This is a genomic window from Streptomyces sp. NBC_01176 (assembly GCF_045039825.1).
Lineage (GTDB): Bacteria > Actinomycetota > Actinomycetes > Streptomycetales > Streptomycetaceae > Streptomyces.
The window spans coordinates 8,735,001-8,965,686 of record NZ_CP108600.1 but is presented as its reverse complement, the minus strand read 5'-3'; the positions used below and the strand labels follow the sequence as shown (position 1 = coordinate 8,965,686).

General features: G+C 71.9%; 191 protein-coding genes, 3 pseudogenes and 1 riboswitch (2 of these 195 only partly in view). Of the genes and pseudogenes, 103 read left to right on the top strand and 91 right to left on the bottom strand.

From position 1 onward, the window contains the following. Nucleotides 1-1,276, top strand: partial view of a phosphotransferase gene (locus OG199_RS38970; protein ID WP_405833587.1) — the 3' portion only. 95 nt of this gene lie to the left of the window's left edge; the window shows 1,276 of its 1,371 coding nt (coding positions 96-1,371); its start codon lies off the left edge, out of view; it ends in the stop codon at nt 1,274-1,276. An 86-nt stretch (nt 1,277-1,362) separates the two neighbouring features. Here the strand turns inward: OG199_RS38970 and OG199_RS38965 are convergent, their stop codons facing one another. The 3 genes from OG199_RS38965 to OG199_RS38955 all read right to left on the bottom strand — a co-directional run bounded on the left by OG199_RS38965 (nt 1,363) and on the right by OG199_RS38955 (nt 4,181). Then, complete coding sequence (locus OG199_RS38965; protein WP_405833585.1) at nt 1,363-1,929, bottom strand: hypothetical protein; 567 nt, start codon at nt 1,927-1,929, stop codon at nt 1,363-1,365. A gap of 523 nt (nt 1,930-2,452) precedes the next feature. Beyond that, nucleotides 2,453-3,193: an alpha/beta hydrolase gene (locus OG199_RS38960; RefSeq protein ID WP_405833583.1), complete on the bottom strand. Its 741-nt coding sequence runs from the start codon at nt 3,191-3,193 to the stop codon at nt 2,453-2,455. Nucleotides 3,194-3,572: 379 nt separating this feature from the next. Next, nucleotides 3,573-4,181 (bottom strand): TetR/AcrR family transcriptional regulator, encoded by a 609-nt coding sequence (locus tag OG199_RS38955; protein ID WP_356805175.1) that lies wholly within the window; start codon nt 4,179-4,181, stop codon nt 3,573-3,575. 92 nt (nt 4,182-4,273) lie between these two features. Between OG199_RS38955 and OG199_RS38950 the strand changes: the two genes are divergently transcribed. The 5 genes from OG199_RS38950 to OG199_RS38930 all read left to right on the top strand — a co-directional run bounded on the left by OG199_RS38950 (nt 4,274) and on the right by OG199_RS38930 (nt 9,551). Next, nucleotides 4,274-5,014, top strand: a complete 741-nt coding sequence (locus OG199_RS38950) for an SDR family oxidoreductase (protein WP_405833581.1) — start codon at nt 4,274-4,276, stop codon at nt 5,012-5,014. Between the two features lie 42 nt (nt 5,015-5,056). Then, entirely contained in the window at nt 5,057-5,449 is a 393-nt protein-coding gene (locus tag OG199_RS38945; protein WP_401809429.1) for an ester cyclase, read from the top strand. A gap of 85 nt (nt 5,450-5,534) precedes the next feature. Next, nucleotides 5,535-6,221, top strand: coding sequence for an SDR family NAD(P)-dependent oxidoreductase (locus OG199_RS38940; protein ID WP_405833579.1), 687 nt, complete (start codon nt 5,535-5,537; stop codon nt 6,219-6,221). A gap of 116 nt (nt 6,222-6,337) precedes the next feature. Further along, on the top strand, nt 6,338-7,063 hold the full coding sequence (locus OG199_RS38935) for a TetR/AcrR family transcriptional regulator (protein WP_356805182.1): 726 nt from the start codon (nt 6,338-6,340) through the stop codon (nt 7,061-7,063). Between the two features lie 16 nt (nt 7,064-7,079). Beyond that, nucleotides 7,080-9,551 carry a SpoIIE family protein phosphatase gene (locus OG199_RS38930; protein ID WP_405833577.1) on the top strand — a complete coding sequence of 824 codons (2,472 nt, stop codon included), beginning with the start codon at nt 7,080-7,082 and terminating at the stop codon, nt 9,549-9,551. An 82-nt stretch (nt 9,552-9,633) separates the two neighbouring features. On the opposite strand, the gene OG199_RS38925 is transcribed toward OG199_RS38930, so the two are convergent. Further along, nucleotides 9,634-11,205, bottom strand: a complete 1,572-nt coding sequence (locus OG199_RS38925) for an ArnT family glycosyltransferase (RefSeq protein ID WP_405833575.1) — start codon at nt 11,203-11,205, stop codon at nt 9,634-9,636. 342 nt (nt 11,206-11,547) lie between these two features. Here OG199_RS38925 and OG199_RS38920 point away from each other — a divergent pair, with 342 nt between their 5' ends. Next, entirely contained in the window at nt 11,548-11,802 is a 255-nt protein-coding gene (locus tag OG199_RS38920; protein ID WP_356805187.1) for a hypothetical protein, read from the top strand. Nucleotides 11,803-11,934: 132 nt separating this feature from the next. Here the strand turns inward: OG199_RS38920 and OG199_RS38915 are convergent, their stop codons facing one another. Further along, on the bottom strand, nt 11,935-12,189 hold the full coding sequence (locus OG199_RS38915; RefSeq protein WP_405833573.1) for a hypothetical protein: 255 nt from the start codon (nt 12,187-12,189) through the stop codon (nt 11,935-11,937). A gap of 227 nt (nt 12,190-12,416) precedes the next feature. On the opposite strand from OG199_RS38915, the gene OG199_RS38910 reads away from it, so the two are divergent. Beyond that, complete coding sequence (locus OG199_RS38910) at nt 12,417-14,585, top strand: hypothetical protein (protein WP_405833572.1); 2,169 nt, start codon at nt 12,417-12,419, stop codon at nt 14,583-14,585. Nucleotides 14,586-14,765: 180 nt separating this feature from the next. Here the strand turns inward: OG199_RS38910 and OG199_RS38905 are convergent, their stop codons facing one another. After that, the gene (locus OG199_RS38905; RefSeq protein ID WP_356805191.1) at nt 14,766-16,220 is read right to left on the bottom strand and encodes an APC family permease; all 1,455 of its coding nucleotides are present in this window, start codon (nt 16,218-16,220) and stop codon (nt 14,766-14,768) included. A gap of 204 nt (nt 16,221-16,424) precedes the next feature. Here OG199_RS38905 and OG199_RS38900 point away from each other — a divergent pair, with 204 nt between their 5' ends. Both OG199_RS38900 and OG199_RS38895 read left to right on the top strand, forming a co-directional pair. Further along, nucleotides 16,425-17,606: an ROK family transcriptional regulator gene (locus OG199_RS38900; RefSeq protein ID WP_356805198.1), complete on the top strand. Its 1,182-nt coding sequence runs from the start codon at nt 16,425-16,427 to the stop codon at nt 17,604-17,606. 129 nt (nt 17,607-17,735) lie between these two features. Beyond that, complete coding sequence (locus tag OG199_RS38895; protein ID WP_405833569.1) at nt 17,736-20,465, top strand: glycosyl hydrolase 2 galactose-binding domain-containing protein; 2,730 nt, start codon at nt 17,736-17,738, stop codon at nt 20,463-20,465. 122 nt (nt 20,466-20,587) lie between these two features. Here the strand turns inward: OG199_RS38895 and OG199_RS38890 are convergent, their stop codons facing one another. Beyond that, nucleotides 20,588-21,226 carry a TetR/AcrR family transcriptional regulator gene (locus OG199_RS38890; protein ID WP_405833567.1) on the bottom strand — a complete coding sequence of 213 codons (639 nt, stop codon included), beginning with the start codon at nt 21,224-21,226 and terminating at the stop codon, nt 20,588-20,590. Nucleotides 21,227-21,299: 73 nt separating this feature from the next. On the opposite strand from OG199_RS38890, the gene OG199_RS38885 reads away from it, so the two are divergent. Beyond that, nucleotides 21,300-22,013, top strand: coding sequence for a carboxymuconolactone decarboxylase family protein (locus tag OG199_RS38885; protein ID WP_405833566.1), 714 nt, complete (start codon nt 21,300-21,302; stop codon nt 22,011-22,013). A gap of 294 nt (nt 22,014-22,307) precedes the next feature. On the opposite strand, the gene OG199_RS38880 is transcribed toward OG199_RS38885, so the two are convergent. Continuing rightward, nucleotides 22,308-23,750 carry a hydrolase gene (locus OG199_RS38880; protein ID WP_405833564.1) on the bottom strand — a complete coding sequence of 481 codons (1,443 nt, stop codon included), beginning with the start codon at nt 23,748-23,750 and terminating at the stop codon, nt 22,308-22,310. 233 nt (nt 23,751-23,983) lie between these two features. Between OG199_RS38880 and OG199_RS38875 the strand changes: the two genes are divergently transcribed. Together OG199_RS38875 and OG199_RS38870 are read left to right on the top strand one after the other, a co-directional pair. Next, a complete protein-coding gene (locus OG199_RS38875) occupies nt 23,984-24,247 on the top strand; it encodes a GlsB/YeaQ/YmgE family stress response membrane protein (protein ID WP_266696634.1) in 264 nt (87 codons plus the stop codon). Between the two features lie 130 nt (nt 24,248-24,377). Continuing rightward, a complete protein-coding gene (locus OG199_RS38870; protein WP_405833562.1) occupies nt 24,378-25,259 on the top strand; it encodes a GNAT family N-acetyltransferase in 882 nt (293 codons plus the stop codon). A gap of 85 nt (nt 25,260-25,344) precedes the next feature. On the opposite strand, the gene OG199_RS38865 is transcribed toward OG199_RS38870, so the two are convergent. Both OG199_RS38865 and OG199_RS38860 read right to left on the bottom strand, forming a co-directional pair. After that, nucleotides 25,345-26,256, bottom strand: coding sequence for an NAD-dependent epimerase/dehydratase family protein (locus OG199_RS38865; protein ID WP_405833560.1), 912 nt, complete (start codon nt 26,254-26,256; stop codon nt 25,345-25,347). Nucleotides 26,257-26,419: 163 nt separating this feature from the next. Beyond that, nucleotides 26,420-27,193, bottom strand: a complete 774-nt coding sequence (locus OG199_RS38860) for a GNAT family N-acetyltransferase (RefSeq protein ID WP_405833558.1) — start codon at nt 27,191-27,193, stop codon at nt 26,420-26,422. A gap of 512 nt (nt 27,194-27,705) precedes the next feature. On the opposite strand from OG199_RS38860, the gene OG199_RS38855 reads away from it, so the two are divergent. After that, a complete protein-coding gene (locus OG199_RS38855) occupies nt 27,706-28,455 on the top strand; it encodes an MBL fold metallo-hydrolase (RefSeq protein ID WP_356808720.1) in 750 nt (249 codons plus the stop codon). A 6-nt stretch (nt 28,456-28,461) separates the two neighbouring features. Here the strand turns inward: OG199_RS38855 and OG199_RS38850 are convergent. Next, nucleotides 28,462-28,836, bottom strand: a pseudogene (locus OG199_RS38850) (MerR family transcriptional regulator); the annotation flags it as partial. A 159-nt stretch (nt 28,837-28,995) separates the two neighbouring features. Here OG199_RS38850 and OG199_RS38845 point away from each other — a divergent pair. After that, a pseudogene (locus tag OG199_RS38845) lies at nt 28,996-30,144 on the top strand (MFS transporter); the annotation flags it as partial. A gap of 87 nt (nt 30,145-30,231) precedes the next feature. Here OG199_RS38845 and OG199_RS38840 read toward each other — a convergent pair. Together OG199_RS38840 and OG199_RS38835 are read right to left on the bottom strand one after the other, a co-directional pair. Then, nucleotides 30,232-31,086, bottom strand: a complete 855-nt coding sequence (locus OG199_RS38840; protein WP_405833556.1) for a GNAT family N-acetyltransferase — start codon at nt 31,084-31,086, stop codon at nt 30,232-30,234. 429 nt (nt 31,087-31,515) lie between these two features. Then, complete coding sequence (locus OG199_RS38835) at nt 31,516-32,253, bottom strand: chaplin (protein WP_405833554.1); 738 nt, start codon at nt 32,251-32,253, stop codon at nt 31,516-31,518. A gap of 330 nt (nt 32,254-32,583) precedes the next feature. Between OG199_RS38835 and OG199_RS38830 the strand changes: the two genes are divergently transcribed. Beyond that, nucleotides 32,584-34,167 (top strand): alpha/beta hydrolase, encoded by a 1,584-nt coding sequence (locus OG199_RS38830; RefSeq protein WP_405833552.1) that lies wholly within the window; start codon nt 32,584-32,586, stop codon nt 34,165-34,167. A 151-nt stretch (nt 34,168-34,318) separates the two neighbouring features. Further along, nucleotides 34,319-34,846, top strand: a complete 528-nt coding sequence (locus OG199_RS38825) for a DUF4232 domain-containing protein (protein ID WP_401802381.1) — start codon at nt 34,319-34,321, stop codon at nt 34,844-34,846. On the opposite strand, the gene asnB is transcribed toward OG199_RS38825, so the two are convergent. Beyond that, the gene (gene asnB / locus OG199_RS38820; RefSeq protein ID WP_356803947.1) at nt 34,839-36,680 is read right to left on the bottom strand and encodes an asparagine synthase (glutamine-hydrolyzing); all 1,842 of its coding nucleotides are present in this window, start codon (nt 36,678-36,680) and stop codon (nt 34,839-34,841) included. The two genes, OG199_RS38825 and asnB, sit on opposite strands and share 8 nt — an antisense overlap. 345 nt (nt 36,681-37,025) lie before the next feature. Between asnB and OG199_RS38815 the strand changes: the two genes are divergently transcribed. The 3 genes from OG199_RS38815 to OG199_RS38805 all read left to right on the top strand — a co-directional run bounded on the left by OG199_RS38815 (nt 37,026) and on the right by OG199_RS38805 (nt 41,227). After that, nucleotides 37,026-38,594, top strand: a complete 1,569-nt coding sequence (locus OG199_RS38815) for an FMN-binding glutamate synthase family protein (protein ID WP_405834803.1) — start codon at nt 37,026-37,028, stop codon at nt 38,592-38,594. 473 nt (nt 38,595-39,067) lie between these two features. Beyond that, nucleotides 39,068-40,162, top strand: a complete 1,095-nt coding sequence (locus tag OG199_RS38810) for a chemotaxis protein (RefSeq protein WP_405833549.1) — start codon at nt 39,068-39,070, stop codon at nt 40,160-40,162. Between the two features lie 51 nt (nt 40,163-40,213). Further along, a complete protein-coding gene (locus tag OG199_RS38805) occupies nt 40,214-41,227 on the top strand; it encodes a Gfo/Idh/MocA family protein (protein WP_405833547.1) in 1,014 nt (337 codons plus the stop codon). Here the strand turns inward: OG199_RS38805 and OG199_RS38800 are convergent, their stop codons facing one another. Together OG199_RS38800 and OG199_RS38795 are read right to left on the bottom strand one after the other, a co-directional pair. Beyond that, entirely contained in the window at nt 41,228-43,249 is a 2,022-nt protein-coding gene (locus OG199_RS38800; RefSeq protein WP_356803941.1) for a phosphocholine-specific phospholipase C, read from the bottom strand. A 189-nt stretch (nt 43,250-43,438) separates the two neighbouring features. After that, nucleotides 43,439-44,503 (bottom strand): medium chain dehydrogenase/reductase family protein, encoded by a 1,065-nt coding sequence (locus OG199_RS38795; RefSeq protein WP_405833545.1) that lies wholly within the window; start codon nt 44,501-44,503, stop codon nt 43,439-43,441. 132 nt (nt 44,504-44,635) lie between these two features. On the opposite strand from OG199_RS38795, the gene OG199_RS38790 reads away from it, so the two are divergent. Together OG199_RS38790 and OG199_RS38785 are read left to right on the top strand one after the other, a co-directional pair. Continuing rightward, complete coding sequence (locus OG199_RS38790; protein WP_405833543.1) at nt 44,636-45,316, top strand: TetR/AcrR family transcriptional regulator; 681 nt, start codon at nt 44,636-44,638, stop codon at nt 45,314-45,316. A gap of 294 nt (nt 45,317-45,610) precedes the next feature. Further along, nucleotides 45,611-47,023: a SpoIIE family protein phosphatase gene (locus tag OG199_RS38785; protein WP_356803935.1), complete on the top strand. Its 1,413-nt coding sequence runs from the start codon at nt 45,611-45,613 to the stop codon at nt 47,021-47,023. A gap of 88 nt (nt 47,024-47,111) precedes the next feature. On the opposite strand, the gene OG199_RS38780 is transcribed toward OG199_RS38785, so the two are convergent. Further along, nucleotides 47,112-48,611, bottom strand: coding sequence for a hypothetical protein (locus OG199_RS38780; RefSeq protein WP_356803933.1), 1,500 nt, complete (start codon nt 48,609-48,611; stop codon nt 47,112-47,114). 232 nt (nt 48,612-48,843) lie between these two features. Between OG199_RS38780 and OG199_RS38775 the strand changes: the two genes are divergently transcribed. From OG199_RS38775 to OG199_RS38765, 3 genes are all read left to right on the top strand, one after another. Continuing rightward, nucleotides 48,844-49,983, top strand: coding sequence for an aminoglycoside phosphotransferase family protein (locus OG199_RS38775; RefSeq protein WP_266696651.1), 1,140 nt, complete (start codon nt 48,844-48,846; stop codon nt 49,981-49,983). 420 nt (nt 49,984-50,403) lie between these two features. Beyond that, complete coding sequence (locus OG199_RS38770; RefSeq protein WP_405833540.1) at nt 50,404-52,383, top strand: N-acetylmuramoyl-L-alanine amidase; 1,980 nt, start codon at nt 50,404-50,406, stop codon at nt 52,381-52,383. A 183-nt stretch (nt 52,384-52,566) separates the two neighbouring features. Beyond that, complete coding sequence (locus OG199_RS38765) at nt 52,567-53,586, top strand: LLM class flavin-dependent oxidoreductase (protein WP_405833538.1); 1,020 nt, start codon at nt 52,567-52,569, stop codon at nt 53,584-53,586. Between the two features lie 10 nt (nt 53,587-53,596). On the opposite strand, the gene OG199_RS38760 is transcribed toward OG199_RS38765, so the two are convergent. Beyond that, nucleotides 53,597-54,094 (bottom strand): hypothetical protein, encoded by a 498-nt coding sequence (locus OG199_RS38760; protein ID WP_153292346.1) that lies wholly within the window; start codon nt 54,092-54,094, stop codon nt 53,597-53,599. Nucleotides 54,095-54,152: 58 nt separating this feature from the next. Continuing rightward, nucleotides 54,153-57,044, bottom strand: coding sequence for an AAA family ATPase (locus OG199_RS38755; RefSeq protein ID WP_405833536.1), 2,892 nt, complete (start codon nt 57,042-57,044; stop codon nt 54,153-54,155). Nucleotides 57,045-57,509: 465 nt separating this feature from the next. Between OG199_RS38755 and OG199_RS38750 the strand changes: the two genes are divergently transcribed. From OG199_RS38750 to OG199_RS38715, 8 genes are all read left to right on the top strand, one after another. Further along, nucleotides 57,510-57,707: a 4-oxalocrotonate tautomerase family protein gene (locus OG199_RS38750; RefSeq protein ID WP_356803959.1), complete on the top strand. Its 198-nt coding sequence runs from the start codon at nt 57,510-57,512 to the stop codon at nt 57,705-57,707. 407 nt (nt 57,708-58,114) lie between these two features. Next, on the top strand, nt 58,115-59,398 hold the full coding sequence (locus OG199_RS38745; protein ID WP_356803961.1) for a multidrug effflux MFS transporter: 1,284 nt from the start codon (nt 58,115-58,117) through the stop codon (nt 59,396-59,398). Between the two features lie 182 nt (nt 59,399-59,580). Next, nucleotides 59,581-60,483, top strand: coding sequence for a LysR family transcriptional regulator (locus OG199_RS38740; protein WP_405833533.1), 903 nt, complete (start codon nt 59,581-59,583; stop codon nt 60,481-60,483). Between the two features lie 298 nt (nt 60,484-60,781). Further along, nucleotides 60,782-61,714 carry a hypothetical protein gene (locus OG199_RS38735; RefSeq protein WP_401802351.1) on the top strand — a complete coding sequence of 311 codons (933 nt, stop codon included), beginning with the start codon at nt 60,782-60,784 and terminating at the stop codon, nt 61,712-61,714. Continuing rightward, nucleotides 61,711-62,562: a hypothetical protein gene (locus tag OG199_RS38730; RefSeq protein WP_405833531.1), complete on the top strand. Its 852-nt coding sequence runs from the start codon at nt 61,711-61,713 to the stop codon at nt 62,560-62,562. Before OG199_RS38735 ends, OG199_RS38730 begins: the two co-directional genes overlap by 4 nt. After that, nucleotides 62,559-64,778 (top strand): isocitrate/isopropylmalate family dehydrogenase, encoded by a 2,220-nt coding sequence (locus tag OG199_RS38725; protein ID WP_405833529.1) that lies wholly within the window; start codon nt 62,559-62,561, stop codon nt 64,776-64,778. The genes OG199_RS38730 and OG199_RS38725 overlap by 4 nt, the downstream gene beginning before the upstream one ends. After that, nucleotides 64,775-65,473, top strand: a complete 699-nt coding sequence (locus OG199_RS38720) for an RraA family protein (protein ID WP_356803969.1) — start codon at nt 64,775-64,777, stop codon at nt 65,471-65,473. The genes OG199_RS38725 and OG199_RS38720 overlap by 4 nt, the downstream gene beginning before the upstream one ends. Beyond that, on the top strand, nt 65,460-66,350 hold the full coding sequence (locus tag OG199_RS38715) for a DUF6282 family protein (protein WP_405833527.1): 891 nt from the start codon (nt 65,460-65,462) through the stop codon (nt 66,348-66,350). The genes OG199_RS38720 and OG199_RS38715 overlap by 14 nt, the downstream gene beginning before the upstream one ends. 354 nt (nt 66,351-66,704) lie before the next feature. On the opposite strand, the gene OG199_RS38710 is transcribed toward OG199_RS38715, so the two are convergent. The 5 genes from OG199_RS38710 to OG199_RS38690 all read right to left on the bottom strand — a co-directional run bounded on the left by OG199_RS38710 (nt 66,705) and on the right by OG199_RS38690 (nt 71,042). Beyond that, nucleotides 66,705-66,947, bottom strand: coding sequence for a DUF397 domain-containing protein (locus OG199_RS38710; RefSeq protein ID WP_168526326.1), 243 nt, complete (start codon nt 66,945-66,947; stop codon nt 66,705-66,707). 83 nt (nt 66,948-67,030) lie between these two features. After that, nucleotides 67,031-68,197: a thiolase domain-containing protein gene (locus OG199_RS38705; protein ID WP_356803973.1), complete on the bottom strand. Its 1,167-nt coding sequence runs from the start codon at nt 68,195-68,197 to the stop codon at nt 67,031-67,033. After that, nucleotides 68,194-69,249, bottom strand: a complete 1,056-nt coding sequence (locus OG199_RS38700) for a thiolase domain-containing protein (protein ID WP_405833525.1) — start codon at nt 69,247-69,249, stop codon at nt 68,194-68,196. The genes OG199_RS38705 and OG199_RS38700 overlap by 4 nt, the downstream gene beginning before the upstream one ends. Then, nucleotides 69,250-70,191: a Zn-ribbon domain-containing OB-fold protein gene (locus OG199_RS38695; RefSeq protein ID WP_405833524.1), complete on the bottom strand. Its 942-nt coding sequence runs from the start codon at nt 70,189-70,191 to the stop codon at nt 69,250-69,252. It lies immediately after the preceding gene. Between the two features lie 50 nt (nt 70,192-70,241). After that, nucleotides 70,242-71,042, bottom strand: coding sequence for a crotonase/enoyl-CoA hydratase family protein (locus OG199_RS38690; protein WP_405833523.1), 801 nt, complete (start codon nt 71,040-71,042; stop codon nt 70,242-70,244). A 177-nt stretch (nt 71,043-71,219) separates the two neighbouring features. Here OG199_RS38690 and OG199_RS38685 point away from each other — a divergent pair, with 177 nt between their 5' ends. Next, a complete protein-coding gene (locus OG199_RS38685; RefSeq protein WP_405833521.1) occupies nt 71,220-72,890 on the top strand; it encodes an acyl-CoA synthetase in 1,671 nt (556 codons plus the stop codon). 162 nt (nt 72,891-73,052) lie between these two features. After that, the gene (gene paaK, locus OG199_RS38680) at nt 73,053-74,357 is read left to right on the top strand and encodes a phenylacetate--CoA ligase PaaK (RefSeq protein ID WP_401802328.1); all 1,305 of its coding nucleotides are present in this window, start codon (nt 73,053-73,055) and stop codon (nt 74,355-74,357) included. Nucleotides 74,358-74,394: 37 nt separating this feature from the next. Here the strand turns inward: paaK and OG199_RS38675 are convergent, their stop codons facing one another. From OG199_RS38675 to OG199_RS38650, 6 genes are all read right to left on the bottom strand, one after another. Continuing rightward, nucleotides 74,395-75,897, bottom strand: coding sequence for an acyl-CoA synthetase (locus OG199_RS38675; protein ID WP_401802325.1), 1,503 nt, complete (start codon nt 75,895-75,897; stop codon nt 74,395-74,397). A 466-nt stretch (nt 75,898-76,363) separates the two neighbouring features. Continuing rightward, nucleotides 76,364-77,920: an acyl-CoA synthetase gene (locus OG199_RS38670; protein ID WP_405833520.1), complete on the bottom strand. Its 1,557-nt coding sequence runs from the start codon at nt 77,918-77,920 to the stop codon at nt 76,364-76,366. Continuing rightward, nucleotides 77,917-79,029: an NAD(P)H-dependent flavin oxidoreductase gene (locus OG199_RS38665; RefSeq protein WP_405833518.1), complete on the bottom strand. Its 1,113-nt coding sequence runs from the start codon at nt 79,027-79,029 to the stop codon at nt 77,917-77,919. Before OG199_RS38665 ends, OG199_RS38670 begins: the two co-directional genes overlap by 4 nt. A gap of 253 nt (nt 79,030-79,282) precedes the next feature. After that, a complete protein-coding gene (locus tag OG199_RS38660; RefSeq protein ID WP_405833517.1) occupies nt 79,283-79,687 on the bottom strand; it encodes a hypothetical protein in 405 nt (134 codons plus the stop codon). An 841-nt stretch (nt 79,688-80,528) separates the two neighbouring features. Beyond that, nucleotides 80,529-82,094 carry a phytoene desaturase family protein gene (locus OG199_RS38655; protein ID WP_401802315.1) on the bottom strand — a complete coding sequence of 522 codons (1,566 nt, stop codon included), beginning with the start codon at nt 82,092-82,094 and terminating at the stop codon, nt 80,529-80,531. Between the two features lie 91 nt (nt 82,095-82,185). Then, a complete protein-coding gene (locus OG199_RS38650) occupies nt 82,186-84,453 on the bottom strand; it encodes a tetratricopeptide repeat protein (protein ID WP_405833515.1) in 2,268 nt (755 codons plus the stop codon). A gap of 364 nt (nt 84,454-84,817) precedes the next feature. Between OG199_RS38650 and OG199_RS38645 the strand changes: the two genes are divergently transcribed. After that, nucleotides 84,818-85,264, top strand: coding sequence for a hypothetical protein (locus OG199_RS38645; RefSeq protein WP_405833513.1), 447 nt, complete (start codon nt 84,818-84,820; stop codon nt 85,262-85,264). 25 nt (nt 85,265-85,289) lie between these two features. On the opposite strand, the gene OG199_RS38640 is transcribed toward OG199_RS38645, so the two are convergent. After that, on the bottom strand, nt 85,290-86,480 hold the full coding sequence (locus tag OG199_RS38640; protein ID WP_356807392.1) for an acyl-CoA dehydrogenase family protein: 1,191 nt from the start codon (nt 86,478-86,480) through the stop codon (nt 85,290-85,292). A gap of 125 nt (nt 86,481-86,605) precedes the next feature. Next, nucleotides 86,606-86,827, bottom strand: a complete 222-nt coding sequence (locus tag OG199_RS38635) for a CbtB-domain containing protein (protein ID WP_168526353.1) — start codon at nt 86,825-86,827, stop codon at nt 86,606-86,608. Between the two features lie 36 nt (nt 86,828-86,863). Further along, a riboswitch (cobalamin riboswitch) is annotated at nt 86,864-87,007 on the bottom strand. A 142-nt stretch (nt 87,008-87,149) separates the two neighbouring features. Here OG199_RS38635 and OG199_RS38630 point away from each other — a divergent pair. Next, the gene (locus tag OG199_RS38630) at nt 87,150-87,749 is read left to right on the top strand and encodes a histidine phosphatase family protein (protein WP_405833510.1); all 600 of its coding nucleotides are present in this window, start codon (nt 87,150-87,152) and stop codon (nt 87,747-87,749) included. Here OG199_RS38630 and OG199_RS38625 read toward each other — a convergent pair. After that, nucleotides 87,738-88,220, bottom strand: a complete 483-nt coding sequence (locus OG199_RS38625) for a ferredoxin (protein WP_405833508.1) — start codon at nt 88,218-88,220, stop codon at nt 87,738-87,740. The two genes, OG199_RS38630 and OG199_RS38625, sit on opposite strands and share 12 nt — an antisense overlap. Nucleotides 88,221-88,285: 65 nt before the next feature. Continuing rightward, nucleotides 88,286-88,687 carry a nuclear transport factor 2 family protein gene (locus OG199_RS38620; protein ID WP_351722843.1) on the bottom strand — a complete coding sequence of 134 codons (402 nt, stop codon included), beginning with the start codon at nt 88,685-88,687 and terminating at the stop codon, nt 88,286-88,288. Between the two features lie 84 nt (nt 88,688-88,771). Between OG199_RS38620 and OG199_RS38615 the strand changes: the two genes are divergently transcribed. Continuing rightward, on the top strand, nt 88,772-89,335 hold the full coding sequence (locus tag OG199_RS38615) for a PadR family transcriptional regulator (protein ID WP_356807396.1): 564 nt from the start codon (nt 88,772-88,774) through the stop codon (nt 89,333-89,335). A gap of 320 nt (nt 89,336-89,655) precedes the next feature. Continuing rightward, nucleotides 89,656-90,123, top strand: coding sequence for a hypothetical protein (locus OG199_RS38610; protein WP_356807398.1), 468 nt, complete (start codon nt 89,656-89,658; stop codon nt 90,121-90,123). Here OG199_RS38610 and OG199_RS38605 read toward each other — a convergent pair. Beyond that, nucleotides 90,090-90,803, bottom strand: coding sequence for a GNAT family protein (locus OG199_RS38605; RefSeq protein WP_356807400.1), 714 nt, complete (start codon nt 90,801-90,803; stop codon nt 90,090-90,092). The genes OG199_RS38610 and OG199_RS38605 overlap by 34 nt on opposite strands. Before the next feature lie 220 nt (nt 90,804-91,023). Between OG199_RS38605 and OG199_RS38600 the strand changes: the two genes are divergently transcribed. Continuing rightward, the gene (locus tag OG199_RS38600; protein WP_266696681.1) at nt 91,024-91,596 is read left to right on the top strand and encodes a TetR/AcrR family transcriptional regulator; all 573 of its coding nucleotides are present in this window, start codon (nt 91,024-91,026) and stop codon (nt 91,594-91,596) included. Here the strand turns inward: OG199_RS38600 and OG199_RS38595 are convergent. Beyond that, nucleotides 91,588-92,736, bottom strand: coding sequence for a CaiB/BaiF CoA transferase family protein (locus OG199_RS38595; protein WP_405833506.1), 1,149 nt, complete (start codon nt 92,734-92,736; stop codon nt 91,588-91,590). The genes OG199_RS38600 and OG199_RS38595 overlap by 9 nt on opposite strands. A gap of 76 nt (nt 92,737-92,812) precedes the next feature. Between OG199_RS38595 and OG199_RS38590 the strand changes: the two genes are divergently transcribed. Further along, nucleotides 92,813-94,003 carry an acyl-CoA dehydrogenase family protein gene (locus OG199_RS38590; protein ID WP_266696683.1) on the top strand — a complete coding sequence of 397 codons (1,191 nt, stop codon included), beginning with the start codon at nt 92,813-92,815 and terminating at the stop codon, nt 94,001-94,003. A gap of 16 nt (nt 94,004-94,019) precedes the next feature. On the opposite strand, the gene OG199_RS38585 is transcribed toward OG199_RS38590, so the two are convergent. Continuing rightward, nucleotides 94,020-94,808, bottom strand: coding sequence for a polysaccharide deacetylase family protein (locus tag OG199_RS38585; RefSeq protein ID WP_405833504.1), 789 nt, complete (start codon nt 94,806-94,808; stop codon nt 94,020-94,022). A 311-nt stretch (nt 94,809-95,119) separates the two neighbouring features. On the opposite strand from OG199_RS38585, the gene dhaK reads away from it, so the two are divergent. The 3 genes from dhaK to OG199_RS38570 all read left to right on the top strand — a co-directional run bounded on the left by dhaK (nt 95,120) and on the right by OG199_RS38570 (nt 97,356). Beyond that, on the top strand, nt 95,120-96,112 hold the full coding sequence (gene dhaK / locus OG199_RS38580; RefSeq protein WP_356808849.1) for a dihydroxyacetone kinase subunit DhaK: 993 nt from the start codon (nt 95,120-95,122) through the stop codon (nt 96,110-96,112). 190 nt (nt 96,113-96,302) lie between these two features. Then, nucleotides 96,303-96,902 (top strand): dihydroxyacetone kinase subunit DhaL, encoded by a 600-nt coding sequence (gene dhaL / locus OG199_RS38575; RefSeq protein ID WP_405833501.1) that lies wholly within the window; start codon nt 96,303-96,305, stop codon nt 96,900-96,902. Nucleotides 96,903-96,969: 67 nt separating this feature from the next. Further along, nucleotides 96,970-97,356, top strand: a complete 387-nt coding sequence (locus tag OG199_RS38570; RefSeq protein WP_405834801.1) for a PTS-dependent dihydroxyacetone kinase phosphotransferase subunit DhaM — start codon at nt 96,970-96,972, stop codon at nt 97,354-97,356. Between the two features lie 280 nt (nt 97,357-97,636). Here the strand turns inward: OG199_RS38570 and OG199_RS38565 are convergent, their stop codons facing one another. Further along, nucleotides 97,637-98,269, bottom strand: coding sequence for a glycoside hydrolase family 75 protein (locus OG199_RS38565; RefSeq protein WP_356808856.1), 633 nt, complete (start codon nt 98,267-98,269; stop codon nt 97,637-97,639). A gap of 439 nt (nt 98,270-98,708) precedes the next feature. Between OG199_RS38565 and OG199_RS38560 the strand changes: the two genes are divergently transcribed. After that, nucleotides 98,709-99,677, top strand: a complete 969-nt coding sequence (locus OG199_RS38560; protein ID WP_405833499.1) for a fibronectin type III domain-containing protein — start codon at nt 98,709-98,711, stop codon at nt 99,675-99,677. Nucleotides 99,678-99,878: 201 nt separating this feature from the next. Further along, on the top strand, nt 99,879-100,505 hold the full coding sequence (locus tag OG199_RS38555; RefSeq protein WP_405833498.1) for a hypothetical protein: 627 nt from the start codon (nt 99,879-99,881) through the stop codon (nt 100,503-100,505). A gap of 57 nt (nt 100,506-100,562) precedes the next feature. Here OG199_RS38555 and OG199_RS38550 read toward each other — a convergent pair whose 3' ends face one another. The 5 genes from OG199_RS38550 to OG199_RS38530 form a co-directional block, all read right to left on the bottom strand. Continuing rightward, a complete protein-coding gene (locus OG199_RS38550; protein ID WP_401802278.1) occupies nt 100,563-101,177 on the bottom strand; it encodes a PadR family transcriptional regulator in 615 nt (204 codons plus the stop codon). Nucleotides 101,178-101,237: 60 nt separating this feature from the next. Further along, complete coding sequence (locus OG199_RS38545; RefSeq protein WP_405833495.1) at nt 101,238-103,253, bottom strand: FAD-dependent oxidoreductase; 2,016 nt, start codon at nt 103,251-103,253, stop codon at nt 101,238-101,240. 126 nt (nt 103,254-103,379) lie between these two features. Then, entirely contained in the window at nt 103,380-104,180 is an 801-nt protein-coding gene (locus tag OG199_RS38540) for an alpha/beta fold hydrolase (protein ID WP_405833493.1), read from the bottom strand. A gap of 180 nt (nt 104,181-104,360) precedes the next feature. Continuing rightward, complete coding sequence (locus OG199_RS38535) at nt 104,361-105,134, bottom strand: putative protein N(5)-glutamine methyltransferase (RefSeq protein ID WP_356797773.1); 774 nt, start codon at nt 105,132-105,134, stop codon at nt 104,361-104,363. A 177-nt stretch (nt 105,135-105,311) separates the two neighbouring features. Beyond that, nucleotides 105,312-106,400 carry a hypothetical protein gene (locus OG199_RS38530; protein WP_405834799.1) on the bottom strand — a complete coding sequence of 363 codons (1,089 nt, stop codon included), beginning with the start codon at nt 106,398-106,400 and terminating at the stop codon, nt 105,312-105,314. Nucleotides 106,401-106,488: 88 nt separating this feature from the next. Here OG199_RS38530 and OG199_RS38525 point away from each other — a divergent pair, with 88 nt between their 5' ends. After that, entirely contained in the window at nt 106,489-106,992 is a 504-nt protein-coding gene (locus tag OG199_RS38525) for a MarR family winged helix-turn-helix transcriptional regulator (protein WP_356797775.1), read from the top strand. 102 nt (nt 106,993-107,094) lie between these two features. Here the strand turns inward: OG199_RS38525 and OG199_RS38520 are convergent, their stop codons facing one another. After that, nucleotides 107,095-107,826 carry a GNAT family N-acetyltransferase gene (locus tag OG199_RS38520; RefSeq protein ID WP_401802269.1) on the bottom strand — a complete coding sequence of 244 codons (732 nt, stop codon included), beginning with the start codon at nt 107,824-107,826 and terminating at the stop codon, nt 107,095-107,097. Then, on the bottom strand, nt 107,823-108,743 hold the full coding sequence (locus OG199_RS38515) for an NADP-dependent oxidoreductase (protein WP_356797779.1): 921 nt from the start codon (nt 108,741-108,743) through the stop codon (nt 107,823-107,825). The genes OG199_RS38520 and OG199_RS38515 overlap by 4 nt, the downstream gene beginning before the upstream one ends. 256 nt (nt 108,744-108,999) lie before the next feature. Here OG199_RS38515 and OG199_RS38510 point away from each other — a divergent pair, with 256 nt between their 5' ends. Together OG199_RS38510 and OG199_RS38505 are read left to right on the top strand one after the other, a co-directional pair. Beyond that, nucleotides 109,000-109,605: a sulfite oxidase-like oxidoreductase gene (locus OG199_RS38510; protein ID WP_405833490.1), complete on the top strand. Its 606-nt coding sequence runs from the start codon at nt 109,000-109,002 to the stop codon at nt 109,603-109,605. 88 nt (nt 109,606-109,693) lie between these two features. Continuing rightward, nucleotides 109,694-110,413 (top strand): ferredoxin reductase, encoded by a 720-nt coding sequence (locus tag OG199_RS38505; protein WP_401802497.1) that lies wholly within the window; start codon nt 109,694-109,696, stop codon nt 110,411-110,413. A gap of 70 nt (nt 110,414-110,483) precedes the next feature. Here the strand turns inward: OG199_RS38505 and OG199_RS38500 are convergent, their stop codons facing one another. Continuing rightward, a complete protein-coding gene (locus OG199_RS38500; protein WP_401802265.1) occupies nt 110,484-111,392 on the bottom strand; it encodes a universal stress protein in 909 nt (302 codons plus the stop codon). Nucleotides 111,393-111,623: 231 nt separating this feature from the next. On the opposite strand from OG199_RS38500, the gene OG199_RS38495 reads away from it, so the two are divergent. Further along, the gene (locus tag OG199_RS38495; RefSeq protein WP_401802262.1) at nt 111,624-112,205 is read left to right on the top strand and encodes a hypothetical protein; all 582 of its coding nucleotides are present in this window, start codon (nt 111,624-111,626) and stop codon (nt 112,203-112,205) included. Between the two features lie 167 nt (nt 112,206-112,372). After that, nucleotides 112,373-113,338, top strand: a complete 966-nt coding sequence (locus OG199_RS38490; protein WP_401802260.1) for an acetylxylan esterase — start codon at nt 112,373-112,375, stop codon at nt 113,336-113,338. Nucleotides 113,339-113,345: 7 nt separating this feature from the next. Here the strand turns inward: OG199_RS38490 and OG199_RS38485 are convergent, their stop codons facing one another. Beyond that, entirely contained in the window at nt 113,346-114,395 is a 1,050-nt protein-coding gene (locus tag OG199_RS38485; protein ID WP_401802258.1) for a phosphatidylinositol-specific phospholipase C domain-containing protein, read from the bottom strand. A 221-nt stretch (nt 114,396-114,616) separates the two neighbouring features. Here OG199_RS38485 and OG199_RS38480 point away from each other — a divergent pair, with 221 nt between their 5' ends. Beyond that, complete coding sequence (locus tag OG199_RS38480; protein WP_405833487.1) at nt 114,617-115,783, top strand: serine hydrolase domain-containing protein; 1,167 nt, start codon at nt 114,617-114,619, stop codon at nt 115,781-115,783. 144 nt (nt 115,784-115,927) lie between these two features. Then, nucleotides 115,928-116,698 (top strand): GntR family transcriptional regulator, encoded by a 771-nt coding sequence (locus OG199_RS38475; protein WP_356797793.1) that lies wholly within the window; start codon nt 115,928-115,930, stop codon nt 116,696-116,698. A gap of 239 nt (nt 116,699-116,937) precedes the next feature. On the opposite strand, the gene OG199_RS38470 is transcribed toward OG199_RS38475, so the two are convergent. Further along, entirely contained in the window at nt 116,938-117,636 is a 699-nt protein-coding gene (locus tag OG199_RS38470; RefSeq protein ID WP_405833485.1) for a DUF2993 domain-containing protein, read from the bottom strand. Then, nucleotides 117,633-119,876 carry an MMPL family transporter gene (locus OG199_RS38465; protein WP_405833483.1) on the bottom strand — a complete coding sequence of 748 codons (2,244 nt, stop codon included), beginning with the start codon at nt 119,874-119,876 and terminating at the stop codon, nt 117,633-117,635. The genes OG199_RS38470 and OG199_RS38465 overlap by 4 nt, the downstream gene beginning before the upstream one ends. A gap of 255 nt (nt 119,877-120,131) precedes the next feature. Here OG199_RS38465 and OG199_RS38460 point away from each other — a divergent pair, with 255 nt between their 5' ends. The 3 genes from OG199_RS38460 (at nt 120,132) to OG199_RS38450 (ending at nt 123,336) form a co-directional block, all read left to right on the top strand. Then, entirely contained in the window at nt 120,132-120,818 is a 687-nt protein-coding gene (locus tag OG199_RS38460; RefSeq protein ID WP_356797798.1) for a response regulator transcription factor, read from the top strand. Beyond that, nucleotides 120,815-122,215, top strand: coding sequence for a sensor histidine kinase (locus OG199_RS38455; RefSeq protein ID WP_405833481.1), 1,401 nt, complete (start codon nt 120,815-120,817; stop codon nt 122,213-122,215). The genes OG199_RS38460 and OG199_RS38455 overlap by 4 nt, the downstream gene beginning before the upstream one ends. A 137-nt stretch (nt 122,216-122,352) precedes the next feature. Further along, nucleotides 122,353-123,336, top strand: coding sequence for an aminoglycoside phosphotransferase family protein (locus OG199_RS38450; RefSeq protein ID WP_356797802.1), 984 nt, complete (start codon nt 122,353-122,355; stop codon nt 123,334-123,336). Between the two features lie 154 nt (nt 123,337-123,490). Here OG199_RS38450 and OG199_RS38445 read toward each other — a convergent pair whose 3' ends face one another. Both OG199_RS38445 and OG199_RS38440 read right to left on the bottom strand, forming a co-directional pair. Beyond that, on the bottom strand, nt 123,491-124,411 hold the full coding sequence (locus OG199_RS38445; RefSeq protein ID WP_356797804.1) for an NADP-dependent oxidoreductase: 921 nt from the start codon (nt 124,409-124,411) through the stop codon (nt 123,491-123,493). Nucleotides 124,412-124,561: 150 nt separating this feature from the next. Then, on the bottom strand, nt 124,562-125,200 hold the full coding sequence (locus OG199_RS38440; RefSeq protein WP_356797899.1) for an HD domain-containing protein: 639 nt from the start codon (nt 125,198-125,200) through the stop codon (nt 124,562-124,564). Between the two features lie 136 nt (nt 125,201-125,336). Here OG199_RS38440 and OG199_RS38435 point away from each other — a divergent pair, with 136 nt between their 5' ends. Beyond that, nucleotides 125,337-126,302, top strand: coding sequence for a GlxA family transcriptional regulator (locus tag OG199_RS38435; RefSeq protein WP_405833478.1), 966 nt, complete (start codon nt 125,337-125,339; stop codon nt 126,300-126,302). A 193-nt stretch (nt 126,303-126,495) separates the two neighbouring features. Next, nucleotides 126,496-128,085, top strand: a complete 1,590-nt coding sequence (locus OG199_RS38430) for an alpha-amylase family glycosyl hydrolase (RefSeq protein ID WP_356797808.1) — start codon at nt 126,496-126,498, stop codon at nt 128,083-128,085. Between the two features lie 71 nt (nt 128,086-128,156). Here the strand turns inward: OG199_RS38430 and OG199_RS38425 are convergent, their stop codons facing one another. The 4 genes from OG199_RS38425 to OG199_RS38410 all read right to left on the bottom strand — a co-directional run bounded on the left by OG199_RS38425 (nt 128,157) and on the right by OG199_RS38410 (nt 131,907). Continuing rightward, entirely contained in the window at nt 128,157-129,422 is a 1,266-nt protein-coding gene (locus OG199_RS38425) for an RNA polymerase sigma factor (protein ID WP_356797810.1), read from the bottom strand. Further along, the gene (locus tag OG199_RS38420; protein WP_356797811.1) at nt 129,419-129,760 is read right to left on the bottom strand and encodes a YciI family protein; all 342 of its coding nucleotides are present in this window, start codon (nt 129,758-129,760) and stop codon (nt 129,419-129,421) included. Before OG199_RS38420 ends, OG199_RS38425 begins: the two co-directional genes overlap by 4 nt. Next, on the bottom strand, nt 129,757-130,506 hold the full coding sequence (locus tag OG199_RS38415) for a nuclear transport factor 2 family protein (RefSeq protein WP_356797813.1): 750 nt from the start codon (nt 130,504-130,506) through the stop codon (nt 129,757-129,759). The genes OG199_RS38420 and OG199_RS38415 overlap by 4 nt, the downstream gene beginning before the upstream one ends. Before the next feature lie 147 nt (nt 130,507-130,653). Beyond that, nucleotides 130,654-131,907 (bottom strand): cytochrome P450, encoded by a 1,254-nt coding sequence (locus tag OG199_RS38410; protein WP_405833475.1) that lies wholly within the window; start codon nt 131,905-131,907, stop codon nt 130,654-130,656. Nucleotides 131,908-132,163: 256 nt separating this feature from the next. Here OG199_RS38410 and OG199_RS38405 point away from each other — a divergent pair, with 256 nt between their 5' ends. The 3 genes and pseudogenes from OG199_RS38405 to OG199_RS38395 form a co-directional block, all read left to right on the top strand. Next, on the top strand, nt 132,164-133,021 hold the full coding sequence (locus OG199_RS38405; protein WP_401802230.1) for a class I SAM-dependent methyltransferase: 858 nt from the start codon (nt 132,164-132,166) through the stop codon (nt 133,019-133,021). A gap of 301 nt (nt 133,022-133,322) precedes the next feature. Continuing rightward, nucleotides 133,323-134,465 (top strand): transcription termination factor Rho, encoded by a 1,143-nt coding sequence (gene rho / locus OG199_RS38400; protein WP_356797817.1) that lies wholly within the window; start codon nt 133,323-133,325, stop codon nt 134,463-134,465. Nucleotides 134,466-134,565: 100 nt separating this feature from the next. Further along, nucleotides 134,566-135,417 (top strand): annotated as a pseudogene (locus OG199_RS38395) (D-alanyl-D-alanine carboxypeptidase family protein); the annotation flags it as partial. Between the two features lie 59 nt (nt 135,418-135,476). Here the strand turns inward: OG199_RS38395 and OG199_RS38390 are convergent. The 8 genes from OG199_RS38390 to OG199_RS38355 all read right to left on the bottom strand — a co-directional run bounded on the left by OG199_RS38390 (nt 135,477) and on the right by OG199_RS38355 (nt 142,900). Then, entirely contained in the window at nt 135,477-136,865 is a 1,389-nt protein-coding gene (locus tag OG199_RS38390) for a glycosyltransferase 87 family protein (protein ID WP_401802227.1), read from the bottom strand. Further along, nucleotides 136,862-138,271 carry a polyprenol phosphomannose-dependent alpha 1,6 mannosyltransferase MptB gene (mptB, locus tag OG199_RS38385; protein ID WP_405833472.1) on the bottom strand — a complete coding sequence of 470 codons (1,410 nt, stop codon included), beginning with the start codon at nt 138,269-138,271 and terminating at the stop codon, nt 136,862-136,864. Before mptB ends, OG199_RS38390 begins: the two co-directional genes overlap by 4 nt. Nucleotides 138,272-138,435: 164 nt before the next feature. Next, nucleotides 138,436-139,377, bottom strand: coding sequence for a glutaminase (locus OG199_RS38380; RefSeq protein ID WP_356797823.1), 942 nt, complete (start codon nt 139,375-139,377; stop codon nt 138,436-138,438). 226 nt (nt 139,378-139,603) lie between these two features. Beyond that, nucleotides 139,604-140,440, bottom strand: a complete 837-nt coding sequence (locus OG199_RS38375) for an undecaprenyl-diphosphate phosphatase (protein ID WP_266696718.1) — start codon at nt 140,438-140,440, stop codon at nt 139,604-139,606. Between the two features lie 71 nt (nt 140,441-140,511). Continuing rightward, nucleotides 140,512-140,886, bottom strand: a complete 375-nt coding sequence (crcB, locus tag OG199_RS38370; protein WP_356797825.1) for a fluoride efflux transporter CrcB — start codon at nt 140,884-140,886, stop codon at nt 140,512-140,514. 2 nt (nt 140,887-140,888) lie between these two features. Beyond that, nucleotides 140,889-141,263: a DUF190 domain-containing protein gene (locus OG199_RS38365; RefSeq protein WP_356797827.1), complete on the bottom strand. Its 375-nt coding sequence runs from the start codon at nt 141,261-141,263 to the stop codon at nt 140,889-140,891. Then, entirely contained in the window at nt 141,260-141,736 is a 477-nt protein-coding gene (gene crcB, locus OG199_RS38360) for a fluoride efflux transporter CrcB (protein WP_405833468.1), read from the bottom strand. The genes OG199_RS38365 and crcB (OG199_RS38360) overlap by 4 nt, the downstream gene beginning before the upstream one ends. 177 nt (nt 141,737-141,913) lie before the next feature. Next, on the bottom strand, nt 141,914-142,900 hold the full coding sequence (locus OG199_RS38355; protein ID WP_405833466.1) for an SMP-30/gluconolactonase/LRE family protein: 987 nt from the start codon (nt 142,898-142,900) through the stop codon (nt 141,914-141,916). A 489-nt stretch (nt 142,901-143,389) separates the two neighbouring features. On the opposite strand from OG199_RS38355, the gene OG199_RS38350 reads away from it, so the two are divergent. From OG199_RS38350 to OG199_RS38335, 4 genes are all read left to right on the top strand, one after another. Next, nucleotides 143,390-143,752, top strand: a complete 363-nt coding sequence (locus OG199_RS38350) for a hypothetical protein (RefSeq protein ID WP_405833464.1) — start codon at nt 143,390-143,392, stop codon at nt 143,750-143,752. A gap of 231 nt (nt 143,753-143,983) precedes the next feature. Continuing rightward, complete coding sequence (fxsT, locus tag OG199_RS38345; RefSeq protein WP_405833462.1) at nt 143,984-146,965, top strand: FxSxx-COOH system tetratricopeptide repeat protein; 2,982 nt, start codon at nt 143,984-143,986, stop codon at nt 146,963-146,965. Between the two features lie 255 nt (nt 146,966-147,220). After that, a complete protein-coding gene (locus OG199_RS38340) occupies nt 147,221-147,574 on the top strand; it encodes a VOC family protein (protein WP_266696723.1) in 354 nt (117 codons plus the stop codon). A 75-nt stretch (nt 147,575-147,649) separates the two neighbouring features. Then, nucleotides 147,650-148,045: a MarR family transcriptional regulator gene (locus tag OG199_RS38335; protein ID WP_356797837.1), complete on the top strand. Its 396-nt coding sequence runs from the start codon at nt 147,650-147,652 to the stop codon at nt 148,043-148,045. A 36-nt stretch (nt 148,046-148,081) separates the two neighbouring features. Here OG199_RS38335 and OG199_RS38330 read toward each other — a convergent pair whose 3' ends face one another. After that, nucleotides 148,082-149,194, bottom strand: a complete 1,113-nt coding sequence (locus tag OG199_RS38330) for a hypothetical protein (RefSeq protein ID WP_405833460.1) — start codon at nt 149,192-149,194, stop codon at nt 148,082-148,084. 156 nt (nt 149,195-149,350) lie between these two features. Then, on the bottom strand, nt 149,351-149,770 hold the full coding sequence (locus OG199_RS38325) for an SseB family protein (RefSeq protein ID WP_356797841.1): 420 nt from the start codon (nt 149,768-149,770) through the stop codon (nt 149,351-149,353). Nucleotides 149,771-149,781: 11 nt separating this feature from the next. Between OG199_RS38325 and OG199_RS38320 the strand changes: the two genes are divergently transcribed. Then, nucleotides 149,782-150,129 carry a hypothetical protein gene (locus OG199_RS38320; RefSeq protein ID WP_405833457.1) on the top strand — a complete coding sequence of 116 codons (348 nt, stop codon included), beginning with the start codon at nt 149,782-149,784 and terminating at the stop codon, nt 150,127-150,129. On the opposite strand, the gene OG199_RS38315 is transcribed toward OG199_RS38320, so the two are convergent. Then, the gene (locus tag OG199_RS38315) at nt 150,108-150,503 is read right to left on the bottom strand and encodes a GtrA family protein (protein WP_356797844.1); all 396 of its coding nucleotides are present in this window, start codon (nt 150,501-150,503) and stop codon (nt 150,108-150,110) included. The genes OG199_RS38320 and OG199_RS38315 overlap by 22 nt on opposite strands. 255 nt (nt 150,504-150,758) lie before the next feature. Between OG199_RS38315 and OG199_RS38310 the strand changes: the two genes are divergently transcribed. From OG199_RS38310 to OG199_RS38290, 5 genes are all read left to right on the top strand, one after another. Further along, nucleotides 150,759-152,663 carry an RNA ligase family protein gene (locus tag OG199_RS38310; protein WP_405833455.1) on the top strand — a complete coding sequence of 635 codons (1,905 nt, stop codon included), beginning with the start codon at nt 150,759-150,761 and terminating at the stop codon, nt 152,661-152,663. After that, complete coding sequence (locus OG199_RS38305; protein WP_405833453.1) at nt 152,663-155,830, top strand: poly(A) polymerase; 3,168 nt, start codon at nt 152,663-152,665, stop codon at nt 155,828-155,830. Before OG199_RS38310 ends, OG199_RS38305 begins: the two co-directional genes overlap by 1 nt. Nucleotides 155,831-155,945: 115 nt before the next feature. Next, nucleotides 155,946-156,119, top strand: a complete 174-nt coding sequence (locus tag OG199_RS38300; RefSeq protein ID WP_153292281.1) for a CsbD family protein — start codon at nt 155,946-155,948, stop codon at nt 156,117-156,119. 75 nt (nt 156,120-156,194) lie between these two features. Next, nucleotides 156,195-156,650 (top strand): ATP-binding protein, encoded by a 456-nt coding sequence (locus tag OG199_RS38295; protein ID WP_356797850.1) that lies wholly within the window; start codon nt 156,195-156,197, stop codon nt 156,648-156,650. 132 nt (nt 156,651-156,782) lie between these two features. Continuing rightward, entirely contained in the window at nt 156,783-157,304 is a 522-nt protein-coding gene (locus tag OG199_RS38290) for a DUF6328 family protein (RefSeq protein ID WP_356797852.1), read from the top strand. A gap of 16 nt (nt 157,305-157,320) precedes the next feature. On the opposite strand, the gene OG199_RS38285 is transcribed toward OG199_RS38290, so the two are convergent. The 4 genes from OG199_RS38285 to OG199_RS38270 form a co-directional block, all read right to left on the bottom strand. Then, the gene (locus OG199_RS38285; protein WP_356797854.1) at nt 157,321-157,659 is read right to left on the bottom strand and encodes a hypothetical protein; all 339 of its coding nucleotides are present in this window, start codon (nt 157,657-157,659) and stop codon (nt 157,321-157,323) included. Nucleotides 157,660-157,907: 248 nt separating this feature from the next. After that, nucleotides 157,908-158,258 carry a hypothetical protein gene (locus OG199_RS38280; RefSeq protein ID WP_401802196.1) on the bottom strand — a complete coding sequence of 117 codons (351 nt, stop codon included), beginning with the start codon at nt 158,256-158,258 and terminating at the stop codon, nt 157,908-157,910. A 171-nt stretch (nt 158,259-158,429) separates the two neighbouring features. Then, on the bottom strand, nt 158,430-158,864 hold the full coding sequence (locus OG199_RS38275) for an ATP-binding protein (RefSeq protein WP_401802495.1): 435 nt from the start codon (nt 158,862-158,864) through the stop codon (nt 158,430-158,432). A 100-nt stretch (nt 158,865-158,964) separates the two neighbouring features. Next, on the bottom strand, nt 158,965-159,225 hold the full coding sequence (locus OG199_RS38270) for a WhiB family transcriptional regulator (RefSeq protein WP_266696734.1): 261 nt from the start codon (nt 159,223-159,225) through the stop codon (nt 158,965-158,967). A 244-nt stretch (nt 159,226-159,469) separates the two neighbouring features. On the opposite strand from OG199_RS38270, the gene OG199_RS38265 reads away from it, so the two are divergent. After that, entirely contained in the window at nt 159,470-160,174 is a 705-nt protein-coding gene (locus tag OG199_RS38265; RefSeq protein WP_356797862.1) for a GAF and ANTAR domain-containing protein, read from the top strand. Nucleotides 160,175-160,364: 190 nt separating this feature from the next. Here OG199_RS38265 and sbnA read toward each other — a convergent pair whose 3' ends face one another. From sbnA to OG199_RS38240, 5 genes are read right to left on the bottom strand one after another with little or no spacing between them, the layout of a single operon-like run. Next, entirely contained in the window at nt 160,365-161,426 is a 1,062-nt protein-coding gene (sbnA, locus tag OG199_RS38260; protein ID WP_356797864.1) for a 2,3-diaminopropionate biosynthesis protein SbnA, read from the bottom strand. A gap of 38 nt (nt 161,427-161,464) precedes the next feature. Further along, entirely contained in the window at nt 161,465-162,550 is a 1,086-nt protein-coding gene (sbnB, locus tag OG199_RS38255) for a 2,3-diaminopropionate biosynthesis protein SbnB (protein ID WP_356797865.1), read from the bottom strand. Next, a complete protein-coding gene (locus OG199_RS38250) occupies nt 162,547-163,551 on the bottom strand; it encodes a TauD/TfdA family dioxygenase (protein WP_405833448.1) in 1,005 nt (334 codons plus the stop codon). The genes sbnB and OG199_RS38250 overlap by 4 nt, the downstream gene beginning before the upstream one ends. Before the next feature lie 58 nt (nt 163,552-163,609). Further along, entirely contained in the window at nt 163,610-166,888 is a 3,279-nt protein-coding gene (locus OG199_RS38245; protein ID WP_405833446.1) for a non-ribosomal peptide synthetase, read from the bottom strand. 13 nt (nt 166,889-166,901) lie between these two features. After that, nucleotides 166,902-169,505: a Pls/PosA family non-ribosomal peptide synthetase gene (locus OG199_RS38240; protein WP_405833444.1), complete on the bottom strand. Its 2,604-nt coding sequence runs from the start codon at nt 169,503-169,505 to the stop codon at nt 166,902-166,904. Nucleotides 169,506-169,893: 388 nt separating this feature from the next. Here OG199_RS38240 and OG199_RS38235 point away from each other — a divergent pair, with 388 nt between their 5' ends. Together OG199_RS38235 and OG199_RS38230 are read left to right on the top strand one after the other, a co-directional pair. Continuing rightward, nucleotides 169,894-170,247: a VOC family protein gene (locus OG199_RS38235; RefSeq protein WP_401802181.1), complete on the top strand. Its 354-nt coding sequence runs from the start codon at nt 169,894-169,896 to the stop codon at nt 170,245-170,247. 189 nt (nt 170,248-170,436) lie between these two features. Then, nucleotides 170,437-171,543, top strand: a complete 1,107-nt coding sequence (locus OG199_RS38230) for a DNA alkylation repair protein (RefSeq protein WP_356797875.1) — start codon at nt 170,437-170,439, stop codon at nt 171,541-171,543. A 42-nt stretch (nt 171,544-171,585) separates the two neighbouring features. On the opposite strand, the gene OG199_RS38225 is transcribed toward OG199_RS38230, so the two are convergent. Next, nucleotides 171,586-172,080 carry a winged helix-turn-helix transcriptional regulator gene (locus OG199_RS38225; protein ID WP_401802176.1) on the bottom strand — a complete coding sequence of 165 codons (495 nt, stop codon included), beginning with the start codon at nt 172,078-172,080 and terminating at the stop codon, nt 171,586-171,588. Between the two features lie 157 nt (nt 172,081-172,237). On the opposite strand from OG199_RS38225, the gene OG199_RS38220 reads away from it, so the two are divergent. Together OG199_RS38220 and OG199_RS38215 are read left to right on the top strand one after the other, a co-directional pair. Beyond that, nucleotides 172,238-172,582, top strand: coding sequence for a nuclear transport factor 2 family protein (locus tag OG199_RS38220; protein ID WP_356797879.1), 345 nt, complete (start codon nt 172,238-172,240; stop codon nt 172,580-172,582). Between the two features lie 117 nt (nt 172,583-172,699). Beyond that, entirely contained in the window at nt 172,700-173,542 is an 843-nt protein-coding gene (locus tag OG199_RS38215) for an oxidoreductase (protein ID WP_356797881.1), read from the top strand. 93 nt (nt 173,543-173,635) lie between these two features. Here the strand turns inward: OG199_RS38215 and OG199_RS38210 are convergent, their stop codons facing one another. Further along, entirely contained in the window at nt 173,636-173,893 is a 258-nt protein-coding gene (locus OG199_RS38210) for a hypothetical protein (protein ID WP_168526471.1), read from the bottom strand. A 282-nt stretch (nt 173,894-174,175) separates the two neighbouring features. Between OG199_RS38210 and OG199_RS38205 the strand changes: the two genes are divergently transcribed. Continuing rightward, nucleotides 174,176-177,142: a SpoIIE family protein phosphatase gene (locus OG199_RS38205; RefSeq protein ID WP_356797883.1), complete on the top strand. Its 2,967-nt coding sequence runs from the start codon at nt 174,176-174,178 to the stop codon at nt 177,140-177,142. A gap of 155 nt (nt 177,143-177,297) precedes the next feature. Here the strand turns inward: OG199_RS38205 and OG199_RS38200 are convergent, their stop codons facing one another. Beyond that, nucleotides 177,298-178,335 (bottom strand): helix-turn-helix transcriptional regulator, encoded by a 1,038-nt coding sequence (locus OG199_RS38200; protein WP_405833440.1) that lies wholly within the window; start codon nt 178,333-178,335, stop codon nt 177,298-177,300. Nucleotides 178,336-178,436: 101 nt separating this feature from the next. Here OG199_RS38200 and OG199_RS38195 point away from each other — a divergent pair, with 101 nt between their 5' ends. The 4 genes from OG199_RS38195 (at nt 178,437) to OG199_RS38180 (ending at nt 182,434) form a co-directional block, all read left to right on the top strand. Beyond that, entirely contained in the window at nt 178,437-179,015 is a 579-nt protein-coding gene (locus OG199_RS38195) for a DinB family protein (RefSeq protein ID WP_401802492.1), read from the top strand. A 272-nt stretch (nt 179,016-179,287) separates the two neighbouring features. Further along, entirely contained in the window at nt 179,288-180,388 is a 1,101-nt protein-coding gene (locus tag OG199_RS38190; protein ID WP_356797887.1) for a winged helix DNA-binding domain-containing protein, read from the top strand. 346 nt (nt 180,389-180,734) lie between these two features. Next, a complete protein-coding gene (hchA, locus tag OG199_RS38185; protein ID WP_405833437.1) occupies nt 180,735-181,616 on the top strand; it encodes a glyoxalase III HchA in 882 nt (293 codons plus the stop codon). Nucleotides 181,617-181,747: 131 nt separating this feature from the next. Further along, entirely contained in the window at nt 181,748-182,434 is a 687-nt protein-coding gene (locus OG199_RS38180) for an SDR family oxidoreductase (RefSeq protein WP_405833435.1), read from the top strand. 160 nt (nt 182,435-182,594) lie between these two features. Here the strand turns inward: OG199_RS38180 and OG199_RS38175 are convergent, their stop codons facing one another. The 4 genes from OG199_RS38175 to lanKC form a co-directional block, all read right to left on the bottom strand. Then, the gene (locus OG199_RS38175) at nt 182,595-184,580 is read right to left on the bottom strand and encodes an ATP-binding cassette domain-containing protein (protein WP_405833433.1); all 1,986 of its coding nucleotides are present in this window, start codon (nt 184,578-184,580) and stop codon (nt 182,595-182,597) included. Nucleotides 184,581-184,686: 106 nt separating this feature from the next. Beyond that, nucleotides 184,687-186,531: an ABC transporter transmembrane domain-containing protein gene (locus OG199_RS38170; RefSeq protein WP_405833431.1), complete on the bottom strand. Its 1,845-nt coding sequence runs from the start codon at nt 186,529-186,531 to the stop codon at nt 184,687-184,689. A gap of 103 nt (nt 186,532-186,634) precedes the next feature. Continuing rightward, the gene (locus OG199_RS38165) at nt 186,635-186,760 is read right to left on the bottom strand and encodes a SapB/AmfS family lanthipeptide (RefSeq protein WP_148014162.1); all 126 of its coding nucleotides are present in this window, start codon (nt 186,758-186,760) and stop codon (nt 186,635-186,637) included. A gap of 225 nt (nt 186,761-186,985) precedes the next feature. Continuing rightward, nucleotides 186,986-189,601, bottom strand: coding sequence for a class III lanthionine synthetase LanKC (gene lanKC / locus OG199_RS38160; protein WP_405833429.1), 2,616 nt, complete (start codon nt 189,599-189,601; stop codon nt 186,986-186,988). Nucleotides 189,602-190,626: 1,025 nt separating this feature from the next. Here lanKC and OG199_RS38155 point away from each other — a divergent pair. After that, nucleotides 190,627-193,095, top strand: coding sequence for a lamin tail domain-containing protein (locus OG199_RS38155; RefSeq protein ID WP_405834797.1), 2,469 nt, complete (start codon nt 190,627-190,629; stop codon nt 193,093-193,095). Nucleotides 193,096-193,192: 97 nt separating this feature from the next. On the opposite strand, the gene OG199_RS38150 is transcribed toward OG199_RS38155, so the two are convergent. Both OG199_RS38150 and OG199_RS38145 read right to left on the bottom strand, forming a co-directional pair. Continuing rightward, nucleotides 193,193-194,323: a metallophosphoesterase gene (locus OG199_RS38150; RefSeq protein ID WP_356800152.1), complete on the bottom strand. Its 1,131-nt coding sequence runs from the start codon at nt 194,321-194,323 to the stop codon at nt 193,193-193,195. Nucleotides 194,324-194,644: 321 nt separating this feature from the next. Further along, on the bottom strand, nt 194,645-195,199 hold the full coding sequence (locus OG199_RS38145; RefSeq protein ID WP_356800093.1) for a heme-binding protein: 555 nt from the start codon (nt 195,197-195,199) through the stop codon (nt 194,645-194,647). A 211-nt stretch (nt 195,200-195,410) separates the two neighbouring features. Here OG199_RS38145 and OG199_RS38140 point away from each other — a divergent pair, with 211 nt between their 5' ends. Both OG199_RS38140 and OG199_RS38135 read left to right on the top strand, forming a co-directional pair. After that, nucleotides 195,411-196,787 (top strand): sensor histidine kinase, encoded by a 1,377-nt coding sequence (locus OG199_RS38140; protein WP_405833427.1) that lies wholly within the window; start codon nt 195,411-195,413, stop codon nt 196,785-196,787. Then, nucleotides 196,784-197,434, top strand: a complete 651-nt coding sequence (locus OG199_RS38135) for a response regulator transcription factor (RefSeq protein ID WP_356800097.1) — start codon at nt 196,784-196,786, stop codon at nt 197,432-197,434. Before OG199_RS38140 ends, OG199_RS38135 begins: the two co-directional genes overlap by 4 nt. A gap of 44 nt (nt 197,435-197,478) precedes the next feature. Here the strand turns inward: OG199_RS38135 and OG199_RS38130 are convergent, their stop codons facing one another. The 3 genes from OG199_RS38130 to OG199_RS38120 all read right to left on the bottom strand — a co-directional run bounded on the left by OG199_RS38130 (nt 197,479) and on the right by OG199_RS38120 (nt 201,783). Beyond that, complete coding sequence (locus OG199_RS38130) at nt 197,479-198,216, bottom strand: L,D-transpeptidase family protein (RefSeq protein ID WP_405833424.1); 738 nt, start codon at nt 198,214-198,216, stop codon at nt 197,479-197,481. A gap of 377 nt (nt 198,217-198,593) precedes the next feature. Next, nucleotides 198,594-200,468 (bottom strand): FHA domain-containing protein, encoded by a 1,875-nt coding sequence (locus OG199_RS38125; protein WP_401802146.1) that lies wholly within the window; start codon nt 200,466-200,468, stop codon nt 198,594-198,596. Nucleotides 200,469-200,970: 502 nt separating this feature from the next. Beyond that, nucleotides 200,971-201,783, bottom strand: a complete 813-nt coding sequence (locus OG199_RS38120) for a TetR/AcrR family transcriptional regulator (RefSeq protein WP_401802144.1) — start codon at nt 201,781-201,783, stop codon at nt 200,971-200,973. A gap of 275 nt (nt 201,784-202,058) precedes the next feature. Here OG199_RS38120 and OG199_RS38115 point away from each other — a divergent pair, with 275 nt between their 5' ends. The 12 genes from OG199_RS38115 to OG199_RS38060 all read left to right on the top strand — a co-directional run bounded on the left by OG199_RS38115 (nt 202,059) and on the right by OG199_RS38060 (nt 216,613). Then, nucleotides 202,059-203,771 (top strand): MFS transporter, encoded by a 1,713-nt coding sequence (locus OG199_RS38115; protein WP_405833421.1) that lies wholly within the window; start codon nt 202,059-202,061, stop codon nt 203,769-203,771. A gap of 422 nt (nt 203,772-204,193) precedes the next feature. Then, the gene (locus OG199_RS38110) at nt 204,194-205,306 is read left to right on the top strand and encodes an aminotransferase class V-fold PLP-dependent enzyme (protein ID WP_356800106.1); all 1,113 of its coding nucleotides are present in this window, start codon (nt 204,194-204,196) and stop codon (nt 205,304-205,306) included. Between the two features lie 273 nt (nt 205,307-205,579). Beyond that, the gene (locus tag OG199_RS38105) at nt 205,580-205,996 is read left to right on the top strand and encodes an SAV_915 family protein (RefSeq protein ID WP_356800114.1); all 417 of its coding nucleotides are present in this window, start codon (nt 205,580-205,582) and stop codon (nt 205,994-205,996) included. A gap of 9 nt (nt 205,997-206,005) precedes the next feature. Next, on the top strand, nt 206,006-207,409 hold the full coding sequence (lysA, locus tag OG199_RS38100) for a diaminopimelate decarboxylase (RefSeq protein WP_405833419.1): 1,404 nt from the start codon (nt 206,006-206,008) through the stop codon (nt 207,407-207,409). A gap of 191 nt (nt 207,410-207,600) precedes the next feature. After that, complete coding sequence (kdpF, locus tag OG199_RS38095) at nt 207,601-207,690, top strand: K(+)-transporting ATPase subunit F (RefSeq protein ID WP_266696761.1); 90 nt, start codon at nt 207,601-207,603, stop codon at nt 207,688-207,690. Next, the gene (gene kdpB / locus OG199_RS38090; protein ID WP_405833416.1) at nt 207,690-209,858 is read left to right on the top strand and encodes a potassium-transporting ATPase subunit KdpB; all 2,169 of its coding nucleotides are present in this window, start codon (nt 207,690-207,692) and stop codon (nt 209,856-209,858) included. Before kdpF ends, kdpB (OG199_RS38090) begins: the two co-directional genes overlap by 1 nt. A 2-nt stretch (nt 209,859-209,860) precedes the next feature. Then, nucleotides 209,861-210,721, top strand: a complete 861-nt coding sequence (locus tag OG199_RS38085) for a potassium-transporting ATPase subunit C (protein ID WP_405833414.1) — start codon at nt 209,861-209,863, stop codon at nt 210,719-210,721. A gap of 2 nt (nt 210,722-210,723) precedes the next feature. Beyond that, a complete protein-coding gene (gene kdpA / locus OG199_RS38080; protein WP_356809598.1) occupies nt 210,724-212,373 on the top strand; it encodes a potassium-transporting ATPase subunit KdpA in 1,650 nt (549 codons plus the stop codon). 371 nt (nt 212,374-212,744) lie between these two features. After that, nucleotides 212,745-213,335, top strand: a complete 591-nt coding sequence (locus OG199_RS38075) for a DinB family protein (RefSeq protein ID WP_405833412.1) — start codon at nt 212,745-212,747, stop codon at nt 213,333-213,335. 570 nt (nt 213,336-213,905) lie between these two features. Then, on the top strand, nt 213,906-214,649 hold the full coding sequence (locus OG199_RS38070) for an IPT/TIG domain-containing protein (RefSeq protein WP_356809993.1): 744 nt from the start codon (nt 213,906-213,908) through the stop codon (nt 214,647-214,649). A gap of 269 nt (nt 214,650-214,918) precedes the next feature. After that, the gene (locus tag OG199_RS38065; RefSeq protein ID WP_405833409.1) at nt 214,919-215,971 is read left to right on the top strand and encodes an IPT/TIG domain-containing protein; all 1,053 of its coding nucleotides are present in this window, start codon (nt 214,919-214,921) and stop codon (nt 215,969-215,971) included. Between the two features lie 78 nt (nt 215,972-216,049). After that, entirely contained in the window at nt 216,050-216,613 is a 564-nt protein-coding gene (locus OG199_RS38060; protein WP_405833407.1) for an Ig-like domain-containing protein, read from the top strand. 20 nt (nt 216,614-216,633) lie between these two features. Here OG199_RS38060 and OG199_RS38055 read toward each other — a convergent pair whose 3' ends face one another. Next, a complete protein-coding gene (locus OG199_RS38055) occupies nt 216,634-217,062 on the bottom strand; it encodes a hypothetical protein (protein ID WP_405833405.1) in 429 nt (142 codons plus the stop codon). A gap of 954 nt (nt 217,063-218,016) precedes the next feature. On the opposite strand from OG199_RS38055, the gene kdpB (OG199_RS38050) reads away from it, so the two are divergent. Continuing rightward, entirely contained in the window at nt 218,017-220,095 is a 2,079-nt protein-coding gene (gene kdpB / locus OG199_RS38050) for a potassium-transporting ATPase subunit KdpB (protein WP_405833403.1), read from the top strand. Between the two features lie 45 nt (nt 220,096-220,140). Here kdpB (OG199_RS38050) and OG199_RS38045 read toward each other — a convergent pair whose 3' ends face one another. Continuing rightward, entirely contained in the window at nt 220,141-220,956 is an 816-nt protein-coding gene (locus OG199_RS38045) for a DUF899 family protein (RefSeq protein WP_405833401.1), read from the bottom strand. Between the two features lie 239 nt (nt 220,957-221,195). Here OG199_RS38045 and OG199_RS38040 point away from each other — a divergent pair, with 239 nt between their 5' ends. Next, complete coding sequence (locus OG199_RS38040; RefSeq protein WP_405833399.1) at nt 221,196-222,050, top strand: oxidoreductase; 855 nt, start codon at nt 221,196-221,198, stop codon at nt 222,048-222,050. A gap of 51 nt (nt 222,051-222,101) precedes the next feature. Beyond that, a complete protein-coding gene (locus OG199_RS38035; protein ID WP_356799025.1) occupies nt 222,102-223,553 on the top strand; it encodes an aldehyde dehydrogenase in 1,452 nt (483 codons plus the stop codon). Nucleotides 223,554-223,708: 155 nt separating this feature from the next. On the opposite strand, the gene OG199_RS38030 is transcribed toward OG199_RS38035, so the two are convergent. Then, nucleotides 223,709-226,165, bottom strand: a complete 2,457-nt coding sequence (locus OG199_RS38030; protein WP_405833397.1) for an ATP-binding cassette domain-containing protein — start codon at nt 226,163-226,165, stop codon at nt 223,709-223,711. 80 nt (nt 226,166-226,245) lie between these two features. Between OG199_RS38030 and OG199_RS38025 the strand changes: the two genes are divergently transcribed. Then, nucleotides 226,246-227,034: a TioE family transcriptional regulator gene (locus OG199_RS38025; RefSeq protein ID WP_356798921.1), complete on the top strand. Its 789-nt coding sequence runs from the start codon at nt 226,246-226,248 to the stop codon at nt 227,032-227,034. Nucleotides 227,035-227,098: 64 nt separating this feature from the next. Further along, nucleotides 227,099-227,392 (top strand): MFS transporter, encoded by a 294-nt coding sequence (locus OG199_RS38020; RefSeq protein ID WP_405833395.1) that lies wholly within the window; start codon nt 227,099-227,101, stop codon nt 227,390-227,392. A gap of 187 nt (nt 227,393-227,579) precedes the next feature. On the opposite strand, the gene OG199_RS38015 is transcribed toward OG199_RS38020, so the two are convergent. Then, on the bottom strand, nt 227,580-228,398 hold the full coding sequence (locus OG199_RS38015; RefSeq protein ID WP_356798925.1) for a DUF2637 domain-containing protein: 819 nt from the start codon (nt 228,396-228,398) through the stop codon (nt 227,580-227,582). A 458-nt stretch (nt 228,399-228,856) separates the two neighbouring features. Here OG199_RS38015 and OG199_RS38010 point away from each other — a divergent pair, with 458 nt between their 5' ends. Next, on the top strand, nt 228,857-229,951 hold the full coding sequence (locus OG199_RS38010; protein WP_405833393.1) for an NADH:flavin oxidoreductase/NADH oxidase: 1,095 nt from the start codon (nt 228,857-228,859) through the stop codon (nt 229,949-229,951). Between the two features lie 118 nt (nt 229,952-230,069). Further along, nucleotides 230,070-230,686, top strand: the 5' portion of a protein-coding gene (locus OG199_RS38005; RefSeq protein ID WP_356798929.1) for a class II fructose-bisphosphate aldolase. Its footprint extends 244 nt past the window's final position; 617 of the gene's 861 nt are visible here — the first part of the coding sequence; the start codon lies at nt 230,070-230,072; the stop codon falls past the right edge of the window.

The following is a 230,686-nucleotide window of genomic DNA, read 5'->3' as shown; positions in this document are numbered from 1 at the left end:
GGCACCGGTCGTCGACCGGTTGGAGAAGCTGCTCGGCGTGCCCGTGCTGGTGCTGCGCCTGCTGGACGTGGACGGGGGTGAAGGTGGTCGGGACGGTCATGTGACGTATCACGTCGAGGCGTTGGGGCGCCCGGCACCGGGCCTCCTGGAACAACGGGCCGTCGACCCCGACGTGTTGGGCGGCGACGAGGCCTTCCGGTCGCCCTGGGCGCGGGCGGACGGGCTGCGCGAGCTGCTCGGCTGGGCCGAGGACACGCTGGCGTCGGCGGGGCGGCCGGTGACCGGTCCGGTGGAGCAGCGTCGTACGTGGAACCTGGCCGGTCTCTTCCGGCTGCCCACCGCGCGGGGGCCGGTCTGGCTCAAGGCGACGCCGCGTTTCGCTGCCGACGAGGCCGCCGCCATCGCCGCGTTCGCGCGGGTCGACACCGGCCTGGTCCCGGTGCTTCTCGGTTCCGGCGAGCGGCGCATCCTGATGGAACACATCCCCGGTGTGGACTGCTGGCAGCCCACGGCGGAGACGGTCGGCGCGGCCATGGAGCGCATCGTGGCCGCGCAGGCGGCACTCGCGGAACAGGGTCCCGCGTGTTTTGGGGACGGCTCTTCGCCGCAGGACCGCGCGGACGGCTCGGCCCTGCCCGGTTCGAGGGACGGGCTGTCCTCCTCCGGTGCCGGGGACGACCGGTCGTCTCCGTCCGGCGTCCCGGACCGGCGCATACGGGGGCTGGTCAGCGCGGTCCACGCCCTGCTCGACGGGCCGGTCGCCGGGGAGCTGACCGGACAGGAGCTGATCGCGGCGAGGGAGTTGACGCGGCGCTGGGACCTGCTCGCCGAGTGCGGTCTGCCCGACACCCTTGTGCACGGCGACTTCCACCCGGGCAACTGGCGCAGCGACGGCGGTCCGCCGGTCGTCGTGGACTTCGCCGACGCGCACTGGGGTCATCCCGTCCTGGACGGTCTGCGCGTCCACCATTTCCTCCCCGAGTCCAGCCGTGCGGCGGCTGCCCGCGCCTGGGCCGGCGCCTGGAAGGCTCGGGTGCCCTCGAGTGATCCGGCGCGCGCCCTCGCCGTCGCCGAACCGCTCGCCCTGCTCACGTACGCCGTCCGGTACCAGGAGTTCCTGGACGGCATCGAGCCGTCGGAACGGGCCTACCACGAGGGGGATCCGGTCGACGCGATCCGCGCGGCGCTGCGGTCCGCACGGAACCCGAGCCCGTACCTGGCGTGTTCCCCGACGGGCTCCGTCGCCGGCTCAGGCTCGCCCAGCCGGGCAAGCTGATCCTGGGTGTCGACTGCGAGGAGGGCCATGAACGATTCCCGGGCTGCCGTCGCGCCACCCGGCCGGACGCGGCCGAGGTGACCGCCTCACCAGGTGTGGGCGACATCGACCACCAAACGGTTGGAGAGCTGCGACACCCGGAACGGCAGGCGGGCCCGCACACCGAGGCCCACTTGCGTGACCCCTTCGAAGCTGGCCCCGAACTTCGCGTCGCGGAAGGTGCGGTAGCCGGTCAGGACGACGCCCGGAAGCGCTTGGCCGCCGCGGCCCGGGTAGGTCGCCGCGTGAGTCTCCGGGTCGTAGGCGGGGGCGGACACCCTGATCTCGATGATCGCCCCGCCGGAGATCGGAATGCGCGTGCCGGACGGGTCCTGGTAGAAGGCGTCGACGTACCGCACGGTGTACCCGATCGGCTCGCTGCCCGCCGTGGGTACGTCGAAGACCATGCGGTCGTAGCACTCGTGACCGCCGGTCCTGATGTCGGTAAGCGATCCGACATCGGTGTCCGCCGCGGTCTTCGCGAGACTGCCCCAGCCGGTCGGGCACACGACAGCTGTCGTGGCCGCGCCCGCCGTCGCCGGCGCGGCCGCTCCCACGCCCACACCGGCCATCGTCAGGGCGGCCAGCATCGCCGCGTATCGTCCTGTGCGCATCGTTCCCCCTTGTGTGCTCCGGCATTTGGTTTCCTGCCATGTACGACATGCCGGTCACGGGATTGGTTGTACGGGCTGCCTCAAAAGGGGTGATCCGGCAGCCCGCCGACCGGGCCTGGCGGCACCTTCCGCGGCATGCCTACGGGTAGCAGTTGCCGCTGCACAGCGGGGAGACGGTGCCGCTCTCAGCGGAAACCGCCGCACCGGCCGGGATCCTGTGCGAGTACCACGGCGTCGGCGCGGCCATGGCCGGCGCCCCTAGGGCGTGTTGCGAACGTCCCGTCGTCCGCCCGGAGGGCGGGCCTCGCGGCGTCCGGTGCGTGCTCTCGGCGTGCCGGGCGGAAGCCCGCGTACTGGACTCCGCAGAAATCGAGCAGTCATGACCTCAGGCGGCACGGGCCCCTGCCGAGAATTCGGCAGGGGCCCGAGGTCCAGCAGGCTGCGGAAGGCCGGGAGTTGTCCTCGATGGGCGGCATGCCGGCCGATGTCCGCTACCGTCCGCCGCCGGCCCGACGGCCCCGCCTCACTTCAGGTGTCGGGTGAAGAACCGGGCCGCGGCGTCCCCCGCGTACTGCGGGACGCCGGTGTGCCCGCCGAGATGGGCGTGCAGGGACTTCTCCTTGGAGCCGAAGGCGTCGAACAGGTCCAGGGCCGCCTGCCGGTCGTTCCCTTCGTCGTCCCACTGCAGCAGGACGTGCAGGGGAATGGTGACCTGCCGGGCCTCCTCGAACATGGCGCGAGGCACGAAACTCCCGGCGAACAAGCCGGCGGCCACGATGCGTGGCTCGACCACCGCCAGCCGGACGCCGATGGAGATCACTCCCCCCGAGTACCCGACCGGGCCGCCCATCTCGGGCAGCGCGAGGAGGGTGTCAAGGGCGGCCTGCCATTCCGGGACCGCCGTGTCGACCAGCGGGAGGATGAGGGCGTCGACGATCTCGTCGCTGACCGGACCGCCGGCCTCGATCGCCCGGCGCAGGTCGGCGCGGGCCTGTTCGGCGGCTGGCCAACGGGGCCGGTCGCCGCTACCGGGGAGCTCGATGGTGGCCGTGGCGAAGCCCGCCGCCGCGGAGTGCCGGGCCCGGTCTACCAGTCGGGGGTACATCCTGCGCAGCCCGAGGGGAGGGTGGCCGAGCAGGATCAGCGGTGCCGGTGCGGATGCGGATGCGGATGCGGGTGTCCACAGGATGCCGGGGATCTCGCCGAGGGTGAATTCGCGTTCGAGGACGCCGTCGTCGAGGCGCTGCTCGGAAGTGAGATGCATGGTCGTGCCTTTCGGGAGTGCACTGAACGGCGCTCCCGGGCGACCTGACTAGCGCCCGACCGTGACCCCGGAGGGGAGCACCCATGTCGATACTGCGTTCACGGGTACCACCTCCTCGATCTCTCGCACGGCCTCCGGAAATGTAGCAGTGGTCGCCCTCGTCCGCCCAACGGTTTTTGCCGGTTCTCGTGGAAGAGGCCGGCCGTGCCGACTTCGTGACCGGGGTGCCTCGACACCTGGGCGGCCAGCCCTTCGCCGGGCCGACCCGTGTGCCGGCGTCCGACCTCCGGCGGCCCGGCCGTCCCGGCGGTCCCGGCGCGGCGGACAACCCAGCCGGTCGCCCTCCGAGGACGGCCGCATCACGCACGCCGGGCGGGGCTCAGGAGAGTGGCCAGTTGCGCAGGGCGGCGTCGGCCATCTCCTGGAGTTCGTCGCGGCCGACACCGGTCGCGGCCTGTACGGCGATGCCGTAGGCGAAGGTGGTGAGGAAGCGGGCCAGCAGCCCCGGATCGGTCTGCGGAGGCAGGTCGCCTTCGTCGACGGCGCGCTGGAACCGCTCTCGGACGCGGGAGTAGCCGTTGTTGCGCCAGGCGACCAGGAGGTCACGGACTTCCTGTCCGGAGTCGCTGGTGGTCAGGGCGCCCTGGACGCCCAGGCATCCGTGGGGGTGGGCCGGGCGAGTGGTGGTGCGAACGGTGCCGGCCAGGATCGCGGTGGCGACACCGAGGGCGGTCGGCTCCTCCATGGCTCGCGCCAGGTATGCGCTCGGGCCCTCGGTGTAGCGCTCCAGAGCCTTGCGGAACAGCTTCTCCTTGTTGCCGAAGGCCGCGTACATGCTGGTGGTGGAGATGCCCATCGCGTTCGTCAGGCCGGCCGTACTGGCCCCCTCGTAGCCGTGCTTCCAGAAGACCAGCATGGCGCGCTCGAGAGCCTCGTCGGCGTCGAATCCTCGCGGTCGGCCGATGGGGCCGTTCTGTTTCGTCTCCACCCCCACAGCCTACCTCTTCTGCAGCGATCGCTACGGAAGTGCTAACGTCGACTTCCGTAGCGATCGCTACACAAGTCGAAGGGGCCCTTCACGTGGGACTGCTCGAGGGAAAGACCGCTCTCGTCACCGGGGGCAGCGCCGGAATCGGCCTGGCCAGCGCCGTCCGGCTGGCGGCCGAGGGGGCACACGTGTTCATCACCGGCCGACGCGGGACCGAACTCGACGCGGCTGTCGAAGTGATCGGTTCAGCGGCTACCGCGGTGACCGGCGACATCTCCGACCTGGCCGACCTGGACCGGCTCCACGAGGCGATCCGCAGCCGGGGACGGGGCCTGGACGTACTGTTCGCGAACGCCTCCGTCGCCGCGCTCGCGCCGCTGGAGCAGGTCACCGAGGAGCACTTCGACACACTCTTCGGTATCAACGTCCGGGGCATGCTGTTCACCGTCCAGAAGGCGCTCCCCCTGCTCAACGACGGCGCCTCGGTCATCCTGAACGGCTCCACCAACGTGGACGTCGGCGATGAGGCGCTCGGCGTGTACGCGGCGACCAAGGCCGCCACCCGGTCGTTCTCCCGGACCTGGGCCAACGAGCTCAGGACACGCGGCATCCGGGTCAACACCGTCACGCCCGGCCCGACCGACACCCCCGCGCTGGCGGGGCTCACCCCCACGCCCGAGCGGTTCAAGCAACAACTGGCGACGCGTGTGCCGTTGGGCCGGCTCGGGCGCCCGGAGGAGATCGCCGCCGCCGTGGTCTTCCTCGCCTCCGAGCAGAGCAGCTTCATCACCGGTTCGAGCCTGTACGTCGACGGCGGCCTGAACCAGATCTGAGAGGCATGACCATCCATGACACCAATAGGGATCATCGGCTTCGTGTCCGACAGTGATCTGCGCGCGTTCTACCTGCGCTACCTCGAGGCGCTCAACGCCCACAAGTTCGACGGTATGGACGAGTTCATCGACGACCGGACCACCCTGAACGGTGAGCCGGCCACCCGGGACGACCTCATCGCCGTTCAGAAACATGACGTGGACGCGGTTCCGGACCTCCACTGGGAGCTCGAGGAACTGCTCTTCGACGGCGACCGTCTGGCCGCGCGTCTGGTCAACACCGGTACCCCGGTGAAGAAATGGCTCGGCGTGGCTCCCACCGGTGCCTCGTTCGAGATCGTCGAGTACGCCATCTACCAGGTCCGCGACGGACGGTTCGTGCACATGACCGCCCTGCACGACGCCGGTGAACTTCGCCGGCAGCTGACCGGTTGACCTCCCGGATCAGAGCCGGCAACCCGAAGACCGGTCCGGACATCCCCAACGGCCCGCCCGGGCCACAGAACTCGTGAGGACTCGCATGACCATCACACTGATCACCGGCGCCAACAAGGGCATCGGCTTCGAGACGGCCAGACAGCTCCTGGCGTTGGGCCACGTCGTCTACATCGGCGCTCGTGACGTCGAGCGAGGCGAGAAGGCGGCGGCGACGCTCGGCGCGCGATTCGTGCAACTCGACGTGACCGACGACGCGTCGGTGAGCAGCGCGCTGGCGACGATCGACTCGGCCGAGGGCAGGCTCGACGTCCTGGTGAACAACGCGGGCATCTTGGGGGACGGTGCCATCGACGGTCCCGCGGCACTCCGGGCCTTCGACACCAACGCGGTGGGAGTCGTGCGGGTCACGGAGGCGGCGCTCCCCCTGTTGCGCAAGTCCTCGAACCCGACCGTGGTCACCGTATCCAGCAGTGCCGGGTCCTTCTGGGCGGTGACCCATCCGGACCGGCCGGAGTTCAACCTGCCGTTGGCGCTCTACTCCGCGTCCAAGGCCGCGGCCACCATGCTCACGGTCCAGTACGCCAAGTCCCAGCCGGGCATCAAGTTCAACGCGGTCGAGCCCGGCACCACCGCGACCGATCTGACCGCGGCATTCGGAATCGGAAGGACGCCGGAGGAGAGTGCCGGGGTCGTCGTGCGGCTCGCGACCCTGGACCCGGACGGTCCGACCGGAACGTTCCAGGACGAGCACGGGGACGTGCCCTGGTAGCCGTGGGGAAACGGTCGGGGGCAGCACGGTTGTGCTGCCCCCGACCGCTCGCACAAGCCGCCGCTGCACCCTATCAATGCTATGTAAAAATATCATAACAGTGATAAATTGGACAGATGCAAGAGAGGGCCGTACGTACCCGGCAGCGGGTTCTGCGCGCCGCCGCGGAGCTCCTGAGCTCCCAGGGACGTGCGGGCATCTCGACGCGCGCCGTGAGCGCGGCGGCCGGCGTGCAGCCGCCGACTCTGTACCGGCTGTTCGGAGACAAGGACGGACTGCTCGACGCCCTCGCGGCGTACGGCTTCCAGCAGTATCTCCGCGAGAAGCAGGCCCTCGAAGAGACCGACGACCCCGTCGCCGATCTGCGCCGGTCCTGGGACCTGCACGTCGGGTTCGGTCTCTCCCAGCCGGGGTTCTACGTTCTGATGTACGGCGAAGGCCGTTATCGCGGCGGCATACCGGGGGGACTCGAGACCATCGCGATCCTCCGGCGGACTCTTACCCGGGTGGCCGCGGCCGGCCGGCTCCGCATGAGTGTGGAGCGGGCCACGCAGCTCGTCCATGCGATGGGCCTGGGTGTCGTGCTGTCACTCATCGCGACGCCCCCCTCCGAGCGGGACCAGTACCTGCCGGCGACGGCCCGTGAACACGCACTGCGCATGATCACGACCACGAGCACCGCCGAGGAGCAGAGCGCGGACCTGGCACGCCGAGCCGCGACCCTGCGTGAGGCGTTGTCCCGGGCCGACACCACCGCGCTGACACCGTCCGAGCGCGCACTCCTGGCGGATTGGCTCGACCGCCTCGCCGACGCGAGTCCCACCGCCCGATCGACACCCTGAAGGAGGGACAGCGCCCATGGCCAGAGTTGGGGACACGATGCCCGACGCCGGGCACGGAGCCGGGCACATGGTCGACACGGCCATGGCGGCGGTGGACGCACACGGAGTGGTGGTCGCGTGGGGCCGGGAGGCCGAGCGGCTCAGCGGCCTTGCGGCCGCTGACGCGATCGGCCGACACGTCGCGCGGCTGCTGGTGAACCCGGAGGTGATCCTGAGGGCACCCGCCTTCACGGATCGGAGCCGCCGGGGCGACGGTTGGTCCGGGATCGCCGGGCTCCGCCGCGGCGACGGCACCCCGCTGGATGTGTACCTTCGGGTCTGCCCCCTCACGGAGCGGGACGGAGAAGTGCGCTGGCTGGTCACCGCCACCGAGATGACGGCTGTTCCCTCGTGGCCGATGAACGGGGCCGGGGTGCATGCGCTTCTCACCGGGGCGCCGATCGGCATCGCCGTGCGCGACACCGACCTGCGGTGCACCTGGGTCAACGACGCGCTGGCACTCCAGGACGGCATCCCCCGCGAGAAAAGGCTCGGGCGCCGGCTGACGGAGGTGCTGCCGGGATCCGAGGCCGAGTCGGTCGAGGCGGTGATGCGGCTGGTCCTGCGGAGCGGCGAGCCGCAGGTCGATCACGAATACCGCGCGTGGATGCCGACGAAACCACAGCAGGAACACTCCTTCTCGACCTCGTTCTTCCGTCTCGACGACGCCGACGGGCGCACCCTGGGGGTGTGCGCCATGAGCGTCGATGTGACGGACCGGCAGCGGGCCCGCGAGCGCCTGGCCGTGCTCAGCGAGGCCAGCACCCGGGTCGGCACCACGCTGGAGGTGATGAGGACCGGGCAGGAACTCGCCGACCTGGCCGTGGCCCGTATCGCGGACTACGTCAGCGTGGACCTGGCGGAGTCCGTCGCGCTGGGCGAGGACTCCCTGGCCCGGCTGGGCTCGACGAACGGCCACGTGCCCGCCTTCCGCCGCGCGGGCGTGGCATCGATTCACGAGGGCATACCCGAGTCGCTCTGGTCGCGCGGCGAGACCGTGTCCGTACCGGCCCCTTCCCCCTTCACGGAGGTCCTCGCCTCGGGCGCATCACATCTCGAACCGGCACTGAACGCCTCCCGGGGCACCTGGCTCGACCGGGACCGGAGACGGTCGGACAAGATTCGCAGGTACGCGATGCACTCGCTGATGATCGTGCCCATCCACGCGCGCGGTGCGGTGCTGGGCGTGGCGGTCTTCTTCCGCATGGGCGACTCCGTGCCCTTCGAGGCGGACGATCTGCGGCTGGCCGAGGAACTCGTCGCTCGCGCCGCCTTGTCCCTGGACAACGCCCGCCGCTATGTGCGCGAGCGGGCCGCGGCCCTCGCCCTTCAGCGCAACCTGCTGCCGGGGCGGCTCGTCGGCGGGGTGGCCGTGGAAGTGGCGTCTCGCTACGTTCCCGCCGACACGCAGCACGGCGTGGGCGGCGACTGGTTCGACGTCATCCCGCTGTCCGGCGCCCGGGTGGCCCTGGTCGTGGGCGACGTGGTCGGCCACGGCATCAACGCCGCGGCGACCATGGGCCGGCTGCGGGCCGCGGTGCACACGCTCGCCAACATGGACCTGTGCCCGGACGAGTTGCTGGCACACCTCGACGACACCATCTCGCGCCTCGACGTGGAGGACGGCCGCAGCCCGGGACGCGACAGCGCGGAAGTCGGCGCCACCTGCCTGTATGCCGTTTACGACCCGGCCACCCGGCACTGCACGATGGCCCGGGCGGGCCACCCGCCGCCCGTGGTGATCTCGCCGCAGGGCCGGGTGTCGATCCCCGACCTTCCGGCAGGTCTGCCGCTCGGTGTCGGGCCGGCCTCCTTCGAGGCAGTGGATCTGGAACTTCCCGAGGGCAGTGTGATCGCCTTCTACACCGACGGGCTCGTGGAGACCCGGGATCAGGACATCGACGCCGGGATACGTCGGCTGGGTGCCGCCCTGGCACGACCGGACCGTCCTCTGGACGACCTCTGCACGGCCGCGTTCGACACCCTGCCCGCCAGAGCGCTGGAGGACGACGCCACTCTGCTCCTGGCGCGGACGCATTCGCTCGTGCCGTCACAGATCGCCACCTGGGACCTGCCGAACGATCCGATCGTCGTCGCGCACGCACGGGCCCTGGCCACGGCCCAGTTGACCGGATGGGGACTGGAGGGCCTGGTCGCCACCACCGAACTCATCGTCAGCGAGCTGGTCACCAACGCCGTACGACACGGTGCCGGCGCCATCACCCTTCGCCTCATCCGCCACGAGGTGCTGGTCTGCGAGGTGACCGACACCAGTGACTCCGTCCCCCGTCTGCGCCACGCCCGTCCGACGGACGAGGGCGGGCGCGGCCTCTTTCTCGTCGCGCAACTGTCCAGTCGACGAGGCAGCCGCCACTCCTCCGCGGGCAAGACCGTCTGGGCCGAGCAGGAAATCAACGTCCCCGGGCCTCTGCGGCCGCCGAAGGCATAGCCGCACGTGTCCGGGTCGAGCCGCACCCTGTCCCCCCGGCTTCGGTCCGCGTGGGCGGGAGCCGCGGCGGGGGCGGGGCGCGTCATGCGTAGGTGCGCAGTTCGGGCCACATCTCGCCCCACGGGCGGCGGGGGCCTGAACAGACGTAGACGTGCCCGCCCCATTCGATGTTGTGCACACCGTCGGGGTTGGAGAGCGTGGCGGCCACGCGGACGTGCCGGAAGTACCGGCGCAGATGGGTGGCGTACGCGGGGGCGTGCTCGGGGCCGGGGACGACGGCCACCACGGTCGTGGCGTGCGGGTTGCCGGGACCCCACCACCAGTCGGTGTTGTGGGCGCTCACGGCGGTGGGCAGTCCGGTACCGCGGCCGAGCTCGTTGATGGCGCCGGCTTCGCCGTAGTCCGCCGCGAAGACCACCGCGTTCGCGCGCTGCCCGGGCGGGAGCCCGGTCCACACCTCCCGTACCGTGCCGACCAGTTGGGGCCAGCCCAGGGATTCCCCCGAATTCGTGCTGACGTCGTACGTCCAGGCCGCGTCGGCGGGCGGCAGCACCGGCAGCACGATCACGGCGAGCAGCGCGGTCGAGGCGGCGGTTGCGATCAGCAGGCCGCGCGGCCGGTCCGGGCGGGAGTGCAGCCATCCGTCGAGTCCCACCGCCCCGGCCGCCAGCAGGCACACGTACAGTCCGCCCAGGTAGTACACCTGCGCTCCGGTCGTCACGGCGAACAGCACGAACAGCACGGCGTACACGGTCACCAGGCACCGCCACAGCGGCCGTCCGGACCGCCACAGGAACCGCAGGCCCGCCACCCACAGCACCGCCATCGCCAGACAGGACATGCCGAACTGCCCCACGACCCAGGTGAGGATGTTCCCCGGGCCTCCGTTCTCCCCGTTCAGTGCCCGCGTCATCGCGAACATGACCCAGCCGTGCCGCGCCTGCCACCACAGATCGGGCAGCACGAGCAGCACGGCTGTCGCGGCGCCGACGAGCAGCCGGCGGTCGGCCGCGGTCCGGCGGGCCGGGCCGAGCACCACGGCAGCCAGCAGGACGATCCCAAAGATCGCCGCGAGGTGGTTGAACTCCGCGCCGATGCCGACCAGTACTCCCGCGACGAGCCACCACCGGGTGTCGCCGGTGCGGCCGATCCGTACGACCACGAGCGCGATCGCCGCCCACGCCAGCAGTTCGTACGACGTGGTGTTGGCGATGTGCGCGCCGCCCAGCAGCACGGGCATGGTGCCGGTCGCGACCGCCGCGAGCAACTGGGCCCGCCGCGCGCCGCCGAACTCCCGCGCGGTCATCCCGCCCACGACCACCGTGCCCGCGGCGGCCAGCGCGGGCCACAGCCGCAGGCCCGCCTCGGAGACCCCGAACAACGACAGCGACACCCTGGCCAGCAGCGGCGCCAGCGCCGGCTGGTCCACGTAGCTCGCCTGGAGGTGCCGGGCGCAGTCGAGGAAGTACAGCTCGTCGATGTGGAAGCCGTAGCGCGGGGACAGCCCCATGAGCACGGCCAGGACCACCCCCGCGACGGCGAACACCCGCCGGTCCAGCGGTGCGATCCGCCCGCCGGCCTCCCCGGCCTCGTCCGCACGCCGCCCCACGTCCGCCGCGTCTGTCGCGTCTGTCTCATCCGTCGCGTCCGCCACCCCGCCACCCCCGCTTCCCAGCCCCTCGGTCGCGTCGCCCCCGCGGCCCCGCTCCCGGGCCGCTCGTACCTTACGCAGCCGGTCCGTTCGCGGCGAGAGGACATCTGCCTGGCCTTGCCGCGCGGTCGGTGTCGCACGACTGTTCTGGAGTCGCCGAGGCGGCTCCGCCGGGTTCGGGCACCGCTCCGGCACGAGTCGGCCGACCGGAACGGCGGGCAGACGAGGAGACAGGAAGAGGGCGACCCGAGCGGCTACCAGCGCGGGCGACGGACACAGCACAAACGGTTGCGTTACGTTAGCAGATAAGCACTCAACGTGACTTTCTGCTGAATCGGGGCCCCTGTGAACGAGCTGATCAAGTACCTCCAGGACAACATGCTCATCGACTTCCGGGGCGAGATCACCCTGGACACAGTGTGCGGATTCCTCCGCGAGGACGACGGGAGGGAAGCCCAGGACCTCCTCAGAAAGGTGGACGAACAGGAGGGAGTCCACGAAATGCTGGTCACCCTGGCCGACAACCTGAAGGAGCACCTCGAGGGAGGCGTCAACGCGAGCGTGCTCAGGGAGCAGCTGTCGCACTACTCGGAGTCGTGAGCCCGGTGTCGCTCCTGGTCTCGCCGGGCAGGACGTCCGGCGAGACCGGGGCGACGCCCGGCGGGTTCACGCCCGGCGCCCGTCCGCCGCGCACGGATGGCCGGTGACACCCGAGCGCTTCCCGGCGGGCGCTCAGACAGTTCCCCTTCCGTCCCGCTGCCCCACGCCGCCGGCCTGGAGCTGGTGACGCAGGGCCGCCCACCCGGTGGACGGGCTGCCCGCGCGGAGCGACCAGTACGGGTGATGCAGCAGTCGGGCGTGGAGCCGGACCAGGTCGCGTCGCAGCCGCGCGCCCTGCCCGGGGGACGCGTCCGCCAGGGCCCGGTAGGTGCGGGCGTAGGCCAGGTGCAGGTCGATCAGGTCGGGAGGGAAGGAGTCACGCGTCATGCATTCCATTAGATCACTTGTTCGATTTCTTGCGCACGTGACACCCCTACGCCCCAGCCCAGGGACCACGCACGACGACCTGACTCCCGCCCTCCCCTCCCCGCGGCGTCGGACCTCGGCATGGCCAGAGACGCCGGCCCGCACCGGGGGCACAGGGGAGAGTGCTCCCACGCGCGTACGAAAAAACTCCTGTGCGCCGGCTCGCACACCTCTGCGATCATCCCCGAATGGCGCACAGTCTCGAATCGCTGGTCATCCGGCACACCCGCCGCGTTCCGTCCCCCGAGGGCTCCGCCGGTGAAGGAGCCACCGCGGCACGGCAGTTCGACGCGGCGCTGACATCCGTGGGCTACAAGCTCTCGGCGGAGCTGCTGGAGCGGCTGTCGGGGCTGTCCGAAGCCGCGGTCGTGCACACCGCCGAGCGGACGCTGGCCACCGTGAGCGAGATGGTGGGCGACCACGTCCGGCACAACTCGTACTTCATCGACTTTCCGGAGAACGTGCCGGACACCGAAGAGTTCTGGATGCGCTGTGTGACGAAGGCGCTCCGCGACGACACGTCGCGCGAGAACGTGCTGACGCAGCTGACGCACGGCGTGCTCGACCTGCTCAGCCTCCCCGCGTACGGCCGCTACCAGCACACCTACGAGGAGATGCTCGCGGCGCAGGACGAGCTGATCGCCTCGGCGGGCGACCGGGTGACCGTCCTGCACCTCGGACGGGACCTGGACGACGAACTCACGGACCTCTACCTGGCCCTGGCGGGCAGCACGACGCCCCTGGGCGAGGACCACCTGCGCGACCTCGAGACCCTCGCGGGACGGTGCGCACTCGGCCCCCAGCCGGAGTCGATCCCGGTCCGGGAGAACCGGGCGGTCGTCAACGAGGCCCGTCTCGCTGTCGGCGCGGACCTCCTCGTGGACACCGTCACCGATGTGCTGCGGCTGGCCTGCGCACTGTCGGGCGGTGACGTGACGCTGCGGGAGCCGACCCGGTTTCGGGCACTCTCGCGGCCGGCCCGCCGTGCGCTGCTCGCGGGCCTCGACGCCGTGGTCGCGGCGAACCCCGCCAAGCTGGCCGATGTGCACGCGCACCGCGAGCCTTTCAAACGGCTCGGCGAGCGTCTGCACCCGCACGAGTACCCGCGCTGGCCGCACGCCGCCGATGTGTTCGCCGTGGCGCGGGGCGAGAAGGAGGCGCGGTCCTTCGACAGCCGTGTGGAGAAGCTGCTCGACGAGTTCGACGTCCTCGGCGCGGTGCGGCTGCTGAGGTCCGCTCCCGGCAAGCTGTTCCGCGCCTTGGACCTCCTGCTGCGTATCGGCGCCGACCAGGAGGAGCGGGACGCGGTGGTGGCCGCCGCGGTGGAGGCCGCCCCCGCGGTCTCCGGCCGGGTGGTGCTCTCGGTCCGCGAGCACTTCCACAACCGGGAACGGGAGACCGGCGAACCCCGTATCTTCGTCAACCGCCGGGGCCGCGCGTGGACGACCCCCGACCACCGGCCGACCGTCCCGGCCGCCGACCGCGATCGTCTGATCGCCGCGCTCGACGCCGAACTGCGCCGCAGGCTCCCGGCGCCGGGCCGGCTGTTGCTCGACCCCGACGTCCTCGACGTGGCGCTCCCGCTCAGCGGCAGGGCGAGTGCGGCCGGGCTCGGCGTACTGCCGCGGGGTTCGGTCTCGGCGGTCGACGGCGAACAGCTGCGCTTCTTCGTGTACTGGAAGGAGGCCGAGGAACGGACCGACTACGACTTCTCCGCGCTGCTTCTCCACACCGACTACAGCACCGACGCGTGGCTCTCCTACACCTCCCTCAGGGCTGTCGGGGGCGAGCACTCGGGCGATGTCACCGAGGCACCCGACGGGGCCTCGGAATTCATCAGCCTCTCCCTGGACCGGGTACGCAGCGCATTCATCGTTCCGCAGGTGAACATCTACGCCGGCGAGAGCTTCGAAGAGGTCGAGGAGTCGTTCTTCGGCTTCATGCTGCGCGACGGCGAGCAGAAGGGCCGCCCGTTCGAACCGCGCACGGTGCGGATGAAGTCGGAGCTTCGCGGGGTGGGGCGTGTGGCGCTGCCGCTGGTGTTCCGGCGCGAGGACGACGGCCGGTGGCGCGCCAAGTGGCTGCACCTGTATCTGAAGGGCATCTCGTCGGCCAACCGGGTCGAGGAGAACCGGGTGTCGGTGTCCAAGGTGGTGCGCGCCGTCGTGGAGCGCGAGCATCTGACGGTGCGCTACCTGACCGACCTGATGTCCGGCGACGCGACGGCCGTGGATCTGTGGGACGGCGGTGTCCCGGACGAACCCGTGACGTACATCGGTCTCGAACGCCCCGAGGGGCTGCACCCGGACTCCCGGGTCATCACCCTCGAAAACCTGCGCGACTTGATCCCGGGCTGAGTGCTAGCGTTGCCCGCGGCGAGGCCATGAAGGGGCTTCCTTCTCCATTTCCTTTCCTGAAAACGAGTTCCTTCGCTTTCCTCGCCGCCGACTTCGACCGGGAGGCGCCCGCGCGGGCGCCTCCCGGTTTTCGTACGGCGGTGGACGGGCCATGGAACCGCGGCGGACCGGGGCACCGGCTCAGGTGGTGGCCGGCTCCACGTCCGGTGCCGGTCCGGTCAGGTACTCCTCCGAGATCTCCTTCGGCCCGAAGGGCCACACCTTCTCCAGCCGTGCCCAGACCACGAAGGCGACGCAGCCGAGGGCGAGCCACGCCAGGGACCATTCGATGGGGTGGCGGCCCGGGGAGTTCTTGTCCGCGTAGCCGTAGATGGTGAGCCAGCCGATGAGCGCGATGAGACTCGGGAGCGGGTAGAGCCACATCCTGTACGGGCGCCGCAGCGCCGGTTGGCGTCGGCGCAGCACCGAGAGGGCGACGATCTGGGCCAGCGCCTGGACGATCACCATGACCGTGGTGAGGAGCTGGATCAGGGTCGCCAGGTCGGTGTGGCGGCCGATGAGGAAGCCGACGGCGGTGATGACGCCCATGGTCGCCAGGCCCAGCATCGGGAAGCGGTGCCTGGGATGCAGTTTCGCGTACGGGCGGAAGAAGACGCGTTCGCGGGCGGCGTCGTACGGGACGCGCGAGCCGCCCAGCAGCCCGGTGAAGACCGAGGCGAAGGCGGTGATGAGGATGAGGACGGTGACCGTGTCGGCGGCGCCCTTGCCCCAGGTCTCCTCCAGGACGGCCGAGGCCACGGAGGTGGAGGCGATGTCGCCGGGATCGGTCATCCGGTGCCAGTCGACGACGCCGAGTGTGCCGATCTGCAGCAGGAGGTAGATCGCCATGATGCCGAGGATGGAGAAGATGATGGAACGGGGCAGGGTGCGGCCCGGGTCCTTGATCTCGGCGCCCATGTACGCGGTGGTGTTGTAGCCCAGGTAGTCGTAGATGCCGATGGTCAGCCCCGCGGCGAACCCGACCCAGAAGTGACCGCTGGTCAGCTCGAAGGCATGCGCCGGGTAGGTGAAGGCCAGATGGGCGCTGAAGTCGGTGGCCGCGGCGACGATCACCAGGAGCACCGAAGCGATCATGACGGCCCACATGACGGCCGTGATGCGCGCGATGTGCTCGACGCCGCGCCACAGGAGCACGACGACCAGGACGATCACACCGAGGCCGATCAGGTCCCCGGTGGTCCTGCCCATGTCGGGGGCCAGATATCCCAGGTACTGGACGAAACCGACCACGCCGGTGGACATGATCAGCGGGATGAAGAGCATGGCCGTCCAGACGAACAGGAACGGCATCAGGCGTCCGGAGCGGTACTGGAAGGCCTGGCGGAGATACACGTAACTGCCGCCGGAACCGGGCATGGAGGCGCCGAGTTCGGCCCAGATCAGGCCGTCCGCGAGGGCCAGTACCGCGCCCGCGACGAAGCCCATGATCGCCTGGGGGCCGCCGAACGCGGCGACCATCAGCGGGATCGTCACGAACGGACCGATCCCGCACATCTGGCTCATGTTGATGGCGGTGGCCTGGAACAGGCCGACGCGGCGGACGAAACCGCCGGTGGGTGGCGGACTGCCGGACATGGGGCCTCCTGTGATCGGGACGAGGGGAGAGAGGGACGGCGTACGGGAACGGCCCGGATGGCGGCCGACGGATCAGGGGCGGCGGGTGACCGGCCGGCGCTGGGCTCCCCTCGTGGCTCGCCCGGCGGGGCTGACTGGGCGATAAAGTTAAGGAGCCTTACTAGATGCGTCAAGGGGGTGTCATGAATGCGTGAGAATGGAGCGATGCCCGCCCGCGACGCCAACGAGCAGCCCGGACAGCCCTGGAACCGCCGCCGCCTGCGCAGCACCAACGAGCGGCTGCTCCTCGACCGGTTGCGCGCGGACGGTCCCGCGTCACGAGCCCAACTCGCCCGCGAGACGGGGCTGTCGAAGCCGACGGTCTCCAGCGCGCTCGCCGCGCTGGAGGAGGCCGGACTCGTCCACGAGGTCGGCACGCACGCTCCGGAACGCGGCCGGGTGGCGGTCCTCTACGCTCCGGACCCCGCGGCCGGCCACGCGCTCGGCATCGACATCGGCCGCGGCTGGCTGCGGGTGGCGGTCGCGGATCTGGACGGCGCGGTGGTCGCACGCGCCGATGTACGCAACCGGGCACGCAGTTCGGGGGCGATGGCCGACCTGGTGGTCGACACCGCCCGCCAGGTCGTCGCCAACTCCGGCCTCGGCACCGACGAGGTGGCCCACGCGGTGGTGGGCACACCGGGCGTGTACGACGAGAAGCAGCGCCGGGTGCGGTACGCGATGCATCTTCCGGGCTGGGGCCGGGCGGGCCTGTTCGACCGGATGCGCGAAATGCTGGGCATCCCGCTGGAGGTGCACAACGACGCGAATCTCGCGGCGCTCGGCGAGTACACGTACGGCGTCGGCGCGGGCAGCCGGCTCTTCGCGTACATCATGATCGGCACCGGGCTCGGCATGGGTGTGGTCAGCGAGGGGCGGCTGTTCACCGGGGCGCACGGCGGGGCCGGGGAGATCGGGTTCCTGCCGTGGCCTGGGCAGCAGAAGCCGGAGACGCTGGAGGACGCGGTGTCCGGCGTGGCCGTCGTCGAGGCGGCGCGGCACTTCGGCATGACGGGACAACTCACCGCGAAGGCCGTCTTCGACGCGGCGCGCGAGGGCCACCCCGCGGCCGTGCGGGCCGTCCGGCTGGAGGGCGAGCGGATCGCGCACACGGTGGCGGCAGCGGCGGCGGTGCTCGATCCCGATCTCGTGGTGCTGGGCGGTGGGGTGGGCCACAGCATCGACCTGCTGCTGCGGCCCGTGCGCGAGACCCTGCGCACGCTCACACCGCTGCGGCCGAAGATCGTGCCCAGCCGACTGGGCGAGGACGCGGTGCTGCTCGGCGCGGTGGCCACCGCGCTGGGGACGGCCCGGGACGTGGTGTTCGACCGGCGGTCGGCCTCCTGAGGGTGGGCTCGCGGCCACCGGCGATTGACACCACCGACTCGGCGACCTAGCTTGTGGGCCCAGTTAGTAAAGTTTCCTAACTTGCAGTCCCGTAGCGCGGATGATCCCCAACCCCCAGAGGAGACCACCGTGTTGGACCGCTGTGCCGCACGTCGGCGCCTGGCCACCGCCGCCGTCGCCCTGAGCCTTCTGGGCACCCTCTCGACGAGCGCGTGGGCGGGGCCCCGTGACGCCGGACCGGCCGCCACCGCGCCCGCCCGTGCCACGCCGGTGCCGTCCGTGGCGGGCAGCGCCACCGCGCTCTCCGGCTACGCGATCCAGTCGACGGCAAAGGTCGCGGACTCGGCGGCCGCCGTCTCCAGCCCGGGCTATCCGGCGGCCGGATGGTATCCGGCGGGCTCGCGGTCCACGGTCCTCGCGGCGCTGCTCGCGGACGGCGTGTACGCGGATCCGTTCTACTCGACCAACCAACAGCGGATCCCCGAGGCCGACTTCGCCGTGCCCTGGTGGTACCGCTCGGACTTCACGGTCGGCGACACCGCCGAGCGCAGTTATCTGGACTTCAGCGGGGTGGTCTCGGCCGCCGACGTCTACGTGAACGGCGAGCGCGTCGCGGCCGCCACGGAGGTGGCGGGCGCCTACGCCCGCCACGAACTCGACATCACCTCGCTGGTACGGGCGGGCACGAACACGGTCGCGTTCCGCGTCCGGCCCAACCAGCCCGACCAGAACCTCACGATGGGCTGGATCGACTGGATCCAGCCACCGCCCGACGAGAACATGGGCATCGTGCGTGACGTCCTCGTCCGTCGCGGGGGCCCGGTCACGCTCCGTGACGCGCACGTCGTGAGCAGGCTCGCCGTCCCCTCGCTCGCCTCCGCGGACCTGACCGTGAAGGCGCGGGTGCGCAACGACTCGGACACCGCGGTCACCACGACGGTCTCCGGCTCCATCGGCTCGACGGCGACCTTCGGCACCGCCGTCCCGCTGCGCCCGCACGAGACGAAATCGGTGACGTTCACCCCCGCGGACTCCCCCGGGCTGCACCTGGACGCTCCGAAGGTGTGGTGGCCCGCGGGCATGGGCGGACAGCCGCTGTACGGCCTCGGTCTGACCGCCACCGTCGCCGGCACCGTCTCCGACACGGCGCACGAGGACTTCGGTATCCGCGATGCGAAGGCCCCGCTCGACGCCGACGGCGCACGGCAGTACAGCATCAACGGCCGCAAGCTGCTGATCAAGGGCGGCGGTTGGTCCCCGGACGAGTTCCTGCGCTGGGACCGGACGTACGTGGCGGACCGGCTGAAGTACGCGCTCGACCTCGGGCTCAACACCATCCGCCTCGAAGGGCACCTCGAACCCGACGAGTTCTTCGACCTCGCCGACCGGTACGGCATCCTCACGCTGCCCGGGTGGGAGTGCTGCGACAAGTGGGAGGGGAACGTCAACGGCAGTGAGTCCGGCGACCCGTGGACCCCTGCCGACCACCCGGTCGCCAAGGCCTCGATGGCCGCGGAGGCCGCCCGGCTGCGCGACCACCCGAGCGTCGTCTCGTTCCTCATCGGCAGCGACTTCGCACCGGACGCCACGATCGAGAAGGACTACCTCGACGCCTTGAGGGCCGCCGACTGGGCGACCCCCGTGGTCGCGGCCGCCTCCGACAACTCCGCTCCCGTCAGCGGCCGTTCAGGCATGAAGATGACCGGTCCCTACGACTGGGTCCCGCCGGACTACTGGTACGCCAAGCGCGAGGGCGGCGCCACCGGCTTCAACTCCGAGACCAGCGCGGGCCCCGACATCCCCACCCTCGACACCCTGCGCCGCATGATGTCCCCCGCCGAGCTCGACACCCTCTGGAAGAACCCCGGGGCCCCGCAGTACCACCGCTCACCGTCGGCGACCTTCGGCACCCTCGCGATCTACGATGCCGCCCTGGCCGGACGCTACGGCCCGCCGACGGGTCTCGCGGACTACGTGCGCAAGGCCCAGCTCGCCCAGTACGAGAACGTACGTGCCCAGTTCGAGGCCTACGGACGCAACGCCACCGACTCCTCGAAGCCCTCGACCGGCGTCGTCTACTGGATGTTCAACAGTGGATGGACGTCGCTGCACTGGCAGTTGCTGGACCGCTACCTCGACCAGGGCGGTGCCTACTTCGGCGCGAAGAAGGCGAACGAGCCGCTGCACGTCCAGTACTCCTACGACAACCGCTCGGTCGTGGTCGTGAACAACCGGCACACGGCCGCCTCCGGGCTCACCGCCCGGGTCACGCTCTTCGACACCGACGGCACCCAGAGGTACGACCGGACGGCGACCGGGGTGAAGGTCGACGGGGACGGCGCGCACAGCACCGCGCTCACCGTGCCGGCCTCGGTCGGCGGACTGTCGACGACGTACCTCGCACGGCTGGTCCTCACCGACTCCCGGGGCAGGACGGTCAGCCGCAACGTGTACTGGCTCTCGACCCGGGCCGGCACCCTCGACTGGGCCGACACGGACTGGTACCACACGCCGACGACGAGCTACGCCGACCTCAAGGGGCTCGGCTCCATGGCGCGGGTGCCGGTCCCGGCGACGGCTTCGACCACCGCCGGACCCGACGGCACCTCCACGACGACGGTCACGGTCCGCGGCCCCGCGGCCGGGAAGACGCCGTCGCTGTTCACCGACGCGCATCTGGTGGATTCGAGGGGCCGGCCGGTGCTGCCGGTCCAGTGGTCCGACAACGAGGTCAGCCTGTGGCCCGGCGAGTCGGCGACACTGACCGCGACCTACCGGACCGCGGACCTGCACGGTTCCGCCCCCAGGATCCGGATCTCGGGGTGGAACACACCGGAGGCGACCGTTCCGGCGGCGTAGTGACCGCCTCCGGAAACCCTCCCGAGGTTGACGTGAGGTCGGTCGGTGAGCAGGGGTGGATCGCGGGTTCGGTTCGGTGAGGTGGCGGCACCGGGCCGGACCGCCGCACGCCCCCAGCGCCGTCACCCCTCCGCGGGCGGGACGCCGACCAGTTTCGTCAGGAAGCGGTCCACCTGTTCCTCCAGCGGGGGCCAGGGCATCTCGGGCTGGTTGACGCGCAGCGAGACCGCGCCGTGGACGGCCGTGCGCAGATCCAGGGAGACGGTCTCCGCGTCGCCGCGTGGCGCCAGCCCGGCGTCCATGCAGCGGCGGATCGCCGCGGTCGTGCGCCCTGCCATCTCCTCCTTGAAGGACATGTCCGTGCGCCGGTTGAGCGTGCTCTCGTGCAGCACCTTGTACAGCCCCGGGTGCTCTCGGGACCACGCGCCGAGCAGCGCCGTGCGGGCGCGCAACGCGGCCACCGGGTCGGCGGCGCCCGACTCCGCGTCGTCCACCGCGCGCAGCAGGCCCGCATGGCAGTGCTCCAGCGCGGCCAGCACCAGCGCGTCGCGGTCGGCGAAGTGGATGTAGACGGAGGTCGCGGCGATGCCCACCTCGCGGGCGACCGCGCGCAGCGACAGCGCCTGGTCGTCGCCGAGTTCGTCCAGCAGTCGCAGCGCCGCGTCGACGATCTCGGCGCGCAGCCGCTCGCCCTGGCCACGCGGATTGCGGCCACGCCGCGCGGGGCGGGCGGTCTCTCGGGCCGGGGTGGTGGCATCCATGATCCGGCATTGTAGGGGACGGACTGTAGGGCTACAGTCGTAGCCCTACAGCCGTTCACTCAAGGGGAGTCACATGATGCTGCCGACCCGGACCACGGTCGAGGAACTGGACCCGGTGTTCGCCGAAATGGCCTCGGCCACCTTCCGACTCGCCGGGGCGGGGCCGGAGCTGACGCCACGTGAGCGGGCCCTGCTCGGCCTCGTCGCCGACGTCTGCGAACAGGTCCTCGGGATGCCGTACGAACTGCACGTGCGGGCCGCCCTGGACAACGGCCTCGACGCCGACGACCTGCGCGAGCTGCTCCGTTTCATCTCCTACGACAGCGGCTACCCCGCGGCACTGGCCGCTCTGGAGCGGCTGGCCGAGATCGAGCGCGAGCACGGCCTGCCCGGGCCGACCGGCCAGGGCCACCGGGTGAACGCGGACGGCACCGGTAGCCCCCTCCCCGCGACGATGCGCGCCGAGGTGCGCGCCCTCGATCCGGGCTTCGCCGACTACATGGACCTTCAGTCGCGGATGCGCGCCGACATGTCCCGGATCAGTGTCCGTGAGCGGGCGTTCGCCACGATGACGGTGGACGTCCTCTTCCAGACCCTCGAGGAGAGCTTCCGCGCCCACGTCGGCCGCGCGCTGGGCGCGGGGGCGACGCCCGACGAGATCCGCGCCACCGTCCGGGCCACCGCGCCGTTCGGGATGACCCGGACCTGGCGCGCCTTGAACGTCCTCGACGCGCTGCTGAACGAGCGGAAGGAACGGGAGGGAAAGGAGACGCCCGAGTCCGCCTGACCGCCCGCCGCCTGCACCCTGCACCCCCCCCCGGCGCGGGCCGCGTGGCCGCGCCCGGGGGGTGCAGGCCGCGGTGGAGGTTCAGGGCGGTTCAGGGGGCTTGGGGCGGGTCGGCGAGGTCACCGCGGCGCGGCAGGCTGTGCAACCGTCGGTGACGGGTCGCGCATCCGAATGGAGCCCCCGTCGGACAGGGATGTCCGATCACCTGACGGCCCGACCCGGCGGACACGCCCTGGAACCTGCGAAGGGGCGGTCCCGTACCCGGGGCCGCCCCTTCGCTCGCCCGGCTCGTGGTCAGCTCACGTTGAGCGCCGTGTCGTCGAGGACGAACGACGTCTGCAGCATGGAGCCCTCGGTGCCGGTGAACTTGACCGTGACCGTCTGCCCCGCGTAGGCGGACAGGTTGAAACTGCGCAGCGTGTACCCGGACGCGGCGTTCAGGTTCGAGTACGTGGCGAGCGTCGACAGGACCGTGCCACCGCTGTTCAGGACCTGGGCCTTGAGGGTGTCGTACACGGTGGTGGTGGTCGTCTCGGCCGTGTCCACATGGAGAAAGAAGTTCAGCGTGGCCGCGCAGCCGGACGGAACGGTGACCGTCTGGGCGAGCGTGTCGGTGCGGGCCGTGCCGTAGCCGTCCATCCAGGCCTTGTACAAGCCGGTGCGGGCGGCCTCGCTGCTGCTGTTGGTGATCACACCGCTGGTGGCGGTCCAGGAGCTGTTGCCGGACTCGAAGCCCGGGTTGGCGAGCAGTTGGGCGGCGGTGCAGGTGCCGCCGCCACCTCCTCCGCCTCCGCCGCTGCCACCTGCGCCCGCGAGCCACTCGGTGGCGTTCAGGGCGAGGGCGGCGTTCGTGGCACCGGTGTCGTTCCATCCGTCGTACAGCGTGTTGCCGGACTGGCCGGTGCCGTCGTCGATCGGCGAACTGTCGCCCCAGAAGGCGACCTTGCCGCTACCGAAGGTACTGGTCGCGAAGAACGCGCCGGTGTTGCCGGAGTAACCGCTGCGGTAGACCAGTCCCTTGACGGCGGAGTTGTCGGACGGCTTGAGGGTGGCCGTGGTGCCGTCGGCGATCAGGCTCTTCGTGACGGTGCCGAACGAACCGTGCAGGACCGGGTTGGTGCTGTCGCTGACGGCCGCCGGGTATCCGGAGCCGACGTCGAGCGTGTCGATCGAGAAGCCGAACGGGTCCGTGGAGTCGACGCTGTTGTTGGTCATCAGGTCGTTGAAGATCTCGACCGCGTCGTAGCCGTCGTTGTTGCGGTCGGCGCCGGTGTGATCGGAGACCATGAAGAGGCCGCCGCCGTTCTTCACGAACGTCATGATCGCGGTCTTCTCGGCGGTGGTGAAGAGCGTGTTGGGCTCCGGAAGCACCAGTTCGTCGAAGTTCGACAGGTCGTTGGCGGCCGAACCGCCGTAGGTGAGGCTGGAGCCCGAGGGCAGTGTCCTGAGGCTGTAGTCGCCGGTCTTCTGGAGGGCGACACCCCAGGAGGAGAGGGCCCCGGTCCAGTCCGTCTCGGACGACGGAGAGGAGTCCTGGCCCAACGGGTCGGGCTGGCTGGTGGAGATGACCCAGTCGGCGTTGCCCGCCGTCTCGGCATGGCCGTTGTCGAACAGGACGCGGTGCTGGGTCGCCGCGGCGGCCGGCGCGGACGCCTGGACGGCCGCACCCGTGACGACCAGTCCGAACACGGCCAGAGCCGAGGCGAGTCTGTGGCGGGACTTTCTGAATCCAAGCATCCGGCGAACCTCCATGGGGGTGGGGAGAGGCGGAGCAGGCGCTCAAGTCTCCGCGCGTAGAACGATGATCAGCCGTCTTCCGCGCGACAAGTTATTGAACGGTACATGGCAATGCCGCGACTGGACAGGCGCCCGTCGGGCCCGATCGAGGACGCCCGAAAAGTCGAACGGACTGTCTCCGCCCGCAGCGGGAACACCCCTAGATGCACGGGTCCAGACTTGAAGGGGCGGACATGGAGATCTCAGGCATCATCAGTGCCATCGTCATCGGCATCATCATCGGCATACTGGGTCGGCTCGTCGTGCCGGGACGCCAGCACATCGGCATCCTGTGGACGATCGTCGTCGGCATCGTCGCCGCGTTCATCGGCGCGGGGATCGCCTCCGCGTTCGGCGTGGCCGACACCAAGGGCCCGGACTGGATCGAGTGGTTCATACAGATCGCCGTCGCGGCGGTGGGCGTCGCGGCGCTCGACCGGGTGAAGGTACGCCGCTGACGCGCGGGGCGGCCACCCACCCGCGCACTGCCCCGGTTCCGTAGGCCGATCAATTCCCTTGCGGGGCCGGGAGCGTGGCACATAGGTTCTGCGGGCTCCCCTCCCGTACCGCGGACGCCACGGAGAGACCTTGTCCCTGCTCATCACGGCGCTGTCCGACCCCGAGCCCACACCGTCGAGTCGACGCCTGGCCTGGCTGGCCGCCGACTCGACGGGCGTGCCCGTGGGCTCCGCGTTTCTGCGGCTGTTCACCAAGGAGGGACAGGAGCACCTCGCCGAGCTGGAGGTGGCGGTCCATCCTGCCGAACGGCGTCGGGGGGCGGGCGACCGCCTCCTGGACGCGGCCGTCTCGGTGGCGCGTGCCGAGGGGCGGCGCTCGCTCGTCGCACAGGCCGCGTACGGCTCACCCGGCGACCTGTTCCTGGCGGCCCGCGGCTTCCGCCGGGTGCTGGCACTGACGTACGCACGGCTGCCGCTCGTCGGCCCGGACCTCGTACGGATCGACGGAATCGCTGAACGGCCGCACCCGGGTTACGCGTTGACGCGCTGGGACGGCACCGTACCGCCCCACCTGGCGCGGACCTACGCCGACTCGCGGCGGGCCATGGACGACATGCCGATGGAGGAGACGGACTACGGGAACGTCGTCTGGGACGTGGCGAGGGTCGTCGCTGCCGCCGAAGCCGTCGCGAAGCGGGGGGAGTTGCTCCACACGGTCGCCGCGGTGGACCGCGCGGACGGCTCGATCGTCGGCTTCAGCGAGCTCGTCGTGCCCGGCGACGGCCGGGGTGACGCCCAGCACTATGGCACCGGGGTGGTGCCCGAGCACCGGGGCCACGGGCTGGGACTCTGGATGAAGGCCGAGTCGATCCGCACCGCTCGCCGGAGGCACCCAGGGCTCGAAGGCCTGCTCACCGACACCGCCGACAGCAACGCGCCGATGCGCCGCATCAACGACGCGCTCGGCTATCTGCCGACGCACCGGGCGGTGGAGTACCAGCTCGATCTGTGACGGCGGGTGTGGCCGGATACACGTGCCGGTACGGCGGGGTACGGCGGGGTACGGCCGGATTCGGCTGGGTATGGGGTGCGGTCCCTCAGCCGGTCGTTCCGAGCGCCGCGAGCCCGTCGTGGGTGGACGGGTACGCCGGGGTCCAGCCGAGTTCACGCTCCGCCTTCGCCGAGGACACCCGCATCGTCGTCGCCATCACGACGTGCGCGTACGCCATGGGGCTCATGGTCCACAGCGGTACGGTCACCGGCTTCGGCAGCCCGAACCGCTCGGCCACGGCCCGGACATGGGCGCCGAAGCCCATCGGGGTGCTGTCGGCGATGTTGTACGCCTGCCCTGGGCGTCCGCGCTCGACGGCGGCGACCACGGCGGCCGCCGCGTCGACGAGGTTGGTCCAGGGCAGCACCCGGCCGTGGTCGGCGGCGACGGGGAGCTGCCGCCTGCGCAGCATGGGCAGGAGCGCGTCGGTGCCGCCGGGGCCGTAGAAGAGGCCGAAGCGCAGCGCGATGCCGTCCAGTCCCGCCGCGTCGAAGGTGAGCCGTTCCTTCGTGCGCATGGCCGCGATGTGCCGTTCTAGCCGTGGTGTGGTGCCCCGCGGTCCGAAGGGGTCGTCCTCGGTCAGGAGATGGTCGCCGTGGTCCCCGTAGCCGTATCCGAAGACCATCGACTCGGCGATGAAGCGGCGGGCGCCGGTGGCCTGGGCGGCCTCGATCAGGTGGGCGGTGCCCTCGGTGCGCAGCGCGTCGGTCGCGTACATGTCCCGGTGGCGCAGGGGTGCCCTGCGCAGGGCCGTGGCCGCGTGCACGACGGAGTCGAAGTGCCGGCCGTCCACGGCGCGCAGCAACGCGTCGCGGTCCATCAGATCCGCCCGGACACCGCCCGCCGCGCTCCGGCCGAGGCCGGTGACCTGGTGGCCCGCCGCGGTCAGGGCCCGGGTGAGGTGCCGGCCGAGGACGCCGCTCGCGCCTGCCAGGAGGATGCTCTGTCGTGTCGTCATACCCGTGCGACGAAACGAACGCGCCGGGACGTGACATCGCCTCCCGGCGCGAACCGCGACACGTGCGGGCGGACCGCGACACGTGCGGGCCACCGCGGCGCGTACGGACGGACGCAGCACGTGCGGGCCCCGTATGAAAGCTCCGCCGGCCGGACCGGCGGCGCTACTCGTAGACGTACGGCGTGGTCGTGGTCAGTGGCTGGAAGCCCAGGCGGGCGAGGACGGGGCGGCTCTGGGTGGAGGCGTCGACCTGGACGTAGCGGTAGCCGCGGTCGGCGGCCACCCGGGCACGGTGGGCGACGAGGGCGCGGTAGATGCCCCGGCCGCGCCAGGACTCGACGGTGCCGCCGCCCCACAGCCCGGCGAACCGGGCACCGGGCACCATTTCCATGCGGGCCGCGCTGACCGGCTCGTCGCCGGCGAGGGCGACGACCGCCACGACGTTGTCCTCGTCACCCGTGAGTTGGGCCAGCAGTTGGTGGCGCATACGGGTGCTGTCGGTGCCGAAGGCCTGTTCGTGGACGTCCGCGACGAGGTCCACGCCCGCGCGGTCGGTGACGGGCAGGAGCCTTACGCCCTCGGGCGGTTGGGCGTCGAGCGCCAGATCGCCCAGCTCGGCGATCATCAGCGTCTCCTCGGGCTGCGCGACGAACCCCGCGTCCCGCAGGCGCTGTCCGAGGTTCTCCGGCTTGTCGTGGCCGTACAGCTTCCACTCGAACTCCCGGCCGAGCTTGCCGAAGTACCGCACCTGGCCGGCGATGGCCGCGTCGGCGCCCGGGCCGTCCAGATCCGACCAGATCACCCCGTTCCAGCCGTGCTCCGCACCGACCTGGCGCACCACCTTGTCGACGCGCTCGACCCGGGCCCCCGGGCCGTCGGGCCGCGCGTCCTCCCGCATGTCCCGGTCGAACAGGGCCAGTACCGCAACGTGATCCATGGGCTCACTCCAGCACCCTGCGGCGCATACGGCAATGGCATTCCTCGGAGGGTGCCGGTCGTCCGCCCCCGCCCGGAGGCATCACCCCACGTCAAAGCTGGTGCGGCGACGCCCGCTTGGGAGGCCGCCGGTGGTCGGATCCACCGCGGCACGACCGGAGGTCGATCGGACAGGTCCGCGCGCCTCCCGGAGCCGGCGCCGATGATCGCCGTGCCCATGGCCCCCGGCTCGTCGCACACGGTCACGGTGTCGTTGCCGTGCGCGATCTCGGACACCACGCGGGCCAGGGCGTCGAGCCGTTCGCCGGAGAGGCGAGGCCGCAGACGGTCCGGCAGGGGCCCGCCGACCCCGTGGGCGAACCGGCGGCGCCCGCGTGTGACGTACGACGGCCGAGGACACCGAGGACACCGAGGGCGCCGGTCGCACTCCGGCGCACGCGCGATACCTTCGCCCTGACACGGTCCCGTCCGGCGCAGCCCGGCCGGGACAGGATCTCAAGCATCGGGATGGTCATGCGCGAGGACGCGATCGTCGAGGTGGCGGCCGGAGTTCACCTGGTTCACGGCAGCAACACCAACTGGGTGATCCTGAGCGAGGGGGACGCCGTCACCCTGATCGACACGGGGTACCCCGGCGACCGTCCGGACGTCCTCGCCTCCCTGGACGCGCTCGGCCACTCCCCCAAGGCGATCGGCGCCGTCCTCATCACGCACGCGCACAACGACCACCTCGGATCGGCCGAGTACCTGAGCAGTGCCTTCGGGGTCCCGGTCCATCTGCACGAGGAGGAACTTCCGCACGCGCGGCGTGAGTTCATCCAGCAGGTCAGCGTGGGGTCGGTGATGCGCCAGGCCTGGCGCCCCGGCGTACTGCCGTGGGCCGTGCACGCCATCCGGTCCGGGGGAACGGCGGACGTCCGGATGACCCGGCCCGAGTCGTTCCCCGCTGAGGGGCCGCTGGACCTGCCCGGCCGCCCGGTACCGGTGCACACGCCCGGGCACACCGCCGGGCACTGCGTCTACCACCTGCCGGACGCCGGTGTCGTGATCTCCGGCGACGCGCTGGTCAGCGGTCATCCCACCTCGCGGACACGCGGCCCGCAGCTGCTGCCGAACATGTTCCACGCCGAGCGTGCGATGGCCATCGCGTCACTCGCCCGCATCGAGACCCTCGCGGCGGACGTCCTGCTGCCCGGCCACGGTCCCGTCCACCACGGCTCCGTGGGCGACGCGGCGCGGCGCGCGCTGGAGCTCGCCAACTGACGCCGGTGGTGCCACCGCCTCCGGCTGCACGGCCGCGAGATAGGCCCGCAGCGCGTCCCGGTTGCGGGCCAGGCAGTCGATACGGCTCTGGATGCGGTCGATCTCGCCGCGCAGGAGCGCGGCGGTCTCCGGCGTGAGGCACTCGGGGTGGAGGTGGATCTCGCCGGGGTCGGACAGGAAGGGCAGAAGGGCGCGGATGATCTCGGTGGTGAGCCCGGAGTCGAGCAGCCCGCGGATCTGCCGGACGCAGGGGACGGCCGCCTCGCCGTACGCGCGATAGCCGTTGGCGGCCCGCTCGGGACGCAACAGCCCCTGCTCCTCGTAGTAGCGCAGCATCCGGGTGGGGACCCCGGTACGGCGCGACAGCTCACCGATCCGCACGATTTCCGCTCCCTGACCGGCGTACCCGCCTTCGACCGGCGCTCTCTCCCGTGGCCTTCGTCCGGCACACCTGCCCCGGCCGACGGACCCGCCCCGGGCCGACTCGTACGCCTTCCCGCCCTTGCCTTCACACTGATGTGAGGGTTTCAGCATGGTCGCATGTCCCTCGCACCGCCCGCCAAGGGCACCGTCACGCCTGCCTCGAAACTGCCCCTCCGCGCGCTGCTCGCCCTGTCCACGGCCGCCTTCACCGCCGTCGTGACCGAGCTGCTGCCCGCGGGCCTGCTGCCGCGGATGGCCCCGGACCTGGGCGTCCAGGAGAGCCGCGTCGGCTTCCTGGTGACCGGTTACGCACTCGCCTCCTTCCTCGCCGCGGTGCCCCTGACGGCGGCGCTGCGGGGTCTGCCGCGCCGCCGGGTGCTGACCGCCACCCTGGTGGGCTTCGCCTTCTGCAACGCCGTCACGGCGCTGTCGCCCTGGTACGGACTCACCTTCGCGGCCCGGCTCGGAGCCGGGGTGATGGGCGGCACGATGTGGGCGATGCTCGCCGGCTACGCCGCCCGCCTGGTGCCCGCCGGGCGGCGCGGCCGGGCCCTCGCGATCGTCCTCGGCGGGATCACGCTCGCCCTGTCCCTGGGCGTACCCGCCGGCACCGCGCTCGCGGACGCGCTCGGCTGGCGCGCCGCCTTCGGCACACTGTCCGCGCTCGCCGCGCTGCTCGTGCTCTGCGTGCGGTGGCAGGTCCCCGCGCTTCCGGGCGAGAGACCGACCGCGCGCACGCCGCTCCCCCGCGTCGCCGCCCAGCCCGGGATGGCGGCCGTCCTGGCGGTCACCCTGTTGCTGCTCCTGGGGCATCAGGTGATGTACACGTACATCGCCCCCTTCGCGGACCACATGGGGTTCGGCCACACGGGACTCATCCTGCTGGTGTTCGGGGTATCCACCATGGTCGGGATCTGGCTCGTCGGCGTCCTGGGCGACACGCAGCTGCGCCGGACCCTGCTCGCGGCGCTGGCCCTGATCGCCTGCGCCATGCTCGCGCCGGCGCTGCGCGCGGGCAGCCCCGCCGTCCTCCTCGTCTCGGTCGCCTTGTGGGGCGCCGCGTTCGGAGGGGCGCCCACCCTGATCCAGACCGCGCTGGTCGACATCTCCGGCCCGGCCCGCGCGGACCTGGCCACCTCCCTGCAGACCACCGTGTACAACGCGGGCATCGCGGCCGGTTCCCTCGTCGGAGGGCTCGTCCTGGAGGGTGCGGGCGCGGCTGCCCTGCCCTGGACCTCGCTCCCGCTGATCGTGGCCGCGCTGGGGGTCGTGGCGGCGGGGCACCGGAGTTCGTTCCCACCGCGCCGCGCCGACGCCGGACGCGGTGCCGCCCCGTCGGCCCGGCGTGTGCCGTCAGCCGAGCTCGAGCGTGGTGATGCCGTAGACGCGCTCCCGGGCGAACGGCCTGACCGGTCCGGTGTACATGCGAGCGGTCTCGAAGGAGGGGGTGAGGCCGAACTCCTCGGCCAGGGCCACGCCCGCCGTGTTCGACCGCGGGACGTCGACGGTGATCCCGCGCCCGGGGGTCTCCGCGGCCAGCGCAAGTAGCAGGGCCCGTGCGTCCTGCGCGGTGTCGGCGAACAGCGGGCCGACGCGCGGACCGTCGAGGGCGGGACGGACGACCGCGTAGCCGGTGAGCCGCCCGTCCACGACACGGACGAACGTGCGATGACCGGGTCCGGCCAGCCACCGTGCGAGGAACCGGGGGCGGTCGGCCGGACAGCAGGCGCTGTCGTAGGCCGCGATGTCCGCGAGGTCGGCCGCCCCGGCGGGCCGCACTCCCGCCGGCGCGGGCGCCGCGGGTACGGCTCCGGTGAACCGGACGGTACGGTGGGCGAGTTCGAACCCGGACCGTCGGTAGTTGTCCTGCTGCGCGACCACTCCGTCGAGCCCGACGGTCCGGCCGCCCGCGTGCGCCAGGGCCGTCTTCCACGTGGTGAGACCGTAGCCGCGGCCGCGCACGTCCGGTCGTACGAGATAGAAACCCAGGAAGGCGTAATCGGCGTCGTAGGTGACGACCGAGACGGCCGAGACCGGTTCCTTCCCGATCCTGCCGAGGAAGAAGCCCCCGGGATCCTGGGCGAAGAAGCTCGCGGCGTCGGACAGCCCCGGATTCCATCCCTCGTCCGCCGCCCACCCGGTGACCACCGACCAGTCGTCGAGCGAGGCCTGGGTGACGACGAGGTCCTCGGAACCCGGGAAGGTCATCTGCGCGCTCCATTCGCTGGGTGGTGCCGGGTGCCGGCTGCGGAGTGCCGGGGGCCGGGGTGCTCGGGGGCGCTCCGGGTCGGCCACGCCCGTACCGACATCCTTCCGGATCTCCGCGGGGATTTCAGCGGCCGCCGAACGGCGGACGCCCGGAGCGGCCCGGCTCACCGGCGACCGAACGGACCGGACGGCAAAGGACCGCACACGTCCGGACCGGACCGGGTACGGCAATCGGACCGCACACGAGCGACCGGACCGGGACGGCAATCGGACCGCACACGACCGGACCGGGACGGCGACGGGACCGGACGCGATCGGGACACGGAGACAGGACCGGACACGGAGACAGGACCGGACACGGCCGGACATGTACGAGGCCCCACCGGCCCTGAGCCCGGTGGGGCCTTCCGTCGCCGCAGGACCGCCGGGTCAGCGGAGCGCGGCGGGCCTGAACCGCCGGTAGAGCACCGCGCCGCCCAGCAGCAGGGCCGCGCTCGCGGCGATCGCGGGCACCGTCTGGTCCGCGCCGGTGTGCGCGAGGGACGCCATGGGCTGTTCAGCCGCGTGGTCCGGCGCCTTCTCCGGCACGATCGCCCTCGTCGGGGGCTTCGGCGCCGGGACGGGCGCCGCGGGCACACCGCCCGAGGTGTTCGTGGACGTGTTGCCCACCGAGGCGTTGCCGAGGCCCACCACGTTCACGGAGTTGCCGCTGACGTTCACCGGGAGGTCGACCGGCAGCTGCAGGCCGTTGCCGGAGAGCAGACCGGGAGAATCCTTTCCGCCTCCCTGTGCGAGCGCCCCGCCCCCCGCGGTGCCCGAGGCCCTGCCGGTGTGCGCGCCGACGTTGCCGGAGTGTGTGCCGCCCGCACCGGGGCCGCGTCCACCGGCACGACTGCCACCGCCCACCCCGCGGACGGCGCCGCCGTCGCTCACGTTGGCGCAAGTGTTGCCCGCCGCGGGGTTGAGGAGGCCGGCCACGTTCACGGTGTTCCCGCACGCGTTCACGGGGACGTGCACCGGGAGCTGGATGGTGTCCCCGGAGATCAGTCCGGGTGAACCCGCCGTACCGCCCTGCGCCGCGGAGTCGGCGTACGCCGGCATCGTCACGGCCAGCGCGCCCGATGCGGCGGCCGCGGCGATCAATCCATTCCGGGTAACCCGTTTCATAGGTTCCCTCACCTTCCAGACATGGTCGCGGGCACTCACCCGCACCGCGTAAAACGCGAGAGCACCATCCGAGTTATGGCTTATCGGGCTTTCACTCCATCGAGCGTCACGTTTATCGAACTGATCCGGGCGCGCTCCGGACGGGGCGTCGCCCCCTGAGCGTCGGGGTCCCCGATCACCGGGACTCCTTCGCGGTGTCCGGAGGGTGCGTCAGGCGGGACGGTGCGGACCGGTCGCCCGGAGGCGCGCTCCCGTACCCCCGCCTATCGTGATTTCTGTCGCGACCGGGAGGGCATCCCGATCCGGCTCCCGCTGTCTCTGGAGGCCCGCATGCTGTCCGTGCACCAACGCTGGACGTGCGTCGGAGCCGGCGCGGCGACACTGGCCCTGCTGACGGCGGGACTGCCCTCGTCGGCCGTGGCCGCCGACGCCCCCGATCTGTCCCGCTTCTACCACCAGAGGATCACGTGGGGCGCCTGCGCGGGCGACGGGATGCCCGCCGACCTCCAGTGCGGGAAGGTGACCGTCCCGCTGGACTACGCGCACCCGCAGAACGCGACCCTGGACATCGCGCTGGCGCGGTACCGCGCGACGGGCGCCTCGAGGGGGTCCGTGCTGCTGAACTTCGGCGGTCCCGGTGGCGCGGGAGTCCCCGAGCTCGCGGTGGACGACGGCAAGGACTTCATGGACCTCACCAACGGCTACGACGTGGTGACCTTCGACCCGCGGGGCGTCGGCCGGTCCTCGCCCGTCAGCTGCGGCGAGGGCGCCGGCCAGACATCCGGCGCGGCGGGACCAGCCGCCGACGGCAGCGATCCGCAGGCCGTCCTCAAGGAGCTGCGGAAGGTCGCCACCGCGTGCGCCGCGCACTCCGGCCCGGTGCTGGCCCACATGGGTACGGTGAACGCCGCCCGGGACCTCGACGTGATGCGGCAGGCGCTCGGCGACAAGAAGCTCAACTACCTCGGTTTCTCGTACGGAACCCGCCTGGGCGCGGTGTACGCGGCCCAGTTCCCGAAGAAGACGGGCCGGATGGTGCTCGACGGCGTGGACACGCTCACCGAGTCGATGGCCGAGCAGGGGCTGGTGGGGGCCGAGGGACAGCAGACCGCCCTGGACGACTTCCTCACCTGGTGCACCGAGGACGTGTCCTGCCCGTTCGGTGACGATCCGCGCGAGGCCCGGGAGCAGGTCGTCCGGCTCGTCGCCTCGCTGGACCGGGATCCGGTGCCGACCGGCCTCGGGCCGATGTTCACGGGTCAGGATCTCGCGGGGGCCGTCGGCCAGGCGCTGTACAGCCGGCGGATGTGGCCGACGCTGGAGCAGGCTCTCGCCTCGCTCGTCCAGGACGGCGACACGCAGGGGCTCATGCAGTTGTCGGGCGGCGGCGCCTCCCTGCCCAGCCCGCGTGCGGCGGCTGCCCCGCACGCCGGGCTCGTCGACCCCGCGGACATCCCCGTCGACAACCTCCCCGCCGCCTTCATGGCGATCAACTGCGCGGACGACCCGGACCGGCCCAGCGCCGAGCGGGCCGCCAAGGACGTCGCATCGCTGCGCGCCGCCTACGACCAGGCCTCGCCGGTCTTCGGCCGGTACCGGCTCACCCAGGTACTGCTGTGCCACGGGCGCCCCAAGGGCACCGACTACATCCGTGACGACGTACGCAACGTGCGGACCCCGAAGATGCTGCTCGTGGGCACCCGCGGGGACCCCGCGACGCCGTACCGCTGGACCGAGGAGACCGCCGCCCGGCTCGGCTCCTCCGCCGTCGTGCTCGACAACAGGGGCGAGGGCCACACCGGGTACACCTCCTCCAAGTGCGTGCACCAGAAGGTCGACGACTTCCTGCTGTACGGCTCCCTGCCGGACAACGGCAGTTCCTGCGGCCCGGAGAGCGGACGGGACAACCCCTGACGCACGTCGCGGAAGCGGCGCGACCCGGTAACACCGACAAGTCGGATACAACCCCTTGTGCTCCCCGGTCGTCACACTGGGCAGGCGTCGGTGCGGCGCGCGCCGCACCGTACGTGACCGACCGTCGTGACCGAAACAGGGGAACCCACCGATGCGCATCCGCTCCGTTCTCGCCCTCCCGGCCGCCGCCGCGGCACTGCTCCTCGCCGTGCCGCAGAGCGGTTCGGCCGCCGCCGGGTCCGCCCGGCCGGCCGCCGCGACCCAGCCCGCCAAGTGCGCCGACAGGTCCGCCGTCGTGCGCGCCCACCAGGCCACCGACCCGAGGGTGGTGCACATCAGCGTCACCAACCTGTCCGCGCGGACCTGCACCGTCGACCGCATCCCCACGATCGTCTTCGGAGATCTCGACGGCGCGGCCCTGCCAGTGCCCGCCGGCGAGAGCGGGCCGTACGCGCTCGGCGCGGGCAGGACGGCGTACGCGGCCGTGCGGACCATCGCCGACCCGGCCGACCCCGAGGCCCGCCGGGTGGACTCGATCAGCGTCTCGGCCGACCCCGCGCGGTTCGGGCGTTCCTTCACGGCCCGGGAGCTGGGCGCGGGGGACGCCGTCCTCGTGTGGGAGCCGGTCACCACGTGGTGGCAGCCCTCGCAGGCCGCCGCCGACCGGCAGCTCAGCTGAAGGACACCTCCGGGGCATAGAGGTCCATCCACACCGCGAGGTCCAGGGTCCGCTCCAGCCCCCGCCGCGACGCCTGCGTGATCTGCGGGGTGTCGCGGAGGGCGGCCCGGCGGAGCTTGTCCGGGTCGACGAGGTCGAAGACCGGGTGCGTCGGCCGGGCCAGCAGGTCCTTGGCGTGGTCCTGGAGGGCGATCGCGTACTTGGGGTCCTGGGTGGACGGATAGGGACTCTTGACCCGGTCGTACACGGACTTCGGGATCACGTCCGCGGTCGCCTCCCGCAGCAGGCTCTTCTCGCGGCCGTCGAAGGACTTCAGGGACCACGGCGTGTTGTACACGTACTCGACGAGCCGGTGGTCGCAGTACGGCACCCGCACCTCGAGGCCGACCGCCATGCTCGTACGGTCCTTGCGGTCGAGCAGCACGCGTACGAACCGGGTGAGGTGGAGGTAGCAGATCCGCCGCATCCGGTACTCGAAGTCGCTCTCGCCGTCCAGGCGCCGGATTCCGGCGACGGCCGTGCGGTAGCCGTCGGCGACGTACGCCTCCAGGTCCATCGCCTCGGTGAGGTCGGGGCGCAGGACGTCGGCGTCGTCGCCGAAGTCGCGCTGGAACCGGACGAGCCACGGGAAGGTGTCGGCGCTGCGCGCCTCCTCGTCGAAGAACTGCAGGTAGCCACCGAAGACCTCGTCGGCGGACTCCCCGGAGAGCGCGACGGTGGAGTGCTCGCGGACGGCCTGGAACAGCAGATACAGCGAGGCGTCCATGTCGCCGAAGCCCATCGGGAGGTCCCTGGCCCTGATCACCTTGGCGCGGACGTCCGGGTCGGCCAGGGCCTGTGCGTCCAGGACGATGTCGCGGTGGTCGGTGCCGGAGGCGCGTGCCACGTCGTGCACGAAGGGGGTGTCCGGGGTGGCGCGGAGTTCGTCGGCGACGAAGTGGTCGGTCTGGCCGACGAAGTCGACGGCGAAACTGCGGACCTGCTCACCGTGTTCGGCCAGCTGGCGGGCGGCGAGCGCGGTCATGGCGGAGGAGTCGAGGCCGCCGGAGAGCAGGGTGCAGCGCGGCACGTCCGCGACGAGCTGACGGCGCACGATGTCGTCGAGGAGCGTGCGCACGGTGGCGATGGAGGTGTCGCGGTCGTCGGTCTGCGGCCGGGTCTCCAGCTGCCAGTAGACGTGCCGGCGCAGGCCGGAGCGGTCGACGGTGACGACGGTGCCGGGCTCGACCTCGTGCATGCCGTCCCAGATCGCGTGCCCGGGTGTCTTGACGAAGGTGAAGAGCTCCCGCAGACCGTCGAGGCGGACCCTCGCCCTGGCGAGCGGGTTGGCCAGGATGGCCTTGGGTTCGGAGCCGAACAGGACGCCGTCGGAGGTCGGGTAGTAGTAGAAGGGCTTGATGCCCATGCGGTCGCGGATCATCACGAGCTTGTCGTGGCGGCCGTCCCAGACGGCGAACGCGTACATGCCGTTGAGCCGTCCGGCGAGCTCCGCGCCCCATTCCAGGTAGCCGCGCAGCACGACCTCCGTGTCGGAGTCGGTCGAGAAGCGGTGACCGCGGCCGGACAGCTCACAGCGCAGTTCGGTGAAGTTGTAGGCCTCGCCCGAGTAGACCAGCGCGACCGTGCCCTCCGGGGTCTCCGCGGTCATGGGCTGCCGGCCACCGGGCAGGTCGATGATCGCGAGCCTGCGGTGGCCCAGGGCCGCTGGGCCCTCGGCCCAGGTGCCGCGGTCGTCGGGGCCGCGGCAGGACATCGTCTCCGTCATTGCATCCAATGTTTCGCCCTCGGCACGCAGCTCGCGATCGAAGGAGACCCATCCGGTGATGCCGCACATGCGTTACCTCCTGCGTCCGGTTCGCAGCGAGCGCTCCGCGCTCACCTGCACTTACAGGGTCCCGCGATCGCTTCCACAAAACCAGTTGTATCCAGCAGCTATACAAGGAGGCTCTTCCCTCCGGGAAAGGACCGTCAACACGGCCGTAACCCGGCCGGCGCAGCGGGCCCGTCGATTCCGGCCGCGTTTTGCCCGCCGCGGACCCGTCGACCCGCTCGACGCCGGGCCGGCCTCGGCCGGAATCGGCCAAGGGTAAAGAATTGACCAACAAGCGGAGAGACCCCGGGGCGCTTGCTCCCTTTCGCCCCTTTCCGTCCCGTGCGCTTCACTCATGGTGTGCGCCGGATGCTCCCGCTGCTGTTCGTGGTCCTCGGCCTGGCCGGGGCCCTGACCCTGGCGTGCGCCGTCTCGGCGTGGTGGTGGGGCCCGGCGGGCTTCCTGCTGGCGCTGACGGCGGTCGGGGCGCGGGACCTGGCGCAGACCCGCCACTCGGAGCTGCGGAACCTCCCCCTCCTGGGCCATCTGCGCTTCTTCGCGGAAGCCGTGCGGCCACACGTGCAGCGCCATGTCGTCGAGCGCGGCCACGACGGACGTCCGTACGACCGTGCGGTGCGCGGCATCGTGTACGCGCGGGCCGGCGGTGCCGAGGCGGAGGAGCCGTTCGGCACCGAGCGCGACGTGTACGGCGAGGGGTACGAGTTCCTGGTGCCGTCGATGAGCCCGGTCGAGGTGCCGGAGGAACCGCCCGTGATCCGCGTCGGGGGTCCGGACTGCACCCAGCCGTACGACATGGCGCTGCTGAACGTCTCGGCGATGAGCTTCGGAGCGCTGTCCGCGAACGCGGTCCTGGCCCTCAACAGGGCGGCGGCGCTGGGTGGTTTCGCGCACGACACCGGCGAGGGCGGTCTGTCGGACCATCACCTGCGCGGCGGCGGCGATCTGGTCTGGGAGATCGGCACCGGGTACTTCGGCTGCCGGACGGCCGAAGGGGGCTTCGAGGAACGGGAGTTCGCGGACAAGGCGGCGCTGCCGGAGGTCCGGTGCGTGTCGCTCAAGCTGTCCCAGGGCGCGCACCCGGGCGTCGGCGGGGTACTGCCCGGGGCGAAGGTGAGCGCCGAGATCGCCCGGGTCCCGGGCGTCACGGCAGGACGCACCGTGCTCTCGCCGCCGTACCACCAGGTCTTCTCGACCCCCCGCGAACTGGTGGGTTTCATCGCCCGGTTGCGATGCTCGGCGGGAGGCAAGCCCGTCGGTCTCAAGCTCTGTGTCGGTTCGCGCCGCCAGTTCCTCGCCGTGTGCAAGGCGATGCTCGCGGAGGGGGTCGCACCCGACTTCATCGTGGTCGACGGTTCGGAGGGCGGCAGCGGGGCCGCGCCGCCGGAGTTCTCCGGCCGGCTCGGAACGCCGCTCACCGAGGGTCTGATCACGGTGCACAACGCCCTCGTCGGCACCGGCCTGCGCGACCGCGTGCGCGTCGGGGCGAGCGGGAAGGTCGCGACCGGCGCGGACCTCGTCACCCGGCTGCTCCAGGGCGCCGACTACACGAACGCGGCCCGCGCGATGCTGTTCGCCCTCGGCTGCCGCCAGGCACAGCGCTGTCACACCAACACCTGCCCGGCCGGCATCACGACCCAGGACCCGCGCCGCGTCCGCGTTCTGGACGTGGCCGACAAGTCCGTACGAGTGCACCGGTATCAACGGGCCACGGTCCGCAGTGCCAGCCGGATCATGGCCGCGATGGGAGCACGGGATCCCGGCGGGCTCGCACCGACCCAGCTGCTGCGGCGCACGGACCCGGCGACCGTACGGTCCTACGCGGAGCTCTACGAGTGGCTGGAACCCGGTGTCCTGCTCGCCGAGGCGCCGGCGTCCTGGGAGCGGGACTGGGCGGCGGCGGACCCCGACGCGTTCTGACATCAGAAACTCCACCGGTTCCCGCGTGAGCCGGCGGTGCGCCGGACCCGGCGCGCGGACCAGCACCCCGCGCAGTCGGGCGACCTCGAAGGGGACGCCGTACGCCGGCCGGTCCACGGTGTCCTGACGGGTCACGGGGCGCCTTTCTCCGGATCGGAAGGACGACGGTCCAGGGGACGACGGTCCAGGGGGTGAGGTACAGGGGGTGACGCGGACACGGCCGCCCGGCACGGAGACGATCAGGCCGACGCTGCCGACGACCTCGCCCCAGGGTGCCCACGGCACGCTGCGGGACCCCGGCCAGAGGCCTGCCGCAGCCGCGCGGTCCTCCGTGCCGCCCTTGCGCACGGGCGGCGCCAGCCGCGCCATGGGGAGGCCTACGGCGATGCCGGGAGCATGATGGGCGACCCGAGCGACACTAGCAATCAATTACCCCAAATGCCCGATACGGGAATCAGTCCTATGGTGCTGATATGGAGCATGCGCTGAGTCCCGCAACCCTCTCCGAACTGCGTCGGCCGCGGCCCTACCCCGCGGTGTCCGTGCTGACACCGACGCACCGCCGCGAACCGGACAACGCCCAGGATCCGGTCCGGCTGCGCAATGTCGTGGCCGAGGCCAAGAAGCAGATCGAGTCCGACCCGGCCGTCACCCGTGAGCGGCGCGCCGAACTGGTCCAGCAGCTCGACCAGGCCATGGCGGAGGTCGACCTGGCCCACGCCGAGGACGGTCTGGCGATTTTCGCGGCGCCCGGCGAGCACCAGGTGTGGTCGCTGGCCCGGCGGGTCCCCGAGCGCGTGGTGCTCTCGGACACCTTCCTGACCCGCAACCTGGTCGCCGCCCAGTCCGCCGAGCGGCCGTTCTGGGTGCTCTCGGTCTCGGCCGACCGGGTGACACTGTGGAACGGCGGCGGCGACCGGGTCGCCGAGGAGCACGCCGACGGCTTCCCGCTGACCCGCAGCCTGGAGGACCCGGACGCCGAGCGCCAGGAGCGCGTCGGTGACCTGGCCAGCACCTTCCGCGCCGAGCGGACCCGGAACTTCCTGCGCGAGGCCGACATGGCGATGAGCTCCGTCCTCCGTGAGCGGAGCCGCCCGTTGTACGTCACCGGTGACACCCCCGCGCTCTCCCTCCTGGACGAGGTCGGCACGGTCACGCGGGACGCCTGGCACCTTCAGCACGGCGGCCTCGCGCACGCCACGCCCGAGGCCGTGTGGCAGGCGGTCCGCCCGCTGGTCGGCGCGGAGGAGCGGAGGAACGCCGACGCGGTGGCCCGTGAGCTCGAGTCGGCCCGCGGCCGCAAGGAGTTCGCCGCCGGGGTCGACGAGGTGTGGCAGAACGCGTCGCAGGGCCGGGTCCGGCTGCTCGCCGTGGAGGAGAACTACCGCGAGACGGTCCGTGACGGCGGCGACCACCTCGTGCCGGCCGAGAGCGGTGACCTGGACGCCCGCGACGACATCGTCGACGAGATCGTCGAACAGTGCCTGGAGACCGGCGCCGAGGTCCGTTTCGTCCCCGACGGCAGTCTGGGTGACGCGAAAGGCATCGCCGGGGTGCTGCGCTACTGATCGCTCCGGCCGACAATCTCCTGGAGAACTGTCGGTCCGAGAGGTGAGCACGTGAGCGAGTTGTTGGGTGTGGCGGTCCTTGGGGCGGGCCACATGGGAGCCGACCACATACGACGAATCGACCGAGTGGTGAACGGTGCTCGGGTCGCGGCAGTGGCCGATCCCGACACCGGGCGGGCGAAGGACGCCGTCGCCGGGATCGACGGCGTCTCGGTGCACACCGAGGTGTCCGCCGCCCTGGACGCGCCCGGTGTGCAGGCCGTGCTGGTCGCCTCCCCCGGGCCCGCCCACGAGGAAGCACTGCTGGCGGCCTTCGAGCGCGGACTGCCGGTCCTGTGCGAGAAGCCGATGGTGCCGGAGTCGGCCGGGGCGCTGCGGGTGGTGGAGGCCGAGGCGCGGCTCGGGCGGCGGCTTGCGCAGGTCGGCTTCATGCGCCGGTACGACGCCGAGTACGTGCGGCTGAAGTCCCTGCTGGACAGCGGGCGCCTGGGCCGTCCGCTGATGCTCCACTGCACGCACCGCAATGTCTCCTCCCCGCCCGGTTTCACCTCGGCGATGCTGGTGAACAGCTCCGTCTCGCACGAGATCGACGCGGCACGCTGGCTGCTCGGCCAGGAGCTCACGGCCGTGACGGTGCTGCGTCCGCGACCGTCGTCGCACGCGCCCGCGGACCTCCTCGACCCCCAGCTCGTGCTGTTCGAGACCGCGGAGGGCGCACTCGTCGACGTGGAGGTCTTCGTGAACTCCGGCTTCGGCTACCAGGTGCGCTGCGAGGCGGTGTGCGAGTCCGGGAGCGCGCGGATCGGGGACGAGAACGCGATGCTGGTGACGACGGCGGACGGTGCCCGTCAGGAGGTGCCGCAGGACTACCTCGTACGCTTCGCCGACGCCTACGACCGCGAGGTGCAGGCCTGGGTGGACGCCACCCGGGAGGGACGGGTCACCGGGCCCAGCGTCTGGGACGGGTACGCCGCGTCGGCGGTGGCCGAGGCGGGTGTCCGGGCGCTGGAGAGCGGCGGCCGGGTGGCCGTCGACCTCGCCGTGCGCCCGGACCTCTACGCGTGATCAGCCGCTGACGCTCGCGGCGCCCGTCTCGATGTGTCCGGTGAACCGGCGTGACCAGCTCGCGTCCGAGTCGACGGTGATCGTGAAGTCGTACCAGCCGTCCTGGTACGCGACGGCGTTGAAGTAGTCCTCGGCCCAGCCACCCGCGGCGACGGTGTACGTCCACGGCCCGTCGCCGCGGTACTGGTTCGCGGTGATGGTGAACTTCACGGTCGCGGCGGAGGAGTTGGCCATCCTGAAGTAGACCGCCGTCTTCCCGGTCCCGGGCTCGGTGGCGTAACGGGTGCTCACCTCGGCCGACTTGCCCGCCTGTGTCGCGTCGCCCCTGAACCGGCGCAGGAAGCGGTTGGGCCCGGTCATGGTGAGGTCGTACTTCCCGTCGCCGTACCCCGAGCCGATGTTGAAGTAGTCGGAGGCGGTGCCGCCCGCGTCGACCGTGTACTGCCAGGGCGTGGTGTCGCGGTAGGCGTTCGGGTGGATCGAGAAGTGGGCGGCGCTCCTGGCCGGGGTGCCCTGGTTGGCCATGGCGAACCAGGCGAGGATCTTGCCGCTCGCACCGAACTCCAGGTGGTCCAGGTAGCCGTTCGGCTGGTAGGGCAGGGCGCGGGCGGGCCGGGTGCCGGGCTCCTGGACGGGCAGGGCGTTGGTGGTGGGGACCGGGTTGGGCAGGGGGCCGCAGGTGGATATGCCGATGACGCTCGTGGCGGGCAGGGCGACGGCGCCGTACACGGGGTGGGCGAAGTCGAAGACGCCGGTCAGGTCGCCGGTGACCTTGCGGCGCCAGGCGCTGATGTTCGGGCAGGCGGCGGGTCTGCCCAGCGAGGTCGTCCAGGTCTCCAGGAAGCGCAGCACGGACGTGTGGTCGAAGACCTCCGACGAGACCCAGCCGCCGCGCGTCCAGGGCGAGACGACCAGCATCGGAACACGGAATCCGAGACCGTACGGAGCGCCCCCGAGGAACTCCCCGGCCGTGTTCGCGGGCGGGACGGGCGGCGGCACGTGGTCGAAGAAGCCGTCGTTCTCGTCGTAGTTGAGGAACAGGACGGTGGAGTCGAAGACGTCCTGATCGGCGGCGAGGGCCTTGTACACCAGGTCGACGAAGTGGGCGCCGTCCCCGGGCGGGGCGTACGGGTGCTCGGAGAAGGCCTGGTTGGCGACCACCCAGGACACCTGGGGCAGGGTGCCCGCGAGGACGTCGGCCCTGATGGCGGCGGCGATGTCGTCGGGGGTGGAGCCGCTGACCCGCGGCACGGAGCCCATGCCCCGGTCGTACAGCGGGTCGCCGGCTTTGGCGGAGGCGAACTTCTTGAAGTAGGCGCAGGCGTTGTCGCCGTAGTTGTCCTGCGCGTTCTGGTAGACCTTCCAGGTCACGCCGGCCGTCTGGAGCGCCTCCGCGTAGTTCTGCCAGGTCAGGCCCGACTCGTCGCCGCCGTCGTAGCTGGAGCCGTCGACCTTGCCGGACCAGAGGTAGGTGCGGTTGGGCCCGGTGGCGCTGAGCGTGGAGCAGAAGTAGGCGTCGCAGATCGTGTAGGCGTCGGCGAGCGCGTAGTGGAAGGGGATGTCGGAGCGGTCCAGGTAGCCGAGCGAGCGGACGTTCCCGACCCCCGAGACCCAGTTGTCGAGGCGCCCCTTGTTCCAGGCGGAGTGCTGCGAGGACCAGGAGTGCGGGAGGTCACCGTTGCACTGCGCGAGGGTCTCACCGTCCTTGCCGCCCGCGGCCGGTGTGGAGCTCAGTTTCCACGGGTACTGCCGGCCGCCGCCGTTGGGCTGGTTGAAGACGGGATACCCGCCGGACAGCGTGATGCCGCTGCGGTCGCCGAATCCGCGGACGCCCTTGAGCCGCCCGAAGTAGTGGTCGAAACTGCGGTTCTCCTGCATGAGGATGACGACGTGCCGTACGTCCGTGATGGTGCCGCTCGGCGCGCCGGCGGCCGCCGCCGGACGTGAGCCGAGGCCCAGCGCGGTGCCCGCCGCCACGGATGCCCCGAGCCCCACGAAACCTCTTCGGCTGATCGGTGTCATTCGCCCGCCCTCGTCACTGGCGTGCCCCTGCGGCACACCGCGCGCAAGCGTGCACGCGGTGATCGCCGAGATCCATACCCGCGCGGTGAGTTGCGGGTGAACAGCGGTCGAACCGTGACGGGCGGTGTCGCCCTCCCGGTGCCCCTCGCGGACGCCGCGTCGCCGGCCGAACAGCGGGCCGTCCTCTCCTCACGCCTCCGGGTGGGCGTGCGGGTCCGGGACGAGGACGACCTTGCCGGTGACGGTGCCGGACTCCGCCAGGCGGACGGCCTCCGCGGCCCGGCCGAGCGGGATACGCGCCGCGACCTGCGCGGTGATGGCGCCCTCGGCGAGCAGTGCGAACACCTGCCCGAGGTCGGTGCGCAACCGGTCGTGGAAGGCCGCGGCACGGCGCTTGCCCGCCCAGATGTTGTAGAAGTGCGTGCGCCGGCCGTTGGGCAGCAGCTTCCAGAGGAGGAGCCGGCCGACGAGCTTGAGCACCGGCAGTCTGGAGGATCCGGCGACGTCCCGTGTCGAGGCCGTGCCGTACGACACGAGCGTGCCGCCGCGGGCCAGCAGCCGGAAGGAGTCGACGATGCCGTCACCGCCGACGTGGTCGAAGACCGCGTCGACGCCACCGGGCGCCAACTCCCGCACACGGGCGGGCAGATCGTCGGCCCGGTAGTCGAGCGGAGTGGCGCCGAGCGCGCGGACCGCGTCGTGGTGGCGGGGCGAGGCGGTGCCGATGACGCGGATTCCGGCGTGGACGGCGAGCTGGACGAGGGTGGAGCCCACTCCGCCGTTCGCCCCGTGCACGAGCACGGTCTCGCCGGCCCGGACGCCGGCGACGCGGTGCAGCATCTGCCAGGCGGTGATGCCGTTGACGACGACCGTCTCGGCGTCGGCGGGGTCGAGGCCGCCGGGCACCTCGACCAGGTCGGTGACGGGCAGCACGACCCGGCTGGCCCAGCCGCCCACCTTGGTCAGCGCCGCGAAGCGGCGGCCGACCAGCGACGCGTCGACGCCCGCGCCGGCCCTGAGCACGACACCGACGAGGTCGTAACCGGGCACGAAGGGGAAGGAAGGCTGGTCGTAGTACTTGCCGCGGCGCATCTGCTGCTCGGCGAACGAGACCCCGGAGGCCTCCAGCGCGAGGAGGACCTCACCGGCCGCCGGCTCCGGCGCGGGGCGCGTCCGGATCTGCAGGCCGGCGGGCTCCACGACCCCTGGCAGGACGACTTCGGTCACCAGGTTCGCGGTGGTGTGGGTGTCCATGACGGTCGGCTCCTCTGCTGGCAGAATTTTCGTTAGAGAGTCACGCTTGCGTTATAGGCTCTAACTAAAGCTTGCCCCTCTACAATGGGTACGTCAAGTCCCGTTCCCACGAGCGACAGAAGAGGCGATGACGTGACCACGGAGAGCCGGACCGGACCGGGCCCGCGCGATCGGTTCCGCGCACAGGTGCGGGAGGAGGTGAAGGCGGCGGCACTGCGCCAGCTGGCCGACGGCGGCCCGGAGGCACTGTCGCTCAACGCGGTCGCCAAACAGCTGGGCATGACCGGCCCGGCGCTCTACCGCTACTTCGCCAACCGGGACAGCCTGCTCACCGAGCTGGTCGTCGACGCCTACGAGACACTGGCGGCCACCCTCGCCCGCGCCGCCGGCACCCCCGCAGGGGACGGGGCCGAACGCCTGGCCGCGGTCGTGCGGGCCTACCGCGACTGGGCGCGGACCGAACCGCACCGCTACCGGCTGCTGTTCCGGGCCCCCTTCAAGGGGTACGACGCCCACTCCACCCGCCTGGTCGACGCGGCCCAGCGGGCGATGAACGTCGTACTGAACGTGGCGAACGCGCTGACGTCGCCGGACGCGGCCGTGCCGGAGGATTCACGGGACCAGGTCCAGGAGTGGATGAAGCGCCGCGGAGTCGAGGACGTCCCGCCGGCGGTCGCCTCGCGCACCGTGCTGCTCTGGGCGCATCTGCACGGTCTGGCGAGCCTGGAGATCGAGGACAACTTCGCCTCCATGGGCATCGATCCGGGGCCCCTCTACGAGGCGGCGGCAGGAGAGTTCACCCACGGCGTCTGAATCCGAACATGCCCTGGACATGACCCGCACACATGACCCTCGAACACACGAGTGAGGAAGGACCACCACCACCCCCGTAGGCCGTCAAGTCACGTACGCTGTCTACGACTTGGGCTAGCACCACGTGTACCTCATCGGTCCTGGTCGACCCCTCCGAATGGACTGCGGCATATGCCAGAAGCACCACCGGATCGTGTGTTGCCAAATCCCTTACAGGGCGTCGCGGGCTGTGCAACAGTCGTAACGGTCCTTCCGCCCAGCTCTGGTCGTACCGTCCCCTCATCGGAGTGCGTCATGTCGCCCCATCTCTCCGCGGACCGCCCCGCCGCGCAGCCGCCCCCGCGCGGCGCGGTGGAGGCGCTGATCTCGCAGACGCGGCAACTGCGCGGCGAGGTGGACGCCGTACGACGTGACGCACCCGTCGACGGCGCGGACGCCCAGGGACGCTGGCAGCGCGCCCTGTGCGATCTGGCGATGCATCAGCTCAACGATCTGGACCAGCACCTGGCGCAGCTGCGGGACGGCCCCCCGCCGGTTCCCGTGGAACCCGCCGCCGCGCCCGCCGCACCCGGAGAGGGCTCCCTGCTCAGCAGGGTCGGAAGCGCCGAGTGGAACCTGCTGACGGACGAGGCCAGTTGGTCCGGGGAGCTCTACCAGATCCTGGGCCGCGACCCCGGCGCTCCGCCGCTCACCCTCGACGAGCTCCCGTCACTGGTGTTCGACGAGGACCGGCCGATGCTGACGGCGATGGTCACGGACTGCCTCATCGACGCGAAGCCGATCGACGGGGAGTTCCGCGTCGTGCGCCCGGACGGCGGGGTGCGGACCGTGCACATCATGGGTGAGCCCGTGCTCGACACCGACGGCAGTACCGCCGCGATGTGGGCGGTACTGCGCGATGTCAGCGAACTGCGGCGCAGCCAACGGACGGTGAGCGAGACCCGTGACTCGCTGCGGCACGACCGGCGCTTCGCGCAGGACGAGCACCGGCTCGCGGTCGAGCTGCAGGAGGCCGTCCTGCCGCCACGGCAGGGCAGCCTGCGGTTCACCCGGCGGGGCCCGGAGGCACTGGACCTGGCCGCCCACTACCTCCCCTCGTCGGCCACCGCGCTGATCGGCGGCGACTGGTACGACGCGCTGGAACTTCCCGACGGCGAAACCCTGTTGAGCGTCGGCGACCTGACCGGACACGGCGTCACCGTCGCCTCCGGCATGGCGATGCTGCTGGGCGCCCTGCGCGGCATGGCCATGGCGGGCACCCAGCCCGGTCAACTCCTCTCCTGGCTCAACCGATTGGTGGACGCCTCGGTACAGCCGACACTCGGCAGCACGGTCTGCTGCCGCTACCGGCCCGGGACCCGCACCCTCACCTGGGCGCAGGCGGGACACCCCGCCCCCTTGCTGTTCCGCAACGGGACGGGGCGCATCCTGACACCACCGCACGGCGTGCTGCTCGGCGCGACCTCGGATGCCGCGTACGGGCAGGCCGAGGAGACCCTGGAGGACGGCGACCTGCTGCTCCTGCACACCGACGGACTGGTCCCTCGGTGCCACGGAGCGGCGGCCGTCCAGAGGCTGCTCGACCTGGCCCCGCGCTTCGGCGGAGCCCGCACGGCCCAGGACTGCGTACGGACGGTCGTCGAGGAGTTCGGCGAGACCCACCGCGAGGACGACGCCTGCGTGCTCGTCGCCAGGGTCGGCGGCTGAGCGGCCGGCTGAACCGCCGATCGATCACACCGGACACCGGAGCCGGCCCACGGGGCCCACCCCACCGGAACTCCTCGCACAGGCGGCTTCAGACCTGTGCGTCTCCCCCCCGCCTCGGCTTCGTCACCGGCTTGGGAAGGGCGAGCTGGATCTCCTCACGCAGTTCGTGGATCTTCGGGTAACTGGAGTACTGCGCGGTGAGCCGGTACATCTCGCGCAGCCGGTCCCAGGTGCGGTGGGAGGAATTGGCCCCCATCGACACCAGCGCCAGCCGGGCGTAGCGGTCCGCCTGTTCGGGATCGTCGGCGATGAAGCACGCCGAGGCCAGTGACAGCCAGTCGAAGATCTGCGACCGCTGCCGCCCGTTCTCCCGCAGGTGCAGTGCCTCCTTGGCGTGGCGCTGGGCCGTGGCCGCCGCGGCCGCGTCGTGCTCCGCGAGCGTCCGGTAGGCCAGGGCCTGCATGCCGTGCATGTCCGCCTCGTCGAACAACTGCATCCAGCTCGGCGGCGGCACGTCACCCTTGTCGGAGACGAAGAGGTCCTCCGCCTCGCCCAGGGTGCGCCGCATGGCCTGCCCCTTGCCCATCGACGCCTGCGCCCAGGCCTCGATGGTGTAGAGCATGGCCCGGGTGCGCGGCAGCGTCTCGGAGCCCGAGCCCGACTTGGCGAGCTTCATCAGGTCCAGGGCGTCGTCCGGCCGGCCCAGGTGCACCATCTGGCGCGCGGCGCGCGAGAGCGCTTCCCCGGCACGGGGCCGGTCACCGCCTTCCCGGGCCGCGTGGGCGGCGATGACGAAGTACTTCTGTGCCGTGGGCTCCAGGCCGACGTCGTGCGACATCCAGCCCGCGAGGACGGCGAGGTTGGCGGCGACTCCCCAGAGGCGCCGCTGCAGATGGTCGGGATGCCGGTAGGAGAGGATGCCTCCCACCTCGTTGAGCTGGCCCACCACGGCCTTGCGTTGCAGCCCGCCGCCGCGGGCCGCGTCCCAGGCCCGGAACACCTCGACCGAGCGCTCCAGTTCCTCGATCTCCTGCGACCCGATGGGGGCGGCCTCGTAGCGGTCGAACCCGGCGGGGTCGGCGTGCAGGGGATTGTCGAGGTCAGGGGCGTCGGCCACCAGGGCCGGATCGGTGTGCAGCCAATCGTGCATGGCACTGCTGAGTGCTGATCCCGCGGCGAGCGCGGCACCCGCGCCCACCAAGCCGCGTCGGTTGAGCATGAGGTCCATTCCCGTGAATTCGGTGAGGACCGCAGCAGTCCGCTCGGGCGCCCACGGCACTCCGTCGGGATGTTCCACATTCCCGCCGCCCGGCCGTTTCCCCGCACGCCCGTGCCGGACCAGACCGAGGTCCTCGATGGTCACGACACGGCCGAGACGCTCGGTGAACAGAGCCGCCAGCACTCGCGGAACCGGATCACGCGGGATCTCTCCCACGTCGATCCAGCGCCGCACCCGTGAGGTGTCGGTCGCCAGCTGGGGGTGGCCCATGGCCGCCGCCTGCCTGTTGACCAGCCTCGCGAGTTCGCCCTTGGACCAGCCGGCCAGGCCGAACAGGTCCGACAGACGAGCGTTGGGTTGTCCGTTCACATCAAGCCCCCAGGTTCTCGGCTGAGTTGACAGTAACCCTCTGTCAGTTGCTGAGCGACTATTCGCCAGGGTTCGCCAGGGTGCGCCAGATGGTGTGCCACTGGGCACCCGGTGTCAGGTAGGAATGCGCCACCCCGACCCGGTTACCGGGGACATTCCCCCAGGGTGTTCCCCGACGGCCGGGACGGGCGGCGCGGCAACTTGCAGGCACACGAAGGGATCTGTTTCGCCCATGTACACAGCATCGTCCTCCGTGTCCGCCCCGCCCCGGCCGCTGCATCCCCGTCCGGCGGGCAGCGGCCCCTACCTCGACCCCGCGCGACCGGCGGCCCCCGTGCTCGGAGCCGCCAGGACACGGCGCGTTCCGGGGATCGGCACCCAACCGCTCAGCGGGAGACTCGACTTGTCCGGCCCTCAGGGCGCACAGCTGCGCACGGCGATCGCGTCGGTGCACCGGATCTGTCCCGAGTTCGCCCCCGTCCAGGTACTGCGCCGCAGCGGGCGCTCCGTGCTCCTGGTCGGCACGACCGGGCGCAGTACGGCCGTCGCCAAGTGTTTACTGGACCACTCTCCGATCTGGGCCGAGCGGATCAGGCACGAAATAGCGGCATACCGGTCGTTCGTGCGGCACCGGCCACCCGTCCGGGTGCCCCGGCTGATCGCGGCGGACCCGGACAACTGCACCCTGGTGATCGAGCGGATGCCGGGCAGGGTGGCCGCGCTCCAGCGGCACCCGGCCGAGGCGCCCCCCCGCGCGGACATCCGCGCGGCGCTGGGCGCGGTCTGCCGGCTGAACGCGTGGCGGCCACCGGCCGGGACGTTCGACGCCCCGCTGGACTACGCGGAGCGGATCTCCCGCTTCCACGAACTCGGTCTGCTCACGGACCGGGACATGGGCGATCTGCAGAAGCTGCTGCACGGCATCGCCCACTCGGCGGGCCGTCAGGGCATGGGCCAGTTCTGTCACGGGGACGCGCTGCTGTCGAACATCCTGCTCTCACCGGCCGGTCCAGTGCTGGTGGACTGGGAGCACGCGGGCTGGTACCTGCCGGGCTACGACCTGGCGACGCTGTGGGCGGTCCTCGGTGACGCTCCCGTGGCACGCCGTCAGATCAGTCAGCTCGCGCAGTCCGCGGGACCGGCGGCACGTGACGCCTTCCTGGTGAACCTGATGCTCGTACTGACCCGTGAGATCCGTACGTACGAGACAGCCGTGCAGCGCTCGATGCACGACGCGACCCCGGCGGCGCCGGGACCCGCCCACCCGGGCGCCTTGCCGTCCGGCGAGGAACAACGTCTGCTGCTGCGGCGGCTGCACGACGACTGCCAGATGGCCCGCCGGGCCGTACGGGCGGCGGTCGGCACTCGCTGAGGGGCGGCGGTCGGCACTCGCCAGGGAGCTGAGACGAGGACCCGAGGGGGGACGAAGGCCCGCGGTGCGCCCGGATCATCGGCGCACCGCGGGCCTTCGCCGTGGATACCGCAACCCCTGCTGGGCCGCCGGTCCGCGCCCAGCAGGGACCCCTACGCGCCGACGGTACGGACGCCGCGACGTACGCGCCCGGACCGGCCCACTCGTTCGCGTCGAGAACTTCACCCGATCGAGCCACAGGTCCACTCCACTGACGCCTCGCAGGCCGCCGCGCCGCCGCCACGAAAACCCTTTGATCCCGGGCTGACATGGGAAATCAGCTGCCCCTGGGCATGATTGACGGATCGTCGGAGACCCGATACGACTGACCTCGTTCGGCCCCGCACGCCCCACCGCGCCCGACCGTCCCAGGAGGCTGCATTGCGAGGATCTCTCATCGACCCCGAGGCCACCGCCGGGCACAGACGCGCGCGCAGAGCCGCGGGCGCCCTCGTCTCGGCCGCCCTGATGTTCCCGATGCTCGGCGCGGCCCCGGCGGCCGGTGTCGACCAGGCCTCGCCCGCGCAGTTGCAACGGGCCTTCGCCGGCGCGGCCGCCGAGTACCACGTGCCGTTGAGCGTCCTTCTGGGCGTCTCCTATCTGGAGTCCCGCTGGGACGCGCACGCCGGTGCGCCCAGCGTCAGCGGCGGCTACGGCCCCATGCACCTCACCGACGCCCGGACGGCGATCGCCGGGGCACCGCACCACAGCGAGGGCACCGAGGACGCCCGCGGCGACAGCTCCCGCGCGCCCCTCGTCCCCACGACGAAGGTCCCGGAGAACTCCCAACTGCCCGCCCGGCTCAAGACGTTGACGAAAGCGGCCGAACTCACCGGGCTCCCGGCCGAGCGCCTGCGCACGGACGCGGCCGCGAACGTCGAGGGCGGCGCCGCGCTGCTGGCCGCCGCGCAGAAGGACCTCGACGAGCCGCTGAGCGAGAACGCGGCCGACTGGTACGCCGCGGTGGCGCGCTTCTCCGGCGCGGACGACAGCGGGACCGCGGCGGCGTACGCCAACGACGTCTACGGAGTGATCCGTACGGGCGCCGAGCGCACCACGGACTCCGGACAGAAGATCACACTCGCTGCCCAGCCGGCCATCGGCCCCGACACGTCGCAACTGCGGCGGGCCGGACTGCGGAAGGTCTCCGCCGCCGGCACGGAGTGCCCCACGACCGTGTCCTGCGAGTGGATCCCGGCCCCCTACGCGGAGTTCGGCGACGGCGACTACGGAAACCACGACCTCGGGAACCGGCCCACGTCGCAGGGCATCAAGTACATCGTCATCCACGACACCGAGGGCGCCTGGGACGGTGTGATCAACCTCGTCCAGGACCCGACCTATGTGTCGTGGAACTACACCCTGCGCTCGACCGACGGGCACATCGCCCAGCACGTGAAGGCCAAGGACGTGGCCTGGCACGCGGGCAACTGGTACGTCAACGCCAAGTCGATCGGCCTGGAGCACGAGGGCTTCCTCGCCTCGCCGGACGCCTGGTACACGGAGGAGATGTACCGGGCCTCGGCGCGCCTGGTGACGTACCTCGCCAAGAAGTACGGCGTGCCCCTGGACCGGCAGCACATCCTGGGGCACGACAACGTTCCCGGTCCGACGACGTCCACGATCCCCGGGATGCACACGGACCCGGGTCCCTACTGGGACTGGGAGCACTACTTCGCCCTGCTGGACCACCCCTTGTACCACCGGACGAAGGCGGGCGGCGGCCTGGTCATGGTGCTGCCGGACTTCGCGGCGAACAAGCCGCAGTACACCGGGTGCGTCACCAGCGGCCAGGCCTGCGCCGCCCACGGCTCCAGCGAGGTACGCCTCCACAGCCTGCCGTCCGACAGCTCACCGCTGATCAAGGACATCGGGCTCCGGCCGAACGGCGCCGACTCGACCATCGACGTGAACGACGTCGGCTCGCGTGTCTCCACCGGCCAGCAGTACGCGGTCGCCGACCGTGACGGGGACTGGACCGCGATCTGGTACCTGGGTCAGAAGGCCTGGTTCAAGAACCCCAAGGCTCACCCGACGGCGGTGAGCACGTCGGGACAGGTCATCACGCCCAAGGCGGGTCTCGCGGACATCCCCGTGTACGGACGTGCCTACCCGGAGAAGGAGGCGTACCCGGCGGGCGTCCCGGCACAGGCGGTGTCCCCGCTGTCGTACAAGCTCCTCGCGGGTCAGAAGTACGTGGTCGGTGACAAGGTTCCGGGCGAGTACTTCTACTCGCCGACCTTCGACACGACGTCGCACAAGGTCGTGACCGGCAAGGACATGTACTACGAGATCCAGTTCGGACACCGCGTCGAGTTCGTGCGCGCGGCGGATGTGGACGTGACGCGCTCGCACTCCTAGCAGCGGCACGCCTGAGCCCCCTGGGGGCCGGATCCGCTTACGGCGGATCCGGCCCCCGTGCCGTCTCCGCGTCCGGCAGGCGGAATTCCTCGCCATGACCGCCGTGTTGCTCTGATGATCGCCGACCGTTCCCCGCAGCGAACTGGCGTTCGACAGAGATGCCGTCAACGATGGAGGAGCCCCGTGCCACTGACCTCGACCCCCCTGCGGAAGCTGGGCTTCCTGACCATCGGGTTGTTCGACGAGGCCGACCCCCGGCGGGGCCACGAGTCGACGCTGGAGATCATCGAGCTCGGTGAGCGGCTGGGCTTCGACAGCGCGTGGGTGCGTCACCGGCATCTGCAGTACGGCATCTCCTCCCCCGTCGCCGTCCTGGCCGCGGCCTCGCAGCGCACCAGCCGGATCGAGCTCGGCACCGCGGTCATCCCGGTGGGCTGGGAGAACCCCCTGCGGCTCGCCGAGGACCTCGCGACCATCGACCTGCTGTCCGGGGGCCGCCTCAATCCGGGTGTCAGCGTCGGCCCGCCGATGCACTTCGACCAGGTCAAGCACGCGCTCTACCCGGACACCGCCGAGGTGGAGGACTTCGGCTACGGCCGTGTGGAGCGGCTGCTGGACTTCGTGCGCGGCACACCGGCCACCGACTTCAGCGGCGTCGAGGGCTTCGAGGTGTTCTCCGACCGCGTCCAGCCGCAGGCGCCCGGCCTCGGCCGCCGCATGTGGTACGGCGGCGGCAGCCTACGGTCGGCGCGGTGGGCGGGAGAGCACGGGATGAACCTCCTGACCAGCAGTGTCGTCAAGGCGGAGGAGTCGGAGGACTTCGCCGAGGTGCAGCTGTCGCACATCCGGACCTTCCGTGCCCACCATCCCGACGGCGACCGGGCCCGGGTCTCCCAGGGCCTCGTCGTGATCCCCACGGACAGCGCCACGCTCGAGCAGCGCAAGAAGTACGAGGAGTACGCGCGGGGGCGCACACCGCGTACCGCGGCCCCGCAGGGTCCGGCCCGGATGATGTTCGCGCCCGACCTGGTCGGCACCTCCGCCGAGATCGCCGAACGTCTCTACGCCCACGCCGCGTTCCAGGAGGTCGACGAGGTCGCGTTCGCGCTGCCCTTCACCTTCGCGCACGAGGACTACGTCCAGATCCTCACGGACATCGCCCGCGGGCTCGGCCCCGCGCTGGGCTGGCGGCCGGCCGGCTGAGCGCGGCGGCTCAGCCCTGCTGGAAGAGCTCCGGGGGCAGCGGCTTGAGCAGCGCGTACAGGTCGTCGGTGATGGGACGGTCCCAGGCGGCGATGGTCACGAGCACGTTGTCGCTGCGGTCGAACTGCACGCAGGAGATCCGGGTCTCGGAGAGCTTGAGACGGCGCACGATGAGGAGGTTGTCACCCTGCATCACCGGCATGTCCTCGACCCCGGTGACGGTGACCTCCTCGTCGTTCTCCAGCGCCAGGAGCAGCTGGGCCACCTCGAACGGGATCTCTCCCTCCTCGACCTCCCGGGCCGGCGAACCCTCGGGCAGATTGCCGATGATCATCGCCGGGCCGCGCCCGCCGAAGAGGTCGTAGCGCAGGAAGACGCCCTGGCAGCTGCCGTCGGGGGCAGGCAGCAGGCCCGCGCCGAGATTGCCCGGCCAGTCGCCCGGATCCATGGCCAGAACGTCGAAGTCGGGACCGGCGGGCGTGGCGCTGCGGCGGCGGAGGAAGGACATGCCGCAATGGTACGTGTCCGGCCGCCGGCCGGGGCCCGGGGGCGTCTCCCGTGCGGGGCTACGCGGGTGGCTGTTCGCCCAGCGCCGCCGCCAGTCCCGTACGTTCCGTGCCCACCTTCCGGTAGACCGCCGAGAGCAGCCGGACGACGGACGGCTCGTCGATGCGCAGTTCCTCGGCGACCTGGTCCGCGCTGCGGCCCCGGGCGGTGAGGGCGGCCGCCGCGCGTTCCCGGGCGGTGAGCGTGTCCGTCTCGGTGCTGTGCAGTCTGCGCGGGCGCAGCCCGGCGGCCGCCAGCTCGTCACGGGCCTCTTCGACGAGCCCGTCGGCGCCGCACTGCACGGCCGCGTCGAGCCCCCGGTAGAGGTGTTCGGCGGATTCCTTGGGGCGGCCCGAGCGGCGCAGCTCGGTACCCAGGGCGACCAGGGCGCACGCGAGTTCGTACGCGGCCGGGGAGCGCTCCAGGTGGGTCACGGACTCTTCGAGGAGTTTGACGCGGGCCGAGCCCGAGGAGACCTCGGCGGCGGCCCGCAGCGCCTGGCCGACGGCCGAGGGGGCGCCGTACTGGCGGGCGCGCTGCACCGCCTCGAGGGCGGTGGCGACGGCGCGGTCCGGTGCGTCGTGGCTCTCGGCGCGGGCCAGGTGGAGCTGCCACGGGCACCAGGAGGGGTTGCGGATGCCGCGCGGGTCGAGGCGGCGGCCGGCCGCCGCCAACTCTGCTGCGGCGTCTTTGGTGAGGCCGCGGGCGAGCAGCAGTTGGCCGTACACGATCTGGGCGTCGGGGAAGGTCACGGCGGCGGGGAAGGGCGCCCCGAACGCGTACTCCTCGGCGGTCCGGGCGGCCTCGGCGACCCGGCCGCGGGCCAGCAGGATCTCGACGAGGGTGGCGACGGCGTACCAGTGGACGGGGGTGCCGGGCCCGACGCGCTCGGCGAGCCGGAGGCCGGCGCGGACGAAGTCCTCGGCCTCGGCGAGCCGGCCGCGGCGGTAGCGGACGTACGCGAGGATCGTGTAGCCGAAGGAGAGGTGGGCGCCGTGCCAGCCCTGGCTCTCGAAGTCGGCGATGCCGGCGGCGAACAGTTCCTCGGTGCGTCCCGGTCGGTCCGCGTACATGAAGGTGAGGGCGACCAGGATGGGCACTTCGAAGCCGCGGTCGGCCTCGGCCCAGCGCAGGCCACCGGCGAGGGCGCGCTCGGCGTGTTCCAGTGCGACGTGGGCGGGTTCGCCGCGCAGTGTGGCGTCCCAGGCGCGCAGGCCGATGACATAGCGCTCGGTGAGGTCGCGGCCGGTCAGTCGGTCGGCGAGTCGGGTCAGCCGGCGCGAGCGGGCGGGCGAGTCGGGCTCGTCGGCGCGGAAGGCGTCCCACATGAACTGCTCGGACTGCATGCGCAGCCGTACCCGGGCGTCCGCGGTCCGCCGGCTCTCCCGGGCGAGCGTCTCGGAGGCCTCGGCGAGCCGGTCGCTGTGGGCGAGGACCTGGGAGAGCCGGTAGACGACGTTGTGGCGCAGCTCGGGGTCGGTGATGGGTTCCTCGAGGGCGGCCCTGAGGTGGTTGACGGTGGTCGCCGGTTCGGTGAGCAGGGAGGCGCAGCCCAGTTCGTACAGGACGGCCGCGCGTTCTTCGAAGGGCGGGGGTTCGCGCAGGGCGCGGGCGAGGTAGCGGCGGGCCGCGTCGGGGGCGCCGGCACGCTGGGTCTCCCGGGCGGCGGCGCGCAGTTGCTGGACGACCCAGACGTCGCCGTCGGGATGGCTCTCCATGAGGTGGCGGGCGGCTGCGGAGGGGCCGAGGCCCTCGTTGATCACGCACCACGCGGCCTGGCCGTGCAGGGCCACGCGGACAGCGCCGGGGATGGCGCGGTAGACGGCGGTGGCGACCAGCGGGTGCACGAACTCCAGGGTGTCGGCGCCGGTGAGGATGCGGGCGCCGCGCAGGGCGTCCGCCGCGTCGGCGGCCTCCTCGGAGCCGAGTCCGGCGACGGCCGCGGCCAGGGGCGGGGCGATCTCCGTGCCGAGCACCGCACAGGCCCAGGCGAAGCGGACGGTGGAGGTGCCCAGGCGTTCGAGGCGGGCGATCAGGCCACTGCCCTTGACGGCGGCGGCGAGGTCGCGCAGCAGGTGTGCGCCGGCCTCCGTCGGGACCAGCCCGCGGTCGCGCACCTTCGCGGTCAGTTCCACCGCCTCGAAGGGGTTGCCCGCCGTGACCGCCCAGCACTCCCGGCAGAACGCGTCGTCGGCCTGGGCGCCGAGGTCCTCGCGCACCAGCCGTGCGACGGCGGCGGCGCTGAGTGGTTCGAGGTCGACGGGGCGCTGGCCCGCGCGCCCCGGCAGGACCCTGAACGACTCCGCGTGGTCGGGGAGTTCGTCGGGCCGGTAGCCGACGACGAGCAGCAGCGGGAGTTCCTCGGCGCGGGGTGCGAAGGCGGCGAGCCAGCTCAGCGATTCGGGGTCGGCCCAGTGCGCGTCGTCGAGGACGAGCACCATCGGGGCGCGCTGCACGGCGAGGTGGGTGAGGACCCAGTCGAGGCCGGCGCGCAGGCCCTGCTGGTCGGGCGGTGCTCCCTCGGCGGCGGCGCACAGGCCGAGCGCGGGTCCGACGATGGCGTACCAACTGCCGAGCGAGGCGCGGAGTTCGGCCTCCGAGAATCCGGCGAGGTGTGGTTGCAGGAGTTGACGGGCGACGTGGAAGGCGACGCGCTGTTCCTGCTCGCCGCCGCGTGCGGACAGGATGGTGCAGCCCTTGGCCGCGGCGCGCCGCCGGACCTCGGCGAGGAGGGTCGTCTTGCCGATCCCGGCGCGTCCGGCGAAGGCGAGGAGCGCGCCGCGGGGCCGCTCGGGTGCTTCGGACCCGTCCTTGCGCAGACCGGTGAGCTCGCCCAACGCCTCCTCGACAGCGGCGAGTTCACTCTCACGTTCGAAGAGAGTCCTTCTGCTGCGTACGCTGCGCTGTCCCATCCTCCACCCCCTGGCCACGGTGGTGCGTCCTGCGCGGGGAGCGGGTGCGCACCGTGACCTCCAGGCACCTCAGCGTACGCCGATGGCGCCTTCCAGGAAGCCCTTACGGCCGCTGACAAGCGGATCTTTCGTCAATCCCGTGCGATGGACGCGGACTTCCCTTCCCGTGAGGGTGACGGACCCCGCGTACGCCGTTCCGGCGGGCCGGCGAACACTTCGGCGAGCACCGTGTTCACGCGGGCCTGTCCCTCGCGGGCGGCGCCTCCCAGGCGCACCAGGGCCAGGCGGAACGGGGTCCGGGCGATCCGAATATCCGGGACGCATCACGATTCGTGATCGGTGCCAGATCGGATTGCGTCTTGGACAGCTCCCGGCCCGGTGTTGGACTGGATCCGCGGCGGTTCCCCGGCTCTGCGGCCCGAAACCGTACGGCATCAGTTCCACCTCGATCCAGCGGAGAACACCATGCCTCTCATCCACGTGCAGCAGACCCCCGGCAAGACCGCCGAACAGAAGGCCCAGTTGGTCCGTGACCTGACCGACGCGTATGTGCGGGCCACCGGCAGCAAGCCGGAGAGCGTGTGGGTGACGGTGCAGGAGATCGGTACCGACAGCTGGTCGATCGCCGGCGAGACGCTCGCGGCCCGAGCCGCCAAGCGCTGACCCCACGGACCCGTCGGCCCACCGGGAGCCGTCGGTCCCACCAGCCCCACACACAACCGCTGTTTCCGGGGCGGCGCTTCCTGGACGAGGGGTCGGACACTCCGGCGCCGCCTACGAGGGAGCTTCCCGCCGGATCCGGTGGGAGACCCGGCGGTCCGCGTATCCGGTCGGCGACGCCATGCCGGTGCGGATCGAGGGGCATCAGCGGTCGCCGCTGACGGACAAGGAGCCGATCACCGCCGCGGCCACCGATGATCCGGGCCGCCCGCCGGACGTCCTCGGCAGGACGGCGCCCGGACTCCCCCGTCGGGCCGGACGGCGGGGACGGAGATCGAGATCGCCCGGACGCCGGCCCCCTCCGGGTGGGTCCGCCCCCGGCCCACTTTTGACCAAGGAAGTCGTCCGTCATGAAGACCGCATCGACACGCGCGCCCTACGCGCTGCTGCTCGCCGTGCTGTGCTCGCTGAACGCCGGTGGACTGTTCGCCTCCGACATCAATCTGCCGGGTGTGCCGGCCACCGCGCACGCCTTTCACACCCCCGTCGCGTCCGTGCAATGGACGTTCAGCGCGTTCATGATCGGCATCGCGGTCTCCCAGGCGGTCTACGGGCCGGTCTCGGACGCGTACGGCCGCAAGGGCGTCATCGTCTCCGGGCTCGGCCTGTTCGTCGTGGCCTCGCTGGTGTGCGCGGTGGCGCCCACGGTCGAGGTGTTCGGCGCCGGCCGGCTCCTCCAGGCGCTGGGCGCCGGGTCGGGCATGGTGCTGGGCCGGGCCGTGATCAGCGACCTGTACGAGGAGAGGGACGCGGCCCGGATGTTCGCGACGGTCATGCCGATCGTGGGTGTCTCCCCGTCCGTCGCTCCCCTGGTGGGCGGCTATCTGACCACGTACGTCTCCTGGCGCGCGGCGTTCGTGGTGACCGCCCTGCTCGGCCTGGTGACGCTGGTCGTGATGATCACCTCGATCCCCGAGAGCCTGCCGCCGGAGCGGCGCAGCAAGCACCTCGGCACCACGCTGAAGGCCTACCCCAAGCTGCTCACCCGTCCGCTGTTCTGGGCGTACACGATCAACCTGGCGGTGGCGTACGGCGGTTACTTCGGCTACCTGGCCGCCTCCCCGCTCGTCTTCGAGAAGATGGGCCTGGCCACCCAGACCACCAGTTACTGCTACATCACCGTCTCGATCGCGTACGTCGCGGGCAACCTGACCTCGCGCACCCTGGTCCGCGCGCGGCCTGTCGACCGACTGCTGTGGACGGGCCACGGATTCTTTCTCGCCGGTGCGCTGATGATGCTCGGCCTGGGGCTGAGCGGGGCCGGCCGGCCCTGGGGTCTGCTGGTCCTGGTGTTCATGCCGGTGATGACCTTCGGCAACGGCTTCCTGCTGCCGTTGTCGATGAGTGCGGGGGTGACGGCTTTCCGCTCGACGGCGGGATCGGCGTCCGGCCTGATGGGCGCACTCCAGTTGCTGGCCGCCTCACTGGGAATCTTCCTCTCCAGCCGGCTGCCGGCGGGCGATCTCTCCGCCCTGGGCTGGTTCGTCATGGCGGCCGCGGTTCTGGGAGCGGCAGCCTTCGCTTTGTTCCTTTCGCTGGCGGCGCGGCAGCCCTCCGCTGCACAAAGGTATGACGGCGAATTCCGCGGCGCCGGAACCAAGGCCGGTGATCTGCAGGGAGTTACCGCCGACTGAAGGGAATCCGGGCAGTGAATAAATACCTGCCCCAGTGAATGAAACCGCAGGGCCTCGAGAGCGAACCCGCCCGGTGGCGGGTGCCGTCGATCGGTGTGCGAGGATTCTCTCGCGGCGATCCCGCGAGCAAGAATGTTTCAGCGTTCAATTATAGGGATCGCCCTGATGGATGGGGGGATCCTGTGGAACTGCGTCAGATTCAGTACTTCGTCACCGTTGCCGAGGAGCTGCATTTCGGCAGGGCGGCCGAGCGGCTGCACATAGGCCAGCCGGCGGTCAGCCAGCAGGTGCGCCGACTGGAGCGGGAGCTGGGCACCCAGCTCTTCGACCGTTCCGGCCGCACCGTGACCCTCACCCCGGTCGGCCACGCCCTGCTGCCCGAGGGCCGCGCACTGCTGAAGGCGCGGGACTCCTTCGCCGCCACGGCGCAACGGCTCACCACACGGAACGCCGCCGCCTTCCGCGTCGGCATCAGCTCCGCCCTGGGGCCCCGGCTGGACGACTTCCTGGACGCGCTGCCCGACCGCGGTGCCGGCACCCGCTTCGAGTTCCAGACCCTCGACGCCCGCACGCGCCTGGCAGAGGTAGGTGCCGGACGGCTGGACGCGGCCTTCGTCCGCGGCCTCGAGCACGCTCCTGGCCTGCGACTTCTCGGACTCTGGCACGATCCGTTGCTGGTCGCGCTGCCCGCCTCGCACGCGCTGGCCGCACACGACCGCCTGGATCTGGCCGATCTGGCCGGGCTGCCCTTGCGCATCGCCTCCCGCGGGGAGAACGCAGTGCTCTTCGACGCCGTCGTCGCCGCCTGCCGCGCAGCGGGTTTCGAGCCGACCTTCGGCCCACCCTCCACCCGGCTCCAGGACACCCTCGCCGAGATCGGCGCGGGCGCGACCGGCTGGACCCTGATGTACCCCACAGCGGCCAACACGGTGTCCTCCCGCCGGATCTCCCTGCTTCCGCTCATCGGAGATCCCCTCACCATCCGCATGTCGCTCGCCGTGCGGGAAAACGCCGACCCGGCACGCCTGGAGTTGCTGACGGCAGCAAGTGCACGGGTTCGGCGGAAAGTCGCGGGGGAGAACTGAGTGATCGGGGCATGGCGAACTCTTTACCCTCCCGTTGATCTTCACTTGAAGACATGCGATACGTTATGAGTAGACGAACTTCCGGCTTACGCCTTCGCCGATGCGCTTTCCGGCTGAAAAGTATGGGCAGTTGAACCGTGAAGTTCGCCAACGGGGTGATGTGATGGAGGATGCCGCTCGCGGAAAATCCTCCGAAATAACAGCGTGTTGAATCCCAGGCAATCCGTCGCGTCATGTCGCGACGGATTCACACGCGGCTGTCACCCCGCCAACTGCATGCGCCATACATGGAGGGGTAATGATCGTCAATCTTGATGTGACGCTGCGCGACGGGGGCTACCGCAACAACTTCGACTTCCCGCTGGACTACGCACTGCACCACGCGCGTGAGAGCGTCGCCGCCGGCATGGAGTGGGTCGAGATCGGCTACCGCAACGGCTCGTTCAAACCCAAGGCCGGGATCGGCCGTACCGGCGTGGGCGCCGACGACTACATACGCAGGGTCGCCGAGGTCGTCTCCCCCGACCGTCTCTGCATGATCCTGCACCCGAAGAACATCACCGAGGACGACCTGCCGCGCATGTACGACGCCGGTGTCCGCCTCCTCCGGTTCTGCCTGCCCTCCGGCGCGCCGGAGCACGGGCTCGCCCTGCTCTCCCAGGCCGACGGACTGGGCTTCACCACCACCGTCAACATCACCCGCGTCAGTCAGCTGGACCGGCGCCGACTGGTCGAACTCGCCGCGCTGTCCGGCGACGCCGGCGCCGACGTGGTCTATCTGGCCGACTCCAACGGCAGCATGCTGCCCCGCGAGGTGACCCAACTGGTCACCCTGGTCCGCTCGGTGACCGACGCGGCCATCGGTCTGCACGCACACAACAACCTCGGCCTAGCGCTGGCCAACGCCATCGCGGCCGTCGACGCGGGAGCCACCTGGATCGACTCCTCCATCCTGGGCATGGGCAAGGGCCCGGGCAACCTGGTGACCGAGCAGTGGCTGGCCTACCTCGGCCGGCGCGCCGACACCGACGCGTACGACCTCGGCCGGATCCTCAGCCTCGCCCACCGCATGGAGTCCCGGATCGCGGAAGCCGCGCCCTCGCTGCCCCTGCCCGACCTGGTCCTGGGGCACTTCGACCTCTCCGTCGAGGAACGCGCCAAGCTCCCCGTGGACCGGATCGGCGACGCGTTCTCGGCGGCCCGCGAACTGACCGCGGCAGGCGCCCGGTGACTTCGCGTCCCCCGGGGCCGGCGCTCACTGCCGCGCCGGCCCCGGCCCTCGCCGTGCTGGGCGACGCCGACGCACCGCGCCACGCGGTCGTTCTCGCGCCCGTCATGCCGCGCTGGGACCACGGCTCGTTCTTCCACCAGGTCGCCGAACCGCTGCTCACCTCAGGACACCGGATCACGGTCTACGACACCCTGTCCTTACTGTGCGACGGTGACGACCTGAAGGCCCTCGTGGACCGCTGGGGGCGCCACCTCGCACCGCACGCGGACGGTGCGTACGGCCCGTCCCCGGCCGTGGCCCCCGACCTGCTGGTCGGCAATGCCCTGGGCGGCGCCGTCGTCCAGGCCCTGCTCACGCACGAGTGGACCCATCACGCCAAAGTGCTGCTGCTTTCCGGCCCGTCCGTCGCCGACGACGAGCTGGACACGAAACTGGAGCGGATCGCCGCCGCCGTCCAAGCCCAGGGCCTTCCCTCGGCGCTGCGACTCCTCGAAGAGGCCGTCCGCGGCCCCGGCCGGCAACCCGGCGCCACCACCCTCCCGCGCACCGAGCCCGACGCCGGCCAACCCACCGATTCCGAAAAGGAGTTGGCGGGCCGACGACTGTCCGCCGGCCTGCGGCTGCTGCACGCGGCCGATGTCCGCGACGCTGTACGGGACTTCCCGGGCGCCCTCCTGCACGTGTACGGCGAACGGTCCCTGCTCGTCCAGCGCAAGCACCTGGCCACCGGACCCGGCCCGCGGCACCACCTGACGGGCGTACCGCAGGCCGGAATGCGCCCACACGCCGACCGGCCCGCCCTCACCCGCGACACCCTCACCCGCTTCCTGGGAGCTGAACACTCATGAACCGCAAGACCGTCGCAGTCCTGCCCGGCGACGGAATCGGACCGGAGGTCCTGGACGCCGCGCTGCCGGTGATCGAGGCACTCGGCCTGCCCGTCGACCTCGCATTCGGTGACATCGGCTGGGAGTACTGGCGGACCGAGGGCACCCCCGTCCCCGACCGCACCTGGGACCTGATCGGCCGCAGCGACGCCGTGCTGCTCGGCGCCACCACCAGCAAGCCGCGCCGCGAGGCACTCGCGGAGCTGGCTCCCGAACTGCGTGCGTCTGCCCCGCAGTACATCTCGCCCATCATCCAACTCCGGCAGCGTCTCGACCTGTTCGCCAATCTGCGACCGGTGGAGAACTACCTCGGCGGCGGCACCCCGTACCGCTTCTGCGTGGTCCGGGAGAACACCGAGGGCCTGTACGCGGGCCTGGACTGGAACCACGTACCGGACGAGATGTGGCCGCTGGTCGCCGACCACCCCAACGTCCGCCGCAGCGGCCGCCCGGGCGCAACGGCCAGCGTCCGGCTGCAGACCTCGCACGGCCTGGACCGCATCCTGCGCTTCGCCTTCGAGACCGCCCGCGGCCACGGCTACGAACGGGTCACCCTCGCCGACAAACCCAACGTCCTGCGGCACAGCAGCGCGTACGTCCTGGAACGGCTGGAGGCGATCGCCGCCGACTACCCGGAGATCCCCTTCGAAGTCCTCAACGTGGACGCGGTCGCCCTGTGGATGGCGCGCCGCCCGGAGCGCTTCGGCGTGATCGTCGCCGAGAACATGTTCGGCGACATCCTCTCCGACCTCGGCGGCGGCGTGATGGGCGGACTCGGCCTGGCGCCCAGCGCCAACATCGGTGAGGCCGGAAACTACTTCGAGCCGGTGCACGGCAGCGCCCCGGCGATGGCCGGACACGGGCGCGCCAATCCCGTCGCGGCGTTCCTCACCATCGGCCTGTTGCTGGAGCACCTCGGCTTCGAGGGCGAGGCGCGTGCTGTCCGGGACGCCGTACGCCACGTCACCCGCCGGCGCGACCGGGTCACTTACGACCTGGGTGGTGGCGCCACCACCACCGAGGCGGCCCAGGCGGTCATGGACGCCTGCCGCGAGGTCCCGCACGCCCCGACCTCAGCCGTCGTCACCATCGGGGACGAGCTGCTCCGCGGTGATCTGGAGGACTCCAACGCCCATGTCGTTTCGCGGATGCTCGCCGAGCGCGGCATCCCGGTCCGCGTCCGCCACACCATCGGCGACGACGAGGCCGGCATCGCCGACGCCATCCGTCCCTCCCTCGGCCGCGACGACGTGATCGTGGTGATGGGCGGGCTCGGCCCCACCTCGGACGACGTGACCCGCGGTGCCGTCGCCCGCGCGCTCGGGCGCCCGCTCGAACACCGCGAGGAGGCGTGGCAGGGGGTCGTGGACCGCCTCACCCGATTCGGCGTCGCCATCCACGACGACAACCGCCGTCAGGCGCTGTTCACCGAGGGCGCCGACCTGCTGCCCAACCTCAACGGTACTGCCTGGGGCTGCCGGACCCAGGTCCAGGAGAGCACCGTGATCATGCTCCCCGGGCCGCCGCGCGAATGCCTTCCGATGCTGGAGTCCGTGCTGCGCGACGGCCTGTCGCACCTCCCCGACCCCCCCGAGGTGACCGCCGTCTTCCGCCGCACGCTCGGCCTCATCGAAGCGGACGCGGCGGCCCTCGTCGATGAACTCGTACGGGACAGCGGTGTACCGGTCAAACCCGCGTACCGCTGGCACTACCCGTACGTCGACATCCGGCTCGGCTGCCCGCCCGAATCCGCCGACGTCATGGCCAAGCCCCTGGACGCGGCGCTCGCCGACCACGTCGTCACCGACCGGGACCGCACCGCCGTCCAGGAACTGGCGCTTCTGCTCGACGAGCGCGGCCTCGTCCTGGACATCGACGACCAGCTCACCGGGGGCGTCCTCGCGGCCGAAGTGACCCGCGCGCGCCGGAGCGGCGAAGTCTCGGGCTCACTCGGCGTCTCCCTCTCCGGCGTCTGGCAGGGCGGGGACCCTACGACCTACACCGGAACGGTCGCCGTCACCTGCGTCGTCCGCGACGAGACCGGCGAGCGCGCCCACACGTCGACCGTCCCCCATCGCGGGGCCGAAGTCACCACCTACTTCACCGAGTTCGCGGCATGGTCCCTCACCCGGCACCTCACCGGCCGCGCCCACCCGCTCACGGAGGAATCCGCATGACCACCGCCGCTCCCGTGGAAACCGAAGCGCTGCGCGCACGCATGGCCGGGCTGGACACGGCCGCCCTCTCGGACGCCATGGACAGCCTGCGCACCCCGCCCGGCGTGCTGCCCGGCATCGCGGCGCGCACCCCCGGCAGCATCGCCTGCGGACCCGCCTTCACCGTCCGCTACCGCGCCGTCGACGACGACACCGGCTTTCGCAACGCCGCCGACTACATCGACGACGTGCCGTCCGGTTCGGTCGTCGTCGTGGACAACGGCGGCAGCCGCATGTGCACCAACTGGGGCTCCCTCCTCAGTTCCGTCGCGCTGCACCGCGGCGTCCGCGGAACGGTCGTGCACGGCTCGGTACGCGATGTGAAGGAGAGCCGCACCGCCGGGTACCCGCTGTTCAGCACCGGTGTGACGATGGTCAGCGGCAAGAACCGGGTGGTGCTGGACCGTACCGGCGCCGAGGTCGACATCGCGGGTACCTCCGTCCGCCCGGGCGACTGGATCTTCGCCGACGACAACGGCGCGCTGCGCATCCCGGCCGACCTCGTCGAGGAGGTCGTCCGCCGCGCCGAGGCCGTGGAGCGTACGGAGTCCCGTATCCGGGCGGCGGCGCTCGGCGGCGACAGGCTGGACGAGGCACGCGCCCGCTTCGGATACGCCCGTCCCTGGGAGGACAAGGGCGACCATGGCGACCACTGAAGCCACCGGGCGGCCCGGTCCCCCGCCCGCACAGGACGCCGGCTTCATCGACGTCCACTACCACGTAGGTCCGGACGCGTATCTGCGCCGCCACACCGCCGCCACCGCCGGTGCGATCTACGCCGGGCACGGGGGATGGGTCGTCCTCAAGAACCACCTGGGCTCGACCGCGGCCCAGGCATGGGAGGCCCGCCAACAGGGGTTGCCCGTCTCCGGCTCGATCGTCCTCAACGCCCTGGCGGGAGGATTCGACGCGCGGGCCGTGGAACAGGCCGTCATCCAGCACGGCGAGGACAGCGGACTGCGCCTGATCGTCCATCTGCCCACGGTCACCGGCCGCGCTCACCGCAGCCGGCTGACCCGCACCCCCTCCCATCCGCTCCTGGCCGGGGGCCTGCGTCCGCTCACCGTCGCCGACGACAGCCGGGTGCTGCGCACGGAGGTCCGTGAGGTCCTGCGCGCCGCACGGGATCTGCCGGTGGTCATCTCCACCGGCCACGCCGACGCCCACGAGGTGCGACTCCTGGTCGACGAGGCCGTACGGCTGGACCTGCCACGCCTGATGCTCAACCAGCCCGCCAATCCGATGACCGGGCTGACCTGCAAGGAACTCGTGGAGGTGGCCGCCGCGGAGCAGGTATGGACGGAGCAGACCGCGCTCACCCGGCTTCTCGAATACCAGGACCTGACCGATTTCGCCGACGTCCTGTCCCTCCTGCCGAGGGTCGTCTACAGCTCCGACCTCGGCCAGCCGTCCCAGATGGACATCGAGCCATGGCTGGAGTGGAGCCGGTCGTCCTTCCACCAGGCCGGGTTGACTCCTGAACGGATCGCGGAGATCACCCGCACCGAGCCCCTGAAGATGCTGAGCCTGTGACCGCACCCCCGGTCCTGCCGGACGTACAGGCGGGAGGCCGCCGCCCCCACCACCTGCCAGTGCTGAATGCGACCACGACCTGAGAACGCAAGAGTGGCCGGACGGCCGGTGGCGGGGGCGATACGCCGGAGCGCGTCGCCCCGGGTGCGGGCGCGCCTCGCCGAAGTGACCCGCGGGCGACGGCCCTTCGCGGGCGGCAGCCGTGCGCGGCCGGGCGCGGGAGGTGCCGGCCGTCAGCCGTACGCGGCCGGGCGCGGGAGGTGCCGGCCGTCTCCCGGGTCCGGTACGGCTCGGCACCGGCCGGGGGACGGGGTCACCGCTCGCGCGTTCGTTCTCCTCGTGCGAGGCGCCGGCTCAGGTCAGATCGAACTCGCCCTCGCGGGCCCCCGACACGAACGCGCCCCACTCGGCGGGCGTGAAGATCAAGGAAGGGCTCTCGGCGCGGCCGCTGTTGCGCATCGCGATGAAGCCCTCGACAAAGGCGATCTGGACGTCACCTCGCCCTCGGCTGCTGGACTGCCATTCGGCCTTGCTCAGGTCCAGCTCAGGCTTGTCCCAGCCCGCGAGCGGGTGTTGCTCGATGGTGCTCTCGGCCACGTCCGTGCTCCTCCCGGTTCGTCGTCCGCCGCCAGCCTAGCGATCGGTTCCGGTGGCGGACAGGCCACGTGAGGGGGACGGTTTCAGGAGTTGGGCGGCTCGGCCCCGACCAGCCACATCGAGAAGAACTGGGAGCCGCCTCCGTAGGCGTGTCCCAGGACCCTGCGAGCCCCTTCCACCTGGTGTTCTCCCGCCTGCCCGCGTACCTGGAGGGCCGCTTCCGCGAAGCGGATCATCCCGGAGGCGCCGATCGGATTGGTGGAGAGTACGCCGCCCGACATGTTGACGGGCAGGTCCCCGTCGAGCTCCGTCACCCCGGATTCCGTGAGTTTCCAGCCCTCGCCCTCGTCGGCGAAGCCGAGGTTCTCCAGCCACATGGGTTCGTACCAGGAGAAGGGTACGTACATTTCCACGGCGTCGATGTCCCGGCGCGGGTCCGCGATGCCCGCCTGCCGGTAGACGTCGGCCGCGCAGTCCTTGCCCGCCCGCGGGGACACGCAGTCCTTGCCGGCGAACAGGGTGGGCTCGCTGCGCATCGCGCCGCCGTGCAGCCACGCGGGCGGACGGGGTGAACGGGCCGCGCCCGCACGGTCGGTGAGGATCATGGCGCAGGCACCGTCCGAGGACGGGCAGGTCTCCGAGTAGCGGATCGGGTCCCAGAGCATCGGGGAGGCCTGGACCTTCTCCAGGGTGATGTCGTGCTCGTGGAGGTGCGCGTAGGGGTTCTTGAGCGCGTTGCGGCGGTCCTTGTAGGCGACCAGGGAGCCGACGGTGTCGGGCGCACCCGTACGCCGCATGTACGCGCGTACGTGCGGCGCGAAGAAACCGCCCGCCCCCGCCAGCAGCGGCTGCTGGAAGGGGATGGGCAGGGACAGGCCCCACATGGCGTTCGACTCGGACTGCTTCTCGTAGGCCAGGGTCAGGACGGTGCCGTGGACGCGGCCCGCGACGAGGTTGGTGGCGACCAGCGCGGTCGAGCCGCCGACGGAGCCCGCCGTGTGCACGCGCAGCATCGGCTTGCCGACGGCGCCGAGCGCGTCGGCGAGGTACAGCTCCGGCATCATGACGCCCTCGAAGAAGTCGGGTGCCTTGCCGATGACGACGGCGTCGACGTCGGACCAGGTCAGCTCCGCGTCCTCCAGGGCCCGGTGGGCCGCCTCGCGGACCAGGCCGGCGATCGACACGTCCCGCCGGGCCGCCACGTGCTTGGTCTGGCCGACGCCTACGACGGCCACGGGCTCCTTGCTCATCGCGGATCCCCTTCGAGTACGGCGACCAGGTTCTGTTGGAGGCAGGGCCCCGAGGTGGCGTGGGCGAGCGCCCGGTCTGATGTGCCCCAGTGGATGCGCGCGGCGGCCTCTCCGATGCGGACGAGTCCGGCCACCATGACCGGATTGGCCGCGAGCGCTCCGCCGGAGGGGTTGACGTCCACGTCGTCCGCGAGCCGCAGCGCCTTGCGCAGGACGATCTCCTGCGAGGTGAAGGGCGCGTGCAACTCCGCCGTGTCGACCGGTCGTTCGAAGGCCCCGGCCCGCTCGGCGGCGAGGCGGGCGGACGGGGAGTCGGTCAGGTCGCGCACGCCGAGGCTGTGGGCCTCGATGCGGTGGTCGATGCCGCGGATCCAGGCGGGCCGCTCGCACAGCTCGCGGGCCCGCTCGCCGGCCGCGAGGATCACCGCGGCGGCGCCGTCCCCGACCGGCGGGCAGTCACCGGTCCGCAACGGACGTACGACGTAGTCGCCCTGGGCCACCGAACCGCGCAGCTGCGCGTGGGAGTTGGCGGCCGCCGAGGTCCGGCTGCGGGACGCGACACCGGCGAGCGCGGGCTCGTCGGTGTCCCCCGCGTCGATGAGCGCCCGGGCCTGGAGTGCGGCGAGCGCGACCGAGTCGGGCCACAGGGGCGCGACGTAGTACGGGTCGAGCTGCCGGGTCAGGACGTCCCGTACGGAACCGGGCGACGACTTCCCGTACGCGTACACGAGCGCGGTGTCGGCGTCACCGGTGAGGAGCTTCGTCCAGGCCTCGTACAGCGCCCACGCCCCGTCCATCTCCACGTGCGACTCGGAGATCGGCGGCCAGGCGCCCACCCCGTCGAGGGCCATGGTGAAGGAGAAGGCGCGGCCCGCGAGGTAGTCCGTGGAACCGGAGCAGGTGAAGTCGATGTCGCTGGTCTTCAGGCCGGTCCGGTCCAGGACCTCGTGCAGGACCGGCATGAGCATCTCCACCTCGGAGAGTTCGTCGCTGGTGCGCCGGTGGTCGGTCTGCCCGAAGGCGACCACGGCGACGTCCCTGATGGGCCGCATCTACAACAGCTCCTTGTACGTCTCGTAGTCCGCGTCGGGTTCGCCGGCCGGCCGGTAGTGGTCGGGGTGGCGGCCGTCCCGCGTCCACACCGGCTCCACCCTGAGCCCCATCCGCACCTGGTCGTAGGGGATGCCGCCGATCCGGCCGTGCAGCGCGAGGTCGGCGCCGTCGAGGGCGATGTGGGCGTAGACGTAGGGCACCTCGATGTCGAGGTTCCTGGCCTTGATGTTGACGATGCAGTACGTGGTGACCGTGCCGCGCGGCCCCACCTCGACCTGTTCCGCGGTGGCGACCCCGCAGGTGGGGCACGCGCCCCGGGGCGGGACGTACACCTTGCGGCACAACGGGCAGCGCTCCCCCACGGTGCGCCGCTCGGAGAGGGCCTCGATGTACGCGCTCTGGGCGCGGCCGGGTGAGTACACGTAGTCGAGGCGGGCGGGGGTGACGATGCCGGTCACCAGGTCGGCGAACCTGCCGTCGTGACCGCCGGTTTCGCCCGGATCGCCGTCGTACGGTTCGAAGCAGGCGATGTCCGTGATGGCCCCGGAGCGTTCCCCGGCCCAGCGGACGCGCACCCGCATGCCGGTGCGCACGGCGTCGGGGCCGGGAGCGTCGAGGGCGTGCAGCAGGGCGGTGTCGGCGCCGTCGAGCCTGACCAGGACCCAGGCGAAGGGGGTGTCGAGGGGCTGGCCGCGGCGCGGGGCGTGGTTCCAGGCCCAGGTGGTGACGGTGCCGGTGGGGGCGACCTCGACCAGGTCGCGCAGTTCGGCGGCGGTGACGGGGTCGTACTCGACGGGCGGGACGAGCGTCCTGCCGTCGGCGGTCCGCACGCCGAGGACCACCCGCTCGCGCAGTCCGGTGAGGAACGCGCTCTGGACGGGGCCGAGCGAGCGGGTGAAGGGGAACTCGACGACGAGGGGGGCTTTGAGGACTTCGGGCATCCCGGATGTCTCCTTCGGAGGTCAGGCGCGCCCGGGCGGGAGCTCGGGGGTCAGACGCGCCGGTAGACGGGTGGGCGCTTCTCGGCGAAGGCGCGGGAGCCCTCCTTGGCGTCCGCGGTGTCGAAGATCGGCCAGCCGCGCGCGAGCTCGGCGGCGAGGCCGTCGGTCTCGGTCATCTCGGCGGTCTCGTACACGGACGCCTTGACGGCCTCGACGGCGAGCGGGCCGCAGGCGTTGACCCGTTCGGCGATCTCGAGCGCCTTGGCGAGCGCCGTTCCGTCCGGTACGACCTGGCCGACGAGACCGATGCCGGCGGCCTCCGCGGCCGAGTAGGAGCGCCCCGTCAGCAGCATTTCGAGGGCGTGCGTGCGCGGGATCTGGCGTGGCAGACGGACCGTGGAGCCACCGATCGGGAACAGTCCGCGTCTGACCTCGAAGAGGCCGAAGAGCGCCGACTCGCCCGCGACACGGATGTCGGTGCCCTGGAGGATCTCGGTACCGCCCGCGACACAGGGTCCCTCGACGGCGGCGATCACCGGTTTACGGGGGCGGTGGTGGCGCAGCATCGCCTTCCAGTGCAGATCGGGGTCGGCTTTCAGCCGGTCCCGGTACTGCTCGCCCTCCATGCCCTTTCCGGCCAGCGCCTTGAGGTCCATGCCGGCGCAGAAGGCGCCGCCCGCGCCGGTGAGCACGATCGAGCGGACCGCGTCGTCCGCGTCGGCCTCGGTCCAGCCGTCGTACAGGCCGACCAGCATCGGCAGCGAAAGCGCGTTCTTGGCCTCGGGCCTGTTGAGCGTGAGCACCAGCGTGGCGCCTTCGCGCCGCACGGTGAGGTGTTCCGTCCCACCCATTGCCGTCCTCCCGTCGCAGGAACGAGAACAGGTTGCAGGAGGTGTGGAGTCAGTACAAGGGTTTTCTGACAGACAGTCAGATTTCTTCTGCGCGGGCCCTTCCCAGTTGCGGCGGGCTTTGCTCTGATGACCGTCGAGCCGAGGGGCGGCCCCGGACGTTCGGCGTCAGGAGGAGCGGTGGAGTACAACCTTGCCGACCTGTTCGAGTCGGTCGTCGACGCGGTCCCCGACCGCGAGGCGCTGGTCTACCTCGACCACCCCGGCACGGGCGCGGAACGCCGGCTGACGTACGCGCAACTGGACTCGGCGGCGAACCGCATCGCCCACCACCTGATCGACAGTGGCATCCGCCCCGGCGAACACCTGGGGCTGCACCTGTACAACGGGATCGAGTACGTGCAGACCGTCCTGGCCTGCCTGAAGGCGCGGATCGTGCCGGTCAACGTCAACTACCGCTACGTCGAGGAGGAGTTGGTCTACCTCTACCAGGACGCCGATCTGGTGGCCCTGGTCTTCGACGCGGAGTTCGCCGACCGGGTGACGGCGGCGCTCCCGCGGACCCGCGCCCTGCGCCACCTCGTGCGGGTGGGAACGCCCGCGTCCGGCGCCGGGACGGCCGGCGCGCGGACCGCCCCCGACGCCTCCGCCCCCGCCTCCGCCCCCGCTCCGACCCTCGTGGACTTCGCGGACGCCGAGGCCGCCGGGTCTCCCGGGCGGGGCTTCCCGGCGCGCTCGGCGGACGACCAGTTCATCATCTACACCGGCGGCACGACCGGTATGCCCAAGGGCGTCATGTGGCGGCAGGAGGACCTCTTCTTCGCGGGCCTGGGCGGCGGCGCCCCGACGGGTGAGCCGGTCGCGAAGCCGGAGGAGCTCGCCGAGCGGGTCGCGGCGGGCGGTGAGGGCATCACGTTCTTCCCCACTCCCCCGCTGATGCACGGCACCTCGACACTGACGGCCTTCATCGGGTTCAACTTCGGGCAACGGGTGGTGATCCACCGCAAGTTCGTGCCCGAGGAGGTCCTGCGGACGATCGAGCGGGAGCGGGTCACCAGCGTGTCACTGGTCGGCGACGCGATGCTGCGACCTCTGATCGACGCGCTGAAGGGGTCCATGAAGGGCACGGACTGCTCCTCCATGTTCAGCCTGTCGTCGTCCGGCGCCATCATGTCGGAGACGGTCCGCGCGCAGTTCCAGGCGCTGGTCCCGAACGTGATGCTGCTCAACAACTTCGGCTCCTCGGAGTCCGGCTTCAACGGCACCGCCACTGCCGACTCGGGCCCCGGCAGAGGCTTCCGGGTGCGCGTCAACTCCCGCACCCAGGTGGTGGATCCGGCGACCCACGAACCGGTCGCCGCAGGTGAGATCGGACGCATCGCGCAGCGTGGCCATGTACCCCTCGGCTACTACAACGACCCGAGGAAGACCGCTGAGACCTTCTTCCGGAGGGACGGCGAGCGGTGGGTCCTGCTCGGCGACATGGCCACCATCGACGAGGAGGGCATCGTCACCGTCCTCGGCCGCGGCTCCCAGTGCATCAACACCGGCGGCGAGAAGGTCTACCCGGAGGAGGTCGAGCAGGCCCTCAAGTCCCATCCGGACGTGTACGACGCCCTGGTCGCCGGCGTGCCGGACGAGAGGTGGGGCAACCACGTGGCGGCGGTCGTGCAACTGCGCGAGGGGGCGCGCCGGCCGTCCCTGGAGGACATCCAGGAGCACGTCCGGGACCACCTCGCCGGCTACAAGATCCCCCGCCAGCTGGTCATCACGGACGCCATCCAGCGATCACCCAGCGGCAAGGCCGACTACCGCTGGGCACGCTCGGTGGCCGCGGAGGCCGCCGGCTGAGCCCCGCGCCGCCCTCGCCTGCCGCACCTCGGGCACGGGCTCGCGAAGAAACTGGACGCCGACCCCTTGCACGAGACGGACCGGCCTGAATTACTGATCCCGAACAGCTCGACCGAATGATCGGTCGCCCGGATTGGTACGGTTGGTGAGGGAGGAGTCCCCATGGCGGATTCCACGGTGTCGAAGGACCTGCTGGACGCGGGAGAGCGGCTGGACGCCGACGCGCTGCGGGCGTTGCAGGAGGAACGGCTGCGGGCGTCGTTGCGGCACGCGTACGAGAACGTGCCCTTCTACCGGGAGTCCTTCGACAAGGCGGGCGTACGGCCGGAGGACTGTCGCACCCTGTCCGACCTGGCACGTTTCCCGTTCACGACGAAGTCGGACCTGCGCGAGAACTATCCGTACGGGATGTTCGCCGTGCCCCAGGAACGGATCCGCCGCCTGCACGCGTCGAGCGGGACCACCGGGCGCCCCACGGTCGTCGGCTACACGGACAACGACCTTTCCATGTGGTCCGACATGGTGGCCCGTTCGATCCGGGCGGCGGGCGGGCGGCCGGGCGACAAGGTTCATGTGGCCTACGGCTACGGGCTGTTCACGGGAGGTCTCGGCGCCCACTACGGCGCCGAACGGCTCGGCTGCACGGTGATCCCCGCGTCCGGCGGCATGACGGCACGGCAGGTCCAGCTGATCCAGGACCTGCGCCCCGAGGTCATCATGGTGACCCCCTCGTACATGCTCACGCTGCTCGACGAGTTCGAGCGGCAGGGTGTCGACCCGCGCGGCACCTCGCTGCGGGTGGGTGTCTTCGGCGCGGAGCCGTGGACGGAGGAGATGCGGCGCGAGATCGAGGAGCGGTTCGCCATCGACGCCGTGGACATCTACGGCCTGTCGGAGGTGGTCGGCCCGGGCGTCGCCCAGGAGTGCGTGGAGACCAAGGACGGGCTGCACATCTGGGAGGACCACTTCTATCCGGAGGTCGTCGACCCGATCACCGGCGAGGTGCTGCCGGACGGCGCCGAGGGCGAGCTGGTGTTCACCTCGCTCACCAAGGAGGCCATGCCCGTGATCCGCTACCGGACGCGGGACCTCACCCGGCTGCTGCCCGGCAGCGCCCGCGTCTTCCGGCGGATGGAGAAGATCACCGGGCGCAGCGACGACATGGTGATCCTGCGGGGGGTCAATCTCTTCCCGACGCAGATCGAGGAGATCGTGCTGCGCACGCCGGGCGTCGCGCCGCACTTCCAGCTCCGGCTGACCCGTGAGGGCCGTCTCGACGCGCTCACCGTACGGGCCGAGGCACGGCCCGGCGCCACACCGGAACTCCGCGCCGCGGCCGTGCACTCCATCACGGCGGCCGTGAAGGACGGGATCGGCGTGTCGGTCACCGTCGAGGTCGTCGAGCCGGAGTCGCTGGAGCGGTCCGTGGGGAAGATCAGGCGGATCGTCGACCTGCGGGAGCGCTGAATCGCGTCCGCCGCCGGACGGCGGGGTCCGGCGCGGCCTACGACTCCGCCGCGAACCGGTCCCTCAGTTCCCGCTTGAGGATCTTCCCGCTCGCGTTGCGCGGCAGCTCGTCCACGAACAGCACCCGCTTGGGCGCTTTGAAGTGGGCGAGCTTCTCGCGTGCGTGCGCGACGAGTTCGTCCCCGCTGACCTCAGCGCGCGCGACGACGACCGCCGTGACCGCCTCGATCCACCGTTCGTCGGGCAGGCCGATCACCGCCACCTCGGCGACCGACTCGTGCGTGTAGAGCGCGTCCTCCACCTGCCGCGAAGCGACCAGGACGCCGCCGGAGTTGATGACGTCCTTCACCCGGTCCACGACGGTGAAGAACCCGTCCTCGTCGTGGACCGCGAGGTCCCCGGAGTGGAACCAGCCGTCGCGGAAGGCCTCGGCCGTCTCCTCCGGCTTGTCCCAGTAGCCCTCGCACAACTGCGGTGAGCGGTAGACGATCTCGCCCCGCTCCCCGTCGGCCACGTCCTTGCCGGACTCGTCGACGACCCGGGCCTCCACGAACAGCACCGGCCGCCCGCAGGAGTCCATCCGGCCCTTGTGCTCGTGGGGGCCGAGGACCATGGCCAGGGGGCCGATCTCGCTCTGGCCGAAGCAGTTGTAGAACGCCAGCTTCGGCAGCTGTTCCCGCAGTCGCTCCAGGACGGGTACCGGCATGATCGACGCCCCGTAGTACGCCTTGCGCAGCCCGCTCAGGTCGCGGGTCGCGAAGTCGGGCCGGTTGGCCAGGCCGATCCACACGGTGGGCGGGGCGAACAGGCTGTCCGCGCGTCCCGCCTCGACCAGGTCGAGGATCGTGTCGGCGTCGGGCGCGTCGAGGATCACGTTCACGGCGCCGACGGCGAGATACGGCAGCAGGAACACATGCATCTGGGCCGAGTGGTAGAGCGGCAGCGCGTGCACGGGCAGGTCGCCGGCCTGCAGGTCGAGGGCGGTGATCGCGCTCAGGTACTCGTGCACCAGCGCGCGGTGCGTCATCATCGCGCCCTTGGGCAGCGCGGTGGTGCCCGATGTGTACAGGAGTTGCGTCAGATCCTCACCGCGCGGCTCCGGGCCGTCGTACGGCGGGGTCTCGGCCAGTCGCGCGAGCAGTGAGTCGCCGGCGTCGCGCAGGGGCAGGGTGCGCGTGCCCTCGGGCAGGTTCCCGGCCAGGTCCGGATCGGTCAGGACGAGTCCGCAGCCGGCCTGGCCGACGATGTACGCCAGGTCGTCACCGGTCAGGTTCTGGTTGACCGGCACGTGCACCAGTCCGCCGCGGGCGCAGGCGAGGAAGCCGATCAGGTAGGCGTCCGAGTTGTGGCCGTAGGCGCCGACGCGGTCGCCGGGCGCCAGTCCCGCGGAGCGCAGGGCCTGGGCCGCGCGGGAGACGGCCTCGTCGAGTTCGGCGTAGGTCCATGAGCGGTCGCGGTAGTGGACCGCGACGCGCTCCGGGGTCCGCCGGGCGCTGCGGCGCAGCACCCCGTCGACCGTGACACTTCGTCCCGCCGTCATGACCTGCTCCTTCGTCCGCCGCTCTGGCGTGATCCTCGTTCCGGTCCGTGAGCGCGGTCAAGCGTTCGGCGCGTTCGACGCGAAGACGCTCCGCCTGTCGCGACGCCGGTGGCGAAGGCGGCGGTACGGCTGTGGGCAGCGACGGCGGATCCGTCGACGTGCGCGGGGCGGGTCGCGCACGCGGGGCGTGGGACCGCACGATCACGCCCGACACGCGGTCCGCAGGGTCGCTGCGGCCCCTCGCCGACACGGTGACGGAGCCGCGCCGGCGGGCGGCGCGCTCAACCCCATCCGGGCGCCGACTAGTTCGACGCGCGGGCGGCAAGAGCGTCCCGGTGCCGGTCGGCACGGAGTCGCTGGAAGTGTGGAGCGAGGTCGAGCCGGTGTGGGATCGCGCCCGCCGGCGGACACATCGAGGTGGCCACCGGGTCCTCGTGCGTCCGGGCGGGCCCTTCAGGGACGCGTCTCACACGGCTCGGGTGCGGCCCTCCCAGTACGGGTCCCGCAGCCGCCGTTTGTAGAGCTTCCCGTTCGGGTCGCGCGGCATCGACTCGATGAAGTCGACGCTCTTGGGGCACTTGTACCCGGCGAGACGTTCCGCGCAGTGGCGCAGGACGTCCGCGGCGAGGGCCGCTCCCGGTGTGTGTCCGGGTGCGGGCTCGACGACGGCCTTGACCTCCTCGCCCCAGTCGTCGTGCGGGATGCCGAAGGCCGCCGCGTCGGCGACGGCGGGGTGGGAGAGCAGCGCGGCCTCGATCTCGGCCGGGTAGATGTTGACGCCGCCGGAGATGATCATGTCGATCTTGCGGTCGCGGAGGAAGAGATAGCCGTCCTCGTCGAGAAAGCCGAGGTCGCCGACGGTGAAGAAGTCACCGATGCGGTTCTTCTTCGTCTTGCTCTCGTCCTTGTGGTACGAGAATCCGCCGGTGCTCATCTTCATGTAGACGGTGCCGAGTTCACCGGGTGGCAGCCGCTTGCCGTCGTCGTCGAAGACGGCGAGTTCGCTGATGGGCCAGGCCTTGCCGACGGTGCCGGGTTTCTTCAGCCAGTCCTCGGCCGTCGCGAAAGCGCCGCCGCCCTCGCTGGCCGCGTAGTACTCCTCGACGCTGTGGCCCCACCACTCGATCATGGCCCGTTTCACGTGGTCGGGGCAGGGGGCGGCGCCGTGGATGGCGTGCCTCATCGACGACACGTCGTAGCGGGCGCGGACCTCGTCGGGGAGCGCCAGCAGCCGGTGGAACTGGGTCGGGACCATGTGGGTGTGGGTGCACCGGTGGGTGTCGACGACCCGGAGCATCTCCTCGGGTGTCCACTTGTCCATCAGCACCAGACGGTGGCCGATGTGCAGGGAGGCGCCCGCGAACTGGAGTACGGCCGTGTGGTAGAGCGGCGAGCAGACGAGGTGGACGTTGTCGTCGAAGGGCCTGATGCCGAAGATGCCGAGGAAGCCGCCGAGGTAGGTCTCCTCGGGGAGCTTGCCGGGCAGCGGTCGGCGGATGCCGCGGGGGCGGCCCGTGGTGCCCGAGGTGTAGTTCATGACCCAGCCGAGGGTGCGGTCGGCGGGCGCCGATCCGTCCTGTCCGGCGAGGAGTTCGGTGTACGGCCGGAAGCCGTCGACCCGGCCGACGGCGTAGCGGCTCGTGGGCGGCAGTCCCGCCTCGTCGGCGGCGTGGCGGGCGGCGTCGGCGAACCGTTCGTGGGCGATGAGGACCTTGGCGCCAGAGTCCGAGACGATCCAGGCGATCTCGGGGCCGACGAGGTGGTGGTTGACGGGGACGAGGTAGAGGCCCGCCTGCGAGGCGGCGAGGTAGGCGACGAGGAACTCGACGCCGTTGGGCAGGACGACGGCGAAGGCGTCACCGCGTTCCAGCCCGGCGGCGCTCAGCCCGTGCACCAGTTGGTTGGCCGCGGTGTGCAGTCGGCCGGCGCTCCACTCGTCGCCGTCCGGGGTGACGAGGACCGTCCGCCCGGGGTCGGCGGTGGCCTGGGCCCAGAAGCCGTTCGGTGAGGTCGAGGTGGTCACGGTCGGGCGCTCCTTCCGGCGATCCTGTTGATGCGGTCGACGGCGTGCTCGAAACCGCGGGTCAGGTCGTCGAAGACGGCCTGCACGCTGCGTTCGCTGTTCATCCGGCCGACGATCTGCCCGACGGGCGTCCCGAGCAGTGGCTCCACCTCGTACTTCTGGATGCGGGAGACGGCCTCGGCCACCAGCAGCCCCTGCAGGGGCATGGGCAGGGTGCCGGGACCGTGCGGATCGTCCCAGGCGTCGGTCCACTCGGTGCGCAACTGGCGGGCCGGCTTCCCGGTCAGCGCGCGCGAGCGGACGGTGTCGCCGGACCCGGCGGCCAGCAGCTTGCGCGTCACGGCCGGCGAGTGCAAGTCGGCCTCGGTGACGGTCAGCCACAGGGAACCGAGCCATACGCCCTGGGCGCCGAGGCTGAGCGCGGCGGCCACCTGCTGCCCGCTGCCGATGCCGCCTGCCGCGAGGACGGGCAGCGGGTCGACGGCGTCGACGACCTCCGGCGTGAGCACCATCGAGGCGATCTCCCCGGTGTGGCCGCCCGCCTCGTAGCCCTGCGCGACGACGACGTCGATGCCCGCCTCGGCGTGCTTGCGGGCGTGCCGGGCGCTGCCCGCGAGGGCGGCGACGAGCACCCCTTGGTCGTGAGCACGCCGCACGACGTCGGCGGGCGGTGAGCCCAGCGCGTTGGCCAGCAGCCTGATGGGATGGTCGAAGGCGACGTCGAGCTGGGTGCGCGCGACCTGTTCCATCCAGCCCGTGATGCGCCAGCCGGGGGCCTCCCCCTCGGCGAGGCCGGGCACGCCGTACTTGGCGAGGGTGTCCGCGACGAACTGCCGGTGGCCTTCGGGGATCATCGCCTCGACGTCCGCCTCGGAGACCCCCTCGACCTTCTTGGCCGGCATCACCACGTCCAGACCGTAGGGCCTGCCGTCGACGTTCGCCTCGATCCAGTCGAGGTCGCGCTTGAGGTCGTCGGGGGCGGTGTAGCGGACCGCGCCGAGCACGCCGAGACCGCCCGCGCGACTGATGGCCGCGGCGACGGCGGGAAACGGCGTGAAGCCGAAGATGGCGTGCTCGATCCCCAGTTGCTTGCTCAGCTCCGTCTGCATGGCCGCAGGATGCCGCAGTCGCCCGGCCGAGGGAAGGCCTTTTCTGATACTCCGTCAGATCTGGATCCGTTTTCCGGGTCGCCACCGGGAACCATCTCGCGCGAGCCGTCGCGGTGCGTCCGGCGAACGGTCGTACATCGCGGTTCTCCGGAACGGCGAGCCCGACGGCGACCCTGACACGGCCCGCCGCCGGGCCTCATCGCCCGGACCAGGCTCGACCTCGAACCTCCCTGACCCAGCCGTTAAAGATCTTCTACAAGGCGCCAGGGGGCAGCAGGTGTGGGGCGCGGTCGCCGAGGACGGCGAAGACCTCGTTCTTCGCCTGACCCCGCAGCTCCGTCATGAAGGCGAGGTCCACGCGGCCGGTTCGGGCCCAGATCCCGCCGAGGGACTCCGCACACTGCTGGGCCAGCACGCTGGTGAAGTCCTCGGCGCGGATGATCCGGATCAGGCCCGATTCGACGAGCGGGCCGGTGAAAAACTCCAGGTCCATAGCCGCGTCGGACTTTTCGTCCTCGCGCGCCGTGGGGTCGTCAAGGATTCCGACAAGCAGAACCGCCCGCTCCTCGGGCGTGATCTCCGCCCGGCTCTCCGGCACGGTCCCCTCCGTGGTGCGGCGGCGTCCCTTTGTGAACAGCCCCGCCAGCCAGGTCCTCATCTGCAACACATCCTCGATCCCGTCCACAAGGTGCCCTCGCCGATGCCGCTGCCGCTGCCGCTGCCGAGCACGTCACCGAGGCCACCGCCACCACGCCGACCGGCCCGCCCACGAAGCCCACTTCCGCCGGTCTCGGCGCCATTGCCCGCGCCGGCGAGGCCGCCCGCCGGGCTGGCGCTGCAGTGGATGGCCGTCTGGGTCCGCTCGGTGCGGACGCCACATCGTAGACGTCGTAGGCAACGGGTGGCAGCGATTAGGAGCCTGCCGCCGACCTCCCAGATCGGTGGCTCCGCGCGGCACCCACGGCTTGTCCAAGGTGAGGTGCTCAAGGTTCGCAACCCTGCTGTGCTCGACTGCGGCAGCAGGTCGATCTCGGCTTCATGCCCTCGTCATCAAGACCGGAATCGCCCAACCTTCGTCACCCAAGCCGTTAAAGATCTCTAGACGCCGGCGGAGGCGTCACGGTCGAACGGCGGTTGAACCGGGTCCGTGCCACCGGCCGTCCCGGTCCGGGCCACGATCAGAACTCGGGCCGTACCGCGCATGTTCCCCACGCCGAACCAGACCGCCGGCATCGACACCCGGAACAGCGGGGCGAGTCGGCGCAGAATCCCATGGGCCCGCCGGTCGGCGACCGGCGGGACCCGGTCCCGCAGTGGCAGGCTCCCGGGCCGGCCCCTGCGGACGGGGCCGCACCCTCGAGTCCCAACGCAGCGACCGACGCGCCGAACTGACGCAACCTCAGCGCTGTGAACAGGGACGGCGGAGACGGCCCGACGCCGCGATCGCACCAGCCCACACCAAGATCATCTCACCACGACCAGCAGTCGCGGGACACGTCTCAACCTCCCTGGCCCAGCGACTCCAGCACCGCCTGCGCCGCGTTGTGCCCGGGCACCCCGCTCACCCCGCCCCCGCGGACCGCGCCCGCCCCGCACAGCAGGACGTTGGCGTGCGCCGTCTCGACGCCCCAACGGCCCGTGCCCTCCTGGGCGTACGGGAAGGCGAGGTCGCGGTGGAAGATGTTGCCGCCGGGCAGCCGCAGATCGCGCTCCAGGTCGAGCGGCGTCTTCGCCTCGATGCACGGGCGGCCCTCCGCGTCGGTGGCCAGGCAGTCCGCGAGCGGTTCGGCGAGCTGTGCGTCCAGCTGCGCCAGGGTGGACTTCAACAGCTCGGCACGCACGGCGTCGTTGTCGTGCGCGAAGAGCCGGGCAGGCGTGTGCAGGCCGAAGAGCGTGAGCGTCTGGTAGCCCTGCTCGACCAGCTCCGGGCCCAGGATGCTGGGGTCGGTGAGTGAGTGGCAGTAGATCTCGGAGGGCGGGGCGTCGGGCAGTCGGCCGGCGGCGGCCTGCGCGTGAGCGGTCGCCAACTGCTCGTATCCCTCGGCCACATGGAAGGTCCCGGAGAAGGCCTCGCGCGGGTCGACGGAGCTGTCGCGCAGCTTCGGCAGCCGCTTGAGCAGCATGTTCACCTTGAGCTGTGCGCCTTCGGCCGGGGTCGGCGCCGCCTCGCCCGTGAGGGTCGCGAGCTCCTGCGGCGAGGCGTTCACCAGGACGTGCCGGGCCGCGACGACGCCCTCGCCGTCCGCGGTCCGGTAGGTGACCTCCGCACTCCGCCCGTCGGTCTCCACGCGGATCGCCTCGTGGCCGGTGGCGATCACGGCGCCGGCGCCGCGCGCGGCGCCGGCGATCGCGTCCGTGAGGGCGCCCATGCCGCCGACCGGTACGTCCCAGGCACCGGTGCCGCCGCCGATCACGTGGTACAGGAAGCAGCGGTTCTGCCGCAGCGAGGGGTCGTGGGCATCGGCGAAGGTGCCGATGAGGGCGTCGGTGAGGACGACGCCTCGCACCAGGTCGTCGCTGAAGTTCTCCTCGACGGCGACGCCCACCGGCTCCTCGAACAGCACCCGCCAGGCCTCCTCGTCGTCGATCCGGCCACGCAGCTCGTCGCGGGTGGGCAGCGGTTCGGTGAGGGTCGGGAACACCCGCTGGGCGACTCGGCCGGTCATGCCGTAGAAGCGCTGCCAGGCCTCGTACTCGCGGTCCGACCCGGTCAGCCGCCGGAACGCCTCGCGGGTGCGCCGCTCGCCGCCACCGACGAGCAGTCCGGTCGGCCGGCCGTCGCGTTCGACGGGCGTGTACGAGGACACGGTGCGTCCGCGGACCCGGAAGTCGAGGCTCAGGTCGCGCACGATCTTCCGGGGCAGCAGGCTGACCAGGTACGAGTAGCGCGACAGCCGCGCGTCGATCCCGGCGAACGGCCGGGTGGACACCGCGGCGCCGCCGGTGTTCCCCAGGCGCTCCAGCACCAGGACGGAGCGTCCGGCACGGGCCAGGTAGGCGGCGGCGACGAGTCCGTTGTGGCCCCCGCCGACGATCACGGCGTCATATCCCTCGTGTACAGGCATGGTTCTTGGTAGCACGCGATGATCTAGGTCTGCCAGAGGTACGCGGCAGCCGGCGGGCGCCCGGATGGCCGCTCGGGACGGCCCGGGAGGCTCAGTGCCCCTCGGCCGCCCGCTGCTGCCGCATCGCCGCGACCCGTCGGTACAGCTCGACCGCCTCCTGGGCGCGCCCCAGCTGCTCCAGACAGTGCGCCTCGTCGTTGCGGCTGGCCAGGGCGTCGGGGTGGTTCTCGCCGAGGACGCGCTCGCGGGCGACGGCGACGGCACGGTACTCGGTGAGCGCGTCGGCCCAGCGGCCGAGCCAGCCGAGGCCGACGGCGACCTCGCGGCGGCTGACGAGGGTGTCGGGATGGCCGGGGCCGAGGACCCGTTCACGGATCGCGCACACGTCGCGGGATTCGGCGAGCGCCTCCTCCCAGCGCCCCATCCGGCCGAGGTTGACGCCGAGTCCGTGCCGGGCGCGAAGGGTCTCGGGGTGGGCGGGGCCGTGCACCCTGGTGCGGTCGTCGATCAGGTCGCGGTACACCTCCAGTGCCTGTTCGCTGCGACCGAGCCGGCCGAGACTGACGGCGACCTCGTAACGGGCGGAGAGCGTGTCCGGGTGGTCGGGGCCGAGGGCACGTGCCCGCGCCCCTGCCACCTCCCGGTAGGTGCTCAGCGCCTCCGGCCACCTTCCCAACTGGCCCAGTGCGTAGGCGACTTCGTAGCGGGTGAGAAGAGTGTCGGGGTGGGCCGGACCGAGCACCCGCGCGCGGGCGTCAGCGACCCCGCTCGCCATCCGGTAGGAGTCCTCCAGGCGGCCCAGCCTGCTCAGGTTGAAGGCGAGGTTGTGCCGGCAGCGCAGGGTGTCCGGATGGTCGGGCCCCATGGCGTGTTCCCGGGCGGCGAGCACGGACGTGTAGGCCTGGTGCGCCTCGAAATGACGGCCCAACTGGCCCAGGACGTAAGCCGTTTCCTGTCGGGCGGCCAGGGTGTCGGGGTGGTCGGGGCCCAGCACCCGCTCCCTGACCCGGGCCACGTGCGCGTAGGCGTGCAGCGCGTCGGCGGCCCGGCCGGTGCGGCTGAGCGTGAAGCCGACCTCGTACCGGCTGGCGAGCGTGTCGGGGTGGTCGGGGCCCAGCAGGTGCTCCCGTTCGGCGGCGACCGCGCGGTGCACCTCGCCCGCCTCGGTCCACCGGCCGAGCCGGCCCAGACTGAGTCCCGCGTTGTGCCGCCCCGCCAGGGCGGTGAGCAACTCCGGTGACGGCGTGGGCCGTTCGGTGCGGTCCGGCGGCGCGAACTCCGTCGTCGACGGGCGTACGGTCCACTCGCCGGTCAGTCCGGCCGACGCGTCCGGCGGCGTGGCGCGCAGCCCGGCGCCGGTCGCCTTGTGGCCGGTGGTCATGCCCCGCGTCCAGGAGGGCAGCACCGGGTCGCGGGTGGGTGGCGGCTCGGCCGCGGACGCCAGGATCCGCTGGTCTGGGGCCGGCCGGCGGAGTACCGGCGACAGTACGGTCTGCGCGTGCACCGGCGTCGTACGGCCCTCGCTGATCCGGCGGCCGAGCTCGCCGGCGTCCCGCGGCCGCCGATCCGGCTCCTTGGCCAGCAGGTCCAGGATGATCCGCTCGACGTACTCGGGCAGCTCGGCCCGGCGCCTGCGCGGTGGCTCGGGAAAGGTGTCGCGGTGGCTGATGAGGACCGCCCACGCGTCGTCGAGGTCGAACGGCGGTGCCCCGGTGGCGATCTCATAGAGCACACATCCGAAGGAGTACAGGTCGCTGCGCCGGTCGACCTCGGCACCGCTGATCTGCTCCGGCGACATGTAGTGCGGCGTGCCCATCGCGATACCGGTGCCGGTCAGCCGGGCCGTGAAGTCGATGTCGTGGCCGAGCCGGGCGATGCCGAAGTCGCAGATCTTCACGGTGCCGTCGGCGAGCCGCATGATGTTCGCCGGCTTCAGGTCCCGGTGCACGATGCCCTGTTGATGGGTGTAGGCGAGCGCGGCCGACACCTGGTCGGCGATGTCGACGACGTCGGCGACCGGCAGCGGATGCCGCTCGTTGTCCTCCAGCAACTGACCGAGGTTGTGTCCCGCCAGCAGCTCCATGACCAGGTACAGCACGCCGTCGGACTCGCCGAAGTCGTGCACCACGGTCACCCCGCGGTGCTGCAGCGCGGCGGCCACCCGGGCCTCGCGCCGGAATCTCTCCCGCAGGACACCGGTGAAGGACGGGTCGTGGTGCGGGCTGAGGGGCTTGAGGCACTTCACGGCGACCTGTCGCCCCAGCGACTCGTCGCGGGCGCGCCACACCTCGCCCATGCCTCCCCGCCCGATCAGATCGAGCAGTCGGTACCGGCTCTGGAGCAGCCTGGTCTCCGCCATCTCGTGCGATCGCCCCCGTCGCTGCTCGCCGCGCCCTCCCCTGGCCCGTCCAGTATGGCGAGTTATCTGCCGACTTTGTACGGCACCCGGCGCGAGCGGGGGCGGCGCCGCGCCAGGGCGTGCAGCACGTGCGGGGACGGGTGGTGCCGGCGACGACGTACGGGGACGCAGCGCAGTACGGTGCCCGGGAAGCGCACCGCACGGGACGCTCGAACGGGCCGAGAAGGGCGGGACCGCCGCGGCATCGGGGCGTGCGCTCAGGGCGTTCAGACCGGTCACCCCCGAAACCTGACCCGGCTGGTGCCCGTCGAGTGCCCCGGACGTACCGGCAGGGCTGTCGGTCGTGGGTGCCAGAATCGGTGGCATGACGCTGTGCGACTACTTCTCCGCCGCTGACGATCAAACCGCCGTCGCCGTGGGGGAATCGCCCGGGGGTCCGGGCCCGGCCGCGCTGGACGTGGTCTCCCTGAAGGGCGTCGACCCGGTGGTCGCCCTCGCCCGGCTCGAGGCGATCGCGACGGACTGCGGCTATGAGGAGGCCGGTCGGCGCCCTCGGTCCGGGCAGCTGTTGTCCGAGCCGGACGGCGACGGCCCGCTCGTGTTCAGCCTGTCGGACACCCTGGTGGCGGCCCTCGCCACCGCGGCTCGAGGCGACCTCCGGCGCTTCGCGGAGTCGTGGTCCACGACCGACGAACTGCGGCAGAACCAGGTCGACGCCGAGACGGCGGCCGTCGCCCTGGAAGCCCTGGCCGGCCTGGCTCGACGCGCTCAGCCGGCCGGCCTGCGCCTGTACTGCTGGTGGGCGCTGTGAAAGGCCGGGCTTCCGCAGAGGCAGCTCAACGCCGTACCCGTGGCATCCCCAGCCCGATCCACGAGATGATCTCCCGCTGGATCTCGTTGTTGCCGCCACCGAAGGTGAAGATCACCGCCGACCGGTAGCCGCGTTCCAGTTCGCCGTGCAGGACGGCGCCCGCCGAGCCCTCCTTCAGGACACCCGGCACCGCGACGATCTCCATGAGCCAGGCGTACGCGTCCCGGCGCGCCTCGGAGCCGTACACCTTGACCGCGGAGGCGTCCTGCGGGGTGAGGGTGCCCTGCTGGACGGCGTTCACCATCTGCCAGTTCAGGAGCTTCATGGCGTCGAGCCGGGTGTGGGTCTGCGCGAGCCGGCGGCGCACCCAGGGGAGGTCGACGACCCGGCGGCCGTCGGCGAGCTTGGTCTCCATGGCCCAGCGCTGGACGTCGTGCAGGGCGCGGATCGCCATGGTGCCGTGGGCGGCGAGGGTGACGCGTTCGTGGTTGAGCTGGTTGGTGATCAGCCGCCAGCCCTTGTTCTCCTCACCGACCCGGCGGGAGACGGGGACGCGGATGTTCTCGTAGTAGCTGGCGGTGGTGTCGTGCGAGGCGAGGGTGTTGATGAGGGTGCAGGAGTAACCGGGGTCGGAGGTCGGTACGAGGAGCATGGTGATGCCCTTGTGGGGCGGGGCGTCCGGGTCGGTGCGGACGGCGAGCCACACCCAGTCGGCGGTGTCGCCGTTCGTCGTCCAGATCTTCTGCCCGTTGACCGTGTAGTGGCCGGTGGTCTCGTCGCCCTCGCGTACGGCCCGGGTCTTCAGCGCGGCCAGATCGGTGCCCGCGTCGGGCTCGCTGTAGCCGATCGCGAAGTCGATCTCGCCGGAGAGGATCCTGGGCAGGAAGTACCCCTTCTGCTCCTCGGTACCGAACTGCATGATCGTCGGGCCGACGGTGTTCAGCGCCATCAGGGGCAGCGGTACGCCCGCCTGGGCGGCCTCGTCGAAGAAGATGAACTGCTCCATGGGCGTGAGGCCGCTGCCGCCGTACTCCTTGGGCCAGCCCACACCGAGCCGGCCGTCCGCGCCGAGGCGGCGGATCGTCTCGCGGTAGAACCGCTTCTGCGCCGCCGGGTCGCCGTACCGGGCATAGGCGTTGTCGGGCACCAGCTCGGCGAAGTAGTCGCGCAGTTCGGTCCGCAACCGCTGCTGCTCCGGCGTGTATTCGAGATGCACGGCGCCTCCTGGCTCCCCAAGGCGGGACCTGACGGCGCACACCGTAGAACGTGTTCCAGAAATAGGGAATGGCGGTGACATGCGAGAGGGGGCGCCCAGCCGGGCGCCCCCTTCTGCCCGAGCCGTCAGTGGCAGGGGAACCCGAGGAGATGGCGGGCGTCGTGCACCCACTCGTGGACGTTCTCACCGGACACGAGGGAGGTGGCGCCCTGTTCGGCGCCGACGAAGTAGAGCAGGACCAGCATCAGGACACCGAAGAAGACCGCCCAGGGGACGATCGCACCGATCGGCAGCTTGGCGGGAACGGCGGTGGGGGTGGCGGTCGGCTGGGCGACGGACTGCGCCATGGGGCAGTACCTCCTGGGGAACTCGCGTCCCGTCTCGGTGGTGCACAGGACGACGGCCGCGGGTCTGACTTGCTCGACCTCCGCCGCCCCGGGGAGGGGTGGCGTGCGCTGGGCATACAGTGGCGCGACCGTGCCGGACTCCCACCGGACTTCCGCCGAACCGTCGTCAATATCATCCAGACCGTACCGCGAAGCCCGGGCCCGGCCAAGGGCGCGTGGCAGGAGCGCAGTTGCGCGCCGGGGCCGGTCAGCGGGGGCGGATTCCCGGTTCCGGCAGGGGACTTGGGCACGGGTGAACACGACAGCGCACGAGAGTGAACGTATGACGAGCCGAGTGATCTTGATCTCAGCCGCGATCGGCGCGGCGCTGCGGGAGGCCCGCTTCGACGAAGGGGGCCGGGTGGAGGCCGCGGGGCTGCGGCTCGCGCGGGCCGCCGCGGGCGCGGTACCCGGCGCGGAGCGGCTGTGGGTCTCCCCCAGCGTGCGGTGCCGCGAGACCGCTGACGCGCTGGGCCTGGACGCGGTGCTGGACGTACCGGAGCTGGCCGGTCTCGACGTGGGCCGATGGCGGGGCGCGACGCTGGAGGAGGTCAGCTCGAAGGAACCGGAGGCGGTGGCCCGGTGGCTGGCCGATCCTCGTGCGGCACCGCACGGCGGGGAGTCGGTGCGGGCGTTCTGCGACCGGGTGGCGGGCTGCCTCGACACGGCCGCGCAGGTGACGGGCCGGACCGTCGCCGTGGTGGAGCCGGAGGTGGTACGGGCCCTGGTGGTACGGGTGTTGGGCGCGCCGGAGTCGGCGTTCTGGCGGGTCGACGTACCGCCCCTGACCGCGACCGAGTTCAGCGGTCGCTCCGGACGCTGGAACGTACGCGTCGGACGGCCGCTCGCCCCGTCGACGGAAGCGGCCGGCTCAGACGGGTAGCAGGGTCGCGAGGAAGTCCGTGCAGGCCTGGGCGCACGCGCGACAGGCCCGTGCGCCGGCCTGCGCGCCGGGACACCGGTCGAAGACGTCCGCGCACTCACGGCAGACGGACCGGCACCACTCGACCTGGACACGGATGCCGGCCTCGCCCCGGGGGTGCTGCCCGTCCAGGACGAGGCAGGTCGCGTCGCACACCTCGGCGCACATGAGGCCCATACGCCGCGCGAGTTGCCGCACCTTGGGTCCGTCGGGATCCATGCAGCTCGCCCGCAGCGCGCAGGCGCGGGCGCACTCGACGCAGGCCTGTGCGCAGTCGAAGCGGTCTTCCAGGAAGCGGATCGGTTCCTGGAGGCGGGTCGGTTCCTGGAGGCGGCTCGGTTCCGGGAGGCTGACCGGTTCCGAGGAGCGGACCGGTCCCCGCTCGGGTGCCGGCGCGGTCGTCTGTTTCGCCTTCGTCTTCGTCGAGGTCACCCGGCGCGGGTAGCCCCCGGGAGTCGCGTCAAACCCCGCGTGGACGGCCGGCGCCGGGGCGCGGCTCACCGGCCCGCGGCGTCCGCCGCCTCCCGCGAGATCCGCTCGAACTGCGCGCCCATCGCCTCGGAGAGCGCATGGGCCGCCGAGAGCGGGCGGACCATGACCATCAGGTCGTCGATCCTGCCGTCCTCGTCGAAGTGCAGGAAGTCGCAGCCGTTGATCTCCTTGTCGCCCACCTTCGCCGTGAAGACCAGCGCGTGGTCACGGCCGTCGGCACCCGCGATCTCCCGTACGTAGCGGAAGTCGGTGAAGACGCGGGTGACCCCGCGCAGGATGGCCGCGGTGATCGCCTTGCCCGGGTACGGCTTGAAGGCGACGGGGCTGGTGAACACGACGTCGTCGGCCAGCAGCTCCTCGACCGCGGCGAGGTCTCCGGCCTCCACGGCCTTGCGGAAGGGGTGCATCGGGATCCCTGCTCTCATAGTCAACTAATTGAATAGGTGCGTAAGAGATTAGTCGCGGGGGTGTATGCCGTCTAGCCTTGGCCCATGGCATTGCGCAACGCGGTCCTCGCCGCGCTCCTGGAGGGTGAGGCGTCGGGATACGACCTGGCCAAGGAGTTCGACGCCTCGGTGGCCAACTTCTGGATGGCGACCCCGCAGCAGCTCTACCGGGAACTCGAGCGGATGACGTCCGAGGGGCTCATCGAGGCCCGGCTGGTGCGGCAGGAGCGACGCCCGAACAAGCGGGTCTTCTCCCTCACCGCGGCGGGACGCGTCGCCCTGCGCGAATTCACCGCCGACCCTCCGAAACCCACCGCCATCCGCGACGAACTGCTGGTCAAGGTCCAGTCCGTCGACGCGGGCGACGACGCGGCCGTACGGGCGGCGATCGCCGAGCGCCTGGAGTGGGCGCGCGCCAAGCTGGCCCGCTACGAGCGGCTGCGCGCGCGACTGCTGGACGGGCGCACCGAGGACGAGTTCCTGGCCCGCGCGGAGCGTGTGGGCCCCTATCTCACCCTGATGCGGGGGCGCTCCTTCGAGGAGGAGAACATCCGGTGGGCGGAACGGGCCCTGGACATCCTGGAGCGGCGGGCCGCGGTGCGCCCCTAAAAGAGCGCCTTGTCCCGTCGGGTGCGTTCGGCAGACGTTTGGTCAGCGGAATGGGCTGGGACCGCCGAGGCCAGAGTCGTGGTGCGGAATCCGCGTGAACCAGGTGGTCGACGCGCTGGTGATGCGATGTTCTTCCGCCGCGCCCGTGACCAACAGCCGGATGCGCTACATCACAGGCTGAAACCCAGTGGCTTGCGAATGCACCGGGGAGCGGATGAGGTTCGCGCCGTGGGCGTGCGGGGAGGAGGAGTGGCGTCGGCTCGGGTGTCGGAGAGCTAGGGTCGCTTCGGTGACCTGCTTGGCGAGTTGAGGGGTTGTCCGTGGCAGAGCTTGTCCGTCGGCAGCACGTGGATGCCTACGTGGGGTACCACGCTTTCGGGCTCCAGGAGAGCGACGACGCAGACCTGCCGGTTCCCTTCCCGGACGACTTCGACTTCGACGTCTTTCTCAGCGCCCGTCCCGGGCGGCTGGACATCACCAGCGGCGGCCACACGCACACCGCCGCAGTCAGCGTGGAAGTGTGGGACGGCCCCCCGCCCGAGCAGGACCTGTCTGACTGGGACGAGCAGGCCGAGGCCGATTTCGAGTCCATCAGCGGTGAGGTCGCCGTGTGGTCCATGCACACAGGCCGCAGCGACGAGCTCATTACGCTGGCGGACTCCGGCGGTTCGTGGCGGGTGCGCGTCAGCTGCGTCGGCCGGGCCGCCGCAGCCGCTCTGTCGGAGGGCGAGGGCACCGGGCTGGGTGTCGAACGCTACCTGGTGCGGTTCTGGCCCGCCCAGCCGTGAACGGACCCCGCCGACAGCGGGCGCCGGTCGGGGATCGCCGGAGATCCGTCCCGCAGGTCCCAGGACCGGGGGCGGGTGAGCTCCTGCCACTCGTCCCGGAGCAGGGCCAGCACCGCTACGTCGTGCCGGCGGCCCCGGTGCAGGCAGGCGGAGCGGCGCACCCCCTCCTGGACGAACCCCGCCCTGGCCAGGGCGCCGAGGGCCCCGGTATTGGTGGTGTGGGTGACCGCCTGGACGCGGTGCATGGGCAGTTCACCGAAGGCGAGGTCGACCAGCGCGTCGACGGCGTCCGCGCCATGGCCCCGGCCCCGGTGGCCGGGGTCCAGGAGCAGCATGATCTCGGCTGTGCCGTCGACCATGTCCTGGTCCGTCAGGGCGATGTGGCCGATCGGTGTGCCGTCGGGGAGCAGGACGAGGAAGTCGTCGCGGTCGTGCTCGTCGCGGTCGCGCTCGATGCGCTCGCGCACGGCGGAGAGGGAACGCGGCCAGAAGCCGATTTCGTGGGCGGCCACGGGGTCGGAGCGCCAGACATGGATCAGCTCCGCGTCGTCGACGTCGAGCGGCGCGAAGGCGACGCCCCTGCCCCGCCAGCAGACCTCCCGAGGCGATTCCGCCTGCTCGTCGTCCAGTTGCACCCCGGTACGGCGCCCGTCCACGATCCCCGCCCCGTCTTCGATCACGGACGGAGGCTACCGACCACCGGGACCGGTGGACCAGTCATTTCTGCCTCCGGCCGACCTGCTGCGGGCGGGACCCGGGTGACCCTGGTCAGAAGGTGATCGCCGGATCGGGGGTCGTCCGCCGCTAAAGGAGGCCGTCCTGCGGCGGCGGGTGGCGCGACGGCCCGGGGTTCCCCTGCCGGGATCCGGCCCCGCGAAGGTGAGCGGTTACGCTGAGGCCATGCCGTCCACACGTCGAACAGCGCGCCAGACAGACCTCCTCGAACGGCTCGTCGCCTTGCTGGCGGCGGAGGGGTTCGCGTCGTTCACGCTCGACGAGCTGACCGAGCGGCTGCGCTGCTCGAAGACGACGTTGTACCAACTCGCGGGCAGTAAGCAGGAGTTGGTCCGGGAGGCGGTGAAGCACTACTTCCGGGAGGCGGCCGGCGCCATCGAGAAGCAGGTGGCGGACACCTCCGCGCCGGCCGACCGCGTGGTGGTCTACCTGAACGCGGTCGCGGAGCGGCTGCGACCGCTGTCCCGGCGATTCCTCGACGACATGGCCCAGTTCGAACCGGCCCGTGAGGTGTACGAGGCCAACACGCGCCTCGCGGCTGCCCGGATCAGGCAGTTGATCGCGGACGGTGTCGCCGCGGGCGCGTTCCGTGACGTCCATGCCGCGTTCGTGGGCGAGGTGGTGGCCGCCACCATGCAGGAGATCCAGCGTGGCGAGGTGGCCGCGCGCACCGGGCTGAGCGACGCGGAGGCCTACGCGGAGCTGGCCTCGCTCATCGTGCACGCCGTCTCACCCTGACCGGACCGCCGGCGGCGAGGACTCGACGCCCCAGTCACGGAGCACCGACTCGGTGTCCGCGCCCGCCGCACGGGGCGCCGAGGGCTGTCTGCTGGGGGTGCGCGAGAAACGCGGCGCGGGGGCTGCCTGCAGGATGCCGTCGACCTCGACCAGGGTGCGCCGGGCCACCATGTGCGGGTGCGCGCCCGCCTCGGCGAAGGTGAGCACGGGCGTCACGCACGCGTCCGTTCCGGCGAAGTGCTCCGCCCACTCGTCGCGTGTGCGGGAGGCGAACCTGCCCGCGAACCGGGACCGCAGCACCGGCCAGCCGTCACGGTCGCCCTGCGCGGGCTGCTCGGCGGGGTCCAGCCCCAGCCCGTCGAGCAGGGCCGCGAAGAACTGCGGCTCGAGTGCGGCCACGGCCACGTACTTGCCGTCGCCGCACGCGTAGGTGTCGTAGAAGGGCGCGGCCCCGTCGAGAAGGTTCGAGCTCCGTTCGTCCGACCACTCCCCCATGCCGCGCAGCGCGTACGCCATCTGGCCCAGCAGTGCGGTCCCGTCGACCATGGCGGCGTCGACGACCTGCCCGGCGCCCGATCGGGTGCGTTCCCAGAGCGCGGCCAGGACACCCACGACCAGCAGCATGGATCCGCCGCCGAAGTCCCCCACGAGGTTCAGCGGCGGGGCCGGCGGCCCGTCGCCCCTGCCCATCGCGTGCAGGACACCGGTGAGCCCGATGTAGTTCAGGTCGTGCCCGGGATCCCGGGCGAGCGGCCCGTCCTGACCCCAGCCGGTGATTCGGGCGTAGACGAGCCGCGGGTTCGCGTCGCGGCAGTCGTCCGGGCCGATGCCGAGCCGCTCGGCGACACCCGGCCGCAGGCCCTCGATGAGCACGTCGGCCCGCGCCGCCAGGCCTCGCACCAGCGCCCGTCCCGCGGGATTCTTGAGGTCGGCGAAGACCGACCGGCGGCCACGCTGCACGGCGTCGGTCGCGCCGGCGGGGCCCAGGCTGAGCGCCCGGCCGGACGGCCGCTCGACCCGCACCACGTCGGCGCCGAGGTCGGCCAGCACCATGGCCGCGTGCGGAGCCGGCCCGAGTCCCGCGAGTTCCAGGACGCGCAGGCCCGCGAGCGGGCCGGCGGATCCATCTCTGGACTGCATGGCCATACGGTACCAAAAACGATACTGTTGTATCGATCGCCGTATCATTAATTCCCCGAGCGACCGAGGAATCACCATGCCAGCCACCCGAACGCTGCCCGCCCAGGAAGCCGTCGATCTGATCGGCCTCACCCGCGAGCTCGCCGAGAAGGAGCTCGCCCCTCGCGTCGCCGAGGCCGAAGCCGAGGAGAAGTTCCCCCGCGAGGTCTTCCGCACCCTCGGCCGGGCCGGCCTGCTGAGCCTGCCGTACGCCGAGGAGTACGGCGGTGGCGGCCAGCCGTACGAGGTCTACCTCCAGGTCGTGGAGGAGATCGCCGCCGTGTGGGCCAGCGTCGCGGTCGGCGTCTCGGTGCACGCGCTGTCCTGCTTCGCCCTGGCCGCGTTCGGCACCGAGGAGCAGAAGCACAAGTGGCTGCCCGGCATGCTCGGCGGCGAGCTGCTCGGCGCGTACTGCCTGTCCGAGGCCCATGCGGGATCCGACCCCGCGGCGATGCGCACGCGGGCCGTCAGGGACGGCGACCACTACGTGCTCGACGGTGCCAAGGCGTGGACCACGCACGGCGGGCACGCGGACTTCTACACGGTCATGGCGCGGACGTCCGACGCCGGCTCGCGGGCCATTTCCTGCTTCCTCGTCCCGGCCGACACCCCCGGCGTCATCGCCGATCCGCCCGAGCACAAGATGGGCCTGACCGGGTCGGCCACCGCCACCGTGCGCCTGGAGAACGCCCGCGTTCCCGTGGAGTACCGGATCGGCGAGGAGGGACAGGGCCTCGCGATCGCGTTCGCCGGGCTGGACTGCGGCCGGCTGGGCATCGCGGCGGTGGCCACGGGCCTGGCCCAGGGAGCACTGGACCACGCGCTGCGCTACTCCCGCGAGCGGGAGACCTTCGGCCGCCCCATCATCGAACACCAGGGGCTGGCCTTCGTCCTCGCGGACATGGCCGCGGCCGTGCAGGCCTCCCGCGCCACCACGCTCGCCGCCGCGCGGCTCAAGGACCAGGGCCTCCCGTTCAGCTGCGAGGCGTCCATCGCCAAGCTGATCGCCACCGACAACGCCATGAAGGTCACCACGGACGCCGTCCAGGTACTGGGGGGCGCCGGCTACACCCGCGACTTCCCGGTCGAGCGCTACATGCGCGAGGCCAAGGTCATGCAGATCTTCGAGGGCACCAACCAGATCCAGCGTCTGATCATCGGCCGGGCGCTGCGGGAGAGCGACCGGGGCACCCTCCGGGTCCACGACCAGGAGACGCACCGGCCCTGACACCGCGCCCCGCGGGTCAGCGCACGGGGAAACCGAAGGAGTACCCCTGCTGCTTCAGCCACGGCAGGATCTCGCGCAGCCCGTCGACGGTCTCGGAGCGGTCACCGCCCGCGTCGTGGAAGAGGACGGTCGGGCCGTTCGGGATCTCCTGCTTGACGGTGGCGACCAGGACGTCGGTGCCGGGCCGCTCGAAGTCCTTGGAGTCGACGTTCCAGCCGAGCGGCCGCATCCCGCGGGAGGCGGCCAGCTTGCGGCTGTACGGCGTGAAGGCGCCGCCCGGGGCCCGGTAGTACTGCGGCCGGACGCCACCCGACGCCTTGGTGATCATGCGTTCGGCGTCCAGGATCTGCCGCGACTGGTACGACTCGGACTTCTTGTCCATGGTGGTGTCGTGCGACACCGTGTGGTCGCACAGCCGGTGCCCGGCCGCCACCACCGCCCTGACCAGGTCCGGGTGCGCCTGAGCCTGGGTGCCCACCATGCAGAACGTGGCCTTCACGCCGTACTCCCGCAGCACCTCGAGCACCCGCGGTGTCCAGACCGGGTCCGGTCCGTCGTCGACGGTGATGTTGACGCCCCGGGCGCCACGGTCCGAGGCATGGGCGATGTCCACCGACACCGGCGCTCTCGCGGGCCCCTGGGCGCGCGGCCCGGCAGGGTGGGCCGGGGCCACCGCTCGTCCTGGTCCGCTCTCGACGGGGCCGGCCTGCGCGCTCCACACCGAAGTGGTGACGGCTACCGCCGTCATGCCGACCGCCGCCGCGAGTACCCGGCCGTACCGTCCCCGCCCGCCACGCCACGCCATGTCCGTCCCGCCCCTTGCCGTCTCCGTCGTTCCCGCGCACCCGTCAGCACGAGCGAAATCAACTGCGGATCCTCAGGGGGGACCGCGCCCCCGACGGCGAGGGCGGGCGCGGACCGTCCCCGCCGGCCGGTACGCGACCCGAACCGACCCGAGCGTGTCGGTACACGTGACCATCGCCCTTCCAAGACCGATACTTCGCAGTGACGAGCCCTCAGCACCGACGACCGCCGGAACCGAACGCCCTCCATGCCCAACGAACAGGCGCGAATGCAGGTCACGGGCTCCACTCTTACGCTCACCAGGAGGTACCCATGAAGATGCTGATCAACGTGGCGGAGACGGTGGTCGCGGACGCGCTGCGGGGGATGGCGGCCGCACACCCGGACCTCACGGTGGATGTCGAGAACCGCGTGATCGTACGGCGTGACGCCCCGGTGGCCGGAAAGGTGGGCCTCGTCTCCGGCGGCGGATCGGGCCACGAGCCCCTGCACGGCGGTTTCGTCGGTCCCGGCATGCTGTCGGCGGCCTGTCCGGGCGAGGTCTTCACCTCTCCCGTGCCGGACCAGATGCTGCGGGCCGCTGCCGCCGTGAACAGCGGCGCGGGTGTGCTGTTCATCGTGAAGAACTACACCGGTGACGTGCTGAACTTCGACATGGCGGCCGAACTCGCCGAGGACGAGGGCATCCAGATCGCCAAGGTGCTGGTCAACGACGACGTCGCCGTCACCGACAGTCTCTACACGGCCGGCCGGCGCGGCACGGGCGCGACGCTGTTCGTGGAGAAGATCGCGGGCGCCGCGGCCGAGGAGGGCGCCCCGCTGGAGCGGGTGGAGTCGCTCGCCCGGCAGGTCAATGAGAACTCCCGGAGTTTCGGTGTCGCGCTCAGCGCCTGCACCACTCCGGCCAAGGGCAGCCCCACCTTCGACCTGCCGCCCGGGGAACTGGAGTTGGGCGTCGGCATCCACGGCGAGCCCGGCCGGGAGCGGCGCGCGATGATGACCTCGCGTGAGATCGCCGACTTCTCGGTGCACGCGATCCTGGAGGACATGAACCCGCGCAATCCCGTTCTCGTCCTGGTCAACGGCATGGGCGCGACCCCGCTCCTGGAGCTGTACGGGTTCAACGCGGAGGTGCAGCGGGTGCTCGGCGAGCGCGGGATCCCCGTCGCGCGCACGCTGGTCGGGAACTACGTCACCTCGCTGGACATGGCCGGTGCGTCGGTGACGCTGTGCCAGGTCGACGAGGAACTGCTGCGACTGTGGGACGCGCCGGTGAGGACACCGGGGCTGCGCTGGGGCGTGTGAACCGGCCCGCCGCCCGGCAGGCGGTGCTCACGGCCACAGCCACGGCCACGGCCACGGCCACGGCCACAGCCACAGCCACAGCCACAGCCACAGCCACAGCCACAGCCACAGCCATGGTCGCCACCACGACCGCGGTCAGGACCACGACTCATCTCATCGGCCCAACGTAGGTACCACGCAAGGAGATTCTGTGCTCGACGCCGATTTCTTCCGCCGTTGGATGACGGCGACCGCCGCGTCGGTGGACCGTGAGGCGCAGCGGCTCACGGCTCTGGACTCGCCGATCGGAGACGCCGACCACGGCAGCAATCTGCAGCGCGGGTTCACCGCCGTGGTGAACGTGCTGGAGAAGGACGCGCCGGACACCCCGGGCGCCGTCCTCACGCTCGCCGGACGTCAGCTGATCTCCACGGTCGGGGGCGCGTCGGGGCCCTTGTACGGCACCCTGCTGCGCCGTACGGGGAAGGCCCTCGGGGACACCGCCGAGGTCTCCGAGGAACAGTTCGCCGACGCGCTGCGGGCGGGGGTCGACGCCGTCATGGCGCTGGGCGGGGCAGCACCCGGCGACAAGACGATGATCGACGCCCTGGTCCCGGCGGTGGACGCGCTCTCCGACTCCTTCGCGGCCGCGGCCACGGCCGCGGAGGAGGGCGCCGCCGCCACGATCCCGTTGCAGGCCCGCAAGGGCAGGGCGAGTTATCTGGGCGAGCGCAGCATCGGGCACCAGGATCCCGGTGCCACCTCGTCGTCCTTGCTGATCGGGGCACTGGTGGAGGCGTCCGGTGAGTGACTCCGACAACACCGCGGACAACACCGCGGACAGGACCGCGGACAGGACCGCGGACAAGCTCGTCGGCATCGTGCTCGTCTCGCACAGCGCCGCCGTCGCCGCCTCGGTCGCCGAACTGGCGACGGGGCTCGCGGGCGGCGGCACGACCGTGCCCGTCGCCCCGGCCGGCGGCACGTTGGACGGCGGCCTGGGCACCAGCGCCGAACTGATCTCGGCGGCGGCCGCCTCCGTCGACCGTGGCGCCGGGGTCGCCGTCCTCATGGATCTGGGCAGCGCGGTGCTCACGGTGAAGGCCCTCCTCGCGGAGGGCGACGAACTGCCCGGCAACACCCGCCTGGTGGACGCGCCCTTCGTCGAAGGCGCGGTGGCCGCGGTCGTCACGGCCTCCACGGGAGCCGACCTCGCGGCCGTCGAGGCGGCGGCCGCGGAGGCGTACACGTACCGGAAGGCATGATCCGGATGACGTGTGGAGGGGACGCGGGCGAGGGGCCCACGGGCAATGAGCCGAGGCCCGCTGTTCCGTGACCGGAGACGGGGGCGAGGCCGACTGTTCCGTGACCGGAGACGGGGGCGCCGCGAGGCCAAAGCCGAGGCCGAAGTCCCGGATTCGGAGCCCCCGGGTTCGCGCCCGGGGGCTCCGAATCCGGCGCCCGCTCCGGGGGACCGGCCTCCTTCCGCCGCGCCGGCGACGGCACCTTCGGGCAGCCCAGGAGGGTCGAGGAGAGGGCCGCCGCTCATCCGTCCCGCAGGAACAGCCTGGCCAGCCGCTCACCCTCCGCCAGGGCGGCCGCGTGGTCCTCGATGGGCTCCACCCGGGAGTTCTTGAACGCGATGTAGGTGACCCCTGAGTCCGTCCCGCCGTGACGCGGGTCGCCGCCGATGCCGAGCGCCTTGGCGGTGGCGTACGAGGCCTCGCCGATGATGCGGCGCGGGCCGATGTCTCCGACGACCGCGTACTGGACCCGGTCCTGGTAGATCACGGCGACCACCGACCCGCCACGGATCCCGTGGTCGCTGTGGTTCCAGAGGGGGCTGGGGGCGGGCACGACGACGTACGGAAGGGTCTCGGCACTGAGGTAGCGCCCGTCCGTCTGCCGGTAGGCGGTGGCCGCGGAGAAGAGCGGGTCGGTCCGACGGTTGCACAGGGCGCCGGGTCGCCCGTCGCAGTCGATGTCCATGTCGGCCTTCCAGAAGACGACGCCCCGCCCCCCGCAGACGGGGATCTCGGCGCGAGTTCCTTCGTCCGTGCGATAGCGCCCCTTCGACACGGGAACGCAGTCCCGCACCTTCGCGAGGAGGTCGGCGGCCGGTACGGTCCCCTCCCCCGACGCGGGCGCGGTGGGGTCCGGGTCGGCTGCTGCGCACATCGCGGGTACGAGCACGGTGGCGCCGACCGCGAGCAGCGCGAGCGACCGGACACGTAAGGCACGCAGGGCACGCACGATGAAGGACCCTCTCCTGGGACACGCCGACGGGCTCTCACCCAATCTCGTGCGCGTCCGACGGCGCGGCCACCCGAGAGGGCCGGAAGGAGCACCGTGGACCGGGCGGCGCGTGCCGCGGTCGAGCGGCCCGAGCCTCGATCGGCTCGGGCCGCTCGACCGCCCTCGCCGGCGCGGGAACAGCGACGACAGCGGTCCGCGCCGTGGGCGCGAACTTCCGTGAGTGGTAGGTGAGTTCGCGCCGCGTCAGGCATCAGCATACGGAGCCGACGGCGGTCCGACGAACGCCCGCTCGTCCTCTTGATGTGGACGCGTCAGCCGTGTCTTATAGGTACAGACCAATCCCGTCGAGGGAGGCAGACCCGTGCGACGCGTATTCCCCGTGGTGGTGTGCGGCTCACTGTTCGTCCTGACCTCGTGCGCCGGGGGTGCGGACACCCCCGGCCGGCCAGTGCCACCGGCACCGATGGGGGTCACCGCGGCGGCCGGCAGTTCGACCAGCGTGCACGTGATGTGGAACCGGGTCTCCGGAAAGCCGGAGGTCACCGCCTACGAGGTGTATCGCGGCACTACCAAGGTCGACCGGGTGCCTGGCGCGGAGCACATGGTGGACGTCACCAGGCTCGCTCCGTCCACGACCTACGTCTTCACCGTCCGGGCCCTGGACTCGGACGGGAACCCCGGACCGCCCAGCACCGAGGTCCGCGCCACCACACCGGCCGCGGTCGCCGCCGACCGCACCGCGCCGAGCCGCCCCGGGCAGCCGCGCGGCAGGACGGTCGGAAGCCGGGCGGCGCAGTTGGAGTGGTCGCCGTCCACGGACGCCCGGGGCGTGGCCTCGTACGACATCTACCAGGGCGGTTCGAAGATCCACAGCGTCGGCGGCGCACAGACCGCGACGGTGGTCACCGGGCTGCGCCCCGGCACCGAGTACTCCTTCACCGTCAGGGCACGCGACGCGGCCGACAACGTCTCCCCCGCGAGCGCCGCCGTACGGCTGGCCACGGAACCGGGCGCGGGCGACGGCCGGGGCACCGCGCCGACCGACTTCCGCGTCAGCGCCCACCGGACGGACGGCGCCTACTACTTGGACCTGTCCTGGATGCCGCCCCGCACGGACGGCGTGATCACGGAGTACCGGATCGACCTGGACGGCCATCAGGCGACCTCGCTCGTCTGGGGCGGCACACCTCCCCGCGGCAGGTCCACGTACAGCTTCTACGTCGGCCGGAACGCCGGGGTCGCGTACCGGGTGCGGCTGCGGGCGAAGCTGCCGGACGGGACCTGGGGCGGGTTCTCGACGGAACGGTCCGTGACGACGGGCGGGGGGTGACGGGCGGCACCCCGCTGTGCCGTGGGCCGGCCCCTGGGCGGGACACCCTCCGCCGGACGAAGGAATTCGTCACCTGCCCGGTCCCGTCCGCATGCGGGCCCGACCCGGGGCACGTTGGCTCGTCCCCAGGCAGCACGGGCCTTTCCCACCCTTGGCGGCGCACCGGACGTCCCGCCAACCGTGCCGCTGGAGGACGGTCCAATGCGCACTGCTCGGGATTTCCGCCGCTCGGGGCCGGCCATGGCCGTCGCCGCGCTTCCGCTGACCCTGGCCACGGTGACCGCCGCAGCGGCCGCTTCGGGCATCTCCGTGAGCGCCAGCGGTTCCAAGGTCACGGTCACCACCAGTGCCTGCCGGAACGTGGACGGCGGTTTCGGCAGCGCCTCCCTGCTCTCCGGTGGGCAGTCGAACTTCTCCCAGGGACGACAGGTGTCGCTGTCCGGGACGAGCGCGGGTCAGTCGGCGGTGTGGTCGGACGTCGGCGCCGGCACGTACACGGTCATCGTGCTCTGCCAGGACGGGCGGACCGCGGGCACCCAGGCCGTGAAGGTCTCCGCGCCGTCCGCGCCGTCGGCGCCGTCCGCGCCCTCCGCGCCCTCGGCAACTTCGACGTTCTCGGCGTCCTCGGCGTCCTCCGCGTCCTCCGCGTCCTCGGTACCCACCGTCTCGGCGACGGCCGCGCCGACGCGCGGGGTGCAGGGCGGTCTCGGCGGGGCGGCCACGGACCACAGCACGGCCACCACCATGGCCGGCGGGGCCCTGGTGACCACCGGTGTCGTGGCGACGGCCTGGTTCCTGCGCCGCAGGTCCAAGCCCCACCGGCTCTGACCCGCCGGCCCGTCGCTCCGACGGCCGCCCGTCCGGCACGGACCGGTCCTCCTCACGTCAGCCCGACGCGGACCGGTCCTCCCCGGGCGCGTCCGATGCGGGCCCGGAGCTCGTCTCCTCCCGCTCGGGCGGCCGGTCCCCCAGGTGCTCGAACTCCTCCAGCGCATGGCTCAGCCACCGGGTCCAGAAGGTCTCCAGGTCGATACCGGCCCGCAGCACCAGGTGCCGCAGCCGGTCCTGGGGAGCGTTCCTGACGGGTGGGAAGTCCCGCTCCTCGATCTCCTCGTACTCCGCCAACTGCCGCTGGTGAAGGGCGAGATGACGACGCAGATCGGTCTCGATGCCCGCGGTGCCGACGACGGCCGAGGCCCGCAGCCGCAGCAGCATCGTGTCACGCAGGGGCTTGGGGTCCTGGCTCACGGCGGTCCAGCGGGCCAGTTCGTCCCGGCCCGCCGGCAGCACCTCGTAGCTCTTCTTCTGTCCCCGGGCCGGCTGCGCGGACGGCAGGGCGCGGATGTATCCCTCGGACTCCAGCCTTCCCAGCTCGCGATAGATCTGCTGGTGCGTCGCCGACCAGAAGTAGCCGATCGACTTGTCGAACCGCCTGGTGAGTTCGAGTCCCGACGAGGGCCTTTCGAGCAGAGCGGTGAGGATCGCGTGCGGGAGTGACATGGGTTCATCCTAGGGAGGGCCGTCCCCGGCACGGCCCTCGCTGTCGTGTGCGCCCGGGGCCTACAGGGCCGCCGCGAGCTCCGTGCCCTGCTTGATGGCCCGCTTGGCGTCCAGCTCGGCGGCCACGTCGGCACCGCCGATCAGATGCACGCTGTGCCCCGCGGCGGACAGTTCCTCGTACAGGTCGCGACGGGGCTCCTGCCCGGTGCACAGCACGATGGTGTCGACCTCCAGCACCTGACCCGCGCCGTCGACGGTGACGTGCAGTCCGGCGTCGTCGATACGGTCGTACCGGACGCCCGGAACCATGGTGACGCCCCGGTGCTTGAGCTCGGTGCGGTGGATCCAGCCCGTGGTCTTGCCCAGTCCGGCGCCGACCTTGGAGGCCTTGCGCTGCAGGAGGTGGACGGTGCGCGGCGGTGCGGACCGCTCGGGCGTGCCGAGGCCGCCGGGGGCGCGGTAGTCCATGTCGACGCCCCAGTTGCGGAAGTACGTCGCCGGGTCCTCGCTCGCCTTGTCGCCGCCGTCGGTGAGGTACTCGGCGACGTCGAAGCCGATGCCGCCCGCGCCGAGGATCGCGACCCGGTCGCCGACCGGGGCCTCGCCCCGCAGGACGTCGAGGTAGCCGACGACACTGGGGTGGTCGACACCGGGTATCTCGGGGGTGCGCGGAAGCACGCCGGTGGCGACCACGACCTCGTCGTAGCCGGACACGTCACCGGCGGCGACGCGGGTGTTCAACCGCACGTCCACGCCGTGCCGTTCGAGCTGGGTCCGGAAGTACCGGATCGTCTCGTCGAACTCCTGCTTGCCGGGGACCTTGCGGGCCACGTTCAGCTGGCCGCCGATCTCGCCCGCGGCGTCGTAGAGCGTGACGTCGTGGCCGCGCTCGGCCGCGGAGACCGCGCAGGCCAGTCCCGCGGGGCCCGCGCCCACCACGGCCACGCGCTTGCGCAGCCGGGTCGGGGCGAGGACCAGCTCGGTCTCGTGGCAGGCCCGCGGGTTGACCAGGCACGAGGTGATCCGGCCACTGAAGGTGTGATCGAGGCAGGCCTGGTTGCAGCCGATGCAGGTGTTGATGGCCTCCGGCTGCCCGGCCGCCGCCTTGGCGACGAAGTCGGGATCGGCGAGCATCGGCCGGGCGAGCGACACCATGTCGGCGTGGCCGTCCGCGAGCAACTGCTCCGCGATCTCGGGGGTGTTGATGCGATTGGTGGTCACGAGGGGGACGGAGACGGCGCCCATCACCTTCTTGGTCACCCAGGCGTACGCGCCGCGCGGCACGGAGGTGGCGATGGTGGGGATACGGGCCTCGTGCCAGCCGATGCCGGTGTTGATGATCGTGGCTCCGGCGGCCTCCACGGCCCGGGCGAGTGTGATCACCTCGTCCAGGGAGGAGCCGCCCGGCACCAGGTCCAGCATCGAAAGGCGGTAGATGATGATGAAGTTCTCGCCGACGGCCTCGCGCACCCGGCGGACGATCTCGACGGGGAAGCGCGACCGGTTCTCGTAGGAGCCGCCCCAGCGGTCCTCGCGCCGGTTGGTCTGGAGGGCGATGAACTCGTTGATCAGGTAGCCCTCGGAGCCCATGATCTCGACGCCGTCGTAGCCGGCCCGCTGAGCGAGCCGGGCGGCGCGCGCGTAGTCGTCGATCGTCTGCTCGACCTCGGCGTCGGTGAGCGCGTGCGGGGTGAAGGGACTGATCGGTGCCTGCAGGGCGCTGGGCGCGACCAGGTCCTGGTGGTAGGCGTACCGCCCGAAGTGCAGGATCTGCATCGCGATCTTCCCGCCCTCGCGGTGCACCGCGGCGGTGACCCCGGCGTGCTGCTCGGCCTCGGCCTCGGTGGTCAGCTTCGCGCCGCCCTCGTAGGGCCGTCCCGCCTCGTTGGGCGCGATGCCGCCGGTGACCATGAGGCCGACACCGCCGCGGGCCCGGGTGGCGTAGAACTCCGCCATCCGCTCGAAGCCTCGCTCGGCCTCCTCCAGTCCCACGTGCATGGAGCCCATGAGGACCCGGTTGGGGAGCGTGGTGAATCCCAGGTCGAGCGGGTTCAGCAGGTGCGGGTAACGGCTCATCGGGCCCTCCGTGCGCGGCAGACGTACGTCTGTTGTAGACGACGGGACACGCCTTGTGCAACTAGTTGCACAATGAGGAGGGTCACTCCGGGCCGCTCCGGATCACTCCGGGCCGCTCCGGGCCGCTCAGCCGAGGGCCACCCTGGCGACGAGTTCGGCCACCGGCGCGGGCTGGTCGACCATGACCAGGTGCCCGGCGTCGGGGACGGTGACCATCGTGACGTTCGGGCCGGCCTCGAGCCCGGCCCGCTCCTCGGCGGTCAGCCCGATCTCGTCCCGGTCGCCGCGTACGACCCAGGCCGGGGCGCCCGACGCGCGGAGCCGCGCCACCAGGGAGCCATGGCGGTCGAGGTAGGCGAAGTAGTGACGGATCTCCCGGCGGCAGAACGCCGGGTCGTTCTTCCCGAACTCCGCGACCAGCGCCGCGCGCCGCCCCGGGGGCAGGCTGCCGGCCATGACGCGCGGTACCAGCCGCACCAGGGCCCACCAGGTCAGAGCCCCGATGCCCGGGAGCCTCCCGAGCCGGTCCGCGACGGCCAGCGACCTGGGTTCGTCGGGGCGCGAGAAGGTCGGGGACAACAGCACCACCGGGCCGGAGAAGTGGCCGCCCGCCACCATCTCCAGGGCGATGTTGGCACCGAGACTGTGGCCCACGACGACATCGCACCCGTGCTCCGCGGCGAGCGCCCCGGCGAGCGCCGCGTAGTTCTCCAGGGCGAGGTCCCTGGGCGCCGGGGTCCCGGCGTGGCCCGGGACCGTCGCGGCCACCAGTCGCACCGGCGCGCGCAGGAGCGCCGGCGCGCGGACCATGTCGTCGTAGAACGCCTTGCTGCACATGCCTCCCGGCAGGAGCAGCACGCTCCTCGGCGCGTCGGCGGGACCGGACTCCTGGACGTCCCACAAGGGGTACTCCTGGGCGCTGCTCACGGTCGGGCCTCCGTCTCCTGCCTCCGGTCAGCCACAGTGTGGCGGGGTGACCGGGGCGGGGTGACGATCCAGGGCCGGACGCGGCATGTCGGGCGGCCGGGCCCGGCCTCCCGAGACCCGGCCGCTCCGGGTCCGACCGCTCAAGCCGCTCAGGGTCCGAGCGCTCAAGGGCCCGGTCGCTCAGGGCCTGGTGCCGATCACGACGTTGGCGTACAGCTCGTCGGAGACGGCCAGTCCGGCGATCAGGCCGCTGCGCGCGAAGGCCTCCACGGCCAGGGGCGCCTGGGGTTCGCTCGTCTCGACCAGGAGGCTGCCGCCGGGGGCCAGCCAGCGGGGGGCCTCCTCGGCCACCCGGCGCAGGATGTCGAGACCGTCCGCGCCTCCGTCGAGGGCGGTGAGCGGCTCGTGGTCGCGGGCCTCAGGCGGCAGCAGCCCGACCTCGTCCGTGGGGACGTACGGCACGTTGGCGGCGAGGACGTCGACGCGACCGCGCAGGGTGTCGGGCAGAGCCGCGTACAGGTCGCCCTGGTGGACCCGGCCCCCGAAGGGCGCGACGTTGCGGCGGGCACAGCGGACCGCGGCCGGGTCGATGTCGGCGGCGTGCAGTTCGGGTCCGTCGAGGGACGCCGCGAGCGCGGCGCCGACCGCGCCCGAGCCACAGCACAGATCCACGACCAGGGAGACGTTCCGGGCGAGGGCGACGGCCTGGTCGACGAGGAACTCGGTACGGCGGCGCGGTACGAACACACCCGGTTCCACGGAGATGCGCAGACCGTGGAACCCGGCCCAGCCGACGACGTGTTCGAGGGGCAGTCCCGAGACGCGTCGGTCCACCATGGCGGTGACCTCGTCCGGGGTGCGGGCGGTGGAGAGTATCAACTCCGCCTCGTCCTCGGCGAAGACACAGCCTGCGGCACGGAGAGCGGCGACAACGGAATCGGATGGGGAGGGCATGGAAGCCGAGAGCCTTTCGGTGAACCGAAGGGCGCTCTCGCGGTCGCCTACTGGCAGTGAGCCACGTCGACCCGAGATGAGAGCACCCGACCTGAACTGACGGTAATGGGTCCCACCTCCTCGGCAACTCCCGGGCTGGGGCGTTCCGCAGCCGGAACGGTCACCTTACAGGACCGGTCAGACGACGACCGACTCCTCCAGTTCCTCCGCCGCCTCCCGTTCCTCCGCCGTTTCCCGCTCCCCCGCGATACCGCGCTGTCGCGACTCCTCCGGCGGGACGAGCGCCGGCTCCTCCCGTACGGCTCCCCGCGCGCGCCCGCGCTCGACGGCACCGGCGACGGCCGTGACCAGCAGACCGACGACCAGCCAGACGACCAACGTCCCCACGTCGCCGCTCAGTCCGTCACGGTCGAAGTACAGGAGGCTGCGGATGCCCTCGACGAAGCCGGCGCCGTTCCAGAAGGAGTGCAGCGCACCGAAGAAGCCGTTCTGCAGTTCGGGCCGGAACAGACCCCCGGAACTGGTGAAGTTGAGCATCACGAAGAGCACCATCATGGCGAGCGTGGTCCACCGCTTGAGGAACGTGTGGAGGCCGACGCCGACGAAGAGGATGCCCGCCGAGTAGAGCCAGGCCATGCCCCACACACCCGCGAGGTCGTGGTGCGCGAGACGGAACACGGGTCCGGCGAGCAGCGCGCCGATACCACTCACCACCGCCGAGACCCCGACGGCCAGCAGGCCCCGTATCCGCAGCGGCAGCTCCGCGCCGGCGGCGCCGAGCGCGGCGACGGACGCGTAGGAGCCGATGCTCAACGCGATCAGCAGGAAGAACAGCCCCTGGCCCGTGGGGTCGTCGGCGACCGGCGGGGCGACGTCGGTGACCTTCAGCACCGCCCCCTGCCGGGCGGCGACCGGCGTGAAGACCTTCTCGACCGCCGTGGCGCCCATGTCGGACGCGGCGGTGGCGACGACGAGTTCGGGTGAATGGGCGCCCGGGACATAGGCGCCGGTGATGTCACGGGACCTGAGCAGGCCGACCGCCTCGGTGCGGGTCGCCACGGTCCGTACGTCGAGCTTGCTCCCCGCCGCGTCCTTCACGGTCTGGGCGAACACCTTCGTCTCGGCGCCGGAGCCCACGACGGCCACCGGGAGATGGTGCGGCTCGGGCGTGACGAACGCGCCCATATAGGCCAGCCCCATACCGAGACACATCAGCAGCGGGGTGACCAGGTGCGTGAGCACATGGCGCAGGGCTGGTGAGCGCAGTCCGGTGACCACGGAACCTCCTTTTGATTGGCATATACAACCATCGATCAAGTTGTACTATACAACCAGGAGAGTGAGGGGAGGCCCCATGAAGGCAGGCGAAGGGCCCGATGAGACCGTCGTCACCACCGGCGGGTCGGCCGGGGCGGCCGTCGAGACCATCCAGCGCGAGATGACGGCCTTCGCCCGGCGCGCCAGGGCCTCGGCCGGGCGCATGCACCCGGAGCTGTCGCTCGTCTCGTACACCCTGCTCGGCCACCTGGAGGAGAGCGGCGGCTGCCGTGCCACCGACCTGGCCGCGCACTACGCTCTGGACAAGTCCACGGTGAGCCGTCAGGTGGCGGTGCTGGAGCGGGCCGGGCTCATCGGGCGCCGGCTCGACCCCGACGACCACCGGGTACAGGTGCTGCATCTGACCGAGGCGGGCACCCGGATCCTGGCCCAGGTCACCGAGAGCCGCCGGATCGCCTTCCGCGAGCGGCTCGCGGACTGGCCGGCGGAGGATCTGGAGCGGTTCGCCACGTATCTGGTGCGGTACAACACGGCTTCCGGGGCGTCCACGGCGTCCGTCCGGCAGGTGCCGGAGAGCTGACGGATCCTCCTGCGTGAGGCGCCCGCACCGGGCACCTCACGCCGCCGGTCATGGACGTCGGGCGACCCCCGAGCGCCGCCCGACGTCCATGACCCGCTCCCGTCAGCGGGCTCCGACGGTCTGCCCGTCCGCCAGGTGTTCGGGTACCCGCGCGGCCAGGAAGCGGGTCGTGCGGCGCAGCTCGAAGCCCAGGGACTCGTAGAGACGGATCGCGCCGGTGTTCCCCGCGGCGGTGTGCAGGAACGGTGTCTCGCCCCGCTCCCGGATCCCGTGCGCGACGGCGAGGATGAGCCGGGACGCCAGTCCCTGACCGCGGAAGTCCGGGTCGGTGCAGACCGCGCTGATCTCGGTCCAGCCCGGCGGATGCAACCGCTCCCCCGCCATGGCGATCAGCGCGCCGTCCCGGCGGATCCCGAGGTAGGTGCCGAGTTCGACGGTGCGCGCCAGGAACGGGCCGGGCCTGGTGCGCTCCACCAGGTCGAGCATCTCCGGTACGTCGGCGGCGCCGAGCCGTACCGCTTCGGCGTCCGGCGCCGCGGCGAGTCCGGCGTCGACGAGCTGGACGCCGTCGATGCTGAAGGTCAGCTCCCAGCCGTCCGGGGTCCGCCCGTTGAACCCGGCCAGCGGAGCCTCGCCACCCGGACCCACGAGGGCCGCGAGGTCCGCCCAGTCGTCCGCGTCCGGCGCGTCGGGCAGGGCCAGCCACGGGGATACGTCGACGGGGTAGCGCAGGACGCGGCCGCGGCGTTCGGCGAAGTGGGCGTGCGGGCCGGTCAGCGAACCGAGGGCGGGGTTGTCCAGCGGGTGCGCCGCTGCGGTACGGGCGTCGCTCATCGGGCGACCTCGATCACGATCTTGCCGCGCGCATGGCCGCCCTCGACGGCACGCAGCGCCTCGGCGGCCCGGTCCAGCGGGAACGTCCCGGTCACGAAGGGCCGGAGCCGGCCGTCGACCACGAGCCGCGCCACCTCGTCGAGGACGGCGGACGTGCGGGCCCGCTCGACGCCCGCTCCGCCGAGCCGCGCGACCGTCTCCCGGTCGGCGCCGGTGATCAGCTTCGTCCGGTCGGCCAGCAGGGTCGCCGCGGCCTCCAGCACCTCACCCCCGACGAGGTCGAGGACACCGTCCACACCGTCCGGCGCCGCCGCCCGCACCCGCTCGGCCGGACCGGGGCCGGCCGGGACGTGCACGGCGCCGAGCGACTCGACGAAGTCCTTCTTGCCGTCGCTCGCGAGCCCCACCACGCGCAGCCCGAGTACCCGCGCGATCTGCGTGGCCGCGACGCCCACACCGCCGCCCGCGCCGGTGATCAGCACGGTCGCGCCCGAGGGCAGGCCGAGCTGGTGGATCGCGTCGTACGCCGTCGCGGCCGCGACGGGCAGTGTCGCCGCGTCCGTGAACGAGAGCGCGGCGGGCTTGTGGGCGGTCACCGTCGTGGGCAGCAGGGCGTAGTCGGCGTATCCGCCGGCCACCGGGTTGCCGAAGACCTCGTCCCCCACCGCGAACCCGGTCACGTCGGGGCCGGTCTCCTCGACCACTCCCGCGACCTCGTTCCCGAACACGGCCGGCAGCTCGCGGGCCGCGGCGCCGGGGCGGCGGTAGCCCGTCCGCTGCTTCCAGTCGACGGGGTTCACACCCGCCGCACGCACGGCGACGAGCACCTGGCCGGCTCCCGGGCTCGGCCGGTCCTGTTCCACCAGGGCCTCGGCCTCGGGGCCGCCGTACCGGGTGAAGACGTACGCCTTGGGCATCCTGCTCCCTCGCTCTCCCTCGCTGTCACCGGTGGCAGGGGCGCACCGGGGCCGGCATGGGGGCAAGGACGATCACGCCTCGGCTATTCCCCGGCCCCGGCAACGTTCATACGTCCGCAATGATCGGAGCCCGCTCGGGGACGGAGCACGGCTCCGGGCCACGTACGGTGGAACGCGCACGCGCCGGGAAACGCGTGCGCACCGATCACGCTCGATCTGCGGGCCGTGCACCCGACGGCCTTGAGGTACCAGTCCCATGAACGTCACCCGAGGTTTCACCGGACGCCCGCGCGTCCGCAACACCGGACTGCCGCCCGGCCAGTACGACGCGGGCGACGACTGGCCCGTGCTGTCCGCCGAGGTCACGCCCGCTCTCGCGGCCGCCGACTGGACCTTCCGGATCGACGGACTGGTGGCCGAGCCGCGCACCTGGGACTGGGAGCAGGCACACGCGTTGCCCGCCTCGGCGTACGAGGGCGACATCCACTGTGTGACGAGCTGGTCGAAGTTCGGGGTGCGCTTCGGCGGCGTCTCGCTCGACGCGTTCCTGGCTGTGGTGCGCCCCCACGGAGACGCCACCCATGTGATCGCCTACTCGCACACCGGGTACACCACGAACCTCCCGCTCACCGACCTCACCGGCGGCCGTGCCTGGATCGCCTGGGAGTACGAGGGAGAGCCGCTGCCCTCCGAGCACGGTGGGCCGGCGCGACTGATCGTGCCGCACCTGTACTTCTGGAAGAGCGCCAAGTGGATCGCGGGCCTGCGGCTCCTGGACCACGACGAGCCGGGCTTCTGGGAGCAGAACGGCTACCACGCACGCGGCAATCCCTGGGAGGAGCAGCGGTACTCCGGTGACTGACACGACCGCGTCCCCGAGCGCCTTCGTACCGGCGACGCCCCTCGCGCCCCCGGCCACGGGCGCCTTCGTCCCCGTCACGAGCTTCGCCGTGCCGGGGCGGATCGCCGTGAGCGGCCAGACCGCCGCCACCTGGCGCGAGGCCACGCTCACCGGCGTCCGCCGGGAGACACCGCGCGCCGCCACCTTCCGGTTGGCGGTACCGGGCTGGCCGGGGCACCTGCCCGGCCAGCACCTGATGCTGCGGCTGACCGCCGCGGACGGCTATGTGGCGCAGCGCCACTACTCCATCGCGTCACCGCCCGACGACACCGGGCACATCGAACTCACCCTCGACCACGTCGAGGGTGGTGAGGTCTCCGGCTGGTTCCACACGGTGGCCGCGCCCGGGGACACGGTCGAGGTCCGGGGTCCGCTCAGCGGGTTCTTCGCCTGGCCCGGCGACCGGCCGGCGCTGCTCGTCGGCGCCGGCTCCGGTGTCGTACCGCTGATGTCGATGGTGCGCCACCATCGGGTGCGGGGGCTGGACGTGCCGTTGCGCCTGGTGGTCTCCACGCGCAGCCCCGAGGAGCTGATCTACGCGCGGGAGTACGGCGCGGAGACCACGACCGTCTTCACCCGTGGCGCCCCGGAGGGTGTGGCCGTCGGACGTCTGACGGCCGCACATGTGGCTCCGCTCCTGGCAGAGCAGCCTCCTGGTGGGTGGGAGGCCTATGTGTGCGGCTCCAACGGCTTCGCCGAACACGCCTCGCGGCTGCTGGTGGAGGCGGGGCAGCCCGTGGACCGCATCCGCATCGAGCGCTTCGGCTGAACCGGGCGCATGCGCGACCGGGTCCAGCGGTGCCGCGGTCCGGGCGCCGGTCCGACGCCCGGGGACACGGTCAGCCGTGCGGAACCACCGCCACCGCGCACGGGGCGTGCCGGATCAGCGAGCGCACGGCGCGGCCCGGCCCGGCGCCCGTCTCGCGCCCCACGACCAGCAGGCCGGCCCGTGCCGACGCCCTCAGGAGGTGCGGCCCGGGGTGGCCCTGGACCACGTGCTCGCGGACCGTCGTGCCGGGGAACCTGCGGCGCCAGGGCTGGAGGGCGCCGGCCAGCGCCCGGCCCTCGCCGTCGCCGTCGCCGCGCTCGGCCGTGTTCTCCGGCCCGGGCGCGCGGGCGCCGCGGGCGTACGCCTCGGACCGGGTCCACGCGTGCACCACGTGCAGCGGCGCCGAACGGAAGGCTGCCGTGTCGAAGGCGTAGCGGATCAGGTCGTCGGCCGGACGGTCCGCGTCGAGTCCGAGGACCACCGGCAGGTAGGGGGCCGACTCGGGCGGCGAACCGTCGGTGACGGGCGTCCGTTCGTCCTCGGGGAGTTCACCCGCGCGCACCACCACGACCGGGCGTGCGGCACGGGCCGTGACGGCGAGGGCGACCGCACCGACCTGGAAGCCCGCGAAGCCGGTGGCGCCGCGTGAACCGACGACCAGGGTCTCCGTGTCCGCGGCGGCGGCCAGCAGGGCCTGCACCGCGGGTGTCCCGGTGCGGCGGGCGATGATGTCCAACGCCGGGTGGGCGTAGGAGAGTTGGATGGCCGCCCGGTCGAGTGCCGTGCGGGTGCGGCCCGCGGGGACGTCGACGTCGGGGACCCGGCCGGAGACGGCCGGCCCGGTCCCCGCGTGCAGCAGCCGCAGGGGGAGCCGGCGGCGCCTGGCCTCCCGGGCGGCCCAGTCGGCGGCGTCCAGACTGGTCGGCGAGCCGTCGATGCCGACGGTGATGGACCGTGTGCCGGTGTTCATCGCCTCCATCGCCTCCTCCCTTTCCCCGGAACGGAGTTGGTCACGTGCCAGTGGGCGTCGAGTGCTGCTGGACGGGAATGCGTCATGGTGGCTCCAGTTCCGCCGCGAAGTGGTTCGCGGGTTCCACAGGGGGCGCGGATCATTCGTACGGCGGCAGAATCTCCGTACGGGTCTCCGTGGAGGCTCACGGCCGTACGCGGCACGCCGTGGGAGGGGACGGAGCGGGGCAGGGAGGTGACGATGCGTACCCGGGTACGCGGCTGGCGCTGGCGCCGCAGTCCGTTGCGCCGCCGTTGTGATGTCGTGGAGGCGTGGGCACTGCTGTCCGTCGTCGTGCTGCTGGTCGTCGGCGCGCCGCTGGCCGGGGTGGCCGTGGGGTGGCGGGTGTACGACGACGCTCGGGCGCGGGCCGCCGCACAGCGGGCCGAACGGCACCGGGTGGCCGCCGTGCTCGTCGAGGACGCGCCCGCCGCGGTGGCCTCGCCGACCGGAAGGCAGCCCTCGTACTCGGTGAGGGTGCGCTGGACCGAGCCGGGCGGGGGGTCGCGCACCGGCATGGCCCAGGTCCTCGCGGGCGCCGAGCGGGGTGAGCACACCCACGTCTGGCTGGACTCCGGCGGCCGGCGGGTCCGTCCCCCGGAGAACGCGTCCGCCGTCTGGCAACACACGCTGATGGCGGGCCTGTTCACCACCGGGGCCGCCGTGGCCGCCGTCGTCGGCGTCCACATCGCCGGGCGGCGGGTCTCGGCACGTCGCCGCCTCGCCGAGTGGGAGCGGGGCTGGGAGCGTACCGGGCCGGAGTGGCGGCGCCACACGCCCTGACGTGCGCGACCTCTCCGCGGCATGAGCGGCGGGGGGGGGTGGGACAGAAGGCCCGGTGGCCGGCACCACCAGGCGCGGGCGGGCGCGGAACCAAGCATGGCGGCCCTCCGGCGGCCCACGTACGGTGTGATCATCCACAGCCGTGACGTCTTCAAAGGTGGTCCTTCATGGCCCTGTTCGACCTCCCCTTCGACGAGCTCCGCGTGTACCGCAGTGCCTCCGCCGAGCCCGAGGACTTCGACGCCTTCTGGGCCAGGACCCTCGAAGAGACACGTGAACACGGCCTGGACGCCCGCTTCGAACCCGTCGAGACCCACCTCAGGACCGTCGAGGTGTACGACGTCACGTACGCCGGGTTCGGCGGCCACCCGGTCAAGGGCTGGCTCACCCTGCCGGCCGGGGCCGACGCGCCGCTGCCCGCGGTCGTCGAGTTCGTCGGGTACGGCGGCGGCCGCGGCCTCCCGCACACGCATCTGCTGTGGGCCTCGGCGGGCTTCGCGCACTTCGTGATGGACACGCGTGGCCAGGGCAGCGCCTGGGGCGGTGGCGAGACCCCGGACCCGGTGGGCAGCGCGCCCGCGTACCCGGGCTACATGACCCGCGGCATCGACGCGCCCGAGAACTACTACTACCGCCGGGTGTTCACCGACGGAGTGCGTGCGGTGGAGGCGGTCCGCTCGCACCCGCTGGTCGACCCGGCGCGTACCGCGGCCCTCGGCGCGAGTCAGGGCGGCGGCATCACGATCGCGGTGGGCGGTCTCGTCCCCGACCTGGCCGCGATCGCTCCCGATGTCCCGTTCCTGTGCGACTTCCCGCGCGCTATGACGCTGACCGACCGGCATCCGTACCGGGAGATCGGCAGCTACCTCAAGACCCACCGCGGGCGCGCCGACGACGTCCGGCGCACCCTCTCCTACTTCGACGGGGTCCACTTCGCGGCACGCGGCACCGCGCCGGCGCTCTTCTCGGCCGGCCTGGAGGACCAGACCTGCCCGCCGTCCACGGTCTTCGCCGCGTTCAACGCCTGGGCGCACGAGGAGAAGACGATCGAGGTCTACGACTTCAACGACCACGAGGGCGGGGGCCCCTACCAGGAGGCGGCCCGGCTCCAGTGGCTCCCCTCGTACCTTTAGACCCGGTTCAGCCCGCCGTTCCGCGCGGTACGACCGTCGCGAGCACGGCGGGCAGGGGGTACCAGTCCGCCGACACCACGCTGGCGTGCCGCGCGGCGAGGAGGGCGACGCGTTCCTGTGCCTGGGCCTGAGTGGGGTTGGTGCCGTCGATGGCGGGGGGCACGTTCTGGGCGTCGGTCATGACGACGAGGTAGTGGCGCTCGTCGTACCAAGCGGTGTCGATCGTGCCGCCCGCGTAGGCGGCGGCGTCGCCGTCGTACATCACGAACCAGGGGCGGATGGTCGTGTCGGTGTAACGGGTGCGCGGGTCGCCCGCGGTCGCGCCGTGCACGGCGGGGAAGGCGGATGCCTCGCGCAGTCGGCCGGCGGCCGCGAGGTCGCGGAGGTGGGTGGCGTACTCGCGGTCCGTCCACAGCGAGTCGAGGGGGTTGCTCTCCTCGACGGTGCCGGGAATGAGCTCGACGACGAACTTGCCCGCGAGCGCCGAACGGGCCGGCCAGCCGTCCGCCTGGACGGCGGAGTCCAGGTCGGGGTGGGAGCCCACGACATCGGCCGGGCGCAGCAGGGCGTCACCCAGCTTCGCTGTCAGCAGGGCGTCCAACTGGGTGGGTCCGCGGCCGATGTTGGCCGCGAAGCCGTCCTTCATCTCGATCTTCAGCTGGATCGGCCGGTGGCCCGGGTGCGCGTCGTGCCACGCCCGGATGTCGGCGAGGCAGCCGCCGAGATCGCGGTTGACGGACTTGGTGCGCAGCTCGGAGGCGTTCGCCGCGTTCTCGCAGTTGTTGTCGTTGCCGACCGGGTTGCTGTGCGAGACGCGCCAGGATGCCCCGAACACGTTGGTCCACACGTCGAGTTCCAGCATCCCGGCGCCGGAGTCCAACGCGTCGGCGAAGTAGGGGTACTTCGCCTTGTCGTAGGAGTTGTGGACACCGACGGAGGTGCTGGAGGAGTACGAGAGGTCCGCGGCGCTCGCCCCGGGCGAGGTGGTCAGGGCCACGGCTCCCGCCGTCGCCACCGCGATCCCCGTACGTGCCAACACCCTCACATGTCTGCGCATGTTCCCCCTGCCTCTCCCGCATCGGTGGTCAACCGACGTGCAGCGTAGGGGTGTTGGGTGACATCCGGAAGAGCCCGTGATGACGGGAGGACGGACACCGCACCACGTGGCGGGAGGTGCTCCACCGCCCGGCGGAGGACGGATGCCGCGCGGCCACTTCCACCCGGTCCGACCAGTCGGTATGTTCGGGTCCGCTGTCCCTACGGATGACGGAGGTCTCCATGTCCCAGCCCGCGCCCGATGTCCGGGGCCACTGCGACGCACGCTTCACGGCGGTGCGTACGGCGTTCGAGGAGAACTTCCGGGACCGTGGCGAACTGGGCGCGGCGGTGACCGTCGTCCTCGACGGCGAGACGGTCGTGGACCTCTGGGGCGGCTGGGCCGACGCGGGACGAACCCGCCCCTGGGAGCGCGAGACGCTCGTCAACGTGTGGTCGACGTCGAAGGGTCCGACCGCGCTGTGCGCGCACATCCTGGCCGACCGCGGGCTGCTCGACCTCGACGCGCCGGTGGCCGCGTACTGGCCGGAGTTCGCGGCGGCGGGCAAGGAGGCCGTCCTCGTACGACACCTGCTGTCGCATCGCGCGGGGCTGGCGGGGTTGCGCGAACCGCACACGTTCGAGCAGCTCTGCGACTGGGAGCTGACCGTCGGCCGGCTCGCGGCCCAGGAGCCCTGGTGGGAGCCGGGGACGCGGTCCGGCTATCACGCGCTCACGTTCGGCCATCTGGTCGGCGAGGTGGTGCGGCGGGTGTCCGGGCTGCTGCCGGGCGCGTTCCTGGAGCGGGAGGTGACCGGCCCGCTCGGGATCGACTTCACCATCGGACTGCCCGAGAAGGAGGTCGGGCGCGTGGCCGAGCTGGTCCATCCGCCGGCCGCGTCGAGCAGCGAACAGGCCGCGGTTTTCGCGCAGTTGGCGCCCGCGGCGGTCGCCGCACTGACCAATCCGCTGGTCGGCGCCAGCGAGGCGGGCACCGCACGCTGGCGGGCGGCCGAGATCCCGGCCGCGAACGGCCACGGCACGGCTCGGGCGATCGCGGCGCTGTACGGGATCTTCGCCGGGCGCGGGTCGCACGGCTCCCGCCAGGTGCTGTCGCCGGAGGCCGCGGAGCGGGTGCGTGAGGGGCAGGGCAGCTGCCGGGACCTGGTCCTGGGCGCCGGGTTCGCGCACGAGACGGAGGCCGGGCTCGGGCTGTGGCTGAGCGGGCCCAACGCCTCGTACGGACCGAACCCGAGGGCTTTCGGACATGACGGCTTCGGTGGGTCCTGCGGTCTCGCCGACCCCGAGGCGGCGGTCTCCCTGGGGTACGTCATGAACCGGATGGGGCCGCACATCGCCGACGACCCAAGGAAGATGGCGCTCGTGGACGCCCTCTACGGCTCCCTCTGAGCGCGCCGCCACCGCCGGGAGCACGCGGTCTGAAATCGGCCGAACCTCCCGGCCGCCCTTCCCTCGTGGTTTAGACCAATGCTAGATCTGGTCGCGCAATGAGCCCGCACGGCTACGTCTAGTCACCACGCAGGAGGCGCGGACATGGCCCGCACCAGCCACCCGTCCGACATCCGTCCGTCCGACCCGCCCGCGCAGGACGTCCACCCCTCCGACCAGGAACCCCGGTACTCGCGGATCGCCACCCAGCTCCTCGGCGAACTCCGCGACGGCACCGTTCCGCCCGGCGAACGGCTGCCGGGCGAACGGGAGTTGGCGACCAGGTTCGGGGTCAGCCGGGAGACCGTGCGCCAGGCACTGCAGCAGTTGCGACTGGCCGGGCTGGTCTCCACCGACCGGCGCGGCAGCCACGCGACACTCCCCGGCACCCACGCCGAGCACATCCCGTCGCTCGACTTCCCGGTCGGCGCGCACACCCGGGAACCGTGCGGTGTCCGGCACGCGAGTGTGACCTGGGAGGCGCCCCCGCCCGAGCACGCCCTGGCACTCGGGCTCGCGCCGCGCCGCCCGACCCTCGTGCACCGCTACGAGTCGGCCGCGGCGGACGGCAGCGGACTGCGTACGGCCGTCACCTCCTTCTCCGCGGTCGCCGTGACGGAGGTGGAGGAACTCGCCCGCTACCGCGACCGCGCGGACGGCACCGCCTCGGCGCAACTGCGGCGGGCCTACGACTGGATGCGCAGGGCCGGGCTGACCCTGCACCACCGGGACGCGATCACCCGGCTCCCCCAGTCCGTGCTGGTCACCCGGCGCGTGCACGACCAGTACGACCGGCCCCTGGAGATCACCGACCTTGTCGTGGAGGCCCAACAGGACGCACTCGTCTATGAGTTCACCCTTCCGGCGGCCGGTTGAACCAGCCGGACGGCCACAGGTCCCGCGCGGGGCGCCCTCCCGAGGCGGGAGGCGCGGCCGGGCGAGGCGAGTGGCACGCCGGGCGCCGACAGCCGGACGTCCGCGTCCCTGCCCGCACGGGGTGACCGCCCCGGCGTGCCGAACGGCCACCCCGAAGGGCGCCGGTGTGCCGGTCGGCCACCCCGAAGGGTGCCGGTGTGCCGGTCGGCCACCCCGTGCGGGCCGGCGTGCGCGGTGGCTCAGCCGGCGCGGCTCAGTGTGGTGGGACCGTCCGACCTGAGGCGGACGTGGATGCCGTCCTCCTCCACCCGCGCCGAGGTGGCGCGCAGCCCCAGCGGGTAGGCCTCGGGGTCGGCCCGCTGTGCGACGGCGTCACGGATCCGTCGCGCCACGGCGTCGGGGGCGGTCCTGCCCATGATCTCGACCGACGTCACCGTCATCCCGACACGCCCGCCCGCGGTCTCGGGCCGGAGGGTCACGCTTCCGAGGCCGCCCTGCCCGAACAGCAGCGTCAGGGTGTCCCGGTGGGGGTCGGTACGCACTCCGGTGACCGGCAGGCCGCCGGAGCCCGCGGTCAGGGCGGCCACGGCGCTCGGCGGGATCAGTACCGTCACCCGCGCCGAGGCCACCTCGGCGCGTCTGTCACCGCCCCCGGTCAGCCGTACGTCCTCCAGCCGGGCGTGGAACGAGGCGTCGGGAATCCGGCCGATCCGCGCGTGCGCTCCGTCCACCTCGACGAACGGCAGGCGTCTGTCGGCGAGTTGGAGGAGCGCCGGGCGGGACGAGAGCCCTATCCGGAGATCTCCGTCCGGTACCCGGGACGCCGTCGCGGTACGGACGCGGTGCTGCAGCTCGGCGCGGGCGAGCAGTTCGCCGCCCACCGGAAGGGCGACCAGTACGCCCACGCAGACCAGGACGGTCACGGTGCGGCGCCTCACGCGGTCGCCTCCGGCTCACGGGCTGCGGCGGGTTCCGGCAGCCGGGCCTCGGTGGTCCCCTCGGGGTCCAGGCGCGGCAGGATCCGGTCGAGCCGGCGCGGGAGCCACCAAGTGGCCCTGCCGAACAGGTACAGGGTGGCGGGGACCAGCAGCAGCCGCACGATCGTGGCGTCGATGACCACGCTCGCACCGAGCCCGAGCGCCATCATCTTGATCACCACGTTGGTGGAGAGCAGGAAGGCGAGGAACACGCTGGTCATGACGATCGCCGCACAGCTGATGACCCGCGCGGTGGCGGCCAGTCCGCCGGCCACACTCGCGTCGTTGTCGCCGGTCTCCAGCCACGCCTCACGGATCCGTGAGAGCAGGAAGATCTCGTAGTCCATCGAGAGCCCGAAGACGATGGCGAACATCATCATCGGGACGAACGACTCGACGGGGACGGGCTCGGTCACACCGAACAGGGCGCCGCCCCAGCCCCATTGGAAGACGGCGACCACGACACCGTAGGCCGCGCCGATCGACAACAGGTTGAGCACGGCCGCCTTGAGGGCCACGAGCAGACTCCGGAAGACGCAGAGCAGCAGGACGCAGGCCGCGCCGACGACCACCCCCACGACCCACGGCAGCCGCTCGACCAGGGTGTCGCGGAAGGCGATCTGGACGGCGGTGGTGCCGGTGACGTGGGCGTGCACCCCGGTGCCGTCGAGCGCCCGCGGCAGTACCTGGTCCTCCAGTCGGTGCACCAGGGCGGTGGTGGACGCGTCCTCCGGGCCCCGGCGGGGCACGACGGTGGCGGTGAGCAGGCCGCCGTCCGACGTGGCGACCGGTCCGGTGACGGCGACGACGTCGGGGGTGCCGGAGAGCGCGGTGCGCACACCGGCGGTGACCGCGTCCCGGTCCGCGCCGGTCCCGTCCAGCGCGACGACCACCGTGAGCGGGCCGTTGGCGCCCGCGCCGAACCCGTCCGAGATCAGGTCGTACGCGCGGCGCTCGGTGTAGTCCGTCGGACTGGCGCCCGCGTCGATGTGACCGAGCCGCAGGGTGGCGACGGGAAGCGCGAGGACTCCGAGAACCAGCAGGCCCGCGCCGAGGAAGAGCCAGGGCCTGCGTCCCACGGTCGCGGCCCAGCGGCGCCAGGTGTCGTCGTCGCCCGCGGACTCGGCCACCGGCCGGCGCACGCTCCAGCGGTCGACGCGCCCGCCCGACAGCCCGAGCAGCGCCGGTGTCAGGGTGAGCGAGGCGAGCGCTGCGACCAGCACGGTGATCCCGGCGGCGGCGCCCAGGCTGCCGATGAACGACACACCGGAGGCATACAGGCCGGCCAGCGCCATGGCGACCGTTGCCGCCGCGACCAGGACGGCGCGTCCGCTGGTGGCGAGGGCGCGCCCCGCCGCCTCCTCCGGGACCGCCCCGGACGCGAGCAGTCCGCGGTGGCGCGTGGTGAGGAACAGCGCGTAGTCGAGACCGACGCCCAGCCCCATCATCGTGGCGAGGGTGGGCGCGGTGGCGCCGAAGGTCACGGCCGCGGCCACGAGTCCGAGGACGGCCACCCCGCCGGCGAGTCCGGCGACCGCCGTGACCAGGGGCAGGCCGGCCGCCGCGACACTGCCGAAGCCGAACAGCAGCACGACCACGGCGGTCAGCAGACCGATCGCCTCCGACAGTCCGTCGGCGGCCCTGGGCCGGGCCAGCTGACCGAGCGGCCCGCCGTAGTCCACGCTCACGTGCTCGGCACGCAGACCGGCGACGGCCCGGTCGACCCCGTCCAGGTACGAACGGTCGAAGGTCGCGGGGTTGTCGGCGAAGCGGACCGTGGCGTAGCCGGTCGTGCCGTCCGCGGAGACCGTGCCCGGCGTGGTCAGCGGATCGGCGGCCGTGAGCACCTCGGGCAACCGGCCGATCCCCGCCATCGCGGCGTCGAGGGACGTCCGGTGGGCGGCGAGTCCGTCGTCCGCCCTCAGGACGATCTGCGCGCCGACGCCCTTCAGATCGCTGCCGTGCTCCTCCAGCAGATCGGCGCCCCGCTGCGCGCTGGTGCCCGGCAGCGAGAACTCGTCCTCATAGGTGCCGCCCCAGGCCCGGTCGGCGGCGAAGGCCGCGACCAGGACGAGCAGCCAGGCGGCGACCACCCGGCGGGCGTTGCGGGCGCACCACCGGCCCAGGCGGTGCAGTGCGCCGGGCGGCGTGCCCGGGGGCGGGCCGGGGGGTGCGGTGTCGGCAGGTGCGGAGGCAGTCATGACGGGATCGTGGAAGGCGCAGGTGAGCGCTGGATCAGCGGAATGTTCGAGGAATGTCAGGGCGCGCGGCCACGGTCCTTCGTACCGGCGCCGCCGGGCTAGCATCGAATCCCCGTACGACCCCTCGTACGTCGGGTCCCGGACGACCCCACGGTCATGACGCCCGTCCCGTACGCCCCCGCGTACGGCCCCCGTACGCATCCCCCCGCACGAATCCTCCACGGATCCCGGTGCGCGGGGGACGAGGAGCACCGCATGCCGGACAGCAAGGGCCTCGTGCTGGTCGTCGAGGACGAGCGGCACATCGCCGACCTCCAGCGGCTCTATCTGACCCGGGAGGGATTCGGGGTGCACGTCGAGACGGACGGCCGGGCGGGGCTGGCGGCGGCGCGGCGGCTGCGGCCCGTGGCGATCGTCCTCGACATCGCGCTGCCGGGGCTGGACGGGATCGAGGTGTGCCGCGGGCTGCGCGAGGACGGCGACTGGACGCCGGTGCTGCTGGTCACGGCACGCGACGACGAAGCCGACCGGGTGCTCGGTCTGGAACTCGGCGCGGACGACTACGTCACCAAACCCTTCTCGCCCCGGGAACTGGTCGCCCGGGTCAAGACGGTGCTGCGCCGCGCGGCCGGACCGCCCGAGGCCGCGGCCCGGCGCGTGGGACGGGTCGCGGTCGACCCGGTGCGCCGTACGGCCGAGGCCGACGGTCGGCCCGTGGAACTGACGGCGACCGAGTTCGACCTGCTCGCCCATCTGCTGCGCCATCCCGGCCGGGTCTTCCCCCGCGAGCAGCTGCTCGCGCAGGTGTGGGGCCAGGCCGACTACCGGGGCAGCCGGACCGTGGACGTCCATGTCGCGCAACTGCGCGCCAAGCTCGGTGACGCCAGCCCGATCCGGACCGTGCGGGGCGTCGGCTACAGCGCGGCGGACCCGGCGCGGTGAGGGTCCCCCGGTACGGCGGCGGGCGCCCGTGGCGGCGGCCCGGTCCGATCACCCGCGGCATCACCCTGGTCACGACGGCGGTCGCGCTGGTCGCCGTGGTGCTCACGGGAGTCACCGCCTGGTATCTCGTCCGCACCGGCGCGGAGGCCCAGCAGCGCGACCAACTGGGCCGCCAGGCCGAGGTGCTGAGCCGGACGCCCGTCCTCTCGGAGCTCCTGCTCGACCGTGAACAACGGCTCGCGGGCTCCAACGGCCAGCAGGTCGCGGTCGTCACCCCCGGCGGAGAGACAGTGGGTCCGGCGACCGCGGCCGTGGACGACCGGATCCGGACGAGACTGCTCGGCGGCGACGCGGTGTCCACGGAGGCGTCCCTGAACGGCACCCACGTCCTGGTCGAGGGCCGCCCCACGCCCGGCGGCGGTGCCGTCGTCCTGACCCAGCCGTACGTCGTCGTCCACGACAGTGTGGCCCGGATGCGCAGGGCGCTCCCGCTCCCGCTCGTGGTCGGTCTGGTGGGCGGTGGCCTCGCCGGGCTGCTGCTGGCCCGACGCCTGTCCCGCCCGCTCACCGCGGCCGCGACCACGGCCCGGCGGCTGGCCGAAGGCGAACGCGGGCTGCGGGCCGCGCCGGGCGGGCCCCGTGAACTGACGGACCTCACCGGCGCGTTGAACGTCCTCGACGAGGCACTGGCGCACAGCGAGAACCGGCAGCGGGAGTTCCTGCTCTCCGTCTCGCACGAGCTGCGCACCCCGCTCACCGCGACCCTGGGCTACGCGGAGGCCCTCGCCGACGGCGTGGTCGGGCCCGAGGAACTCCCCATGGTGGGCGAGACGTTGCTCAGCGAGACCCGGCGGCTCGAGCGCTTCGTGCAGGACCTGCTGGACCTCGCCCATCTGGAGACCGACGACTTCCGGGTCGAGACCCGGCCGGTGGATCTGGACGCGCTGGCCGAGAAGGCGGGCACGGTCTGGGCGGGTCGCTGCGCGCGGCACGGCGTGGTCTTCCGGGTCGAGCGGCCGGGCCGTCCCCTGACCGTCGAGACGGACGGCGTACGGGTGCGCCAGATGATCGACGGCCTCGCGGAGAACGCGCTGCGGGTGACCCCGGCGGGCGCGCCCCTGGTCCTGGCCCTCGCCCCGGACGGCGACGGTGCCCGGATCCAGGTCCGCGACGGCGGTCCCGGGCTGACACCCGAGGACGCCGCGGTCGCCTTCGAACGCGGCACCCTGCACGCCCGCTACCAGGGCGTCCGCCCGGTCGGCACCGGCCTCGGCCTGGCCATCGTGCACCGGCTCGCCCAGCGCCTGGGCGGTTCGGTGACGGCGCGGGGGCACGGGCCGGAGGGCGGCGCGTGTTTCACCGTACGGGTGCCGGGACGGCCGGGGCCGAGCGGCTGACCCGCGAACGGAGGTCAGCGCCGGCAGTCGGTCAGTAGTGTCGAGACAACTCCCGCCCTCCAACAGCCCCTTCGGAGTGTCCTGATCCCTGCTCAACCCACCGACGCGGTGGTCAACCGACTCGGTAGGCTCCCCGCATGGTCGAGGACACGGGGCTGCCGCACGTCACTTCCGATTCGGACGATCAAGGCTGGGCGGCCACGCGTGCGTGGGTCGAGAAGCAGTTGCACGAAGGGGAGCGGGTCGAGGCTGCCGTGAGACTGCGCGGTGGCTGGACCTCGGAGATGCGTCGCCTCCACATCTCCGGCACCGGCGGCAGACGTCAGTTGGTGCTCCGGTCCTTCGTCGAACCCTTCTACCTGCGAGCCGCGCACGGCCTCCTCACGCGCGAAGCGCACGTCCTCACGCTGCTGAGGACCACCGACGTGCCCGCGGCCACCGTTTGGGCCGTCGACGCGACCGGAGAGCACTGCGACCACCCGTCGCTGCTGATGTCGATGCTGCCCGGCAGTGTCCGGCTGGAACAGGAACGGGCCGAGACACGTGCCGCACTCCTGGCCCGGCAATTGCTGAAGATCCACCGGGTACGGACCACCGGGCAGACGCGCCCCCGTTCCTACCAGGCATGGACCTCCCCCGAACGCGTCCGTCCGCCGACCGCCCCGGACCGTCCGGAGCTGTGGGAACGCGCGGTCGACGTGATTCGGCAAGCCCCGCCGGACTACGAGGGGTGCTTCCTGCACCGGGACTTTCACCCCGGCAACGTGCTGTTCAGCGGGCACGGTGAGGACCTGCGCGTCAGCGGCGTCGTGGACTGGGTCGAGACGTCCTGGGGGCCGGCCGATCTGGATGTCGCCCACTGCTCCACCGCGCTCGCCCTCCTTCACGGCCCCGACCTCGGCATGACGTTCGCCGACCTCTACGTCGCCGCGGGCGGCCGGTTGAGCAACGAGCCGGCCGCTCACCTGTACTGGAGACTGCTGGACGCCCTGGCCTTCGCGCCGGACGCCGAGAAGGTCGCCGGTCCCTGGAACGAGTTGGGGCGCACCGACCTGACTCCCCCGACTCTCACCGGACGTCTGGAGGATTACCTCGAGGCGCTGTTCCGACGGTACGGCTGAGTACCTCGTGATGGGAGGAGTCACCGACGAGGGAGGTGAACGGCGCCGACGCCGAGTGCTGTGGAGCTGTCCCGGTCCGTCCACCGTTTTCGCGGCGGACGGGTGACCGGTCCTCGTCGTCATCGGTCCTCGTCGTCATCGGTCCTCGTCGTCCTCACTCCTCGGCGACCCGGATGACGCTCCGGCCGGGAACGTGCCTCCCGGGGGCGAAGACGTCGGCTGCCTCGGCCAGTGGGCGCACCTCACCGATCCGTACGTCGAGTCTTCCGTCGCGGAGCCGCTGCGCGAGGTCGGTGAGGCGCGTGCGGTCGGGTTCCACGACGAAGAAGATCGCCCGTCCGTTCTCGGGCCGGACGGAAGGAGGCTGGGCGATCGTGACGAGGGTCCCGCCGTCGCGTACGAGTGCGGCCGAGCGGTCGAGGATGTCACCGCCGATCACGTCGAACACCACGTCGACCTGGCCGGCGTCCTCCAGTCGGTCGCTCTCGAGGTCCAGGAACGCGTGCGCGCCCAGCGTGAGGACGGTCTCCCGGGCGGCGGACCGGCCGGTACCGATGACGCGGGCGCCCGCTTCGTGTGCGAGCTGCACCGCGATCGAACCGACGCCGCCCGCCGCACCGTGGATCAGGACGGTCTGGCCGGTCGTGAGGCGAGCGTGGTCGAACAGACCCTGCCAGGCGGTCAGTCCGGAGATCGGCAGCGCGGCCGCCGACGTGTGCTCGACGTCGGCGGGCAGGGGGGCGAGATTGCGGGCCTCGACGGCGACGTACTCGGCCAGCGAGCCGTTGCGGGTCCAGTCGGTCAGTCCGAAGGCCCGCTGGCCGACGGTGAGGCCGGTGGTTCCGTATCCGAGCTCTGCCACGACGCCCGAGACCTCGTGTCCGGGCACGCTCGGGGTGCGGTCGCGGCCGGCGCGGTCGGTCCAGGTCGCGGGCCAGTCGAGCTCTCCGCGGGTGAATCCCGCGGCATGCACCCGCAGGATGACGTCGTTCTCGGCGGCGTGGGGATAGGGCAGGTCCGTCAAGGTCAGCCCACCGGCGGCGGCGTCGCGGTCTCGAACGGCGATGGCTTTCATCCATGTTCCCTTCTGGCTTCGGCGCCGGCTTCGGCGTCGGCTGCTGCGCTGGTTTCGACCCTGGTTCCGGTGAGCAGGCGTGTGTCGGTCACGTCGGCGGATCCTTCCCCGTACGCCGGTGTCATCGGTCTGCTCCAGGCTTCTTCGCATTCACTTCGGCCAGGGCGCGTCCATGATCCGCTCGACCATGGTCGAGCGCCGGAAGCCGGGTACGAAGTGTTCCAGCACGTCCGCGTTGATGGTCCCGTAGGTGGTGTCGGGACGATTCCTGAGCCCGTCGACGAATGCCTGCAGGAATTCCTTCTTGAATTCTCCGCGCGGATGGGCGGCGACGATCTCCTCCACCTGGCCGCCGTCCAGACCGTCCAGCCCCCAGCCGAGAGCGTCGGTGAGAACGCCGTAGTTCATGGCAGCCGTCTCCGGGCCCATACGGCCGGGAATTCCCGGCGTCGTGTGCAGCGCGATCGTCGTCCAGACGACCTCGGCCGCGCCGGCGGGGAATCCTCGGTCGAGCAGGAACTTACGCGCGTGGTCGGCTCCGTCGAGTTCGAAACGCTGCTCCTCGCCCGAGAACGGGGTCAAAAGGCCCGTGTCGTGAAACATCGCGGAGATGTAGAGCAGTTCCGGATCAGGATTGAGGCCGAGCTTCCGCGCGTGCAGGGAACCGAAGAGGAATACCCGCCGGGAGTGATGGAAGAGGAGTGGTCCTGTCGTCTCCCGGAGGAAATCGGTGGCTTCCGCCACTGCCGCGGTCTCGGGAATTTCCACCTCTGCGATGATGTCGTTCATGATGTCCACGCCTTCCGATGTGGTGGGTGACGAGTAGACGGTGCTTCCGCCTTCCACGATGCCGACCACCTGACCGCGGCCGCCGCATCGGGACGGCCATGAACCACTCGAATCCAGACACCTGAGGAACGGGACCGTGAGCCTCGCCCCGCACCGAGTCGTGATCCTCGTCTACGACGGGGTCAAACTGCTGGACGTCGCCGGCCCCGCGGAAGTGTTCGCGGAAGCGAATCGGCTGGGTACCGACTACCGCATCGCCCTGCTGTCGACGACCGGTGCCGACGTCGCCTCGTCGATCGGCATCCGTGTCGCCGTCGACGGCAGCCCCACCTCCGAGCCTGCCCCCGACACGTTCGTGATGCCAGGCGGGGACATCTATCCGAGAACACCCGTCACCCCCGATCTGGTCGAGGCCGCGGCGGATCTGGCGGTCCGGTCCGGTCGGGTGGCGTCCGTCTGCTCGGGGGCGTTCGTCCTCGGTGCCGCCGGCCTCCTGGACGGCAAGCGTGCGACCACCCACTGGAAGGTCGCGGGGGAACTCGCCGCCCGGTGCCCGAAGACCCGCGTCGAACCCGACTCCATCTACGTCCGCGACGGCACCACGTACACCTCCGCGGGCGTCAGCGCCGGCATCGACCTGGCGCTGGCCCTCGTCGAGGAGGACCACGGCCCCGACCTGAGCCGGGACGTCGCTCGCGCCCTGGTGGTCTATCTGCAACGGGCCGGTGGCCAGTCACAGTTCTCCGCTCCCCTTCAGGGCCCGCCGCCCCGGTCCCCGGCCCTTCGCAGCGTTGTCGACCTGGTGATGAGGGATCCCGGCGGGAACCACTCCCTCGACGAACTCGCCAGGCACCTCCATCTCAGCGCCCGCCATCTGACGCGGCTGTTCCGGGAGGAGATGTCCACGACACCGGCCCGGTACGTCGAGTCGATCCGGTTCGACATCGCGAAGGCTCTGCTCGACCAGGGACACACCGCGACACAGGCGGCGGCTCGGGCCGGATTTCCCAGTTACGAAAGTCTCCGGCGGGTCTTCGCCCGGGAGTTGTCCATCAGCCCGGCGGCCTACCAGCGCCGCTTCGGCACCGCCCGCCGCACATAGGACTCCCCACGAAACGGTCCCTCCGAGCCGGTCGGACCCGGGCCGCACCCGGTGGGCCGGTCCGGAGCGCGTTCCGGGTGCTCCGGGCGGTGCGCCACCTCGGTGGGTTCGGGTGAGGGCGAGGAGATGACGGCCGAACAGCCGGCGGCCCAGGGGCAGCGCTCGCCCGGTGCGCTGACCTAAGGTCCCCTTCATGACTTCGTTCCGTCCCGCCCCCGGCTGGCTGGCCGACGCCGTCTTCTACCAGATCTACCCGCAGTCCTTCGCCGATTCGAACGGCGACGGCATCGGTGACTTCGACGGGATCACCGAGCGCCTCGACCACCTCGCGTGGCTGGGCGTCAACACCGTGTGGCTCAACCCCTGCTTCGTGTCGCCGTTCCGCGACGCCGGATACGACGTCTCCGACTACCTGGCCGTGGCCCCTCGCTACGGTTCCGCCGACGACCTCGGCGCGCTGGTGGACGAGGCGGGCCGGCGCGGCATCCGGGTCCTGCTGGACCTGGTGGCCGGTCACACCTCCGACGAGCACCCGTGGTTCACGGCCGCCGCCGACGACCCGGCCGACGACCGCTACATCTGGGCGCCCGAGGGCCGCCCGGACGGCTTCGTCCCCTCCCCCGGCAGCCGCCCCGGCGCGTATCTCCCCAACTTCTTCGCCTTCCAGCCCGCCCTCAACTTCGGTTACGCGCGCGGGAATCCGGCGGAGCCCTGGCGCGGTCCGGTGGACGCCGAGGGCCCGCGCGCGAACCGGGCCGCCCTGCGCACGATCATGGACCACTGGCTGGGCCTCGGCCTGTCCGGCTTCCGTGTCGACATGGCCGCGTCGCTCGTCAAGGACGACCCCGGAAGACGCGAGACCGCCGCCGTCTGGGGCGAGTTGCGCCATTGGCTGGACGGCGCGCATCCGGACGCGGTGCTGCTCTCCGAGTGGGGCGAGCCGGAGGTGTCCGTCCCCGCGGGCTTCCACGCCGACTTCTTCCTGCAGTTCGGCGGCGACACCGACGGTCTCGCACTGCGGTCGCTGTGGAGCAACGGCGCGGGGACGGTCAACGAGGCCTGGGACCCGCTCGACTGCTTCTTCGACCCGAGTGGCCTGGGCTCGCCCGAGCCCTTCGTCGAAGCCTGGCGCCGGGCCTCCGGCACGCTCGGCGCGAGCGGCTTCATCTCGCTGCCCACCGCCAACCACGACTTCTCCCGCCTCAACTGCGGTCCCCGCACGGCCGAACAGCTCCCGGTCGCCTTCGCGTTCCAGCTCACCTGGCCGACGCTCCCGGCGATCTACTACGGCGACGAGATCGGCATGCGCTACGTCCCCGATCTGCCCGACAAGGAGGGCAGTGTGCTCGGCCCGCGCTACAACCGCGCGGGCTCGCGCACCCCCATGCAGTGGGACGACGGCCCGAACGCCGGCTTCTCCACCGCTCCGGCGGACCGGCTCTACCTCCCCCTCGACCCGTCACCGACCCGTCCCACCGTCGCCGCGCAGCGCGCCGACGAGACCTCGCTCCTGCACCTCGTACGCCGCCTCGTCGCCTTGCGCTCGGCCGCACCGGAGCTCGGCCCGGACGGCTCGGTGGAGGTGCTGCACGCCGGATACCCGTTCGTCTACCTGCGCGGCGGCCGCTATCTCGTGGTCGTCAATCCGGCCCGCGGCGGCGGGAGTTGCACGGTCGACGGTGTCGGTGCCGCCCGGCCGCTGGAGACCGCCGGAGTCCGCCTGGACGGCTCGTCCGTCACCGCCGACGGTTTCGCGTACGGGATCTTCGAGCTCGACGGGTGAGCCGTGGGCGGCCCGACCGGGCCCCGGCCGCACGGGGACCCGGTCGGGGGCGGAGCGCCGGCGCAGCGCGTCTACGCCGATCGGCACTCCGCGAGGCGCCTTTCCAGGAAGCGCCGCTCGGCCGCGTTCTCGACCAGTTCCAGTGCCCTGGCGTACGCCTCGGCCGCCTCCGCCGTACGCCCCGTCCTGCGCAGCAGGTCCGCCCGGGTGGCGGCCAGCAGGTGGTATCCGTCCAGCTCGCCCGTCCGCTCCAGCTCCGCCACCAGCGCCAGCCCGGCCGCGGGGCCCTCGGCCATGCCCACCGCCACCGCACGGTTGAGCCGTACCACCGCGGAGGGCACGAGACGCGCCAGCTCCCCGTACAGCGCGGCGATGTCGGCCCAGTCCGTCTCCTCGGCCGTCGCGGCGGTGGTGTGGCAGGCGGCGATGGCGGCCTGGATCTGGTAGGGCCCCGGACGCCCTCGGCGCAGGGCGGTCTCCAGCAGGGCGGCGCCCTCGTCGATCGCGGCCCGGTCCCATGCCGTTCGGTCCTGGTCCTCCAGCGTCACCAGTTCACCGGCCGCGTCCACCCGGGTGGCCCGGCGGGAGTCGTGCAGCAGCAACAGGGCCAGCAGGCCGAGCACTTCGGGTTCGTCGGGCATGAGCCGGGCCAGCACACGGGCCAGACGGATCGCCTCCGCGCAGAGGCTCGTGCGCACCAGATCCGCGCCGGACGTGGCGGCGTACCCCTCGTTGAAGAGCAGGTAGACCACGCCGAGGACGCCGGTGGTGCGCTCGGGCAGCAGATGCGCGGGCGGAACGCGGTACGGGATCCCGGCGTTGCGGATCTTCCGCTTGGCCCGCACCAGCCGCTGCGCCATCGTCGCCTCGGGAACGAGGAAGGCCCGGGCGATCTCGGGCGTGGTCAGCCCGGCCAGCGTCCGCAGGGTGAGGGCCACCCGGGCCTCGATGGGCAGCGCGGGGTGACAGCAGGTGAAGATCAGCCGCAGCCGGTCGTCCACCACACCGCCGTCCTCTTCGTGTTCCGGGTCGTACGGTCCCTCGTGCCGCGCCAGCACCGCCACCTCCCGCAGTCTCTCCGCGCCCACCGCCTCCCGGCGCAGCACGTCCAGGGCCCGATGGCGCGCGGTCGTGGTCAGCCAGGCGCCGGGGCGGCGCGGGACTCCGTCGCGCCGCCACCGGTCCAGGGCCTGGGCGAAGGCGTCCTGCGCGCACTCCTCGGCGAGGTCCCAGTCACCGGTCACCCTGATCAGGGTGGCGACGACCTGGCCCCATTCCTCGCGGAAGGCCGAGGCGACCGCCCTCTCGACGTCCCCCGCTCCAGGGTTCTCGTTCACTCCCAGACCGGCCGTACCTCCACCGATCCGCCGGCCAGTGCCGCCGGATGCCGGGACGCGAGGGCGATGGCCTCGTCGAGGTCGGCCACCTCGATGATGTCGATGCCCGCGACGTACTCCTTGGACTCCATGAACGGCCCGTCACTGAGCAGGACCTCGTCGCCCGAGACGCGGACGGTGGTGGCGTCGGTGGACGGCCGCAGGCGTGCGCCGCCCTTGACCAGGTCGCGGCTGCGCACCTCCTCGATGTAGGAGGTGAAGCGGGGGTCGTCGGCGATCTCCTCGGGGCTCAGCTCCTCGCCGCCGACGGGGGTGCAGATGAAAAGGACGTACTTCATGACCGGTCCTCCTCGTTCCTGGTGACGGCGGATGCGTCGCACGGGAGCGATGTGTGCTGGTGGACGATCCGCCAGCGGTCGCCGGCCAGGCGGTAGCCGGTGGTCACCCGCTCCGTGGTGTCCAGTTTCCCGCCGTCGGCGAGCGCGGCGCGTGTCCGTACGAGCGCGTGGCCGAACGCGATGCTCTCGTCGACCCGGATCCGGAGGTCGAGCACCTCGCGCCCGACCGGCCCGGCCACCGTCGAGAACCAGAGCTCCACCGCCTTGCGCAGGGCCCCGACCCCGCGCCCTTCCATACCGCTGACGGGATGGAAGACCTCGACGTCCGGCGCGTAGCAGGCCATCGCCCGGTCGACGTCGTGGTCGCGGACGGCGGCGGTCAGTTCCGCGTCGAGCCGGCGGATCTCCCCCTCGGCGTCCTCGTCCTCCCAGAACGCGCGGACCTCCATGGCCCCGACGGACGCGACGGGGTGCTTGGCGGCCGCCTCGACGGCCTCCTCCAGGGTGGCGCACTCCAGGATGTCGTATCCGGCGACGTACTCCTTCGTCTCCGCGAACGGTCCGTCGGTGCGCAGCACCTCTCCGTCACGCACCCGTACGGTGACCGCGTCGGCGGGCAGGCGCAGGCGGTGTCCGTGCAGCCGTACGCCGCGTTCGGCGCTCAGCTCCTCGACCCAGGGTTCTACGGGGGCCATGCCGGAGGCGTCGGCGGTGTCGTCACCGCAGACCAGCAGCATGTACTTCATGGTTCCTCCCGGTGCTCAAGAGCTTCCTACACCCCACCGACGAACGGGAGCGCGCCGAATCGACAGGCCTCGCACATCTTTCGTGGACGGCGGGCGGCACACGTCGTCCGGCGGGGAGGCCCCGATCAGCCGTGGCAGGTCGCCCGATCAGCCGCGAGCGGCTCCGAGCCGCACCGGAAGCGCCCGCACGCTGTTGCCGACGAAGCTGGAGTGGCGGACGAGCGCGCTCTCGGGCAGGGCGGGTTCGAGATCGGGGAAGCGGGCGAACAGCCGCTCCAGCGCGATCGTCGCCTCCATCCGCGCGAGCGGGGCGCCCAGACAGTAGTGGGCGCCGTGTCCGAGGGAGAGATGGCGGACGGCGTCGGGCCGGGCCGGCCGGGTGACGTCGAAGCGGTCGGCGTCCGGACCGTGCGCCGCCGGGTCCCGTCCCGCCGCCGAGTACCCGGCGAGCACCGGAGTACCCCGGGGGATCACCGTCCCGTCGACCGTGAGGTCCCGGACCGGATAGCGGAAGGGGAAGTAGCTGACGGGCGCGTCCCAGCGCAGTGTCTCCTCGACCACGTCCGCCCAGCTCGCCTCGCCCTCGAGGACCATCCGCAGCTGATCCCGGTGACCGCACAGCGCCCGTACGGCGTTGGTGAGGAGGTTGAGCGTGGTCTCGTGCCCGGCGATGATCATCAGCACCAGGGTGCCGATGAGTTCCTCCTGGCTGAGCCGGCCGCCGTCCTCGTCGTGGGCCGCGATCAGCGCGCTGGTGAGGTCGTCGCCCGGCCGCTCGCCCCGGGCGGCGGCCACGGCCGTCAGCACGGCCACCAGTTCACGGTTGGCCGCGAGGGCCTTCTCGGGGCCGATGTCCGTGGCGACGACCTGGTTCGACAGCTGGTGCAGCCGTTCGCGGTGCTCGGCGTCGACCCCGAGCAGTTCGCCGATGACTCCCATCGGCAGCGGCATCGCGAAGTGCCGCCGCAGATCGGCGACGCCGCCGTCCCGACCGGCCGCCCGGTCCAGGTCGTCCAGCAGCTCGGCCGTCAACTCCTCGACCCGGGGCCGTAGTTCTTCCACCCGTCGTGCGGTGAACGCCTTGCTCACCAGTGACCGCAGCCGCCGGTGGTCGTCGCCGTCCGCGGTCGTCATCCCCCGCACGGTGGCGAAGGTCGCCAGCGGCCAGCCCGGCGCGATCCGGCCCTCCCGCAGCGCGGTGAAGTGCGCGGCGCCCTTGGCGACTTCGGAGTGCGCGAGGAAGTCCCTCAGGGCCTCGTGGCCGAGCACCGCCACGCCTTCCACTTCGCCGGGCAGCACGACCGCCGCGACGGCGCCCCGTTCCAGGAGCCGCGCGTTGTCGGCGTGCGGGCAGCCGCCGGCCGGGTCCAAACGGTGCGGTGTGCGGGGCGAGGTGTCCACCGGTTCTCCTGACCACGACGGGGGGACGGATGCCGCACGACGTGCGGTTCCGCGCAGATCGTACGGTCAACGGGAGTCATCCGAGGGCCTGTTGGGCCGCCTCTTCCGGCCATCATGCTGCGCCTCGGCCGGGGTGTCGGACCATTCCCGCCATACGGCCGGCGTCCGGCCGAGGCCCGCGTCCTCACCCACGGACGGTTCCGGCGACGCGGCGTTCCTCCCACCGTCCGCCGTCCGCGCACGGTTGGATGGGTCCATGACCGACGAGCCCATGCCCGACGAGCACACCCGGATGATGCGGGCCAACCAGGCGAACTGGGACGCAAGGACCCCCGTCCACGTCGCCAGCCGCTTCTACGGGCTGCACGAGAGGCTCGACCCCGCCCGCTGGTTCGCCGCCTTCGAGTGGGAGGACCTCGGCGAGCTGTCCGGCCGCGATCTGCTCCATCTCCAGTGCCACCTGGGCACCGAGACGATCGCCTTCGCCGAGCGGGGCGCACGCGCCGTGGGGCTCGACATCTCCGAGGCCTCCGTGACGGCCGCGGCCGGCATCGCCGCCCGGGCGGGCGCGGACGTCGCCTACGTACGGGCCAACGTGTACGACGCCGTCGAGGCCCTGGAGGGGCGGCGGTTCGACGTGATCTACACCGGCAAGGGCGCTCTGTGCTACCTGCCCGACCTGGACCGCTGGGCCGCGGTGATCTCCCGACTGCTGCGCCCGGAGGGGCGGTTGTACATCGCCGAGTTCCACCCGCTGCTCAACTCGCTGGGGCCCAAGCCGGCGCCGGGCGACGACGGCCGACTGCTGCTGCGCCACGACTACCTGAGCGGCCGCGACGCCGTGCACCGGGACGCCACCTACACCTACACCGACGGACCCGCCGTGCAGGGGTCGACCGACAGCTACGAGTGGATGCACGGCCTGGGCGACGTCGTCAACGCGCTGATCGGGGCGGGGTTCGGTATCCGGCGGCTGCGGGAGAGCGACGAGCTGCCCTGGCCGCGCTGGCCGCAGATGACCCGTACGCCGTCCGGCTGGTGGCGGCTGCCGGAGAGCGAGCCACGCATCCCGCTGCTCTACGGCCTGCTCGCCGGACACCGGAACGCGGACTGAGGTGCGCCGAAGCGCCCTGAGGCAGAGCTCACAGCGACATCCGGCCGCCAGGTGGTACAGTGCGTACAGCACTTGTGTACGCCCCGTCCCGGGCGCCGGTGCCGATCTTCCTTCTCCTCGCTGACCCGCCCGTCGCATCCGACCGGCCGTCAGCTTCCTCGTATCACCTTCCGAGCGCGCACAGGCGTGGCTCCTCGGGTGGTCTCCCCCGCCGTACGGAGGCGTGAGCACGCCGCCTCCCCCGGCACCTCCCTCCCTTCCTCATGACCTCATGAACCCGTCCTCGAAAGGACCCCCTCTCATGACCACCACCCTCGAACACCCTCCCGTACGGCAGCAACTCCCGGCCCGCACCGCCGGTGTCCTCGACATCGCCCCGGGCGGCCAGGGATACCTGCGCGGCGCCGGGACCTGCCTGCCCACCTCGGCCGACGTCCAGGTGTCCGCCGCGCTGATCCGCCGTCACGGCCTGCGCAAGGGCGACACCGTCGAAGGCGTACGCGGCGGCCCCCGCGCCCTCACCGAGATCGAACGGATCAACGGCCGGGCACCCGAGGAGCTGCGGCGCCGCCCCCACTTCCGCGACCTCACCCCGCTGCACCCCCGCGACCGGCTCCGCCTGGAACACCCGGCCAGCGGTATGGCCGGACGCGTCATGGACCTCGTCTCGCCCGTCGGCAAGGGCCAGCGCGGCCTGATCGTCGCCCCGCCCAAGACGGGCAAGACGGTGCTGCTCCAGCAGATCGCCGCCGCCGTCGCGGGCAACCATCCCGAATGCCGTCTGATGGTCGTCCTGCTCGACGAGCGGCCCGAAGAGGTGACCGACATGCGGCGCTCCGTCCGGGGCGAGGTCTACGCCTCGACCTTCGACCAGACGCCGAAGCAGCACATCGCCCTCGCGGAGCTCGTCGTCGAACGGGCCAAGCGGCTCGTCGAACAGGGCGAGGACGTCGTCATCCTGATGGACTCCCTCACCCGGCTGTGCCGGGCCCACAACAACGCGGCCGCCGCCGGTGGCCGCACCCTCAGCGGCGGCGTCGACGCGGCCGCGCTGCACGGCCCCAAGAAGCTCTTCGGCGCCGCGCGACTCGCCGAGGAGGGCGGCTCGCTCACCATCCTGGCCACCGCCCTCGTCGAGACGGGCTCCCGCGCCGACGACTTCTTCTTCGAGGAGCTCAAGGGCACCGGCAACATGGAGCTCCGCCTGGACCGCCTCACGGCGTCCCGGCGGATCTTCCCGGCCGTCGACGTCACCCCGTCCGGCACCCGCCGCGAGGAACTCCTGCTGGCCTCGAACGAGTTGTCGGCCGTGCGAGGCCTGCGACGCGCCCTGCAGACCCGGGACCCCCAGGCCGCCCTGGAGACCCTCCTGGAGCGGATGCGCGCCACCCCGGACAACGCGGCCTTCCTGCGTCAGGTCCAGCCCACGCTTCCCACGGCCTGACCCCCTCCCGGCCCCGTCCGCGTGCGGCATCCGGGTGCTCGATCCGCGCGCTCGGGCCCGGCGTCCCCGCGCAGGGCGACTCCGTTCCTACGTTTGCGGTATGACTATCGGATCCGCACCCTGGGCTGCCGTCTCTCGCGCCGCCGTCTCCTGCTCCGTCGTCTGCGTGGTCGGCGCGCTGGCCCTCGCCCCGAGCCCGGCCCTGGCACGCTCGGGCTCCGGCCAGAGCCCCGCTCCGGGCCACTCCAGCCCCAAACCCTCGGGAGCGCCGTCACTCCAGGGACCCGGAACCCGGGTACTGCCACGGGCCGGGGCGCCCGCGGTCCCCGACGTCTCCGCGCTTTCGTGGCTGGTGGCCGACGCCCGGACCGGTGACGTGCTCGCGGGGCACAACGCGCATCGCGAACTCGCGCCCGCCAGCACCCTCAAGACCCTGTTCGCGCTCACCGTGCTCCCGACGCTGCCCGGCACCACCCGGCACACCGTCAAAGGCGCGGAGCTGGCGGGCATCGGTGAAGGCAGCAGCCTGGTGGGCGTCACCGCCGGGCACACCTACCGGGTCGCCGACCTGTGGCGCGGTGTCTTCCTCCACTCCGGCAACGACGCCGTGCACGTGCTGGCGGCGATGAACGGCGGCTGGGCGAAGACCGCCGCACAGATGCAGGCCAAGGCCCGCGAGCTGGGCGCCCGCGACACGTACGTCGTCTCGCCCGACGGCTACGACACGCCCGGTCAGGTCTCGTCGGCGTACGACCTCGCGGTCTTCGGACGGGCCGGGCTGCTCAACCGGGAGTTCGCGCAGTACTGCTCGACCGCCGAGGCCACCTTCCCCGGAAACGACTTCCCGTACCGGATCGAGAACACCAACCGGCTGCTGACCGGTGCCGACGGGGTGGAGCCGTACCCGGGACTGCTCGGGGTCAAGAACGGCTACACCACCAAGGCGGGCAACACGCTCGTCGCCGCCGCGCGGCACGGCGACCGCACCCTCGTGGTCACGGTGATGAACCCTCAGGCGGGCGGCGGCTTGACGGTGTACGAGGAGGCGCGCGCACTGCTGGACTGGGGCTTCGCGTCCGCCGGGCACGTCGATCCCGTCGGGTCGATCCTCGCGGCCCGGACCCCCGCGCTGCCGAGGCCGGCCGCGCCCAATCCACCCACGCTCCCGGACAACGACGGCGCCGACGTCGGCTGGCCGGAGACGGCCGGGATCATGGGCGCTGCCGGCCTCGGCGCGGGTGGAGTGGCCTTCGCCCTGCGGCTCAGGAACGGGCGGACCGGCCGCGGCTGACCCACCGGCAGCCACAGCAGCAGGCCCAGCGTGATCCACGTATAGGCGTTGCTGCCGAGGAATCCGTCGAGTCCGGAGGCGTCGTCGAACCACAGCCACACCACGCTGCTGCACAGGACCGCGTACAGCACGGCCGCGACCCGCGTACGGTGCCGGTGCAGCAGCACCGCGAAGGACGGCAGCAGCCAGACGAGGTGGTGCACCCAGGTGATCGGACTGACCAGGCAGGCGGCGAGTCCGGTGAGGGCGAACGCGCCCGCCCAGTCCTCGGCCGCCACGGCCCGCGACGCCCGCCACGCCCACACGCTCAGGGTCAGCAGGACCGCCGTCGCCCAGGCGGCCCTGCTCGGTTCGCCCGGCACCGCGAGCCGGGCCAGGACGCCCTGGAGCGACTGGTTGGAGACGTAGTCGAGACGTCCGATGCGGCCGGTGTCCCACAGCGCCTCGGTCCAGTAGACGCGCGAGGGGCCCGGCGCCGCCCACGCCGCCAGGACGGTGGCGCCCGCGGTGACGGCCGTCGCGACCCCCGCCGCCCGCCAGCGCCGCGCGAGCAGCAGCAGACCGATGAAGATCGCGGGGGTGAGCTTGACGGCCGCGGCCAGTCCGATGCCGACGCCCGCCCGGCGGCCCCGGCCGGTGGACAGCAGCCACGCGTCGCTCAGTACGAGGGCGAGCAGCAGCAGGTTCACCTGCCCGAAGCTGAAGGTGTCACGGACGGGCTCGAACAGGGCGAGCGCGCAGCCGGCGAGGGCGAAGCCGAACCAGCCGTGGCGGCGCAGCGCCGGCCCGACGAGGATCCACACCACGGCGGCCAGCGCCACGAGGTTGAGCAGCAGCGCGAGCGCGATCGCCGTGCGCTCTCCCACCAGTGCCATCGGCAGCATGGTGAGGGCCGCGAACGGTGGATAGGTGAAACCGTACGTCGTCCCGGGCAGCAGGTAGTCGTAGATGCCGCCGCCGTGATGGGTCCAGTCGTCGACGGTGCCGTAGTACACGCGCAGGTCGAACCAGTCGCGCAGCAGCGGCACGGTGGCGGTGAACACGGCCACGGCGGTGGCGAGTACGCAGACGAGCAGCAGTCGCCGGCCGCCGCTCTCCGGCAGCCTCACGCGGTCCCTCCCAGCATCGGGGGCCGTGACTCCGAGAGAGCCGCCTGCCGGGCCTGCCAGAGGACGACGAGGGCGAGCGCTCCGCCGGAGACGGCCAGCACCACCTGGCCGACGTCCGCGGGCGCTCCGCTCGGCAGCACGGCGAGGGCGAGCACTCCGCTGACCGCCGCGACGCGGTGGCGTACCGAACCGCTCGGTGCCGCCGCGGCGATCAGGAACAGTCCCCACAGGGCGTACCAGGGGCGGATCGCCGGGCCGAACACGGCGACCGCGCCCAGGCTGAGCCCCAGCGCGTAGATGGGGCCCGGCCGCAGGCGCAGCCAGATGAACAGCACGACGAACACGGTCACGACCAGTCCGGTCGCGTGCCAGACGGGCATGGCGAGCGGTGCGAGGCCGCTGCCGAGGTCCCCCAGCACGGCGGCGGTGCCCCGGCCGAGCAGGCTGGTGAGCGACCAGTTGTGCGGGGAGACCGGGGTCTTCAGGGCCGCTATCCAGCCGTATCCGGTACCCGCCGCCGCGGTGGCCGCAACAGTGGTGGCGAGCGCGACGCCCGCGGTGGTCAGGACGGTCCGCACCGCGCCGCGCCGCCCGCGCAGTGCCACGACCGCCAGCAGGCCGAGCGCGGCGGGCGCCTTGACCAGGGCGGCGAGAGTGATGAGGACGACGCCCACGACGTGCCATCGGCCGCGTGCGGCGACCAGGCCGACCCCGAGCAGCCCGAGCATGATGGCGTCGTTGTGCGCGCCGGCCACCAGGTGCAGCAGGACGAGCGGGTTGAGCGCGCCGAGCCACAGCGCCGCGGCCGGATCGGCACCGCTGTGCCGGGCCAGCCGGGGCAGAGCCGCCGCCATCAGCGCGACGCCGAGCAGGGCGACCAGGCGCATGCCGAGCAGTCCGGCCGGTATCTCGCCGCGGGTCAGGCCGGACAGCGCGGAGGCGACGGCGAGGAAGACGGGGCCGTACGGGGTGGTGGTCTGCTGCCACACCGGTGCCACCTCGTCGGCGAGGGGGCCGCCGAGTTGGGCGGGCCCGTGGGCGTAGACGTCGATGTGCGCGTCGACCATGGCGCCTTGCGCGAGGTAGCTGTACACGTCTCTGCTGAACAGCGGCGGGGCGAGCAGCAGCGGAGCCGCCCACGCGGCCAGCACCAGCAACAGGGCGCGCGGAGTGGGCGGTTCGGGGCCGCGTACGACGGTGCCGAGCAGTGCCCACGCGGCTATCAGCAGGACGACGCCGAAATACACGCCGACCAGCCCGAGCACCGCACGGCTGGAGCCGGGGGCGAGGAGATCGTGCGCGGGCAGGGCGCCGGCCGTCTCACCGCCCAGCGCGAGGAAGGCGGTGCCGGCCAGGCCGAGAGCCTGGCAGCGGCGGAGATCGACGGGATAAGCCTTGGCCAACACTTGGAAAGCGTGTCAAGGGCGGGTGGCCGGAAAGCGACGTGGTGACCTCCGGGCGGGGGCAGTCGAGTTACCTCCGCGTGGCGTGCCGGGGCGGCGCGGTTCGTCGCGGGGGTTCCCGTGCCTTGCGGAGGTGCGGGTCGCTCCTCGCGGGGCCGTCCACGGACTCAGAACACCGACAGTCCGGTCAGTGTGGTGAAGCGGTCCAGGGCCGCCACCCCGGCGACCGAGTTGCCCCGCTCGTCGAGGCCAGGGCTCCAGACGCACAGGGTGCAGCGGCCGGGGACGACCGCGATGATGCCGCCGCCGACGCCGCTCTTGCCGGGCAGGCCGACCCGGTAGGCGAATTCGCCGGCCGCGTCGTACGTGCCGCAGGTGAGCATCACCGCGTTGACCTGTTTGGCCTGACTGCGGGTGAGCAGCCGGGAACCGTCCGCCCGGATGCCGTGCCGGGCCAGGAAGCCGGTGGCGAGCGCGAGATCGGCGCAGGACGCCTCGATCGAGCACTGCCGGAAGTACTGGTCGAGGAGGACCGGCACCGGGTTGTCGATGTTGCCGTACGACGCCATGAAGTGGCCGAGGGCCGCGTTGCGGTCGCCGTGCCGGGCCTCCGAGGCGGCCACTTCCTTGTCGAAGGTGAGGGCGGCGTTGCCGCTCTCGGCGCGCAGGAACCCGAGCAGGGTGCCCGCCGCGTCGCCGGTCCGGGTCTGCAGCCGGTCGGTGACGACGAGGGCACCGGCGTTGATGAACGGATTGCGCGGGATGCCGTTCTCGTATTCGAGCTGCACGAGCGAGTTGAAGGGGTTGCCCGAGGGTTCGCGGCCCACGTGCTCCCACAGCGCGTCGCCCTCGCGGGCCAGGTCGAGGGCGAGGGTGAAGACCTTGGTGATGGACTGGGTGGAGAACGGCCGGCGCCAGTCCCCGACCCCGTACACCGTGCCGTCGAGCTCCGCCACGGCCATGCCGAAGCGCCGGGGGTCGCAGGCGGCCAGCGCCGGAATGTAGTCGGCGGACCGTCCGTGGCCGGGTGTCTGTTCGATCTCGGTGGCGATGCGTTCCAGGACCGGCAGGAACGTCGGGGACGACAGCGACGCGGACATGATCACCATTGTGCCGCCCGCGCGGTGCGGTTGCCCATCGGCTCGGACCGGCCGCGCGGTGCCGCCGCCCGCGACCGCTTCGGGCCGGAGCGCCGCGGCCGGCCCGCTCGGCGGTCAACGGCGCCTTCCCCGGGCCGAGTCCGGCAACGCCGTGCCCGGCGGCTTGGAACCTCGGCGGTACCTTCGCGGGAATGAGGTCACGAACACGACGGCGTGACCTCACGCCCCGCGGTGGTCAGCTGCTGAGGGTGCCCGTCGCGAGCAGTCCGAGCAGCGCCACCCCGATCACGATCCGGTAGATCACGAAGGCGTTGAAGGAGTGCTTGGCCACGAACTTCAGCAGCCAGGCGATCGAGCCGTAGGCGACCACGAAGGACACGATCGTGCCGACGGCCAGCGGCGCGGCACCCACACCGGTGCCCAGGGCGTCCTTCAGCTCGTAGAGACCGGCGCCGGTCAGGGCCGGGATGCCGAGGAAGAAGGAGAGCCGGGTCGCGGCCACCCGGTCCAGGTCGAGAATGAGCGCGGTCGACATCGTGGCGCCGGAGCGCGAGAAGCCGGGAAAGAGCAGCGCGAGGATCTGCGAACTGCCCACCAGCATCGCGTCCTTGAACGAGGTGTCGTCCTCGCCGCGCTTGTGCCGGCCCATCTGGTCGGCCACCCACATCACGCCGCTGCCGACGATCAGGGAGGCCGCGACCACCCACAGTGAGGCCAGCGGCCCCTCGATGAGCGGCTTCGCGGCCAGGCCGACGACGACGATCGGGATCGTCGCGTAGATCACCCACCAGGCGAACTTGTAGTCGTGGTGCTGGCGCTCCTCCTTGTCGCGCAGTCCACGTCCCCAGGCGGAGACGATCCGCACGATGTCCTTGAAGAAGTACACGAGCACGGCGGCGATGGCGCCGACCTGGATGACCGCCGAGAACCCGACGACGGCGTCGTCGTCGACGGGGATGTTCATCAGCCCCTCGGTGATCTTGAGATGGCCGGTGGAGGAGACGGGGAGGAATTCGGTCACTCCCTCGACGACTCCGAGGACGACGGCCTGACCGACGTTGATGACGCTCATGGAATCCAGTTCTGAGGAGTTGGTCGACAGTGCTGTAGACAGTCTTACTATGCCCGGGTCGCACGCAAGGGCTAGGCCCACACGGCTTGCGCGAACGAAACCCCCGCGAATGCCGCGCCGAGCCCGGCCGCCACGCTCACGATCACGTTCGCCGCAGCGTAGAACCCCGCTCCGGTCTCGGTCAGCCGTAGTGTCTCGTACGAGAACGTGGAGTACGTGGTCAGTGCCCCGCACAGACCGGTACCGAGGAACAACTGAAGGTGTTGGCCGGCGGCGCCCGCGGCGACCGCGCCGGTCAGCAGGCCGAGGACCAGGCAGCCGACCACGTTGACCGCGAAGGTGCCCCAGGGGAAGACGGTGTCGTGCCGGGTCTGCACCGCACGGTCGGTCAGGTAGCGCAGTGGCGCGCCGAGCATCCCGCCGACGATCACCAGCAGCCAGTTCACAACTACTTCTTACCTTCCCTGCCCGTTTTGTCGGACTCGGCGTCGCGGCCCACGTACCGGACGACCTCGCAGTCGTCGAGGATCACCAGCCCTTCCACGACGAGTTCGTCGAGCTGGGGGAGGAAGGCGCGGACGCGTTCCTCGTCGTCCACGAGGAAGATCGCCACCGGGAGGTCCTCGCTCAGCGACAGCAGCCGTGAGGTGTGGATCAGCGAGGAGGCGCCGAAGCCCTCGATACCGCGGAAGACACTGGCGCCGGCCAGGCCCGCCGCGCGGGCCCGGTGCACGATCTCCGCGTAGAGCGGCTTGTGGTGCCAGGTGTCGTTCTCGCCGATGAAGATCGTCACGCGTAGGGCGCTGCCTGTCAGCCGGGTCATCGTCGCCTCCCTGCCAGCGCGCGGCGGGTCACCGTGACCGCGAGCCATACCGCCGTCAGCGCCGCGGACAAGGTCGCCGCGAGATAGCCGAACGCGGTCGCGGGGTGCCCCCCGTCGAGAAGTCTCTGGATGTCGACGGCGTAGGTCGAGAAGGTGGTGAACCCGCCGAGCACCCCGGTGCCGAAGAACGGCCGCACCAGCCGGTGGGCCGCCCACACGTCGGTGATGACGACCATGAAGACGCCGATCACGGCGCAGCCGACGACGTTCACCCAGAACGTGGTCCAGGGGAAGCCGCCGGTCTCCACCGGCCACAGCCGGGCCGCCCCGTACCGGGCGGTGGCGCCGAGGGCGCCGCCGAGCGCGACCATCGCCACCACCGGCCCCTGGCCGTCCCAGGAGGACGCGCGGCGGGCGGACGGGCGTACGGGGGCGTCGGGTGTGCCGACTCGCTCGGGGTGCGGGACTGTCATGGTCGTACTTCTCCTACTCGCCGGGCCCAGGGGGCACACGTCATCGCAAGTAGGGACCGTTGGCGGCGGCCGCGCCGCGGTTCGGGTACGGCGGGCCCCACCGCCGCGCCGCGACACAAGATCGCGGCCGGTGAACAGCGTACCGCCGGTGACGGTGGCCCCGCACACCCGGACGGGTCACGTGCGGGCGGCTCCGGGCGGCAGGTCGCACACCGCGATCCCCCGTTCCCAGATGCTTCCCAGCACCAGCCGGCCGTCGGCCACGCACACGCTGGTGACCATGCGGAACCGTGCGTGGCGGCGTTCCAGACGGTGGACGACGTGGCCCTCGTCGTCGAGCGCGACCACCCCGGTGGTGCCCGGCGGCCGGAACGGCGCGCGCACCACGACGCCGGCCGCCGCGTGTCGAAGCGCGGGACCGCGGCGGTGCAGGAACTCCAGGGCGGGGACGCGGGGACCGGCCAGCGCCACCCAGATCGGGCCGCCGGGTTCGCGCCAGAGGTTGTCCGGCTGTCCCGGCAGATCCTCGGCGAAGGTGTCGGCGCGACCCGCGGCCGGGCCGGTGAGCCGGACCCGGGTGAGACGCCGGTCGCCGGTCTCCGCGACGACCAGGAAGGACTCGTCGGCGGCCGGTGCGAGACCGTTGGCGAACTGCAGCCCCTCCAGCACCACGTCGGGTTCCTTGGCGCCGGGTGCGAGGCGCAGCAGCATGCCCGTACCGGTGTGTTCGACCAGGTCCCCGATCCACTGGTCCAGCGGATACCGGCGGCTGGAGACCGTGAAGTAGACGGTGCCGTCCGAGAGCGCGATGGCGTTGCTGCAGAAGCGCAGCGGTGCGCCGGCCACGGTGTCCGCCAGGACGCGGACGGTGCCGTCGCGGACGCCGACCCCGAGCAGTCCGCGACGGGCGTCGCAGACCAACAGGTCGCCGTCCGGGAGGAGTTCGAGCCCGAGAGGTCGGCCACCGGTCCGCGCGATCACCTGGACCCGGACGTGGGCGGGGTCCGCGATTCCCTCGACGCGCAGGACGCGGCCGTCCTCGACGCCGGTCAGGATCCCGCCGTGCGGGTCGGCCACCACGTCCTCGGGACCGTGACCGCCGAGGGACACGCAGTGGCGCGGCACGAGTGCCGTGGGGCGGCCGGACTTCTGAGTGTGCGTCATAGGGGCCTCCGTACCCCTGCCGGCCCTTCTCGAACAGGAGCCGGGCCTCGGCCGGACGTCGATCGGACCTCGGCGGTGCGGTGCACGTCGGGCGGCGGGTGGGGCCGCGGGGACCTCCGCCGGTCCTGGACGGCGCCGGGGATCGGCGGGGATCCGGGTATGAGGCCACGCTGGGCGGACCTCGTGCTGGTGGTCATCCACGCGTACGGCGCGAACACCGGGATGCCTCCAACGGTGCGAACAGCGTGATCACTTACGGCGAGGGCCGCGAGATCGCCTCGAACCGGCGTGACGAACAGGGGGTGTTCGTGTTGCGCCTACGGATCCCAAGCGGACGCGGGACCGTGCCGAACCCTGCTGCCTGTGCCGGTCGGCGAGTTCCAACAGGGCGCGGGGAACTGGTGGTTGCGCAGAGACGTCCTGTGGTACCAGTGAAGTTCATCCAATGCTGCTGAGGGCGCGCGTTCGTCGGCTGCGGGGAGGGGGCGGGTGAGTGTGTCGCGGAGCAGGAAGACCGCGGTCATGGTGGTCGCGGTCGTGTTGACCGTGTCGACGCCGTTCTTCTGGCTGCTGGACAACCCGGACACCGGCCAGCTGGTTGCCGCCTCGGTCCAGGGCGCCACAGGCATTGCCGCCCTGGTCTGGGCGCTGTTGCAGTCCGCGGTCGACCCACGCGCCGGGGTTGCGGTGGTCGACACCGGGAAGGCCGAGGCCTCGGGTGGAGGCCGGGCGTCCACCGGCGTGCGACGCCCGCAGGACGCCGGGAGCGGGCCTGTCCGTGCGGAACGTACCGGGGACGCCAGTGCGGACGGGCCCGACAGCAGCGCGAGTACGGGTATCGACTTCAGCTGACCGGGCACGAGCCCGGTCACCGGCACGCGGGAGGCTTTCCGTCCGATGGTGAGATGGCCCGGCCGTCGCCCCGATCCGGACGGAGACCCCAGCGCCCGGCCCCGGTCGGCAGACACCAAGCGCGCACCGTCGGTGACCGTCACCGAGACCGGTGATGCCACCGCCCGCGACGGTGCCACGGCGGTATCCGGCTCCACCGGACCGCTCCGAGAACCCGTCGGCCCGGTACACGTGAGTCATACGGGAGCCGCCACCGCCAGCGCGGGCGGCCTGGCCAACACCGGGCACCTGGCGATCGACGGCTTCACCCTCGTACAGCAGGCCGCCCCGCGCACACCGGCCGCCTGGCCGCACCAGGTCGGCGTGCTCCCGCCCCGCGCCCTGTCCTTCCAGCACCGTGCGGAGGCCGACCAGTTGCGTGCCGCGGTCGACAGCGGGGGCACCGCGGTGCTCGGCCAGGTGCTGACCGGAACGGGTGGGGTGGGCAAGACCCAGCTGGCCGCCGACTACGCCCGCACCGCCTGGGACAACGGCGCGATCGACGTACTGGTGTGGATCAGCGCGAGCAGCCGCTCGGCGATCACGGCCGGGTACGCGCAGGCTGCCGTGGAATTCCTCGCCGTCGACCCCGGTGACCCGGAGCAGGCCGCACGGACGTTCCTGGCCTGGCTGGAACCCAAAGCCGGCCAGAAGCCGTGCCGGTGGCTGGTCGTACTGGACGACGTCGCGGATCCTGCCGACATGCGCGGCTGGTGGCCGCCTGCCAGTCCGCACGGCCGTGTCCTGGTCACCTCGCGCCGTCGCGAGGCGGCCCTGACCGGAGCAGGCCGGCGCCTGGTGACCGTGGGTCTGTTCCGGCCGACGGAAGCCGCCGCCTACTTCACCGCCGTACTCGCCGCGCACGCCCGCCACGAGCCGATCGACCAGATCGACGGCCTTGCCGCCGACCTGGGATACCTGCCCCTCGCCTTGGCCCAGGCCGCCGCGTACATCATCGACGCGACCCTGACCTGTGCCTCCTACCGAGACCTGCTGGCCTCCCGGATCGAGAGGCTGGGCGACCTGCTGCCGGAACCTGGCGCGTTACCCGACGACCAGACCGACACCGTGGCGGCCACGTGGGCCCTGTCCGTCGAGCGGGCCGGTCGCCTGTCCCCCGCAGGCCTCGCCCGCCCGATGCTCCGGCTGGCCGCGATGCTCAGCCCCAACGGCATCCCCTCAGCCGTACTCGGCAGCGAACCCGCCCTCGCGTACCTGACCGCCTGCCGCACGCTACGAGCGGAGACGGGGCGGCGACGGCGACGGCTGTGGGGCAGGCGGCAAGGACAGGCGCGCGTCACCGCCACGGAAGCAGGCGCGGTGTTGGGGGTGCTCCACCGCCTGAGCCTGATCGACCACACCCCGGCTGACCCCCACCAAGCCGTCCGCGTGCACCAGCTCGTCCAACGGGTCGTCCGTGACTCCCTCACCCCCCATCAGTACAACCGGCTCGCTCGTGCCGCCGCCGACGCGCTCACCGCCGTCTGGCCCGAAATCGAGCGGGACACCACCCTGGCGCAAGTCCTGCGGGCCAACGCAACGGCGCTCGCCCACTACGGCGAAGACGCTCTTTACCAGAAGAACGGGGTGCACCCTGTTCTTCACCGTCTTGGCCGTAGCTTCGGAAACACCGGCCAGGTCGCAGCAGCCGTCGGCTACTTCGAACGCCTGGCCGACACCGCGGACCACCGCCTCGGCCCGCGCCACCGTATGACCCTGGGTATACGGAGCGACCTCGCCCACTGGCGTGGAGAAGCAGGGGACGCCGCAGGCGCCGCCACCGCGTACGCCGCGCTCCTGGCGGATCGGGAGCGGGTACTGGGCTCCCGTCACCCCGACACCTTGGCCACCCGCAACAACCTCGCCGCCTGGCGTGGGGCTGCGGGGGACGCCGCAGGCGCAGCCACCGCCTACGCCGAGCTGCTGCCCGACTGGGAGCGGGTGAGGGGACCGAGCCACCCCACAACACTCACGGTCCGGCACAACCTCGCCTCCTGGCGCGGAGAGGCAGGGGACGCCGTAGGCGCCGCCACCGCGTACGCCGCGCTGCTGGAGCAAACGTTACGGATCCTGGGCCCTGACCACCCCACGACGCTCATCATGCGCAACAGCCTGGCCAGGTGGCGCGGGGAGGCGGGGGACGCCGTCAGCAGCGCGGCGGCCTACGCGGACCTGGTAACGGACTTCGAGCGCCTGCTAGGGCCGGACCACCCCGCCACCCTGGCCATACGGAACAACCTCGCCCTTTGGCAGGGGAAGGCGGGGGACGCCGCGGGCGCGGCCGCCGCGCTCGCCGAACTCCTGGCCGATCAGGAGCGGGTGCTGGGCCCCGACCACCCCGACACCCTCACCACCCACAACAACCTCGCCGCCTGGCGTGGAACGGCAGGGGACGCCGCGGGCGCGGCCACCGCGCTCGCCGAACTCCTGGCCGATCAGGAGCGGGTGCTCGGCCCCGACCACCCCGACACCCTCACCACCCACAGCAACCTCGCCGCCTGGCGTGGAACGGCAGGGGACGCGGCCGGCGCAGCCACCGCGCTCGCCGAACTCCTGGAGCAAACGTTGCGGGTCCTGGGCCCAGACCACCCCACAACCCTCACCACCCGGCACAACCTCACGCTCTGGCGAGGGGAGGCGGGCGACGCCGCGTACGCCGCCGCCGCGTACGCCGAACTGCTGGCCGATCGAGAGCGGGTGCTGGGCCCCCATCACCCCGACACCCTCACCACCCACAACAACCTCGCCCTGTGGCGGGGAAGAGCGGGAGACGCCCTCGGCGCCGCCACCACGTTCGCCAGGCTGCTGGCCGACTTCGAGCGGATCCTGGGCCCTGACCACCCCACGACCCTCACCACCCGGCACAACCTCGCCTCCTGGCGCGGAGAGACAGGGGACGCGGCAGGCGCCGCCACCGCGCTGGCCGATCTGCTGGTGGATCGGGAGCGGGTGCTGGGCTCCCTTCACCCCGACACCTTGGCCACCCGCAACAACCTCGCCACCTGCCGGGGGAAGGCAGGGGACGCCGCCGGCGCGGCTGCCGCGTTCGCCGAGCTGCTGGCCGACTTCAAGCGGGTACTCGGGCCGGACCACCCCACGACCCTCACCGTCGAGGGCAGTCTCGCTCGATGGCGGCGAGAGGCAGTGGACACCGCTGATCAACCGACCGATTGACGAGCACGATCGGTCAGCGAGGACTCGCGACGGGATCGACACCGGAACCGAGCCGGTGCGGCGCGACTCGACCTGAGCCACCGCCCGCGTCGGAACGGCGCGGGCGTGACGCCGGTGGGTGTCGGCGTGCCGGGCCCCTCCGTGGCGACCGGTCAGGATTCGAGAAGCCATCGGGCACTCCCCCGTCCTAGCGTGGAGGAGCCGGCGCAGCCCGTCGGCCGAACAGCCAACGACACGCATCATCAGGGAGTCGCCATGACCGCCGGTCTGAAAACCATCATCTACCCCGTCAAGGACCTCGCACGGGCGAAGGCCATGTTCGCCGGACTGCTGGGGGCGGAACCGTACGCGGACACCGCGTACTACGTCGGGTTCAAGGACGCCGGGCAGGACGTGGGGCTCGATCCCAACGGGCACGCCAAGGGAATGACCGGGCCTGTTCCGTTCTGGCACGTCGACGACATCCGGGCCGCGCTCGCCGGGCTGCTGGAGGCCGGGGCCGAGACGCTGCAGGAGGTCCAGGACGTGGGCGGCGGCAGGCTGATCGCCTCGGTCAAGGACCCGGACGGCAACCTCGTCGGGCTCCTCCAGGACGCCCCCGGCGCATAGCCGCGGAGGGCCCGGCCGTATTGATGCAACTGCACTGGTTGCACGCTCAACGAACGGCGGTGTTACCGTGCAGACATGGCAGCGAACACGGCGGATGAGGTCCGGCTCGAGGACCGGTGGCGAGACATCCTGTCCGTGCACGCGCGCACCATGTGCGAGATCGACCGTGCACTGCATCCGCACGGTCTGGGAGCCAGCGACTTCGAGGTGCTGGACATCCTCGCCTCCGGCGAACTCTCGCACGCGGGCGAGCACTGCCGGGTGCAGAACATCGCCGACCGGGTCCATCTCAGCCAGAGCGCGCTGTCCCGCCTGATCGGGCGGCTGGAGAAGGACGGTCTGGTGCAACGCACGGTGTGTGCGGAGGACCGGCGCGGAGTGTGGGTCTCGCTCACCCGCAAGGGCCGTGACCTGCACGGCGAGGTGCGCCCGCTGCAGCGCGCCGTCCTCGCCCGCACCCTGGCCGGCTGAGGCGGTCCTTCGCGGACTCCCCCGGCACGGCCCGGACTAGGGGGCGGCCGGGGGCAGTGCCACGTCGCCGTCGCCCGGGCGGCGGTCGACCGGCCGGGCCGGCGGTATGGGCGTGGTGGCGAAGTCCCGGGTCCCGGTCCACAGCGCGGGGACCGCGTCGCCGCGGCGGCACAACTCGTAGGCGATCGCCTCGTAGTTGACCCGCCAGCCGCGGAAGTGCGGCCACGCCTCCCGCGCCGTCCGCTCGGCGGGGAAGCCCGCTGCCCGCACCATGGACACGGCCGCGTCGAACTCCGCGAAGGACAGCCGGATCGGGGCGTCCGGGGCGGGGTCGGCGTCGTACGCGAAACGCAGGGAACGCGCGATGTCGCGCAGTGCCGTGAAGCCCGCGCGCAGGACCAGGCGGGCCTCGGGCGGGGCGCTGCCCGGGGTGAGGGCGAGGTGCAGGGCGGCCGCGTCCATGACGGAGACCAGACCGACGATCCAGCTGCGGTACGGCCGCGGGGAGCGGAACGCCAGCAGGACCGGATACGTGGAGTGGCTCTCGCCGATGTCCGAGGCGAGCCGCTCCCAGGAGCGGTACAGCTCGGGCAGCGCGGTCTCGGTGTCGACCAGCCACTGCCGGGCCAGGATCTCGGGCCCCCAGGCGGGTTCGCCCGCGCGCGACTGGAGCAGGGTCACCTCGAGTTCGCGGCGGTTGTAGGCGGCGTACAGGGTGGGCAGGTACGCGATCTGGAGAGCGATCACGACCGGTCCGGTGGCCGCCGCGAGGAAGTCCACGACGGACAGGTGCAGTCGGTCACCGCTGGCGAAACCGAGCGTGAACAGGCTCGAGCCGGCCTCCCGTACGGACTGGGTCCAGGTGAGCGCGGAGAGGGCGTGCAGCAGCAGTCCGAAGCCGAGCAGGGCACCGCCGAGCCAGCTCGCGAGCATGCCGACCAGCATGAGCGGGGCCAGCCAGGTCTGTGCGCGGTCGATGGCGTCGTAGCCGCCGCCGGGGGCCGCCAGGCGCAGGAGCAGACGCAGCCCGCGCCACCAGCGGGTCACCAGCGAGGAGTAGAGCCCTCGCGGCACCACGAGGGTGCGCAGGATGCTGGCGAGCACCAGGACGAGAATCAGTCCGCCGGTGACGCCCGAGATCCAGTTCATGCGGCCATTGTCACGCCCGGTACGGGCCGGTCGGCGCGACGGACCCGGTGTCCGCGGACGTCCGGGACGTCCGCGCGGGCCGGCGCCGCTGATGGCGACGGCGGCCGGGCCCTCCGCCCGTATCGCGTCGAGGGCCCTCGGCCGCGTCGCTCCGGGTCAGGCGCCCGGGCGCGCCAGGAGGGTGCGGACGCCCTCGGAGGTGAGGGTCAGACCGTGCGGCGAGCTCGCGTCGATGGTGAGCGCCAGATCGCCGGACGGCCACTGGGAGGCCAGCGCGCCCAGGGGAACCATCCGGTAGCGGGAGACGAAGGGCAGCAGACCGGCCATCTCCAGCTCCGAGGTGAAGACCGGTACCACCTGCTCCCCGTCCGGCTGGTCGAGTACCGGCAGCGCCACGGCCGCGGGATCGGTGGCGTCCTGCTCGCTCACGTCGTCCGGCACCGGAACCAGCACCTCGCTGCCGGCCAGCGTGTCCAGTGCCACCGCGTCGCGGGTGTTCTCCGCGAGGGTGTCCAGGGCTCGCTGGGCCGGGGTCGCGGGCGTGGGCCGGTGGTGGTCGTTCGAGGGTGTGTCCATGGCAGATCCCCATGAGTAGCGGACGGACCGCCCGGAACGTGATCCGTCCCGGGCGCGGTTCCCGTCGCGCGTACCCGTCCACGGCCGGGACATTCCTCCGCGACCGGTCGTTCGTGGTGCTCAGCGGATCAGCGGGACGTGGTCCGGGGGCAGGCCGAGGTGGTCGCGTCGGCGGTGCGGAGCGCGCCGAGCGCCTCTCCGGCCACCACGTCACCCACGTCGTCGGCGGCCTCGACACCGTGGCGGGCGTGACCTGGTGCGACGTACCCGCCGCGGCCGATCTCGGCCCGTACGCCACCGTGCTCGCCGTCGGGCCGGAGGGCGGAACGGACCTGTGTCAGCGCACCGGGCGCGACTGACGCCGGGCGTCCGAGGACGGAATCATGATCGCCCTACTGGCCAGGAACGTGAACGGCACGGCCACCGCCGAGGCGAGCAGCGCCGCGGTCCGGGACCCGCAGTGGCCCACCTCGACCAGGAAGTGCAGGGCGAGCGTGGAGACGACGAGGTTGGTGACCGTGGCCAGCGGGAAGCGCACGAACTTCCGCAGCGTGGGACGCGTCCGGTAGGTGAAGCGCGCGTTGAGGAAGAACGAGACGACGGTGGCCCCGGCGAACGCCACGAGATGGGCGGCCAGGTAGGGAAGGACCGTCAGCAGCGTGAGGTAGAAGCCGTAGTACGCCGCGGTGTTGGCCACGCCGACCACGGCGAACCTGAGGAACTGGCCGCCCATCAGCCGCTGCCGGAAGCACGCCGGGGCGGCGCGGACGGCGGCCGTCGGTCGAGACGTCGAGAGAAAAGTCCGATCATGTCCTCATCATTGAAGCAGAGCCGGGGAGCGTCCCCGTGCATCCCCTGCCCCCGCCGTGCGGCACGGCCCGGAAAACCGCGGGCCCTTGGGGGGCCCGGCGATTACAGTCGGCGCTCTCATTGCCGGACCCGTGCCGTGACCGGGGCCGCGCCGTTTTTCACCGGGGGACAGAACACCATGGGGTCCGAACGTTCAGGCCTGCGCGTCGCAGGTACGCGCGTGCACTATCCGCGCACCCCGCATCTGCCCTGGTCACCGGGGGCGACCTCGGACGACGTACGGGTGACGGACCTGGCGGGCCTGCGAGACCTGGAGGTGGTGGTCACCGAGAAGCTCGACGGGGAGAACACCACCCTGTACGCCGACGGGCTGCACGCCCGGTCGCTCGACTCCGCGCACCACCCGTCGCGGGCGTGGGTGAAGGCTCTGCAGGGACGGATCGGCGCGGCCCTCCCGCCGGGGTGGCGGGTGTGCGGCGAGAACCTGTACGCGCGGCACTCGATCGCGTACACCGAGCTCGACAGCTGGTTCTACGGGTTCTCCGTCTGGGACGGCGAGCGGTGCCTGGGCTGGGACCGGACGGTGCGGTTCCTGCGGCGGCTGGGCGTTCCGGTGCCGCGGGTGCTGTGGCGGGGTGTCCTCGACGAGCGGGCCGTACGAGCCCTGCGCGCCCTGCGGCTGGACCCCGCCCGGCAGGAGGGGTACGTCGTACGGACGGTCGAGGGCTTCGGACACGAGGAGTTCGGCCGCCGGGTGGCCAAGTGGGTGCGGCCCGGGCATGTGCGGACCGACACGCACTGGATGCACGCCGAAGTGGTGGTCAACGGGCGGGGCCCGGCCGCCGCGCTGTGGGACGTACGGTCGGGCGCGGCCCCCGACGTCCGGGCGCTCACGACGGCGACGGGAACAGGTTCGGGATCGGGGACGGCAACGGGCTCGAGCTCGGAAACGGGAGCGGGAGCGGGAGCGGCGACAGGCTCGGGCTCGGAAACGGGAGCGGCGACAGGCTCGGGTTCGGCGACGGGCTCGGGGACGGCCGAGGAGGCATCCGCCGGCGAAGCCGTCGTCGCGGAGGTGTCCGCCAGGCTCGATGTGCTGGGGCGGACCGGGGACGCCCGGCTGACGGGGGTGCTCGCTGCCCTGCTGCACGGGCGCCGCCGTGCCCGGCTCGCTCCCCGGCTGGCCGGACCGCTCGGCATGCCGTCGGCGCGGCGGGTCGCGGACCTGGTCGGACTGCAGTCCCTGCTGCGCCGTCCCTACCCCGACGAGGAACGGCGTGCCGGACTGGGACGTATGGCCGTCGCGGCCGACCTGGGCGTGCTGCACGCGGTCGCCGCGGCCGTCGCCGTCACCGAGGGTGCCGCGGCGCGCGAACAGGTCGACTGGTCCGCGCTGCACGCGGAGGAGGCGGGGCTCCTCGGGGAGGAACCGTTCGAGCCTCTCCGCGCGAGCCTGCACGGTGCCCTCGCCGGCCTCGGTGACGCCGACGCGGCCGACCGCTGCTGGGCGCAGGCACGGGCGTCGTACGCCGCGGGCCACGTGGCCACCGCCGAGGCGGCCGTGGCGGCGACCTGGCGGCTGCGGAACGGCGCGTTCCCCCGGCTGATCCACTTGGTGGGCCCGTCGGGCAGCGGCAAGAGCACGTTCGCCGCCGGCCTGCCCGGGATCGACAGTCGTGTCTCCCTGGACGACCTGCGCTCGGCGCGCGGCTCGCGCTCCGACCAGCGGGCCAACGCGGACGTCCTCCGCGAGGGCCTGCGACGCCTGGACTCCGCGCTCGCGGCCGGTCCCGCGACCGTGGTCTGGGACGCCACCTCGCTCGGCCGGCACCAGCGTTCCCTGGTGGACGCCGTGGCGCACCGCCGTGACGCGCTGATCACCCAGGTGGTCGTGCTGGCCACGGACGACGAGTTGACCGGGCGCAACGCCGAACGGTCGCACCCGGTGCCGCCCGAGGTGCTCGAAGCACAGCTGCGCCGGTTCGACCCGCCCTACCCGGGCCAGGCGCACCGGACGTGGTACGTCGGCGCGGGCGGAACCGTGGACGACGTCGACGGCGCACTGGACGGGGGCGAGCGGTGATGCGTACCAGCGACGAGATCTACCACCGGGTCCGCTGGGACCCGCGCTTCGACCCGGCCCGTTTCGTGCTGGGAGTCAACCAGCGCGGGGCCGCCCCCAAGCGCGTCCCGCTGCCCGCCTTCGTGCCCGGGGGCGACATCCCCTGGCACCGGGTGCTGTTCGTCGAGGCGGACGGCGAGGTGGTGTGGGACCGGGCCACGGGCGTCGACCGGATCGACGTGTCGTCCGCCGGCCGGGCGCGGGCCCCACGCCTTCTGCGGGCCCCGTTCTTCACGGCCGACACGCCGTACGTGTGGGACGACGCGGTGGCACGGTGGCGAGCCCCCGAGGGACCTCCGGTCGCGTCCGACGGTTCGCGGGTGCCGCCCGCCCGTGTGCGGGTTCCGCCCGCCCGTGTACGGGTTCCGCCCGCCCGTGTACGGGTGCTGACCTGGAACACGCTGTGGGACCGCTACGACAGCGACCGCATCGCCACCGACCGCCGCCGGCCCCTGCTGCTCGCGGCCCTCGAGGAGGCCGACGCCGACGTCATCGCGCTCCAGGAGGTCGAGACCGGGCTGCTCGACCTGCTGCTGCGCGCACCCTGGATCCGCGCCGCCTACACGGTGGGCTACGACCCCCGTGGGAAACGGGTCGACGACACCGGGCTGCTGCTGCTCAGCCGGTTGCCCGTGCGGGAGGCCGGCCACCATGCGCTCGGGCCGCACAAGGCCGTCACCGCCCTGACGCTGGAGACGGCGTCCGGGCCGCTCGTGGTCGCCGCCACCCACCTCAGCAGCGACCACTCCGACAACGGCCCGGGCCGCCGTAAGTCCGAACTCGCGCGCATCGCCGAGGGACTTGCCGACCTGGACGCTCCACTGATGCTGCTCGGCGACTTCAACGACGGCGGCGACGGTCCGGCCGGACCCGCCGCCGTCCTCGGTCTGCGGGACGCCTGGACCGAGGTGCGCGGGTCCGCCGACCAGAGTCCCACCTTCGACCCCGCCGTCAATCCGCTGGCCGCGATCTCCTCGCTGTCCGGCCGTTCCTCCCGGCTCGACCGCATCCTGCTGCGGGGCCGCGCGCTTCACCCGACGGCCGCGGCCTTGCGGGGCGACTCCCCCGGTCCCGGCGGGCTGTACGTCTCCGACCACTTCGGCGTGGAGGCCGTGGTGAGCCTGGAGGGGGCGGGCACCGTCGATGCCCGCGACAGCGTCGGATCCGCGGCGGATCCCGGCTCCGCGTACGACCCCGGGCACATCGCCGCCGAACAGGCCGTCGGCACCCTCGACGCCCTCGATCTCGCTCCCACCGCCCGGACGGCGCTGGCGTGGCTGCCGCCGGAGGAACTCTGGCCGGCGATCCAGGAACTCCGGCGGACGTACGACCCGCAGGCTCGGCGCTGGCCGCCGCATGTCAACCTGCTCTTCGGTTTCGTCCCTGAATCCGCGTTCGAGCGCGCCGTCCCGCTGCTGTCCCGGGCCGCGGCCACGACACCGCCGTTCGACATCCGGCTCGACGGCGTGCACACCTTCGGACACCGGGACGACGCCACGGTGTGGCTCGACCCGGCGGGAGCCGACCCGGAGCCGTGGGCGCGGCTGCGGGCCGCGCTGGAACGGCGGTTCCCGCGGTGCGGGGGCCGTGCCGAGGGATTCACCCCGCATCTGACGCTGGGCCGCGTCCAGGACCCGCGGCCGGTCGCCGCCGACTGCGCCGCGCGGCTCGGCTCCGCCGTGCCGGCCCGGGTCGGGCACCTCGTCCTGCTCTCCCGCCGGGGCGACGAACCGATGCGTCCGCGGGCGACGGTCGCGCTGGGCACCGGTGAGGTGCGGTGGCTGCCCGACCCGGGCGCCACGTCCACCACGGCCACGACGGCCGGCACGGTCGGCGCTGCTGCCCCGGACGACCGTGGCGCGGAGCGCACCGCGCGGTGCCTCTCCGACGCCCTCGGCGAAGGAACCGTGCACGTCGTTGGGTCCCGGCGGATGGGCGGCGCGCTGCCCGGAGCGGATCTGGACCTGGTCGCGGCCCTGCCCGGCGTCGTCGACCTGGCGGACGTCCGGGCACGGGTGGTCAGGGCTCTTCCGGACGCCACCCGGGTACGGCAGGTGACCGGCGCCCGCGTGCCGGGGCTGCGGCTGAGCATCGCCGGACTCGGTGTCGACCTGAGCGTGGTCGCCACCGGTCCTCTCCCTCCCGCCGAAGCGGTGCACCACCGCGCCGAGCTGGGCGCGCCGGCCGCGACCGCCCTGAGCGCCGTCAGCGACGCGGACGCCGTACGGAGCGCCGTCGACGGCCGGCACGCCGCGTTCGCCGGGCTGGCCGCGGAGGTCAAGGCCTGGGCGAAGGCGCGCGGTCTCGACTCGGCGCCGTTCGGCGGGCTGCCGGGCCTCGCCTGGGCCGTCCTGGCGGCCCGCACGACCCGCGAGGCGGACGTCCCGTCGCCGGCCGGACTCCTCCGGGACTTCTTCGGGACGTGGGCCGCATGGGACTGGCGCGAACCGGTCGTCCTCGATCCAGCCGGGCTCGGCCCGGCAGGGCTCGATCCGACCGGGCTCGGTCCGACCGGGCTCGATCAGGCAGGGCTCGATCAGGCAGGGCGCGATCAGGCCGGCCCCGAACCCGTCGGCCGCGCGGGTGACGCGTACGCACAGCCGCCTTCCGCGGTGTCGGTCATGACCCCGACCGACCCGGTCCGCCTCTGCACGGCACAGGTCGGCCCCGGCTTCCGCGACCTCCTGACGGACGAGCTGTACCGCGCCTGGGACATCCTGGAGACGGCCGCGCGGACCGGCGCCGATCCGCTGCCCGAACTGCTGTCTCCCCCGCCTCTGCACCGTCGGCACGCCGCGTGGCTGGTGGTGAGCGTACGTGCGGGCGGGACGGAGGAGTTCGAGGAGACCCGGGGTCGCGTGCGGGGGCGCGTACGGGCCCTGCTCACCGCTCTGGAGGATGCCGGGACGCCCGACGCGCACGCCTGGCCCCACCCGTTCGAGGAAGGCACGGCGTCGGCGACGTACGCCATCGGGCTCGGCCGGAACCCGCTGGACGCGGCCTCGCTCACCGGGATCGCCCGGAGATGGGGCAAGGGGCTGCCCGGGGTCGTGGCCGAGCGGGCGGAAGGCGGTGACGTGCCCACCCTCCGCTCCCCGGGACACGTTCTTCCCGCACACCGGGAATGAGTCGGCTCTTCGAGGGAAACCCCGTTCATTTCTCGTCGGGCGGGTTTGGGACGGCCCACTCAGGTCAGCCGTAACAGTGGATCGCACAGTCAATGCGGTAAGGACGTGATCTGCAGTGACCAAGAACCAGAAGGCACAGGCGAAGACGGAGCAGGCCAAGGGCAAGGCCAAGGAAACCGTCGGCCGCACCGTGGGCAACGAGCGTATGACCGCCGAAGGCAGGGCGGAGAAGGCCAAGGGCGACACCCGCCAGGCCAAGGAGAAGATGAAGGACATTTTCCGGCACTGAGGGTCACGCGCTGTACCGGGCCCGCCGCACGCTGATGCGGCGGGCCCGCTTCTTTTCCAAGAAGGAGTGAAGAAAATGTGCGGAGAACACCGGGCGCACTCCACCGACACGGCGGCCGACCCGCCCGCATCGCGCTCCCCCGGACCGCGCAGCCCGGCCGAGGTGCGTGAGGCCGTACGGCAGGCGCTCGACGGCGCGCGACGATCCCGCGGACCCGAGGCGACGGCCGACGCGACAGCCGTCGGTGACGTCCTGCTCGTCGCCTCCGAGCTCACCACCAACGCGATGCTGCACGGCGGCGGGGTCACGGCGTTCGAGGTGATACCGGGCGACCGTGAGGTGCGCCTGTCGGTGAGCGACCGCAGCGAGGAAATGCCGACGCCCGTACGGCGCGCCGGCACTCCGGGGTCCGTGCAGATCGGCGGTCACGGCTGGCCGATCATCTGCCTGCTGGCCCGCGACATCATGATCTCGATTCTCCAGGCGGGCGGAAAGCGCATCACGGCCGTGGTACCGCTCTCTCCCGGGTAAAGACATTTCTCCGCGGCCCGGCTACGCCAGATACGTACGAAGGCCCGCACCATTCTTTTCTCGAGGTATTCCGAGGGCATTGGACCCACCGAAACCATCACCCGGTCGTCCGGGGTCAGCCGGGAGGAAGATTTGTCGGAGTCGGCACATGACGAAGCCCGCCGCGACGCGGAGCGCACACGGGGTGACACGGGGCGTGAGGAGACCGAGGAGGAGAGGGCCGACCGCAAATGGGGTGACCTCCTCCAGGAGATCCGGGTCGCGCAGACGGGCGTCCAGATTCTGTTCGGCTTTCTGCTGACGGTCGTCTTCACGCCCCGGTACACGCAATTGGAACAGCTGGACAGAACGATCTACATCGTCACGGTCGTCCTCGGGGCCTCCGCCACCGGGGCGCTGATCGGCCCGGTGTCCCTGCACCGGATCCTCGCCGGCAGACGGGTGAAGGAGCGGGCCGTCGTGTGGGCGTCACGGCTGACGTTCACGGGGCTCGTGCTCCTGCTCGCGACGATGACGGCGTCGCTCCTGCTGATCCTGCGGGTCGCCACCCATGACGCCTACGTGCCCTGGATCGTCGCGGGGATCGTCGCCTGGTACCTGTTCTGCTGGTTCGCCGTACCGATGTGGATCCGCAGCCGCCACACGACTCCGTGACCCGCACGGCAGGCCCTCAGGCGGTGAGGGCCTGCCGTGGCACACCGGGCAAGGCGGACGACGTGCCCCGCGCGGCGGGGCGCACCGGATACGTGGTCTTTCCCGGGTCCACCACCGGGTCCCCCAGCACGATCCGGCCCGCCGCGTGCAGCGCGTCGCACTCGTCGGTGGGCAGGGCGACGTAGCACCCTCCACGGCCGGCGCCGGCGTCCATGGGCTGCCAGTAGCCGTACCGGCGTCGCCCGCTGGCCTGCACGGTGAGGCAGACGGGAGCACGCTGCACGGTGATGAGACGCAGCACTTCGGCACCCTCGGGGCCAAGAGGGGCGGAGGGGCGCGGGAGGGCTCGGAGCATCGTCAGCGGTCTCCGTTCAGGGCTCGCGGCACGGCGCGGGCGGTGGGGGGTGGACGTCATGTGCGGGCGGCCTCTCGACGGACGGGTCCGGTCGCGTGCCCCGGGAAGCGGTAACGATCTTCGTTGCTGCTCGGCATTGTCGCGGACGGCACTGACAACGCGGTCGTGGTCCTCACGGCGCCGATTCGTCGAGCCGGTTCGTGGTCCCGTTCGCCGGGCCGGTTCGTGGTCCCGTTGGCCGGGCCGGTTCACCGAGGACGGGTCGCCGTCTCGGTCCGATGCGCGCGAGCGGCGAGTTCGCCCTGGACGAAGGGGTCGTGGTCGGGGTCGTACGTCCCCGCGTGGTCCGCGAGCGCCTCGGTGATCCGCTCCCACTCCTCGACCTCGGCGCGCACGACCAGCGCCTCCTGATCGGTGAGCGCGTCGCTCCGAGCCGCCTCCCGGACGTCCTCCAGCGCGGCCTTCGCCTCGTGGTGCCGCATTCCGGTGGCCGTACGGCACACGCGCGCCCAGGCGGCACGTTCCTCCTCGGAGGGCTCACGCACCTCGTCGTCGGTCACGTCGACGCGGGCTGACGTTCGGTCCTGCTCCAGGCTCACTGCTCCACCCCGTTCAGGTGCACGGAACTGATGGGTCCTACAGCAGTCTCGTGTGCCCCCACCTGGAGAACCGACACCTGCCGAGAGCGACGAGACGGTACGGGAAGCGGTCCGCGGTACACCCGGAGGCGGCCGCTCGGTCTCCCCCGAGCGGCCGCGGGGGCCGGCAGGTCACCAGGGCAGAAGGGCGTGCACGTCCTTCCCGTCGGGGCGTACCACGACGCTCACCCGATGACAGAGCGCGTGGATGAGGTGCCAGCCGATGCCGCCGGCGCCCCGGGACGGGTTCATGCGGCGGGGCGTGGGCGGCGTGGTGCTGCTGTCGCGCAGTGTCACCTGGAGGCCGTCGCCGGTGGGGCGTACCCGCAGCTGGAAGGGGCCGGGCGCGTACTGGATCGTGTTGGCGGCCAGTTCCGTCACCACCAGCAGGACGTCGTCCCAGTACTCGGGCGACGAGGGCGGTGACGCCCGTGCGAGGACCCGCAGATAACTCTCCGCCGAGAGGCGGGCGTCGGTCACGTCGCACAACTGACCGGGGAAGACGACGTCGAGGCTCTCGAACGCCTCGTCCGACGGCCGCTTGTCCCCGCTCGGTTCACTTTCCATCACGCCTGCCCCGGACTCGTCGGCGGGATCTCTCCTGTTGCTCCACACCACGCGGAGGCCACCTTTCGCGCGCTCCTGCCCGCCTGCCGGCCCCATTCGCCTAGGTTCCGGCATCCCTGGAGGCGCGGCCGACCGTGCGCCGCCTCAGCGCGCGCCGTTCGTTCTCGCTCGTCCCGCCCCAGACGCCGATGGTCTGGCCCGTGTCGAGCGCCCAGCGCAGGCACTCGTCACGGACGGGGCACCGCCGGCAGACGGCCTTCGCCTCCTCGACCTGCGGGAGCGCGGGGCCCGTGTTGCCGATGGGGAAGAAGAGATCGGGGTCGACGGTGCGGCATGCCGCCGATTCGCGCCAGTTGTCCATGGGAGCCTCCTGCGATCACGGTGATGTCGTGCGTCGGACTTCGGTCTCCCTTCGGGTCACCGTTGATCCACGGGTGAAACACAGGGTCTTGTCGGGACAGCTTTGCTTGAACGTGAAATGACACCGTCGGTGGTACGCGGGCACCCCCCGGGATCGCCCGTGGGGCGCGACGGGGAAGCGCGGGTGGCAAGATGGGGAGCCCTGGTGGGCGACGACGCGGCTTCAACAGCAGAGCAGGTGGCACATGTCACATGAGCCCGGCGAGATCTGGGAACAGTTCGCCGTCGCCCTGGCGGAGATGGCGCGTGACCTGCTGGCCCAGGACTCGGTCCAGGACACCTTGGACCGCATCGTGGAGCACGCGACGCTGCTGATCAACGGCTGCGACGACGCGGGCATCCTCACCGTGCGACGAGGCGAGGTGCATGCTCTGGCGGCGACGAGCGAGGTGGTGCGCCGCGCGGACCGGATCCAGCAGGACCTGCGGGAGGGCCCGTGCTTCGATGCCGTGACCGACCGTCAACAGGTCTATGTCATCGAGGACTTGAACCAGCCGAACGAACGCTGGTCCCGCTTCGCCCCCGAGCTGAGGAAGCTGGGCATGGGGAGCGTGATGGGATTCCTCCTCTTCACCGAGGACGACGAACTCGGCGCCCTCAACCTGTACTCCCACCGGCCACGCGCCTTCGACGAGACCGCCCGGCGGGCCGGCTGGATCCTCGCCTCGCACGCCGCCGTGGCCTTCTCGGCGGCGCGGACACACCAGCAGCTCGGCGACGCCCTGGAGACCCGTCACGAGATCGGCGAGGCGATGGGCATCCTCATGGAGCGCTACGGGCTGCCCGAGAACGCGGCCTTCAAGGTGCTCAAGAAGGCATCGCAGGACCGCAACACCAAACTGCGTGAGATCGCCCGCCAGGTCTGCGAGACCGGCGAGAAGCCCGGCTGACCGCCGCGGAACCGGTGCGGGGTGCGCCCGTCACATGTCCGGACCGCCGCGCGGTGCGCCGGCACGGGCGGTGGCCGCGCATGCCGGGGCACCGCCCCGTTGGACGACCGGGCCCGGCCGCTCCCGGCGGGCGGCGGTGCCCGGCCCGTACCCGCGTCGGATCACGCGGGCGTGGACCGGGGACGCGGTGTCAGCGGCTTCGGCGTCGGGGCGGCGGGCCCGGGGTGTCGGGAGGGTCCGGGATGTCGGGAGGGTCCGAGGTGAGCCCCGCCCTGCGCTGGCCGACGGCCACCTGTTCGGGGTCGAGAAGGTTCTCGCCGAAGAGATCCTGCAGCCAGTTCGTCTGGTAGATGGTGTCGAGGTAGCGCTCGCCGAGGTCGGGGGCGATGGCCACCGCGGTGACGCCGGGCCCGTCCTGCCGGTTCAGCCAGTCCATGGCGCCACTGACCACCGTCCCGGTGGAGCCGCCGAACAGGAAGCCGCGGCGGGCCAGCCGGTGGCACGTGCGGATGGTGTCCGCCTCCTCGACCCGGATCACCTCGTCCACGAAGGACTCGTCGAGCAGCGGCGGACGCATGCTCATGCCCAGGCCCGGGATCATCCGGCGGCCCGGTTTGCCGCCGAAGGCCACCGAGCCGACGCTGTCGACGGCGACGATCCGCACCGGCCGGTGCCAGTTCCGGAAGTAACGCGCGCAGCCCATCAGGGTCCCGGTGGTGCCCGCCCCGACGAACAGGACGTCCAGGCCCGGGAAGTGGCTGGCGATCTCGGGCGCCGTCGTGCGGTAGTGCGCCTGCCAGTTGCCCGGGTTGGTGTACTGGCTGAGCCACACGTAGCGGTCGTCGGACGCGCACAGCGCGCGGACGTAGTCGATCCGCGCGCCGAGGAAACCCGCGTTGGCGTCCAGTTCGGAGATGACGTGCACCTCGCTGCCGAGCGCCTCCATCAGCAGTCGGGTCGAGAGGTTGCACCGGGAGTCCGTGACGCACAGGAACTGGTAGCCCTTGCTCGCGGCGATCATGCTCAGCGCCACGCCCAGGTTCCCGGACGACGACTCCACCAGGATCGAGTCCGGCTTCAGGACCCCTTCACGCTCGGCGCTCTCCACCATCTCGTTCGCGGCTTTCAACTTGATGGAGCCGGCGAAGTTGAAGCCCTCGCACTTCAGATACAGCGAGCGCCCGAAGATCGACTGGAGGTCGACGTAGAGCTGGCTTTCGTTGAAGGCGTGAGGAACGGAGATGACGGGCACGGTGGGCCTCCTGATGCCAGAGCTGAGGTGGTTCCGCTTCAGCCGTACCGACGCAGGTCGTGGAAGAAGTCGTCGACGAGACGGAGGTCCCCCCTTCCGGCCACTTCGTCATAGACGTACTTGCCGACGGCGAGGTCGAGAACGCCGAGCCCGAAGGGCGAGAAGATCACGGTGCGGTCGGCCGGCGGGGTCACCCGTCCGGTCAGCACGTCGTCGAGGGTGCCGTCCAGGAAGTCCCGGCCGCCGGTGAGCTGTTCGGCCAGGTGGGGTGAGGTGTCGGCCTTCAGGCAGTGCTCGACGTCGTCGACGATGTTGGCGGCGGCGAGCAGGACCTCGGGGGCGAGGTCGCGCAGCGACACGTTCAGCACCAGGGGGTGGTGGGAGAACCAGTCCGGGTCCGTGACGTGGGGTTCACCCGCGACGGTCGCGAAGACCACCAGGTCGCTGGCGCGGATCAGCTCCTCGGCGCTGTCGTGGACCGTGATCCGAGGAACGTGCCCGGTCGTCCCGGCCCCGGCCTCCCGCAGGTATCCGGAGAAGCCCGCGGCGCTGTCGGCCGACAGGTCGTGCACACCCACGGTGTCGAACGCCCAGCCGGTGCCGGCCAGAAAGGTGTGGATGTAGCGGGCGATGAGACCGGTGCCGACGAATCCGACCCGGGTGGGGCGGGGGCGGCCGCGGCTGAGCCGGTCGGCCGCCAGCGCGGCGGACGCCGCGGTCCTGGTGGCGCTGATGACGGAGCTCTCCAGGCAGGCGAAGGGGTAGCCGGTGTCGTGGTCGTTGAGGACGAGGACCGCGGAGGCCCGGGGGATGCCCGCCTGGACGTTGCCCGGGAAGCTGGAGATCCACTTCATCCCGTCCACCCGGATCGGGCCGCCGATGGAGGCGGGCAGCGCGATGATCCGGTCCGCCGGGCGGTCGGGGAAGCGCAGGAAGTACGAGGGCGGGTTGACCGAGTCCCCCGCGCCGTGCAGCCGGTAGGCGGCCTCGACCAGGTCCACGATCTGTCGCTCGCGTCCGCCGAGCGCTTGCTGCACCTGCGCGCCGGAGATCACCGCGAAGGTGGGCGCCGGGGCGGTGCGGGGAGTGGTGGCCTCGGTGAGAGCAGAGGGCAGGACGGTCATCGCCGGCCCCCCTCGGGGGTGGGGCGGCGGTCGGCGGACCGCTGGGGCTCGGCCATGCCGACCAGCACCTCGCGTTCGCCGGTGTACGCCTCCCGGCTGTGCGCGGTGCGTACGTTGTCGACCAGCAGCAGGTCGCCGGCCTGCCACGGCTCGCGTCGGGTGTGGTCCTCGTAGGTGGCGTTGATGAGCTGGACGACGTCCTCGCCGATCGGGGAGCCGTCTCCGAAGCGGGTGTTGAACGGCAGTCCGTCCTCGCCGTAGACGTCCACCAGGTACTCGCGCACCTCGGGGGCCAGCGTCCACTCGTTGAGGAAGGCGATCTGGTTGAACCAGCAGCGCCTGCCGGTGACCGGGTGGCGCACCACGGCGTCGCGGTGCTGCCGCGTGCGCAGGGACCCGTCGGGCTCCCAGGTGAAGTCGATGGCGTGGTCGTGGCAGTAGCGCTCGATGGCGGCGTGGTCGTCGGTGCCGAACGACTCGGTCAGGGAGGCCCCGATCTCGTCGTTGTAGCTGCGGGTGAGCAGCCAGCCCTCGCGCTCGAACCGCTCGCCCAGTGCGGCGGGCAGTGCCTCGAGCACCCGCTCGGCGTCGGCCACCGCGGTCGCTCCGCCCTGGCCCGGCGCGCTCAGGCAGGCGAACAGCATCAGGCCGGGGTACTCCAGCCGGTAGCTCAGCTCGTGGTGCATGCACATCGGCTGGTTGGCGGGCCAGGTGGAGGAGGAGTAGAGCCCGGGTCCGTGGACCTGCCGGGGGGCGAACGCCTCCCTGTCCTCCATCGGTTCGCCGCCCAGTCCCCTGAAGACGGCACCGACCTGATCCGCCGCCCGCAACCCCAGACCCCGGACGAGCAGTGCGCCGTGCTGCGCGACCTGGCCGCGCAGCGCCTCGCGGTTCTCGGCCGCCCAGGCGGGCGCGTCACCGGGGGCGTCGACATGCAGGATCGGGGGCTTGCCGGGGTGCAGTTCCGCCTCGGGCAGGGCTGCCAGGAACGAGGACGACATCGGGGATTCCTTTCGGTTGCCGCTCACGAGGGTGAGGCCGCTCGGGGGTGAGTTCCGCTCAGGTGGGTGAGGGGGAGGCGAGCAGTTCGGCGGCGTCCAGGACCGCCTGCGCGGCCGCGTCCGGCCGGGTGCGCGGGAAGTAGTGGCCGCCGTCGGCGAGTTCGTGCAGTTCCACCTGTTCGGCCAGGAGCCGCCAGTCGCGGTACCGGTCGGCGAACCCCGCCGTGTGGGGGTCGTCGGCGGCGACGACCACGGTGACCGGCACGGAGAGCCTGGCCGCCGGGGAGCTCTCCATGGCGTCGGTGAGATAGCGGTGCGCGGCCACGCAGTCGTTCCGGTAGGCGGCACCGATCTGTTCGGCGTGGAGCGCGTTCAGCTCACCGAGTTCGGTGTACCCGCTGTCCGAACTCAGCCCGGCGGCGATCTCGGCGTTGCTTCGGCCCGCCAGCTCGGTGACGGCCGCGCGCCGGTCGTCGGCGGTGCCGAGGAGTTGGGCGCCCAGGAACACCCGGGGCACGTCCACTCCACGTTCCCGCAGCAGCCTCGCCGTCTCCAGGGCCGGAGCGGCGCCCGAGGAATGCCCCCAGAGCACGACCCGGGTCACACCGCGTCCGACGATCTCGGTGACGACCTGCCGCGCCACCTGTGCCAGCGGCGCGAACGGCTCCTCGTGGGCGGCCAGGTCGTGACCGGGCAGATCGACGGCGTAGACCGAGGGTCCGTGGCCCGTGGCCGCCAGGGCGTCGGCCATCGGCCGGAAGTTGACCGCGTTGCCGCCCGCGTAGGGGAAGCACACCAGGGCGCACTCCGAGGAGCCGTCCGGTTCCGTGAGCGGCTGTAGCAGTTCATGGCGCCGGCCGGCGGCACCGTCGAGGAGCGCGGCGAGGTCGGCGAGCACGGGGTGGGAGGTGATGTCCTTGAGGGACACCGCGCGGTCCAGGGCGACGGTGAGCTTCACGGCCGTCAGCGAGGTGCCGCCGGAGTCGAAGAAGTGGTCCCGCCGTCCGACGCTGTGCTCGGGCACGCCCAGCAACTCGGCCCACATACCCGCGAGTTTGCGCTCGGCAGGGGTGTGCGGAGCACTCCGGGACTCTTCGGCGAGGTCGTCGTCGGTACCCGTCGAGGTCTGTTCGGCCAGCGCGGTCAGGGCCTTGGTGTCGATCTTCCCGTTGGCGGTCAGGGGCAGACTCTCCCGCCAGTGGAAGGCGGAGGGGATCATGTAGGCGGGCAGTACGGCGCCCAGCGCCTCGCGCAGCGCCTCCGTGGGCAGGGACCGGCCGCAGTAGTAGGCGATCAGGTGCGTGCCACCGGGCGACTCGGCGACCACCACCGCGCCGTCCCGGACGCCGGGCACCCGCAGCAGGGTGTTCTCGATCTCACCGATCTCGATGCGGAAGCCCCGGATCTTGACCTGGTTGTCCCGGCGGCCGAGGAACTCCAGCGAGCCGCCCGGATGCCAGCGCCCCCGGTCGCCGCCCAGATAGAGCCGCTCCCCCGACCGGTACGGATCGTTCCGGTACGCCTCGCGGGTCCGCTCGGGGTCGTTGACGTACCCCCGGCCCACGCAGACCCCGGAGAACGCGATCAGGCCCGGGGCGCCGAGCGGCACCAGTGAGAGGTGTTCGTCGACGACGTAGACGTGCACGTTGTTGACCGCGCGCCCGAGCAGCACACGGTCCGGGACGCCGTCCATGATCTCGTGGTTGGTGTCGTCCGAGGTCTCGGTCAGCCCGTAGGCGTTGACCAGCCCGATCCCCGGCTGGATCGCGAACCAGCGCTGGACCAGCTCGCGCTTCAGCGCCTCTCCGGTCACCGACACCCTGGTCAGGTCGGGCAGTTCACGGGGGTGCTGTTCCAGGTACGACACCACCACCTCCAGGTAGGAGGGCACGACCTGCGCCACCCCCACCCGGCCCTGGACCAGCGTGTCGACGAACCGCTCCACGTCGACGATCACCTGCTGTCCGACGAGCAGCGTCCGGCCGCCCACCAGCAGCGCGGCCAGCAGCTGCCACAGCGAGATGTCGAAGCACTGGGGGGCCGTCTGCGCCACCACCCGGTCCTCGTCGATCCCCAGGTCGTCGATCTTGGCGTAGAGGTGGTTGAGCATGCCCGCGTGCTCGCACATCGCGCCCTTCGGCTCGCCGGTGGAGCCGGAGGTGAAGTAGATGTAGGCCAGTTGACCGGCCGTCACCTTCACCCCGACGTCGCCGTCGTCGTGCCGTTCCGCGTACGCCGTCTCGACCAGCAGTCTCTCGACGCCCGACAGCGTGCCCAGCGCCCGGTCGAGCGTGTCGGTGCTGCCGGACTCGGTCAGCACGAGCCGGCACCCGGCACGCGACAGGGTCGCCTCGATGCGTCCCGCGGGGAAGTGCGGCTCGATCGGCAGATAGACGCCGCCGGCCTTGAACACCGCCAGCACCGCGGCCAGCCAGTCGAGGTTGCGTTCGGTCACGACGGCGACCGTCTCCTCACGGCCCAGTCCGCGCGCCAGCAGGGCGCGCGCGAGCCGGTTCGCGCGCGCGTTGAGCTCCCCGTACGTCCACGCGCGCTCGCCGTGGACCGCCGCCACCGTCTCCGGGTGCATGCGCACCCGCTGCTCGAACAGTTCGTGCACCCGTCCTTCGGGCAGCGGCCGGCGGGGTCCGGCCAGTGCCTGGAGCTGGTACCGCACCTCCTCGGCCGACAGCAGACTCCGCGCCGCGTGGTCGGCGTCCGCGTCGTCCGCCATCAGCGTGAGCGCGGCGAGGTGGTAACCGGCGATCCGGGCCGCGCATTCGGCGTCCAGCACCTCCGTGCGGTACCGCAGCCGCAGCACCGGGTCCGCGCCGCGTTCGCACCAGCCCACGTCGAGCACCACGTCCTCGGCCAGTGCGCCCGCGGTCCCGGCGGGGTCGAACGTGATCTCGTACGACGGGCCGGTCGTCCCCGACTCCCGGCGCAGCGCGTCCACGGAGAAGTCCCGGTGCGCCAGCAGGTCGGCCTCGGCCCCGCGGACACTGACCACGAGCCGGCGCCACGACTGCGGGGCGACGGTCAGCCGGCAGGGCAGCGGCCCGGCGTCCGTCCCCGCGGCGGCGTATCCCGTCACCACGTCCCGCTCACCGGACAGCGCGGCCAGTACCTTCGCGTGCGCGGCCAGCAGCACCGAACTGACCGGAGCGCCCACGTCGCGCGCCAGGCCGCGCACCGCCTCCAGCACGTCGCCCGGCACCACCGCCTCGTGCTCGGCCACACCGGCGACCGGCTCCCGCGACCACCGTGGGGCCGGGGTGAATCCCCCGGCGGCCAGTACACGGCCCCAGTACTCCCGGTCCGCCTCCACGTTCGCTCCCATCGAATGGCCTTCCTCAACTCGCCCTGGCCGCGTTGCCGCCGGCCGGGTACGTTCCCGCCACCGCTGCCGCGCCGACGCCGTCGGGGGGCGCCGGGGCGGTCGCGGTCTCCACGGCGGGGTTTCCTCCCCAGTGCGCGGACGAGGGGACCTCCTCGCCCTTCATGAGGAACGAGTCGGGTGCCAGCACGGCGCCGTCGCCCATCGTCACGCCGTAGTGCACATGGGCGCCGACCCCGAGGGTGCAGCCGGCACCGAGGGTGGTGCGGTCGGACTTGAACGTGCCGTCCTCCTGCGAGTGGCACTGGAGCTTGCTTCCGGCGCTGAGCGTGCAGTCGTCCCCGATCGCGGCGAGCGTCCGCTCCGTCAGGTAGCAGCCGTCGTCGAAGACCCTGCGGCCGATCCGCACACCCAGCAGCCGCCAGATCACGTTCTTGAAGGGGGTGCCGTTGAAGATGTCGAGGTAGTGGTCCGGCACCTTCCACAGGCGCTCGTGCCACCAGAAGTACGGGTCGTAGATGGAGCACAGCCGCGGGCTCAGCCGCCGGAACCAGGCGATGCAACGTTCCACCAGGACGAAGTACAGGGCGGTGAACGTCAGGGTGATCGCCACGTACGCGCCGATCACGATGTGCCCGAGGACTCCGTACAGGCTGACGGAGGCGAGAGCGAACGCCGTGAGCGCGAAGGTGTGCAGCCAGCGCAGGAACAGGAAGAGCGCCATCGTGCGGAGGTTGTAGCGGTTCTTCGCGGCGAGATTGCGGCGCAGTTCCCCACCGGTCCGCAGATGGTCGAACCGGGAGTCGCGCTCCACCGACCGGGGGATCTCGAAGCACGGTGAGCCGAGCAGCCCGACACCCGTGCGGACCTCGCCGTCCAGGGGAACCATCACCTTCGTCGCGAGCAGGCAGTTCTCCCCCGTCCGGCCGCCGGCGGGATAGGCGATGTTGTTGCCGAGGAAGTTGCGCGGCCCGATGGTCGCCCGGGACACCCGGAACGACGTGCTCGAGAAGTCCGCGTTGATGAGCGAGAGGCCGTCCGCGATCATCGTCCCGCTGCCGACGGTCGCCAGGAGCGGGGTCTCGTGCTGCATCTCCGAGCCGAAGTTCGACCCGGTCTGCTCGACCTCCGACAGGTCGTACCCGAGGCCGCGCAGGTAGGGGACGACGTACGAACTGTCGCCGAAGAGCCAGGCGTAGAACCTGATGTTCGTCATCATCGTCGTCGCCCGGTGCAGCGCGTAGTGGAAGCCGTACAGCGGATAGACCCTGTCGGGCTCGATGACCAGACTCAGCAGGCGCGGCACGGTGAACAGGGCCACGAGACCCAGGACCACGAAGCCGAAGAACAGCGCGAGGGACAGGACCAGGGCGTCGACGAGGAAGCCCGACGACGTGATCGCGGGCGTGGCCGCGTCCAGGCGGCTGCCGAGCGCCGGGATCTGGGCGAACAGCATGTACACCCCGCCGACGGCCAGCGGAAGGTACAGGAAGAACAGCTGGAGCAGGCTGGCGATCCCGAACCAGGCCCGGCGCGGGGTGCCGCAGGCCGCCGGCGCGACCCGCACGTGGTCGATCCGCGTGGGTTCCGCCGGGGAACCGTGCCGGCGCTCGCCGTCCGGGACGACCTGGCCGCGGTACAGGGCGGACGAGTGGCCGAGCTGGGCTCCGTCGCCCATCGCCGTGTCGATGTCGAGGACGGTCTTCTCGCCGACGAACGCGTCCCGGCCGAGTGTGACCCGGCCGGTCTCGATCCGCCCCGAGTGCGCCCGGTAGCAGAGGAAGAACGAGTCCTTGCGGATCACCGTCCCGGAGCCGATCGTGAGCAGGTCGGTGCAGACGGGGACCGAGCGGGAGAGGATCGTTACTCCACTGCCGATGCGCGCGCCGAGCGCACGCAGATACAGCACGTACAGCGGATTGCCGACAAAGAAGATCATCGGGTTGGCGTGGAGCAGTACCTTGACGAGCCAGAAACGCAGATAGGCCAGACTCCAGACGGGGAAATCACGGGGTTTCCAGCGGCCGATGAGAATCCATTTGGCAGCGATCGGGAATCCGCACAGCGCGATGAATCCGAGGCCGCCGAACAGGAACGACCGCACGTAGACCTCGGCCACGCCCGATCCGGCGGCGATCCATTCGTAGCCGCGGGCGGCGACCAGGCCGGTGAAGAAGGAGTACCCGAGGAAAATCAGCAATTGGGCGGTTCCGCACAGGACGTAGCGTGACGTGCTCGGCCGGGGCACGGGGGTCGGCGACGGTGCCGGTACGGACGGCGTCGCGGGAAGCGACGCGTCGACCGGGGCCGCGACGACCTCCGCGAGAGCCGTCGCCAGGCTTCGGATCGTGGGGTACCGGTAGATGTCCTTCATCGACGCGGACGGCAGATCCGACCGCTTCCTGACCCGTGCGCAGAACTGGGCCATGACCAGCGAGTTCGCGCCGAGGTCGTCGAAGAAGTGGCTGTCGACCGGAACGTGTTCCGCGGACACGACGCCTGCCAGTACCTCCGCGAGTTTCCTCTCGGTCTCCGCCGTCGTCGGGTCGGCACCGCTCGGCCTGGCGGCGGCTGCTTCGTCCGGTCCGATTATGAAGACTTCGGAGGACTGCTCCACCATTCGACCTCCTGAGAAGACATTTCGGCTCCCGATTGCCGCGGGTGGCCGGTCCGGTGTCCTCACGCTTCGGCGAATGGCCCGACCGAGCCGTTTCCGAGCCACGAGACCGCACTCTCTTACGTGATCACGAAATCGTGGACCTCAGTGTTGTTCTCCCACCCCCAGGCTGCCACTCCGAATCAGCCGCGCGGAAACCACGGCACCGCGTGCCGGGCCTCTGCCAGTTGGCCCCTTACACAAGTGGAGTAACGCGCGGCTTCACCCGAATGGCTGCCGATTTGTGACAAGGCCCGAAGAAAGGCCGCCGACAACGGGCGCCGGCACCGTCGGCCGCGGGCGAGGGCGTGGTGCCGGCCCACCCGATCGGCGGTCCTGGCAGGATGACGGCATGGAACGTGTGCTGGGAATCGGTGGGTACTTCATGCGGGCCGCGGATCCGGCGGCCCTGAGTGCCTGGTATCGCGACTGCCTGGGGCTGGACGCGGACGAGCACGGCCTGTGGCGCCAGGGAGCCGGGCCGACGGTGTTCGCGACGTTCGAGTCCGACACCGACTACTTCGGCTCCCGCGCCCAGCGGACCATGCTCAACTTCCGGGTCGGCGACCTGGACGCCATGCTCGCGCAGTTGCGGGCCAAGGGAGCGGACGTGGCCGACGAGACGCAGGACATGGAAGGTGTCGGCCGATTCGGCTGGGTCACCGACCCCGAGGGCAATCGGGTCGAGCTGTGGGAGCCAGCCTGACCGCGCCTTCGCGCGCGCGGTGACGTGCTGGTCGCCCACCGGCCGCCGCGTGCGCAGTCGGCCCGGCCCGCGTCGGCCGGTTACTGCTAATCTAGAAGTAACCGGCTCGCGGAGCGGACCCGCTCTGCATCAGGAACTCCTCGCGAGCTGCCCCCCGAGTTCCGCGCACGCGGAGAGAAGGAGCGTCACGTGCCGCTGGCCGAGGAACTGCTGGGATCGGCGGCGGTGGCCGGTCTCGCCGACTGCCTCGACAGGGCCGGCCGGCCGCGCGACGCGGAGGCCGTACGCGCGTGCGGGAAGAAGCTCGACGGACTGGCCCTGCGGGAACGAAGCGACCTGGTGCGGGATGCCCTGACGGCGCACCTCCCCGAAGGATACGCCGCGACACAGGCCGTGGTCCGTACGGCGCTCGCCGATCCCGGATTCACCGGATGGATGATCTGGCCGGTGACGGAGGCCGTCGTCACGCGCGCCCTCGAGGACGACGATCCGGACTCCTTCGAGGCGGCACTGCACCTGCTGGCGGACCTGACTCCCCGGCTGACCGCGGAGTTCGCGATCCGGCGGATGCTCAGGGCCGATCTCGAGCGGAGTCTGCGCGTCGTCCAGCGCTGGACCGACCACCCGGACGAGCACGTGCGGCGCCTGGCGAGCGAGGGAACACGGCCCCGGCTGCCGTGGGCGATCCGGGTGCCCGGACTTCTCGACAGCCCCGAACTCACCCGCCCCGTCCTCGACGCGCTCTACCGCGATCCGTCCGAGTACGTGCGGCGCTCCGTGGCCAACCACGTGAACGACATCAGTCACGCCGTCCCCGACCTGGCCGTCGAGGTCGCGGCCGGGTGGAGCGCGGCGCCGGACGAACACACACCCCGAGTCGTACGACACGCGCTGCGCACCGCCGTGAAGAAGGGGCACCCTGGGGCGCTGGCCCTGATGGGCTTCGAACCGGCGACGGAGGTCGCCGTCCTCGGCCCCCGGCTGGGCGGGGACCGGGTGGCGGTGGGCGACGAGATCACCTTCGCGTTCGACGTCGCCAACGAGGGGGCGGCCCCGGCCAAGCTGGTGATCGACTACGTGATCCACTACCAGAAGGCGAACGGCAGCACCGCGCCCAAGGTCTTCAAGCTCACCACCAGAACACTGGACGCGGGCGAACGCGTCTCCATCAGCCGCCGGCACTCGTTCAGGAAAATCACCACCCGGGTCTTCCATCCGGGTGCGCACGCCCTGGAGCTCCAGGTCAACGGTGAAGTCCGGGGCCGTGCGGAGTTCACCCTGCTCGCACCGTCCTGACCGGGGGTTCACCGGAGAGGTGAAGGTGACCGACGGGGACGGTCAGGCGCCGTTCACCGTGTCCGCGTACCGGGTCCGCATGGCCTCACTCGCGGCCGGGCCGGCCGTGAACACGAACTCGTCCGTGTCGACGCGCCGGCCCGTCGTCCGGTCGACGACCACGGGATCGGCCTCCGCGCCCGTCCGCGCGTCGACCAGGATCATGGCCCGCTCGTCCGCGTCGAGCCGGGAATTGCCCCAGGCGGCGAGGGCGACGATGACCGAGCGCAGCGAGCGGCCGTACTCCGTGAGGACGTACTCGTAGCGGTCCGGGTGGGTCTGGTACTGGCGACGCTCGAAGAGTCCTTCGGCCACCAGGGACTTGAGCCTGCTCGTCAGCATGCTGGACGAGATGCCGAGGTTCTCCTGGAACTGATCGAACCTGGTGAAGCCGTCGAACGCGTCGTGCAGGATCAGCAGCGTCCACCACTCGCCCACATGCTGGACGGTCTGGGACAGCGGGCACTCGCGGTCTTCCAGGCGTATACGGGCCGGCATGCGCGCCCCCTTCCGTTCCGTCACCTACAGGGTTCTACGTTAGCAGGAGTCACTGCTACAGTCGAAGCGAGTCACTTTGGATTTAGCAGTGACTCGATGCGCGCGATGCGCCCTGCCCACACGGCAGCCATGCCCACCGAGCTCCGAGGAACTTCCCATGTCTCCCGTCACCCTCGACACCCTCCCCCGAGCCATCACCCGCTATCTGGCCGCCCACCGTCTGCACGACACCGCGGCAGAGCTCGCGAACTTCACCCGGGACGCCACGGTGACCGACGACGGGGCGACCCACGACGGCATCGACGCCGTCGAGCGGTGGATGAACCGCACGGCCGGCGAGTACAGCTACACGATCGAGCCCACGGCGGTCCACGAGACCTCCGACCGGGAGTACACGGTCACCCAGCGGCTCGAAGGCGACTTCCCCGGCGGGGTCGTCGACCTGCACTTCCGGTTCACCCTGCGCGACGGACTCATCGAGCGGCTCGTCATCGAGGCCTGAGTCCCCACCTCCGCCGCCGAGACGCGCGCGAGGACGTGCTCGCCGCGCGGACCGAAGCAGCGGACGGAGCAGCAGACGGAGCAGCGGGAACAAGCAGGAAGCGGAAGGAAGCAGTCCATGAAGACCTGGTTCATCACCGGGGGAACCCCCGGCGGATTCGGCATGACCTACGCGGACGCGGCCCTGGAAAGGGGCGACAACGTCGTCCTGACGGCACGCAGGCCCGAGCTGCTCAAGGAGTGGGCCCTGCGCCACGGCGACCGGGTGCTGGTCCTGCCGCTGGACGTCACCGACGCCCGGCAGATCGAGGACGCCGTCACGGCGGCGGAGGCACGCTTCGGCGGCATCGACGTCCTGGTCAACAACGCCGGACGGGGCTGGTACGGCTCTGTCGAGGGCATGGCCGACGACACCGTCCGGCGCACCTTCGAACTGAACTTCTTCGCCGTCGTGGCCGTCCTGCGCGCCGTTCTGCCCGGCATGCGCGCCCGGCGCAGCGGATGGATCGTCAACATGTCCTCCGTGGCGGGCCTGAGGGGAGTCACCGGCTTCGGGTACTACACCGCCTCCAAGTTCGCGCTCGAGGGGCTCACCCAGGTGCTGCGCGAGGAAGTGGCGCCGCTGGGCATCCGGGTCCTCGCCGTGGAGCCGGGCGCCTTCCGCACCCGGGCGTACGCCGGCTTCGCGGACGAGCCGGTGGCCGAGACCGTGGACGCCTACCGGCCGATGGTGGAATCCGTACGGGACTTCATGATCACGCAGGACGGCAACCAGCCCGGCGATCCCGTCCGCGCCGTCCGCGCCGTCGTCGAGGCCCTCGACGAGGAGGAGCCTCCGCGCCACCTCGTCCTGGGCGGCGACGGATACGACGCCGTGGTCGAACAACTCGACGCCTTGCTCGCGGACATCCGCGCACGCGAGGCAGTCTCCCGCGGCGCGGACTTCCCGGCTTCCGGCTGAGCCGAGGACCGTCCGGGTCGGAGCGGCGCACAGCGCCCCGGGGCCGCCGCCGGTTCACGTCCGGCGACGGCCCCGGGGCGGGACCGCGGGTGGCTACTGCTCGCGCTGCTCGGTGCGATTGAGGCCCCGGGCGATCTCCTGGAGGATCTCCAGCTCCTGCTTCCCCGTCATCTCCGCCAGCTGCCGCAGAAGCAGAGCGCACAGTCCCGTCACACCGTCCGCGACCTGGTCGAGGTTCCCGTCCGACTCCGCGCGCTCCATCATGTACTTCGTCATGAGGTTGTCGCCGGAGACATAGGCGGTCATGGCCTCGATACCGAGGCGTACGCGGTCGTAGTCGTTCGTCGTCATCGCGCCACCGTCGCATGCCGCGCGCGATCATGCCACCGTCCGTCGGGGATCGGCGCTTTCCTGGCGCCCCGTTCCCGTCCTCCGCGACGGGACGAAGCCCGCCGGGGCGGGACGCGGGTCCGGTGACGCCATCCGCGTACACCGTTCCGGGGCCGTCGGCGACCGGAACGAACTGGTTCAGGGTGCGGCGCCGTTGAGGCTCGGGTGGCGCGTACGGCGGCGCGGCGTGAGAATCCTGCGAGGCACGGTTTCGGGCGAAACGTGGACGATAGGGTTTCCACCATGAACGCACGGCTGGCTCTGCTGCGTACAGTGGCCCCCGGAGTCACGGAGAGTGACATCTTCCGGTTGGCGCTCCAGCACGCGTTGGGAGAGCTGGGCGCCCTGGGCGGGACGATCCATCTGCGTGGCCCCATGTCGATGCTGCGCATGGTGTCGTCAGCCGGTCTCCCGCCCGCTCTCACCCAGGCCTGGGAGATCGTCGACCAGGAGGGCCCGCTCGCCCCGGCCCGTGCCCTGCAACGGGGCAACGGCGTGTGGGTGCCCCTGCCCACCACCACGCCACCCACCGGTCCGGCCGGGCCCGGCCGCACCGCGACGGAGCCCGCCGAGGCCGTCTGGCCCGGCACCGGCCTGGCCGCCCTGCCGCTGTTCGGCAGGGACCGCGGCATCGGCGCGCTGACCGTGCTGATGGGCGACGCCGGGGAGCCCAGCCCCGAGCAGTGGGACTTCCTCCGGGCCGTCGTCACCTGGGCCGAGGAACGCATGGTCCAGGCACCGCCGCCGTCCGGGCCCTCGCACACGGAGCTGAACAGGGAGCATCTGCGGGAGGCGCTGAAGGAGGTCAGCGTCGGATCGTGGGACTGGGACATCCGGACCGGCGAGCTGATCTGGGACGCGGCGGCCCTGGAGCTGTACGGCACCCTGCCGGCGGACTTCACCGGCAGGATCGAGAACTGGATGCGGATCGTCCACCCCGACGACCTGGCACCGACCCTCGCGGCGGCGGAGCGGGCGATCCGGGACCACGGTGTCTTCGAGGCCGAGTACCGGGTGCGCAAACGGGACGGCAGCTGGGGCTGGACCCAGACGCGCGCCGGAGCCACGTACGACGAGAACGGCGAACCGGTCCGGATGGGCGGCCTGGGATGGACCAGCGACGAGTCCCGCTCCGCCCGTGACGCGCTCAGCCGGGCCCTGCGCCACATGAGCGACGGGTTCCTGGCGGTGGACGACGAGTGGCGGATCACCTTCGCGAACCTGGAAGCCGAACGCACGCTGGGTTTCTCCGAGGAGGAGCTGTTCGGGCGTGTCCTGTGGGACCTGCCCGCGGCACAGCAGGTTCCCGGACTGGAGAGCCAGTGCCGGAAGGCGGCGGCCCAGGAGAAACCCGCCAGCTTCGACGTGCACATGCGGGACAGCGGGCGCCGCTACCAGGTGCGCCTCGTCCCGGGGCCCGACGGCCGCACCCTCTACTTCACCGACGTCACCGAGAAGCGGCGCATGGAGGAGGAACGCCTGGCCGCCGAGCTCGCCGCGTCCACGCGATCGGCCCGGATCAGCGAGCTGACCACCGCGCTCGCCAAGGCGACGACCTCACGCGACGTGGTGGACGCCGTCGCCCGCCGGGTGCTGCCCCCGTTCGCGGCCGCCGGACTCCTGGTCCAGGCCGTCGAGGACGACCTGCTTCGCAACGTCGGAGCCGTCGGGTACCCGGCCGACTTCCTCGCCCTCCTCGACAACCGTCCCCGAGCCCCCGGAGACCCGTCCTGGGACGCGATCGCGTCGGGCCGGCCGCTGTTCCTGGCCTCGGTGCAGGAGCTGACCGAGCACGCGCCCTCGCTGGCCCGCCGGACCGACCGCACCGACAAGCAGGCGTGGGCGTTCCTGCCGCTGACGGCTTCCGGTCACACGTTCGGAGTGTGTGTCCTGTCCTTCGACCGGCCACGGCGCCTCACCGACGAGGAACGCACCCTCCTGGCGACCATCAGCGCGCTCGTCGCCCAGGCCCTGGAGCGGGCCCGGCTCTACGACGCCGAGCACATCCGCTCCCGCGAGCTCCAGCGCAGCCTCCTCCCCCAGGACCTGCCCAGCCTGCCCGCGTGCACGGCCGCCGCCCGCTATCTTCCCGCCGGACAGGGCATGGACGTGGGCGGCGACTGGTACGACGTCATCCCGCTCTCCGGGGGCCAGGTCGCCCTCGTCGTCGGCGACGTGATGGGCCACGGCCTTCCCGAGGCGGCCACCATGGGGCGGCTGCGCACCGCCGTGCACACCCTGGCCGACCTCGAACTGCCCCCCGACGAGATCATGAGCCGCCTCAACGACATCGTCGGCGCCATGGGCGAGGGGTCGTACGTCACCTGCCTGTACGCGCTCTACGACTCCACCACGCAGATCTGCTCCATCGCGCGGGCCGGGCACCCGCCGCCCGCGTTGGTCCACCCCGACGGCACCGTGCACTTCCCGGAGCTCGCCACCGACCCGCCACTGGGCGCGGCGGAACCGCCGTTCGAGACCGTCGAGCTGCCGGTGCCCGAGGGGAGCCTGCTCGTGCTCTACACCGACGGTCTGGTCGAGTCGGCGAAGCGCGACATCGACGAGGGCATGGCGGAGCTCGCCGAGCTGCTCCGCACGGTCCGCAAGAACGGCACCGACACGGACCTCGAACAGCTCTGCGACATCCTGACGGCCGGTCTGCTGCCTCCCGAGCACCAGGCGGCCGACGACGCGGCGGTGCTCGTGGCCCGCCTGCACGCCCTGACCAGCGACCGGATGGCCTCCTGGCCCCTCCCCGAGGACCCGCGGGCGGCCGGCCAGGCCCGCCGGCACGTCCGGGAGCAGCTCACCCGCTGGGGGCTGGACAGCCTGACACCCACCACGGAGCTCCTCGCCAGCGAGCTGGTGGGCAACGTCGTACGCCACGCCAAGGGGCCGCTCCGTCTGCGGCTGCTCCGCAGCGCCGGGCTGATCTGTGAGGTCTTCGACGGCAGCCTGACGATGCCCCGCATCCGTCGCGCGACCGACACCGACGAAGGAGGGCGCGGCCTGCAACTGATCACCGCCCTCTCCCAGCGCTGGGGCACGCGCTACACGCCGACGGGTAAGTGCATCTGGACCGAACAGCCGCTGCTCGGCTCGGACGGTCAGAAGGACGTGCCGCCCGAGGCCCTGGACCGGATGTTCCCGAGCGCCGAGGGATTCGACGCGGACCTGGACACGCTCCTGCTGGAGGAACCCGACGACTAGGGCGTGTTGCGAAAGCCCCGCCTGCCTCGCGACGCCTGACACGCCCCAAGGGCTGTCCCGGGCCGCTTCCGGCGCTCCGACGTTCTGTCGGTCCCGTCGTGACATGGGCCGGCGTCGCGCCGCTCCTTGTGCGCGTCGGTCGCTGTTCGCGTCGGTCACCGGCCGGTCGGCGGCTGGGCGGCGCCGGGGGAACCGTTCGTCGCGGCGGCGGCACAGCGGCGGCCCAGGAGCGCGAAGGCGTCCCTGAGCTCGTCCGGCCCGATGACCTGGATGTCGGCGTCGAACCTGCCGAGGGTGGCGGCCAGTCCGGGCCATGACCACGCGCCCAGGACGAGCCGGCAGCGGTCGGGGCCGAGTTCCTCGACGACTCCGTCACGGGTGTAGGTGGACACGACGGACGCGGGCAGGTCGAGGACCACCTCGCCGGTGCAGGGCCGGCGGCCGGAGCCGTCGGAGCCGTCGGAGCCCTGGAAGCGGCCGGCGACGAAGGCGCCCACCTCCCCTCCGGGCAGTTCACGCGGGGTGAACCGGGGCCCCGTGGGTGTGCGCGGGCTGATCCGGTCGACGCGGAAGGTACGCCAGTCGTCGCGGTCGAGGTCCCAGGCGACGAGGTACCAGCGTCCGCCCCAGGTGACGAGGTGGTGGGGCTCCGCCCGGCGCGGCCCGGCCGCACCGGAGTCGGCCCCGGCAGCTCCCGGTGCAAAAGCGCGGGTGTAGTCGAAGCGCAGCACCTCGCAGCCCTGGACGGCCGCGCCGAGCGTCCCGAGCACCCGGGCGTCGACCCCTGTGTCCGGCCCGGAGCCGGCAGGCTCGACGGCGGTGACCCGGAGGGCGTCGACGCGATGCCGCAGCCGTGCGGGCATGACCTGCCGGACGGTGTTCAGAGCGCGCGCCGCGGCCTCCTCGACACCGGCACCGGTCGTGCCGACGGTCTGGAGCGCGACGGCGAGGGCGACGGCCTGGTCGTCGTCGAACAGCAGCGGCGGCAGCTCCGTACCGGCGTCGAGGCGGTAGCCCCCGTCCGGGCCTTTCGCGGCCGCCACAGGGTAACCGAGCTCGCGCAGGCGGTCGACGTCGCGACGCACGGTGCGCGCACTGACCTCCAGCCGCTCGGCCAGCAACCGCCCCGGCCAGTCGCGGCGTGCCTGAAGCAGGGACAGCAGGGTCAGCAGGCGCGCTGAGGTCGTCGGCATGACGTTCATGCTGCCGCGAGTAGAGGACACGACCTGACCGCTTCCCCTGCGACTGTGGTCCTGTGCCAGACAACGAGAACGACCGGAAGGACCAGATCACCGTGACCGTCACGACCGCCCCCTCCTCAACCCTCGACGGCGAGCGGGCCGACCTGCTCGCCGAACTCGCGACCGTGCGCGCCGCCTTGACGAACACGACGCGTGGTCTCGACGACGGGCAGGCAGGCGAGCGGCCGACGGTCAGCGCGCTGTGCCTGGGCGGCCTGATCAAGCACGTCGCGTCCATCGAGGACGCGTGGATGCGGTTCGCGGTCGAGGGCCCCTCGGCGATGCGTCACGACCTGCCCGAGGGTGTCACTTGGGCCGATCTCGCGGCCGGAACCGCTCGTGAGTTCCCGCAGTGGGCGATCGACCACCAGAACAACTTCCTGATGCTGCCCGGCGAGACGCTGGCCGGGATCGTCCGGGGCTACGAGCAGGTCGCCGCCCGGACCGAGCGCACCGTCGCCGCCGTGCCCGACCTGTCGGCGGCACACCCGCTGCCGGAGGCGCCCTGGCACGAGCCGGGAGCGGTGCGGAGTGTGCGCCGCGTACTGATGCACGTCATCGCGGAGACCGCCCAGCACGCCGGGCACGCGGACATCCTGCGCGAGACCCTCGACGGACAGAAGTCGACCTGACCAGCGCGGGATTCCCGCCGGACGGGCCGTCGCCCTGACCGGCGCCGCGGATCGCACGACCCGGTGACAGGGCCCGCGGCCGCGCCGGTGACAACCGTCACCGGCGCGGTTCCGGTGGCCTCGCCGCGGGCCGGACCCGCACGTACGGTGTCCGGCCGGCCCACCACCCGGACGGACCGCCCGCGTCCGGGCCGACCGGCGAAGTCCGAGCCGACCGCCCGTGTCCGGCACCCCCCGACGCACGAAACACCCACGGAACCGAAGGAGCGCCGATGACCGTGCTCGACAGCCGGGCGCTCAACCGGGCAGCACTCGCCCGGCAGTTGCTGCTGGATCGCGCCGACGTGCCGGTCCTCGACGCCGTCGCGCATCTCTGCGGACTTCAGGCGCAGGAACCGCAGGAGCCCTTCGTCGGACTCTGGTCCCGGCTACGGGCGTTCGACCCGGCGGTGCTCTCGGACCTGTTGGTCCGGCGGAGTGTGGTGCGGACCCACCTCATGCGCCGTACCGTCCACCTCGTCACCGCCGACGACGTCCTGGCCTGGCGGGGCCGCCACGACGCCATGCTGCGGCAGCGGGTCCTAGGGAACTACCGCCGCGAACTCGGCGGCACGGACCTCGACGAACTCGCCGCCGCGGGGCGGGCGGTGATGGCCGACGGCGAGCCCCGGTCGATGACCGAACTCGCGCGGACGCTCGCCGGACGCTGGCCGGAACCGGGGCCGCGGGCGCTGGGCGAAATGCTGGTCGCCGCGCTCGTCCCGATGGCTCAGTTGCCGCCGCGCGGGCTGTGGCGGATTAAGGCGGGCGTGCGCAACCTCCCGCTCTCCTCCTGGCTGGGCCGGGAGATCGACCCGCCCGCCGACGACGGCGCCGATCCGGTCGGCCAGACACTGGTACGCCGTTATCTGGCCGCCTTCGGTCCCGCGGCCTCGGCCGATCTGCGCGCCTGGTGCGGTCTGGCCGGGCTGCCCGCCGCGGTGGCCGCGATCCGCGAGGAACTGGTCGCCTTCCGCGACGAGCGCGGCCGGGAACTGCTGGATCTCCCCGGTGCTCCCCGCCCCGACCCCGGCACACCCGCCCCGGTGCGGTTCCTGCCGGCGTTCGACAACGCGATCCTCGGCTACCACGACCGCGGCCGGATCATCGACGACGCCCACCGCGGTCTGTCGGTCGCCGGTGAGCGTGTCGTGCTGGTCGACGGGCGAGTCGCCGCGACCTGGACCCTCGGCGCCGGCACCGTGGTCGTCACCCCGCTGCGCCGTCTCTCCCGCGCCGACCGTGCCGACGTCGCCGAGGAGGGACGCGAGCTGGCTCTGTTCCTCTCCGAGAACGACAGCGATCGCGTACGGGTCGCCGCGTCGCCGGACTGAGCGGGGGAGCGACCGAGGGAACAGTTCAGGGAAATGGACAATCAACTTCGGTATTCGACTTCGGATTCAGCCTCGGCTTTCGCTTCGGCTTTCACTCGGGCTTTCGCTTCGGCTTCCCTTCGGCTTCACTTCGGCTTCTCTTCGACCACGGGGAGCCCGTCGCCCTCACCCGCGCCATTCGGCGAGAGCGCTCCCCTTGCGGGTTGTCGCCGTCCACGACCTGCCGGGACGACCCGGTCGCAGTAGCATGGGCTCAATCAACGCGAAGTCGCAGCCACGCCACTTTCTCCGGTCGTGCACCCAATTCGTAGCCACCGACGAGCCGGGCAGGAAAGAAGGTGTTCGCATGTCTCACGCCGCAGGCGATCTGAGCAGGGATCCCACACCGGATCCGGCGGAGGAAAACGCGTTCTTCCCTTCACCTTATTCACTGAGCAAGTACACCTCACCGAAGACCGATTTCGATGGAGTGCAGCACAAGGGCGCCTACACCGGGGGAAAGTGGAAGGTGCTCGTGATTGCGGCCGAGGAACGCTACGTACTGGTGGAGAACGGGAGGATGTTCTCCACCGGAAACCACCCGGTCGAGATGCTGCTCCCCCTTCACCACCTGATGGAAGCAGGCTTCGGCGTCGATGTCGCCACGGTGGAGGGCTACCCCGCGAAGCTCGAACTGTGGGCCATGCCGCGTCGGGACGAAGCCGTCATGGCCACGTACGAGGCTCTGAAACCGCAGCTCAAGCAGCCCAGGCGGCTCTCCGAGGTCATCGCCCACGGTCTCGGGGACGACTCGGACTACCTCGCGGTGTTCATCCCGGGCGGGCACGGGGCGGTGGTCGGCCTGCCGACGAGCGAGCCGGTGGGGCGCACGCTCGACTGGGCCCTGGCCAACGACAGGTTCGTGATCACCTTGTGCCACGGCCCGGCCGCCCTGCTCGCCGCCTCACTGGGCAAGGACGAGTCGCCGTTCAAGGGGTATTCGGTCTGCGTCTTCCCCGACGCGCTCGACGAGGGGCCGAATGTCGAGATCGGCTATCTTCCCGGCCGCCTGCCGTGGCTCGTCGCCGATCTCCTGAGCGTGCAGGGCCTGAAGATCGTCAACGACGACATGACCGGCCGGACCCACCGGGACCGGAAGCTCCTCACGGGCGACAGCCCGCTCGCCGCCCACCGCCTCGGTCTTCTCGCGGCGGACGCCCTGGTCGGAGCGGCCCGGTCCGCCGCCTGACACCTCGGCCGCGGATCACCGGACCCGGGGACGTCGAACAAGGCGTTCACATACCGGACCGCGGCCGGAACGGCACTCGACATGGCATGAAATCGCTTCTTACAAAGGGAAGTTATGGGAAACATGAGTTTATGAGCGTTCATTTCATTACCGGCGCCAATTCGGGGATCGGGGCGGCGGTGGCTCGGCTGCTGGCCGCGCGGGGGGAGGATCTGTGGCTGCTGGCCAGGGACCCGGACCGGGCGGCGGCCCTGCGTGCCGCCTTCCCCGGCAGCCGCAACCTGGTGGCCGATCTCGCCGTGCCGGGAGAACTCGCGGCCGCACTCGAACTCCAGGGAATGCCCGAGCAATTGGACTCGCTGCTGCACGTCGCCGGTGTCCTGGAGCCCGGCACGGTGGGCCAGTTGGGAGCCGGACCGTGGCAGGAGATCTGCGCGGTGAACCTGCTGGCACCCGCCGAGCTGACCCGGCTGTTGCTCCCGGCGCTGCGCACCCGGCGAGGACACGTGGTGTTCCTCAACTCCGGTGCGGGCCTGCACGCTCCACCGGGACTGGCCGCGTACGCGGCGTCGAAGTTCGCCCTCAAGGCACTCGCCGAGTCGCTCCGCGCGGAGGAGTACCAGCACGGTGTGCGCGTGACATCCGTCTACCCCGGCGAGGTCGACACACCGATGCAGGCCGAACTGCACGCCCGGCTCGGCATCGCCTACGACCCCGCCACCTGTCTCACCGTGGATTCCGTCGCCCGGGTGGTGGCAGGCGCGTTGGACCTGTCGCGGGACGGGACGGTGAGCGATCTGATGCTCCGTCCCGGCTGAGCGCACGGAGGCGGGCGGGCGGCCCGGGTACCGGGTCCGCCCGCGCGGCCGCACTCATTGCCCCCGTCGCGCCCGTCGCGCCCGTCGCGCCTGCCGCGCCTGTGGCGCCTGTGGCGCCTGCCGGGCGCCTGCCGTGCCGGGCGGCTGTCGGCGGGTGCGGTCAGTCCGTGGAGTCGTGGTCCGCTCCGTGGCCGCCGACCAGTGCCCGGTATCCGGGCGCGGTGGACAGCAGCTCCCTGTGGGTCCCCACCAGGGCCCGGTCTCCGTCGAGGAACAGGACACGGTCGGCGCGACGTGCCGGACCGGGCCGGTGGGTGATGGTGACGACCGTGCCGGGACGGATGCGAAAGGCCTCTTCCACGTGCAGCTCCGCCTGGGCGTCCAGGTGGCGGGTGGCCTCGTCGAGGATGACCAGCCGGGCCCGCGAGAGGTGAGCGCGGACCAGGGCGATGATCTGACGCTCCCCCGCGGACAGCGCGGCCGGATCGACCGTGGCCTCCAGACCGCCGAGGCGCTCCACCAAAGATGCCGCGCCGACGGCCCGTACGGCGGACACGACGTCCCGCTCCCCCGCGCACGGACGCAGCCATCGCAGGTTCTCCCGAAGCTCGCCCGCGAACACATAGGCGTCCTGCGGCAACAGGACGCGGACGCGCGCCAGTTCCCGGGGGGTGAGCCGGCCCGCTGCCGTGCCGCCGAGCAGGACGTGCCCCCGGTCCGGCGGAACGTCGCCCGCCAGTACGTCGGCGAGGGTGGACTTGCCGACCCCGGAAGGGCCGACCACGGCAAGGTGCTCCCCGTCGTGCAGGGTGAGGTCCAGGGCGTCGAAGACGGGGTCGGCGGCGGCTCCGTAGGAGTAGGAGATGCCGCGGAGGAGGACGGACCCGTCGGCGGGACGGTGACCGTGCTCGCCGTCCGACGCGGGAGCGGGGTCCCTCCGCCGTTTGGGGGGGAGCACGGCGTCCGGGGGCTCCACGCCTTCGTCGTGTGCGCATGCGTCGTGCGCGCCCTCTCGGTGTGCGGCGTCGTCGTGAACGGGCGGCGCGGCGTCGTCGTGAACGGGCCGCCCGCCGTTCGCCTCCCCGTGCTCCGCGCCGGCCGCCGGGTTCCATGGAACAGCCGCGTCCACGGAGGCGGGCGGCTGGGACGCGGCGTCGAGGCGCTCGGCGGCGACGGCGAGGCGCAGCCAGGACGATCCCACGCCCTGGACGAGCAGCCGCAGGGCCGGTTCCAGCGTCCCGGCGAGGTAGGCCAGCACGCCCATGACCTCCCCGGGGGTCAGCCCTCGGCGGACCAGGGCAGGGGCCGCCAGGACGACGAGCAGGAGTGGCAGGTGTGCCCCCAGGGCGACGAGGAGCCGTCGCAGGGCCGCGGTGACCGCCAGTGCGCGGTTCGCGCGGACGGCGGCGTCGACGGCGGCGAGCAGGTCCTGTTCGGCGGGCCCGCGGGCTCCGCAGGTGACGATGTCGCGCAGCGCGGTCAGGGTGTCGGCGCACAGGCGCGCCAGGTTCTCCTCGGCGGCGAACGCCTCACGCTGGCGCCGCATCGTGACCGGAGTGGACGCCGCGAACCCCGTCAGCGCGAGCAGCAGCGGTACGGCGATCAGCGGGGTGGCCGCCGGGGCGAGCATCGCTGTGCCGCCCAGCACGGCCACCGCCGTGAGGGCGAAGTGGGAGACGACGAGCAGTTGTCCGGCGGTGGCGTCACGAACTGCTTCCACCTGGCGGGTCAGTTGGGCCACGGCCGCCGCGGCGGACGCGTCCGGGCGACCTCGGGCCGCGACGCCCCGGTGCAGCAGGCCGGACACCAGTCGGCGTACCAGCCGGTCGCGCATCGGCTCGACGACGTGCGCGAGTTGAGGGTAGGTCTGCCGGGTCGCCCACGCGCCGATCAGCGCGGCCGCCGCGAACACGGTGAGCCAGCACGCGGCCTGGCCCGGCCGGTGGTCGAGGAAACCGCGGTCGACGGCCAGGGCCATCGCCTTGCCGGACACCAGGGCCGGCAGGGCCGACAGCAGGGTCCACGCGAGCAGCCGGAGAACCGCTGGGCGACTGTCGGTGAAGGCCGAGCGCAGCACCTCGGCGGCGGCGCGGGCGGGCCGCCGCGGCCGGCCTTCGGGAGCCGGGACGGCGACTTCGCGGGCCACTGGGGCTGCGAGGGTGACGGGGTCGGCGGGGGCGGGCGTCGGTGCGGTTCCCGGTGACGAGCGAGGGACGGGCGGGGTCGTGGCACGGACGGCCGGTGTCGTGTCGTCAGTCACCGGCGGAGGCCTTCACGGGAGCCGGCCGGGGGCCGGGCGTTCCGCCGTCGAGCACGTCGCGGTACGCGGCCAGGGGCCAGAGTTCGTCGTGGGCGGCGACGGTGTGGACGCGGCCCTCGTGGAGCCAGGCGACCCTGTCGGCCGCGGCGGCCACCGTGGCGCGCCGGGTGATGTGCAGGACGGTGCGTCCGGCCGTCTCCTCGCGCAGGGCGTGCAGCGCCGCGGCTTCGGTGGCGCCGTCCAGGCCGCAGGTCGCGTCGTCCAGGACGATCAGGCGGCTGTCGCGGGCGAGCGCTCTGGCCAGGCCGAGGCGTTGTCGTTCTCCGCCGGACAGGACGAGGGAGGCCATCGGCGTGCGGTAGCCGTCCGGCAGCCGGCGGACGAAGGTGTCGGCCTGCGCGGCCCGTGCGGCTCCGCGCAGCCGCGCCGGCGGCAGCGGCATCGGGCCGAGGCCGAGCGCGTCCTGGACCGTGGCGCCGGTCAGCACCGGGTCGGCGAAGGCGCAGGAGATCGCGGTGGGCAGTTCGTCGGGGTGGATCGCCGTCAGGGGGACGCCGTCGAGGGTGACGGTGCCCTCGTCGGGTTCGGTCAGGCCCACGGCGAGCGCGGCCACCAGCGAGGTCGCCGAGTCGGGGGTGCCCACGAGGGCGGTCCAGGAGCCGTCGGGCACCGTCAGGTCCAGCCCGTCCAGGGCGACGACACCCTGACGGCGTACGACGACGCCTCGCAGTTCCAGACGGCCCGGACCGGCGGGCAGCGGACGGGCGGTGACCCTGCGGACCGGCAGGGTGAGTACGTCGGTGAGCCGGGCGGCGCCCGCTCGGGCCTGGGCCACGTCGAGGAGGCTCTGTGCGGTACCGAGGCCGCTGAGGCCGATGCCGGTGTATCCGAGGGCCGCCAGCAGATCACCGACCTCGAGCCGGCCCGCTGCGACCTGTGTCCCCGCGACGGCCAGGACCGTGAGCTGGGTGGCCGGGGCGAGCAGGCCGGTGCACCACGCGGTACGGCGCTGGGTGTCCCACAGTTCGTGTCCCAGTCTCGACAGGTGCGGCAGGGGACGCAGCACGCGCTCGATCTCCCGGGTGACGGTGGCCGAGGCGGCGATGCTGCGACTGCCGCTCAGCGCGTCGAGCAGTCCGGACGCCAGTTGCGCCTGGGTCCGCTGGTATCCGTCGCCCGCGTGGGTGGTGCGGCGCAGTTGGCGGCGGATCACCGCGTAGCCGGTGGGCGCGGTGGCCAGGAACGCCAGGGACAGCAGCGGGGAGAGCAGGGTCAGGGCGACGACGGCGACGACGGCCATGAGCAGTTGCGCGGCCGAATAGACCAGGGCGGGCGCGGCCAGTGCGGCCTGCGGTGCGCTGGCGGTCAGCCGGGCGACGAGGTCGCCGACCGGCATTCGGGCGACGGCGGCGGGGCCCGCGGCCAGCATGCGGCGGATCGCCCTGGTGCGGATGCGGGCCGCCGCGTCGGCGCTGGAGCGCGGGGCGGCGTACTGGGCCGCGGCCTCGGCGGCTGTCAACAGGACGAGCAGGGCGATGAGTTGGCGGCCGTCGGCTGTTCCGGCCCCGGCCAGCGCCTGGTTGACGGTGCGGGCCAGCAGGGCGGGCAGCAGCAGGGTCGCGGTGGTACTCGCGGCCACGGCCAGGGCCAGGACCACTGCCCAGCGTCCGCCCGCGGCCGGCAGCAACAGGCGTGGAGGCCGGGTCACTTCGGGCCGGTCACCGTCACCTGGCCCGGTGTCGTCGCCGGTGGGGGGAACCGGTCGTGCGGGGGGCCGGTCCGGCGAGCCGGTCGGGGCGGGCTGCGGCGGAGCGGCGTCGGTTCGGTCGCTGTGCATGAAGCCCTCCGGGGGAAAGTGGCCGGTCCGGGCGGCCGAAGCCGCCCGGACCGGTTCGTCGGGGGGTGCCGGCCGCGCCGACGTGGCGCGGCCGGCGGGTGGATCAGAGGCAGAGCAGCGTGCTCACGGTGCTGTTGGTGCAGTTGACGGCGCTCAGGGAGCTGAGAACGGAGCGGTACTCGAGGATTTCCTCGGGGGTCTCCAGGGCCTGCAGGCTGAGGATGGACATGATGGTCCCCTTCCGGGTGGTGGTGGGTGCTTCCGGCGGTCTGCCGGAACTCTGTGGGCGGCCTGTTTCCCGGGCCGCGGGCGGGATGCGCCGGCGCGCTGTCGGTGCCGTGTCCGCCGGTGCCGTGTCAGTCGTCGGGTGCCAGTCGGTCGAAGTCGGCCGTCCGGTACCAGTCGGTCGGTATCGGCCGGTCGAAGTCGGCCGATCGACACCGTCCGGCCGGAGTCACCCGGTCGGTGTCGGGAGCGCGCCGGCCGGTGGGTGCCGGCGGGCGGAGTCGGCCTCGGGAGCGACGAGTTCGGCCGGCTGGGTGGGAACGGTCAGGAAGGGCAGCGTCGGGGTCCCCGCGTACACCGCGCCGAGGGCGGTCATCACACCCGCGTTCCCCGTGGCCAGGTCCATGGACAGACGCAGCAACTGCTCCCCGGGAAAAGCCGGATGGCCCTCGTACGGAACGACGTGCCACAGCAGTCGGCGTACGTGCCGCCGGATCACCTCGGCGCGCTCCGCGGTGTCGGGGTCCAGCAGCGCCTGCAGCGCGATCAGTCCGGCGCGACCGTTGAACAGTCCGGGCTGGACGATGAACTCCGGTACGGCGGCACGGGCGATGCGTTCCAGTTGATCCGCGAGCCGGGCGTCGGGCCGGTGTTTCAGATGGGCCTGCAGCACCGCGGCGATGCCCGCGCTGCCGGACTCCAGATAGGGCAGGACGCGGATGCCGTCGTCGACCTGGAGGGTGCCGTCCTCGGCCACCACGCACCGGGCGAGATCGTGCTCCAAGGCGCGGCCCGCCAGATCGAGCAGGTTGCTGTCGGCCGAGACCTGGTGCAGGTGCAGCAACAGCAGCGCGGTTCCGCTGGCACCGTGGACGAGGCCGGTCCTCGATCCGTCCGGGGGCGCCGCCCGGTCGAGGCGCAGTCCGGCGGCGGCCCGCTCGGCGGCCTCGACCGCGGCGCCGTACAGGGTCCGGTCCCCGGTGGTCCGGGCGAAGGAGAGCAGACACAGCCCGATGCCGGCCAGGCCGCCCAGCAGATCCGGGCCGTATCCCTCGGAATCGTCCTTCATCAGACGGTCGAGCAGGTCCATGGCCTGTTGCCGGTGTCCGAGCAGGTCGAGCACGTAGGCCACGCCATGTCCTCCGACCAGCAGACCGGGCCGCAGCGGCTGGCGGTCGACCGCCTTGAGCAGCCAGCCCACATGTGCGGGATCCACCCGGGCACCGGTCGCATGACAGGCCCACAGCACACCCGCCGCGCCGTATGCCAGTCCCAGGCCGTCGTGGGTGAACTGGCTCGGGTCGCCGGGGAAGAGTCTGTCGGTGCGGTGCGGGGTGGCGCTGGCCGATATCGCCGCGGCCAGTTCGTCGCGCAGGCGGGGCCACGCGGCCGGCTCGCCGCTGAACAGCTCACCGAACTCCTCGGGCGGAACCGAACGGTGCGGGGTCGCGGGGCGGCCGGCGGGCTCCGGCGGTTCCGCCGAGGGCAGTGCGAACCTCTCCCGCGCGGCGGCCCGGAGCGTGTCGCCCTTGTGCGGACTCAGTACCGTCAGAGGCAGCAGCGGCATGAAGATCCACAGCCGCAGGGCGGCCAGGGCGTGCTCGTCGACGGCGAACCCGGTCAGCTCGGGCGGCGCGGCGAAACCCGCTGCGCCCAGTGCGGGCCGGACGAACGCGTCGGCGGGCGAGGAGAGTTCGAAGTCCACGAACACCACCCGGCCGTCCGGCCGCACGATCAGGTTCCGGGGGTGCAGATCACCGAAGACGATGCCGCGCTCGTGGATCGAGCGCAGGCCCTCCTCGATGCTGTCGAGGATGCGCAGGGCCTTCACGCGGTACTCGGCTGTGTCCGCGTCGGTCACCTCGGGGTGGACCAAGGGGTAGTTGCGGCCGAACCAGCGGTGCAACGGCTCGCCCTCGACGTACTCCTGCACCAGGAAGTGGTGTTCCCAGGCGGTGAGTCGGCCCAGCACCGCCGGCACGGTGTCCAGGCCGGCCAGCCGGCTGAGCGTCTCGTGCTCCAGGTCCAGGCGGGTGACCGCGTCATCGCCCCGCTGGTCGAGGCCGGCGTGCGGTCTGGCCTCCTTCAGCACCACCTGCCGACCGTCCGCCGTCCGACGGGCCAAGTAGATGCCGCCGCCGTTGGAGAAGTGCAGGGCGCTTTCGACCGTGTAGGGAAAGTCGTCGACGCTCGCCTGGGCCGCGGCGGCGAGCGTCTCGGCGAGTACCGCCGGAACCGGCGCCCAGGACGGGACCTCGAAGACGGCGGCGCGGACGTCCGGGCGCAGCTTCCCCGACGGCTCACGGAAGGCGAGAACGAGCTCACCGGTCTCGGAACGGCAGAACCGCTCGACGAAACCGCCGTAGCGTAAGTACAGAGGTCCCTTGCGCCAGCGCAGGTCGCTCAGAATGTAGGGTCCGGGCGCGCCGTCGAGCGCGGCGTCCAGGGTGCTCAGACAGTGCTCGAGTGCCGCGTCGTCGCGTGGGTAGAGCGTGAGGAATTTCCCGCTGGAGGCGCGGGCCGCGTACTTGGCGTTCTGCGCCTGCACGAGTCCGGGACTGCGCAGGAACTTGAAGGCGACGCCGTTGTCGAAGCAGTACCGCCGGACCACTTCGAGGACGTGCGGGGCGTTGTCGAGGCGGGCCGCGACATGAATCTTCCAGCCCTGTTCGGGCAGTTCGGGCGTCACGGGCTGGAAGCCCACCCACACTTCCCGGGTGCTGCGCACCCAACCGGTGGGCGCGGCCTCGGTGGCGGCCGGGAATTCCTCCCGCGCCGCCCACTGCACGGGTGAGTCGTAGAACAGTCGGTCGGCGTAGGAATACGCCTCGTAACGCATGTCCATTCGAACCCTCCCATGATCACGGCCGAATACAGCAGCAACACGTGCCCCGGCGAAACCGGCACGCGACGACGGACGACCGCACAGGAAGGCCGATCCCCCGACAGGCCACAATCCCCTCAACAACCTTGGGGAATAAGGCCCTTGCGCTTGTCGGGGATGTCATGACCCCGACGCCATCAAGGTAGGGTCCGGCCGTCACCTCGCATCAGAGCGCGTTCACGGCGCATCCACGTACAGAACGCCGTGTACTGCCGAACAGCGCACGCCCGGCCGGCCGACACGCGCCCTCCACCTGTTCCGCAAAAAGAAACACACCCACACGTCATACCCACGCTCTTCACAGCACGCCCATGGCAGCTCATAATTCCAGCCGACTTTCCGATTCTTCGGTACGCGCGTCGCGGAGTGTTCGACGACCGCGGACACGAATGGAGTAACCGCTCGGCGGATGACGCCCCTGGAAACGGACGCCCGGCAAGAACGCGGCCATTGCCGCTCTCGCGGGGCACCGGCGGCTCTGACCTCCACTGTCAGCGGCGCTCCTGTGTCCGCACGGGAATCCGACCCCCGGCGGATTCGCCTCGTCGGGTGTCACGCCCTTCATGGCCGCGCACCGTCCCGGTTCGAACGCCGTCCCGTACCCGCGCGCTTCACATCCGTCGTCGGGCTTGACCCGGACCCGATCGCGCCATCCGCCCTCACGGCTCAGCCATGGCGGTCACGGGCGGACGTGGAAAGTCCGCCCGTCCCGGACAGCAGCGCCCTCCCGCACACAACTGCGCCCCCACGCCGGGCCGGTCGGCGGTGAGGCACGACAACTCCCCCGCGGTACCCAGTCCTCAACGGCCACCCGGGTGCGACGCGAGACGGAAAGTCAGCCACTGGACCCACAGATTTAACGACACACCCCTTGATACGCCCATTTCTACGCGCGTAACCTCAGCCGATCGCAAGGTCCGAGCCTGTCCGACCGCACCTCACGCGCCGTTCGTCCGGCGGACGTTGAAGGAGTCACCCCCGTGCCGATGCACAGACCCAGCGCAGTGCGCGTAGCCGGCGCCGCGTTCGTGGCCGCGACCGCCACGGCGGCCGTCGTCATGGCGCCGCTGCCCGCCGCCTTTGCCACGCCGTCCACGAGTGTCGTGATCTCGGAGGCGTACGGCGGCGGCGGCAACTCCGGCGCCACGCTCACGAACGACTTCGTCGAGCTGGCCAACCGCTCGACGACCGCGTACCCGCTCGACGGGTACAGCGTCCAGTACCTCCCGGCCTCCCCGTCCGCCGGCTCCCTCTGGCAGGTCACTCCCCTCACCGGCGCGCTCGCCCCCGGCGGCGACTACCTGGTCACCGAGGGCGCGGGCAGCGGTGGCAGCACCGCGCTGCCGACCGCCGACGCCGGCGGCAACATCGCGATGGCCGCGGCCAGTGGCACGGTCGCCCTGGTCAGGTCGACCACGGCACTGACCTGCAAGACGGCCGCCGACTGTGCCGGCGACCCCGCCGTCGTGGACCTCCTCGGCTACGGCACCGCCGTCGTCCGCGAGGGCACCGCCGCGCCGGTCGCGAGCAACACCACCTCCGTGTCCCGCACGGCCTCTCTCGCGGACACCGACGACAACTCCGCCGACTTCACCGCCGGTACACCCACCGCCACCAACAGCGCGGGCGAGACCGCGAACGGCGGCGGCACCGGTGGCGGTCCCGGCGGGCCCACCACTCCGGGGGCCTTCCGGATCCACGACATCCAGGGCACCACCCGCCTCTCGCCGCTCAAGGGCCAGAGTGTGGTGGGCGTCCCCGGCATCGTCACCGCCGTCCGCACCACGGGCAGCAAGGGCTACTGGATCCAGGACCCGACCCCGGACACCGACCCCGCCACCAGCGAGGGCCTGTTCGTCTACACCGGCTCCACCGCGCCCACCGTCTCCGTGGGCGACGCGGTCCTGGTCAGCGGCAAGGTCACGGAGTACTACCCGGGCACCGGCACCCAGTCGGTCACCGAGCTCGGCAGCCCGGTCTCCACCACCGTCTCCACCGGCAACGCCCTCCCGGACGCGGTCGCCCTGAACGACTCGACCGTCCCGGGCGCGTACACCCCCACCGCGAACGGTGGCAGCATCGAGGGCCTCCCCCTCCAACCGAGCGTCTACTCCCAGGACTTCTACGAGTCCATCGAAGGAATGCGCGCCTCGGTCCGCGACGCCCGGGTGACCGGCGCGACCAACTCGTACGGCGAGATGTTCGTGACCGCCAAGCCCCACGAGCGACCCACCAAGCGTGGCGGCACCCTCTACGGCGCCTACGACCAGCAGAACACCGGCCGCATCGAGATCGTCGCGGCCGACGGTTCCACCCCGACCCTCAACGTCGGCGACGAGCTGTCCGGCACCACCACCGGCCCGGTCGACTACGCCTCCTTCGGCGGCTATCTGCTCGCCCCCTCCGCCGCCACCACCGGCAGGGCCGTGGACAACGGTCTCAAGCAGGAGGTGACACGCAGGCAGAAGGGCAAGGAACTCGCCCTCGCCACCTACAACGTCGAGAACCTCGACCCGACGGACGGCGCCGACAAGTTCGCCCGCCTCGCCAAGGGCATCGTCACCAACCTCTCCTCCCCCGACATCGTCACCCTGGAGGAGATCCAGGACGACAACGGCGCCACCGACGACGGCACCGTCTCCGCCGAGGCCACGCTGACCAGGTTCACCGCCGCCATCACCGCGGCGGGCGGCCCGAAATACTCCTGGCGCTACGTCAACCCGGTCAACGACCAGGACGGCGGCGAGCCCGGCGGCAACATCCGCCAGGTGTTCCTCTTCAACCCCAAGCGGGTCTCCTTCGTCGACCGCCCGTCCGCCGGTGACGCCTCCACCACCGCCGTCTCCGTGGTCAGGGACAGGAGGAAGCACGAGGTCCGTCTCTCCGCCTCACCGGGCCGCATCGACCCCACGAGTGACGCGTGGGCCAACAGCCGCAAGCCTCTCGTCGGCGAGTTCAGGTTCCAGGGCGACACGGTGTTCGTCATCGCGAACCACTTCAACTCCAAGGGCGGCGACGACCCGATGCACGGCCGGTTCCAGGAGCCGACCCGCTCCTCGGAGACCCAGCGGAGGCTCCAGGCCGCGGAGGAGAACGCCTTCGTCGACTCCGTCCTCGCCGCCGACCCCAAGGCGCGGATCGTGGCCCTCGGCGACCTCAACGACTACGAGTTCTCCGACGCGGTCAAGACCCTCACCGACAACGGCGACGTCCTCACGGACCTCATCAACACCCTTCCGGTGAAGGAGCGTTACAGCTACGTCTTCGACGGCAACAGCCAGACCCTCGACCACATCCTGACCAGCCCCTCCATCACCCACTACGACTACGACGTCGTCCACATCAACGCGGAGTTCGCCGATCAGGCGAGCGACCACGACCCCCAGGTCGTCCGGATCGACGTGAACAACTGCGGCCGGACGGCCTATCACCCCAAGCCGGGCCGGGGGAAGTAACCGCGCGGCACCCTCGGGCCCTCCGTCCGGCGCGATCGCGCCGGACGGAGGGCCCGATCCGCCGCGGGTCGCGTGCGACCCGCGGCGGACCGTCAGCTCACCCCGGCGACCGGAGGACGAGCAGACTGATCTCGCTCGGTGCGAAGATCCGGAACGGCGGACCCCAGTAGCCCGCACCACGGCTGGTGTAGAGCTGGGTCCGTTCACCGTGCCGGCTGAGGCCCTGCACCACGGGCTGGTCCAGTCGCACCAGATAGTGGAACGGCCAGATCTGCCCGCCGTGGGTGTGGCCCGAGACCTGGAGGTCGACCCCGGCCGCCACCGCCTGGGCCACCTGCTTGGGCTGGTGGGCGACCAGGAGAACCGGCAGTTCGGTCGTGACGTCCGCGAGGGCGCGGGGGAGGTCGGCGCGGTGCCCGGCCAAGCCGGACGAGGCGGCCGTACGGTCGTCCACACCCGCGAGGACGAGTCGGTCGCCGCCGCGCTCGACGACGACATGACGGTTGTGCAGCGACTCCCAGCCGAGCCGGGCCATCTCGTCGAGCCAGCCCTGGGCCTCCCCGAGGTACTCGTGGTTGCCCGTGACATAGACCCTGGCCAGGCGCGAACGGACCCTCCCCAGGGGCGCGGCCTGCTCCCGGCGCTTGGCGATCGAGCCGTCGGCGATGTCGCCCGCGTGGCAGACGACGTCGGGTTCGAGGGCGTTGACCGCGTCCACGACCCGCGCCGACCAGCGGGCCCGGTCGATGGGCCCGTAGTGGGTGTCGGCCAGGACGACCACACGGGTCCCGTCCAGCCCCGGGCCCAGCCGCGGGAGGGTGACGTCGACCTGCCGGACCCGGGGCAGCCGCATGGCCTCGGTGTAGCCCCAGGCCAGCAGCACCGCCGCGACGACCGCGACGGCAACCGCCACGCTTCTGGCCACGCTCTGCCCGCCGACACCGGCGGCGCTCAGGCCGAGCCGCAGCACGCCTCCGAGGGCCGACCACGCGAAGAACACCCAGATCACACCGAGGATCGTGTCGCCCGTACGGGCCGCCGGGTCCGACTGCCGGCGGCCGTGGCCCAGGGCCATCATCACCGGGAACGCGACCAGCGCGGCCCCGAACAGGACGCCGCCGCCCAGCACGACCGGGAACGGCCACCCCGTGCCCGAGGCCAGCAGCACCCACCACGGCAGGAAGAACAGGGACACCAGCACGGCGAGGACGACGAGCCCGCCGAACAGCCGGCGCCAGGTCGCGGCGGAACGCCTGCCGGCGGATTCGCTCCCCGCGGGCTCCTTCCCGGCGGAGTCCTTTCCGGCGGAGTCCTTTCCGGTGGCTTCCACGGGTGGTGCCGAGGTGCCGAGGACCCCGCCCTCCTGTCCTGCCGCGGCCTCTGCCGACTGATCGTCCAGCACGGTCCCTACCCCCACATCCGCTGACGCCAAGGTGAACCGTTCCATCCTCGCACCGCGGCCGCCGGGGCCGCCGGGCCGGAGCGGGCCGGAGGCGTGGTTCCCCCTGCCGCGGAACCACGCCTCCTCACACCTCGACCCTCCGCGCGGTCAGCGGCTCAGCGCCGTCACGCCCGCGGCGGCGAACCTCTCGTCCAGGTCACCGGTGGGAGCGCCCGCGACGCCGATCCCGGCCACCGGGGCTCCCTTGACGTCGACGGGCACGCCGCCCGCGAGGAACAGCGTGCCCGGGATGTCCTTCAGGTGCGGTACCTGGGCCAGTCGCCCGGCGAGCTCGGAGGTGGGCGCGTTCCAGGAGACGGCCGTGTACGCCTTGCGCTGCGCGGACTCGTACGACTGCGGGCCCGCGCCGTCGCCGCGGAGGGTGACGACGGTGTTGCCGGCACGGTCGACGACCGCCACGGTGACCCGCTGGCCCTCCCGCTCGGCCGCGTCGAGGGCGGCCCGCGCGGCCTTGACGGCGGCGTCGACCGTGAGGTGGCTGGACGTGGTGACGGCGGTGCTCCTCACGTCCGCCGAGCGAGCCGCCCCGGCGGAGGCGGGCGCCGAGGCGTTCGCGGACACGGCACCGAACGTGCCGCCGGCGACGGCGACGACCGCGGCGCCACAGGTGGCCATGCGGGCACGGCGGGAGAGCTTCTTCATGAGGTCGACTCCTGATCGGGGAGGGCGGTTCGCTTCTTCCGCTCTCCAGCCTGGTGTCGCGCGGGGGCCGCCACGGTCGGCGTTCCGGCTGGTCACGGGCCGCCGACCGGCCGACGACGGGGTCAACCGATCGGATGACCCCGGGCGCTGCGGGACTGGCGACAATGGGAGAGGTCCGGGCGGACCGGCAGCGGTGGCGGAGGTGAACGCGATGGACACGGGCACGGACCGCCCGTACGACGGGGACGCCTCGGAGGTGCACCGGCGGCGCGGCACGAACACGGGCGAGGTGCGCGGCACGGACGTGAACGAGGTGCGCCGCACGGACGTGGACGAGGTGCGTGGCACGGACGTGAACCGGAGCGGCGGCACGGGCCCCCGTACGGTCCCCCCGCACGCCGCGGACAGGCGTCTGCTCGGCGCCGTGCTGCACACGGCGTTCTTCCTCCTGCTCGGCGGCGCCCTGGCGCGCTTCCTGCTGCACCATCCCGGCGAGGCCCGCACGCCGTGGATCATCACGCTCTCCGTGCTCCTGGCGCTCCTGCACGCCGTCCCACCCCGGAAAGCGGCGCCTGCCGACGGGCGCGGACGGCCCACCGGGCCGGGACTGGGCCGGCTCGCCGTGGTCGTCGTGGTGTGGATGGTCCTGGTGCTGCTCGCGCCCAGCTTCGCCTGGTGCGCCGTGCCGCTCTTCTACACGGGACTGCGCATCCTGCCGACCCGCGCCGCACTCGTCCTGGTCATGGTCCTGACGGTGTTCGTCGTGGCCGCGCAGCTCCGCCTCGCCGGCGGTTTCGACCCCAACCTGCTGCTCGCCCCACCCGCCGTCGCCGCGATCGCCACGGCCGTCTTCCTCCAGACGGAACGGCAGGCCGCACGCCAGCGGGCCCTCATCGACGACCTGGTCCGCACCCGCCGTGAACTGGCCGCGTCGGAACGCCGCGAAGGCACCCTCGCCGAGCGGCAGCGTCTGTCGATGGAGATCCACGACACGCTCGCCCAGGGACTGTCGAGCCAACAGATGCTGCTCCAGGCCGCCGACCGCGTCTGGGTGTCCGACCCGGCCAAGGCGCGCGCCCATGTGCGGACCGCCGAGTCCGTCACCGAGCACAGTCTCGACGAGGCCCGCCGCTTCGTGCGCGACCTGGCTCCGGCCGACCTGGCCCGCGGGGACGGCCTCGACGAGGCGCTGCGCACCCTGGCCGCGCGTGAGTCCGGCGAGCGGCTCACCGTACGTGTCCACGTCGACGACGAGGGCGGCCGCGCGCCCCGGCTGCCGGCGCGGGTCCGTTCCGCCCTGCTGCGTATCGCCCAGGGCGCGCTGGCCAACGTACGGGAGCCCTCCGGAGCCCGTACGGTCACGCTCACCCTCACGCTCCTGGACGACCAGGTCGTCCTCGACGTCGCCGACGACGGCCGCGGCTTCGCACCCGAGGGCCTGCCCGCGTCCCCGTCCGGTCTCCGTGGCCACGGCGTGCCCGCGATGCGGGCGCGAACGCGCGGACTCGGCGGCACCCTGGCCATCGAGTCCGCGCCGGGAGAAGGCGCCGTCCTGTCCGCCACGATCCCTCTGGAGCCGCCCCGATGAACGGTGCGACCGATGCGACCGGTGCCGTCCGCATCCTGCTGTGCGACGACCACGCCGTCGTACGGGCAGGCCTGCTCGCCCTGCTCGACAGCGCCTCCGGCATCGAGGTCGTCGGCGAGGCCGGTACGGGGGAGGAGGCGCTCGCCCTGAGCGCGAGACTCGGGCCGGACGTGGTCCTGATGGACCTTCAGCTGGGTGGCGGGATCGACGGCGTGGAGACCACCCGCCGTCTCACCGCCGCTCCCGGCGGGGGCCCGCGCGTGCTCGTCCTCACGACGTACGACACCGACGCCGACGTCACCCGCGCCATCGGGGCCGGGGCGACGGGCTATCTGCTGAAGGCCGAACGTCCGGAGGAACTGTTCGCCGCGATCCACGCCGCCGCCCAGGGCCGTACGACGCTCTCGGCGCCCGTCGCCAGCCGGGTGATGGCCAACCTGCGCAGCCCGCGCCCCACGCTCACCGACCGTGAGCGCGACATCCTCGCGCAGCTCGCCCAGGGCCTCGGCAACCGGGAGATCGCCAGGGCGCTGCACATCAGCGAGGCGACGGTGAAGACCCACCTGGGCCGGATCTACGACAAGCTGGGTGTCGACACGCGGGCCGGCGCGGTGGCGGTGGCGAAGGAACAACGCCTGCTGCCGTGAGGCGGGCGCGGTGTCCTTCGCACCCGACGTGACCCCCCTCGGCCTCAGCGCCGCAAGTACTCCCGGTCTCCCATCACCACGACGGGACGACGCAGGGGATCGAGGGTGCGCAGCAGGGTCCTCATCCCGGACTCGGGGAGGGTGACGCAGCCCGACGTGCCGTCACCGTGGTCCAGGTGCAGCCAGATGCCGCCGCCCTTGTCCTCGCCCAGCGGCCGGCTCCAGTCGTACGGCGGGGTGCCCCGGAGCCGGTTGTAGTCGATGGCGATGACGTAGTCGAAGTCGTGCTGGTGGGATTCGTCCGCGTCCGTCGGGGACGCGAAGGCGTGGGCGTCCTGCCGGTAACGCAGCAGGCTCCCCGGGTCGTCGAGCGTCCCGCCCGCGTCGGAGAGGGTGAAGACGCCGACCGGGCTGCGCTCGTCGTCCATGTGGTGGTCGGTCGTCCAGCCCAGCCTGCCGTTGTGCGCGCGCCAGTCGGCGGTCCGTTCCCAGTTCGCGCCGCGCCGCTCGTAGAGCACGACGAGGGCGTCGGGCGAGTCCTCGTGATCGCCGTAGACGGCCACCACCTGACGGGTGGCGGCGGGTACCTGCTCCCACATCATGTCCCCGATGCCGGGGACGCGGGAGACGGACGCCGGGCGGGGGGCGGGTGCCGGGCGGGGCCGCGCGGACGCCGGTGGGCCGTCGGTCTCCGCCGCCCCGCCGGAGCTCGTCCCCTTGGTGATGGCACCGCAGGCCGTCATGGCAGTCAGGAGGACACCGCAGGCGACGGTCGCGGCCATGGCCCGCCGTGAACCGCCGGGTTGCCGCGAACCGCGACGTCGCACGGCTCGGTGGGAGTGCCGGGAGTGCCGGGTCCCAGAGGATCTCCACATGATCAGGATTCTGTGGCGGTCCGGACGACGGCCGCATCCGGACCGGGCATCCGGCCTAGCAGGGGCTTCGCCGGCCGCCGTGCCGTCCCGACGTCCCGCCGTCCCGACGTCCCGCCGTCCCGCCGTCCGAAGCCGATCCTGCGAGAACGCCCGCTCCGAGACCGCCCGATCCGAGGAGGCTCCGGACGTTCCGGAGACTCCGGAGGGCGGGACGAGGCTGGGGTGCGGACCGTCGGTCGCCGCAATGGCGCGCGTACCGACGGTCCTTACGGCTCCAAAGGTCCTCAGACCTGGGCGACCGGCTCCAGGGCCTCGACGGCGGCGGCGGCCGCGGCGGAGTCCTGACCGTAGAAGATGTCGATGTCGACCTCCTCGCCGCCCATCGTGAGCGTGTCCCAGGCACCGCTGAGCACCAGCATGCGCAGCGTGCTGCTCTGCAAGGTCCCCAACCGCTCCAGGATCGCCTCGTCGTCCGGCATACCGGACATGCGTACCGCCAGCCGGGAACGGATCCCCCGCATCCGCTCCAGCAGCGTCGCGGTGTCCGCCTCGCGGTCCGGCTCGTCGGCGATCCCGTCGATGCCGTGCGCGATGATGTCCTTGATCGCCCAGGTGGCCCCCTGGTCGTCGGTGGTCACCATCGCCTTCCACGCACGGCTCTTGTGGCGGTACTGGAGCATCGACATGGCGGCCTCGTGGCGCAGGAAGTCCGCGTCCCGGAAGGGCTTCCCGTTCCAGGCTCCGTTGAGGGATCGTGCGAGCGAGATCGCGGACGCGAGGCCGCTGTTGAGCCCCCGTCCCGGCCAGAAGTGGATGGCATTGGCGGCGTCACCCAGCAGGAAGCCGTACGTGCCGGTGGAGTTGGCCGTGGGCGGCAGCAACTCGGCGGTGAAACGCGGTCGTTGCACCATGTCCAGGCGGAAGGAGGTGACCGCGCTCAGGTCGTCCGCCTCGACGCCGAACAGGCGCAGCCCCTCGTGCACCCGCTTCCACAGCGCCGAGCCCCTGATCAGGGCCGGCAGGAACAGGGTGCTGTGCGTGGAGCACTGGAAGTCGCCGTGCTCGTCGCGCCCCATCAGGCACGGGCGGGAGGCGATGCACTCCTCGAAGACGCGGCGCACGGGGTCGATGCCGACCACCTCCGCCGTCTCCGCGTCCGTCAGGCGCATGTTGAGGAAGCCCTCGCCGCGCAGGGAGTTGAGCAGGAACCGGTTCTGCGCGACGGTCAGCAGCACCGCCATGGGATCGGTCAGGCCCGACTTCACGCGCAGGCCGAGTACCACGTCCTGCAGATGACGGCCGTCCAGTGAGTAGATGGACTCGTCCGCCTTGCCGAACTTGGCGGCGAAGTGCTCACGGGTGCGCGACCGCCCGCCGTCGCAGATCGCGAGGACGTGCTGTGTGGCCAGAGCGTCCTGCTGCTCCTCGATGCTGAACCGTGCCGGAACGAGTTGGATCCGGCCCTTCTTCTCGTTGGCCACCTCCAGCAGGCGGTCCTCGATGTAGGCGATGCGCATGTTGCGCGGGTGGTGATCGCCGACCGAGTCGGGTCCTGAGGGCCACATCTCGGTGTAGTTGTCCGCGTCGAAGAGCCGGTCGCGCACTTCCTGGGGCAGGCCGAGGTACTGGCGGCTCTGCACGGTCACCACCTGCTGGCGCCGAATGTTGCCCTGGCTCGCGTCCTTCCAGACGATCTTGCGGCCCTGTTTGCGCCACCGGCCGTCGTACACGGTGATCTGCGCCTGGGCGCCGAGGAAGTGCTCCAGCAGCAGGGCGAGCGAGAGGCCGACGGGGCCGCCGCCCGCGACGGTGACCCGCAGCACCGGCCCACGCGCGAGCTCCTCACCGCCGAGCGTCAGGGACCTGGGCAGCGAGAGCGCCATGATCGTCTCCATGGCGTCCGGAACCTCGAACCGGAACTCCTGGTCGCCGATGGTGATGTCGTCCCCGGGTTTGAGCAGTTGGGACTCGATCTCCTCGCCGTTCACCAGCGTTCCGTTGCTGCTGCCGCAGTCACGCAGCACGTAGCCCTGGGTCTCGTCGAGGACGATTTCCGCGTGGAAGCGTGAGACGCTCAGGCTGGAGATGACGACGGTGTTATCGGGGTTGCGTCCGAAGGTGACCCGGGTGCCGATGACCGGTATCCGTTCTCCGGCCAACAAGCCTTCGTGTCCAACAAGCACCGGCGCCACGGCACTTCCTTCCAGGGTTGACGACATGCCGCTGCCGCGGTGCCACCGGAACGCACCACTGCGCGGATGTGACCGGACAGCGAGTGACGGGTAGGACGGAGCGACATCCGCTCTACGTATTTGAACGGTAAATGATTCACTTTTGACGACAGCATAGCGTCGCCTGACCGGTACCGATGACCCATCATGCCCCCTTCCGGAGCCGCACGGGAGTCCCCCCGACGACGCCGGGACGGACCGCGCCGACGACGTCACGGTCCCGCTGCGCCCAAGCCGTCACCCGCTGCCCCGACGTCACTGGAGCGACCGTCCGCGGGGACGGCCGAACGCGAACTCCCCCTCGTACGCTCCGCGGAGACGACCTGCGGCACACCGCGACAGCCGTCGCGACCCGCCACCCGCCGCCGGCCTCGAGCGCGCCCCCGCAGGGATGCCGGAGGTGTTGTGGATCAGCGGGAGGTGCCGTGGATCAGCCGGCGTCCGGGGTCCGGGAGGCGTCCGCGCCCCCACGGGCCGCCGGGTCGGGCAGGTAGCTCGCCAAGCCGCGCAGGATGATCTCCAGTCCGATGTCGAAGCGCTCGTCGGAGGAGTCCGTCACCATCATCCCGGCCAGGGCGCGCAGATGAGGGAAGTCCGCCGCCGGCAGGGAGGCGAAGTAGTCCTGCATCTCGTCGGCCATCTCGCGCCAGTCGGGGCGGGCCGGCGAGGAACCCTCGCCGCTCTGCTGAGCGGCCCGGTCCCGCCACATGCCCTCCTCCAGGGCGAACCCGTCGATGTAGGTGGAGATGAGGTCACCGGCCTCCGCCGCGATGCGGTCGGGCAGTCCGGCGGTGCGGAAGACGGCGAGCAACGCCTCGACGTGCGGCAGCAGTTCGGCGGTGAAGGGCACGTGGGCCATGGAGATCCTGGCCATGTCCCGGTGGGACAGCAGGCGCCGACGCCCGGAGCGGGCATAGTCCCGCACCGCCTCCTGCCACCGCGCCGGGTCGGCCGCGGGCGGTTCGAAGCCGTCGAAGAGCCGGGTGTACATGAGCTCCAGGAGGTCGTCCTTGGAGCTGACGTAGGCGTAGAGCGCGGAGACCGTGACACCCAGTTCCGCCGCCACCTGACGCATCGACAGACGGTCGAGCCCCTGGCGGTCCAGCACGGTGAAGGCGGCCTCCACGATGCGTTCGCGCGACAGCGGCGTGCGTGTGGGGGCGACGCGGGCGCGGGCGGGCCGCTCGCGCTCCCAGGGGGACGGCGGAGGAGGTGCGGGGGTGCCGGGGGCCGCGTCGGTCATGACGTCAGTCTAGGCACGGGAGAGCAGCGTTCTCCTGCGGTGAGCGGCGTTCACCTCGATCAAACGCGATATATCTTGTCTGCTCCGCGAAGTTGCGCTATATCTTAATGAACGCCGTTCTCTCGGTGAGCGCTGTTCTGTTAGAGTGAACACCGTTCTCCGAGTCCGGTCGTCCGTCTCTCCGGGCCCTACCGGCAAGTCGGGCAGTCGCATCCGTCCGCGCCACCGCGCCCGCGAGTCGTCACCGTGGCGCGACCCTTCCGTGAGGAGTTCCGATGTCCACCACCGGTGTCGCGTCCACCGAGACGCCCATCGACTCACCAGCGCCCTACCGGTGGCGCTGGGCCGCTCTCTTCGTGATCCTCGCGGCCGAGGTGATGGATCTTCTCGACGCCGTCGTCACGAACATCGCCGGCCCCTCCATGCGCGCCGACCTCGGCGGCGGCGCCTCCACCCTGCAGTGGCTCGCCGCCGCGTACACCCTCTCGATGGCCGTCGGGCTCGTCACCGGAGGGCGGCTCGGGGACATCCACGGGCGCCGCCGGATGTTCCTCGTGGGGGCCGCCGGCTTCACCCTGGGTTCGTTGCTGTGTGCCGTGTCCGTGTCGCCCGAGATGCTGATAGGCGCACGCGTCGTACAGGGGCTGTTCGGCGCGGTGATGCTGCCGCAGGGCCTCGGCATGATCAAGGAGATGTTCCCGCCGAAGGAGTCGCAGAAGGCCTTCGGCATGTTCGGCCCGGTCATGGGCCTGTCCGCGGTGTGCGGTCCGATCCTGGCGGGCTGGCTCGTGGACGCCGACTACTTCGGCACCGGCTGGCGGATGATCTTCCTGATCAACCTGCCGCTGGGCGGCGCGGCCATCCTCGGCGCCGTGCGCTACCTGCCGAGGGGCCGGTCCGGCAGCAAGCCGCGCCTCGACGTCCCCGGCATGCTCCTGGTCTCGCTGGCCGCCCTGCTCATCATCTTCCCGCTCGTGCAGGGCCGCGAGTACGACTGGCCCGTATGGGCGTTCCTGATGATGGGCGCCTCGGTGGTCGTCTTCATCGCCTTCGGCACGTACGAGTCCCGCCGCAGCAAGGCCGGCCAGGACCCGTTGGTCGTCCCCAGCCTCTTCCGCAAGCGTGGGTTCAGCGGCGGCATGGTCCTCGGGCTGGTGTTCTTCTCGACCATGCAGGGGTTCATGCTGGTCTTCAACCTCTACACCCAGATCGGCCTCGGCTATTCGCCGCTCAAGGCGGGACTGGTGATGGTGCCGTGGTCGGCCGGCATGATCGTCGGCTTCGGGCTCGCCCAGGGTGTCGCGCGGTTCGGGCGGACCGTGCTCCAGGCGGGCGCGCTGGTCATGGCGGTCGGCGTGTTCGGCGTATGGCTGACCCTCGACCAGGTGGGGGCCGGCGTCGGCCCCTGGCAGCTCCTGCCGTCGCTGCTCGTCACCGGTATCGGGATGGGCCTGCTCATGGCACCGTTCTTCGACATCGTGCTCGCCAGCGTCGAGCAGCACGAGACGGGTTCGGCGTCCGGCACGATGACCGCGGTCCAGCAGCTCGGCGGCGCCTTCGGCGTGGCCATCCTCGGCACCGTCTTCTTCGGTCTGCTGGGCGGCGGGATCGCCACCGCCGTCGACCACCGCTCGGAGGGTCTGCGGGGGCAGTTGGCCGCCGCGTACGTCGCACCCGCGGCTCAGGACCGTGTCGTGGCGGACCTGCGTGAGTGTGCCTCGGACCGAGCCGTGGCCAAGGACCCCGCCGCGACTCCGGCGTCCTGCGCACGCCTGGAGAAGGACACCCGCTCCGCCCTGACCTCGCCCCAGGCCGGCGCCCGGATACCCGCCGTGCTGGAGGCGACCGCGTCGTCGGCCTTCCGGAGCGGATTCGGCTCCGTCATGAAGACGTTGCTCTGGATCGTCGACGGCATGCTCGCCCTGACCTTCCTGCTCGCGTTCCTCCTGCCGCGCCACGCGCGCCCCGAGGAATCCGCCGGGCACTGACCCGCGGCCGCACCGGAATCGGCGGACGGAACGGGCGGGCACCCCTGGGGAGGTGCCCGCCCGCCCTGTCTCCGTCCGCGTCGAGCGCGGTCCGCCCACCGCGAGGCGGGCAGAGCGGGTCGGGGCCCGCGCTGTTGCGGACACGGTCCACTCGATCGGCCGCGAGCCCGAGGGGGGAGACACGGTGGCACGCGCCGACGAAGGGGACCGGCACCCCGGACCGGTCCGCGCGGCGCGAAACACGTACCGTTCGGGCAGGTGGGACGGGCCCGCGGCGGTGGACGGCGGGACGCCGGTCCACCAGACGCGCACGGCACCCCTCACGCGGCGCGCCACACGGCACTCCCCACCCGACGCACCTGACGCACCCCACCGCACCACCCGCACCACCCGCACCACAGCCTCCGGGAAGGACGAGCCCCGTGCTCACGTCGTACGCAGCCCATTTCGACACGCCCGCCGGGTACCTCGACTTCGCGCGGTTCGGTCCGCCGTCGCGGGACGCGGTGGCCGCCACCGCGCGAGCCATGGAGGAGTCCGCCCGCGCCGACCACACCACCGTGGACGGCCTGATGCGCGCGGAGACGACCGCACGGGACACGGCCGCCCGCCTCGCCGGCACCGACAGCGGCCACACGGTGCTGCTGCCGAACGCGTCCACCGGCATGTTCCATGCCGCTCTCGGCATCCCGGAGGGCGTGGTCCTCGCGCCGCGCACCGACTTCCCCGCCAACCACTATCCGTGGCGCCGCGCCGCGGATCTGGGCCGGGCCGTACCGCGCTGGCTCACACCGGCGCCCGGTGGCGGGGTCACGCCCGACCTGGTCCGCGCCGCGCTGACCGACGACGTCGTCGCCGTGTCCGTCAGCGCCGTGGACTTCCGCACCGGCTTCCGTACCGACCTGGCGGCGCTGCGCGAGGCGATCGGACCGGACCGACTGCTGATCGTGGACGCCATCCAGGCGTTCGGCGTGGCCCGGATGGCCTGGGACGCCGCCGACGTGGTGGTCGCGGGCGGTCAGAAATGGCTGCGCGCGGGATGGGCCACCGGCTTCGCCGCGCTCTCCGATCGCGCGCTGGAATCCCTGGAGCCGGTCCTCACCGGCTGGACGGGCGTCGAGGACGTCGGCCTCTTCGACGGAACGGAGCACCCGCCCGCCCCGGACGCGCAGCGATGGTCGATCACCAATCTCAGCCCGGTGACGGCCGCCGCGCTCGCGGCCGCACTGGACCTCGTCGAGCGGCACACCGTCGCGGCGATCGAGGCCGCCATCGCCGTCCGCATCGACGAACTCACCGAGGTCGTCAAGGAGCGTGGCGGCCGCATCCTCTCCCCCACCGACCCGGCGCGGCGCGCGGGCATCCTCTCCTTCACGATGCCGGACCACGACCCCTCCGTCGTCGCGAAGTCGCTGCACGCCGAGGGGGTCACTCCGACGGTGCGCGTCGACTCGCTCAGGCTCTCCCCACACGCCTCGACGCCGCCGGAGGCATCCGCACGAGTGGGCGCCGCGCTGTCCTCGCTGCGCAGCTGAACCCGGGCGACGGCGGCGGCCCGGGGGGCCCGGCCTCCGGGTCCGGGTCAGTGCGGCACGCTCCGGCGCCGGGGTGAAAACAAGCCATGGCAACTCCGTCCCCCGCCGACCGAGCGTCCCCGCGACCGTCAGTGACGCGTCATGGGTACGCCGCTTCCCGTCAAGCATCCGTCAGCGCCGGGCCCCGGCCCAGGTCGGCGGGGCATAGCTTCGTCGAAGCGTCCGGCCGATCCGACCGGACGACGCACGTCGCCTTCTTCGAGGAGCAGCACCATGTCTCCAGTCGAGCATGCCGAGGACCCCGAACCCTCCGAACGCTTCCCGGCCGGACTTCTCATCGTTCCTGTCCGGCCGGGGTCCGCGGGCTGCACGGCCCGGTTCTTCCGCACCCCCCTGGGCGGCCGTACGGCCGTCGGTTTCACCTCGGCCGCGAAGCTCACCGCCACGCTGGGCGCCGACCACCCCCACATCAAGCTCTCCGAACCCGCGCTGCGCGCGCTCGCCGCGCCCCTGGGCGTCACGGCCCTCGTCGTCGACCCGTCGTTCTCCGCCCCCGCGGTCGACCGCGCCGCGGCCACGGTCCGCGAGCGGGAGAACTCCTGGCGTCGCTGGCATCCCGAACACGTCGGCGCCCTGCGGGTGACCGGCGCGGCCGCCGTCGTCGCGTGCCTGAACCTGCTGATCGGCTGAGGAGACACCATGTCCATCCAGGACGCCCCCCTTCAGGACTTGGCCTTTCAGGCATCGCCCCGCGTCCTCGGCACCGCCGGCACCTCCGCCGACACCGGCGCCGACGCCAGGGATGCCGACGGCCTGTCCGTGTGGCCCCGCTCCGCCCGCTCCGCCGCCGAAGGCGACGTCCGTGTCGGCGGCGTTTCCCTCACGGAGACCGCCGACCGCTTCGGCACCCCCGTCTACGTCCTCGACGAGCAGGAGGTCCGCGAACGCTGCCGCACCTACCGCACGGCGTTCCCCGAGGCCGACGTCGTCTACGCGGCCAAGGCGTTCCTGTCCCGCGCCGTGGTGCGCTGGGTGCGGGAGGAGGGCCTCGGCCTCGACGTCTGCTCCGCCGGGGAACTCGAACTCGCCGTGAGCACCGGCTTCCCGCCGGAGAAGATCGTGATGCACGGCAACGCCAAGAGCCCCGAGGACCTGCGCACGGCGCTCGGGCTCGGCGTCGGCCGCATCGTCGTGGACAGCGACTCCGAGATCGCCCGGTTGGCCGCGGTCACTCCCCCCGACAGCCGTCAGAAGGTCATGGTGCGGGTGGTGCCCGGCATCGCGGCGGGCGGACACGCCAAGATACGCACCGGCACCGACGATCAGAAGTTCGGCCTCTCGATCACCGACGGGTCCGCGGAGCACGCCGTCGCCCGGATACTCGACCAGCCTCAGCTCGAACTCGTCGGCCTGCACTGCCACATCGGCTCGCAGATCACCTCCGTCCAGCCGTACGTCAGCGCGGTGCGCCGCGTGGTCGGGCTGATGGCCCGGATCCGCGACCAGCACGGCGTCGCTCTCCCCCAGTTGGACATCGGCGGCGGTCACGCCATCGCCTACCGACCCGGCGAGGAGAACCTGAACGTCGGAGTCCTGGCCGGTCGGGTCCGCGCCGAACTCGAGGACGCCTGCGCCCGAGCCGGACTTTCCGTGCCCAGGCTCACCCTCGAACCCGGCCGGGCGATCATCGGTCCCGCGGGAGTCGCCGTCTACCGGGTCCTCTCGGTCAAGCGCACCGGGGAGCACACCTTCGTGGCCGTGGACGGCGGCATGAGCGACAACCCGAGGCCCGCGCTCTACGGGGTGCGGTACGCGCCCCGGCTCGTCGGCCGGCCCTCGGCGGTGCCGCCCCGTCTCGTCACCGTCGTGGGCCGGCACTGCGAGGCGGGTGACGTCCTCGCGGAGGACGTGGCGCTCCCGGGCGACGTGCACCCCGGCGACCTCCTCGCCGTCCCCGCGGCCGGTGCGTACCACCTCTCCATGGCCTCCGGCTACAACCTGGTCGGCCGGCCCCCGGTGGTGGCGGTGTCCGACGGTGCCGCCCGTGTCCTGGTGCGCCGCGAGTCACTGGACGACATGAGCCGCCGGGACATCGGGATGTAGTCCCGGGGCCGCTCCGGTCCTGCGCCGGCGGCTCCCGCCCCGCGACGGCCCGCGGTGGCAACCACTCGTGCCGTAACAGGCACGGGGGGCCGCCGCCGCGTGCCCGCATGTCATGAAGATCCCCCGCGTCACCCCCGCGTCACCCCCGTCTCACTCCCCAACCACCCCCTGCCCATGGGAACGAGGTCTCGATGACCGTGGAGAACACCGTCGGCCTGATCGTGGCCGTCGCCCTGCTCGCCTACCTGATCATCGCGCTGATCAAGCCGGAGAAGTTCTGATGTCCGCCCCCGCCCCGACCCTGCCCGCACCGGTGCCGGACTCCCCTCCGCCCGGAACCGAGAAGCCGCCGCGACGGGTCGGCGCCGGAATGCTCGATCCGACGCAGCTGTGGCGCGCCCTCCCGCAGGCGTTCACCAAACTGAATCCGGTGACCCTGTTCCGTAATCCGGTCATGTTCGTGACCGAGGTCGGTGCCGCGCTGACCACGGGCATCGCAGTGGTCCACCCCGGTCTCTTCGCCTGGCTGATCACCGGCTGGTTGTGGCTGACGGTGATCTTCGCCAACCTCGCCGAGGCCGTGGCCGAGAGCCGTGGCAAGGCGCAGGCCGACTCGCTGCGCCGGACCCGGCAGCAGACCACCGCGTGGCGGCTCGCGGGCTGGGAGCCCGGGGCCGCCAAGGACGCCTACCTCGAAGAGGCCGTCGCCGCCTCGGAGTTGAGGCGCGGCGACATCGTGTCCGTACCGGCCGGGGAGTTCATCCCCGGAGACGGCGATGTCATCGAGGGCGCGGCGAGCGTCGACGAGTCGGCGATCACCGGTGAGTCGGCGCCCGTCATCCGTGAGTCGGGCGGCGACCGCAGCGCGGTCACCGGAGGCACCCGGGTGCTCTCCGACCACCTCGTCGTACGCGTCACCCAGGAGCCCGGGGCGAGCTTCCTGGACCGGATGATCAGCCTGGTCGAGGGGGCCGACCGGCAGAAGACACCCAACGAGCTGGCGCTCAACCTGCTGCTGGTCATGCTGACCTTCGTCTTCCTGGTCGCGGTCGTGACCCTCCAGCCGATGGCGATCTTCTCCAAAGACGCGATGGCCGCCGCGCACGACACCGCGGCGCTGAACGCGAACGGTGTCACCGCCATCGTCCTCGTCTCGCTGCTCGTCTGTCTGATCCCGACCACGATCGGCGCGCTGCTCTCGGCGATCGGTATCGCGGGCATGGACCGGCTGGTGCAGCGGAACGTACTGGCCATGTCCGGAAGGGCCGTCGAGGCCGCCGGTGACGTCAACACCCTGCTGCTCGACAAGACGGGCACGATCACCTTCGGCAACCGGCGGGCGAGCGCGTTCCTCCCGGTCGGGGACGTCCCGATGGAGCGGCTGGCGCGGGCCGCCCTTCTTTCCAGCCTGGCGGACGAGACGCCTGAGGGCCGTTCCATCGTCGAGTTCGCCCACCAGAAGCACGAGTTGACCCAGCAGGTCGCGAACGGCGCCGAGTGGGTGCCGTTCACCGCCGCCACCCGCATGTCCGGAGTCGACCTTCCCGACGGGCAGCGGTTGCGCAAGGGCGCCGCGGCTTCCGTCTCGGCCTGGGTGCGCGAGCGGGGCGGCGAGGTCCCGCTCGCGCTGGGGGCGATCGTGGACCAGGTCTCCGCGTCGGGCGGTACACCCCTGGCCGTGGCGCGGTCCACGAGCGACGGCCGGGCCGAGGTGCTCGGCGTCGTCCACCTCAAGGACGTCGTCAAGCCGGGTCTGCGGGAACGCTTCGACGAGCTGCGCCGGATGGGCATCCGTACGGTGATGATCACCGGCGACAACCCGGTGACCGCGAAGGCGATCGCCGAGGAGGCGGGCGTCGACGACTTCCTGGCCGAGGCCACGCCGGAGGACAAGCTGGAACTCATCAAACGGGAGCAGGCCGGCGGTCACCTCATCGCGATGACGGGCGACGGTACGAACGACGCCCCGGCTCTCGCGCAGGCGGACGTGGGCGTGGCGATGAACACGGGTACGTCGGCCGCCAAGGAGGCCGGCAACATGGTCGACCTCGACTCGGACCCCACGAAGATCATCGAGATCGTCGAGATCGGCAAGCAACTCCTCATCACCCGGGGTGCGCTGACGACGTTCTCGATCGCCAACGACATCGCCAAGTACTTCGCGATCCTGCCCGCGATGTTCGCCGCCGTGTATCCGGGGCTCGACCGGCTCAACATCATGGCCCTGCACTCACCGCTGTCCGCGATCCTCTCCGCGGTCGTCTTCAACGCGGTGGTCATCGTGGCGCTCATCCCGCTCGCCCTGCGCGGTGTGCGCTACCGGCCGTCGTCCGCCTCCGCGCTGCTCACCCGCAACCTGTGGATCTACGGGCTCGGCGGCGTCGTCGCGCCCTTCCTCGCCATCAAGTTCATCGACTTCGCCCTCGTCCAGTTCATCCCGGGGATCTGACCATGACACGCATCCCGCACTGGCTCGCCCAGCACCTCGCGGCGCTCCGGGTGGTCCTCGTACTGACCCTCCTGACCGGACTGGCCTATCCACTGGCCATGACGGCCTTCGCCCAAGTCCCCGGCCTGGACGGCAGGTCCGAGGTCACCGCCGCCGACGGCACGGACGCCGGATCCTCCCTGATCGGCCAGTCGTTCACGGACGCCAAGGGCAACCCGCTGAAGCGGTACTTCCAGTCCCGGCCGTCCAACGCCGGTACGGGGTACGACGCCACCGCGTCCGGAGCCGGGAACCAGGGTCCCGAGTCCGTCGTCGACACGGCGGACAAGCCGAGCCTGCTCACCCTGGTATGCGGGCGCAGCAAGGCGGTCGGCGAGCTCGAAGGCGTCGACGGCTCCCGCCCGTTCTGCACACCGGACGGCGTGGGAGCGGTCCTCGGCGTCTTCCACGAGGGCGGTACGCACGGCCGGGTCACCAGGGTCGTCAGTCTCGACCAGGCGTGTCCGGCCAGGCCGTTCCTCAGCTCCTACAAGGGAGTCGACGTCGTCTGCGCCGAGCCCGGCGCGGACTACAGCCGCGCCGTGACCGTCCCCGTACGCGGCGACGCGCCGGCCGACCCGGTCGTCCCCGCCGACGCGGTGACCGCGAGCGGCAGCGGGCTCGACCCGCACATCAGCCCCGCGTACGCGAAGCTCCAGGCGCCCCGCGTCGCCCGCGAGCGCGGCGCGGACGTGGCCGACGTACGCGAGTTGATCGAGAAGTACACCACCGGCCGCACGCTCGGCGTGCTCGGCGAGCCCGGCGTCGATGTCGTCGAGCTGAACGTCGCGCTCGACCGTGCCTACCCCCAGCAGGGAGCCTGATCATGGCGGCCTGGATCCAGGCATCGCTCGTCCTCGCCGTGGTGGTGGGGCTGCATGTTCCGCTCGGCGACTACATGGCCCGAGCCCTCGACGGCGGCCGGCACCGGCGCGGGGAGAGAGCCCTCTACCGCGCGTGCGGCATCGACCCGGACAGGGAACAGACCTGGCGGCACTACCTCACCGCCCTGCTCGCCTTCTCGGTGATGAGCATCGCGGCGCTCTTCGCCCTCTTCACCCTCCAGGGCAAGCTGCCCTGGTCGACGGGCCACGAGGGCATGCCGTGGCGGCTCGCGCTGCACACCGCCGTCTCCTTCACGACCAACACCAGCTGGCAGAACTACGCCGGCGAGTCCACCACCGGGCACCTCGCCGTCATGGCGGGTCTGGGCGTCCAGGCGTTCGCGTCGGCGGCGGTCGGCATCTGCGTGGCGCTCGTCCTGGTGCGGGGGCTGGTCCGGCGCAGCACCGCCGACCTCGGCAACTTCTGGGTGGACCTCCTTCGCACGATCTTCCGCGTGCTGCTTCCGATGGCGGTGGTCGGCGGCCTGATCCTGATGGCGGGCGGGGTGATCCAGGGTCTCGGCGCCGGCCACACCGTCACCACGGTCGCGGGCGGCAAGCAGACGATCCTCGACGGACCGGTCGGCTCCTGGGAGCCGATCAAGCTCTTCACCGGTGACGGCGGCGGTGTCTTCAACGCCAACAGCGCCCACCCCTTCGAGAACCCGAACGCCTGGACCAACGCCTTCGAGATCGTGCTGATGCTGCTGATCCCGACGGCCTGCATCCGCATGTTCGGCCGGATGATCGGCAGCCTGAAGCAGAGCTGGACCCTGCTGACGGTCGTCGGCATTCTCTTCGGCCTGCTCCTCGCGGCCGGCACGCTGGCCCAGTCCGCGCACACCGGCACGGTCACCCAGGCGGTCGGCGGACCGTACGAGGGCACCGAGACCCGCTTCGGCGTCCCCGGCTCGACGCTGTTCGGCGTGGGGGCCACGGGCTCGGCGGACGGCGCGGCCAACTCCTCGTACGACAGCTTCTCCAGTCTCGGCGGCGGGGTGCTGCTGTCCGCGATGATGCTCGGCGAGATCGCGCCCGGTGGCACGGGCAGCGGACTGTACGGCCTGATCATGGTGGTGCTGGTGGCCGTCTTCATCGGCGGTCTGATGGTCGGCCGCACGCCCGAATACCTGCGCAAGCGGATCGGGTTCGGGGAGATGCGCTGGGTCGTGGTGTACGCGCTGATCCCGCCGACGGTCATCCTGGCCTGCACGGGCGTCGCGCTCGCCTTCGGCGACGGGCAGACCTCGATGGGCAACCCGGGGGCGCACGGTCTCACCGAGCTGATCTACGCCTACACGAGCAACACCAACAGCAACGGCAGCGCGATGGCGGGCTTCAACGGCGCCACGGACTTCCACAATCTCCTGATGGTGTTCGCGATGCTCGTGGGGCGGTATCTCCCGATGGTGGCCGTACTGGCCCTGGCCGGACGGCTCGCGAAGCAGCAGCCGGGCGTCGTCACCGTCGGCACGCTGCGCGCCCAGGGTGTCAACTTCGTCGTCCTCGCCACGGCCGCGGCGGTCATCCTGGCGTTGCTCAACTTCCTGCCGGCACTGTCCCTCGGCACCATCGCCGACGGTCTCCTGTAACCCCGTACCGGCTGAGCTCCCGGCCCGTCACAGGCTCAGCCGGTACGGCACCCCGCGCACGACGGTCACGACGGCGTCGGTGCGTGCCCGGCGCGGCCGCCACCAGGCAGGCCGCGCCGACGAACTTCCGGGCTGCGGACCGGGGCCGGCGCGCGGGGAGTCCGCCGGCCGTCGCGCCGCCCTCGCGTCACCTCGGCCGCCCGGAGGGGTCCCGGAGCCGGCGGGACCGCGCGTTCCCCCGATCACATGAGACCGCCTTCCTGTAGCGCGGGTCAGGGCGGCGGTCATGGTCTGGCCTCGGCTCTGCCAGTCGTTGCGGACCACGTACGGGATCTTGAGACCACGAGCAGCCCATGGCAGGCTCATGCCGCATGATCGACGAGTTCGCGAAAGACAGCCTGCACGGGAGGCTGCGGCGGGACCGCAAGGCGCTGCTCTGGAAACTCGACGGCTTGTCCGAATACGACGCCCGCCGACCTCTGACCGCGACCGGGACCAACCTCCTCGGCCTGGTCAAACACGTGGCCACCGTCGAGGCAAGGTACTTCGGCGAGGTCTTCGACCGCCCTTCCCCGGAATCGCTGCCCCGGTGGCAGGACTCCAACGGCAGCGATCTGTGGGCGGCCGAGGACGAGACTCGCGATCAGATCATCGGGTTCTACCGGCGCACGTGGGAACACTCGGACGCGACGATCAACGAGCTTCCCCTCGACGCCCCCGGCCACGTTCCGTGGTGGCCAGAGCCTTATACCAACACGAACCTGTTCGCCGTCGTGGTCCATGTCCTCGGCGAGACCATCCGGCATGCCGGGCACGCCGATATCCTGCGCGAGGGCCTCGACGGCCGGACCGGGATGCGCGCCGAGAACGAGCAGCAGATCGATGAAGAAGCCCGCGCGGCCTACTGCGCGAAGATCGAGCGGGCCGCCAGGTCGGCCGCATCAATCAAGGCTCAGAGGTAACCCGGTCGATCACGGCAGGAAGGGCAGCAAGCTGCACGTGCTGGCCGATGCCCAGGGCATCCCGCTCGCCGTCGCCGTGTCCGGCGCGAACATCCCGGAATTTCCGGAGGCCCCTACAACTGTCGGTCAATGAAACAGACCGCTCAATTCACGTTCCGCGGATAATACAAAAATACCAACAGCTCTTCATTTATGCACCGTTAATGCTCCGCATTTCACCCCTGAGCGCTCAGCCAAATGGCTCGCATCCCGTCAGTAACCTTGCGGCCAGGGCCACTCGAATGGGTTACTCGCCATGTCCATTTCGACGGATGTGCGAATTCTCGAATGGCGTCCGAGCGAACCGCTCATCCAGCGTCGGCCGGCGTTGGACAACGGTGTTCCTCGATGGCCCCGCGTATCAGGCGGGCGGCTGATTCCGCCAAGCCCGAGCGTCACGGCAGGGCCACCGAATTACCACTTGGCCAGTGGACACGAGAGCCGACTCGCCACCACTCGAGACGTACGCGAATCCGAACGTCCCCATCACCTCTCGCAATGTACCGCATTGCGGGCGAGGAGGAATCTCTCATGCCTATCAGTCCGAACCAGGGATCAAGTGGCGGCGGCACACTCGTCACCATCACCGGCACCGGCCTCAGCGGCACCACCGCGGTGCGTTTCGGCACCCGGTCCGCGACCGCCGTCACCAACGTCTCGCCCACCCAGGTCACCGCCGTCTCCCCCTCCGGCAACGGAGCGGTCGGCGTCACCGTGACCACGCCCGGCGGGACGAGCAACCCCATCCCCTTCTACTACGTCGGGGCGCCGTTCAAGCAGTCCCTCAGCCCGACCTCCGGGTCGACGGCGGGCGGCGGGACCGTCACCATCAACGGCACCGGCCTGTCCACCGCCACCAGCGTCGCCTTCGGCGCCAACTCCGCGGTCCCGACGGTCGTGTCCGACGGCCAGATCACGGTCGCCGCGCCGGCCGGCGCCGCGGGCGCCGTGGGAGTCAGTGTCACCACGGCGGGCGGCACCAACAACGGGCTCTCGTACACCTACGTCGCCGCCCCGACGGTGACGGCGGTCACCCCCGCGGAGGGGCCGACGACCGGCGGCACGACCGTGACCGTGTCCGGCACCGGCCTCACCAGCACCACCGCCGTCACCTTCGACGGGAACCCGGCACCCTTCACCGTGATCTCCGACACCGCGGTGTCGGCCGTCACGCCTCCCGGAACGGCCGGCGCGGTCGACGTCGTCGTGACCAACGACGCGGGCAGCGCGACCGGCGCGGACGCGTTCACCTACGTTGCCGGGCCCGGCATCTGACCCCTCGTCAAGGATGCGGCTGCCCGTCGGCGACAGATGTCCTGCTCTGAGCGGATGAGCTGACCCGCAGGGCGCCGCATCCACCCCCAAGCCCCCGGTCCGGACCACTCCGGACCGGGGGCCCCACCCGCCTGACCGGTCACCACGCCCCGACCCGACTGCGAGCGTTCCTCTCGACCCGGTCGGAGCCCGCGTGATCGATGGTGGCCCCGATCCGACCAGTAATCCCCCGCCCTGTTCCAGGGGGAGCCACACCATACGGAGACACCGTGAAAGACAGTGATCTCGCGGCGCAGGCGGTAAGGCCGAGCGTCGCCGCCGCCGCACCCGTCCTGAGTTCGGTCGTCCCCAACACAGGGCCCTCGGCCGGCAGCAGCACCGTCACGTTGAACGGCGGCAGCTTCACCGGAGCCACTGCGGTCAACTTCGGTACCACCGCAGCCCTCAGCTACACGGTCGACACCGCGGCGAAGATCACCGCGGTGACACCGCCCGGCACCGGCGCCGTCCCGGTCACCGTGAGGTCCCCCGGCGGGACGAGCAATTCGCTCACCTACACCTACGCGGCCACTCCGGGCCTCACCAGCGTCGCTCCCAACCAGGGCCCCTCCTCGGGCGGCACCACCGTCACCCTCACCGGGACCGGCCTGACCGGAGCCACCGCGGTCACCTTCGGCAGCAACCCGGCCACCACCTACACCGTCAACTCCGCCACACAGATCACCGCCGTCGCGCCCGCCGGGACAGGAGCGGTACCCGTCACCGTCACCACCGTCGGCGGCACCACAGGCCCCGTCTACTTCTTCTACCTGAACGCCCCCTCCCTCATCGCCGTCGTACCCAACCAGGGCCCCTCCTCGGGCGGCACCACCGTCACCCTCACCGGGACCGGCCTGACCGGAGCCACCGCGGTCACCTTCGGCACCCACCCGGCCACCACCTACACCGTCAACTCCGCCACACAGATCACCGCCGTCACGCCCGCCGGGACAGGAGCGGTACCCGTCACCGTCAGCGCACCGGGCGGCACCAGCAACACCGTGATCTACACCTACGTGGCGGCACCTGTGCTCACCGCCCTCTCCCCGGCCCAGGGACCGACGGACGCGGGCGCCGGCATCACGCTCACCGGGACCGCTCTGACCACCACCAGCACCGTCTCCTTCGGCGCCACACCCGCCGCCTTCACCGTGCTGTCCGACACCACCGTCGTGGCACTCGCACCGCCGGGACCGGCAGGGCCCGTCTCCGTCAACGTCACCACCATCGGCGGCGTCAGCAACTCCCGCACGTACACGCGTGTGCCGCCCCCGGACATCTAGCCACTCCGGACGGGCGGCCGGGCCCATCCGAGGGAACCTCCTTGACCACATCAACCGATCGCGAAGATTTGTCACATAATGCGGAACTTCGCACCCTACTGTGACACTCCCCGAGCAGCGTGCAAGCCTCGGACAGCGATCGATCAAGGAGTCGAAACAGTGACACGTCGGAAAAACCGGGCCGCTTCGAATCTGTTCACGATCGCCGCGGTGACTGCCGTGATGGCCCTTGCCTCACCGGCAGAAGCGGCAGTGTCGTCGACAACCGCGGTCCAGGCATCGCCTTCGGCCGCGTCGATCGGGCAACCGGTGAATCTGACCGCGACGGTGACCTGCACAGGCGACCCCAGCGGCGGACTCGGTATGACGTTCTTCGACGGTGGCGACATTCTGGACACCGTGCCCGTCACCGCCACCGGGACAGCCGTCTACTCGGCCCATCTGTCCACCGTCGGCTCGCACACGATCACCGCCGCCTACAACGGCAACGACAACTGCAGCGCTTCGAACGCGGAGGCCACGGTAGTGATCTCCGCCGCGCCGGTGCCTCCGCCTGCCAATGGGTTCTGCCTCCTCGCCTGCGGCGGCCTGATCGACTTCAACGTCGGCAACATCCACAACGAGATCAACATCCGTCACTAGAGCTATGCCGTGGGGGAACGTCACTCGGCGAGGAGTTCGGTGAGCTGCTCGGCGGCGGTGGCGTCGCCCTTGTCGGCAAGACGTCGCAGTTCGCCCAATTCGTCGTGCTCGGTGGCGAGTTCGATCAGTTGGTCGGTCGCGGTGGGGTTCCCGGCGTCGGAAAGACGCCGCAACTCCGCCACATCACCGCGCTCGGCGGCGAGTTCGATCAGCTGGTCCGTCGCGGTGGGGTTCCCGGCGTCGGAAAGACGCCGCAACTCCGCCACATCACCGCGCTCGACGGCGAGTTCGATCAGCTGGTCCGTCGCGGTGGAGTTCCCGGCGTCGGAAAGACGCCGCAACTCCGCCACATCACCGCGCTCGACGGCGAGTTCGATCAGTTCGTCGACGGCGTCCTCGTCGCCCCTCTCGGCCCGGTCCCTCAGAGCGGTCAGGTCGGAGTCATTCATGAGGGAAAGCCTTTCGCGTGTCGCCCCGGGCCCGGCCGGCCGAGGGTCGTGTACGTCCCTGCCGAGCGTCTCCACCGTGGGCCGCCCGGCCCGGACGGCGGGTCCCGGCCGGTGAGGCCGTGACCACGCGCAGGAGACGCGGCCGCGCGGGCGCGGTGGCCCGGGAGCGGCGACGCGGAGCGGCCCACGCGGCCACGGCCTCACGACGGAGGGGACGCCCACGGGCGCCCGGTCCGCGGCCCCCTTCCTGGCCGCGGACCGGGCGAACCCCCCGGGCGGGGCGACCGTCCGCGCTATGGCTGGACGACAGTCCCGGCCCCCGCTCAGGACTGCGCGTGGTGACGGTCGTGGAAATCCCCCTGTTCGAGGCAAGCCGAGAACTCGGGGGAGGTCACGAACCCTCCAGCGTCACGCCACGGATGGTCGCCCGTGTCCCCCCGCCACCCAGTCTGTGACCGCTTTCGGCCTCCGAAGCCCTCCGTTGATGTTCTCCTGACGCTTTCCCCGCCTGCCATGACGGAGCCTTGACGTCTGCCTCCGACGCGCCGTAAGGGAAGCGCAAATTCCCTGGTGGGAGGGGCAGTTCGAGGGCACGGCCCGGCTAGATTTCCCGTCGGCCGCCGGAAAGGCCATGGACGTCAGTGGCCTGACGACGCTCCTCCTGGAGCGGTCTCGGATGCCTTTCTCGCCCGAAGGCATTCGCATGGCCTCCCGGCGGCCGAGCACGCGGCGGCGTTCTCGTCGTCATCCCGTCGCCGACGTCCGTGCACAGCTCCGCGGTGCCGGGGCCCCGGCACCGCGGAGCCCGGCGGCCACCCCTACCCGTGTCAGCTCGACCGGCCGTCGGCGTGCGCAGCGCACCGGCCCGGTTCCCACCGAGGCTCGAAGGTCCCGATGATTCCCGCCGCTCCCCCGCAAGCCCCGCCGTCCCGCGTCCCCGAATCGGAGGGAGGGATGAGACGCCGGGCGCCGAGCGGACTGTTCGAACCCGCCCAGCTCGTGCGGTCCCTGCCCGAGGCACTGCGCAAACTGCACCCGCGGGCCCTGGTGAAGAACCCGGTGCTGTTCGTCGTGTCCGTGGGAGCCGTCCTCACGACCCTGTCCGCGGTACTCCACCCCACCCTCTTCACCTGGGTCATCAGCGGCTGGCTGTGGCTGACGGTGATCTTCGCGAACCTCGCGGAGGCCGTCGCCGAGGGCCGCGGCAGGGCGCAGGCCGAATCGCTCCGCAAAGCCCGTACGGACACGGTCGCGCTGCGCCTCCGGCACTGGAACTACGGCACCGACCCGCACCACGCCGACACCGAGGCCGTGGCCGCCACCGGCCTCAGACCGCTCGACGTCGTCCTGGTCGAGGCCGGCGAGGTCATCCCTGCCGACGGCGACGTCATCGACGGCGTCGCGGCCGTCGACGAATCCGCCGTCACGGGGGAGTCCGCGCCCGTCATCCGCGAGTCGGGCGGCGACCGCAGTGGGGTCACGGGCGGTACCACGGTCCTCTCGGACCGGATCGTCGTCCGCGTCAGCGCCCGCCCCGGACACTCCTTCCTGGACCGGATGATCGCTCTCGTCGAAGGCGCCTCCCGGCAGAAGACCCCGAACGAGATCGCGCTGAACATCCTGCTCGCCGCGCTCACGATCATCTTCGTCCTGGTGGTCGTCACCCTCCAGCCGATGGCCGAGTACGCCGGCGCCGCCCAGTCCACCACCGTTCTTGTCGCGCTCCTGGTCACCCTCATCCCGACGACGATCGGCGCGCTGCTGTCCGCGATCGGCATCGCGGGCATGGACCGGCTCGTCCAGCGCAACGTGCTCGCCATGTCCGGCCGCGCGGTCGAGGCCGCGGGCGACGTGGGCACCCTCCTCCTCGACAAGACCGGCACCATCACCCTGGGCAACCGCGAGGCAGCCGCCTTCGTCCCGCTGCCCGGCGTCGAGGAGGGCCGACTCGCCGCCGCCGCCCAGCTGTCGTCCCTGGCCGACGAGACACCGGAGGGCCGCTCCGTCGTCGTACTGGCGAAGGAGCGGTACGGGCTGCGGGCGCCCGCCGAGGGGGAGCTGCACCATGCCCGGTGGGTGAGGTTCAGCGCGCAGACCCGGATGAGCGGCGTCGACCTGCGCTGGGACAACGGTGCGGTGTGCGCGATCCGCAAGGGCGCCGCCCAGCAGGTGATCGAGTGGATGGAGATGTACGGGGCCCAAGTACCGCCCGAGGCGCGGTCGTTCGCGAATGCGGTGGCCGGTTCGGGCGGCACCCCGCTGCTGGTGGCGGTGTACGACTGGGAAGGCCCCCGGGTGTTGGGCCTGATCCATCTCAAGGACGTGGTCAAGGACGGGATCCGTGAGCGCTTCGCCGAGCTGCGCCGCATGGGCATCCGTACGGTGATGATCACCGGCGACAACCCGCTCACCGCCCGCGCCATCGCCGAGGAGGCGGGTGTGGACGACTACTTGGCCGAGGCGACCCCGGAGGACAAGCTCGCGCTGATCAAACGCGAGCAGGAGGGCGGCAAGCTCGTCGCGATGACCGGGGACGGCACGAACGACGCGCCGGCGCTGGCCCAGGCCGACGTGGGCGTGGCCATGAACACCGGCACCTCGGCGGCCAAGGAAGCCGGGAACATGGTCGACCTGGACTCCAACCCCACCAAGCTCATCGAGATCGTCCAGATCGGCAAGCAGTTGCTCATCACGCGGGGCGCGTTGACGACCTTCTCCATCACCAACGACGTGGCGAAGTACTTCGCGATCATCCCGGCGATGTTCGCGGGTGCCTACCCGGGCCTGAGGTCGCTCAACGTCATGGGCCTGCACAGCCCGACGTCCGCGATCACCTCGGCGATCATCTTCAACGCGCTGATCATCGTCGCGCTGATCCCGCTCGCGCTGCGGGGGGTGCGCTACACGCCGTCGTCGGCGCACGACCTGCTGCGGCGCAACCTCATGCTGTACGGCCTCGGCGGACTCGTCCTGCCCTTCGTCGGCATCAAGCTGATCGACCTGCTGATCTCCCGAGTGCCCGGGCTGGGATGAGGGGGCTCCTCGTCCGCGGCCCTGGGCGTCGTCGGGGAAGACTCGTCAGTGGTGGTGGCCGTGGCGGCCGAGGGTCTCCACGGGGGTCGCGCCGGGGCGGCTCCACTGCGGCACGGGGCGGCTGGTCGGGCCCCAGGTGGCGACGCCGTCGGCGTCCGAGCGCCAGTACCAGCAGGCCTGGCGGCCCACGGCCGGGTGCCCCTCGCGGACGTCGCCGAGCACGGTCCGGCCGTCGGGGTTGTCCTCCCACGCCTCGCCGCGACCGTAGGACGTCATGTCGAGCAGGGCGAGGGACCCGTTGACCGCCTCGTTGCCACGGCCCGTCGTGGAGTACGTCAGGAACACGCGGTCGCCGTCGCGCAGGAAGCAGGCGATGTGCCCCATTCCGCCGCCGACCGGCGCCTCCACGTCGCGCACCGAGTACCAGGGCTGGGTGTAGCCCATGAACTCGACGTAGGAGGCCACCTCGTCCCAACGGCCCGTGGTCAGGATGGCCAGCGAGACGCCGCGGGCGTTGAGATAGACGGCGTCCTTCAGGTGCCAGGCCGTGGTGGTGCAACCCTCGCACTGCCCCTGGTGCGGCGCGCCGTCGTGCCACATGTGCTGGTAGACCACGAGCTCGTCGCGGCCCTGGAACAGGTCCAGGAACGGGACCGGGCCGTCGGGTCCGACGACCTCGACCGTCCCGTCGAGCTCGACCATCGGCAGCCGGCGGCGGGCCGCGGCGAGGGCGTCGCCCTCGCGGGTGTGGGCCTTCTCGCGGACGAGCAGCTCCTCGCGGGCCGCCTGCCAGGTGGCCAGGTCGACGACCGGCGGCTTGCCGGTGAGGGCGCTGCTCGCGTGGCCGGGCGTGGTCGTCATGGTGTCCTCCGCGGTGTGTCGTGCCGGGCGGCGTCGTCCGACATCCCACGACGCTCACCGGAACAGACTCGATCCCCGCCCAAAACTCATCGCTGCACTTCACTCCCCAATAGTCATCTGTGAGGCGCACCACTCGGAGCTACCGCAACAGAGATGTTGTAGTTATTGTCGAAGAATCCACATTGGAGTCGCGACCTGGAGCGAGCAGTGAACAGATCCCACGAAATGAGGAGTACGCGATGTCACGGACTTGGCTGATCACCGGTGGTTCGCAGGGCCTGGGCAGGGCTCTGGCCCTCGCCGCTCTGGAGGCCGGCGACCAGGTCGTGGTCACCTCCCGCAAGCCGGAGGCGCTGGCCTCCCTGAGAGCGGACCACCGGGAACGACTGGAGACCGTCGCGCTGGACGTCACCTCCGCGTCCCAGTGCCGGGACGTGGTCGCCGCGACGGTGGAACGGTTCGGGTCGGTCGACGTGGTGGTCAACAACGCCGGTTACGCCACCAGCGGTTCGATCGAGCACTTTCCCGAGGACGAGTTCCGCGCGCAGGTCGAGGCGAACCTGTACGGCGTGGTGAACGTGACCCGGGCGGTGCTGCCGGTGATGCGCCGCCGGCGGTCCGGGCACGTCGTACAGATCTCCTCCATCGGCGGACGCGTGGGCGGCACGCCCGGTCTGAGCGCCTACCAGACGGCCAAGTTCGCCGTGGAGGGCTTCTCCGAGGTCCTCGCGGGCGAGGTGGCCCCGTTCGGTGTCAAGGTCACCATCGTCGAGCCGGGTGGCATCCGCACCGGCTGGGCCGCGGGCGCGGCGGAGCCGTCCGGGCCGGTGACCCCCGACTACGAGCAGACGGTGGGCGCGTGGCTGGCCATGTTCGCGAAGTACGCCGGGAACGAGCCCGGCGACCCGGACCGTATGGCCCGCGCGATCCTCGGCGCGGTGGACGCCGAGGAGCCCCCGCGCCGGCTTCTGCTCGGCAGCGACGCGCTGGGGATCGCCATCCGCTCGGAAGAGGCCCGTCTCGCCGAGGCGAAGGAGTGGGCCGAGGTCAGCCACTCCACGGACTACCCCACGAACCCCTCCGCCGCCGCCTGACACCAGCACGTCTCACTTGAAGGAGCCGAGAAAGACATGAACCGAAAAGACATGGCTGTGCGCGACAAGCTGTACATCGGCGGCTCCTGGGCCGACCCCAGTGACCCGGACCTGCGGCTCGACATCCGCTCCCCGCACGACCAGTCCGTGCTGGGCACCGTGGCGCAGGCCGCGCCCGCCGACGTGGACGCGGCCGTCGCCGCGGCCCGCGAGGCCTTCGACCACGGTCCCTGGCCGCGCACCACGCCCGAGGAGCGCCAGGAGATCGTCCGCCGCTACGACGCCCTGCGCGCGGCGCGCGCCGACGAGGTCGCCGAGGCCATCTCGGTGGAGAACGGTTCGGCCGGCTGGTTCACCAGGGCCGGCCAGCCGTTCCTGACCCGTCAGGTCCACGCGTACCTCAGGGCGGCCGAGGAGTTCGGGTGGGAGGAGGTCGTCGAGCCCTCGGACGCGTCGGTGGAATTCGACACCATCGTGCGGCGGGAGGCGATCGGGGTGGTCGCCGCGGTCATCCCGTGGAACTCGCCGTTCTCGGCGGCCACCGCCAAGCTGATCCCGGCCCTGCTGGCCGGCAACACCGTGGTCCTCAAGGTCTCCCCCGAGAACTCCCTGAGCATGATGCTGCTGGCGGACCTCTGGCACCGGTCCGGGCTTCCCGAGGGCGTCCTCAGCATTCTTCCGGCGGACCGTGGGACCAGTGAGTACCTCGTCTCCCACCCCGGCGTGGACAAGATCTCCTTCACCGGTTCGACGCGGGCCGGCCGGCGTATCGCCTCGATAGCCGGTGAGCACCTCAAGCGGGTCGGTCTGGAGCTGGGCGGCAAGTCCGCGGCACTGATCATGGAGGACGCGGACCTGGGTGCGGCCGTGCAGGGCCTGCGTTTCGGTTCGCTCGGCAACAACGGCGAGGCCTGCATTCTGCAGACCCGCATCCTCGCCCCCCGCAGCCGGTACGAGGAGGTCGTCGCCGCGCTGAAGGAGATGGTCGAGTCCCTGAAGGTCGGCGACCCCTCCGCCCCGGACACGTTCATCGGTCCGATGATCCGCCGGGACCAGCAGCAGCGCGTGATCGACTACATCACCGTCGGAATCGAGGAGGGTGCCCGCCTGGTGACCGGCGGCCCGCAGGTCCCCGAGGGCCTGGAGAAGGGCAACTACGTCACCCCGACCGTCTTCGCCGACGTCGACAACTCCATGCGCATCGCCCAGGAGGAGATCTTCGGCCCGGTCCTGGCGGTCATCGCCTACGACGACGAGGACGACGCCGTACGGATCGCGAACGACTCCGAGTACGGCCTGTCCGGCGGCGTCTGGACCGCGGACCCGGAGCGTGCCCTGGCCGTCGCGCGCCGGCTGCGCACCGGCACGGTCACCGTGAACGGCTCACCGATGAGCTTCGACGGCCCGTTCGGCGGCTACAAGGCGAGCGGTCTCGGCCGCGAGTACGGCGAGGTCGGCCTCACCGGCTACGTCGAGCACAAGACCATCACCCGCAACCGCTAAGGGCTGTCCCGTACTCCCCGACCGCGGACGGAGCCGTGCGCCCCGCCGAGCCCCGCCCGCGACGATGTCGACGCCTTCAGTACCCCCGCGGCGCCGGACGCTCCCACCCCTCCGCCGACAGGGCGAAGGCCGTTCAAGCGCGTGTGCGCGTCGCCTCAGGCGCCGACATAGCGCGCGAGGTGCTCGCCCGTGAGGGTGGAGCGGGCGGCGACCAGTTCGGCCGGAGTGCCCTCGAAGACGACCTCGCCGCCGTCATGACCCGCGCCGGGGCCGAGGTCGACGATCCAGTCGGCGTGGGCCATGACCGCCTGGTGGTGCTCGACGACGATGACCGACCTGCCGGCGTCCACGAGGCGGTCGAGCAGGGCGAGCAGCCGCTCGACGTCGGCCAGGTGCAGGCCGCTGGTCGGCTCGTCGAGGATGTAGACGCTGCTCGTCCCGGCCATGTGGCCCGCCAACTTGAGGCGTTGCCGCTCGCCGCCGGAGAGGGTGGTGAGCGGCTGGCCGAGGCCGAGATAGCCCAGGCCGACGTCGGCGAGCCGGTCGAGGACGGCGGTCGCGGCCGGCGTACGCGCGGGACCACGGCGGAAGAACTCCGCCGCCTCGGTCACCGGCATCGCGAACACCTCGCTGATGTCCCGGCCGCCGAGCCGGTACCGGAGCACCGACGCCTGGAACCGCTTGCCCTCGCACTCCTCGCAGACGGTGGCGACACCGGCCATGATCGCCAGGTCGGTGTAGATGACGCCGGCGCCCTTGCAAGTGGGGCAGGCTCCCTCGGAGTTGGGGCTGAACAGCGCGGGCCTGACACCGTTGGCCCTGGCGAACGCCTTGCGGATCGGTTCGAGCACGCCGGTGCAGGTGGCCGGGTTGCTGCGACGGGAGCCCTTGAGGGGCGACTGGTCCACCGTGACCACGCCGTCCCGGCCGGCCACCGAGCCGTGGATCAGGGAGGTCTTGCCGGAGCCCGCGACCCCGGTGACCACGGTGAGTACGCCGAGCGGGAGGTCCACGTCGACGTCGCGCAGGTTGTGGGCGTTCGCGCCGCGCACCTCCAGCACACCGGACCGCTCGCGCACCGACGGCTTCACCGAGGCCCGGTCGTCCAGGTGCCGTCCGGTGAGGGTGCCGCCGGCCCGCAGCCCCTCGACGGTGCCCTCGAAGACCACCTCGCCGCCGCGCGGGCCGGCCTGCGGTCCGAGGTCGACGACGTGGTCGGCGATCAGGATCGTCTGCGGCTTGTGCTCCACGACCAGCACGGTGTTGCCCTTGTCGCGCAGTCGCAGGAGCAGCTCGTTCATGCGCTGGATGTCGTGCGGGTGCAGGCCGACGGTGGGCTCGTCGAAGACATAGGTGACGTCGGTGAGCGCGGAGCCGAGGTGGCGGACCATCTTGGTGCGCTGTGCCTCACCGCCCGACAGCGAGCTCGACGACCGGTCGAGCGAGAGGTAGCCGAGGCCGATCTCGACGAACGAGTCGAGGTTCTCGGCGAGCACCGTGACCAGCGACGCGACCGACGGGTCGGTCAACCCACGGACCCACGCGGCGAGGTCGCTGATCTGCGTCGCGCAGGCGTCGGCGATGCTGACGCCGTCGATCTTCGCGGACCGGGCCGTCTCGCTGAGCCGGGTGCCATCGCACCCGGGGCAGACCGAGAACGTCACCGCCCGCTCCACGAAGGCGCGGATGTGCGGCTGGAGCGTCTCCTTGTCCTTGGTCAGGAAGGATCTCCGCACCCGCGCGAGGAGGCCTTCGTAGGTGGTGTTGATCCCCCTCACCTCGACCTTGACCGGGTCCCGGTGCAGGAAGTCGTACCGCTCCTGCTCGGTGTACTCGCGGATCGGCTTGGCGGGGTCGAGGAAGCCGGACTCGGTGAACGACCGCACCACCCAGCCGTCGGCCTTCCATCCGGGGACGGTGATCGCGCCGCCGGCCAGGGACCTGGAGTCGTCGAGGAGTTGGGCGGGGTCGATGTCCGAGACGCTGCCCAGGCCCTCGCAGCGCAGGCACATGCCGCCGACGACACTGAACTCCTTCTCGGTCTTCTTGCCGTTCACCACCAGCACGCCCGACCCGTCGGCCGAGGCGACGTTGAAGGCGAACGCCTTCTGCGTGCCGATGTACGGCTCGACGAGCCGGCTGAAGAGAATGCGCAGCAGCGCGCCGACGTCGGTGGCGGTGCCGACCGTCGAGCGCACGTGGGCGCCCATCGGCTGCTGGTCGACCAGGATCGCGGTGGTCAGTCCGTCGAGCACGTCGACTTCGGGCCGCGCCAGGGTGGGCATGAAGCCTTGGACGAAGGCGCTGTACGTCTCGTTGATCAGCCGTCGCGACTCCGCGGCGATCGTGTCGAACACCAGGGAACTCTTGCCCGATCCGGAGACTCCGGTGAACACCGTCAGCCGCCGCTTCGGGATCTCGACGTGGACGTTCTTGAGGTTGTTCTCCCGTGCCCCGTGGACACGGATCAGATCGTGGCTGTCGGCGGCACGCTGCGCGGGCGGCCGAGTGTCCGTCCCCGTGCCGGCCGTCGCGGTGTCCCTCCCGTGTGCCGGACGCGGCACGCCTTCGTCGTACGACGTGGTGGCGAATTCCTGAACTTCCGGGTTCATGGGTCTCAAGCGTATCCCTGCAAGGCTGGTTGAGACTTTTCGGAAGGTATCCCAGGAGCGGTCGTCTAAAGTCTCAAACCATGAAGTACCTGCGCCCGTTCGATCTGGCCCGCGAGCACGGCATCTCGACCCAGGCGGTGCGCAACTACGAGCGGGACGGGTTCCTCCCGCTCGCCGAGCGCACCCCGTCCGGCTACCGGACCTACACCGAGACCCACGCGGTGGCCCTGCGCACCTACTTGGCGCTCGTCCAGGCCCACGGTCATGCCGAGGGCGGGCAGATCATGCGGTCGCTCAACGCGGGCGAACTGGACGCCGCGCTGACGGCCGTCGACCGAGGCCACGCCCAACTGCTGCGCGACCGGGGGACGCTGGACGCGGTCGGACAGGCCGTCGAGCATCTGATCTCCGGCCCCGGTCCCGCCGGGCACGCTCCCCCCGGCCGCGAGCCGCTCAGTATCGGCGAACTCGCGCGCCGCCTGGGCGTCACCGCGGCCACCCTCCGCAACTGGGAGTCGGCGGGCATCCTCACACCCGTCCGGGAGCCGGTCACCGGACATCGCTCGTACGGCGCCCCCGACGTCCGCGACGCGGAACTGGCCCACCTCCTCAGGCGCGGCGGCCATCCGCTGGAACACATCCGCACGGTGGTGCGGCAGATCCGCACGGCCGGCGGCACCGAGGCGCTGTCCGCCGCCCTCGACGACTGGCGGCGACGGCTCACCGCCCGCGGGGTGGCGATGCTCGACGCGGCGGCCCGGCTCGCCGGGTACGTGTCCCTCCGGGGCATCACCCCGGCGACGCCCGCGGCCCGGCCCGCGGCCACCGCGGAACCGGCTCCACCGCCGGCGGACCGGCCGACGCGTTGAGACGTCGTGGGGCGGCCGGCGGGCGTGCGCGGGCGGCCCGAGTGCCGGTTCCCTCAAGGGTCCCGTGCTCGAGGAGGTGACGTACCGGGTGGCCGCGGAGCGGGTGGCCGCCTTCACGGAGGCGATGTCGTCGCTGGCCGTGTCCCGGCGTCGCACCGGCGCCTCGCACTGGTCGCTGTACCGGGACGCGGAGGACGAGGGTTCCTGGGTCGAGGTCTTCGAGGTGCCCTCCTGGGAGGAGCACCTCCGTCAGCACGAGGGCCGGATCACCGGGTACGACGCGGACCTGATCCAGCAGGCACGGGAGCTGTCGGAGCAGGCACCCGCCGTGCGGCATCTCGTGCCGCCGCCGGTCTGACGCCCGCGCGTACGACCGACGACCGGCGTTCTCCACGCCGTGTCGCCGCCGGACGTGCTTCCCGCACGGGACGGCATCCGAAGAAGCGGGGACGGGATCTCGTCACCGCTGCTGACCTGCTGGTCAGCTCCCCCTGCCCAGCAGGGGGAGCCCCATGGAGGAATTGACCGGAGGACGGCGGGGCGAATCAGGGGCGGGGCGGTTTCCGGGTGCTCGAACCGCTCTTGCCCTCAACACGCCCTGGGGGCGGGGGGTCTTGGCGCTGCCGATGGCGCGACGTGTGCTGGCGGGGTGGTCGGGTCAGGGTGATCTGACGGACCAGTTGTTGGAAGCAGGTCAGGGACGCCAGGGCCGGTACGACCGCCGCGGCCACACCGGTGATGGTCTTGTGGGCGTCGGCCACGCAGAACATCATGGCGACGGAGGAGAACAGCAGAACGACGTACCACGAGTGCACGGCACGGCGTTGGTGCAGGGCGGCTCGCAGGACGGAGAGCGAGGCCACCATCCAGGGGCCGTACACGAGAAGGGGCCACCAGGGCCCCGAGCCGCTCTGGGTGGTGGACGCGATGTGCCGCAGAGGCGCGTACGCCACCATTCCACCGAAGACACTGACCATCGACACGATGACCGCGGCGACCGCGGCGATCACGAAGCTCACGGTCTGCAGCCAGGTGAAGCGGGGTTTACGGACCCGCACCTTCCGATGCCCGGCCGAGGAGCGTCGGATGGGCGGCAACTCGGCAGTGATCTGCGCCAGGTTGTCCATCGGTTCACTGATGAATTCGTCGCCGTACGACGGCTCGCTGCGGGGTGGCGGCACGGTGGCCTCCTGCTCCGCCGCCGCGGCGTCCTGCAGGAGGTAGGTGAGCTCCTCGACCGGGTCCCAGCCCTGTTCGTACAGGGCGTCGGCGGGACCGCCGTGCCGGCCGGTACCCGTCCCACCGGGGTATACGGGAGGTTGTTCATATCGAGCGAAGGAGAGATCCGGATAGTCGTCATTCACAGAAAATTCCGCCCTGTCGGATCAGGGCCGGGTGACAGCCGGAACGTCCCCATCGGGCGACGAGGACGCGGCAGCGGGCATGTAGGTGTATCGCCCGAACGTCACAGCTCGGGCCGCGGACGGGCTCTCCACCGCCGCTCCGGAGAGCGACGGGTCAAAAAGACTTGCTTGGGTCATATTCCATTAACGCTGGTCAGCTCCCGCGGATGTGCGGCAAACGAGTGACCGCAAGCCTGCGGAAAAATTCACGAAAGCGTCTTTATTGATCCACAGCCGATGGTTCTTCCGAGCACTCCCGCGGGAGCCCTGGAGGCCGCGTGGCCCCAGCACCCGCCGGGCCGCCAAGATGCGTCCCGCACCCCGTGCGGTGACACTTTTCTGGTGGCCTCGCGCGCCGCACAGGGTCTCCGGGGCGTTGCGACCGGTCTCGTAGCCGTCCCGTCCTCCCTGGAGATTCCGTGAGCCAGCTCTTCCAGCCGCTGACCCTGCGTGGCGTGACGATCCCCAACCGGGTCTGGATGTCGCCGATGATGCAGTACTCCGCACCTGCCCAGGGCCCGGAGACCGGCACACCCACCGACTGGCATCTCCAGCACCTGGTCTCGCGCGCGGTGGGCGGAGCCGGCCTGGTCATGGTGGAGGCCACCTCCGTCAGCGCGGAAGGCCGCAGCAGCGCCTACGACCTCGGACTGTGGAACGACGGGCAACCGCCGGCCTTCGCCCGCGTGGTCCGCGCACTGAGCGATTCCGGTGCGGTACCGGCGATCCAGCTCAACCACCCCGGCCGCAAGGCGGGTATCGGACGCCCCTGGTCCGACGCCCATCCGCCGCGCCCCGGCCTGCGGCGGGTGGGCCCGAGTCCGATCGCGTTCGGAACGGTCCCCGCGCCCCACGAACTCACCACCCACGCCATCACCACGGTCGTCGACGAGTTCGCGCAGGCCGCCCGGCGCGCGCACCTGGCCGGGTTCCGCGCCCTGGAGATCCACGGCGCGCACGGCTACCTCGTCCACTCCTTCCTCTCCCCCCAGACCAACCACCGCACCGACGCCTACGGCGGCGACCTGGAACGGCGCATGCGCTTCGCACTGGAGGTGGTGGACGCCGTCCGCGCCCAATGGCCGCAGGAACTCCCGCTGTTCTTCCGCACGTCGGCGACCGACTGGCTCGCCGGGCACGGCACCGAGACCCGGCCCGGCTGGACCGTCGACGACACCACGCACCTCGCCCGGGAACTCATGGCCCACGGAGTGGATCTGCTGGACGTCTCCACCGGCGGCATCGTGCCCGACGCCACCATCCCCGTCAGCCCCGGCTATCAGGTGACCTTCTCGGCGCAGGTGCGCGCACGGACCGGCATCCCCACCGCGGCCGTGGGCCTCATCACCCGGCCCGAACAGGCCGAGAAGATCATCGCCCTCGGTGAGGCCGACGCCGTCTTCCTCGGGCGAGAACTGCTGCGCGACCCGTACTGGCCCCGCAACGCCGCTCACTCCCTGGGCGCCACCGTGCCCGCACCACCGCAGTACGCCCGCGCGTTCCCCGGCCGCTGACGACTGCCCCGCGGGCACCGTGAACCGCCCGCGATCCGCCCGGACCCGGGCTAAAAGTGGCGGGGCGTGACGCACGGGCGTGGAATGGAGGGGGTGGGGGCGCAACCGTGGAGGTGCCATGGGTGTGACACCGCTGCCGGAGATTCTCTCCGCGCCATTCGACGAGCGCTATGCCGTACCCGCCATCAACGTGTTCAACGACCTCACGCTGGAGGCCGTACTGGCCGCTGCCGTGGAGAACGCGTCGCCGCTGATCGTGCAGACGTCCGTGAAGACGGTCAAGTCCATCGGCAGCGACGTGCTTTACGCCATGTGGACCGCGATGACCGCGGGCATCGAGGTTCCTGTCGCCCTGCACCTGGATCACTGTCCGGAACGCGAGGTCATCACCGAGTGCCTGCGGCGGGGGTGGAACTCGGTGCTCTTCGACGCCTCCACGCTGCCGGTCGAGGAGAACATGCGGCAGACCGTCGAGGTCGTCGCGGAGGCTCGTGCGTACGGGGCGGCGGTCGAGGGCGAAATCGAGTCGATCACCGGTGTGGAGGACGGCGTCGGCAGCGACACGGCCGCCCGGCAGCAGGATCTCTCGGTCGCGCTGGAGTTCCTGCGGACCACGCAGGTCGACGTCTTCGCACCGGCGATCGGGAACGCCCACGGGTCGTACAGACAGGCACCGGTGCTCGATGCGCAGCGCGTGTCCGATCTCGTGGCCGCCCATCCGGTACCGATCGCGCT

What these genes read in the sequence shown, in the direction of transcription:
- rho (WP_356797817.1), top strand. Translation starts at nt 133,323, where the DNA reads ATGACCACCACCCTCGAACACCCTCCCGTACGGCAGCAACTCCCGGCC.
- OG199_RS38405 (WP_401802230.1), top strand. Translation starts at nt 132,164, where the DNA reads ATGACCGACGAGCCCATGCCCGACGAGCACACCCGGATGATGCGGGCC.
- OG199_RS38935 (WP_356805182.1), top strand. Translation starts at nt 6,338, where the DNA reads ATGCAAGAGAGGGCCGTACGTACCCGGCAGCGGGTTCTGCGCGCCGCC.
- dhaK (WP_356808849.1), top strand. Translation starts at nt 95,120, where the DNA reads ATGAAGATGCTGATCAACGTGGCGGAGACGGTGGTCGCGGACGCGCTG.
- OG199_RS38665 (WP_405833518.1), bottom strand. Translation starts at nt 79,029, where the DNA reads ATGCAGACGGAGCTGAGCAAGCAACTGGGGATCGAGCACGCCATCTTC.
- OG199_RS38750 (WP_356803959.1), top strand. Translation starts at nt 57,510, where the DNA reads ATGCCTCTCATCCACGTGCAGCAGACCCCCGGCAAGACCGCCGAACAG.
- OG199_RS38535 (WP_356797773.1), bottom strand. Translation starts at nt 105,134, where the DNA reads ATGCCCTCCCCATCCGATTCCGTTGTCGCCGCTCTCCGTGCCGCAGGC.
- OG199_RS38690 (WP_405833523.1), bottom strand. Translation starts at nt 71,042, where the DNA reads ATGGGTGGGACGGAACACCTCACCGTGCGGCGCGAAGGCGCCACGCTG.
- OG199_RS38720 (WP_356803969.1), top strand. Translation starts at nt 64,775, where the DNA reads ATGACCACCGCCGCTCCCGTGGAAACCGAAGCGCTGCGCGCACGCATG.
- OG199_RS38660 (WP_405833517.1), bottom strand. Translation starts at nt 79,687, where the DNA reads ATGAGGACCTGGCTGGCGGGGCTGTTCACAAAGGGACGCCGCCGCACC.
- OG199_RS38035 (WP_356799025.1), top strand. Translation starts at nt 222,102, where the DNA reads ATGGCTGTGCGCGACAAGCTGTACATCGGCGGCTCCTGGGCCGACCCC.
- OG199_RS38285 (WP_356797854.1), bottom strand. Translation starts at nt 157,659, where the DNA reads ATGCTCCGAGCCCTCCCGCGCCCCTCCGCCCCTCTTGGCCCCGAGGGT.
- OG199_RS38475 (WP_356797793.1), top strand. Translation starts at nt 115,928, where the DNA reads ATGGCCCGCACCAGCCACCCGTCCGACATCCGTCCGTCCGACCCGCCC.
- OG199_RS38515 (WP_356797779.1), bottom strand. Translation starts at nt 108,743, where the DNA reads ATGCCCAAGGCGTACGTCTTCACCCGGTACGGCGGCCCCGAGGCCGAG.
- hchA (WP_405833437.1), top strand. Translation starts at nt 180,735, where the DNA reads ATGTCTCACGCCGCAGGCGATCTGAGCAGGGATCCCACACCGGATCCG.
- OG199_RS38565 (WP_356808856.1), bottom strand. Translation starts at nt 98,269, where the DNA reads ATGTGCGCAGCAGCCGACCCGGACCCCACCGCGCCCGCGTCGGGGGAG.
- OG199_RS38030 (WP_405833397.1), bottom strand. Translation starts at nt 226,165, where the DNA reads ATGAACCCGGAAGTTCAGGAATTCGCCACCACGTCGTACGACGAAGGC.
- OG199_RS38335 (WP_356797837.1), top strand. Translation starts at nt 147,650, where the DNA reads ATGGCAGCGAACACGGCGGATGAGGTCCGGCTCGAGGACCGGTGGCGA.
- OG199_RS38205 (WP_356797883.1), top strand. Translation starts at nt 174,176, where the DNA reads ATGAACGCACGGCTGGCTCTGCTGCGTACAGTGGCCCCCGGAGTCACG.
- OG199_RS38675 (WP_401802325.1), bottom strand. Translation starts at nt 75,897, where the DNA reads ATGACGGCGGGACGAAGTGTCACGGTCGACGGGGTGCTGCGCCGCAGC.
- crcB (WP_405833468.1), bottom strand. Translation starts at nt 141,736, where the DNA reads ATGACAGTCCCGCACCCCGAGCGAGTCGGCACACCCGACGCCCCCGTA.
- kdpB (WP_405833403.1), top strand. Translation starts at nt 218,017, where the DNA reads ATGAGACGCCGGGCGCCGAGCGGACTGTTCGAACCCGCCCAGCTCGTG.
- OG199_RS38145 (WP_356800093.1), bottom strand. Translation starts at nt 195,199, where the DNA reads ATGAAGAAGCTCTCCCGCCGTGCCCGCATGGCCACCTGTGGCGCCGCG.
- OG199_RS38905 (WP_356805191.1), bottom strand. Translation starts at nt 16,220, where the DNA reads ATGTCCGGCAGTCCGCCACCCACCGGCGGTTTCGTCCGCCGCGTCGGC.
- OG199_RS38305 (WP_405833453.1), top strand. Translation starts at nt 152,663, where the DNA reads ATGCGTACCAGCGACGAGATCTACCACCGGGTCCGCTGGGACCCGCGC.
- OG199_RS38635 (WP_168526353.1), bottom strand. Translation starts at nt 86,827, where the DNA reads ATGGCGCAGTCCGTCGCCCAGCCGACCGCCACCCCCACCGCCGTTCCC.
- OG199_RS38025 (WP_356798921.1), top strand. Translation starts at nt 226,246, where the DNA reads ATGAAGTACCTGCGCCCGTTCGATCTGGCCCGCGAGCACGGCATCTCG.
- OG199_RS38485 (WP_401802258.1), bottom strand. Translation starts at nt 114,395, where the DNA reads ATGCGCAGACATGTGAGGGTGTTGGCACGTACGGGGATCGCGGTGGCG.
- OG199_RS38760 (WP_153292346.1), bottom strand. Translation starts at nt 54,094, where the DNA reads ATGTCCTTCCTCCGCCGCCGCAGCGCCACGCCCGCCGGTCCCGACTTC.
- OG199_RS38415 (WP_356797813.1), bottom strand. Translation starts at nt 130,506, where the DNA reads ATGAAGTACATGCTGCTGGTCTGCGGTGACGACACCGCCGACGCCTCC.
- OG199_RS38225 (WP_401802176.1), bottom strand. Translation starts at nt 172,080, where the DNA reads ATGCCGGCCCGTATACGCCTGGAAGACCGCGAGTGCCCGCTGTCCCAG.
- paaK (WP_401802328.1), top strand. Translation starts at nt 73,053, where the DNA reads ATGGCGGATTCCACGGTGTCGAAGGACCTGCTGGACGCGGGAGAGCGG.
- OG199_RS38235 (WP_401802181.1), top strand. Translation starts at nt 169,894, where the DNA reads ATGGAACGTGTGCTGGGAATCGGTGGGTACTTCATGCGGGCCGCGGAT.
- OG199_RS38890 (WP_405833567.1), bottom strand. Translation starts at nt 21,226, where the DNA reads ATGGATGCCACCACCCCGGCCCGAGAGACCGCCCGCCCCGCGCGGCGT.
- OG199_RS38555 (WP_405833498.1), top strand. Translation starts at nt 99,879, where the DNA reads ATGCGCACTGCTCGGGATTTCCGCCGCTCGGGGCCGGCCATGGCCGTC.
- lysA (WP_405833419.1), top strand. Translation starts at nt 206,006, where the DNA reads ATGTCCATCCAGGACGCCCCCCTTCAGGACTTGGCCTTTCAGGCATCG.
- OG199_RS38910 (WP_405833572.1), top strand. Translation starts at nt 12,417, where the DNA reads ATGGCGCACAGTCTCGAATCGCTGGTCATCCGGCACACCCGCCGCGTT.
- OG199_RS38550 (WP_401802278.1), bottom strand. Translation starts at nt 101,177, where the DNA reads ATGTCACTCCCGCACGCGATCCTCACCGCTCTGCTCGAAAGGCCCTCG.
- OG199_RS38500 (WP_401802265.1), bottom strand. Translation starts at nt 111,392, where the DNA reads ATGGAGGCGATGAACACCGGCACACGGTCCATCACCGTCGGCATCGAC.
- OG199_RS38220 (WP_356797879.1), top strand. Translation starts at nt 172,238, where the DNA reads ATGTCTCCCGTCACCCTCGACACCCTCCCCCGAGCCATCACCCGCTAT.
- OG199_RS38880 (WP_405833564.1), bottom strand. Translation starts at nt 23,750, where the DNA reads ATGCTTGGATTCAGAAAGTCCCGCCACAGACTCGCCTCGGCTCTGGCC.
- OG199_RS38330 (WP_405833460.1), bottom strand. Translation starts at nt 149,194, where the DNA reads ATGAACTGGATCTCGGGCGTCACCGGCGGACTGATTCTCGTCCTGGTG.
- OG199_RS38700 (WP_405833525.1), bottom strand. Translation starts at nt 69,249, where the DNA reads ATGCGGCCCATCAGGGACGTCGCCGTGGTCGCCTTCGGGCAGACCGAC.
- OG199_RS38060 (WP_405833407.1), top strand. Translation starts at nt 216,050, where the DNA reads ATGCGGAACTTCGCACCCTACTGTGACACTCCCCGAGCAGCGTGCAAG.
- OG199_RS38795 (WP_405833545.1), bottom strand. Translation starts at nt 44,503, where the DNA reads ATGGACACCCACACCACCGCGAACCTGGTGACCGAAGTCGTCCTGCCA.
- OG199_RS38120 (WP_401802144.1), bottom strand. Translation starts at nt 201,783, where the DNA reads ATGACCGACGCGGCCCCCGGCACCCCCGCACCTCCTCCGCCGTCCCCC.
- OG199_RS38705 (WP_356803973.1), bottom strand. Translation starts at nt 68,197, where the DNA reads ATGAGCAAGGAGCCCGTGGCCGTCGTAGGCGTCGGCCAGACCAAGCAC.
- OG199_RS38800 (WP_356803941.1), bottom strand. Translation starts at nt 43,249, where the DNA reads ATGACACCGATCAGCCGAAGAGGTTTCGTGGGGCTCGGGGCATCCGTG.
- OG199_RS38380 (WP_356797823.1), bottom strand. Translation starts at nt 139,377, where the DNA reads ATGGTGATCATGTCCGCGTCGCTGTCGTCCCCGACGTTCCTGCCGGTC.
- OG199_RS38840 (WP_405833556.1), bottom strand. Translation starts at nt 31,086, where the DNA reads ATGACCTTCCCGGGTTCCGAGGACCTCGTCGTCACCCAGGCCTCGCTC.
- OG199_RS38590 (WP_266696683.1), top strand. Translation starts at nt 92,813, where the DNA reads ATGCCAGCCACCCGAACGCTGCCCGCCCAGGAAGCCGTCGATCTGATC.
- OG199_RS38250 (WP_405833448.1), bottom strand. Translation starts at nt 163,551, where the DNA reads ATGTCGTCCTCGTTCCTGGCAGCCCTGCCCGAGGCGGAACTGCACCCC.
- OG199_RS38855 (WP_356808720.1), top strand. Translation starts at nt 27,706, where the DNA reads ATGCGCGAGGACGCGATCGTCGAGGTGGCGGCCGGAGTTCACCTGGTT.
- OG199_RS38070 (WP_356809993.1), top strand. Translation starts at nt 213,906, where the DNA reads ATGCCTATCAGTCCGAACCAGGGATCAAGTGGCGGCGGCACACTCGTC.
- OG199_RS38545 (WP_405833495.1), bottom strand. Translation starts at nt 103,253, where the DNA reads ATGAGCCGTTACCCGCACCTGCTGAACCCGCTCGACCTGGGATTCACC.
- OG199_RS38930 (WP_405833577.1), top strand. Translation starts at nt 7,080, where the DNA reads ATGGCCAGAGTTGGGGACACGATGCCCGACGCCGGGCACGGAGCCGGG.
- OG199_RS38445 (WP_356797804.1), bottom strand. Translation starts at nt 124,411, where the DNA reads ATGAAAGCCATCGCCGTTCGAGACCGCGACGCCGCCGCCGGTGGGCTG.
- OG199_RS38200 (WP_405833440.1), bottom strand. Translation starts at nt 178,335, where the DNA reads ATGCCGACGACCTCAGCGCGCCTGCTGACCCTGCTGTCCCTGCTTCAG.
- OG199_RS38460 (WP_356797798.1), top strand. Translation starts at nt 120,132, where the DNA reads ATGCCGGACAGCAAGGGCCTCGTGCTGGTCGTCGAGGACGAGCGGCAC.
- OG199_RS38275 (WP_401802495.1), bottom strand. Translation starts at nt 158,864, where the DNA reads ATGGAAAGTGAACCGAGCGGGGACAAGCGGCCGTCGGACGAGGCGTTC.
- asnB (WP_356803947.1), bottom strand. Translation starts at nt 36,680, where the DNA reads ATGTGCGGCATCACCGGATGGGTCTCCTTCGATCGCGAGCTGCGTGCC.
- kdpF (WP_266696761.1), top strand. Translation starts at nt 207,601, where the DNA reads ATGACCGTGGAGAACACCGTCGGCCTGATCGTGGCCGTCGCCCTGCTC.
- OG199_RS38295 (WP_356797850.1), top strand. Translation starts at nt 156,195, where the DNA reads ATGTGCGGAGAACACCGGGCGCACTCCACCGACACGGCGGCCGACCCG.
- OG199_RS38900 (WP_356805198.1), top strand. Translation starts at nt 16,425, where the DNA reads ATGCCCGCCCGCGACGCCAACGAGCAGCCCGGACAGCCCTGGAACCGC.
- OG199_RS38585 (WP_405833504.1), bottom strand. Translation starts at nt 94,808, where the DNA reads ATGGCGTGGCGTGGCGGGCGGGGACGGTACGGCCGGGTACTCGCGGCG.
- OG199_RS38165 (WP_148014162.1), bottom strand. Translation starts at nt 186,760, where the DNA reads ATGTCCATCCTCAGCCTGCAGGCCCTGGAGACCCCCGAGGAAATCCTC.
- lanKC (WP_405833429.1), bottom strand. Translation starts at nt 189,601, where the DNA reads ATGGACATGCGTTACGAGGCGTATTCCTACGCCGACCGACTGTTCTAC.
- OG199_RS38440 (WP_356797899.1), bottom strand. Translation starts at nt 125,200, where the DNA reads ATGAACGACATCATCGCAGAGGTGGAAATTCCCGAGACCGCGGCAGTG.
- sbnB (WP_356797865.1), bottom strand. Translation starts at nt 162,550, where the DNA reads ATGACCGTCCTGCCCTCTGCTCTCACCGAGGCCACCACTCCCCGCACC.
- OG199_RS38830 (WP_405833552.1), top strand. Translation starts at nt 32,584, where the DNA reads ATGCTGTCCGTGCACCAACGCTGGACGTGCGTCGGAGCCGGCGCGGCG.
- OG199_RS38075 (WP_405833412.1), top strand. Translation starts at nt 212,745, where the DNA reads ATGATCGACGAGTTCGCGAAAGACAGCCTGCACGGGAGGCTGCGGCGG.
- OG199_RS38420 (WP_356797811.1), bottom strand. Translation starts at nt 129,760, where the DNA reads ATGAAGTACGTCCTTTTCATCTGCACCCCCGTCGGCGGCGAGGAGCTG.
- OG199_RS38650 (WP_405833515.1), bottom strand. Translation starts at nt 84,453, where the DNA reads ATGGCGGAGACCAGGCTGCTCCAGAGCCGGTACCGACTGCTCGATCTG.
- OG199_RS38725 (WP_405833529.1), top strand. Translation starts at nt 62,559, where the DNA reads ATGAACCGCAAGACCGTCGCAGTCCTGCCCGGCGACGGAATCGGACCG.
- OG199_RS38135 (WP_356800097.1), top strand. Translation starts at nt 196,784, where the DNA reads ATGAACGGTGCGACCGATGCGACCGGTGCCGTCCGCATCCTGCTGTGC.
- OG199_RS38615 (WP_356807396.1), top strand. Translation starts at nt 88,772, where the DNA reads ATGGCATTGCGCAACGCGGTCCTCGCCGCGCTCCTGGAGGGTGAGGCG.
- OG199_RS38105 (WP_356800114.1), top strand. Translation starts at nt 205,580, where the DNA reads ATGTCTCCAGTCGAGCATGCCGAGGACCCCGAACCCTCCGAACGCTTC.
- OG199_RS38180 (WP_405833435.1), top strand. Translation starts at nt 181,748, where the DNA reads ATGAGCGTTCATTTCATTACCGGCGCCAATTCGGGGATCGGGGCGGCG.
- OG199_RS38320 (WP_405833457.1), top strand. Translation starts at nt 149,782, where the DNA reads ATGAGTAGCGGACGGACCGCCCGGAACGTGATCCGTCCCGGGCGCGGT.
- OG199_RS38045 (WP_405833401.1), bottom strand. Translation starts at nt 220,956, where the DNA reads ATGACGACCACGCCCGGCCACGCGAGCAGCGCCCTCACCGGCAAGCCG.
- OG199_RS38155 (WP_405834797.1), top strand. Translation starts at nt 190,627, where the DNA reads ATGCACAGACCCAGCGCAGTGCGCGTAGCCGGCGCCGCGTTCGTGGCC.
- OG199_RS38340 (WP_266696723.1), top strand. Translation starts at nt 147,221, where the DNA reads ATGACCGCCGGTCTGAAAACCATCATCTACCCCGTCAAGGACCTCGCA.
- OG199_RS38755 (WP_405833536.1), bottom strand. Translation starts at nt 57,044, where the DNA reads ATGGGACAGCGCAGCGTACGCAGCAGAAGGACTCTCTTCGAACGTGAG.
- OG199_RS38810 (WP_405833549.1), top strand. Translation starts at nt 39,068, where the DNA reads ATGGAGCATGCGCTGAGTCCCGCAACCCTCTCCGAACTGCGTCGGCCG.
- OG199_RS38315 (WP_356797844.1), bottom strand. Translation starts at nt 150,503, where the DNA reads ATGGGCGGCCAGTTCCTCAGGTTCGCCGTGGTCGGCGTGGCCAACACC.
- OG199_RS38210 (WP_168526471.1), bottom strand. Translation starts at nt 173,893, where the DNA reads ATGACGACGAACGACTACGACCGCGTACGCCTCGGTATCGAGGCCATG.
- OG199_RS38655 (WP_401802315.1), bottom strand. Translation starts at nt 82,094, where the DNA reads ATGCCTGTACACGAGGGATATGACGCCGTGATCGTCGGCGGGGGCCAC.
- OG199_RS38040 (WP_405833399.1), top strand. Translation starts at nt 221,196, where the DNA reads ATGTCACGGACTTGGCTGATCACCGGTGGTTCGCAGGGCCTGGGCAGG.
- OG199_RS38825 (WP_401802381.1), top strand. Translation starts at nt 34,319, where the DNA reads ATGCGCATCCGCTCCGTTCTCGCCCTCCCGGCCGCCGCCGCGGCACTG.
- OG199_RS38490 (WP_401802260.1), top strand. Translation starts at nt 112,373, where the DNA reads ATGGCCCTGTTCGACCTCCCCTTCGACGAGCTCCGCGTGTACCGCAGT.
- OG199_RS38595 (WP_405833506.1), bottom strand. Translation starts at nt 92,736, where the DNA reads ATGCAGTCCAGAGATGGATCCGCCGGCCCGCTCGCGGGCCTGCGCGTC.
- OG199_RS38520 (WP_401802269.1), bottom strand. Translation starts at nt 107,826, where the DNA reads ATGAGCGACGCCCGTACCGCAGCGGCGCACCCGCTGGACAACCCCGCC.
- OG199_RS38245 (WP_405833446.1), bottom strand. Translation starts at nt 166,888, where the DNA reads ATGGGAGCGAACGTGGAGGCGGACCGGGAGTACTGGGGCCGTGTACTG.
- OG199_RS38170 (WP_405833431.1), bottom strand. Translation starts at nt 186,531, where the DNA reads ATGCACAGCGACCGAACCGACGCCGCTCCGCCGCAGCCCGCCCCGACC.
- OG199_RS38130 (WP_405833424.1), bottom strand. Translation starts at nt 198,216, where the DNA reads ATGGCCGCGACCGTCGCCTGCGGTGTCCTCCTGACTGCCATGACGGCC.
- OG199_RS38355 (WP_405833466.1), bottom strand. Translation starts at nt 142,900, where the DNA reads ATGACGCACACTCAGAAGTCCGGCCGCCCCACGGCACTCGTGCCGCGC.
- OG199_RS38815 (WP_405834803.1), top strand. Translation starts at nt 37,026, where the DNA reads ATGCTCCCGCTGCTGTTCGTGGTCCTCGGCCTGGCCGGGGCCCTGACC.
- OG199_RS38270 (WP_266696734.1), bottom strand. Translation starts at nt 159,225, where the DNA reads ATGGACAACTGGCGCGAATCGGCGGCATGCCGCACCGTCGACCCCGAT.
- OG199_RS38450 (WP_356797802.1), top strand. Translation starts at nt 122,353, where the DNA reads ATGGTCGAGGACACGGGGCTGCCGCACGTCACTTCCGATTCGGACGAT.
- OG199_RS38735 (WP_401802351.1), top strand. Translation starts at nt 60,782, where the DNA reads ATGATCGTCAATCTTGATGTGACGCTGCGCGACGGGGGCTACCGCAAC.
- OG199_RS38620 (WP_351722843.1), bottom strand. Translation starts at nt 88,687, where the DNA reads ATGCACCCCTTCCGCAAGGCCGTGGAGGCCGGAGACCTCGCCGCGGTC.
- OG199_RS38915 (WP_405833573.1), bottom strand. Translation starts at nt 12,189, where the DNA reads ATGACGCGTGACTCCTTCCCTCCCGACCTGATCGACCTGCACCTGGCC.
- OG199_RS38745 (WP_356803961.1), top strand. Translation starts at nt 58,115, where the DNA reads ATGAAGACCGCATCGACACGCGCGCCCTACGCGCTGCTGCTCGCCGTG.
- OG199_RS38085 (WP_405833414.1), top strand. Translation starts at nt 209,861, where the DNA reads ATGACACGCATCCCGCACTGGCTCGCCCAGCACCTCGCGGCGCTCCGG.
- OG199_RS38885 (WP_405833566.1), top strand. Translation starts at nt 21,300, where the DNA reads ATGATGCTGCCGACCCGGACCACGGTCGAGGAACTGGACCCGGTGTTC.
- OG199_RS38600 (WP_266696681.1), top strand. Translation starts at nt 91,024, where the DNA reads ATGCCGTCCACACGTCGAACAGCGCGCCAGACAGACCTCCTCGAACGG.
- OG199_RS38055 (WP_405833405.1), bottom strand. Translation starts at nt 217,062, where the DNA reads ATGAATGACTCCGACCTGACCGCTCTGAGGGACCGGGCCGAGAGGGGC.
- OG199_RS38310 (WP_405833455.1), top strand. Translation starts at nt 150,759, where the DNA reads ATGGGGTCCGAACGTTCAGGCCTGCGCGTCGCAGGTACGCGCGTGCAC.
- OG199_RS38940 (WP_405833579.1), top strand. Translation starts at nt 5,535, where the DNA reads ATGACCATCACACTGATCACCGGCGCCAACAAGGGCATCGGCTTCGAG.
- kdpA (WP_356809598.1), top strand. Translation starts at nt 210,724, where the DNA reads ATGGCGGCCTGGATCCAGGCATCGCTCGTCCTCGCCGTGGTGGTGGGG.
- OG199_RS38715 (WP_405833527.1), top strand. Translation starts at nt 65,460, where the DNA reads ATGGCGACCACTGAAGCCACCGGGCGGCCCGGTCCCCCGCCCGCACAG.
- OG199_RS38215 (WP_356797881.1), top strand. Translation starts at nt 172,700, where the DNA reads ATGAAGACCTGGTTCATCACCGGGGGAACCCCCGGCGGATTCGGCATG.
- OG199_RS38875 (WP_266696634.1), top strand. Translation starts at nt 23,984, where the DNA reads ATGGAGATCTCAGGCATCATCAGTGCCATCGTCATCGGCATCATCATC.
- OG199_RS38495 (WP_401802262.1), top strand. Translation starts at nt 111,624, where the DNA reads ATGCGTACCCGGGTACGCGGCTGGCGCTGGCGCCGCAGTCCGTTGCGC.
- OG199_RS38965 (WP_405833585.1), bottom strand. Translation starts at nt 1,929, where the DNA reads ATGCGCACAGGACGATACGCGGCGATGCTGGCCGCCCTGACGATGGCC.
- OG199_RS38480 (WP_405833487.1), top strand. Translation starts at nt 114,617, where the DNA reads ATGTCCCAGCCCGCGCCCGATGTCCGGGGCCACTGCGACGCACGCTTC.
- OG199_RS38645 (WP_405833513.1), top strand. Translation starts at nt 84,818, where the DNA reads ATGACGCTGTGCGACTACTTCTCCGCCGCTGACGATCAAACCGCCGTC.
- OG199_RS38960 (WP_405833583.1), bottom strand. Translation starts at nt 3,193, where the DNA reads ATGCATCTCACTTCCGAGCAGCGCCTCGACGACGGCGTCCTCGAACGC.
- OG199_RS38865 (WP_405833560.1), bottom strand. Translation starts at nt 26,256, where the DNA reads ATGACGACACGACAGAGCATCCTCCTGGCAGGCGCGAGCGGCGTCCTC.
- OG199_RS38265 (WP_356797862.1), top strand. Translation starts at nt 159,470, where the DNA reads ATGTCACATGAGCCCGGCGAGATCTGGGAACAGTTCGCCGTCGCCCTG.
- OG199_RS38190 (WP_356797887.1), top strand. Translation starts at nt 179,288, where the DNA reads ATGACCGTGCTCGACAGCCGGGCGCTCAACCGGGCAGCACTCGCCCGG.
- OG199_RS38240 (WP_405833444.1), bottom strand. Translation starts at nt 169,505, where the DNA reads ATGGTGGAGCAGTCCTCCGAAGTCTTCATAATCGGACCGGACGAAGCA.
- OG199_RS38365 (WP_356797827.1), bottom strand. Translation starts at nt 141,263, where the DNA reads ATGACCCGGCTGACAGGCAGCGCCCTACGCGTGACGATCTTCATCGGC.
- OG199_RS38860 (WP_405833558.1), bottom strand. Translation starts at nt 27,193, where the DNA reads ATGGATCACGTTGCGGTACTGGCCCTGTTCGACCGGGACATGCGGGAG.
- OG199_RS38525 (WP_356797775.1), top strand. Translation starts at nt 106,489, where the DNA reads ATGAAGGCAGGCGAAGGGCCCGATGAGACCGTCGTCACCACCGGCGGG.
- OG199_RS38430 (WP_356797808.1), top strand. Translation starts at nt 126,496, where the DNA reads ATGACTTCGTTCCGTCCCGCCCCCGGCTGGCTGGCCGACGCCGTCTTC.
- OG199_RS38785 (WP_356803935.1), top strand. Translation starts at nt 45,611, where the DNA reads ATGTCGCCCCATCTCTCCGCGGACCGCCCCGCCGCGCAGCCGCCCCCG.
- OG199_RS38140 (WP_405833427.1), top strand. Translation starts at nt 195,411, where the DNA reads ATGGACACGGGCACGGACCGCCCGTACGACGGGGACGCCTCGGAGGTG.
- OG199_RS38695 (WP_405833524.1), bottom strand. Translation starts at nt 70,191, where the DNA reads ATGCCCGAAGTCCTCAAAGCCCCCCTCGTCGTCGAGTTCCCCTTCACC.
- kdpB (WP_405833416.1), top strand. Translation starts at nt 207,690, where the DNA reads ATGTCCGCCCCCGCCCCGACCCTGCCCGCACCGGTGCCGGACTCCCCT.
- OG199_RS38510 (WP_405833490.1), top strand. Translation starts at nt 109,000, where the DNA reads ATGAACGTCACCCGAGGTTTCACCGGACGCCCGCGCGTCCGCAACACC.
- OG199_RS38465 (WP_405833483.1), bottom strand. Translation starts at nt 119,876, where the DNA reads ATGACTGCCTCCGCACCTGCCGACACCGCACCCCCCGGCCCGCCCCCG.
- OG199_RS38835 (WP_405833554.1), bottom strand. Translation starts at nt 32,253, where the DNA reads ATGAAACGGGTTACCCGGAATGGATTGATCGCCGCGGCCGCCGCATCG.
- OG199_RS38630 (WP_405833510.1), top strand. Translation starts at nt 87,150, where the DNA reads ATGACGAGCCGAGTGATCTTGATCTCAGCCGCGATCGGCGCGGCGCTG.
- OG199_RS38775 (WP_266696651.1), top strand. Translation starts at nt 48,844, where the DNA reads ATGTACACAGCATCGTCCTCCGTGTCCGCCCCGCCCCGGCCGCTGCAT.
- OG199_RS38375 (WP_266696718.1), bottom strand. Translation starts at nt 140,440, where the DNA reads ATGAGCGTCATCAACGTCGGTCAGGCCGTCGTCCTCGGAGTCGTCGAG.
- OG199_RS38325 (WP_356797841.1), bottom strand. Translation starts at nt 149,770, where the DNA reads ATGGACACACCCTCGAACGACCACCACCGGCCCACGCCCGCGACCCCG.
- OG199_RS38115 (WP_405833421.1), top strand. Translation starts at nt 202,059, where the DNA reads ATGTCCACCACCGGTGTCGCGTCCACCGAGACGCCCATCGACTCACCA.